216 protein-coding genes, 4 tRNA genes and 1 pseudogene (2 of these 221 running past the window's edge) are annotated in these 225655 nt (G+C 67.6%); 113 read left to right on the forward strand and 108 right to left on the reverse strand.

Going from position 1 to position 225655, the window contains the following annotated elements; translation table 11 throughout:
- The 5 genes from OD750_RS03375 to OD750_RS03395 form a co-directional block, all read right to left on the reverse strand.
- Positions 1-34, reverse strand: the start of a protein-coding gene (locus OD750_RS03375; protein WP_263542798.1) for a chemotaxis protein CheX. The gene continues 431 nt to the left of window position 1, outside the view; only the first 34 of its 465 coding nucleotides appear in the window; its start codon is at positions 32-34; its stop codon lies beyond the left edge, outside the window.
- Complete coding sequence (locus OD750_RS03380) at positions 31-399, reverse strand: response regulator transcription factor (RefSeq protein ID WP_263542799.1); 369 nt, start codon at positions 397-399, stop codon at positions 31-33. Before OD750_RS03380 ends, OD750_RS03375 begins: the two co-directional genes overlap by 4 nt.
- Positions 396-2492: an ATP-binding protein gene (locus OD750_RS03385; RefSeq protein WP_263542800.1), complete on the reverse strand. Its 2097-nt coding sequence runs from the start codon at positions 2490-2492 to the stop codon at positions 396-398. The genes OD750_RS03380 and OD750_RS03385 overlap by 4 nt, the downstream gene beginning before the upstream one ends.
- A gap of 402 nt (positions 2493-2894) precedes the next feature.
- Positions 2895-4916 carry an NADPH-dependent 2,4-dienoyl-CoA reductase gene (locus OD750_RS03390; RefSeq protein WP_263542801.1) on the reverse strand — a complete coding sequence of 674 codons (2022 nt, stop codon included), beginning with the start codon at positions 4914-4916 and terminating at the stop codon, positions 2895-2897.
- A gap of 147 nt (positions 4917-5063) precedes the next feature.
- Positions 5064-5750 carry a TerC family protein gene (locus OD750_RS03395; RefSeq protein ID WP_263542802.1) on the reverse strand — a complete coding sequence of 229 codons (687 nt, stop codon included), beginning with the start codon at positions 5748-5750 and terminating at the stop codon, positions 5064-5066.
- 370 nt (positions 5751-6120) lie between these two features.
- On the opposite strand from OD750_RS03395, the gene OD750_RS03400 reads away from it, so the two are divergent.
- The 9 genes from OD750_RS03400 (at position 6121) to OD750_RS03440 (ending at position 14384) form a co-directional block, all read left to right on the forward strand.
- Positions 6121-7569, forward strand: a complete 1449-nt coding sequence (locus OD750_RS03400) for a bifunctional 2-methylcitrate dehydratase/aconitate hydratase (protein WP_263542803.1) — start codon at positions 6121-6123, stop codon at positions 7567-7569.
- Between the two features lie 219 nt (positions 7570-7788).
- Positions 7789-8907 (forward strand): OmpA family protein, encoded by a 1119-nt coding sequence (locus OD750_RS03405; protein ID WP_263542804.1) that lies wholly within the window; start codon positions 7789-7791, stop codon positions 8905-8907.
- A 330-nt stretch (positions 8908-9237) separates the two neighbouring features.
- On the forward strand, positions 9238-9663 hold the full coding sequence (locus OD750_RS03410) for a YjfI family protein (RefSeq protein ID WP_263542805.1): 426 nt from the start codon (positions 9238-9240) through the stop codon (positions 9661-9663).
- Between the two features lie 6 nt (positions 9664-9669).
- Entirely contained in the window at positions 9670-10443 is a 774-nt protein-coding gene (locus OD750_RS03415) for a PspA/IM30 family protein (protein WP_263542806.1), read from the forward strand.
- A gap of 59 nt (positions 10444-10502) precedes the next feature.
- Entirely contained in the window at positions 10503-11558 is a 1056-nt protein-coding gene (locus OD750_RS03420; protein ID WP_263542807.1) for a potassium channel family protein, read from the forward strand.
- Complete coding sequence (locus OD750_RS03425; RefSeq protein ID WP_263542808.1) at positions 11555-12208, forward strand: YjfK family protein; 654 nt, start codon at positions 11555-11557, stop codon at positions 12206-12208. Before OD750_RS03420 ends, OD750_RS03425 begins: the two co-directional genes overlap by 4 nt.
- Positions 12209-12239: 31 nt before the next feature.
- Positions 12240-12653: a DUF350 domain-containing protein gene (locus tag OD750_RS03430; RefSeq protein WP_263542809.1), complete on the forward strand. Its 414-nt coding sequence runs from the start codon at positions 12240-12242 to the stop codon at positions 12651-12653.
- A gap of 10 nt (positions 12654-12663) precedes the next feature.
- Entirely contained in the window at positions 12664-13224 is a 561-nt protein-coding gene (locus tag OD750_RS03435) for a DUF1190 domain-containing protein (protein ID WP_263542810.1), read from the forward strand.
- Complete coding sequence (locus tag OD750_RS03440) at positions 13224-14384, forward strand: glutathionylspermidine synthase family protein (protein ID WP_263542811.1); 1161 nt, start codon at positions 13224-13226, stop codon at positions 14382-14384. Before OD750_RS03435 ends, OD750_RS03440 begins: the two co-directional genes overlap by 1 nt.
- Before the next feature lie 72 nt (positions 14385-14456).
- Here the strand turns inward: OD750_RS03440 and OD750_RS03445 are convergent, their stop codons facing one another.
- Positions 14457-14924, reverse strand: coding sequence for a hypothetical protein (locus OD750_RS03445; protein ID WP_263542812.1), 468 nt, complete (start codon positions 14922-14924; stop codon positions 14457-14459).
- Between the two features lie 443 nt (positions 14925-15367).
- Here OD750_RS03445 and OD750_RS03450 point away from each other — a divergent pair, with 443 nt between their 5' ends.
- From OD750_RS03450 to OD750_RS03465, 4 genes are all read left to right on the forward strand, one after another.
- The gene (locus OD750_RS03450) at positions 15368-16978 is read left to right on the forward strand and encodes a hypothetical protein (RefSeq protein ID WP_263542813.1); all 1611 of its coding nucleotides are present in this window, start codon (positions 15368-15370) and stop codon (positions 16976-16978) included.
- Between the two features lie 215 nt (positions 16979-17193).
- Positions 17194-19281: a RelA/SpoT family protein gene (locus OD750_RS03455; protein ID WP_425508213.1), complete on the forward strand. Its 2088-nt coding sequence runs from the start codon at positions 17194-17196 to the stop codon at positions 19279-19281.
- 94 nt (positions 19282-19375) lie between these two features.
- On the forward strand, positions 19376-21877 hold the full coding sequence (locus tag OD750_RS03460; RefSeq protein WP_263542815.1) for a serine/threonine-protein kinase: 2502 nt from the start codon (positions 19376-19378) through the stop codon (positions 21875-21877).
- Entirely contained in the window at positions 21877-22623 is a 747-nt protein-coding gene (locus OD750_RS03465) for an NRDE family protein (protein WP_263542816.1), read from the forward strand. The genes OD750_RS03460 and OD750_RS03465 overlap by 1 nt, the downstream gene beginning before the upstream one ends.
- A 10-nt stretch (positions 22624-22633) precedes the next feature.
- Here OD750_RS03465 and OD750_RS03470 read toward each other — a convergent pair whose 3' ends face one another.
- The 7 genes from OD750_RS03470 to OD750_RS03500 all read right to left on the reverse strand — a co-directional run bounded on the left by OD750_RS03470 (position 22634) and on the right by OD750_RS03500 (position 30443).
- Positions 22634-24775, reverse strand: coding sequence for a prolyl oligopeptidase family serine peptidase (locus OD750_RS03470; protein WP_263542817.1), 2142 nt, complete (start codon positions 24773-24775; stop codon positions 22634-22636).
- 102 nt (positions 24776-24877) lie between these two features.
- On the reverse strand, positions 24878-25597 hold the full coding sequence (phoU, locus tag OD750_RS03475; RefSeq protein WP_263542818.1) for a phosphate signaling complex protein PhoU: 720 nt from the start codon (positions 25595-25597) through the stop codon (positions 24878-24880).
- A 14-nt stretch (positions 25598-25611) separates the two neighbouring features.
- A complete protein-coding gene (gene pstB / locus OD750_RS03480; protein ID WP_263542819.1) occupies positions 25612-26433 on the reverse strand; it encodes a phosphate ABC transporter ATP-binding protein PstB in 822 nt (273 codons plus the stop codon).
- Positions 26426-27313, reverse strand: a complete 888-nt coding sequence (pstA, locus tag OD750_RS03485) for a phosphate ABC transporter permease PstA (protein ID WP_263542820.1) — start codon at positions 27311-27313, stop codon at positions 26426-26428. Before pstA ends, pstB begins: the two co-directional genes overlap by 8 nt.
- Complete coding sequence (gene pstC, locus OD750_RS03490; protein ID WP_425508214.1) at positions 27313-28290, reverse strand: phosphate ABC transporter permease subunit PstC; 978 nt, start codon at positions 28288-28290, stop codon at positions 27313-27315. The genes pstA and pstC overlap by 1 nt, the downstream gene beginning before the upstream one ends.
- 135 nt (positions 28291-28425) lie before the next feature.
- Positions 28426-29466 carry a phosphate ABC transporter substrate-binding protein PstS gene (pstS, locus tag OD750_RS03495; RefSeq protein WP_425508215.1) on the reverse strand — a complete coding sequence of 347 codons (1041 nt, stop codon included), beginning with the start codon at positions 29464-29466 and terminating at the stop codon, positions 28426-28428.
- Between the two features lie 194 nt (positions 29467-29660).
- Entirely contained in the window at positions 29661-30443 is a 783-nt protein-coding gene (locus tag OD750_RS03500; RefSeq protein ID WP_263542823.1) for an enoyl-CoA hydratase/isomerase family protein, read from the reverse strand.
- 241 nt (positions 30444-30684) lie between these two features.
- Between OD750_RS03500 and bamJ the strand changes: the two genes are divergently transcribed.
- The 3 genes from bamJ to OD750_RS03515 all read left to right on the forward strand — a co-directional run bounded on the left by bamJ (position 30685) and on the right by OD750_RS03515 (position 34771).
- Positions 30685-31365 (forward strand): BamJ family beta-barrel-assembly machinery protein, encoded by a 681-nt coding sequence (bamJ, locus tag OD750_RS03505; RefSeq protein ID WP_263542824.1) that lies wholly within the window; start codon positions 30685-30687, stop codon positions 31363-31365.
- Positions 31366-31481: 116 nt separating this feature from the next.
- On the forward strand, positions 31482-32033 hold the full coding sequence (locus OD750_RS03510) for an ECF-type sigma factor (protein WP_263542825.1): 552 nt from the start codon (positions 31482-31484) through the stop codon (positions 32031-32033).
- Positions 32033-34771, forward strand: a complete 2739-nt coding sequence (locus OD750_RS03515) for a serine/threonine-protein kinase (protein ID WP_263542826.1) — start codon at positions 32033-32035, stop codon at positions 34769-34771. Before OD750_RS03510 ends, OD750_RS03515 begins: the two co-directional genes overlap by 1 nt.
- A 10-nt stretch (positions 34772-34781) precedes the next feature.
- Here OD750_RS03515 and OD750_RS03520 read toward each other — a convergent pair whose 3' ends face one another.
- A complete protein-coding gene (locus tag OD750_RS03520) occupies positions 34782-35591 on the reverse strand; it encodes a hypothetical protein (protein WP_263542827.1) in 810 nt (269 codons plus the stop codon).
- A gap of 348 nt (positions 35592-35939) precedes the next feature.
- Here OD750_RS03520 and OD750_RS03525 point away from each other — a divergent pair, with 348 nt between their 5' ends.
- On the forward strand, positions 35940-37148 hold the full coding sequence (locus tag OD750_RS03525; RefSeq protein ID WP_263542828.1) for a trypsin-like serine peptidase: 1209 nt from the start codon (positions 35940-35942) through the stop codon (positions 37146-37148).
- A gap of 49 nt (positions 37149-37197) precedes the next feature.
- Here OD750_RS03525 and OD750_RS03530 read toward each other — a convergent pair whose 3' ends face one another.
- On the reverse strand, positions 37198-37569 hold the full coding sequence (locus tag OD750_RS03530) for a hypothetical protein (RefSeq protein ID WP_263542829.1): 372 nt from the start codon (positions 37567-37569) through the stop codon (positions 37198-37200).
- 64 nt (positions 37570-37633) lie between these two features.
- Between OD750_RS03530 and OD750_RS03535 the strand changes: the two are divergent.
- Together OD750_RS03535 and OD750_RS03540 are read left to right on the forward strand one after the other, a co-directional pair.
- Positions 37634-38436: pseudogene (locus OD750_RS03535) on the forward strand (CoA pyrophosphatase).
- On the forward strand, positions 38433-39287 hold the full coding sequence (locus OD750_RS03540) for a sulfurtransferase (RefSeq protein WP_263542830.1): 855 nt from the start codon (positions 38433-38435) through the stop codon (positions 39285-39287). The pseudogene OD750_RS03535 and the gene OD750_RS03540 overlap by 4 nt, the downstream one beginning before the upstream one ends.
- A 58-nt stretch (positions 39288-39345) precedes the next feature.
- Here the strand turns inward: OD750_RS03540 and OD750_RS03545 are convergent, their stop codons facing one another.
- Positions 39346-40104, reverse strand: coding sequence for an enoyl-CoA hydratase/isomerase family protein (locus OD750_RS03545; RefSeq protein WP_263542831.1), 759 nt, complete (start codon positions 40102-40104; stop codon positions 39346-39348).
- Positions 40105-40203: 99 nt separating this feature from the next.
- On the opposite strand from OD750_RS03545, the gene OD750_RS03550 reads away from it, so the two are divergent.
- On the forward strand, positions 40204-40656 hold the full coding sequence (locus OD750_RS03550; RefSeq protein WP_263542832.1) for a copper chaperone PCu(A)C: 453 nt from the start codon (positions 40204-40206) through the stop codon (positions 40654-40656).
- A gap of 165 nt (positions 40657-40821) precedes the next feature.
- Here OD750_RS03550 and uvrA read toward each other — a convergent pair whose 3' ends face one another.
- On the reverse strand, positions 40822-43692 hold the full coding sequence (uvrA, locus tag OD750_RS03555) for an excinuclease ABC subunit UvrA (protein ID WP_263542833.1): 2871 nt from the start codon (positions 43690-43692) through the stop codon (positions 40822-40824).
- A 264-nt stretch (positions 43693-43956) separates the two neighbouring features.
- Between uvrA and rplU the strand changes: the two genes are divergently transcribed.
- The 3 genes from rplU to cgtA all read left to right on the forward strand — a co-directional run bounded on the left by rplU (position 43957) and on the right by cgtA (position 45859).
- On the forward strand, positions 43957-44271 hold the full coding sequence (rplU, locus tag OD750_RS03560) for a 50S ribosomal protein L21 (protein ID WP_263542834.1): 315 nt from the start codon (positions 43957-43959) through the stop codon (positions 44269-44271).
- Positions 44272-44286: 15 nt separating this feature from the next.
- Positions 44287-44544 (forward strand): 50S ribosomal protein L27, encoded by a 258-nt coding sequence (gene rpmA / locus OD750_RS03565; RefSeq protein WP_263542835.1) that lies wholly within the window; start codon positions 44287-44289, stop codon positions 44542-44544.
- A gap of 268 nt (positions 44545-44812) precedes the next feature.
- Complete coding sequence (cgtA, locus tag OD750_RS03570) at positions 44813-45859, forward strand: Obg family GTPase CgtA (protein WP_263542836.1); 1047 nt, start codon at positions 44813-44815, stop codon at positions 45857-45859.
- A gap of 251 nt (positions 45860-46110) precedes the next feature.
- Here the strand turns inward: cgtA and rpsT are convergent, their stop codons facing one another.
- On the reverse strand, positions 46111-46374 hold the full coding sequence (rpsT, locus tag OD750_RS03575; protein WP_263542837.1) for a 30S ribosomal protein S20: 264 nt from the start codon (positions 46372-46374) through the stop codon (positions 46111-46113).
- 98 nt (positions 46375-46472) lie between these two features.
- Here rpsT and murJ point away from each other — a divergent pair, with 98 nt between their 5' ends.
- From murJ to OD750_RS03655, 16 genes are all read left to right on the forward strand, one after another.
- The gene (gene murJ, locus OD750_RS03580) at positions 46473-48080 is read left to right on the forward strand and encodes a murein biosynthesis integral membrane protein MurJ (RefSeq protein ID WP_263542838.1); all 1608 of its coding nucleotides are present in this window, start codon (positions 46473-46475) and stop codon (positions 48078-48080) included.
- A gap of 73 nt (positions 48081-48153) precedes the next feature.
- Complete coding sequence (locus OD750_RS03585) at positions 48154-50229, forward strand: serine/threonine-protein kinase (protein ID WP_263542839.1); 2076 nt, start codon at positions 48154-48156, stop codon at positions 50227-50229.
- Between the two features lie 48 nt (positions 50230-50277).
- On the forward strand, positions 50278-51234 hold the full coding sequence (locus OD750_RS03590) for a bifunctional riboflavin kinase/FAD synthetase (protein WP_263542840.1): 957 nt from the start codon (positions 50278-50280) through the stop codon (positions 51232-51234).
- A 47-nt stretch (positions 51235-51281) separates the two neighbouring features.
- Entirely contained in the window at positions 51282-54176 is a 2895-nt protein-coding gene (gene ileS / locus OD750_RS03595) for an isoleucine--tRNA ligase (protein ID WP_425508216.1), read from the forward strand.
- Positions 54176-54694, forward strand: a complete 519-nt coding sequence (gene lspA, locus OD750_RS03600) for a signal peptidase II (RefSeq protein WP_263542842.1) — start codon at positions 54176-54178, stop codon at positions 54692-54694. The genes ileS and lspA overlap by 1 nt, the downstream gene beginning before the upstream one ends.
- A gap of 34 nt (positions 54695-54728) precedes the next feature.
- Positions 54729-55679, forward strand: a complete 951-nt coding sequence (gene ispH / locus OD750_RS03605) for a 4-hydroxy-3-methylbut-2-enyl diphosphate reductase (RefSeq protein WP_263542843.1) — start codon at positions 54729-54731, stop codon at positions 55677-55679.
- A 126-nt stretch (positions 55680-55805) separates the two neighbouring features.
- Entirely contained in the window at positions 55806-56366 is a 561-nt protein-coding gene (locus OD750_RS03610) for a GspH/FimT family pseudopilin (protein WP_263542844.1), read from the forward strand.
- 7 nt (positions 56367-56373) lie between these two features.
- Entirely contained in the window at positions 56374-56925 is a 552-nt protein-coding gene (gene pilV, locus OD750_RS03615; RefSeq protein ID WP_263542845.1) for a type IV pilus modification protein PilV, read from the forward strand.
- Between the two features lie 8 nt (positions 56926-56933).
- On the forward strand, positions 56934-58262 hold the full coding sequence (locus OD750_RS03620; RefSeq protein ID WP_263542846.1) for a PilW family protein: 1329 nt from the start codon (positions 56934-56936) through the stop codon (positions 58260-58262).
- A gap of 10 nt (positions 58263-58272) precedes the next feature.
- A complete protein-coding gene (locus OD750_RS03625; RefSeq protein ID WP_263542847.1) occupies positions 58273-58953 on the forward strand; it encodes a pilus assembly PilX family protein in 681 nt (226 codons plus the stop codon).
- A gap of 23 nt (positions 58954-58976) precedes the next feature.
- Positions 58977-62750 (forward strand): pilus assembly protein, encoded by a 3774-nt coding sequence (locus OD750_RS03630; RefSeq protein WP_263542848.1) that lies wholly within the window; start codon positions 58977-58979, stop codon positions 62748-62750.
- A 137-nt stretch (positions 62751-62887) separates the two neighbouring features.
- Positions 62888-63319, forward strand: a complete 432-nt coding sequence (locus OD750_RS03635) for a type IV pilin protein (protein WP_263542849.1) — start codon at positions 62888-62890, stop codon at positions 63317-63319.
- Between the two features lie 61 nt (positions 63320-63380).
- A tRNA-Thr gene (locus OD750_RS03640) sits at positions 63381-63456 on the forward strand.
- Between the two features lie 69 nt (positions 63457-63525).
- Positions 63526-63600 (forward strand) — tRNA-Val (locus OD750_RS03645).
- A 184-nt stretch (positions 63601-63784) separates the two neighbouring features.
- Entirely contained in the window at positions 63785-64153 is a 369-nt protein-coding gene (locus OD750_RS03650) for a DUF3060 domain-containing protein (protein ID WP_263542850.1), read from the forward strand.
- A gap of 44 nt (positions 64154-64197) precedes the next feature.
- A complete protein-coding gene (locus tag OD750_RS03655) occupies positions 64198-65013 on the forward strand; it encodes a class I SAM-dependent methyltransferase (protein ID WP_263542851.1) in 816 nt (271 codons plus the stop codon).
- A gap of 9 nt (positions 65014-65022) precedes the next feature.
- On the opposite strand, the gene OD750_RS03660 is transcribed toward OD750_RS03655, so the two are convergent.
- Together OD750_RS03660 and OD750_RS03665 are read right to left on the reverse strand one after the other, a co-directional pair.
- A complete protein-coding gene (locus OD750_RS03660; RefSeq protein WP_263542852.1) occupies positions 65023-67071 on the reverse strand; it encodes an endonuclease in 2049 nt (682 codons plus the stop codon).
- A gap of 251 nt (positions 67072-67322) precedes the next feature.
- Positions 67323-67991 carry an FMN-dependent NADH-azoreductase gene (locus tag OD750_RS03665; protein ID WP_263542853.1) on the reverse strand — a complete coding sequence of 223 codons (669 nt, stop codon included), beginning with the start codon at positions 67989-67991 and terminating at the stop codon, positions 67323-67325.
- 95 nt (positions 67992-68086) lie between these two features.
- On the opposite strand from OD750_RS03665, the gene OD750_RS03670 reads away from it, so the two are divergent.
- The gene (locus OD750_RS03670) at positions 68087-69007 is read left to right on the forward strand and encodes a LysR family transcriptional regulator (protein ID WP_263542854.1); all 921 of its coding nucleotides are present in this window, start codon (positions 68087-68089) and stop codon (positions 69005-69007) included.
- Here OD750_RS03670 and OD750_RS03675 read toward each other — a convergent pair.
- From OD750_RS03675 to OD750_RS03685, 3 genes are all read right to left on the reverse strand, one after another.
- Entirely contained in the window at positions 68995-69795 is an 801-nt protein-coding gene (locus tag OD750_RS03675) for an NIPSNAP family protein (RefSeq protein ID WP_263542855.1), read from the reverse strand. The genes OD750_RS03670 and OD750_RS03675 overlap by 13 nt on opposite strands.
- Positions 69796-69918: 123 nt before the next feature.
- Positions 69919-70101, reverse strand: coding sequence for a hypothetical protein (locus OD750_RS03680; protein ID WP_263542856.1), 183 nt, complete (start codon positions 70099-70101; stop codon positions 69919-69921).
- 22 nt (positions 70102-70123) lie between these two features.
- Positions 70124-70306 (reverse strand): hypothetical protein, encoded by a 183-nt coding sequence (locus tag OD750_RS03685; RefSeq protein ID WP_263542857.1) that lies wholly within the window; start codon positions 70304-70306, stop codon positions 70124-70126.
- Positions 70307-70521: 215 nt separating this feature from the next.
- Here OD750_RS03685 and OD750_RS03690 point away from each other — a divergent pair, with 215 nt between their 5' ends.
- On the forward strand, positions 70522-70686 hold the full coding sequence (locus tag OD750_RS03690) for a hypothetical protein (RefSeq protein WP_263542858.1): 165 nt from the start codon (positions 70522-70524) through the stop codon (positions 70684-70686).
- Between the two features lie 118 nt (positions 70687-70804).
- Positions 70805-71278, forward strand: a complete 474-nt coding sequence (locus tag OD750_RS03695; RefSeq protein WP_263542859.1) for an aminoacyl-tRNA deacylase — start codon at positions 70805-70807, stop codon at positions 71276-71278.
- 13 nt (positions 71279-71291) lie between these two features.
- On the opposite strand, the gene dinB is transcribed toward OD750_RS03695, so the two are convergent.
- The gene (gene dinB / locus OD750_RS03700; protein ID WP_263542860.1) at positions 71292-72401 is read right to left on the reverse strand and encodes a DNA polymerase IV; all 1110 of its coding nucleotides are present in this window, start codon (positions 72399-72401) and stop codon (positions 71292-71294) included.
- Between the two features lie 456 nt (positions 72402-72857).
- On the opposite strand from dinB, the gene OD750_RS03705 reads away from it, so the two are divergent.
- The 5 genes from OD750_RS03705 to OD750_RS03725 all read left to right on the forward strand — a co-directional run bounded on the left by OD750_RS03705 (position 72858) and on the right by OD750_RS03725 (position 82191).
- Complete coding sequence (locus tag OD750_RS03705; protein WP_263542861.1) at positions 72858-76166, forward strand: VIT domain-containing protein; 3309 nt, start codon at positions 72858-72860, stop codon at positions 76164-76166.
- Between the two features lie 128 nt (positions 76167-76294).
- A complete protein-coding gene (locus OD750_RS03710) occupies positions 76295-76681 on the forward strand; it encodes a hypothetical protein (RefSeq protein WP_263542862.1) in 387 nt (128 codons plus the stop codon).
- A 120-nt stretch (positions 76682-76801) separates the two neighbouring features.
- A complete protein-coding gene (locus OD750_RS03715; protein WP_263542863.1) occupies positions 76802-78064 on the forward strand; it encodes a TolC family protein in 1263 nt (420 codons plus the stop codon).
- Positions 78061-79005 carry an efflux RND transporter periplasmic adaptor subunit gene (locus OD750_RS03720; RefSeq protein WP_263542864.1) on the forward strand — a complete coding sequence of 315 codons (945 nt, stop codon included), beginning with the start codon at positions 78061-78063 and terminating at the stop codon, positions 79003-79005. Before OD750_RS03715 ends, OD750_RS03720 begins: the two co-directional genes overlap by 4 nt.
- Before the next feature lie 33 nt (positions 79006-79038).
- On the forward strand, positions 79039-82191 hold the full coding sequence (locus OD750_RS03725) for an efflux RND transporter permease subunit (RefSeq protein WP_263542865.1): 3153 nt from the start codon (positions 79039-79041) through the stop codon (positions 82189-82191).
- 79 nt (positions 82192-82270) lie between these two features.
- On the opposite strand, the gene OD750_RS03730 is transcribed toward OD750_RS03725, so the two are convergent.
- Together OD750_RS03730 and OD750_RS03735 are read right to left on the reverse strand one after the other, a co-directional pair.
- Positions 82271-82483 carry a hypothetical protein gene (locus OD750_RS03730; protein WP_263542866.1) on the reverse strand — a complete coding sequence of 71 codons (213 nt, stop codon included), beginning with the start codon at positions 82481-82483 and terminating at the stop codon, positions 82271-82273.
- A gap of 20 nt (positions 82484-82503) precedes the next feature.
- The gene (locus OD750_RS03735; protein ID WP_263542867.1) at positions 82504-82923 is read right to left on the reverse strand and encodes a hypothetical protein; all 420 of its coding nucleotides are present in this window, start codon (positions 82921-82923) and stop codon (positions 82504-82506) included.
- A gap of 420 nt (positions 82924-83343) precedes the next feature.
- Between OD750_RS03735 and OD750_RS03740 the strand changes: the two genes are divergently transcribed.
- Positions 83344-84261 (forward strand): hypothetical protein, encoded by a 918-nt coding sequence (locus OD750_RS03740; RefSeq protein ID WP_263542868.1) that lies wholly within the window; start codon positions 83344-83346, stop codon positions 84259-84261.
- 10 nt (positions 84262-84271) lie between these two features.
- Here the strand turns inward: OD750_RS03740 and OD750_RS03745 are convergent, their stop codons facing one another.
- On the reverse strand, positions 84272-84688 hold the full coding sequence (locus tag OD750_RS03745) for a hypothetical protein (protein ID WP_263542869.1): 417 nt from the start codon (positions 84686-84688) through the stop codon (positions 84272-84274).
- A 69-nt stretch (positions 84689-84757) separates the two neighbouring features.
- Positions 84758-84979: a hypothetical protein gene (locus tag OD750_RS03750; protein ID WP_263542870.1), complete on the reverse strand. Its 222-nt coding sequence runs from the start codon at positions 84977-84979 to the stop codon at positions 84758-84760.
- A gap of 178 nt (positions 84980-85157) precedes the next feature.
- On the opposite strand from OD750_RS03750, the gene OD750_RS03755 reads away from it, so the two are divergent.
- Entirely contained in the window at positions 85158-85565 is a 408-nt protein-coding gene (locus tag OD750_RS03755; protein WP_263542871.1) for a YciI family protein, read from the forward strand.
- Between the two features lie 161 nt (positions 85566-85726).
- Complete coding sequence (locus OD750_RS03760) at positions 85727-86977, forward strand: threonine synthase (RefSeq protein ID WP_263542872.1); 1251 nt, start codon at positions 85727-85729, stop codon at positions 86975-86977.
- Here OD750_RS03760 and OD750_RS03765 read toward each other — a convergent pair.
- Positions 86961-87893, reverse strand: coding sequence for a LysR family transcriptional regulator (locus tag OD750_RS03765; RefSeq protein WP_263542873.1), 933 nt, complete (start codon positions 87891-87893; stop codon positions 86961-86963). The two genes, OD750_RS03760 and OD750_RS03765, sit on opposite strands and share 17 nt — an antisense overlap.
- A 124-nt stretch (positions 87894-88017) precedes the next feature.
- On the opposite strand from OD750_RS03765, the gene OD750_RS03770 reads away from it, so the two are divergent.
- From OD750_RS03770 to OD750_RS03785, 4 genes are all read left to right on the forward strand, one after another.
- Entirely contained in the window at positions 88018-88395 is a 378-nt protein-coding gene (locus OD750_RS03770) for a VOC family protein (protein WP_263542874.1), read from the forward strand.
- A gap of 28 nt (positions 88396-88423) precedes the next feature.
- Complete coding sequence (locus OD750_RS03775) at positions 88424-89188, forward strand: SDR family NAD(P)-dependent oxidoreductase (RefSeq protein WP_263542875.1); 765 nt, start codon at positions 88424-88426, stop codon at positions 89186-89188.
- 73 nt (positions 89189-89261) lie between these two features.
- The gene (locus tag OD750_RS03780; RefSeq protein ID WP_263542876.1) at positions 89262-89786 is read left to right on the forward strand and encodes an ECF-type sigma factor; all 525 of its coding nucleotides are present in this window, start codon (positions 89262-89264) and stop codon (positions 89784-89786) included.
- Positions 89783-92572: a serine/threonine-protein kinase gene (locus OD750_RS03785; RefSeq protein WP_263542877.1), complete on the forward strand. Its 2790-nt coding sequence runs from the start codon at positions 89783-89785 to the stop codon at positions 92570-92572. The genes OD750_RS03780 and OD750_RS03785 overlap by 4 nt, the downstream gene beginning before the upstream one ends.
- Before the next feature lie 25 nt (positions 92573-92597).
- Here the strand turns inward: OD750_RS03785 and OD750_RS03790 are convergent, their stop codons facing one another.
- Positions 92598-93212, reverse strand: coding sequence for a hypothetical protein (locus OD750_RS03790; protein WP_263542878.1), 615 nt, complete (start codon positions 93210-93212; stop codon positions 92598-92600).
- On the opposite strand from OD750_RS03790, the gene OD750_RS03795 reads away from it, so the two are divergent.
- The 5 genes from OD750_RS03795 (at position 93211) to OD750_RS03815 (ending at position 98305) form a co-directional block, all read left to right on the forward strand.
- Entirely contained in the window at positions 93211-93480 is a 270-nt protein-coding gene (locus OD750_RS03795) for a hypothetical protein (protein WP_263542879.1), read from the forward strand. The genes OD750_RS03790 and OD750_RS03795 overlap by 2 nt on opposite strands.
- A 111-nt stretch (positions 93481-93591) precedes the next feature.
- Complete coding sequence (locus tag OD750_RS03800) at positions 93592-95391, forward strand: hypothetical protein (RefSeq protein ID WP_263542880.1); 1800 nt, start codon at positions 93592-93594, stop codon at positions 95389-95391.
- A gap of 35 nt (positions 95392-95426) precedes the next feature.
- A complete protein-coding gene (locus OD750_RS03805; RefSeq protein ID WP_263542881.1) occupies positions 95427-96038 on the forward strand; it encodes a hypothetical protein in 612 nt (203 codons plus the stop codon).
- Between the two features lie 413 nt (positions 96039-96451).
- Positions 96452-97036, forward strand: coding sequence for a GNAT family N-acetyltransferase (locus OD750_RS03810; RefSeq protein WP_272841772.1), 585 nt, complete (start codon positions 96452-96454; stop codon positions 97034-97036).
- Between the two features lie 537 nt (positions 97037-97573).
- Entirely contained in the window at positions 97574-98305 is a 732-nt protein-coding gene (locus OD750_RS03815) for a Crp/Fnr family transcriptional regulator (protein WP_263542883.1), read from the forward strand.
- A 7-nt stretch (positions 98306-98312) separates the two neighbouring features.
- On the opposite strand, the gene OD750_RS03820 is transcribed toward OD750_RS03815, so the two are convergent.
- Together OD750_RS03820 and OD750_RS03825 are read right to left on the reverse strand one after the other, a co-directional pair.
- Positions 98313-100334: a PAS domain-containing hybrid sensor histidine kinase/response regulator gene (locus OD750_RS03820; RefSeq protein WP_263542884.1), complete on the reverse strand. Its 2022-nt coding sequence runs from the start codon at positions 100332-100334 to the stop codon at positions 98313-98315.
- The gene (locus tag OD750_RS03825) at positions 100331-101311 is read right to left on the reverse strand and encodes a response regulator (RefSeq protein ID WP_263542885.1); all 981 of its coding nucleotides are present in this window, start codon (positions 101309-101311) and stop codon (positions 100331-100333) included. The genes OD750_RS03820 and OD750_RS03825 overlap by 4 nt, the downstream gene beginning before the upstream one ends.
- A 172-nt stretch (positions 101312-101483) precedes the next feature.
- Between OD750_RS03825 and OD750_RS03830 the strand changes: the two genes are divergently transcribed.
- Genes OD750_RS03830 through OD750_RS03845 form a run of 4 tightly spaced genes read left to right on the forward strand, consistent with a single transcriptional unit; the run spans position 101484 to position 104053 of the window.
- Positions 101484-101906 carry a universal stress protein gene (locus OD750_RS03830; protein WP_263542886.1) on the forward strand — a complete coding sequence of 141 codons (423 nt, stop codon included), beginning with the start codon at positions 101484-101486 and terminating at the stop codon, positions 101904-101906.
- 27 nt (positions 101907-101933) lie between these two features.
- On the forward strand, positions 101934-102629 hold the full coding sequence (locus tag OD750_RS03835) for a universal stress protein (RefSeq protein ID WP_263542887.1): 696 nt from the start codon (positions 101934-101936) through the stop codon (positions 102627-102629).
- A gap of 32 nt (positions 102630-102661) precedes the next feature.
- A complete protein-coding gene (locus OD750_RS03840) occupies positions 102662-103468 on the forward strand; it encodes a universal stress protein (RefSeq protein WP_263542888.1) in 807 nt (268 codons plus the stop codon).
- Positions 103469-103471: 3 nt separating this feature from the next.
- On the forward strand, positions 103472-104053 hold the full coding sequence (locus tag OD750_RS03845) for an NAD(P)H-dependent oxidoreductase (RefSeq protein WP_263542889.1): 582 nt from the start codon (positions 103472-103474) through the stop codon (positions 104051-104053).
- A gap of 17 nt (positions 104054-104070) precedes the next feature.
- On the opposite strand, the gene OD750_RS03850 is transcribed toward OD750_RS03845, so the two are convergent.
- The 12 genes from OD750_RS03850 to OD750_RS03905 form a co-directional block, all read right to left on the reverse strand.
- A complete protein-coding gene (locus OD750_RS03850) occupies positions 104071-104769 on the reverse strand; it encodes a DUF1003 domain-containing protein (RefSeq protein WP_263542890.1) in 699 nt (232 codons plus the stop codon).
- Positions 104769-105245, reverse strand: a complete 477-nt coding sequence (locus OD750_RS03855) for a universal stress protein (RefSeq protein ID WP_263542891.1) — start codon at positions 105243-105245, stop codon at positions 104769-104771. The genes OD750_RS03850 and OD750_RS03855 overlap by 1 nt, the downstream gene beginning before the upstream one ends.
- A gap of 18 nt (positions 105246-105263) precedes the next feature.
- On the reverse strand, positions 105264-106301 hold the full coding sequence (gene adhP, locus OD750_RS03860; RefSeq protein WP_263542892.1) for an alcohol dehydrogenase AdhP: 1038 nt from the start codon (positions 106299-106301) through the stop codon (positions 105264-105266).
- Between the two features lie 106 nt (positions 106302-106407).
- Positions 106408-107124, reverse strand: a complete 717-nt coding sequence (locus tag OD750_RS03865) for a murein L,D-transpeptidase catalytic domain family protein (RefSeq protein WP_425508205.1) — start codon at positions 107122-107124, stop codon at positions 106408-106410.
- A 65-nt stretch (positions 107125-107189) separates the two neighbouring features.
- Complete coding sequence (locus OD750_RS03870) at positions 107190-108227, reverse strand: L,D-transpeptidase family protein (RefSeq protein ID WP_263542893.1); 1038 nt, start codon at positions 108225-108227, stop codon at positions 107190-107192.
- Between the two features lie 126 nt (positions 108228-108353).
- Positions 108354-109004 (reverse strand): ABC-type transport auxiliary lipoprotein family protein, encoded by a 651-nt coding sequence (locus tag OD750_RS03875; protein ID WP_263542894.1) that lies wholly within the window; start codon positions 109002-109004, stop codon positions 108354-108356.
- On the reverse strand, positions 109001-109948 hold the full coding sequence (locus OD750_RS03880; RefSeq protein ID WP_263542895.1) for an MlaD family protein: 948 nt from the start codon (positions 109946-109948) through the stop codon (positions 109001-109003). The genes OD750_RS03875 and OD750_RS03880 overlap by 4 nt, the downstream gene beginning before the upstream one ends.
- 10 nt (positions 109949-109958) lie before the next feature.
- Positions 109959-110753, reverse strand: a complete 795-nt coding sequence (locus OD750_RS03885; RefSeq protein WP_263542896.1) for an ABC transporter ATP-binding protein — start codon at positions 110751-110753, stop codon at positions 109959-109961.
- Complete coding sequence (locus tag OD750_RS03890) at positions 110750-111886, reverse strand: MlaE family ABC transporter permease (protein WP_263542897.1); 1137 nt, start codon at positions 111884-111886, stop codon at positions 110750-110752. The genes OD750_RS03885 and OD750_RS03890 overlap by 4 nt, the downstream gene beginning before the upstream one ends.
- A gap of 159 nt (positions 111887-112045) precedes the next feature.
- Positions 112046-113455, reverse strand: a complete 1410-nt coding sequence (locus tag OD750_RS03895; RefSeq protein ID WP_263542898.1) for an MBL fold metallo-hydrolase RNA specificity domain-containing protein — start codon at positions 113453-113455, stop codon at positions 112046-112048.
- Positions 113456-113499: 44 nt separating this feature from the next.
- On the reverse strand, positions 113500-116067 hold the full coding sequence (locus tag OD750_RS03900; protein WP_263542899.1) for a cation-translocating P-type ATPase: 2568 nt from the start codon (positions 116065-116067) through the stop codon (positions 113500-113502).
- Positions 116068-116070: 3 nt separating this feature from the next.
- Positions 116071-116895 carry a universal stress protein gene (locus OD750_RS03905; protein WP_263542900.1) on the reverse strand — a complete coding sequence of 275 codons (825 nt, stop codon included), beginning with the start codon at positions 116893-116895 and terminating at the stop codon, positions 116071-116073.
- Between the two features lie 200 nt (positions 116896-117095).
- Between OD750_RS03905 and OD750_RS03910 the strand changes: the two genes are divergently transcribed.
- Complete coding sequence (locus OD750_RS03910; protein ID WP_272841777.1) at positions 117096-117746, forward strand: BON domain-containing protein; 651 nt, start codon at positions 117096-117098, stop codon at positions 117744-117746.
- A 132-nt stretch (positions 117747-117878) separates the two neighbouring features.
- Positions 117879-118400 (forward strand): DUF4124 domain-containing protein, encoded by a 522-nt coding sequence (locus OD750_RS03915; protein WP_263542902.1) that lies wholly within the window; start codon positions 117879-117881, stop codon positions 118398-118400.
- A gap of 73 nt (positions 118401-118473) precedes the next feature.
- Here OD750_RS03915 and OD750_RS03920 read toward each other — a convergent pair whose 3' ends face one another.
- From OD750_RS03920 to OD750_RS03930, 3 genes are read right to left on the reverse strand one after another with little or no spacing between them, the layout of a single operon-like run.
- Positions 118474-118854 (reverse strand): hypothetical protein, encoded by a 381-nt coding sequence (locus tag OD750_RS03920; RefSeq protein ID WP_263542903.1) that lies wholly within the window; start codon positions 118852-118854, stop codon positions 118474-118476.
- Between the two features lie 51 nt (positions 118855-118905).
- Positions 118906-119277 carry a hypothetical protein gene (locus OD750_RS03925; protein ID WP_263542904.1) on the reverse strand — a complete coding sequence of 124 codons (372 nt, stop codon included), beginning with the start codon at positions 119275-119277 and terminating at the stop codon, positions 118906-118908.
- 52 nt (positions 119278-119329) lie between these two features.
- A complete protein-coding gene (locus tag OD750_RS03930) occupies positions 119330-119662 on the reverse strand; it encodes a hypothetical protein (RefSeq protein WP_263542905.1) in 333 nt (110 codons plus the stop codon).
- A 166-nt stretch (positions 119663-119828) separates the two neighbouring features.
- Between OD750_RS03930 and OD750_RS03935 the strand changes: the two genes are divergently transcribed.
- Entirely contained in the window at positions 119829-120038 is a 210-nt protein-coding gene (locus OD750_RS03935; protein WP_263542906.1) for a YegP family protein, read from the forward strand.
- A gap of 159 nt (positions 120039-120197) precedes the next feature.
- Here the strand turns inward: OD750_RS03935 and OD750_RS03940 are convergent, their stop codons facing one another.
- Positions 120198-120638, reverse strand: a complete 441-nt coding sequence (locus OD750_RS03940; protein WP_263542907.1) for a hypothetical protein — start codon at positions 120636-120638, stop codon at positions 120198-120200.
- A 147-nt stretch (positions 120639-120785) separates the two neighbouring features.
- Here OD750_RS03940 and OD750_RS03945 point away from each other — a divergent pair, with 147 nt between their 5' ends.
- Entirely contained in the window at positions 120786-121151 is a 366-nt protein-coding gene (locus OD750_RS03945) for a hypothetical protein (protein ID WP_263542908.1), read from the forward strand.
- Between the two features lie 119 nt (positions 121152-121270).
- Here OD750_RS03945 and OD750_RS03950 read toward each other — a convergent pair whose 3' ends face one another.
- The 4 genes from OD750_RS03950 to metX all read right to left on the reverse strand — a co-directional run bounded on the left by OD750_RS03950 (position 121271) and on the right by metX (position 124602).
- Positions 121271-122464 carry a tyrosine-type recombinase/integrase gene (locus OD750_RS03950; RefSeq protein WP_263542909.1) on the reverse strand — a complete coding sequence of 398 codons (1194 nt, stop codon included), beginning with the start codon at positions 122462-122464 and terminating at the stop codon, positions 121271-121273.
- A 165-nt stretch (positions 122465-122629) separates the two neighbouring features.
- Positions 122630-122713, reverse strand: a tRNA-Leu gene (locus OD750_RS03955).
- 174 nt (positions 122714-122887) lie between these two features.
- Complete coding sequence (locus tag OD750_RS03960) at positions 122888-123466, reverse strand: cysteine dioxygenase family protein (RefSeq protein WP_263542910.1); 579 nt, start codon at positions 123464-123466, stop codon at positions 122888-122890.
- 35 nt (positions 123467-123501) lie between these two features.
- The gene (gene metX / locus OD750_RS03965) at positions 123502-124602 is read right to left on the reverse strand and encodes a homoserine O-acetyltransferase MetX (protein WP_263542911.1); all 1101 of its coding nucleotides are present in this window, start codon (positions 124600-124602) and stop codon (positions 123502-123504) included.
- 270 nt (positions 124603-124872) lie between these two features.
- On the opposite strand from metX, the gene trmB reads away from it, so the two are divergent.
- Complete coding sequence (gene trmB, locus OD750_RS03970) at positions 124873-125361, forward strand: tRNA (guanine(46)-N(7))-methyltransferase TrmB (protein ID WP_263542987.1); 489 nt, start codon at positions 124873-124875, stop codon at positions 125359-125361.
- Between the two features lie 160 nt (positions 125362-125521).
- Positions 125522-126691, forward strand: coding sequence for an IS4 family transposase (locus tag OD750_RS03975; RefSeq protein WP_263541087.1), 1170 nt, complete (start codon positions 125522-125524; stop codon positions 126689-126691).
- 201 nt (positions 126692-126892) lie between these two features.
- Here OD750_RS03975 and OD750_RS03980 read toward each other — a convergent pair whose 3' ends face one another.
- Positions 126893-127483 carry a hypothetical protein gene (locus tag OD750_RS03980; protein ID WP_263542912.1) on the reverse strand — a complete coding sequence of 197 codons (591 nt, stop codon included), beginning with the start codon at positions 127481-127483 and terminating at the stop codon, positions 126893-126895.
- A gap of 81 nt (positions 127484-127564) precedes the next feature.
- On the opposite strand from OD750_RS03980, the gene pdxR reads away from it, so the two are divergent.
- Positions 127565-128998: a MocR-like pyridoxine biosynthesis transcription factor PdxR gene (gene pdxR / locus OD750_RS03985; RefSeq protein WP_263542913.1), complete on the forward strand. Its 1434-nt coding sequence runs from the start codon at positions 127565-127567 to the stop codon at positions 128996-128998.
- 221 nt (positions 128999-129219) lie between these two features.
- Here pdxR and ccmI read toward each other — a convergent pair whose 3' ends face one another.
- The 27 genes from ccmI to asnS all read right to left on the reverse strand — a co-directional run bounded on the left by ccmI (position 129220) and on the right by asnS (position 153349).
- Positions 129220-130422, reverse strand: a complete 1203-nt coding sequence (gene ccmI, locus OD750_RS03990) for a c-type cytochrome biogenesis protein CcmI (protein WP_263542914.1) — start codon at positions 130420-130422, stop codon at positions 129220-129222.
- Complete coding sequence (locus tag OD750_RS03995; RefSeq protein ID WP_263542988.1) at positions 130419-130853, reverse strand: cytochrome c-type biogenesis protein; 435 nt, start codon at positions 130851-130853, stop codon at positions 130419-130421. Before OD750_RS03995 ends, ccmI begins: the two co-directional genes overlap by 4 nt.
- Positions 130853-131395 (reverse strand): DsbE family thiol:disulfide interchange protein, encoded by a 543-nt coding sequence (locus tag OD750_RS04000; protein WP_263542989.1) that lies wholly within the window; start codon positions 131393-131395, stop codon positions 130853-130855. Before OD750_RS04000 ends, OD750_RS03995 begins: the two co-directional genes overlap by 1 nt.
- A complete protein-coding gene (locus OD750_RS04005) occupies positions 131395-133371 on the reverse strand; it encodes a heme lyase CcmF/NrfE family subunit (RefSeq protein ID WP_263542915.1) in 1977 nt (658 codons plus the stop codon). Before OD750_RS04005 ends, OD750_RS04000 begins: the two co-directional genes overlap by 1 nt.
- A 36-nt stretch (positions 133372-133407) precedes the next feature.
- Positions 133408-133872 (reverse strand): cytochrome c maturation protein CcmE, encoded by a 465-nt coding sequence (gene ccmE, locus OD750_RS04010; RefSeq protein WP_263542916.1) that lies wholly within the window; start codon positions 133870-133872, stop codon positions 133408-133410.
- Complete coding sequence (ccmD, locus tag OD750_RS04015) at positions 133869-134045, reverse strand: heme exporter protein CcmD (RefSeq protein WP_263542917.1); 177 nt, start codon at positions 134043-134045, stop codon at positions 133869-133871. The genes ccmE and ccmD overlap by 4 nt, the downstream gene beginning before the upstream one ends.
- Positions 134042-134800, reverse strand: a complete 759-nt coding sequence (gene ccmC / locus OD750_RS04020; protein ID WP_263542918.1) for a heme ABC transporter permease CcmC — start codon at positions 134798-134800, stop codon at positions 134042-134044. Before ccmC ends, ccmD begins: the two co-directional genes overlap by 4 nt.
- 227 nt (positions 134801-135027) lie before the next feature.
- On the reverse strand, positions 135028-135711 hold the full coding sequence (gene ccmB, locus OD750_RS04025) for a heme exporter protein CcmB (protein ID WP_263542919.1): 684 nt from the start codon (positions 135709-135711) through the stop codon (positions 135028-135030).
- On the reverse strand, positions 135708-136349 hold the full coding sequence (gene ccmA / locus OD750_RS04030) for a cytochrome c biogenesis heme-transporting ATPase CcmA (protein WP_263542920.1): 642 nt from the start codon (positions 136347-136349) through the stop codon (positions 135708-135710). The genes ccmB and ccmA overlap by 4 nt, the downstream gene beginning before the upstream one ends.
- A 65-nt stretch (positions 136350-136414) precedes the next feature.
- Entirely contained in the window at positions 136415-137626 is a 1212-nt protein-coding gene (locus OD750_RS04035; protein WP_263542921.1) for an alginate O-acetyltransferase AlgX-related protein, read from the reverse strand.
- 6 nt (positions 137627-137632) lie between these two features.
- On the reverse strand, positions 137633-139048 hold the full coding sequence (locus tag OD750_RS04040) for an MBOAT family O-acyltransferase (RefSeq protein WP_263542922.1): 1416 nt from the start codon (positions 139046-139048) through the stop codon (positions 137633-137635).
- 140 nt (positions 139049-139188) lie between these two features.
- The gene (locus tag OD750_RS04045) at positions 139189-140358 is read right to left on the reverse strand and encodes a hypothetical protein (RefSeq protein ID WP_263542923.1); all 1170 of its coding nucleotides are present in this window, start codon (positions 140356-140358) and stop codon (positions 139189-139191) included.
- A 13-nt stretch (positions 140359-140371) separates the two neighbouring features.
- Positions 140372-140791: a DUF3293 domain-containing protein gene (locus OD750_RS04050; protein WP_263542924.1), complete on the reverse strand. Its 420-nt coding sequence runs from the start codon at positions 140789-140791 to the stop codon at positions 140372-140374.
- A complete protein-coding gene (locus tag OD750_RS04055) occupies positions 140788-142200 on the reverse strand; it encodes an FAD-dependent oxidoreductase (protein WP_263542925.1) in 1413 nt (470 codons plus the stop codon). Before OD750_RS04055 ends, OD750_RS04050 begins: the two co-directional genes overlap by 4 nt.
- 92 nt (positions 142201-142292) lie before the next feature.
- Entirely contained in the window at positions 142293-142844 is a 552-nt protein-coding gene (locus OD750_RS04060) for a hypothetical protein (protein WP_263542926.1), read from the reverse strand.
- The gene (gene kynU / locus OD750_RS04065) at positions 142826-144112 is read right to left on the reverse strand and encodes a kynureninase (protein ID WP_263542927.1); all 1287 of its coding nucleotides are present in this window, start codon (positions 144110-144112) and stop codon (positions 142826-142828) included. The genes OD750_RS04060 and kynU overlap by 19 nt, the downstream gene beginning before the upstream one ends.
- Positions 144113-144124: 12 nt before the next feature.
- Positions 144125-144631: a hypothetical protein gene (locus OD750_RS04070; RefSeq protein WP_263542928.1), complete on the reverse strand. Its 507-nt coding sequence runs from the start codon at positions 144629-144631 to the stop codon at positions 144125-144127.
- Positions 144632-144653: 22 nt separating this feature from the next.
- Positions 144654-145661 (reverse strand): amidohydrolase family protein, encoded by a 1008-nt coding sequence (locus OD750_RS04075; RefSeq protein WP_263542929.1) that lies wholly within the window; start codon positions 145659-145661, stop codon positions 144654-144656.
- Positions 145662-145666: 5 nt separating this feature from the next.
- Positions 145667-146206, reverse strand: coding sequence for a 3-hydroxyanthranilate 3,4-dioxygenase (locus OD750_RS04080; protein ID WP_263542930.1), 540 nt, complete (start codon positions 146204-146206; stop codon positions 145667-145669).
- 58 nt (positions 146207-146264) lie between these two features.
- Positions 146265-146681 (reverse strand): RidA family protein, encoded by a 417-nt coding sequence (locus tag OD750_RS04085; RefSeq protein WP_263542931.1) that lies wholly within the window; start codon positions 146679-146681, stop codon positions 146265-146267.
- A complete protein-coding gene (locus OD750_RS04090) occupies positions 146678-148039 on the reverse strand; it encodes a hypothetical protein (RefSeq protein WP_263542932.1) in 1362 nt (453 codons plus the stop codon). Before OD750_RS04090 ends, OD750_RS04085 begins: the two co-directional genes overlap by 4 nt.
- A 32-nt stretch (positions 148040-148071) precedes the next feature.
- Positions 148072-148725, reverse strand: coding sequence for a carbonate dehydratase (gene can, locus OD750_RS04095; protein ID WP_263542933.1), 654 nt, complete (start codon positions 148723-148725; stop codon positions 148072-148074).
- A 33-nt stretch (positions 148726-148758) separates the two neighbouring features.
- Positions 148759-150207, reverse strand: coding sequence for an aldehyde dehydrogenase (locus OD750_RS04100; RefSeq protein WP_263542934.1), 1449 nt, complete (start codon positions 150205-150207; stop codon positions 148759-148761).
- A 66-nt stretch (positions 150208-150273) separates the two neighbouring features.
- Complete coding sequence (locus OD750_RS04105) at positions 150274-151059, reverse strand: SDR family oxidoreductase (RefSeq protein WP_263542935.1); 786 nt, start codon at positions 151057-151059, stop codon at positions 150274-150276.
- A gap of 240 nt (positions 151060-151299) precedes the next feature.
- Entirely contained in the window at positions 151300-151632 is a 333-nt protein-coding gene (locus tag OD750_RS04110; protein WP_263542936.1) for a hypothetical protein, read from the reverse strand.
- Positions 151629-151934, reverse strand: a complete 306-nt coding sequence (locus OD750_RS04115) for a hypothetical protein (RefSeq protein WP_263542937.1) — start codon at positions 151932-151934, stop codon at positions 151629-151631. The genes OD750_RS04110 and OD750_RS04115 overlap by 4 nt, the downstream gene beginning before the upstream one ends.
- A 14-nt stretch (positions 151935-151948) precedes the next feature.
- Positions 151949-153349, reverse strand: a complete 1401-nt coding sequence (gene asnS, locus OD750_RS04120) for an asparagine--tRNA ligase (RefSeq protein ID WP_263542938.1) — start codon at positions 153347-153349, stop codon at positions 151949-151951.
- Positions 153350-153497: 148 nt separating this feature from the next.
- Between asnS and OD750_RS04125 the strand changes: the two genes are divergently transcribed.
- Complete coding sequence (locus OD750_RS04125) at positions 153498-153824, forward strand: HesB/IscA family protein (protein WP_263542939.1); 327 nt, start codon at positions 153498-153500, stop codon at positions 153822-153824.
- Positions 153825-153855: 31 nt separating this feature from the next.
- On the opposite strand, the gene OD750_RS04130 is transcribed toward OD750_RS04125, so the two are convergent.
- Both OD750_RS04130 and OD750_RS04135 read right to left on the reverse strand, forming a co-directional pair.
- Complete coding sequence (locus OD750_RS04130) at positions 153856-155130, reverse strand: tetratricopeptide repeat protein (RefSeq protein WP_263542940.1); 1275 nt, start codon at positions 155128-155130, stop codon at positions 153856-153858.
- A 35-nt stretch (positions 155131-155165) separates the two neighbouring features.
- A complete protein-coding gene (locus OD750_RS04135) occupies positions 155166-156683 on the reverse strand; it encodes a helicase HerA-like domain-containing protein (RefSeq protein ID WP_263542941.1) in 1518 nt (505 codons plus the stop codon).
- Between the two features lie 167 nt (positions 156684-156850).
- On the opposite strand from OD750_RS04135, the gene OD750_RS04140 reads away from it, so the two are divergent.
- On the forward strand, positions 156851-158350 hold the full coding sequence (locus OD750_RS04140; protein WP_263542942.1) for a transglycosylase SLT domain-containing protein: 1500 nt from the start codon (positions 156851-156853) through the stop codon (positions 158348-158350).
- Positions 158351-158467: 117 nt separating this feature from the next.
- Here the strand turns inward: OD750_RS04140 and OD750_RS04145 are convergent, their stop codons facing one another.
- From OD750_RS04145 to OD750_RS04155, 3 genes are all read right to left on the reverse strand, one after another.
- The gene (locus tag OD750_RS04145; protein WP_263542943.1) at positions 158468-158905 is read right to left on the reverse strand and encodes a hypothetical protein; all 438 of its coding nucleotides are present in this window, start codon (positions 158903-158905) and stop codon (positions 158468-158470) included.
- A gap of 165 nt (positions 158906-159070) precedes the next feature.
- Complete coding sequence (asd, locus tag OD750_RS04150) at positions 159071-159913, reverse strand: archaetidylserine decarboxylase (protein WP_263542944.1); 843 nt, start codon at positions 159911-159913, stop codon at positions 159071-159073.
- A complete protein-coding gene (locus tag OD750_RS04155; protein ID WP_263542945.1) occupies positions 159913-160551 on the reverse strand; it encodes an SCO family protein in 639 nt (212 codons plus the stop codon). The genes asd and OD750_RS04155 overlap by 1 nt, the downstream gene beginning before the upstream one ends.
- A gap of 64 nt (positions 160552-160615) precedes the next feature.
- On the opposite strand from OD750_RS04155, the gene prmB reads away from it, so the two are divergent.
- The 13 genes from prmB to purF all read left to right on the forward strand — a co-directional run bounded on the left by prmB (position 160616) and on the right by purF (position 175534).
- Positions 160616-161545: a 50S ribosomal protein L3 N(5)-glutamine methyltransferase gene (gene prmB, locus OD750_RS04160; protein WP_263542946.1), complete on the forward strand. Its 930-nt coding sequence runs from the start codon at positions 160616-160618 to the stop codon at positions 161543-161545.
- A 17-nt stretch (positions 161546-161562) separates the two neighbouring features.
- Complete coding sequence (aroC, locus tag OD750_RS04165) at positions 161563-162666, forward strand: chorismate synthase (RefSeq protein WP_263542947.1); 1104 nt, start codon at positions 161563-161565, stop codon at positions 162664-162666.
- 66 nt (positions 162667-162732) lie between these two features.
- Positions 162733-163770 (forward strand): aspartate-semialdehyde dehydrogenase, encoded by a 1038-nt coding sequence (locus tag OD750_RS04170; protein ID WP_263542948.1) that lies wholly within the window; start codon positions 162733-162735, stop codon positions 163768-163770.
- 250 nt (positions 163771-164020) lie between these two features.
- A complete protein-coding gene (locus OD750_RS04175; RefSeq protein WP_263542949.1) occupies positions 164021-166600 on the forward strand; it encodes a motility hub landmark protein FimV in 2580 nt (859 codons plus the stop codon).
- Positions 166601-166744: 144 nt separating this feature from the next.
- Complete coding sequence (truA, locus tag OD750_RS04180; RefSeq protein WP_263542950.1) at positions 166745-167512, forward strand: tRNA pseudouridine(38-40) synthase TruA; 768 nt, start codon at positions 166745-166747, stop codon at positions 167510-167512.
- On the forward strand, positions 167509-168141 hold the full coding sequence (locus OD750_RS04185; protein WP_263542951.1) for a phosphoribosylanthranilate isomerase: 633 nt from the start codon (positions 167509-167511) through the stop codon (positions 168139-168141). The genes truA and OD750_RS04185 overlap by 4 nt, the downstream gene beginning before the upstream one ends.
- A complete protein-coding gene (trpB, locus tag OD750_RS04190) occupies positions 168138-169355 on the forward strand; it encodes a tryptophan synthase subunit beta (protein WP_263542952.1) in 1218 nt (405 codons plus the stop codon). Before OD750_RS04185 ends, trpB begins: the two co-directional genes overlap by 4 nt.
- A gap of 5 nt (positions 169356-169360) precedes the next feature.
- Positions 169361-170179 (forward strand): tryptophan synthase subunit alpha, encoded by an 819-nt coding sequence (gene trpA, locus OD750_RS04195; RefSeq protein WP_263542953.1) that lies wholly within the window; start codon positions 169361-169363, stop codon positions 170177-170179.
- Between the two features lie 118 nt (positions 170180-170297).
- Positions 170298-171164, forward strand: a complete 867-nt coding sequence (gene accD / locus OD750_RS04200) for an acetyl-CoA carboxylase, carboxyltransferase subunit beta (protein ID WP_263542954.1) — start codon at positions 170298-170300, stop codon at positions 171162-171164.
- An 11-nt stretch (positions 171165-171175) separates the two neighbouring features.
- Entirely contained in the window at positions 171176-172462 is a 1287-nt protein-coding gene (gene folC, locus OD750_RS04205) for a bifunctional tetrahydrofolate synthase/dihydrofolate synthase (RefSeq protein WP_263542955.1), read from the forward strand.
- 47 nt (positions 172463-172509) lie between these two features.
- A complete protein-coding gene (locus OD750_RS04210; RefSeq protein WP_263542956.1) occupies positions 172510-173454 on the forward strand; it encodes an SPOR domain-containing protein in 945 nt (314 codons plus the stop codon).
- A gap of 18 nt (positions 173455-173472) precedes the next feature.
- Positions 173473-174045, forward strand: coding sequence for a CvpA family protein (locus tag OD750_RS04215; RefSeq protein ID WP_263542957.1), 573 nt, complete (start codon positions 173473-173475; stop codon positions 174043-174045).
- Positions 174046-174058: 13 nt separating this feature from the next.
- Positions 174059-175534 (forward strand): amidophosphoribosyltransferase, encoded by a 1476-nt coding sequence (gene purF / locus OD750_RS04220; protein ID WP_263542958.1) that lies wholly within the window; start codon positions 174059-174061, stop codon positions 175532-175534.
- A 9-nt stretch (positions 175535-175543) separates the two neighbouring features.
- Here the strand turns inward: purF and OD750_RS04225 are convergent, their stop codons facing one another.
- A complete protein-coding gene (locus tag OD750_RS04225; RefSeq protein WP_263542959.1) occupies positions 175544-176314 on the reverse strand; it encodes a class I SAM-dependent methyltransferase in 771 nt (256 codons plus the stop codon).
- 91 nt (positions 176315-176405) lie between these two features.
- On the opposite strand from OD750_RS04225, the gene OD750_RS04230 reads away from it, so the two are divergent.
- The 3 genes from OD750_RS04230 to OD750_RS04240 are packed head-to-tail and all read left to right on the forward strand — an operon-like array spanning position 176406 to position 179811.
- A complete protein-coding gene (locus OD750_RS04230) occupies positions 176406-177218 on the forward strand; it encodes a ferritin-like domain-containing protein (protein WP_263542960.1) in 813 nt (270 codons plus the stop codon).
- On the forward strand, positions 177218-178396 hold the full coding sequence (locus OD750_RS04235; protein WP_263542961.1) for a hypothetical protein: 1179 nt from the start codon (positions 177218-177220) through the stop codon (positions 178394-178396). The genes OD750_RS04230 and OD750_RS04235 overlap by 1 nt, the downstream gene beginning before the upstream one ends.
- Complete coding sequence (locus tag OD750_RS04240) at positions 178393-179811, forward strand: hypothetical protein (RefSeq protein WP_263542962.1); 1419 nt, start codon at positions 178393-178395, stop codon at positions 179809-179811. The genes OD750_RS04235 and OD750_RS04240 overlap by 4 nt, the downstream gene beginning before the upstream one ends.
- On the opposite strand, the gene OD750_RS04245 is transcribed toward OD750_RS04240, so the two are convergent.
- From OD750_RS04245 to OD750_RS04255, 3 genes are read right to left on the reverse strand one after another with little or no spacing between them, the layout of a single operon-like run.
- Positions 179726-180898, reverse strand: a complete 1173-nt coding sequence (locus OD750_RS04245) for a glycosyltransferase (RefSeq protein ID WP_263542963.1) — start codon at positions 180896-180898, stop codon at positions 179726-179728. The genes OD750_RS04240 and OD750_RS04245 overlap by 86 nt on opposite strands.
- Before the next feature lie 14 nt (positions 180899-180912).
- Positions 180913-181293, reverse strand: a complete 381-nt coding sequence (locus tag OD750_RS04250) for a DUF2304 domain-containing protein (protein WP_263542964.1) — start codon at positions 181291-181293, stop codon at positions 180913-180915.
- A complete protein-coding gene (locus OD750_RS04255; protein ID WP_263542965.1) occupies positions 181290-181982 on the reverse strand; it encodes a glycosyltransferase family 2 protein in 693 nt (230 codons plus the stop codon). Before OD750_RS04255 ends, OD750_RS04250 begins: the two co-directional genes overlap by 4 nt.
- Before the next feature lie 402 nt (positions 181983-182384).
- Here OD750_RS04255 and OD750_RS04260 point away from each other — a divergent pair, with 402 nt between their 5' ends.
- From OD750_RS04260 to OD750_RS04270, 3 genes are all read left to right on the forward strand, one after another.
- Positions 182385-183155, forward strand: a complete 771-nt coding sequence (locus OD750_RS04260; RefSeq protein WP_263542966.1) for a hypothetical protein — start codon at positions 182385-182387, stop codon at positions 183153-183155.
- A gap of 25 nt (positions 183156-183180) precedes the next feature.
- The gene (locus tag OD750_RS04265) at positions 183181-183690 is read left to right on the forward strand and encodes a hypothetical protein (RefSeq protein ID WP_263542967.1); all 510 of its coding nucleotides are present in this window, start codon (positions 183181-183183) and stop codon (positions 183688-183690) included.
- Positions 183691-183762: 72 nt separating this feature from the next.
- Positions 183763-185166, forward strand: coding sequence for a hypothetical protein (locus OD750_RS04270; RefSeq protein ID WP_263542968.1), 1404 nt, complete (start codon positions 183763-183765; stop codon positions 185164-185166).
- Positions 185167-185291: 125 nt separating this feature from the next.
- Here OD750_RS04270 and lpxH read toward each other — a convergent pair whose 3' ends face one another.
- The 8 genes from lpxH to OD750_RS04310 form a co-directional block, all read right to left on the reverse strand.
- Positions 185292-186017 carry a UDP-2,3-diacylglucosamine diphosphatase gene (gene lpxH, locus OD750_RS04275; protein WP_263542969.1) on the reverse strand — a complete coding sequence of 242 codons (726 nt, stop codon included), beginning with the start codon at positions 186015-186017 and terminating at the stop codon, positions 185292-185294.
- 55 nt (positions 186018-186072) lie between these two features.
- Positions 186073-186726 carry a peptidylprolyl isomerase gene (locus tag OD750_RS04280; RefSeq protein ID WP_425508206.1) on the reverse strand — a complete coding sequence of 218 codons (654 nt, stop codon included), beginning with the start codon at positions 186724-186726 and terminating at the stop codon, positions 186073-186075.
- A 69-nt stretch (positions 186727-186795) separates the two neighbouring features.
- Complete coding sequence (ppx, locus tag OD750_RS04285) at positions 186796-188340, reverse strand: exopolyphosphatase (RefSeq protein WP_263542970.1); 1545 nt, start codon at positions 188338-188340, stop codon at positions 186796-186798.
- 56 nt (positions 188341-188396) lie between these two features.
- On the reverse strand, positions 188397-190484 hold the full coding sequence (gene ppk1 / locus OD750_RS04290; protein WP_263542971.1) for a polyphosphate kinase 1: 2088 nt from the start codon (positions 190482-190484) through the stop codon (positions 188397-188399).
- Positions 190481-191422 (reverse strand): PstS family phosphate ABC transporter substrate-binding protein, encoded by a 942-nt coding sequence (locus tag OD750_RS04295; RefSeq protein ID WP_263542972.1) that lies wholly within the window; start codon positions 191420-191422, stop codon positions 190481-190483. Before OD750_RS04295 ends, ppk1 begins: the two co-directional genes overlap by 4 nt.
- Positions 191422-192735: a phosphate regulon sensor histidine kinase PhoR gene (phoR, locus tag OD750_RS04300; protein WP_263542973.1), complete on the reverse strand. Its 1314-nt coding sequence runs from the start codon at positions 192733-192735 to the stop codon at positions 191422-191424. Before phoR ends, OD750_RS04295 begins: the two co-directional genes overlap by 1 nt.
- 43 nt (positions 192736-192778) lie before the next feature.
- On the reverse strand, positions 192779-193468 hold the full coding sequence (phoB, locus tag OD750_RS04305) for a phosphate regulon transcriptional regulator PhoB (RefSeq protein ID WP_263542974.1): 690 nt from the start codon (positions 193466-193468) through the stop codon (positions 192779-192781).
- Between the two features lie 47 nt (positions 193469-193515).
- Complete coding sequence (locus OD750_RS04310) at positions 193516-195207, reverse strand: M48 family metalloprotease (protein ID WP_263542975.1); 1692 nt, start codon at positions 195205-195207, stop codon at positions 193516-193518.
- 204 nt (positions 195208-195411) lie between these two features.
- Here OD750_RS04310 and grxC point away from each other — a divergent pair, with 204 nt between their 5' ends.
- Both grxC and OD750_RS04320 read left to right on the forward strand, forming a co-directional pair.
- Positions 195412-195675 carry a glutaredoxin 3 gene (gene grxC / locus OD750_RS04315; protein ID WP_263542976.1) on the forward strand — a complete coding sequence of 88 codons (264 nt, stop codon included), beginning with the start codon at positions 195412-195414 and terminating at the stop codon, positions 195673-195675.
- A complete protein-coding gene (locus tag OD750_RS04320) occupies positions 195672-196058 on the forward strand; it encodes a carboxymuconolactone decarboxylase family protein (RefSeq protein ID WP_263542977.1) in 387 nt (128 codons plus the stop codon). Before grxC ends, OD750_RS04320 begins: the two co-directional genes overlap by 4 nt.
- Here OD750_RS04320 and OD750_RS04325 read toward each other — a convergent pair.
- Complete coding sequence (locus OD750_RS04325; protein ID WP_263542978.1) at positions 196055-197179, reverse strand: hypothetical protein; 1125 nt, start codon at positions 197177-197179, stop codon at positions 196055-196057. The two genes, OD750_RS04320 and OD750_RS04325, sit on opposite strands and share 4 nt — an antisense overlap.
- Before the next feature lie 99 nt (positions 197180-197278).
- Between OD750_RS04325 and OD750_RS04330 the strand changes: the two genes are divergently transcribed.
- Positions 197279-198307: an isocitrate dehydrogenase gene (locus tag OD750_RS04330; protein WP_263542979.1), complete on the forward strand. Its 1029-nt coding sequence runs from the start codon at positions 197279-197281 to the stop codon at positions 198305-198307.
- Between the two features lie 68 nt (positions 198308-198375).
- On the opposite strand, the gene OD750_RS04335 is transcribed toward OD750_RS04330, so the two are convergent.
- The 3 genes from OD750_RS04335 to thiD are packed head-to-tail and all read right to left on the reverse strand — an operon-like array spanning position 198376 to position 201872.
- Complete coding sequence (locus OD750_RS04335) at positions 198376-200688, reverse strand: hypothetical protein (protein ID WP_272841784.1); 2313 nt, start codon at positions 200686-200688, stop codon at positions 198376-198378.
- Positions 200685-201020, reverse strand: coding sequence for a hypothetical protein (locus tag OD750_RS04340; protein ID WP_263545071.1), 336 nt, complete (start codon positions 201018-201020; stop codon positions 200685-200687). The genes OD750_RS04335 and OD750_RS04340 overlap by 4 nt, the downstream gene beginning before the upstream one ends.
- Positions 201021-201038: 18 nt before the next feature.
- Entirely contained in the window at positions 201039-201872 is an 834-nt protein-coding gene (thiD, locus tag OD750_RS04345; protein ID WP_263545072.1) for a bifunctional hydroxymethylpyrimidine kinase/phosphomethylpyrimidine kinase, read from the reverse strand.
- Positions 201873-202166: 294 nt separating this feature from the next.
- Between thiD and OD750_RS04350 the strand changes: the two genes are divergently transcribed.
- Positions 202167-203216 carry a hypothetical protein gene (locus OD750_RS04350; protein WP_263545073.1) on the forward strand — a complete coding sequence of 350 codons (1050 nt, stop codon included), beginning with the start codon at positions 202167-202169 and terminating at the stop codon, positions 203214-203216.
- Positions 203217-203408: 192 nt separating this feature from the next.
- Here OD750_RS04350 and OD750_RS04355 read toward each other — a convergent pair whose 3' ends face one another.
- From OD750_RS04355 to OD750_RS04365, 3 genes are all read right to left on the reverse strand, one after another.
- Positions 203409-204800, reverse strand: coding sequence for a PhoH family protein (locus tag OD750_RS04355; RefSeq protein WP_263545074.1), 1392 nt, complete (start codon positions 204798-204800; stop codon positions 203409-203411).
- 74 nt (positions 204801-204874) lie between these two features.
- A complete protein-coding gene (locus OD750_RS04360; RefSeq protein ID WP_263545075.1) occupies positions 204875-205336 on the reverse strand; it encodes a peroxiredoxin in 462 nt (153 codons plus the stop codon).
- A gap of 16 nt (positions 205337-205352) precedes the next feature.
- Positions 205353-205913 carry a glycine cleavage system transcriptional repressor gene (locus OD750_RS04365; protein WP_263545076.1) on the reverse strand — a complete coding sequence of 187 codons (561 nt, stop codon included), beginning with the start codon at positions 205911-205913 and terminating at the stop codon, positions 205353-205355.
- 144 nt (positions 205914-206057) lie between these two features.
- Between OD750_RS04365 and dapA the strand changes: the two genes are divergently transcribed.
- Positions 206058-206945, forward strand: a complete 888-nt coding sequence (gene dapA, locus OD750_RS04370; RefSeq protein WP_263545077.1) for a 4-hydroxy-tetrahydrodipicolinate synthase — start codon at positions 206058-206060, stop codon at positions 206943-206945.
- 87 nt (positions 206946-207032) lie between these two features.
- Complete coding sequence (locus tag OD750_RS04375; RefSeq protein ID WP_263545078.1) at positions 207033-207593, forward strand: hypothetical protein; 561 nt, start codon at positions 207033-207035, stop codon at positions 207591-207593.
- 56 nt (positions 207594-207649) lie between these two features.
- Here OD750_RS04375 and fdxA read toward each other — a convergent pair whose 3' ends face one another.
- On the reverse strand, positions 207650-207973 hold the full coding sequence (gene fdxA, locus OD750_RS04380) for a ferredoxin FdxA (RefSeq protein ID WP_263545079.1): 324 nt from the start codon (positions 207971-207973) through the stop codon (positions 207650-207652).
- A gap of 42 nt (positions 207974-208015) precedes the next feature.
- Positions 208016-208091: transfer RNA gene (locus OD750_RS04385), tRNA-Glu, on the reverse strand.
- 124 nt (positions 208092-208215) lie between these two features.
- Between OD750_RS04385 and pcnB the strand changes: the two genes are divergently transcribed.
- From pcnB to pgi, 6 genes are all read left to right on the forward strand, one after another.
- Positions 208216-209556 (forward strand): polynucleotide adenylyltransferase PcnB, encoded by a 1341-nt coding sequence (gene pcnB / locus OD750_RS04390; protein ID WP_336407549.1) that lies wholly within the window; start codon positions 208216-208218, stop codon positions 209554-209556.
- The gene (folK, locus tag OD750_RS04395; RefSeq protein ID WP_263545081.1) at positions 209553-210035 is read left to right on the forward strand and encodes a 2-amino-4-hydroxy-6-hydroxymethyldihydropteridine diphosphokinase; all 483 of its coding nucleotides are present in this window, start codon (positions 209553-209555) and stop codon (positions 210033-210035) included. The genes pcnB and folK overlap by 4 nt, the downstream gene beginning before the upstream one ends.
- A gap of 63 nt (positions 210036-210098) precedes the next feature.
- Positions 210099-210920, forward strand: a complete 822-nt coding sequence (gene panB / locus OD750_RS04400; protein ID WP_263545082.1) for a 3-methyl-2-oxobutanoate hydroxymethyltransferase — start codon at positions 210099-210101, stop codon at positions 210918-210920.
- Positions 210921-210931: 11 nt separating this feature from the next.
- The gene (panC, locus tag OD750_RS04405) at positions 210932-211774 is read left to right on the forward strand and encodes a pantoate--beta-alanine ligase (protein WP_263545083.1); all 843 of its coding nucleotides are present in this window, start codon (positions 210932-210934) and stop codon (positions 211772-211774) included.
- 303 nt (positions 211775-212077) lie between these two features.
- Positions 212078-212458, forward strand: a complete 381-nt coding sequence (gene panD, locus OD750_RS04410; RefSeq protein WP_263545084.1) for an aspartate 1-decarboxylase — start codon at positions 212078-212080, stop codon at positions 212456-212458.
- A 107-nt stretch (positions 212459-212565) separates the two neighbouring features.
- Positions 212566-214191, forward strand: a complete 1626-nt coding sequence (gene pgi / locus OD750_RS04415; protein ID WP_263545085.1) for a glucose-6-phosphate isomerase — start codon at positions 212566-212568, stop codon at positions 214189-214191.
- Here pgi and queG read toward each other — a convergent pair.
- Complete coding sequence (gene queG, locus OD750_RS04420; RefSeq protein ID WP_263545086.1) at positions 214188-215240, reverse strand: tRNA epoxyqueuosine(34) reductase QueG; 1053 nt, start codon at positions 215238-215240, stop codon at positions 214188-214190. The two genes, pgi and queG, sit on opposite strands and share 4 nt — an antisense overlap.
- Before the next feature lie 24 nt (positions 215241-215264).
- On the opposite strand from queG, the gene OD750_RS04425 reads away from it, so the two are divergent.
- From OD750_RS04425 to OD750_RS04460, 8 genes are all read left to right on the forward strand, one after another.
- Positions 215265-216779, forward strand: coding sequence for an NAD(P)H-hydrate dehydratase (locus OD750_RS04425; protein WP_263545087.1), 1515 nt, complete (start codon positions 215265-215267; stop codon positions 216777-216779).
- Positions 216772-217236, forward strand: a complete 465-nt coding sequence (gene tsaE / locus OD750_RS04430; protein ID WP_263545088.1) for a tRNA (adenosine(37)-N6)-threonylcarbamoyltransferase complex ATPase subunit type 1 TsaE — start codon at positions 216772-216774, stop codon at positions 217234-217236. Before OD750_RS04425 ends, tsaE begins: the two co-directional genes overlap by 8 nt.
- Positions 217237-217365: 129 nt before the next feature.
- Positions 217366-218685: an N-acetylmuramoyl-L-alanine amidase gene (locus OD750_RS04435; protein WP_263545089.1), complete on the forward strand. Its 1320-nt coding sequence runs from the start codon at positions 217366-217368 to the stop codon at positions 218683-218685.
- Between the two features lie 63 nt (positions 218686-218748).
- Positions 218749-220569 (forward strand): DNA mismatch repair endonuclease MutL, encoded by a 1821-nt coding sequence (gene mutL, locus OD750_RS04440; RefSeq protein WP_263545090.1) that lies wholly within the window; start codon positions 218749-218751, stop codon positions 220567-220569.
- Between the two features lie 28 nt (positions 220570-220597).
- Positions 220598-221518, forward strand: a complete 921-nt coding sequence (locus OD750_RS04445) for a DUF1684 domain-containing protein (RefSeq protein ID WP_263545091.1) — start codon at positions 220598-220600, stop codon at positions 221516-221518.
- A 13-nt stretch (positions 221519-221531) separates the two neighbouring features.
- A complete protein-coding gene (locus tag OD750_RS04450; RefSeq protein ID WP_263545092.1) occupies positions 221532-222089 on the forward strand; it encodes a metallophosphoesterase family protein in 558 nt (185 codons plus the stop codon).
- The gene (locus OD750_RS04455) at positions 222073-222837 is read left to right on the forward strand and encodes a queuosine precursor transporter (protein ID WP_263545093.1); all 765 of its coding nucleotides are present in this window, start codon (positions 222073-222075) and stop codon (positions 222835-222837) included. The genes OD750_RS04450 and OD750_RS04455 overlap by 17 nt, the downstream gene beginning before the upstream one ends.
- Before the next feature lie 14 nt (positions 222838-222851).
- Complete coding sequence (locus OD750_RS04460) at positions 222852-224429, forward strand: POT-type proton-dependent oligopeptide transporter (RefSeq protein ID WP_263545094.1); 1578 nt, start codon at positions 222852-222854, stop codon at positions 224427-224429.
- On the opposite strand, the gene OD750_RS04465 is transcribed toward OD750_RS04460, so the two are convergent.
- Positions 224420-224674 carry a GIY-YIG nuclease family protein gene (locus OD750_RS04465; RefSeq protein WP_263545121.1) on the reverse strand — a complete coding sequence of 85 codons (255 nt, stop codon included), beginning with the start codon at positions 224672-224674 and terminating at the stop codon, positions 224420-224422. The genes OD750_RS04460 and OD750_RS04465 overlap by 10 nt on opposite strands.
- 143 nt (positions 224675-224817) lie before the next feature.
- Here OD750_RS04465 and OD750_RS04470 point away from each other — a divergent pair, with 143 nt between their 5' ends.
- Both OD750_RS04470 and OD750_RS04475 read left to right on the forward strand, forming a co-directional pair.
- Complete coding sequence (locus tag OD750_RS04470; protein WP_263545095.1) at positions 224818-225075, forward strand: DUF1161 domain-containing protein; 258 nt, start codon at positions 224818-224820, stop codon at positions 225073-225075.
- Positions 225076-225294: 219 nt separating this feature from the next.
- Positions 225295-225655, forward strand: partial view of a PadR family transcriptional regulator gene (locus OD750_RS04475; protein ID WP_263545096.1) — the 5' portion only. The gene runs 5 nt beyond the window's last position; only the first 361 of its 366 coding nucleotides appear in the window; its start codon is at positions 225295-225297; its stop codon lies off the right edge, out of view.

Genomic DNA, 225655 nt, shown 5'->3' on the forward strand with positions numbered 1-225655 from the left:
ACACCTTGATCTCTTCTTCCTTCAAATCGCTCATGGACGCACGACCTCCTGCAGCGCGGTCACCAACTGATCGTCGGTGAAGGGTTTGTATAAAAAGCCTTGCGCGCCCTTCTTGAGCGCGCGCAGGGCGGTGGGTTTGTCCGACAGCGCCGAGACGACGAGGATGACCACGTCGTTCTTGAGCGCGACCATCTGCTCGGTGGCCTCGACGCCGCCGAGTTCGGGCATCGTCAGGTCCATGGTCACGACGTCCGGCTTCTCGCGCTGGAACATCAGCAGCGCCTCGGCGCCGTTGCGCGCCTGGCCCACGATGTCCATGTTCGGCAGGCGCGCGTCGGCGGCGAGACGCGCAATGCGCTGGCGGATCACGTTGGAGTCGTCGACGATCAATAGTTTCATGCGGTCTGTCTCAACACGGCGGTTTCGGAAACGGCGCTGCCCGGCATCGGGAAACGCATGCGGAATTCGGTGTGCGAGTGGCCCTGCGTCGACATCGAGATGCGTCCCGACAGCGCGTTGACGCGGTTGATCACGACGTCCATGCCGGCGCCGTGGCCGGCGTCGCGCGTGCTGCCGGAGATCGTCGAGACGCCCGGTTCGAAAATCTTCATCACGACGTCGCGGTCGCTCATCGCGTCGATGTCGGCCTGCGCGTAGCGGCCGCTGCGCGCGAGCGCTTCGCGGATGCGCTTGGGGCTGACGCCGCGGCCGTCGTCGCGCACGGTGAATTCGATCGTACGCTGGCCGACGTCGCGACAGGAGAAGTGCACGAGGCCGATCGCCGACTTGCCGAGCTGCTTGCGCTCGTCCGGCTCCTCGATGCCGTGCGCGACCGCGTTGCGCAAGAGCTGCAGGCCGATGCCGCGGATTTCGTCGGCCATCGCCTCGGGCAGCCGGTCGAACACGGGCAGCTCGGCGGTGACCTTGACCTCCTTGCCCTGGTCGGCGGCGATGCGACGGCCCAGGCCGCGCAGCGATTCGACGAAGCGCGCCGACGCGCTGCGTTCGGCTTCGGACACGCCGCCGCCCGAAATGCGGTCGAGGAAGCCGCGCACGCTGTTGACGCTTTCGAACAGGTCGTCGAGGTGCAGCGTGAGCTTCACCATGTCCGCGCCTTCGACGTCGCCGCGGTCGCGCAGCGCGATCAGGTCGGTTTCGAAATCGTGCGCGATGCCTTCGAACATCTCGAGATTGAGCGCGGCCGATTCGCTCTTGATGCTGTGCACGCTGCGGAACACCGCGTTGACGAGCGCGAGGTAGTTTTCACCGGTGCGGCGCGACACCTGGCGCAGTCCGTCGTTGATCTGCTCGAGCGCCGACTCGGTGCGGCGCAGGAACTCGCGCACGTCGGTCGGATCGTTCGACAGCACGCGCAGCAGCACTTCCATCTCCTCGCGCGTGCGCGACTTCGCCGCGGCGACCTGCGCCGCGAGATTCACGCGCTCGGTCGCGTCCTGCACGGTGACGAGGAGGTACGACACGTCTTCGCCCTCGAGCACGCGGTTGAACTGGAAGCCGAGGTAGCGCTTGGCGCCTTCGCTGCCGACTTCGACTTCCGACAGCGGATTGAGGCTGTACACGAGGCTTTCCTTCACGCGCTTGCCGAACAGGAGTTCGACGTAGTCGCGCGCGGCTTCGAGCGTTTGCGGCGTGACCATCGGTCCGAGCATGTCGAACAGGTTCTGGCCGATTGGAACGTCCTTGCGCAGCACGTCCTTGAGCGATGCCGACATCTGTTCGCCGACCTTGTAGTCCGGCGTGATCAGGAACAGGCCTTCCTTCACGGTCGCGAGGATGTCGCCGGTTTCCTTCTGCGCCTTGGCGATGACGCGGTCGGACGCGATCAGGCGGCGGAACGCGAGCAGGGCGGTGAAGATGAAGTTCGCGAGCGCGAGCAGGATGCCGACGACCTGGGCGATACGCAGCACGTTCGTTTCGGCGTTCACGCGATCCTGAGCGTCGTTCACGAGGTCGTTGATCGCGCCGAACAGTTCGCCGTTGTTCGCGCGCGCGTAGGCGACGGCCTTGGCGAGCGGTTCGCCGTCGAACGTCGCGTTGCTCGTGAGCGGCGTCACCAGTGCGTAGTACGGCTGCCACAGCGAGGAGATCTTTTCGGCGGCCCGTATGGCGGCCGGGGTCGACGCGGCCGGGTATTCGATGCCGTCGACGTTGCCCGGCATGCGACCGCCTTCGCGGAACACGCGCGTGGCGTCGTTGATCAGCGTCGCGCGTTCGCGCAGGGCTTTCTGGGCGTCGGCGTTGATCGCACCCTTGCTCGTATAGTCGGCTTCGAGTTCGAGCAGCGCGCGCAAGACGATCTGCGACGACGAGCGTTCGCTACCGGACAGGTCGCGTACGGCGGCGAGGCGGTCGATCTGGTACGAGGCGGTCACGTTGTACGCGATCAGCGCGATGTCGATGGTGACGAACAACGCGATGGCGACCACGATCGCCCGGTACTTTCGCAGAAAGCCCGCTTGATTCGTTTTCATGATTGATCCTGGCTGTGTCGGGCTGCAACAGGCGCGAAGACTCCCGGACTGCCTGACGTCGGCCAGGAAGCGCCCTTTGGGTTTCCAGCGAAGGAGAATCGATCGCAACGCGCGTCTGCGGCGACGGCGCGTAGGTTCGCGTCTTGCGACCCCCAAGACGCGACACGCGCCGCCAGGTACGGCGCATGTGGTGAAAAACCATTGGCGTTTTTCAGTCGCCGACGGCCGAGCTATCCCCTGCTGCGAAGTATGGCACAGCCCGCGAACGGATCGGCATCCGTCGAAACGTGAACTGTGCGCGATTGCGACTATCGTCGTAGAAGATTTGGCGGGAATTGCGCACAGCGCTGTGCGTTTCAAAATGTGAACATACGCAAACACGTGGAAACCGTCATGGAATCCTCAGATCGACGCGGCGAGTTTCGTGCCCTGCGCGATCGCGCGCTTGGCGTCGAGTTCCGCGGCCACGTCGGCGCCGCCGATCAGGTGCGTGCGCATGCCGAGCGCCGCGGCATCGTCGCGACACGAGCGGTTCGGCTCCTGGCCCGCGCACAGCACGATCGTGTCGACCGGCAGTATTTCCTCGGCGCCGCCGCGCGCGATGTGCAGGCCGGCGTCGTCGATGCGTCGGTATTCGACGCCCGCGAGCATCGTTACGCCCTTCGCCTTGAGCGCGGCGCGGTGGACCCAGCCGGTCGTCTTGTTCAGGCGCTCGCCCGGCTTGCCCGCCGTACGCTGCAACAACCACACGGTACGCTCGGACGGTTCCGGCGCCGGCGTCGCCAGCGCGCCGCGCGCGCGGTAGTCGAGATCGACGCCCCATTCGTGCGACCAGCGCGCGATGTCGGTCGTCGGCGACGGCTGCGACTGCGTCAGGAACTCGGCGACGTCGAAACCGATGCCGCCCGCGCCGATCAGCGCGACGCGCCGGCCGACCGGCGCGTCGCGCAGCAGCACGTCGAGATAGCTCACGACCTTCGCGTGACCGACGCCGTCGATCGCCGGACGGCGCGGGTTGACGCCGGTTGCGAAAACGACGTCGTCGAAGTTTTCTTTTTGCAACAATGCGGCATCGACGCGCGTGCCCAGGCGCAGGTCGACGCCGGCTTCCTTCAGGCGCGCACCGAAGTAACGCAGCGTTTCGTGGAACTCCTCCTTGCCCGGAATGCGCTTGGCCATGTTGAACTGGCCGCCGATGCGCTCGGCCTGGTCGTACAGCACGACCGCGTGGCCGCGCTCGGCGAGCGTGGCCGCGCAGGCGAGTCCGGCCGGACCCGCGCCGACGACGGCCACGCGCTTTTTCCGCGCGGCCGGCGAAATCGCAAGCTCGGTTTCAAAGCACGCGCGCGGGTTGACCATGCACGTCGCGCGGCGGTTCTCGAACACATGGTCGAGACACGCCTGGTTGCAAGCGATGCAGGTGTTGATGAGGTCGCTGCGGCCGATGCGAGCCTTGGTCACCCACGCGGGATCGGCGAGCAGCGGGCGCGCCATCGACACCATGTCGGCGTCGCCGGCCGCCAGGATCTTCTCGGCGACGTCGGGCATGTTGATCCGGTTCGTCGTGACGAGCGGCAGCGACACCTCGCCCTTGAGCTTCTTCGTCACCCACGCGAACGCGCCGCGCGGCACGCTCGTGACGATCGTCGGCACGCGCGCCTCGTGCCAGCCGATGCCGGTGTTGATGAGCGTCGCGCCGGCCGCTTCGATAGCCTTCGCGAGCGTCACGACTTCGTCCCACGTCTGCCCGCCGTCGACGAGGTCGAGCATCGACAGGCGATAGACGATGATGAAATTCGGACCGACCGCCGCGCGCGTGCGCCGCACGATCTCGATCGGAAACCGCATGCGTTTTTCGGCGCTGCCGCCGTAGTCGTCGGTGCGCCGATTCGTGCGCTCGACGAGAAACTGATTGATGAGGTAGCCCTCCGAGCCCATCACTTCGATGCCGTCGTAACCGGCGTCCTGTGCGAGCCTGGCGCTGTTGACGAAATCGTCGATGGTCGCTTCGACCGCGCGCGCGGACATAGCGCCCGGCGTGAACGGCGTGATCGGCGACTTGATCTTCGACGGCGCGACCGACAGCGGGTGATAGCCGTAGCGGCCCGCGTGCAGGATCTGCACGCAGACGCGGCCGCCTTCGGCGTGCACGGCCCGCGTGATCTTACGGTGCCGCGCGACGTGCCACGGCATCGACAGCCGGCCCGAGAACGGCTTCAGCCAGCCGCGAACGCTCGGCGAAATGCCGCCGGTGACGATGAGGCCCACGCCGCCCTTCGCGCGTTCGGCGAAATAGGCGGCGAGCTTGTCGAAGTCGCTCGCGCGATCTTCAAGGCCGGTGTGCATCGATCCCATCAGCACGCGGTTCTGCAGCGTGACGAAGCCGAGGTCGAGAGGCGAGAGGAGGTGCGGATAGTCGCTCATGCTGCCGGCCGGTCGCGTGGAGGTCGGCGAACCATGCATACAACTTGTCGAGTCGACAAGTCTAAAAGCGCGGGCGGCGCCAAAAAACCGGCACCAAAAAAACGGCGCGGAAAACCGCGCCGTTCGAGAAGACCTGTTCCGCGAGGGTCAGCTCGCCTTGCGCGCCCGCTGACGCTGTTCGCGCCACCAGCCGAACGCGAGGCCGCCGCCGATCACGAGCGCATACAGCGCCAGCTCCAGCGCCATGCGTCCGCCGATCCACTCCGACACGAACTTTTCGTGCAGGATCATCTTCGCCGCGGTCCACAGCAGCGCGCCGGCGCCGATGTAGATGACGACCGGGAAGCGTTCGACGAGCTTTAAGATCAGCGTCGAGCCCCACACGACGATCGGCACCGAGATCAGGAGGCCGAGTACGACCAGCACGAAGTTGCCGTGCGCGGCGCCCGCGACCGCGAGTACGTTGTCCAGGCCCATCAGCGCGTCGGCGATGATGATCGTGCGCATCGCGTCCCAGAAGCCCGTGACCTTGCTGACTTCGTGCTCGTCGCCGCTCTTGTCTTCGGTCAGAAGCTTGAGCGCGATCGGAATCAGCAGCAGGCCGCCGAGCAGGAGCAGGCCGGGCAGCTTGAGCAGCCACACGACGACGAGCGTCATCGCCGTGCGCACCGCGATCGCGCCGAAGGTGCCCCAGAGAATGGCTTTCTTCTGCAGGTCGCGCGGAAGGTTGCGCGACGCCAGCGCGATCACGATCGCGTTGTCGCCGGCCAGAACGAGGTCGATGACGACGATCGCAAGCAACGCCGTGAAGAAATCGGGGGAAAGAAACTCCATGTGGGCTCCAGGGATTTACGCGCGGGGAGGCTGGAGGACACGGCAAAACGCGCACGCAAGACTTCGCCGTGTCCGGCGAAGGTCTTGCTCACCGCAGCATCCGGGGCGGATGCGACAGCCGCGTGACCGGGGCGAGACGCCCGTGATGACGATCGACGCGCGAGGAGCTACTCCCCTTCGATGCCGGCCTATTTAGCGGCTGGCGCCGGCGAGGTCAAGCGCGGTGTGACGCAACGTTGCAGTTGAGACACAGATTTACATCGGTTTTGCGCGGGAATCGGCAGGCCGCGAACCGCCGATCGTCGATTCTGGCAAACTGCCGCGGCGCCGCGCGTCAACTGGCTCGACCTGCGTGCGGGAAGGAGCGCCGATGTCGCATTCCGATAGCCGTTCGGCCAGCCGCCCCGACCCCGACCAGCCGATGGTCGACATCGCCGACTATGTCGTCGACGGCGCGATCGCGTCGAACGAGGCCTACGACACCGCGCGCCTCGTGCTGCTCGATTCGATCGCCTGCGCGATGCTGGCGATGAAGTTTCCCGAATGCGTCAAGCATCTGGGTCCGCTCGTGCCAGGCGCGACGCTCGCCGGCGGCACGCGCGTGCCGGGAACGAACTACGAGCTCGATCCGGCGCAGGCCGCCTACAACATCGGCGTGCAGGTGCGCTGGCTCGATTTCAACGACACCTGGCTCGCCGCCGAATGGGGCCATCCGTCGGACAACCTCGGCGCGATACTCGGCGTCGCCGACTGGCTGAGCCGCCGCGACGCCGCCGCCGGCAAGCTGCCGCTGACGGTTCGCGACGTTCTCGCCGCCGCGATCAAGGCGCACGAAATCCAGGGCTGCTACGCGCTCAGGAACGCGTTCAACCGCGTCGGCCTCGATCACGTGATCCTCGTGCGTCTGGCGTCGACCGCGGTGGCGACGCGGCTCATGGGCGGCACGAAGGACGACATCGTCAACGCGGTCAGCCACAGCTGGATCGACAACGGCGCGCTGCGCACGTATCGCCACGCGCCGAACACGGGACCGCGCAAGAGCTGGGCCGCCGGCGACGCTTGTCGCCGCGCGGTGATCCACGCGCTGAACGCGCTCAAGGGCTGCGTGGGCTATCCCTCGGCGCTGACCGCGAAAACCTGGGGCTTCTACGACGTCGCGTTCGGCGGCAAGGCGTTCGAGTTCGAGCGGCCTTTCGGCAGCTACGTCATGGAGAACGTGCTGTTCAAGCTGAGCTTCCCGGCCGAATTCCACGCGCAGACCGCGGTGGAATGCGCGATGCGCCTGCACGCCGACGTCGCCGGCCGGCTCGACCGGATCGCGCGGATCGACATCCGGACGCAGGAAGCGGGCATGCGCATCATCGACAAGACCGGCCCGCTCGCCAACTATGCCGATCGCGACCACTGCATCCAGTACATGGTCGCCGTGCCGTTGATCTTCGGCCGCCTGACCGCCGACGACTACGGCGACGACGTCGCCGCCGATCCGCGCATCGACGCGTTGCGCGATCGCACGGTCGTGCGCGAGAACCCCCAGTTCACGCGCGACTATTTCGATCCGGACAGGCGCTACATCGGCAATTCGGTGCAGGTGTTCTTCGACGACGGGACGAGTACCGACAGGGTCAGCGTCGACTATCCGATCGGCCACCGCCGCCGCCGCGCCGAGGGGCTGCCCGTGCTGCTGGCAAAGTTCGAAAGCGCGCTCGCCGGCCACCTGCCGGCGCGCCGTACCCGCGAAATTCTCGACGCGTGCCGCGATCCGGCGCGATTCGATTCGATGCCCGTTCACGAGTTAATGACGTTGCTTGCCTCGTAATCAGCGCACTCGGCAATTGTTAAGAAGTGATGAGTAGAACATGAACGAGGGGGGCGGCAGTTGGAGACAGGTGATTGATTTTGCTAGACTGCCGCGGCCCGAGGATTGGGCATCAATTGTTAAGGCCACGCCATCGCCACTTTTTGTTAAAGTGAACCGGCTTTGCGTCCTGACGGGGTGGAGTGGACGCTCGCAATAACACCAATGAGGAGACTCCGAATGAAACGTACTGGCTTGTTTGCGCTGATCGCTCTTGCGCTCGGCGGCATGGGCGCGGCCCAGGCGCAGGACTACAGCAACTGGTACATCGCCCCGCGTGTCGGTGCGGTGATTCCCGATAGTGCCCGCAACACCGAAACCTCGCTGTTCACCGGCCTGGGCATCGGCTACTGGGCGACCCCGAACTTCGCGGTCGACTTCGAGTGGACGCTGAACAACGCGGACTACGAGAACGATTCCCCGCGCCGCAACCACGAATGGGAAAGCGTGGGCCTCGGCGTGTCGGGCCGCTACTTCTTCGGCGAGCAGGGTTCCGCGTGGCGTCCGTACGTCATGGGCGGCCTCGGCGCGCTGCGCCATGCGCCGGTCTCGGGCTTCCTGCTCAAGCCGAACAAGGTCAACGGCTGGGATCCGGCCGCGACCCTCGGCGTCGGCGTGCAGTACAACTTCGGCGACCGCACCGCGTTCCGCGGCGAAATCGCCGGCCGCTACGACCGTGACAACAACTCGGTCGCGACCGAGAACCACTTCGTCGACGCGATTGCCAGCGTCGGCCTCGTGATCAACTTCGGCGGCGCCGCTCCGGCCGCTCCGGAATCCAAGCCGGTCGAACAGCCGGTCACGCCGCCGACGTCGTGCCGCGACCTCGACGACGACAAGGACGGCGTGAACAACTGCGACGACCGCTGCCCGAACACGGCCGCCGGTACGATCGTCGGTCCGGATGGCTGCGACCAGATCGTCACGATCGACCTGCGCGGCGTGAACTTCAAGTTCGACCGTCCGAAGTCGAGCGAGAAGGACATCACCCCGACGCTGCAGGAGCCGACCTCCGAGTCGCTGGCGATCCTCGACCAGGCCGTCGACACCCTGAAGCGCTACCCGAACGTCCGCGTTGAAGTGGCCGGCCACACCGACTCCGTCGGTACCGACCAGTACAACCAGGGCCTGTCCGAGCGTCGCGCCCGCATCGTGTACGACTACCTGACCTCGCACGGCATCGACGCGAGCCGTCTGTCGGGTCCGGTCGGCTTCGGCGAGTCCAAGCCGCTCGACACGAACAGCACGAAGGAAGGCCGCGCGCGCAACCGTCGCACGGAACTCGGCGTCGAGAAGTAAGCCGGGTAGCTTTATCGCAATACGTCGTACCGAAAGCCCGGCCTCGTGCCGGGCTTTCTCTTTCAGGAGCCGGCGACGCATCGCGGGCTCCGCCGCACGATCCGTCACGAGACCTCGCAGGATCGGACGGACGGATGATGCGCAGCCGCAAAACCTCGGCGCGTGTGCCGTTCGGGGGGCTTGTGCGGGTTGCGCTTAGGCGTCAGATTACCGCCTCGCCGATGCGTCGACGTCGCGAGCGGACCGCGTGAACTGTTCGATTCGTGCCTGCTTGCGCGTTGACCTTCCGGCGTCGACCATCACGATCCATCGCAGGAGGCCAAGACCATCGTGAACACCCCCTGGACCACCCACTCCCTGTTCGACGCGTTGAAATCCGACGCGAGCGCCGATCTCGGCGGCATCGATCTCGAACTCGTCGGCGGCGTCGAACCGACCGTCAGCATCGTCATGCGCGAGCACGGCGATCTCGGCCTGCAGCTGGCCGTTTCCGGCGGCGAAATCTTCGTCTCCGCGCCGCTGTGCCTGGCAAGCCAGGTCAAGAACGTCGCCGAGTTCAACGAGGCGTGCCTGCGCCTCAATCCGCTCAATCCGCTGTCGAACCTCGGCCTCCAGAACGTCAACGGCGAAGACCTCTACATCGTTTTCGGCGAACTCTCCAGCCGTTCGCCGCTCGATGCGGTCGTCGAAGAAATTCGCGTTCTCGCCGACAATACCCTCCAGGCCGCCGAGGCCTTCGCCGACCATCTGAAGTGACCCGCCATGGCCAGCATCTGGACCAAGATCATCACCCTGTTCCGCGGCGCCGCCCATGAAGCCGGCACCGCCGTCGTCGACGCCAACGCGCTGCGCATTCTCGATCAGGAAGTGCGCGATGCGCAGAACGCGCTCGTCCGCTCCCGCGACGATCTCGCCAAGATCATGGCGCAGCGCAAGATTTCGGCCGACAAGCTCGGCGCCAAGCAAGCCAAGCAGGCCGAATACGGCAACTACATCCGCGAAGCGCTGAGCCGCGACAACCGCGCCCTGGCGCAGGAAGTGGCGAACAAGCTCGCCGCCGTCGAAGCCGACATCGCGACCGATTCGAAGGTCATCGCCGACTACGACGCCAGCATCTCCAAGCTGCAGGCGTCGGCACGCCAGGCCGAAACGGTCATCAACCGGCTCAAGCAGCAGATCGACACCGTCAAGGCGACCGAAAGCGTGCAGCGCGCGCAGGCGGCGCTCGCGGCGAACACGGCCGGCACCGGCGCGAAGCTGTCGACCGCGCTCGATTCGCTCGAACGCATCAAGCAGCGCCAGACCGAGCGCGCCGCGCAGCTCGAAGTCGCCGAAGAAATGGGCAAGAACCAGGGCGAAGACGCCGATCTGCACCGCCGCCTCGAACAGGCCGGCATCGTGCCGGGCGCCTCGTCGGGCGATTCGATCCTCGCGCGGTTCGAACGCGAGCAGCGTCCGGCGCTGTCGCACGAATCGGCGCCGCAGCTCGGCCAGTCGGTCGGCGCGACGCCCGACTCGGTGCCGAAGAACGGTTGACGGCAAACGTCGCGCGGTCCGGCGGTGCCGGACCGCGCGACACGGGGAGAGGGCCGACCATGCCGGTGATGTTGCGTGTGGTCCGTGCGTTGCGGCGCCATCTGGCGCTGATGAGCTGGGGCGTTCTGCTCGCGCTCGTCGTGCTGCATTGCCTCGTCAGTCTCGAGCTCATGATCGTTTCGGGCGAGAGCAAGCTGGTCGAAGGCGGCGTCTGGTTCTACTACTACATGGTCACCGCCGCGACGATCGGCTACGGCGATTTCTCGCCGCAGACCGACGCCGGGCGCTGGGTCGCCACGCTCTGGCTGCTGCCGGGGGCGGTGACGCTGTTCGCCATGTTCATCGGCAAGGCCACTACCGGCATGATCGATTCGTGGAGGGCGCGCGCCATGGGCAAACACAGCTATACCGCGATGCACGGCCATACCGTCATCGTCGGCTGGATGGGACGCGACACGCTGCGCACGATCGCGCTGCTGCTCGAAGACACCGTGACCGACGACGAGGGTATCGTGCTCGTCGCGTCGGAAGAGATCGAAAATCCGCGGCCCGAGGAAATCCGTTTCGTACGGCTCGAATCGCTCGCCGACCCGTCCGGCTACGCGCGCGTGTCGATCGGCGAGGCCGCACGCGTGATCGTCAACGCCGCAACCGACGAGCAGACGCTCGCGGCGGCGTTCGCCGTGCTCGCGAACAAGCCGCGCGGCCACGTCGTCGTGACGTTCGACCGGCCCGACACCTGCGCGGTATTGAAAGCGCACTATCCCAACGTGGAGTGCGTGCTCCCGCTGCACGTCGAGGTGATGGTGCGCGCGGCGCAGGACGCCGGCAGTGCCGCGGTCGCGACCGAACTCCTCGCCGCGGCCGGCGGCGCCACGCAGTTCAGCCTGCGCGTGCCGGAGCAGTCGGCCGAGCTTGCGTTCGGCAAGCTGTTCAACGCGTTCAAGCACGAGCACGCGGCGACGCTGCTCGGCTACACCCCGGCGGAATGCGGCGCCGCGCCGCGTCTGAATCCGCCCGATTCCGACCGCGTCGCGCCGAAAGCGACGCTTTACTACATCGCCGACCGGCGCGTCGATCCGGCGCGGGTCGCGTGGGGAGCCTGTATACAATGAGCTGGTTGGGAAAGATTTTCGGCGGCGACAAGCCCGAGGAGCCGGCGAGCGCGCCGGCAGGCCCGTACGGACTGCGCCTGCGCGGTGCGGTCAGCGTCGATGCGCTGCCGTTTCAGATGGCCGGCGACAAGCTGGTGTTCGAACCGCCCGAAGGGCACCAGGCGATCGAGGCCTGGGGCGAGGTCGAGCTCGGCGGCGGCGCGCGCATCCACCGCTACTACCTCACCGACGACGCGTTCGTGCAGGTCAACACGACGGCGGGTCAGGTCGACGGCGTGAAAATGTTCATGTTTCACGAAACGCGCAATCCGCCGAACCAGTCGGCGTTCAACGACTGGGTCAAACGCGGCTCGCTGATCGGCGCGCAGCACATCGACATCGCCGGGCAGCGCTACGTTCGCGTCTGGGGAGACACGCCCGAGTCGGCGTGGGCGCCGCCGGTCGTGTTCGACGAGAAGGTGTACAGCAAGGATCCGACCGAGCCCGACTACGATCTCACGCACTACGCGATGCTGTATCAGCGCGAAGTGCCGGGGCTCGACCGCTACGAATACCTGCTCGTCAGCGCCGAGGACTACGGTCCGGATGAATATTGCATCACGTTTTCGATCGGCGTCGATGTGACGCAGGCCGATCTGACCATCACCTGAGTCGCCTCAGATCAATGACACGGAGTAAGCCATGACCGACACGATTCTGCGTTACCTCGACGGCCTGCCGGCGTTCTTGTCCTATTTCGCGATCGCGATCGCGCTCATCATCGTGTTCTGCTACGTCTACACGCTGATCACGCCGCACCACGAGTTCACGCTGATCAAGGAAAACAAGGCCGCCGCGGCGACCGCGTTCGGCGGCTCGCTGATCGGTTTCGCGCTGCCGCTGCACGCGACGATCTCGCACGCGGTGAATCTCGTCGACCTGACGCTCTGGGGCATCGTCGCGCTCGTCGTGCAGCTCGCGACGTTCTACGGCATCCGGCTGTTCCTGCGCGATCTGCCCGAGCGCATCGCGCGCGACGAACTCGCGGCCGGCATCTTCGTCGCGACGGTGTCGATCGCCGTGGGCCTCCTCAATGCGGCCAGCATGACCTACTGAGGGAAGCGCCATGAAACGATCCCACACCGTGCGCCTGCTGCTGATGGGCGCGGCCCCCATCGTACTGACCGCATGCGAATCGGAAGAACCGGTCAGCCTGTACAAGGACGTCGCCGAATGCGTCGCGTCGGCCAAGCTGACGCAGGACCAGTGCGACGCCGCGTTCAACCACGCCAAGTCCGAGCATGAGCGCGTCGCGCCGCGCTACACCTCGCAGAAGGACTGCGAAACCGACTTCGGCGCGTCCGGCTGCCAGACCATCAATCACGGCGCCGGCATCCAGTACATTCCGCTGATGGCCGCGTACGCGCTCGGCTACTACGCCGGGCGGCCGAACTATTACCAATCGCAACCCTTGTACTATTCCAACGTGGGGTGGAGCGGCGGCGGAGGCGGTTATCTCAACTCCGGCGGGCAGCAGGTCGCACGCACCACCGGCGATTCGCGCGTCGCGCGCAGCGCGATGGAAGCGCCGACGCGCGCCGTGACGATGTCGCGTTCGGGCTTCGGTTCGTCCGCCAGCGCGCGCGGTAGCTGGGGTGGCGGCGGTGGCAAGAGCAGCGGCAGCTGATGAAAAGAATCGCGATCGACGAACGTCCGGACTGGCGCGACTCGGCGGCCGAGCTCGGCTTCCGCTTTCACACGATCGACGGCGAGCCGTACTGGGACGAGACGGCCTACTACGCGTTCTCGCTCGCGCAGATCGAGAACGATCTCGAAGACCCGACCGCCGAATTGCACCAGATGGCGATGTCGCTCGTCGGTGAAGTCGTCGAAAGCCAGGAGCTGATGGAAAAGCTCGCGATACCCGAGGCGTATCGCGACTGGATCGCCGCGTCGTGGCGCGAGCGCGAGCCGCATCTGTACGGGCGCATGGATCTTGCCTACGACGGCAACGGTCCGGCGAAACTGTACGAGCTCAACTACGACACGCCGACGTCGCTGTACGAAGCGGCGTTTTTCCAATGGGTGTGGCTCGACCAGCGCAAGCAGAGCGGTGCGATACCCGACGGCGCCGACCAGTACAACCAGATCCAGGATCTTCTCGTCGAAGCGTTCGGCACGATCGCGCCGGGCCTGCCCAAGCCGCTGTACTTCTCGGCCGTGCGCGACTCGCTCGAAGACCAGGGGACGATCGCCTACCTGCGCGACTGCGCCGAACAGGCCGGCATCTCGACGAACACGATCGCGATCGAGGACATCGGCCTGTCCGCCGACGGCCGCTATACCGACCTCGACGACTACGTCATCCCGGCGCTGTTCAAGCTGTATCCGCTGGAGTTCCTGTTCGCAGAACGCTTCGGGCCGGCGCTGCCGACATCGGGCATCCGGCTCATCGAGCCGCCGTGGAAGTCGATCCTGTCGAACAAGGGCGCGCTGCCGCTGCTGTGGGAGCGTCATCGCGGGCATCCGAACCTGCTCGAAGCGCACTTCGAAACCGGCGACGAAGGCGTGCTCGCGCCGGGCTGGGTGCGCAAGCCGCTGTTCTCGCGCGAGGGCGCGAACGTGCAGTTGAAGCTCGCCGACGGCTCCATGCACGAATCGCCGGGGCCGTACGACGACGCGCCCTGGATCCGTCAGGCGTATCACGCGCTGCCGCAATTCGAAGGGAACTATGCGGTCGTGGGGAGCTGGGTCGTCGCCGACCGGCCCGCCGGTATCGGCATTCGCGAGGACGCCTCGCTGATCACCCGGGATACGTCGCGCTTCCTGCCGCACGTCATTCTGTAGAGCCCGCTTGCCGAGCCTCGTTCGCCGTCCGGGACGGCGAACGAGGTCCCGGAAGTCAACGCGGCCAGGAAGTCACTTGATGCGCTTGACGCGCAGGCTGCAGCCGCAGCCCTCGACCGTCATCAGCCAGCTTCCCATCAGCATCGGCTTGATGCGGACCGCCGGATTCGTCAGGCCCAGGTCGGAGCGCTGGCTCGTTTCCGCCTGCTGCCAGACCTGCCCGTTGTCGAGCCGGAACACCGTCTTGCCGAGCCAGCCGGTGAGCTTGCCGTCGATATGCGCCTCGATGACTTCGCGTTCCTTTTCGTTCGGGTAGAACTCGAGCGATTCGCCTTTCGCAACCGGAGCGCCGGGGGCGAGGCCGTGAATGCGCAGCCAGTCGTTGAGCGACTTGAGCTCGTCCGGCGTCAGCTTGCCGAGGCCGGCCGCATTGAACTCGGATTGCTTCATGCGCTCTTCGAGCGTTGAGAATTCGGCCGCCCGGGCGGTGCCCAGGCAGGCCAGCACGAGGCCCAGTACGACGGTCCAGCGCTTGTGCATCGGATCACCTCAAGAGGATCGTTGCCGCCGCAGCGGCGGCAAATCGCAGGAATTGTAACCGTGTTGCGGCGCTCTTCGGGTGCGTGGCGGGGGCTTGACAAACCGTTGCGGGATGTAACGAGTAACCGCAAATTAACAATGTAACCCCCGGTGCTGCTTATACTTGCGCCGTCAGCGGGCGTTCCGTGGCAGGCGTGCAGGCCGAAACGGAGCGTCAGGGGATGCGATCTGGGGGAAAACCAGGGGCAACTCGTCGTTGGTCTTGTAACGGGCACAGTCGTGCCCGTCGACTCTCAGCATCAGGTGCGTTGGTGAACAAAACGATGAAGCAGTTTCGTTCTTTCCGTTCGTGTGGAGCAGTTCTGGCTCTGTCTCTCGCTCCGCTCGCGGCGATCAACGCGGCGACACTGAATATCAACGAAGAAAAAGTCGATTTCCCGACCATGCAGGTCGTGCCGTATGCCGGCGGTACGTCGACGCAGCTCGGCGTGCAGATGCCGCTGCTGTGCGCCTTGCTGCGCGCGCCGAATCAGACGCCGGTACCGCCCCCGCTGGAAGGCGCGAACAGCTACATCAACCCGACGTTCGGCAATATCGTTTTCGGACCGGTGTCGCCGACCGCCGCGAACCAGCAGACGCCGATTCCCGGTGTCGCCACCTGGACCTACACGAGCTCGGGTCTTTCGATGCTCGGCGATCCCAGCCTGATCTGTTACGGCACGAGCGGCAACGGCGTCATGCGCTACAGCTCGGGCCTGTTCGTCGACGACTTCGAACCGCTCGGCTTCGACGCCTCGATCGTTTCGCGCGTCGTGCAGCTGCCGTCGATCAACAACGGCTACGTGTACAAGTATTACGTCGATTTCGCGATCCCGGTGCTGTCGCAGACCAACAACGTCGTCATCGGGCTGCGCGACGGTTACGACAAGTCGCTGTTCGATTCGACGACGTCTTACTACTGCACGGTGGCGACCACGACGTCCACCGAGTGCAATTCGACGTCGATTCACGACAACCTCAGCGTGACAGTCGCGATTCCGGCCGGAAACATGGTGCTCGGACGCTACATCGTCTTCCGTCCGCTCAAGGCGGGCGTGACGAGCCTGCCGGTCACGAGCTCGCCGGTGACCATCGCCGCGCTGTATCTGCCCGACGGCTATGAAAAGCGCGTCGACAACAACGTTTCGGCGACCTATGGCTCGCTGACCGACGCGCGCCCGGAAATCGTCGCCTCGGCCACGACCTCGGCGCTCGCGACGCTCACCGAAGGCGGCAGCCTGAACGGCGTCACGTTCGGCCTCGACGACGACACCACCGAAACGACCGGCAACCTGCTCAGTGCCGAAGCCACGCTGACGTTCAACAACGTTCCGTTCCAGACGACGGTCAACTGCGGCTCGGCGACGCCGATCACGGCGAGCCCGCGCGTGACGCGCACCTGCAGCTTCGACGTGGTCACGCCGGCGATCGACTACGCGACCGACATCGCGCTGAATACCTACGCGCCGGGCGTCTCGGCGAATCTGCGGATCGTCGCGACCGACCCGCGCGGCCAGACGACCACGCTCGACCTGCCGATCCACGTCAGGAGCCTCGACAACGACAAGCCGGTCTTCGGCTTCTCGACGCGGTTCGCGCCGCCGGCGGCCGGTCCGGACAAGACGCCGACGGTGACCTGCTCGCAGGCCGTCTCGGATTCGCCGCAGTGCGTCGGTTCGATCAGCGATTTCCTGGTCGACATCGCGCCGGGCCCGGAAGGCGCTACGGACGAAGTGGCCGCGCAGACCGTGGCGCTGGTGCCTGATACGAGTACCGGCCGCAACGGCAACATCGCGTGCGTGCTCGACAGCGGCTCTGCGCAGATCTTCGGGCTGAACGGCGGTCCGCGCGTCACGCTGACCAGCGGCGGCAAGGTCGGGAGCATCGCATATGGCCTCGGCAAGTCCCAGGGCTCCGCGACCTGCACGGTCAAGATCACCGACGGCGGCACCTTCTATACCGGCCAGTCGGCGTCGAACGAAACCAAGACGTTCCGTATCGTCGTCGCGCCTTAGTCGCCGGCGATCGTCCGTCTACGAGGCCCCGGTCACGACCGGGGCCTCGTCGTTTCTGCAGGCGGCGAACGAGTCGCGGCACACGTTCGCTACAATTGCCGCACGCGGTCCCGCAACCCGGCCGCGCGGATTCGCGGCAATCGTCGAGGTCGTTTCTGAAACGCGGCATATCCACCACGAGCCTTGCGCAATGGCCGGCCCTGCGAGCGCAGACGCTGCCGTTGGGCGGGGAGCTTGCGAACGCGTGCCTGCGCCTTGCGGCGGCGCTCGAACATCCCGAGGCCGGTCCCAAGCTGCGCGCGCAGGAGTCGATCGTCGCCGGCGCGCTCGAACTCCTGGACGACCTCGGGCTCGACGACGAAACGCTCGCGGCGACGATCCTGTTCGAGTTGTCGCGCGCCGGCTTTGCGCAGGACGCCGAACCCTCGGCGAGCATCCGACCGCTGCTCGAAGGCCAGATCGCCGCGCAGAAGGTGTGGTCGCTGTACGCCGCGCGCGGTACGGCGACGAGCGCCGAAGGCCTGCGGCGGCTGCTGCTGGCGATCGTTCGCGATCTGCGCGTCGTGTTCATCCTGCTCGCGCGGCAGCTCGCGCGCCTGCGCGGCGCTCAGGCGCTGCCCGAGGACGAGCGCCGCGCGCTCGCGCAGCTCACCGCCGACATCCACGCGCCGCTCGCCAACCGCCTCGGCATCTGGCAGCTCAAGTGGGAACTCGAAGACCTCGCGTTCCGTCATTCGCAGCCCGAAACGTACAAGCGCATCGCCAAGCTCCTCGACGAGCGGCGCGGCGACCGCGAGGCGTACATCGCCGCGTCGATCCAGACGCTGCGCGCCGCGCTCGACGAGGCCGGCATCGCCGCCGACATCGCGGGCCGGCCCAAGCACATCTATTCGATCTGGAAGAAGATGCAGCGCAAGGACGGCGATTTCGGCGCGCTGTACGACATCCGCGCGCTGCGCCTTCTCGTCAAGGACGTGCCGGCCTGCTACGCCGCGCTCGGGGTCGTGCACACGCTGTGGCCGTACATCCAGGGCGAGTTCGACGACTACATCGCGCGGCCGAAGGGCAACCACTACCAGTCGCTGCACACGGCGGTCGTCGGCCTCGAAGGCAAGACGCTCGAAGTGCAGATTCGTACCCACGAGATGCACGCGCACGCCGAACTCGGCGTCGCCGCGCACTGGCGCTACAAGGAAGGCGGCGGCGGCGACGCGAGCTTCGAGCGCAAGGTCGCATGGATGCGCCAGCTGCTCGAAAGCAAGGACGATCACGACGACGACGCGGCGCTGCTCGCCGGCCTGCGCACCGACCTGCACGAAGACCGCGTCTATCTCCTGACGCCGCGCGGCGAGGTCATGGACCTGCCGCTCGGCGCGACCGTGCTCGACTTCGCCTACCACGTGCACACCGACGTCGGTCATCGCTGCCGTGGCGCGAAGGTCAACGGCCGCATCGTGCCGCTGACGTTCGCGCCGTCGAGCGGCGATCGCATCGAAATTCTCACCGCGAAAGAAACCGCGCCGCGCCGCGACTGGCTCAGCGCGCAGCACGGATTTCTCAACACGCATCGGGCGCGCGAAAAAGTGCGCGCCTGGTTCAAACGCATCGACCTTGCGGCCAATCTCGCCGCCGGCCGCGCGATTCTCGACAAGGAATTGAAGCGCCTGGCGCTTTCCAATGTGGAATTGGATAGTCTGCCGCCGCGCTTCCATCTGAAGACGCTGGAAGAGCTTCTCGTCGCGCTGGCGCTCGGCGACGTCGGCGCGGCGCAGATCGCGCGCGCGCTGCACGAAATGACCGCGCCGCCGAAACCGGCGGCGCCGCCGGCGCTGCGACCGCCGAAGCCCGGCAACAAGGACGCCCTGACGATCGAAGGCGTCGGCAATCTCCTGACGCAGCTCGCACGCTGCTGCCAGCCGCTGCCGGGCGACGCCGTGCTCGGCTTCATCACGCGCGGCCGCGGCGTCTCGGTGCATCGCGCCGACTGCGCGAGTCTCGCGCGCCTGCGTACGCGCGACCCGAGCCGCGTGATCGAAGTGGAGTGGGGCAACCGGCGCGAACAGGCGTACGAGGTCGACGTGCTGGTCAAGGGCTACGACCGCAAGTGGCTGCACAAGGACATCACGAACGTCATCGCCGCCGCCAACGCCCACCTCCTCGCTGTGAACACGCGCGTCGATCCGGTGTCGGGCCTGGCGACGATGAACTTCGCGCTGCGCGTGACCGACTACGGCCAGCTGTCGAGCCTCCTGGGCAAACTCGCGGCCGTACCGAACGTGATGGAAGCGCGCCGGCTCGCCTGAACGCGCGGCGTCGCGTCCCGGGCGGTGCGGCGTCGCATGCTATGCTCGCGTCGCGAAGCCGCGTCCCTCGCGGCGTCACCGGTTGTCGTATCGCATGATCGAGATTCCTGGTTACCGCGTTTTGCGCCCGCTGGGGCGGGGCGGCATGGCGACGGTCTATCTGGCCATGCAGGAATCCGTCGACCGCGAAGTGGCGCTCAAGGTCATGTCGCCGACCCTGCTTGCCGATCCGACCTACGGCGAGCGTTTTCTGCGCGAAGCGCGCATCGCCGCGAAACTGCATCACCCGCACGTCGTCGGCATCCACGACGTCGGCAGGCATGGCGACTATTTCTACATTGCGATGGAGTATCTTTCGGGCGGCGCCGTGCTCGACGAGGACGGCCGCGCGCGCGACGTGCCGTTCGCGCTGCGCGTCGTGCGTGAAATCTCCAAGGCGCTGCACTACGCGAACGCGAAAAATTTCGTGCATCGCGACGTCAAGCCCGACAACATCCTGCTGCGCGAGGACGGCTCGTCAGCGCTGACCGACTTCGGCATCGCGCGTGCGAACGACTCGGCCACGCGCATGACGCGCACCGGCGCCGTCGTCGGCACGCCGCACTACATGAGCCCGGAACAGGCGCGCGGCCGCACGCTCGACGGGCGCTCCGACCTGTACAGCCTCGGCATCGTCATGTACGAGCTTCTGGTCGGCCGCGTGCCGTACCACGCCGAGGATTCGCTCGCGGTCGGCATCATGCACATCACGCAGCCGATCCCGCAGCTGCCTAACGAGTACAAGGCGCTGCAGCCGACGCTCGACCGCCTGCTCGCGAAGGAACCCGAACAGCGCTTCCAGGACGGCGCGGCCGTCTGCGCCGCGATCGAAGCGATCGAGCGGCGCTTCGAAAACGGCGAGCTGCAGGATCTCGTCCGCGCGCGCCCGCGCACGCCGCCGGCGACGCTGGCCGTGGCCGCGGTACCGCCGTCGTTCGGCCAGCGCGCCGAGCCGAGCTTCGGCAGCATCGACGACATCGCGGTCGATACGCCGCGCGGGTCCGACTATCGCCGCGCGCAGCAGCGCGAGCGCAAAGGCTCGGGTGCCGGCGCGCGCTGGATCTTCGTCGGCGCGTTCGTGTTTCTGATCGCGGCAGGCGGCTACGCGCTGTGGCGCAACCAGGACAAACTCCGCGCGCTGCTGCCGCGCACCGAGCTCAACGACCAGCTCGCGCGCGGCGAAGCGGCGCTCAAGGCCGGGCGCCTCGTCGGCACGAACGGCGACAGCGCGCGCGAACTGTTCGAGGCGGCGCGCAGCGCCGACTCCGACAACGAAATCGCGCGCGGCGGCCTGCGCCGCGTCGGCGAGGCGCTGATCGCGCAGGCGACCGAAGCCACCGCCAGTCGCGATTTTGCGACGGCACGCGCTCGTCTCGCCGATGCGCGCGCGCTGCTCGCGGGAGGCCCCGCGGTCGAAAAGGCCGAAGCAGAACTCAAACGGGCGGAGTCGCAGGGCACGCAGATCGTCGAACTGTTCGATCGCGCCGAAGCCGCGCTCGCGAACGGCAAGCTGCTCGGTGCCGACGGTGCGGTCGCGCTGTACGAGAAGGTGATCGCGGCCGATGCGTCGAGCGCGCCGGCACAGGCCGGTCTGCGCAAGGCCGGTGCCGCGCTTGCCGCGCAGGCGCGAGAGCTCGTGGCGCAAGGCAAGCTCGACGATGCCGCCGCGCGCATCGAAGACATCGCCCGGGCGATTCCGAGCGATCCGTCGATTCCGAATCTGCGCGCCGACCTCGCCACGGCGCGCACGGCGGCCGGCGCGGCGGTCGACGCGCAGCTCGCCAAGGCGCAGGAGCTGCTGCGCGCCGGCCGCATCACCGGCACCGGCGAAAACGCGCTCGCGCTGTATCAGGCCGTCCTCGCGAAAGACACGAACAATGCGAAGGCGCGCGCCGGGCTCGGTCAGGTGGTGCAGGCCCTCGTCGTGCAGGCGAACGCCGCGCTCGATGAAGACAACGCGACGACGGCCGACCGTCTGATCCGCCAGGCCGAGCAGCTCGCGCCGAATTCGGCCGATCTCGCCGCCGCAAAGGGCCGCCTGCGCGAACTTCGCGAACAAGTGGAAATTGCCGCATCGCGGCCAGTGGCGACGCCCGAACAGCAGCAGAAGGTGGCGGGCCTGCTCGCGGCCGCCGAGAAAGCCGCCGCGGCCGGCAAGCTGATGCTGCCGCCCGGCGAATCGGCGTACGACCGCTATCGCGCGGCGCTCGCGATCGACGGCAACAACGCGCAGGCGCTTGCCGGACTGCAGGACCTGCCGCAGCGCGCGCGCGACCAGTTCAACGTCGCGGTTGGCGAGCAGAAGCTCGACCGCGCGCGCGACCTCGTCGAAACGCTCGCGCAGCTGTCGCCCGGCGACGCGAGCTTGTCGACGCTGCGTGCGCGCCTCGCCGAAGCGTGGCTTGACGAGGCCGATCGCCGCGTCGGCGAAAACCGCGCGCAGGACGCGCGGCGCGCGCTCGACGCCGCGCGCGATCTGGCCCCGTACAACCCGCGCCTGACCGTGCTCGAGCAGAAGCTGCGCGAACTCGGCGCCGGCGGTTCCGGCTTCCGCTGATGTGCCTGCTGCTGGTCGCGGTCGAGCGCGTGCCGGGCCGCCCGCTGCTGCTGCTCGGCAATCGCGACGAGTTCCACGAGCGCGCCAGCGCCGTCGCGGCGCCGTGGGCCGACGTGCCGGGCGTCGTCGGCGGACGCGACCTGGAAGCCGGCGGCAGCTGGCTCGCGGCGAACCGCAACGGACGCTTCGCCGCGGTGACGAACATCCGGCTTGCCGCAATCCGCCGCGGCCCGCGCTCGCGCGGCGACCTCGTGCGCGAGTTCGTTGCCGGCGACGTGCCGGCGGCAGCGTATCTGCGTGAGCTTTCCGCTCATGTGAACGACTATGCGCCGTTCAACCTCGTCGTCGCCGACGCGGACGGCGCGTGGTGCTTCGAAAGTCCCGGCGCGCGCGTGAATGCGCTGACGCCGGGCGTGCATCTCGTCAGCAACGGACCGCTCGACGCACCGTGGCCGAAAATGCAGCGACTGCGCGCGCTGTTCGCCGACGCGATCGCGCGTGGCGCCGACGATGCGGCGCTGCTCGATCTTCTGCGCGACCGCGCGACGCCGCCCGACGGCGAACTGCCGGACACCGGCTTCGGTCTCGAGAGGGAGCGTTTCCTGTCGCCGATCTTCGTGCAGAGCGTGCTGTACGGCACGCGTGCGAGCACGCTGGCGTGGCGCGGCGGCGACGGCCGCATCGGCCTGCGCGAGCGCAGCTACGACGCCGCCGGTCGGCTCACCGGCGACGTCGTCGTCGATTGAGCGTCGCGCGTTACTGCGCGAGCCCGAACGCCTTGAGAATGAACGCGTAGACGTCGGCCGTTTCGGCGATCTGCTTCGTCGTCGGCTTGCCCTGGCCGTGGCCCGCGCGCACGTCGATGCGGATCAGCTGAGGCTTGCCGGTCGGATTCGCCGCCTGCATCGCCGCGGCGAACTTGAAGCTGTGCGCCGGAAACACGCGATCGTCGTGATCGCCGGTGGTGATCAGCGTGGCCGGATAGTTCACGCCGCGCTTGACGTTGTGCAGCGGCGAATACGCATGGATCGCCTTGAACTCGGCCGCGTCGAGCACCGAACCGAAGTCGGATTCCCACGCCTTGCCGATCGTGAACTCGCGGAAGCGCAGCATGTCGAGCACGCCGACGGCGGGTACCGCCGCGGCGAACAGATCCGGGCGCTGCAGTTCGACCGCGCCGACCAGCAGGCCGCCGTTCGAACCGCCGCGAATCGCGAGGCGTTGCGGCGTCGTATATTTTTCAGCAATGAGATACTCGGCGGCGGCGATGAAGTCGTCGAACACGTTCTGCTTGTTGAGCTTCATGCCGCCTTCGTGCCAGGCGTTGCCGTACTCGCTGCCGCCGCGCAGGTTGGCCACCGCGTAGACGCCGCCGAGGTCGAGCCAGCCTGCGACCGACGCCGAGAACTGCGGCGTCATCGGCACGTTGAAGCCGCCGTAGCCGTAGAGGATCGTCGGGTTCGCACCGTCGAGCGCGAGGCCCTTCTTGCGCGTGATGAACATCGGCACGCGCGTGCCGTCCTTGCTGCGGTAGAACACCTGCACGGTTTCGTACTGGGAGCCGTCGAACGCGAGCGTCGGCGCGTGCAGCAGCGTGCTCTTGTCGGTGTCGAAATCGTATTGGTAGATCGAGGTCGGTTCGGTGTAGCTCGTATACAGGTAGAAACCGACCTTGTCGCTCGCGTGACCGGTGATCGTGCTCGCGCTGCCGAGGCCGGGCAGTGCGACCTCGCCCTTGGGCTTGCCGTCGAGCGTGTAGCGGCGCATCGCGGTGTGCGCGTTCTCGAGCGTCGAGACGACGACCTGGCCGCCGACGAGCTTGGCCGACTGCAGGAGATGCTCGCTTTCCGGGACGATCGTCTTCCAGTGCTTGCGGTCGGGTCTGGCGACGTCGATCGCGATGACGCGGTAGTTCGACGCGCCGTCGTCGCTGCGGAAATAGAACTTCGTGCCGACGTTGCCGAGAAAGCCGTAGTCGTTGCGCCACTCGCCGACGAGCTCGCGCAGTTTGCTCTTCGGATTGCGCAGGTCGCGGTACAGCACGAGATTCTTGTCCTCGGTGCTGCGCGCGACGCTCACGACGAGATAGCGGCCGTCTTCGGTCACCTGCGGCGAGAACATCCAGTCGGGCTGGTCGCGCTGCTCGTGCACGAGCACGTCGGCCGACTGCGGTGTGCCGAGCTTGTGCCAGTACAGCTTCTGGAATTCGTTCTTCGCCTTCAGGGCGTTCTCGCCGGCCGGCTCGGCGTAGCGCCCGTACCAGAAGCCCTTGCCGTCGCGGCTCCAGGCGACGCCGGCGAATTTCACCCACTTGACCACATCGTCGGTCGGCTTGCCGCTGGCGACGTCGAGCACGTGCCATTCTTCCCAGTCCGAACCGCCCGAAGAAAGGCCGTAGGCCATCCAGCGGCCGTCGGCGCTGAACTCGACGCTCTTGAGCGCCACGGTACCGTCGGCCGACAGGGTGTTCGGATCGAGCAGCACGCGGCCGTCGCTGTCGGGGCGGTCGGCGACGTAGAGCACCGACTGGTTCTGCAGGCCGTTGTTCTTGAACCAGAACCACTGCTTGCCTTCGCGGAACGGCGCGCCCCAGCGTGCGAAGTTCCAGATTTCGGTCAGGCGCGCGGCGATGCGCTCGCGGCCCGGAATTTGTCCCAGATAGTCAAAAGTGACTTTGTTCTGCGCCTCGATCCAGGCCTTCGTGTCGGCCGAATCGATGTCTTCGAGCCAGCGATACGGATCGGCTACCTGCACGCCGTGGTACGTGTCGACCTGGTCGACCGTGCGCGAGGCGGGATAGGCGAGGGCGGCGGCGGCAGGCTTGTCCGGCTTGACGGCCGGCTGGCACGCGGCGAGCGCGAATACGACGGGGAGCGCGGCGAAACGGAGCATGCGCATGCGGGCTGACCTTCGGGGCTGGACCAAAGCCGCGACGATAAGCCGGCGCCTGAACGTCGTCCAGCGCCTTGCGTCACGGGCAAGGCGCCGGATCACGTACGACTACGGCTTGGTCATCGCGCTCGTGAGATCGCCCTTGCGGCGCGCCTCGACCAGCGTTTCGCCGTGCACGAGGAAGTACACGTTCTCGGCGATGTTGGTCGCGTGGTCGCCGATGCGCTCGATGTTCTTGGCCATGAACAGCAGGTGCGCGCACGGCGTGATGTTGCGCGGATCTTCCATCATGTACGTGAGCAGTTCGCGGAACAGCGCGGTGTAGAGCGTGTCGAGCTGCTCGTCGCGCTCCCACACTTCGTGCGCGGCGGCCGAGTCGCGGTTGCGATAGGCCGTGAGCACGTCCTCGAGCATTTCGCCGGCGACCTGCGCCAGACGCGGCAGCGCCGCGGCCGACGGCACGGGCGCCGCCTGGTTCAGCGCGATGCCGCGCTTGGCGACGTTCGCGGCGTAGTCGCCGATGCGTTCGATGTCGGCGGCGATGCGCAGCGCGGCGAGCACTTCGCGCAGGTCGCGCGCGATCGGCTGGCGCAAAGCGAGCAGGCGCAGCACGTCGTGGCTGACGTCGTGTTCGATCGCGTCGAGCGTGCCGTCGCGTTCGACGACGCGCGCGGCGAGTTCGCTGTTGCGTTCTTCGACGGCCTCGGACGCACTGGCGAGCTGGTCGGCGGCGATCTTGCCCATGCGCAGGATCTCTTCGATCAGGCGCGCGAGTTCCGCGTCGTAGCTCTTGCTGATGTGTTCCTGGCCGATATGCGGGTCGGTCATGACGATTCTCTTCCTCAGCCGAACCGGCCGGTGATGTAGGCTTCGGTCTGCGAATTGCTCGGTCGCGTGAACATCGTTTCGGTCTCGCCGAACTCGATCAGTTCGCCCAGATACATGAACGCGGTGTAGTCCGAGCAGCGCGCAGCCTGCTGCATGTTGTGGGTGACGATCGCGATCGTGAAATCCTTCTTGAGCTCTTCGACGAGCTGTTCGATCTTCACCGTCGCGATCGGGTCAAGCGCGGACGTCGGTTCGTCGAACAGGATCACCTCGGGACGCAGCGCGATCGCGCGCGCGATGCACAGGCGCTGCTGCTGGCCGCCGGAGAGACCCAGCGCGCTGCCCTTGAGCTTGTCCTTCACTTCGTCCCAGATCGCCGCCTGCACGAGCGCCTGCTCGACGCGCACGTCCATGTCGGCGCGCGAGAGCTTTTCGTAGTGCTTGATGCCGTAGGCGATGTTGTCGTAGATCGACATCGGAAACGGCACCGGCTTCTGGAACACCATGCCGACCTTCGAGCGCAGGCGGTTGAGCGGGTAGCGCGCGTCGAGGATGTTCTCGCCTTCGAGCAGCACTTCGCCCTTGGCTTCGAGTTTCGGATAGATCGAATAGATGCGGTTGAAGATGCGCAGCAGCGTCGACTTGCCGCAGCCGGACGGCCCGATGATCGCGGTGACGCGCTTCTCGGGAATCTCCATGTTGATGTTCTTCAGCGCATGGTAGCCGTCGTAGTAGAAATTGAGATTGCGCGCGACGATCTTGGCGGACGAGGTCTGGCTCTGCGTCGCCGTGGTGACGTTGAGCGACGTGGCGACGGCGAGATTGAGATTAGTCATTGGCTACCTTCCGGCGCGCCACGATGGCGCGTGCGATGAGGCTGATGGCGAGGACGAACACGGTGACCATGAAGGCGCCGGCCCAGGCGAGCGAATGCCACGAGTCGTACGGGCTCATGGCGTACTGGAACACCACCACCGGCACGCTGGCCATCGGCGCGGCGAGGTCGTGGCTCCAGAACTGGTTGTTGAGCGCGGTGAAGAGCAGCGGCGCGGTTTCGCCGCTGATGCGCGCGAGCGCCAGCAGCACGCCGGTGACGATGCCCGGCAGCGCCGAGCGGTACAGCACCTGCACCGTGACCTTCCACTGCGGAATGCCGAGCGACAGCGCCGCTTCGCGCATCTGGCTCGGTACGAGCTTCAGCATTTCGTCGGTCGTGCGCACGACCACCGGCAGCACGATGAACGCGAGCGTCACCGCGCCGGCGAAGCCGGAGAAATGGCCCATCGGCTTGACCAGCAGCGTGTAGACGAACAGGCCCAGCACGATCGACGGCGCCGACAGCAGGATGTCGTTGATGAAGCGGATCGTTTCGCCGAGCCACGATCGGCGCGAATATTCGGCGAGGAACGTGCCGGCGAGGATGCCGATCGGCGTGCCCATCGCGATGGCGAGGAGGCTCATCACGATGCTGCCGAAGAACGCGTTCGCCAGACCGCCGGTTTCGCCCGGCGGCGGCGTCATTTCGTAGAACAGCGACGGCGCCAGCGCGGAGATGCCGTTGAGCAGCGTCGTCCACAGGATCCACACGAGCCAGAACAGACCGAACAGCGTTGCCGCGCTGGCGAGGCCGAGCGCGAGATGGTTCATGAGACGGCGACGGCGATACAGGCTTTCGGCGACGGCGGCCTTCGCCGCGGCGTTGGGAACGGCGCTCATCAGTTGCCCTCCCGGCGCGACAGGCGCATCAGCATGAGCTTGGCGATGGCGAGCACGACGAACGTGACGATGAACAGCAGGAAGCCGAGCGCGATCAGCGACGAGACGTAGATGTCGGAGTCGGCTTCGGAGAATTCGTTGGCGATCGTCGCGGCGATCGAGTTGCCCGGCATCAGCAGCGAGGCCGTGAGGTGATGCGCGTTGCCGAGCACGAACGTCACCGCCATCGTTTCGCCGAGCGCGCGGCCGAGGCCCAGGAAGATGCCGCCGATCACCGCCGAGCGCGTGTAGGGCAGCACGACGTTCCAGGCCACTTCCCATGTCGTCGAACCGAGCGCGTAGGCCGATTCCTTCAGGCGCGTCGGCACGGTGAGGAACACCTCGCGCATGACCGACGAGATGAACGGAATGACCATGATCGCGAGCACGATACCGGCGGTGAGCATGCCGATGCCGAGCGGCGGCCCCTGGAACAGCGGCCCGAAGATCGGCAGCGGGCCGAGGTGCGTCGTGAGAAACGGAATGACGGTCGTCGACATCACCGGCACGAACACGAACAGGCCCCACATGCCGTAGATGATCGACGGGATGCCGGCGAGGAGTTCGATCGCCGACGCGACCGGCGTGCGCAGCCACGGCGGCGCGACTTCGGTCAGGAACAGTGCGATGCCGAAGCTGACCGGCACGGCGATGATCATCGCGATGGCGGCGGTGACGAGCGTGCCGTAGATCGGCACGAGCGCGCCGAATTTCTTGCCGACGGCGTCCCAGTCGGTCGTCGTCAGGAAGTCGATGCCAAACGTGGAGAAAGCGGCGCGTCCGCCCCACAGCATCGACAGCGCGGCGGCGAACAGCGAAACGAGAACGAAGATGCCGGCGCCGGTCACGAGCCAGCGGAACGCGCGATCGGCGGAAAGGTCGCGCTGCGAGCGCGACGCGAGAGCGTCCGGACGCTGCGCGATCGCGCCGGCCGGCAAAGCGTGTTCAGTGCTCATGCGGATTCATTGGCCTGGGACGTCGCGCGGCGAGCGTCGTCGGTGGTTGCACGGGGCGGGGCGATACGACGAGCCGAAAGCACGGTGCGGCCCGAAGGCCGCACCGCGTGGTTTCGATCAACCGGTTTTGATCTGCGCCTGCCAGTAGGCCTCGATCTGCTTGACGAGATCGTCCGGCAGCGGCACGTAGTCGAGCTGTTCGGCCTGGGTCTTGCCCTGTTCGAACGCCCACTTGAAGAAGTCGAGCGCGGCCTTGCTGCGCGCCGCGTCCTTCGGCTGCTTGTACATCAGGATGAAGTTGGTCGCGGCGATCGGCCAGGAAGCGTCGCCCGGCGCGTTCGTGATGATCAGGTAGAAGTCCTGCGCCTTCGTCCAGTCGGCGCTCGCGGCGGCGGCCTGGAACGATTCGCGGCTCGGCTGCACGACCTTGCCGGCGGCGTTCTGCATCGCGCCGTAGGTCATCTTGTTCTGCAGCGCGTAGGCGAGTTCGACGTAGCCGATCGAGCCCGGGATCTGCTTGACGTACGCGGCGACGCCTTCGTTGCCCTTGCCGCCGACGCCGACCGGCCACTGCACGGAGGTGCCTTCGCCGACTTTTTCCTTCCACGCCGGCGAAACCTTGGACAGATAGTTGACCCAGTTGAACGTCGTGCCCGAACCGTCCGAGCGATGCACGACGGTGATCAGGCCGTCCGGCAGCGCGAGGCCGGCGTTGACCGCGGCGATCGCCGGGTCGTTCCACTTCGTGATCTTGCCGAGGAAGATGTCGGCGAGCAGCGGGCCGGTGAACGTGATCTTGCCGCCGGCGACGCCCTGCAGATTGACGACCGGCACCACGCCGCCGATGACCGACGGGAACTGGCCGAGGCCGGCTTCGTTGAGTTCCTTCGGGTCGAGCGGCTTGTCGGAAGAACCGAAATCGACCGTGCCGGCCTTGATCTGCGCGATGCCGCCGCCCGAGCCGATCGACTGGTAGTTGATCTTGTTGCCGGTCTTCGTGCTGTAGTCGGCCGACCACTTGGACAGGATCGGATAAACGAAGGTAGCGCCGGCGCCGGTGATGTCGGCGGCCTGCGCCGACACGGCGGCGAGCGCTGCGATGCCGGCGAACGCGATACGCGTCGTGAAGGAAGTGGACACGGTGACTCCTTTGGCGATGGAAACTGATTCGCAGCGCTTTGTACGCGCGCCATGTTTCAGTCGCGTGGGAGTTTTGTTTCAGTCAGATGACAAACCCGGTTTTCGGCCGTCATCCGTACGCGGTCGCGCAGAGCAAGTGATTGATTTCACTGGCTCCGCGCGACCACCGTTGTGTCACTTCGGTGAAATAATGTGACGCGGCGCGCCCGGGTTCAGCGGCCCGCGAACGTCGGCTTGCGGCGCTCGAGAAACGCCTTCGTACCCTCGCGCATGTCGTCGGTCGAGCAGCACAGCGCGAACGTCTGGGTCTCGTAGTCGAGCGCCTGGTCGAGCGCGCAGTCCTCGCCGATCAGCACGGCGTCGAGAATGCCGGCGAGCGCGTGCGGCGCGGCGGCGGCGAGCTGGTCGGCGAGCGCGTCGACTTCGGCGTCGAGCTCGTCGGGCGGCACCACGCGCGTGACGGCGCCGAGCGCGTAGGCGCGGGCCGCGTCGATCTGCGCACCGGTCAGGCACAGCTCCAGCGCCGCGCTGCGGCCGGCCAGGCGTGCGAGGCGCTGCGTGCCGCCGAAGCCCGGAATCACGCCGAGGTTGATTTCCGGCTGACCGAAACGCGCCTTCTCGCTCGCGACGCGCAGGTGGCAGCTCATCGCCAGCTCCATGCCGCCGCCGAGCGCGAAGCCCTGGATGCGTGCGATCACGGGCTTGCCGAGGCGTTCGACGCCGCGCATGAAGCGCTGACCGAGGCGCGAGAACGCCTGCGCCTCGACCGGGCTCAGACGCGCGAGTTCGCCGATGTCGGCGCCGGCGACGAACGCCTTCTCGCCGGCGCCGGCCAGCACGATCACGCGGACCGAGGTATCGGCGCGTGCGGATTCGAAGGCGTGGGCAAGCTCGTTCAGGGTCGCGCCGTTCAGCGCGTTCAGCTTGTCGGGGCGGTTGATCGTGATCGTGCGGACCGCGCCGCGATCGGCGATGAGGAGAGTCGAGTAGTCCATCGCAGGGCTCCTTTGCAAAGCATGCGATCTTACCGGGCTTGAGCGGCGCGTTCGTGGGCCGCGCGGGAACTTTCGCCACGCACGGCGCTCCGTTGTCGTTCAGGTTCGGCCCCGCACCCTTCGGCGGGCCTTGAGGTATGGCGGTTGTGGCCGGTCCCGGCGGGCTCCGCTATCATGTTCAACCTTTTGCGGCCGCGACGATCGCTGGTCGCTCCCGCGCTGTTTCCTTTGGAGGATTAGCATGAATTTGCGTTGGTCTATTGGCGCGGCGGCGCTGCTCGTGGCCGGTACGGCGGCCGCACAGGACACCACGACCGAGAAGGGCAAGCTGAGCTATGCGATCGGCTACCAGATCGGTAGCGATTTCGTCGAGCGCAAGATGGACGTGGACATCAACACGATCATCCGCGCGATGCAGGACGGCTACACGAAGAAGAATTCGGCGATCTCCGAAGAGGTGATGCGCGAAGTCCTCGGCAAGATGCAGCAGAAGATGATGACCGAGGCGAAGGCCGAGTTCGACAAGCTCGCCGGCGAGAACAAGGCCAAGAGCACGAAGTTCCTGGCCGAGAACAAGGCCAAGAAGGGCATCGTCACGACGCAGTCGGGCCTGCAGTACCGCGTGATCGAAGAAGGCACGGGTCCGCGCGCGACGATCAACAGCGAGGTCAAGGTGCACTACCGCGGCTCGCTCACGAGCGGTCTCGAGTTCGACAGCTCGTTCGCCCGCGGCGAACCGGTGACATTCAAGGTCAACTCGGTGATCAAGGGCTGGCAGGAAGCGCTGCCGCTGATGCGCGTCGGCGACCACTGGCAGATCTTCGTTCCGCCGGAACTCGCGTACGCCGACCGCGGCCAGCCGCCGCGCATCGGTCCGAACGAGGCGCTGGTGTTCGAGATCAAGCTGATCGAAGCGAAGTAAGCACCGATCGCTTACTGCAGTTATGCAGAAGGGAAAAAGCCGCGCATCGCGCGGCTTTTTCTTTTTGCGCACGCGCAAATTGATGCCGTTCGCCGATCGGTACACAATGCCGCGGCATGAACGACGACATCACGCAGCTGTTGCGCACGCATCACGAGGGCGACCGCGCGGCGTTCGACCGCCTGATCCCGCTCGTCTACGACCGTTTGTGCGCGATCGCGCGGCGCCAGCTCGCCCGCGGCTATCGCGACGCGACGCTCGACACCGGCGCGCTCGTGCAGGAGGCGTACTTCCAGCTGATCGACGAGACCGGCGTGCCGTGGCAGGACCGCGGCCACTTCTTCGCGATCTGCGCACGCACGATGCGTCGCATCATGGTGGACTTCGCGCGCAAGCGGCAGGCCGCCAAGCGCGGCGGCGGCGTCGCCGCCGAAAGCCTCGATCCGGACATGGCCGCGAGCGACGAGCAGAGCGCGCTGCTCCTGTCGGTCGACGCGGCGCTCGAGCAGCTCAACCGCGTCAACGAACGCCTGAGCCGCGTCGTCGAATGCCGCTTCTTCGCCGGCATGACCGAAGAGGAAACCGCGCAGGCGATGAACACGTCGCTGCGCAGCGTGCAGCGCGACTGGATGCGCGCGCGCGCCTGGCTGCACAAAGCGCTGAACTGATGGAATCGCCCGGCTCGCGCGATGCGAGGCTCGATGCGCTGCTCGACGCCGCGCTCGATCTCGATGCCGCATCGCGCGCGGCTTTCCTCGCGCAGCTCGAACGCGACGAACCGGCCGTGCACGCCGACCTCGTCGAGCTGATCGCGTTCGCCGAACGCTCGGCCGCGTGGCTCGACCCGGCGCAGATCGATCGTCGCGCCGCGTGGTCGGCGCTGGGCGCGTCCGACGCCGACGGCGAGGCGGGTTTGCGCGTCGGCCCGTGGCGGCTCGTGCGCAAGGTCGGCAGCGGCGGCATGGGCGCCGTGTTCGAAGCGGCGCGCGAGGACGGCGGCTTCGCGCAGCGCGCCGCGCTCAAGCTGATTCGCGCCGACGTCGCGACGCCGGGGTTTTTCGCGCACTTCGAGCGCGAGCGGCAGATTCTCGCGTCGCTCAATCATCCCGGCATCGCGCATCTGCTCGACGGCGGGCGGCTGCCCGACGGCCGGCCGTATCTCGTCATGGAATACGTCGACGGCCTGCGCATCGACGACTGGTGCGACGAGCGGCGCCTGGATCTCGATGCGCGCCTCGCGCTCTTCGTTCAGGTCGCCGAGGCGCTCGACCATGCGCACGCGCGCCGCGTCGTGCATCGCGACCTGAAGCCGTCGAACGTCGCCGTGACCGCCGACGGTGCGGTCAAGCTGCTCGACTTCGGCATCGCCAAGGTGATCGGGCACGACGCGCCGGCCGAGCGCACGCAGCACACCGCGGCGCGCCTGTTCACGCCGGACTACGCGACGCCCGAGCAGATTCGCGGCGCGGCGAGCGATGCGCGTTCGGACGTCTATCAGCTCGGCCTGCTGTTGTACGAACTCGTCTGCGGCCAGCGCGCGCAGCAGCCGGCCGACGTCACGGCCGCGTCGCTCGAACGCGCGATCTGTCTCGACGATCCGCCGTTGCCGAGCGCGGTCGCCGCGGCGAGCCCGCCGCAGATCGCCGCGAAGATCGGCGATCTTGCGCCCGCGGCACTCGCGCGCCGCCTGCGCGGCGATCTCGATCTCATCGTGATGAAGGCGCTGCGCAAGGAACCGCAGCGGCGCTACGCATCGACGCGCGATCTCATCGACGACCTGCACCGCTGGCAGCATCACCTGCCGGTACGCGCTCGGCCCGAAACGCTGGGCTATCGCGCGGCGCGCTTCGTGCGCCGCCATGCCTGGGCGGTCGCGGGCGCTGCCGTCGTGTTCGCGCTGACCGCGGCCTACGCGCTCGCCGCCACGCTGCAGGCGCGCGAGATCGCGCGGCAGCGCGACCTTGCGCAGACCGAGGCGCGCAAGGCGCGCGAGGTCAAGACGCTCGTGCTGCGCCTGTTCGAGGGCGCCGACCCCGAACGCGGCGCCGGCAAGGAGCTGAGCGCGCGCGAGCTCGTCGATTTCGGCTGGCAGGCGATCGAGGCGGAAGTCCGGGCGCAGCCCGAGGTGCAGGTCGAACTGCTGACGACGGTCGGCGAAACCTATCGGCAGCTGGGCAGCTACGACCGCGCCGAACCGCTGTTCGCGCGTGCGCGGCAGATCGCCGAGGCGAACGCGCAGGTGCCGGCGATCGCGCGCGCGGCGGCGATCCGCGGGCTCGGCCGCATGACGATCACGCTCGGCCGCTTCGACGAATCGGATGCGCTGCTGCGCGAGGCCGAAGCGCTGTACCGCGACGCCGGCGCCGACGCCGACATCGCCGCGGCGCTGAACGACCGCGGCATGCTCGCGCAGATGCGCGCCGACTACGCGAACGCCGAGCCGCTGCTGCGCGATGCGCTCGCGCGGCGCATCGCGCTGTACGGCGAGCGCCATCGCGACGTCGCCGAAACGCTGTACTGGCTCGGCGACAACCTGCGCGTGCGCGGCGACTATCGCGGCGCCGAGCCGCTGTTGACGCAGGCCGTCGCCTTGAACCGGCAACTGCTGCCGGCCGGTCACACGGTGATCGCCAACGGCCTGTCGGCGCTCGCGGATCTCAAGCGCAGCCTCGGCCGCCACGACGAGGCCGAGGCGCTGTACCGCGAGGCGCTCGCCGACCTCGTGCAGACGCGCGGCGAAGAACATGTGTACACCGCAACTTTGATGAACAATCTCGCGCGCGTGCTCAAAGCGCGCGGCCGGCCCGACGAAGCCGAGGCGCTGCTGCTGCGCTCGCTCGCGGTGCGCCGCAAGGCGCTCGGCGAGAAGCATCCGGCGGTCGCGATGAACCTGAGCGACCTCGGCTGGGTCGTCGAGAGCGCCGGCCGCATCGACGATGCCGAGCGCTATTACCGCGAAGCGCTCGCGCTGTATGCGCCGGACCATACCTGGCGCTCGTCGGCCGTGTTCAATCTCGGCAGCGTGCTCGAGAAGCGCGGCGACCTCGCCGGTGCCGAACGGCAATACCGCGAGGCGCTGGCGGCGCAGCGCGAGCAGTACGGCGCGGAGCACGAATACGTCGGCATCGATCTGCGCCAGCTCGGCATCGTGCTCGACAAGCAGGGCCGCAACGTCGACGCGCAGACGGCGCTGCGCGAATCGGTACGAATTTTCGAACTGCGTTTCAACGCCGACGATCCGCGCATCGCCGACACGCTCGTCGCGCTGCGCGCGAGCCTGCGCGCGCCCGAACACGCGCGCGAGGCGCAGGACCTCCTGCGCCGCGCGCACGCGATCCGCCTGAAAGCCTACGGCGCCGACGACGCCCGCACGCGCGCGCTCGCCGCCGAACTGCCGCGCGAATGAACGCCGCGGGTCAGTTGCACGGCCCGGTCAGCTGAATCGGGATCTCGTAGGTGTTGGAACCGGCGCCCTCGGGGACGATGTCCGGCTGGTCCACCTCGAGCGTCAGCACCGACAAGCCCGGCGGCAGCGTCATGTCGAACTGGAACTGCGTATCGGCCGCGGGTTCCAGCGCGGGCTGCTTGTGGTCGTGGACGAACGTGCCGCTCGCGGTTTCCAGCGACAGACGGTTGAGCGTCATCGTTGATGCCGCCGAACCGAGGTTCGCGACGCCGTACGAGAACGCGAACCGGCACGCGCCGTGACCGTTCGGCTCGCCGCCCTGCGGGCCGACCACGGCAATGTCGTCGGCCCAGGCGAACGAAGCGCCGCCGATCGCGAGCGGGCCGCTCGCGACGAGGTTCGCGGTCGGATACGCATTGAGCGTGCCTTGGCCCGGCGGTCCCGGCGGCGGCATGATCGGCGGTTCGTCGTTGCTGTGGAAATCGAACGCGCCGACCAGCGTGCAGCCGTTGCCGCCGCGCGTGGGAATGCGCAGTTCGCCGGGGCGCGGCTGCGCCGTCACGGACAGAAACCACAGCTGGGCCTGTTCCGGCAGCGGCGTGGCATCGACGCCGGTACGGCAGTTGCGCCGTTCGAACGCGATGCCGGGATAGACGAAGGCGCCGTCGTCGCGCGTGAGCGTCGCCCGCGGGTTCGCGGCGGTCGTACGGTCCATGCGCAGCGCGTAGGCGTGGTTTTGGGCGATCGTCGCGGCGTCCGCGACGCCGAAGATCAGCGTCGTGCCGAGCAGCGTTCCGTGCAGCAGTTGATGAAGGTTCATCGCGGTGTCCCTCGGGTAATGCCGCCGCGGCAATGTGCCGGGGCGGTCTACGGTCCTGGTCGCAAAGCGGTCGCGAATCCCGCCGCGGCAGCGGGTCGCTCCCCGTGCCGCGAGGTTGTCGCACCCCGCAACCGGACGTACGGAGAACGCCGCGTACGGGGATCACAAAAAATATTTTTCCCAACTGGCGGGTTTTTCCCGCAGTCCGCGACTAACGGGTTGCAGCGACGAGAAGCGGGCCGCGCCGGCGCAGGCACCGCCCGCGATCGAATCCTCGCGCCGCATGTTGCGAAACATTCCCGCCCGGCGTCGCGGCGCACCGACGCCCAACATCGAAAGGAAACGATCATGAAACTTGCTCGCTTGTACGGCGCGATCGCGCCGATCTTCTTCTCCCTCGCTTCGATCGCGTCGGTGCAGGCCGCACCGGGCACGCTCGCGCAGCCGCTGCTCGGGCAGGATCTGCACGTTGCGACCGTCGCCAAGGACGGCGCCGGCACGCAGATCTGGCGCTGGGCCGGCGTCGTCAACGTCGATCGCAGCGACACCGCCGGCACGGCGTCGGCGCGCGACGTCGCGCCGGCGGCCGGGGCCGACGACAAGGCCGCGGCGCAATCCGAAGGCTGGATCGCGGTCAACGCGAAGACCGGCTACAGCTACCGTCTGGAAGTGCCGCGCGAGGTGTCGCACAAGCTGTACCAGGAGGCGCTGCGCGCGGGTCTCACCGGCAGCAGCCAGGGCACGGCGGTCGCCGCGAAGGAAGACGACGTCGCCGGCGCGAAGGGCTGGAGCGACGGCGTCGACACCCGCACGCGCCGCACCGACAACACGACGTTCCCGTTCCGCGCGATGGGACAGATCGCCGGCGGCGAAACGAGCGGCTGCTCGGGCACGCTGATCGGCCGCCGCCACGTGCTGACCGCGGCGCACTGCCTGTACGACCGCGACAGCGAAACCTGGACGATCGGCGGACTGTTCCGCCCGGGCCGCGAAGGCACGTGCAACAACGCGACCTGCGAGCCGTACGGCGAACACGCCGGCATCTGGTTCTTCACGCCCGCGGCTTATCGCACCAGCACGAGCTGGCGCGACGACTACGGCATCATGGTGCTCGAAGACGCGCCGGGCGACACGACGGGCTGGCTCGGCTACGTCGCCACCAGCATCGCGAACCTGCGCGATCTGTGCGACGACGCCGGTTCGGGCCGCTGCTTCAACCGCGGCTATCCCGCGTGCGGTCTCGGCGGCGCGCCGGCCTCGTGCGTGCAGGGCTGGGCGTACCAGGATACGAACAACTGCGAGATCGGCAGCTTCAACTCGCCCGACGCCGACGGCTGGAACGCGCGCTACTCGACCGCGTGCGACCTCTCCGGCGGCCATTCGGGTTCGGCCGTCTACACCGACGTGTGGGGCGGCAGCAGCGACGTCGTCGTCGGCATCGTGAGCACGCAAACGTGCACCACCTGCTCGGCGTCCGACGACTTCCCGAACGGCATCCGCCGCATCACGCCGGAAGTGCTCGACTGGATCGCCTATTTCAAGTCGACGTTCCCGTAATCGCGGTCCGACGTTCTGCCGAACGGCGCGAGCCTGGTCTCGCGCCGTTCTATTCGCCGGCGACGCCGGCGAGTTCGTTCAACGCCTGTTCCATCTCGGCCTTGATGCGGTTGATCAGGCGCATGGCGGGTTCCGCGTCGCCGTCGTCCGGCGACTGGCCGGTCGCGCTCGCCGCGCCGCGTGCGATCGTCTGCGCGTCGTCGTCTGCGACAAATTGCGCAAGGTATACATAGCCGCGAGCCAGGCCCTCGCGCAGTTCGGGATGTTCCTGTACGACGTTCTGGAGCAAAAAGCGCAGCGCTTCGCGGATGCGTTCCTTCGGATACGGCAGCAGCGATTCGGGCAGGCCGTACACGCCCGGGGAAACCTGCGCGAGAACCTTGCCGTAGTCGCTGACCACGCGGGTGGCAAGTGCGAGCATGCTCATCCGTTCATCAGCTTGGGTTGCGGTAATCTAGCAACCTGTGTCGTCCATTCCTACGATCATGTTCTCAAACCGGCAGTCTCCCGTCGTCCTGACTCCCTGTATCGGCGTATGCGCGCTCGACGCCGACGGCTATTGCGAGGGCTGTCACCGCACCGGCGCGGAAATCGCCGCGTGGCGCACGATGAGCGACGTCGAGCGCCTGCGCATCATGGACGAGGTGCTGCCCGAACGGGAGCGCAAGCGCGCATGAGCGGCGATTCCACGGCGCCGCCGCTCGTCGCCGCACTGCGTCCGCTCGACGACCCGCCGTCGCTGCCGGGATGGAATCACGCCGAGCTTGCGGATCTCCTCGACTCGCCGCTGCGCACGCCGGCCGCGGTGCTCGTGCCGATCGTCGCGCGCGGCGACGCGCGCTCGGTGCTGTTTACGCGCCGCACCGACGCGATGCGCACGCACGCGGGGCAGGTGAGCTTTCCCGGCGGTCGCATCGAGGCCGACGACGACGGGCCGATCGCCGCGGCGCTGCGCGAAACCGAAGAGGAAACCGGCATCGACCGCGCGCTCGTGCGGCCGATTGGCTTTCTCGACTGCTTCGAGACGATCAGCGGCTTCGGCGTGACGCCGGTCGTGGCCGAGGTCGACGGTGGCTATCGCTTGTCGCCCGACCCGCGCGAGGTGGCCGAAGTGTTCGAGGTGCCGCTGGAATTCCTGCTCGACCGCGCCAATCTGCTGCGCAGCGAAATCGACTGGCGCGGGCGGCGCCGCGAAATCTTCGAATACGGCTACGACGGCCGCCGCATCTGGGGCGCGACCGCGGCGATGCTGGTGAATCTGTTGCGACGCATGGGAATTTTGCGATGAATTACACAACGCTGATTTCGCCGCAGGATCTTGCGAGCTGCTGCGGCAACGAGAACCTTCTGATCGTCGACTGCCGCTTCGAGCTGTCCGACCCCGGCAAGGGCGAGCGCGCGTGGCACGCCGCGCACCTGCCGAACGCGCGCTACGCGCATCTGGAGCGCGATCTTTCCGACCTGACCAAGACCGGCCTCGGACGCCACCCGCTGCCCGACGCCGACGCCTTCGCGCGGCAGCTCACGCGCTGGGGCTGGACGCCGGACAAGCAGGTGATCGCGTACGACGACGCGAACGGTTCGACCGCCGCGCGCCTGTGGTGGATGCTGCGCCTGGTCGGCCATCGCGAAGCGGCGGTGCTCGACGGCGGATTCGCGGCGTGGGAAGCGGCGTGCCTGCCGCTCAGCGTCGAGGCGCCGATGGAGGCGGCATGGGACGTCGATCTCGGGTTCGACCTGTCGCAGGTGGTCTACGTCGACGAACTCAAGCAGGGCCTCGCCGATCGCAGCCTTCTGCTGATCGACGCGCGCGGCGCGCCGCGCTATCGCGGCGAGGTGGAGCCGATCGATCCGGTCGCGGGCCACATCCCGGGCGCGCGCAACCGGCCGTTTCTCGACAACATCGACGCGGAAGGGCGCTTCAAGAGCGCACACGACCTGCGCGAGGAATTCGTCGCCGTGCTCGGCGACTACGCGAGCGAGCAGGTCGTGCATTCGTGCGGCTCGGGCGTTACGGCGTGCCACAACCTGCTGGCGATGGAACATGCCGGCCTCGGCGGTTCGCGCATCTTCGCGCCGTCGTGGAGCGGCTGGATCGCCGATCCGGACCGGCCCGTCGCGCGCTGCGCGACGCCCTGAAAAATCCGCGCGGATTTCGTCGCGCCGCGCCGCGGCGGCGCGGCGAGCGACATCCGGATCAGCCGCCCTTGGCTTTCAGTTTCGCGACGAGCGCCTGCAGCACGCGCTGCGATTCGTCGCCGAACCAGCCGTCGACGAATTCGTCGACGCCGAGCTTGCTCGCGTCGGCGAACAGCGCGGTGAGATCGGCCCGCGCGAGCGCGCGGGTGCCGGCCATCGCCTGCGGCGGCAGCGCGAGGATTTCGCCGAGCCATGCCTGCGCGCGCGTGGTGACGTGGTCGACGTCGACCAGTTCGTCGACCATGCCGATCGCCAGCGCCTGCTCGGAATCGATCATCGCGCCGGCCACCATCAGCCGCTCGGCGCGATACGTGCCGACGAGGCGGCGCAGCGCGGCCTGGATCACGCCGGGTACGACGAGGCCGACCTGCACTTCGTTGAGGCCGATGCGATACGCGCCGCGCGCCATCACGCGGTAGTCGCAGAAGATCGACAGCACGGCGCCGCCGGCCGGACTGTGGCCGGCGATCGACGCGACGGTCGGAATCGGCGAACACGCGAGCGCGCCCAGCAGGCCGAAGAAGTCGATCCAGACCTCGCGCATCTGCGCGCGGTCGAGCGCGAGCAGCGACGGCACGTCGAGGCCACCCGAGAACAGGCCGCTGCGGCCGGACAGGATCACGCCGCGCGCGCCTTCCTTCGGCGCGTTCTCGACCGCGGCGCGCAGCGCGCGGATCAGGCCGGCGTCGAGCGCGTTGACCGGCGGCCGCGCCATGCGCAGCTCGAGAATGGCGTCGTGGCGAATCAGGTCGAGCATGGAAGACTCCAGGGGTATACATTGTTCGGCTGCGACGCGATGTCGCGGCCGGGTCGAGGCGAGCGACGGCTATCATAGCGACAAAACCGGAGACTCAAGATGCTGCGCCGTTGCGTTCTGCTGATCGTTTCATTGGCCGCGTTCCCGGCGTTCGCCGCCGGCAGGCTCGTCGTCGACGATGCGTGGATACGCGCCGCGCCGCCGGGCGCGCGCATGCTCGCAGGCTACGCGAAGCTGACCAACGCCGGCGACGCGCCGATCGTCGTGACGGGGGCGACCAGCGCCGCGTTCGGCGACGTGAGCATGCATGCGAGCGTGGTCGAGGACGGCGTCGCGAAGATGAGGCCGCTGCCGTCGCTCAACATCGCGCCGGGCGCGACGGAAACCTTCGAGCCCGGCGGCCGGCATCTGATGCTGATGCAGCCGGCGGCGGCGATGGCGACCGGCGCGAAGGCGACGATCGCGTTGACCGTCGAAGGCGGCGGCGAGGTGGCCGCCGAATTCGTCGTGCGCGACGGCGCGCCGGAAGCCGGCGCGCACGATCATCACTAGTGGCCTGTAGCAGACGAATCGGAAGAGGGATCGCGACGGACTGGTCGTACAGGACGCCGCTGCGGAGTGAGGCCGATAGCACCCGCTATCGGCCGAGTGAGCAGCAAGTACTGTGCGGCCAGGACGAGCGAGCTGCTTTCGATTTGTCTGTTACAGGCCACTAGACTAGGCGGCGGCTTTCTTCCGCCCGTTCGCGGCCTTGGCAGGCTTTTCGGGCGGCATCAGGCGCGCGAGGAACTGGCCGGTATGCGAGCGCGGATTCTTCGCGACCTCTTCGGGCGTGCCGACCGCGATGATCTCGCCGCCGCGATGCCCGCCTTCGGGGCCGAGGTCGATCACCCAGTCGGCGGTCTTGATCACGTCGAGATTGTGCTCGATCACGACGACGGTGTTGCCGTCCGCGGACAACCGGTGCAGCACTTCGAGCAGCTGCTCGATGTCGTGGAAGTGCAGGCCGGTGGTCGGTTCGTCGAGGATGTAGAGCGTGCGGCCGGTGTCGCGCTTGGACAACTCGCGCGACAGCTTCACGCGCTGGGCCTCGCCGCCGGAGATCGTCGTCGCGCTCTGGCCGAGCTTGATGTACGACAGGCCCACGTGCATCAGCGTCTCGAGCTTGCGCGCGAGCGTCGGCACGTTCTCGAACAGCTTGTTCGCGTCTTCGACCGTCATGTTCAGCACGTCGGAGATCGTGTGGCCCTTGTACGTGATCTCGAGCGTCTCGCGGTTGTAGCGCTTGCCGTGGCAGACGTCGCAGGGCACGTACACGTCGGGCAGGAAGTGCATCTCGACCTTGATCATGCCGTCGCCCTCGCACGCCTCGCAGCGCCCGCCCTTGACGTTGAAGCTGAAGCGTCCGGCGCCGTAGCCGCGCGCGCGAGATTCGGGCACCTGCGCGTACAGCTCGCGCAGCGGCGTGAACAGGCCCGTATACGTCGCCGGGTTCGAGCGCGGCGTGCGGCCGATCGGCGACTGGTCGATGTCGACCACCTTGTCGAACAGGTCGAGTCCCTCGGCCTTGCGGAACGGCGCCGGCTTTTCGTTCGCGCCGTTCAGTTCCGCCGCGATGTGGCGATACAGCGTGTCGTTGATCAGCGTCGACTTGCCCGAACCCGACACGCCGGTGATGCAGGTGAACAGGCCGGCCGGAATTTCCAGATCTACATTTTTTAGGTTGTTGCCTTTCGCGCCGAGCACCTTGAGCATGCGTTCCGGATCGGGCCGGCGGCGTTCCTTGGGCGCGGCGATGCGGCGCTTGCCGGTGAGGTATTGCGCGGTCAGCGAGCGCGGACTCTTGAGCACGTCCTTCAACGTGCCCTGCGCGACGATTTCGCCGCCGTGCACGCCGGCACCGGGGCCGATGTCGACGATGTGGTCGGCGAGGCGGATCGCGTCCTCGTCGTGCTCGACGACGATCACCGTGTTGCCGAGGTCGCGCAGGCGCGTGAGCGTCGACAGCAGGCGTTCGTTGTCGCGCTGGTGCAGGCCGATCGACGGTTCGTCGAGCACGTACATCACGCCGACGAGGCCCGCGCCGATCTGGCTCGCAAGACGAATGCGCTGCGCCTCGCCGCCCGACAGCGAATCGGCCTGGCGTTCGAGCGTGAGATAGTCGAGGCCCACGTCGACGAGAAAACGCAGGCGTTCGCGGATTTCCTTGACGATCTTCGCCGCGATTTCGCCGCGCCAGCCGGCGAGCGTGAGCGCGCTGAAGAACGCGAGCGACTGGTCGATCGGCAGCGCCGACAGCGACGCGAGGTTGCGGTCGGCGACGAACACGTTGCGCGCCGAGCGGTTCAGGCGCTGGCCTTCGCAGTCCGGGCACGGGCGCGAGCTGATGAACTTCGCGAGTTCTTCGCGCACGGCCGGCGATTCGGTTTCCTTGTAGCGCCGTTCGAGGTTCGGAATGATCCCCTCGAAGCGGTGCTTGCGCGTCATGTTCGTGCCGCTGTCCGACAGGTACTTGAACTGGATCTGCTCGTCGCCCGATCCGAACAGCACGGCCTTCTGGATCGCGCTGGACAGCTTGTCCCAGCGCGCGTCGACGTCGAAGCCGTAGTGCCTGGCCAGCGACTGGATCATGTGGAAGTAGTAGGCGTTGCGGCGATCCCAGCCGCGCACGGCGCCGGCTGCGAGCGAATGCTCGGGATGCACGACGACGCGCGCCGGATCGAAGAACTGGCTGACGCCGAGGCCGTCGCAGCTCGGGCACGCGCCGATCGGCGAGTTGAACGAAAACAGGCGCGGCTCGAGTTCGGGCAGCGAGTAGTCGCAGATCGGGCACGAGAAGCGCGAGGAGTACAGCGTTTCGGGCGTGTCGGGCGCGTCCATGTCGGCGACCAGCACGAGTCCGTCGCCGAGGCGCAGGCCGGTTTCGAACGATTCGGCGAGCCGCTGTTTGAGATCGGCCTTCGGGCGGAAGCGGTCGATCACGACTTCGATCGTGTGTTTCTGTCGCAGCGCGAGCGGCGGCACGGCGTCGAGCTCGTGCACCGTGCCGTCGACGCGCGCACGCACGAAGCCCTGCGCGCGCAGCTGTTCGAACACCTGCACGTGCTCGCCCTTGCGTTCGCGGATGACCGGCGCGAGCAGCATGTAGCGGTGTTCGGGATCGAGCGCGAGCGTCGCGTCGACCATCTGGCTCACGGTCTGCGCTTCGAGCGGAATGCCGTGGTCCGGGCAGCGCGGCGTGCCGACGCGGGCGAACAGCAGGCGCAGGTAGTCGTAGATCTCGGTGATCGTGCCGACCGTCGAGCGCGGGTTGTGCGACGTCGACTTCTGTTCGATCGAAATCGCCGGCGACAGGCCTTCGATGTGGTCGACGTCGGGTTTTTCCATCACGGACAGGAACTGCCGCGCGTACGCCGACAGCGATTCGACGTAGCGGCGCTGGCCTTCGGCGTAGATCGTGTCGAACGCGAGCGACGACTTGCCCGAGCCCGAAAGCCCGGTGATCACGATCAGGCTGTCGCGCGGCAGATCGAGATCGATGTTCTTGAGATTGTGCGTGCGCGCACCGCGGATGCGGATCGTGTCCATGGACCGTCGCTGGGGGAGTTGAACGGGGTATTATGCCCCCGCGTTGCGGACACTTTCTGTCCTGATTGGCGTTGCCGGGGTCGCGCAGGAAACTGGGGGCGATCGCGGCGATGCCAAGCCGACGCGGCCGCATGCGCTGGTCAGTATTTGACCATCGGCCGCGAAGCCGCTATTCTTCCGCGCCCTTTTTCCGGCCGGGGTATTCCCGTGTCCGGGGGGCGCAGCAACACCGCGGTTTTGAGAATAACTACAGAGGAATCATCCATGTACGCAGTCATCGTCACCGGCGGCAAGCAGTACCGCGTGATGCAGGGCGAAACGCTCCGCGTCGAACTGCTGCCGGCGGAAGTCGGTTCCAGCATCACGTTCGATCAGGTTCTCCTGGTCGGCGAAGGCGATCAGATCACCATCGGTGCGCCGCTCGTGTCGGGCGCCGGCGTCGTCGCGACCGTCAAGAAGCACGGCCGCGCCGACAAGATCCGCATCGTCAAGTTCCGTCGCCGCAAGCATTTCCGCAAGGAAACCGGCCACCGGCAGCATTTCACCGAAGTCGAGATCACCGGCATCAACGCCGGCTGAGCCTGGGAGCAAGTCATGGCACATAAGAAGGGCGTAGGCTCGAGCCGCAACGGTCGCGATTCGAACCCGAAGTATCTCGGCGTCAAGATCTACGGTGGCGAAGCCATCAACGCCGGCAACATCATCATCCGCCAGCGCGGCACCCAGTTCCATCCGGGTACCGGCGTCGGCATCGGCCGCGACCACACGATCTATGCCGTCATCGACGGCAAGGTCGAGTTCTCGGTCAAGGGCCCGAACAGCCGCCGTACGATCAGCGTCGTTCCGGTCTGATCGCAAGCGTCGCAAGCTTTCGCGAGAGCCCCGCTTCGGCGGGGCTTTTCGTTTGTAGGCTCGTCTTTTCGCTCGTTTTTCTGCTCGCTACTTGCTCGTCATCCCAGCGAAAGCTGGGATCCAGCCTTTGAAGTTACTTTCGGCGCCGAAAAGCTGGATTCCAGCTTTCGCTGGAATGACGAGCGAAGTGCCCCAAATTGCCTCCGCGACGGCCGATTGCCGTCCGAACGCGTCGTCATTCTCCTTTCCGCCCAAAGAACCCAACGCCATGAAATTCGTCGACGAAGCTGAAATCCAGGTGCAGGCCGGCAACGGCGGCAACGGTTGCGCGAGCTTCCGGCGCGAGAAATTCATTCCGTTCGGCGGCCCCGACGGCGGCGACGGCGGCGCGGGCGGCAGCATCTACGTCGTCTCCGACGAGAACCTCAACACGCTCATCGATTTTCGCCATCAGCGCCACTTCAAGGCCGGCCGCGGCGAGAACGGCATGAGCCGCCAGATGCACGGCAAGAACGGCGAGGACCTGGAGATCCGCGTGCCGGTCGGCACCGTGGTCGTCAACGTCGACACCGACGAGGTCATCGGCGACCTGACCGAGCACGGCCAGCGCGTGAAAGTCGCGCAGGGCGGCGACGGCGGCCTGGGCAACATCCATTTCAAGAGCTCGACGAACCGTGCGCCGCGCAAAGCGACGCAGGGCCGCGAAGGCGATACGCGCGAGCTCAAGTTCGAACTGAAGCTCCTGGCCGACGTGGGCCTGCTCGGTTTTCCGAACGCCGGCAAGTCGACGTTCATCCGCGCGGTGTCGGCGGCGACGCCGCGCGTCGCCGACTATCCGTTCACGACGCTGCATCCGAATCTCGGCGTCGTGCGTATTGACACCGACCAGAGCTTCGTCGTCGCCGACATTCCGGGCCTGATCGAAGGCGCCGCTGACGGCGCCGGCCTCGGCATCCAGTTTCTCAAGCACGTCGCGCGCACGAGCCTTCTGCTGCATCTCGTCGACATGGCGCCGCTCGACGGCGAGACCGATCCGGTCGAGCAGGTCAGGGCGATCGAGGCCGAGCTGAAGAAGTTCGATCCGGAGCTGCTCGCGCGCCCGCGCTGGCTCGTCATGAACAAGGGCGATCTGCTGACGCCCGAAGACCGCGAAAAAACGGCGAAGGCGATCGTCAAGAAACTGAAGTGGAAGGCGCCGTGGTACGTGATTTCCGCGATCGGCCGCGAGGGCACCTGGCAGGTCTGCCTCGACGCGCAGAAGTTCTTCGACGAGGCGAAGCGCGACGCGCTGGAAGCCGCGCGAGGCGACAGATGATCGCCGCCGGCGCGCGGACAGTCGGTCATCCGGCCGTCGTCGGCCGCGTGCGGGCAACAAAAAAGCCGGCTCTCGCCGACTTCATTCACTCGACAAAAAAGCCGGCTTTCGCCGGCCACATACGCCCATTAAAAAAGCCGGCTTTCGCCGGCCACGTACGCCCATTAAAAAAGCCGGCTTTCGCCGGCCACATGTGCTCATTAAAAAAGCCGGCTTTCGCCGGCTTTTTCGCTGAACCGCTCACGCGTCGATCAGGCCAGGGCCTTGATATGCGCGGTCAGGCGGCTCTTGTGGCGCGCGGTCTTGTTCTTGTGGATCAGGCCGCGGCTGCCGTAGCGGTCCATGATCGGCTCGGCGACCTTGTACGCGGCTTCGGCGGCGGTCTTGTCCTTCGACTCGATCGCCTTGACGACTTTCTTGATCGCGGTGCGCAGCATCGAACGGGCACTGACGTTGCGCTGGCGGCGCACTTCGGCCTGACGAGCGCGCTTCTTCGCGGATTTGATGTTGGCCAAGGGAAAACTCCAGACGGAAGGCTTGAAAAAAGACGGATGAGTGTAAAGATGGCGCGCCCCGGCGTCAACCGGAAACGTCCACGGACGGAGTTTTTTGCGTGAAGTCCCCCAGTCTACTACGTTCGCTGGCCTCGTTCAGCGGCATGACGTTCATTTCCCGCCTGCTCGGCCTCGCGCGCGACGTCGCGATTTCGGCCGCGTTCGGCGCGGGCGCCGCGACCGACGCGTTCTGGGTCGCGTTCCGCATCCCGAACTTTTTGCGCCGATTGTTCGCGGAGGGCTCGTTCTCGCTCGCGTTCGTGCCGATCCTGACCGAGGTCAAGGAAACGCGGTCGCACGAGGAGCTGAAAGAACTCGTCGCGCGCACGGCCGGTACGCTCGGCGGCGTGCTGCTGCTCGTGACGGCGCTCGGCGTGATCGGCGCCGAAGGGCTGACGTGGCTGTTTTCGCCCGGCGCCTACGACGAGCCGGGCAAGATGCAGCTGACGGCCGACCTCTTGCGCGTGACGTTTCCGTTCCTGCTGTTCGTGTCGCTGACGGCACTCGCCGGCGGCGTGCTCAACGCGTTTCACCAGTTCGCGCTGCCGGCGCTGACGCCGGTGATCCTGAACCTGTGCATGATCGCCGGCGCGCTGTGGCTCGCGCCGCGGCTCGACGTGCCGATCATGGCGCTGGGCTGGGCGATATTGGCGGCCGGCTTGCTGCAGTTGCTGTTCCAACTGCCGGCGCTGCGCAAGATCGGGCTTCTGGGCGTGCCGCGCTGGGGCTGGAACCATCCGGACGTGAAGCGCATCCGCCAGGTGATGCTGCCGACGCTGTTCGGCTCGTCGATCGCGCAGATCAACCTGCTGCTCGATACGCTGATCGCGTCGTATCTCGTCACCGGTTCGCAGACGTGGCTGTCGCAGAGCGATCGCCTGCTCGAATTTCCGCTCGGCATCTTCGGCGTGGCGCTCGGCACGGTGATCCTGCCGAGCCTGGCGCGCCATCACGTGACGACCGACGCCGACGGTTTCGCCAAGGCGCTCGACTGGGGTCTGCGCACGGCGCTCCTGATTTCCGTGCCGGCGATGCTCGGCCTCGTGCTGCTGGCCGAGCCGCTCGTGTCGACGCTGTTCCAGCACGGCCGCTTCACCGCGCACGACGTCGCGATGGCGAGTCTGTCGCTGTCGGCGCTCTCGCTCGGGCTGCCGGCGTTCGCGCTGGTCAAGGTCGTCGCGCCGGCGTTCTACGCGCGCCAGGACACGACGACGCCGGTGCGCGCCGGCGTCGCCGCGATGGTCGCGAACATGGGCCTGAACCTCGTCTTCGTCGCCGCGCTGTTCGCACTGTGGCATCGGCCGGGCGATCTCGACGGCGGCGTACTCGCCGCGATATCGCGCGTGCCGGGCCTGCATGCGGGCCTGGCACTGGCGAGCGCGCTGGCGAGCTATCTGAACCTGTGGCTGCTGTGGCGGTCTTTGGGTCGTGCCGGCGTGTACCGCCGCCAGCCGGGCTGGATACGGCATCTCGTGCGGCTCGGCGGCGCCTGCGCGGCGATGGTGGCGGTGCTCGTGGCCGGGCTGTGGCTGTGGCCCGACTGGACCCCGCTCGGCGCGCTCGAACGTATCCACCGCCTCGGCGCGCTCGTGGCGGCGGGCGGCGTCACCTTCATTGTGGTTCTGTTTACTTTGGGATTCAGGGTAAAAGACCTGAGGGCCGTCTAAGCTTTCGAGCCGGCGCGGTCGCACGCTGCGGCGTCAGGAGGCGACAGGGGGAGCGATGAGCGGCGTGGAACGCATGCGGCAACTGCGAGACCTGTTCGAGACGGCGATCGAGCTCGATCCGCTCGCGCGCGACGCGTGGCTCGCGCAGTGGATGGAGCGCGACGAGGCCGTCGGCGCCGCGCTGCGGCGCCTCATCGACCAGGACGTGAGACTCGCCGGCGCCCGCACGCGGCGCCCGTTCGGCGCCATGCTCGTCGACGACGAGCGCCTGTGCGCCGGCATGACCGTCGGCGCCTACACGCTCGAAGAAGAAATCGGCCGCGGCGGCATGGGGCAGGTGTTTCGCGCCACGCGCCGCGACGCGTCGTCGCAGCCGCCGGTGGCGATCAAGCTGATGCGCCGCGACCGCGTGAACCCCGCGCTGCTGCGGCGCTTTTCGACCGAACGCCATATCCTGGGCGCGCTCGACCATCCCGGCATCGCGCGCCTCATCGATGCCGGCACGACCGACGACGGCACGCCGTTCGTCGTGATGGAACTCGTGCGCGGCAGCGCGATCCTCGACTGGTGCGACCGGCGCGGGCTCGGCCTGTGGCGCCGGCTGGAACTCTTCCGCAAGGTGCTCGCCGCGGTCGCGCACGCGCACGCCAACCTCGTCGTGCATCGCGACATCAAGTCCGGCAACGTGCTGGTCACCGACGGCGGCGAGCCGCGTCTGCTCGATTTCGGCATCGCCAAGCCGCTCGGGCGCATCGACGGCGCCGACCGCACCGCGACGGCCGACCAGTTCGTTTCGCTGTTCACCGCCGCGCCCGAGCAGCTCGAAGGCGGGCCGGTCACGGTCGGCTGCGACGTCTACGCGCTCGGCATGCTGCTGTACCAGCTGCTGTGCGGTCGCCCGCCGTTCGAGTTCGGCACGATGACGCCGGGCGAAATCGACCGGGCGATCCGGCAGATGCCGCCGCCGTCGATGGCGAGCCGCATCGGCGAAGTCGATGCGACGATCGTGCGTTCGCGCGGCCTTGCGCGCGCGCGCGACCTGCGCGCCGGCTTGCGCGGCGACATCGAGCACATCGTGCAGCGCTGCCTGCGCAAGAGCCCGGACGAGCGCTACGCGACGGTCGAACAGCTCGACCACGACATCGACCACGCGATGCTCGGCCTGCCGATCCGCGAGCGCCAGAGCGACGGCTGGTATCGCTGGCGCCGCTTCGTCGCGCGCCATCGCGTGAGCGCGGCGCTGTTCGCGGCCGTGATCGTCGCCGTGGTCGCCGCGGCCGGTCTCGGCGTGCGCGCCCATGCGCGGCTCGTCGCCGAGCGCGATCGCGCCGAGCACACGGCGAATCTCTTCACGCAGGCGTTCGCTGCGACCAATCCGCTGGAGCTGACCGAGCCCGGCGTCAGCGCGCGCGAAGTGCTCGACGCGGCGCGCGAGCCGCTCGAAGCGATGTACCGCACGCATCCGGACACCTACGCGAACATCGCCGGCCGGCTGGCGCAGGCGGAACTCGCGGCCGGTTCGTACGCGCGCGCCTCGGAACTTGCCCAGCGCGCCGTATCGGCCGCCTCGCAGGCGCGGCTCGGCGCCGGCGACGTCGCGCCGCTCCTGACGCTCGACGCGCGGGCGCGCATCGCGCTCGGCGACTATGCCGCGGCCGACGTGCTGCTCGACTGGGCCGAGCGCCAGGGCGGCGCGCAGGCGCCGGGATGGAAGCTCGCCAAGGGCCGGCTGCTGTTCCGGCGCGAGCGCTGCGACGAAGCGATCGCGACGCTGCGCGGCGCGCTCGACGACAACGCCGCCGACGGCGAAACGACGCTCGCCTTGCGACGCGAGCTGGCCGACGTGCTGCGCGCGGCGCAGCGCCCGGGCGAGGCGGTCGTGCTGCTCGACCAACTGGTCGCGTCGCTCGAGGCGCAGCTTGGCCCGGGACATCCGCAGCTCGTGCTGAGCCGGTTGCAGCGTTTCGAGGCATTGCGCGACGCCGCGGCGCCGCCGCCGGCGGTGCTGACGCAGGCGCGCGATGTCGCCGGCGAGTCGGGACGCGGCCTCGGTGCGGCGGGAGCAACCGCGATCAAGGCGCGGCTCGCGCTTGCCGACGGGCCGCCGACGCCGATGCCGCGCTGCCGCGACGACGCCGGAGGACCGTGATCGCGCGGCGGCGTTGTGCACCGCAGCGCACCCGCTATACTCCCGACGATGCGTACGCTGTTTCGAGATGCCGCGGGGCCAACGCTCGCGCCGCACGGCAGCGTGGTCTGTATCGGTGCGTTCGATGGCGTGCATCTCGGCCATCGCCATGTGCTCGACCACGTCCGCCTTCGCGCCGAACACCTTGACCTGACGCCGATCGCCATCACGTTCGAGCCGATCCCGCGCGAGTTCTTCGCGCGTGGGCAGCCCGTGCCCCGCCTTGCGTCGGCCGGCGAGAAGATCGCCCGGCTGCGCGATGCGGGCATGCGCCGCGTGCTGTCGCTGCGCTTCGATGCGCGTCTGGCGGCGATGTCGGCCGAGGATTTCGTCGAGCGCGTGCTGGCGCGGCGCCTGTCGGCCCGCGAGGTGCTGGTCGGGCGCGATTTCCGTTTCGGCCACAAGCGCGCCGGCGATATTGCCTTGCTCGCGCGCCTGGGCGAACGCTACGGTTTCGGCGCGGGCGAGATCGCGCCGTTCGATCTCGACGGCGAACGCGTGTCGAGTTCGGCGATCCGCGAACGGCTCGCGGCGGGACGTTTCGACGACGCGGCACGCCTGCTGGGCCGGCGTTTCGCGATCGGCGGGCACGTCGTGCGCGGGCAGCAACTCGGTCGCAAGCTCGGCTATCCGACCGCGAATCTGCGCCTGGGCCGTCGCACGGCGCCGGTCGGCGGCATTTTCGCGGTGCGCGTGCACGGCATCGGCGCGGTGGCGCTGCCCGGCGTCGCAAGCCTCGGCGTGCGGCCGACGGTGAACGGCAAGGAGCCGCTGCTCGAAGCGCACCTGTTCGACTTCGACGGCGACCTGTACGGCCGCCGTATTGAAGTGGAATTCGTGGAAAAGTTGCGAGATGAAGAAAAATTTGCGGACCTCGACGCCATGGTCCGGCAGATCGACGACGACGCCGCGCAAGCGCGGCGCATCCTGGGCGTAACGAGGGCGCAAGCCGGAGCCGCATTGTGACGATCGACTACAAGAACACCATCAATCTGCCCGAAACGGCGTTCGCGATGAAGGCCGACCTCGCCAATCGCGAGCCGGGCATGCTCGCGCAGTGGGAAAAGAGCGATCGCTACGCGGCCATTCAGCGCCACACCGCCGGCCGCAAGCACGAATTCGTGCTGCATGACGGCCCGCCGTACGCGAACGGCGTGATCCACATCGGCCATGCGGTCAACAAGATCCTGAAGGACGTCGTCGTCAAGTCGAAGCTGATGGCCGGTTTCCGCTCGCCCTACGTGCCGGGCTGGGACTGCCACGGCTTGCCGATCGAGCTGCAGGTCGAGAAGGAAATCGGCAAGGTCGGACAGAAGGTCGACGCGCGTACGTTCCGCCAGAAGTGCCGCGAGTACGCCGCGAAGCAGATCGACCTGCAGCGCGCCGACTTCAAGCGCCTGGGCGTGCTCGGCGAATGGGAAAACCCGTATCGCACGATGGACTTCAAGTACGAGGCGGACATCATCCGCGCGCTCGGCAAGATCGTCGAGAACGGGCATCTCACGCGCGGCGCCAAGCCGGTGCACTGGTGCTTCGACTGCGGCTCGGCGCTCGCCGAGGCCGAGATCGAATACGCGGACAAGACCTCCCCGGCGATCGACGTCGCGTACGACGCGCAGGATCCGGCCGAACTCGCCGCGCGCTTCGGTGAGGTCGATCCTACTCTGTTCGAGGATTGGGCGATTGGTGGCGAGGTCATTGTTGCCGTGCCGATCTGGACGACTACGCCTTGGACGCTGCCGGCGAGCATGGCTGTCTCGCTCGGCCCCGATCTGGAATATGTGCTGGTCGAAGGTCCCGCGCGCAACGACTGCCGTGTGCTGCTCGTCATCGCCGATGCATTGGCGGAGAAGGCGTTGCATCGCTATGGCGTCGAGAAGGTCAAGGTGCTTGGCCGCACGAAGGGCGCCACGCTGGAGGGGATGAAGCTCAAGCATCCGTACCTTGCCGATCGCGAAATCCCGCTGATCCTCGGCGACCACGTGTCGGCCGAGGACGGCACCGGCGCCGTGCACACCGCGCCGGCGCACGGCGTGGAAGACTTCACGGTCGGCCAGAAGTACGGCATCGCGGTGGTCAATCCGGTCGGCGGCAACGGCGTGTTCCTGCCCGACACGGCGCTGTTCGCCGGCCAGCACGTGTGGAAGGCGAACGACACGATCATCGAGACGCTGCGCGAGCGCGGCGTACTGTTGTCGCATACTTCCATCGTCCACAGTTATCCGCACTGCTGGCGCCACAAGACGCCGGTCGTGTTCCGCGCGACGCCGCAATGGTTCATCAGCATGGACCAGGCCGGCCTGCGCGCGCGCGCGCTCACGGCGATCGAAAAGGAAGTGTCGTGGTTTCCGTCGTGGGGCCGCGAGCGCATCCACGGCATGGTCGCCGGCCGTCCCGACTGGTGCATCTCGCGCCAGCGCACCTGGGGCGTGCCGATCGCGCTGTTCGTGCACAAGTCCACGAGCGAGCCGCATCCGCGTTCGCAGGAGCTGATGGAGGAAGTCGCCCGGCGCGTCGAGCAGGGCGGCGTCGACGTGTGGTACGAACTCGACGCGGCCGAACTCATCGGTGCCGACGCCGAGCACTACGAGAAGGTCACCGACATTCTCGACGTCTGGTTCGACTCCGGCGTGAGCCACTACTGCGTCGTTCAGGCGCGCGACTACCTGCGCCCGAAAGACGCCGGCGACAAGGTGATCTACCTCGAAGGCTCGGACCAGCATCGCGGCTGGTTCCATTCGGCGCTGCTGACATCGGTCGGCATGTTCTCGCGCGCGCCGTACGATCAGGTGCTCACGCACGGTTTCGCGGTCGACGCGCAGGGCCGCAAGATGTCCAAGTCGCTCGGCAACGTCGTCGCGCCGCAGTCGGTGATGAAGACGCTCGGCGCCGACGTGCTGCGCCTGTGGGTGGCCTCGACCGACTACCGCAACGAAATGAGCGTGTCGGACGAAATCCTGAAGCGCGTGTCGGACGGCTATCGCCGCATCCGCAATACCGCGCGCTTCCTGCTCGGCAATCTCGCGGGCTTCGACCCGGCGAAGGATCTCGTCGCGGTCGAGGAAAGTCTTCTGCTCGACCAGTGGGCCGTGCAGCAGGCGCACGACGTGCAGACCGCCGTGATCGCCGCTTACGAGCGCTACGACTTCCCCGAGATCGTGCAGCGCATCCAGAATTTCTGTACGAATGAACTCGGTTCGCTGTATCTCGACATCACCAAGGATCGTCTCTACACGATGCCGACCGCGAGCCGCGGCCGGCGGTCGGCGCAGAGCGCGATGTATCGGATACTCGAAGCGCTGGTGCGCTGGCTCGCACCGATCCTGTCGTTCACGGCCGAGGAAATCTGGGCCGCGATGCCGGGCGAGCGTCACGAGTCGGTGCTGTTCGAGACGTGGTACGACGGCCTCGCCGCGACGCAGGGCTCGCCGCAGCAGCGGCAGTGGTGGGGCGACCTCATCGCGATCCGCGCGCAGACGTCGAAGGTGCTCGAAGGCATGCGCGCGCTCGGCGCGATCGGCGCGTCGCTCGAGGCCGAAGTCACGCTGCATGCCGATGTCGATCTCGCCGACCGCTACGCCGACGTCGCCGACGAACTGCGCTTCTTCTTCATCACCTCGCGGCTCGATCTGGCGGCGCTGCGCGATCGACCGGCGTTTTCGGTCGTCGCGCCGAAGCTCGGCTTCGACGCCTACGTCGACGACGAGGCCGCGCCGACGACGCTCGCATTGAAGGCCGATCTCGCCGAACACGACGTGTGGGTGATCGCGAAGAAGAGCGACGCGATCAAATGCATCCGCTGCTGGCACTATCGTGCCGACGTCGGCGCGAATCCGGCACATCCGGACATCTGCACGCGCTGCGTCGAGAACGTCGAGGGCGCCGGCGAAGCGCGCAGGCACTTCTGATGAACGCCGTCGCCGCCCATCGGCCTCACCCGAACGCGCTGGTCTGGCTCGTGCTGTCGGCCGCGATCATCGCGCTCGACCAGTGGACCAAGCACATCGCGCTCGCGCATCTCGTCGAAGGAATGCCGCAGCCGGTGATTCCGGGGTTTCTGAACTGGACGCTCGCGTTCAACACGGGCGCGGCCTTCAGCTTCCTCGCCGACGCCGGCGGCTGGCAGCGCTGGGGTTTCGGCGTGCTCGCGATTACCGTCAGCGCCGTGCTGGCGGTGTGGCTTTCGCGCACGCCGCGCGGCGACTGGCCGACCGCCGCGCCGCTCGCGCTCGTGATCGGCGGTGCATTGGGCAATCTCGTCGATCGCGTGCGCTACGGTCATGTCGTCGACTTCATCCAGACGTACTACTGGCCCGGCCAGGAGTTTCCGGCGTTCAACATTGCCGACTCGGCGATCAGCGTCGGCGCCGTGATGATGATCCTCGTCAGCCTGTTCGGTGGGAAAGACGGGCAGGGCGCGCGATAATGCCGCAGCTTACGCTTTCGGAGTTGCCGTCGTAATGGAAGTGCTGCTCGCCAATCCGCGCGGTTTCTGCGCCGGCGTCGACCGCGCGATCGAGATCGTCGAACGCGCGCTCGACCTCTTCGGCGCACCGATCTACGTGCGTCACGAAGTGGTGCACAACCGTTTCGTCGTCGACGGCCTGCGCCAGCGCGGCGCGGTGTTCGTCGACGAACTCGAAGAGGTGCCGAACGGCGCGACGGTGATCTTCAGCGCGCACGGCGTGTCGCAGACGGTGCGCGTCGAAGCGCAGCGGCGCGAACTGCGCGTGTTCGACGCGACGTGTCCGCTCGTGACGAAGGTGCACATGGAAGTGGCGCGCCATTGCAAGGCCGGTCGCGACGTCGTGCTGATCGGCCACGCCGGCCACCCCGAAGTCGAAGGCACGCTCGGGCAGTGGCTCACCTCCGGCGCGACCGGCGAGATCTACCTCGTCGAAACGCCGGAAGACGTCGCGCGCCTGGTGCCGAAGAATCCGCGCAACATGGCCTACGTGACGCAGACCACGCTGTCGGTCGACGACACGAAGGCGGTCATCGATGCGCTGCGCAGGCACTTCCCGGAGGTGCTCGGTCCGCGCCACGACGACATCTGCTACGCGACGCAGAACCGCCAGGACGCCGTGCGCGAACTCGGCCAGCGCTGCGATCTCGTGCTCGTCGTCGGTTCGGTCAACAGTTCCAATTCGAACCGCCTGCGCGAACTGGCCGAAAAGCAGGGCGTACCCGCGTTCCTGATCGACGACGCGGCCGACATCCGCGACGAATGGCTCGTCGGCAAGCAGCGCATCGGCGTCACGGCCGGCGCGTCGGCGCCGGAGCAGCTCGTTCGCGGCGTCGTCGACCGGCTAACGCGAGAATCCAGTGGCACGGTTACGGAGCTTTCCGGCGAGCCCGAAGGCGTGACATTTGCGCTGCCAAAAGAGTTGCGCATCCAATTGATTGGATAGGATTCGCATTCCGTACCTGCCGGGCTGTCCACTTGTCCGGCAATTGCTACCTCGCAAGCCCGGCCTCCTTGCCGGTCCATACGCCGCCCGCTAGCGTAGCGTGGACACGGGTGTATGGGGTTCGATATGTCGCGGCATTCACAGGTGGGCTCGGCCGGGCGCGCAAGACGCGGGCGTGGCTTCACGCTGCTGGAACTGATGGTCGTCATCGGCATCATCGCGATCGCGGCGGGCATCGCCCTGCCGAACATGCGCGAGATGCTGCTCAAGAACTCCGCGAGCGATCTGGCCAATCAGCTGGTCGGCGACTTGAATCTCGCGCGCCAGGAAGCGGTCAAGCGCGGCGTGCGCGTCGCGGTGACCAGCGCCACGAACGGGTCGAACTGGACGACCGGCTGGACCGTCACCGCCGACAAGCAGCGTGACGGGACTTTTTCCGACCTCGTGCGTACGTCGGGTGCGGTACGCGAGGGCTTCACGGTCGGCAGCAAGTCGACCGGCACGGGCGGCACCGACGGGCGCCTGATCTTCGACGTGACCGGCTCGCTCGAGATCCCGGGCGGATTCGACCTCAACGTCTGCAGGCCGACGGGCGGCCCGACGAAGGCGCGCTGGGTACACGTTTACCCGTCGGGCATGACCACCTCCCGCCGCGACACGACCGGCTCGCCGGCTCCTTCCTGCTGAGGCCACTATGTCGATCACTCAACGTCGTTCGGCCGGATTCTCGCTGCTCGAGGTCATGGTCGCGCTCGCGATTTTCAGCGTCGGCCTGCTCGGGCTCGGCGGCCTGCTGGTCGTTTCGGTCAAGACCAACCACAGCGCCTACAACCGCACGCAGGCGACCTTCCTCGCGCAGAGCATGGCCGATCGCATCCGTGCGAATCGCCAGGGCCTGTGGACGGACCGGTTCAACGGCAACTACTCGGCGGCGACCGCGACACCGCCGGGCAACACCTGCGAAACCACGGCCGGCTGCTCGGTCAACGACATGATCCTGCGCGAACGCGCGATGTGGAGCGCCCAGCTCGCCGCGTTCCTGCCGAACGTCGCCGCCAACGTCAATTGCACGCCGGTGGCCGGCGGCTCCGTGGTCACCTCGCAGCAGCAGGAGGGCGACCCGCCGTTCAACGGGCTGTGCACGATCCGTATGACCTGGTCCGAGGCGAACGTCGACACGAACCAGGATTCGACCGCGACGAGTTCGCGCCGCGACCAGACGTTTGCCTGGGTGTTCCAGCCGTGAGTTCGTCCATGAACGCAATCCGCATCGAATTCCGCCGTCGCGCACGCGGCTTCAGCCTGATCGAAGTCATGGTGGCGATGGCGCTGGGCCTGCTCGTGTCGATCGGCCTCATCGCCGTGTTCAACACGACCGGGAAGATCAACCGCGTGCAGGAAGCGCTGGCGCGCCTGCAGGAGAACGGCCGCTACGCGACCACGCGTATCAGCGAGACCGCCCGCAGCGCCGGCACGCAGTACTGCAATACGACGTCGGGCTATTCGACCAAGACGGTCGGCAACGGCCCGCAGTACCCGGCGCGCACGCCGTTCGTGTTCTCGACGCTCGTCGCGACGACCGACACGTTCGCCGACAGCAACAACGCGATTCCGGCGCCGCCGGCCGGCTGGGTGGCCGATACCGCGTATCCGCTGAGTCCGCGTTACTTCCTGCAAGGTTACGAATGCACCGCATCGACGTGCACGCCGGCCGTTCCGGCCGGACCGGGCCGCAAGGGCCTGCCGGCGGCCGGCACGACCGCCGGTTCGCGCGTGCCGGGGACCGACGTGCTCACGATGCGCTTCCAGGGCGGCACCGGCTGGAGCGCGACCTGCGCGCTTGCGGGCACGACGCCGACCGTGCTCGCGAGGCCCGCGACCGGCGACGACACGCTGAATTTCCAGAACGGCGATCTCGCCCTGTACTCCGACTGCAATTCGTCGCAGATCATGAAGGTCAATGCCGCGGGCACGCTCCTGACCGCGACGTCGCTGCTGCCGAACGGCGCGAACCGCTGTCCGGCGGGCGGCACGGCGCGCGGCGATACGCGCGTGTTCAACTTCTCGCGCGATTTCCGCACCGTCACGTACTACCTCGGCCTCAAGGCCGACACGAACCCGGACGCGCCGACCGGCCGCGTGATTTCGTCGCTGTACCGCCGCGTCAACGGCGGCGAACCGGAGGAGTTGGTCGAAGGCGTCGAACGGCTCGATTTTCTGTACGGCTTCGAGCATGCCAACGGCACCGTGCGCATGCTGACGGCCGACCAGGTCGAAGCGCAGAGCAACGCCACGAACTGCCCGCCGAAGGCGCCGGACCTGACGGCGCTAGAACCGGGCTGCCTGTGGCGCGCGGTCACGAGCATCGAAGTGCACATGCTCGTCAACTCGGTGCGCGACCAGTACGACCTGTCGTCGGTGGACACCGCGTTCCGCTACAGCATCGGCGATCCGTGGTTCGGCAGTGCGCCGACCGCTTCGCCGGCGGCGACCGCGAACATGCCGGTTACCGGCCTGAAGGCCGGACGCATGATGCGCCGCGAATTCGTCGCGACGATCTCCGTGCGCAACTTCTCTCTCTAAAGGCCGTGCCATGAGCATGAAGCGATTCGACTTTGCAAAGGCTCGGCAGCAGCGCGGCGCGGTGCTGTTCGTCGCGATGATCTTCCTGATCCTCATCACCGTGATGGCGGTGACCGCGTCGTGGAATTCGGTGCTGCAGGAGCGGATGACCGGCGGCATGCGCAACCGGCAGCTCGGCATGCTCGGCGCCGAAAGCGCGCTGCGCTTCGGCGAATCGTACGTCTGGAACGCCGTCGACCGCGCGAACATTTCCGACGGCTGCCTGCCGTTGCGCTGCGACGCCAACGGGGGCCAGGGCGGCTGCTACATCTCGGCGAGCGACGGCACGCTGCCGGCGCCGGTGCAGACGTTTCGAACGTCGGCGGTGTGGAACGCGTCGGCCGGCCTTTCGTACACGCCGACGGTGACCGGGCTCTCGGGCCAGTACGAGTCGGGTTCGCTCGCCGCGCAGCCGCGCTACATCATCGAAGAAGTCACCACGGTCAATCGCAGCGGGGTCGTCCCCGCCGGCGGCGGCGGCGGTTTCATCATGCTCGGCGCCGACAACGATCGCGGCAAGAACACCGGCGGCATCGGCGAGCGCACGCTGTACCGCGTCACGTCGCGCAGTCTCGGCGGTTCGGACGCGGTGCTGCGCGTCGCCGAATCGACATTCGAAGCGAAGAAAATCACCGGTTGCAATCCGAACTGAGCGGCTTGCGGAGCGAGATTCCCATGAACATTCAACGGTTTATCGATCTGCGCGTCAGCGCATCGTCCGCGGCGCTCCTCGTCGCCGCGGTTCTGGCGTCGCCTGCGGCGCAGGCCGGTCGCGTCGACCTGCTCGCCACGCCGCCGGACATCACCGCGTCGGTCGACCCGAACCTCGCCGTCAGCTTCGACGACTCCGGTTCGATGGCGTGGACGTATCTCGGCGACAAGCGCCCGTACGACGACCAGGCATGGAGCGGCCCGTGGCGCTGCGCCGGCGTCATCGACGCCGAAGTGACCGACCGCAGCAATCCGGCGTCGCGCGCGATGAACGGCGTGTACTACAACCCGAACATCACCTACAGCCCGCCGCTGTTCAAGGACGGCTCGTCGTTCCCGCAGGCCGACGCGACCCTGACCGCGGTCTGGCAGGACGGCATCGCCGCGAATCGCCCGGTCAACGGCGTGGGCGCGACCGGCACGGTCTCGTACGCGAACAATCCCGACACGCCGGCCGATGCCAGCGCATCGGGCCGCACGAACCTCATGGGCACCAAGCCGGCCACTGGCACCGATCGTCGCTGGGACTGCGACGCGAACGGCGCGACCGCCACCAACGGCACCGGCAGCAATCCGTTCGCGGGCGGCGGCCCGTACTACTACCGCTACACCGGCCCGAGCTTCGTCGACGCGTCGGGCAACGTCATCACGGCGACGCTGTACAACACCGCGAACTGGACCGCCGTGGCCGTGCCGGCCAGCCAATATCAGAACTTCGCGAACTGGTACGCGTACTACCGCACGCGCACGCTCGCGGCGCGTTCGGCGCTGTCGCGCGTGTTCGGTTCGCTCGGCGAGAACATCCGCGTCGCGTGGCAGACGATCTGGCCGAAGAACTACAACGGCTCGCACGCGTGGAGCGTCGCGTTCGACACCAACACGATCATCAGCAACCTGACCGACACGAACAACACCGGCTTCGCCGCCGCGAACAACTTCCGCACGAACTTCTTCAACTGGCTCTACCAGGTCGGCGCGCGCGACGGCACGCCCGACCGTGAAGCGACGCAGCGCGCCGGCAACCTGTTCAAGGCCGGCAGCGCGTCGACGCTCAATCTGACGAATCCGTACTTTCAGCCCGGCATCGGCGGTGCGGCTGGCCGCGAACTGTCGTGCCGCCAGAACTTCCACGTGCTCGTGACCGACGGTTACTGGAACGGCACGAACGGCAACGTCGCAACGCCGTCGCCGCAGGTAACGGGCGCCGTCGATCTGCCGAGGACCGGCAACGGCACGACGGGAACGCTGCAGCCGTTCAACTATTCGCCGTCGGACGCGGAATCCCGCATCTACTGGGACGTCAAGCCGAACGACTACGACAAGTCGCTCGCCAACGTGGCGTTTTCCTACTGGGCGAACGACCTGCGTACCGATCTCGACAACACCGTCGCGCCGTATTTTCCGGACAAGAGCACGAACCTTGACGGGACCGGTACGCTCGCGGCCGGCGCCGATCCGGCCTCCAACAAGGTCGTGTTCTTCAATCCGGCGAACGATCCGGCCACCTGGCAGCACGTCGTGCAGTTCATGGTCGCCCTCGGCATCGACGGCACGCTGCGCTTCCCGAACGACTTCGCGGCGCTGCGCGGCCCGTCCGGCACGGGCGCCAAATCGTGGCCGACGCCGGCCGCCGACCAGCGCTCGGCAGTCGACGACATGTGGCACGCGGCGATCAACAGCCGCGGTGCGTACTTCTCGGCGTCGAATCCGACCGAGCTCGTCAACTACCTCACCGAGATCATCAACAGCATCCTCGTGCGCCGCTCGGCCTCGACGGCGCTGACGAGCTCGATCTCGACACTCACCGCGACGACGCAGGGCTACGCCGGCGGCTACGATTCGTCGGACTGGTCCGGCTTCCTGTTCCGCCGCGGCTTCCAGGCCAACGGCCAGCCGTCCGACACGATCGTGTGGGATGCCGGCTGCATTCTGACGGGCGGGCAGTGCAACGCGACCAACAGCAACGTCGGCGGCGGACGCGATCCGAATTCGCGCGTCATCGCGACGTCGAAGGGTACGACCGGCAGCGGCGGCTTCGCATTCCGCTGGGCCAGCCTGTCGACGGCGCAGAAAACCGCGCTGAACAAGGACGGCACGACCGGCGCGACCGACGCCTACGGCGAAAAGCGCCTCGACTGGGCGCGCGGCGTGCGCACGCAGGAAACCTCGACGAATCCGACGTTGCGCCGCCGCTCGTCGCTGCTCGGCGCGATCGTCAATTCGCGTCCGAAGTACCTGTCGGCACCGGAATCGGACTACAAGGACGACTACTGGCCGGCGGGCTCCGCGGAAGCGACCTCGACGCAGAAGTACTCGAACTTCGTCGAAAGCAACCGCACCCGCACGCCGACCGTCTTCGTCGGCTCCAACGACGGCATGCTGCACGCGTTCGACGCCGCGACGGGCGCCGAATCCTGGGCGTTCGTACCCAATACGGTGATCGCGAACGGGCGCATGACGAAGATGACCGCGACCGGTTCGACGGCGCTCGTGCCGGGCGTCGATGATACGGCGGTGACCGCGGACATGTTCTTCGGCGGCGGCTGGCGCACGATGCTCGTCGGATCCACGCGCATGGGCGGACGCGGCGTGTTCGCGATCGACGTGACGAATCCGGCGATCGGCAGCGAAGGCACGCTCGCGAGCAAGGTCCAGTGGGAAATCACCGGCGGCATCACGCCGGGCTTCGACAACCTCGGCTACACGTACGCGTCGGCCAACACCGCGCGCGTGCGCTACAACAACAAGTGGGTCGCGGTCATTTCCAGCGGCTACTTCCCGAAGGACACGACCGATCCGCTGTACAGCCTGCCGGCGGCGTCGACCGACCAGTCGTCGCTGTTCGTCGTCGACATGGAAACCGGCGCGCTGATCAAGGAAATCCGCACGCCGGCCGGTATCACGAGCTACGGCCTGTCGACGCCCGCGGTTGCGGGCCCCGACCCGATCGTCACCACCGTCGTCGCCGGCGATCTGGCCGGCAACCTGTGGCGCTTCGACCTCTCGAGCGCGGATACGGCGCAGTGGAAAGCCGAGCTGATGTTCAAGACGTACACCGGCCTGACAGACATCGGCAAGCTGCCGATTTCGGTCGAACCGATCCTGTTCCGCGATCCGGTCGCCGACGGCATCTGGCTGTTCGGCACCGGCAAGTTCCTCGGCGCGGAAGACCGCACGAACGCCGGCGTCGCGACGCAGCAGTTCTTCGGCATCCGCGACTACGGCGCGGGCTCGACGAACTATCCGATCACGATCAGCCAGCTCGTCGTGCAGGACATGACGCAGTCGGGCAACGACCGCAGTCTCACGCAGCTGCCGGTGCCGGCGTCGAATCGCGGCTGGCGCTTCGAGCTCGACGAGCGCGCGGGCGAGCGCGACGTCGTATCGGCGCTCGACATCGACAACGGTACGACGGCGCTCCTGACGACCTTGCTGCCGAAGGGCGACGATCCTTGCGACCCGGGTCGTTCGGGCTCGATCATGATCGTCAATGCGGCGAACGGCGGCGCGCCGGATCGTCCGGTGTTCAGCAACGGCAGCACGCAGACGGCGATCGGCGTCGTCGGCCGCTTCGTGCCGGGCGGCAACGGAGAAAGCCCGATTCCGATCTCCGGTTCGCCGAGTCTGCTCGACCTCAAGGGCGGCGGCGGCATCATCATCACCGGTCTGACGGGCTTGACGATCAACGATCCCTACTGGCACCGCGGCGCCTGGCGCAACCTGCTCGACAAGCTGTAGCGGCGTTCGCGCCGCCCGCATGACCGCCGCCGCGCTCAGACGCGGCGGCGGTGCGAAGCGGGATCGGCGGCGCGGCGCCGGACCGGAACTGTTTCTTAAACCACAGTTGTACTATTGGTTATCAGCTCGAGGTGAATATGAAATCCAGGGGCGGCAGTGCGGGATTCACGCTGATCGAACTCGTGGTCGTCGTGGCGATCATCGCCATACTCGCGGGATTTGCCGTGTACAACTACGGTCAGTACAGCTTCAAGAGCCGCCGCGCGGACGGCCGCGAGTTCCTGTTGCGCATCGCCGGGGCGCAGGAGCGTTTCTATACGAATTTCAATCGCTATACCGACCAGTTCGGGGCGGGCGGCCTGGGTCTCACCGGCGCAACCGCGAACCGCTCGGACCGCGGCTACTACGACGTCGCGATCGCGCTCGGCGCGAACAATCAGGACTTCACGTTGACGGCGACGCCGCGCGTGGCCCAGGCGCAGGACAAGTGCGGGCAGTTGAAGCTCGACAGCCGCGGCAAGAAGGAAGCCACCGGCGCCGCGAGCCACCCCGGCGAAGTTTGTTGGTAAAGATGCGCCGACGTTGTTGAGTCGGCGCGAATCAGTCCCTATAATGCGCGGCTCCCACGGCGCCGACGTAGCTCAGTTGGTAGAGCAACTGATTCGTAATCAGTAGGTCGGAGGTTCGACTCCTCTCGTCGGCACCATCGGGATCTGGCAACACGTCGCGCGTTTGCGCCCCACGCGAGTGGCGGCTAGACTGCGCGGCCTCGGTCGGGCGGTTAGCTCAGCGGTAGAGCACTGCTTTCACACGGCAGGGGTCACAGGTTCAAACCCTGTACCGCCCACCACTTCCGTCTTCGACGGAAGTTCCCGCCGATACGCTGCGGCAATCCGTCGCGCGAATACTTCCCCCGCTTGAACGCGCTCCCGCTAGGCGGTCGATTACGACCGTTCGGAGCCTTGCCCGCGCCCGCCGCGCCGTCGGGAAAAAACGCGCCGCTATAATGCCGCGACGCAATCGCGAGGTCGGCCATGCACACCATCATTCGTTCGCTTTCGGCCCTCACCCTGGGCTTCGCCGCCGGTTCCGCGCTGGCCGAACCGCCGCCGGTCACGGTCAAGCAGGAAGGTCAGACATTCGAGCATTTCTGCGCCGAAGAAGAGGGCGCCGTCTTCATCGGCTCGAACAACCAGATCACCGCATCCGGCGGCTGCACGTCGATCCGCGTCGAAGGCTCGAACAACATCGTGTCGATCGGCCGAACGACGAGCATCGCGATCAACGGCGATCAGAACCGCATCACCTGGCAGAGCAACGCGAACGGCAACGTCAAGCCGCCGGTTTCCGACGTCGGCAAGGGCAATACCGTACGCCACGCGGACGAAGACGCCTCGCAGTAAACCCGGCACTTGGCGCCGCGTCGCCGGCGCGGCATCGTCGCCGCATGAACGAGCGCAACCCGCAAGCCGAGCAGATGGGCGACGCGTCCATGGCGCGCAATCTCGCGTATCAGGCCGAGGCGATCTGGCCGCAGGAACGCCTGCTGTTCGATCGCTACGCGTTCGCCGGCACGCCGCGCATCCTCGACCTCGGCTGCGGCACCGGCGAGATCACGCGGCGTCTCGCGCAGCGTTATCCCGAGGCCGAACTCGTCGGCGTCGACATTCTCGACGGCAATCTCGCGATCGCACGCCGTGAAAGCGCGAGCTTCGGCGGGCGCGTGCGCTACGAAGTCGGCGATGCGTTCGCGCTGGCCTGCCGCGACGCGAGCTTCGATCTCGTCGTGTGCCGGCACATGTCGCAGGCCGTGCCCGACTTTCGCCGCGTGTTCGACGAGATCACGCGCGTGCTCAGGCCCGGCGGCTGGCTGCACCTCGTCTCCGAAGACTACGGCATGCTGCACCTGCCGCGCGGCACGCGCGATGCCGACCGCTTCTGGATCGACACCGTATTTCCGTACCTCGACGGCATCGGCTGCGACAGCCGCGTCGGACGTCATTCGTGGCCGCTGTTCGAACGCGCGGGCTATCGCGACGTCGCCGTCGACTACGTCGTCGTCGATACGCTGCGGGTGCCGCGCGCGTCGTTCGCCGGCATCCTGCGCTCGTGGCGCGACGGCTATGCGCCGGTGCTCGCCGAGTCGAGCCGGCGCGAGATCGACGATGTGCGCGCCGACTTCGACGCGATGATCGCGTCGATCGAAGATCCGGCGCGCTACGCCGTCTGGCACGTGCCCGTGATTTCCGGGCGACGCGCCTGACGTCCGCCGCTACGGCGACTCGAATCCGTTCGCGAAAATCGCATCGTTCACGACCGGGCACTGCGTGTTCGTGAAGACGCAGCGCACCCACTCCGGGTGGTCGATGTACGGATTGCGGTTGTGCTGGTACGAATACACGACTTCGTTGCGCAGGCGTTCGAGTTCGTCCGGCGGATCGGCCTCGTGCCATGCGACGAGATCGGACTTCATGCCCATGTACGCGATCGTCGCCGCGACGCCCGAGGCGGTCGTCTGAATCAGCGCCTCGTCGTCGGTGACGATCAGCTGGGGTTCGGGCTGGCCGCTGGCGGCGGTGCCGCCGTCGTAGCGCGTATCCATGTACAGAATGGCGCGCGCGACGTCGCCGCGGCGGTGGTCCCACACCTCCCAGCGCAGACTCGAGCGCCAGTTCGAATGGCCCGCGCCGCCGAAGCCGCCGTAGGCCTGCGTCGGCCGCTCGGCGCACGTGCCCGTGCCGGCGCAGGTGCCGAACGGCCGGTTGCCGCGGCTCTGGTTGTACGACGCGTCGGCCATGTACAGCATGTGGCAGTCGGTGAACGGCGCATACGGCTGGCCGCCCAGCGATTCCACGTCGTTGAAGCCGTACGAGTTCGGCCACGTGTGTTCGCGGTTGAGACTCGCGCTCGTCTTCGCATAGGTTTGATTTTTATACACGTCGACGACGTTGGCCGGATTCGCCGGATCTTCATCGGCCGCGCGCAGGATCGTCCACGTGTTCACCGCGCCGCCGGAATACGGATACGCGGTGTGGTTTCTGATACGCCCGTGCAGCCACGCCGCCAGCGCCGGGCCGCTCGAGGTGTCGGCGCCGGCGTAGTAGTCGTTCGTGTCGGCCGCCGTGTCGAAACCGACGACGACGTCGGCGGCCATCGCGTGGATCGTGCCGTCGACGTCGTGCACGCGATCGGCGCGGATCGTGAAGACGCAGTGTTCGATCGCGGCGAAGTCGGCGGCCGGATCGAGCGTGTAGTTCGCGCCGCTGCCGCTCACCGCGGCGGTGTGCGCGCCGCTCGTTGCGCAGGTCAGCGTGAACCAGTCGGCATCGAGCGTGACGCTTTCGGTGAACGTCACCTGCAGGTTCGCCGCACGCGGAAAGCCGATCGCGTTCGGCGTCGGCGACGTGCTGGCGACGGCCGGCGGAACGTCGCCGGGTATCGTCGCGAACGAGAACGCGTAGTCCTGCGCCATCGCGTCGGGGGTGCCGTCGAGGTCGGTCACGCGGTCTGCCGCGACGGTGACCGTGCAGGTTTCGCCGATCGCGAAATCGATGTCGGGATCGAGCGTGCGCGCATTGCCGGTGCCCGACGCCGTTGCGGTGTGCGAGCCGCTCGCCGAGCACTGGATGTCGAACCAGTCAGGCGCGGTGTCGACCGGTTCGGAGAACGCGATCGACAGAGTCGCCGCGAGCGCGACGCCGGTCGCGGCATCGGCTGGCACGGTCGACGCGACCGTCGGTGCGATGTCGGGCGGCGCGCCGAACGTCTGGCCGGCGTTGCACGCGCCCATGCTCGCGGGCGCGACGCCCTGCCACGCGAAGTCGGCATATTGCGTGCCGTTGCCGGTCAGGCGCAGCGACGACGTTGCGGGCGTCGCGTTCTCGGCCTCGGAGACGCCGATATCGACGCTCGTCATGCCGTTCGCCGGACCGTTCGTCGCGACGAACACGCCTTCGTAGCTCAGAAACTGGACGACCTGACCGCCTGCGTCCACGAGCGCGAGACCGTCCGGCGAGCCGTTCTGCAGGCCGGCAATCGGCACGGACACGACGCCGTAGCCGCCGCAGTTCGCGGGAATCGCGCCGCTCAGCGTCGTGGCCGTGCCGTACGTCACGCCGCCGTTGCCGTTGTACGGATGGATCTTCCAGCCGGTCAGGTCGAAACCCGCGGGGCCGGCGATTTCGAGGCCTTCGTTCGCGTCGGTGCTGACGTTGTCGTAATGCAGCTCGTTGATGAACACCGTCGTCGCGGCGGCGTTCGCGGCCGCGACGCACAGCGTCGCGAAAAGAGCGCGGCGAGCCGCTCCGATGGACCTGCGCATGAACTATCCCCTGATTCGTCGCCGCCCCGTACGCGGCCTTGCGCGACGCCTTTCCAGCCGTCAGCGCGTGTTTTCTTTCGAATGCGTACAGCCGAGTACGCATTGATGCCGGGCGACCGCCGAGGTCGCGCTATACGGCATCGTATCTACGGTTTTTGACGGTTGCATGTGCGGACGCAGCATGCAGGGGATTGAGTACCTACCAAAAGGTACGCTTCAGGCGGGGTCGATAAACCGCGGTTGTGCTTCGATCAGGCGGCGCGTGCGGACTCGGCGCAATCGCGCTGCAGCCGCTCGACCAGCGCCGGCACCGCGGCGTGCGCCCGGGCGATCGAAGCCTCGTGCCGCGCGTCGCGAAATTCCTGGTATTCGATCGCGATCGAATGCGACGCGGCGACGCCGAGATACGGCGCGACCGATGCGAGGTGCGGATCGAGCTGATTCTTGTGCGCGCGCACGCCGCCCGGCGCGAAGCCGAATTCGCCGCGCGAACTCAGCACGACGAGCGTCTTGCCGGCGAGGATCGGCTCGATCGGAAAATCGCCGCGCGCGAGATCGAACGTGAACGTGCGGTCGATCCGCATGACATTGTCGAGCCACGCCTTGAGCGCGGCCGGCATTCCGTAGTTGTGCATCGGCACGCCGAGCACGATCACGTCGGCGGCGGCGAGTTCGTCGATCAGTTCGTCCGACGCGGCGAGCGCCGCTCGCTGGTCCGGCGTGCGCTGCGCCGGCGCGGTGAACGCGGCGGCGATCCAGGCCTCGTCGATGAACGGCGGCGGCTGCCGGCCGACGTCGCGGGCGATCACGCGATCGCCGGGACGGCGCGCGAGCCAGGCGTCGACGAACTGCCGGGACAGGCGGCGCGACAGCGAACGTTCGCCGCGCGGGCTGGCGTCGAGATGCAGCAGGCTGGTCATCGAGAATCCTCACGTTGATGGCGTGAATTCACGATAACATGGGGCAAATCTATCGATTCAGACGCCAAATGTCCGATCTTTCACAACCACCTGTCTTGAATGACCTGTTCGGCGACGGCGGCGGCTCGGCGTTGCTCGCGTTCGTGCGTACCGCGCACGACGGCAGTTTCGCGAAGGCGGCCGAACGACTCGGCATCAGCGCGTCGGGTGTTGCCAAGGCGGTGCAGCGCATCGAAACCCGCCTCGGCCGGCGCCTGTTCGCGCGCACCACGCGCAGCCTGAGCCTGACCGAAACCGGCGCCGTGCTGCTCGTGCATGCCGAGCGCATTCTCGAAGCGGTCGAGGCGACCGAGGCCGCGCTCGCGCAGGCCGCCGGCAGTCCGCGCGGCGCGCTGCGCATCAGCGCGGCGCCGGGCATCGGCCGCGCGGTGCTGCTGCCGGCGCTGGGCGAGTTCGTACGGCGCTGGCCCGACATCCGGCTCGACGTCGTATTCGAAAGCCGCACGGTCGATCTCGTCGCCGACGGCTACGATCTGGCGCTGCGCACCGGCGAGGCGGCCGATTCGTCGCTGCGCGGCCGTCGCCTCGGCGACGATGCGCCGCTCTTCGTCGCCGCACCGTCGTATCTTGTGGAAAAAGGCATTCCGAAAAAAATATCCGATCTCGCCGGGCACGCGTGCGTCCGCTATCGCAATCCGACGAGCGGCCGCGTGCAGCCGTGGCCCGTCGACGCGTCCGCGGCGGCCGTGCCGGCGACGATCTGCTACAACGATCCCGAAGCGATACGCCTCGCCGCGATCGCGGGGCAGGGCATCGCGCTCGTCGCCGCGTGCGAAGCGTGTGCGTCGATCGAACGCGGCGACCTCCAAAGCGTGCTCGCCGACGCGCTGCCGCACGATCGACGCCTGCCGGTGTGGCTGCTATGGCCGGCCGACCGGCAGGCGCTGCCGAAGGTGCGCGTGTTCGTCGATTTCGTCGCCGGCGTATTCGAGCGGGCGCTCGGTCAGCGCCACTGAGAACGCGCGGTTGGCGCAAGGCGCAAGGTATCAGGGGCTTTCGCGAATCGTTCGCGCAATGGCGGTTCGAGCGCTTTCCAGCGTTCCGACGCCGCGAGCCTGGCGCGGTACGCGTCGTACGCTGCGGCGTCGTCGAAGCGCGCGAACCAGACGTACGCGTTCTCGCCTTCGCGCACCGGCAGCTTGAACGTATTGCGCGCCGTTTCGTTTTCGAATCGCGCGATCGGCGCGCCGCCCGCGGCGGCGAACAGCGGTGCGAGTTCCTGCGCGAACCAGCGGTCGAACTCGGCGGTCAGCGGCGACTTGCCGTACCAGATCGTTCCGACGATCAGCGTTGGCGGCACCTCGGTCGCGCCTTGCGGCGGGCGCGGACGGTCGAGCGCGCTGCCGCCCTCGCGTACCGCGGGGCGCAGCAGCAGCACGTTGTCCGAATCGATCATCGTCGCGTTCGCGGCGTTGCGATGGGCCTGCCAGACCGGGCCCGAATAGAACGCGTTGAGCGCCTTGTCGCGCGCGACCATGTCGGCGAAGCCGCGAATCCAGACGAAGCGGTCGGGGTCGTCGAGATCGCGAAACTGCGCGTGGACGACCATGCCTGCGGCTTCCTGGCTGTCCACGAACTCGCGGTCGAACAGTTCGATCAGCACGTCGCGCTTGCCGGGGTGCAAGGCGTACTGGCGCAGTTCGTATACGGTGCAACATTCTGCAGAAGCGGGCGTCGCGGAATGCGCGTCGGCGGCGAGCGCGACGACGGAAGCGGCGGCGAAACGGCGCAGGGAATCGGACACGGCAAACCTCGAAACATCGGCGAAGGCGCCAACGATGCGCGGTGCGCGCCGCTCGCGAAAGGACCGCTTCGCGCGCGGTTGCCGTAACCACAAAACAGGGCGGAAAACGAGGAATTCTCTCGTTCAGGCCGAGCTTTGCAGTTTCCGACGCTGATGCGCCATGACCTCGTCGGCCATGCGCACGAGCGCGGCGAGCGAACGGTTGTCCGGCTCGGTGCGCAGGCGTTCGCGCAATTGTTCGATATCGCCTTCGGCGTTGCGGAGCCAACGTTTTTCGCGCAGTGCGCGACGAGCCTCGAGTCCCATGAGACGGTCCTGTCCGAGCGATTCAGGCGGCGGGTATCAGTTTAGCTTTTTCATTCGTGACGAGTCCGTCGACCGTCTCGATCCACGCGCGCAACTGAGCGTTGCCGGGATCGCTCGCGAGTTCCGCGCGGGCGATTTTCATGTAGTCGTCGAAGCGCGACAGCGCGCGCAGTTCGGCGAGGGTCTTGCGGGCTTCCGGACGCATGGCGTTTCCTCGTTTCCTTCGAGCCGATTCATGAGAACTGTGGCGATCGCGCGCCGAACATCTCACTGCGGCTAAAGCACGGCGCGCTGCAGCGCGCCGGCCTCCTGTGCTGCATCGGTCGGCCGGGACTTAGTTCATCCCATCAGTGTTGCGGCCGTCCCTTGACCGCCACGGTGCCCTGGGCCTCGCGATGCGGCGCCAGGGTACCGATACGCATGACGGCGCGCATCGGGGCTTTTCGCAGCGTCGGCTCGGAAATTTCCGATTTTTCGCCTGAACCGCCGCCGACCGTTTTCGAGCGGATCGCCCAGGCCGCCGTCGGAAAGTGCCGATGCGCCGACCGGCGGCGTTCGCTTTTGCCAGCCGGTCGCGTGGAGTAAGCTGGTCCGGCGACGCCGCCACGCCGGCGCGCGCCACGCTCGCGGGGCAGGAAGGCCCGCGCTCGCCGCTAGCCTGGCCGCTTCCTGCGGACTTGGGACCGGCCGCGGAGGACCGGACATGTCCGAGCCCCGTCTCCTGAAGTTGCTGCACGACCGGAAGCTTCCGTTCGAAACGATCCATCACGCGCGCACCGTCACCGCGCAGGAAACCGCCGCGAGCGCGCACATCGCCGGGCGCGAACTCGCCAAGACCGTCATGGTGAAACTCGACGGCCGCCTGGCGATGATCGTACTGTCGGCGTCGCAGCGCCTGGACCTCGACCGCCTGCGTGAAGCGACCGGCGCGCGCCGCGCCGAACTTGCGCAGGAATCGGAGTTCGCGCCGCTGTTCCCGGACTGCGAAGCCGGTGCGATGCCGCCGTTCGGCAACCTGTACGGCATGGACGTCTACGTCGAGCACAGTCTTGCCGATGACGACGAGATCGCGTTCAACGCCGGCACGCACACTGAACTGATCCGCATCCCGTTCGCGCTGTTCGAGCAGCTGGTGCAGCCGAGGCACCTGCGGCGCGTGCACCGAATGACGCACTGACCGGCGCGCGCGGCTATTCGCCGAACAGGTCGGCCTGGCCCGCGGTCGCGTCGTGCGCGTCGACGAGGCCGGTCAATGCGACGCCGACGAGCCGGTAGCGCGTGGCGTCGCCGTCGTCCACGCGTGTGCGCAGCGCGCACGCGACGTCGGCGAGCGCCTGCGCGGACGCCGGCAACTGCGCCGGCGTCACGCTGCGCGTGAGCGTGCGGAAATCCGACGTCTTGAGTTTGAGCACGATCGTGCGCGCGACGCGGCCGGTTTCGCGCAGGTATGCCGCCCAGGTCGATTCGGCGAGGCGGCGGATTTCCGGTTCGAGTTCGGCGAGGCGCAGGTCGCGCGCGAATGTGTCTTCGCTCGACACCTGCAGCGTCGGCCGGTCGGGTACGACGGCCGTTTCGTCGATGCCGTGCGCGAGTTCGGCCAGGCGCCGGCCCCAGCGGCCGAAGCGCTCCTCGAGCGCCTGCGCCGGATAGTCGCGCAGCTGCCCGACCGTGCGCAGGCCGAGCGCTTCGAGCTTCGCGTCCATCACCTTGCCGACGCCGGGCAGCCGCGCGACCGGCAGCGGATCGAGAAACGCCTGCGCGTCGCGCGGGCGGATCACGAACAGGCCGTCGGGCTTGCGCCAGTCCGACGCGATCTTCGCGAGAAACTTGTTCGGCGCGACGCCGGCCGATGCGGTCAGCCGCGTCTCGTCGCGAATCGCCGATCGGATGTGTTCGGCGATCGCCGTCGCCGACGCGAGAGCGGTTTTCGGCGCCGTGACGTCGAGATACGCCTCGTCGAGCGACAGCGGTTCGACGAGGTCGGTATGCCGCGCGAAGATCGCGCGCACCGAGAGCGACACCGCGCGGTAGCGCACGAAGTCCGGCGGCACGAACACCGCCTGCGGGCACAGTCGCTCGGCGCGCACGGCCGGCATCGCCGAGCGCACGCCGAACTGGCGCGCCTCGTAGCTCGCGGCGCAGACGACCGAGCGCGCGCCGCGCCAGGCGACGACGACCGGCCGGCCGCGCAGGCCCGGGTCGTCGCGCTGTTCGACCGAGGCGTAGAACGCGTCCATGTCGACGTGGATGATTTTTCGGGTCGGGTCGGACACGGCGGGCGGCGGCTTGCGATGGCGCATGGTAGCAACGGCGCGGGTTTCCAACAGGCGCAAATCCGCCCGCTATCGGCCGCGGCGGCCGGCGCGGAAGCCGTTTTCAATATCGCGCGAATCCGGTGAGAGAATTTTTGAAGAGCCGTCACATAACTACCAATGCGCCGCTGCGAGCGGCCGGAATCGGGCCCGGAAGGCCCATGGACGCCCTGGACGGCGGCCGGTCGCTCGCCGCTGCGCATCACGTTTTGACGAGCGTGGGGAGTGCCGAAGCCTCGACGACAGGATGCCTGTCGGGGCTTCGGCACATTTCCGTTCGCATCGCGCTCGCGCCGCCGTTGTGTCTTCGAACGGCCGGCAGACGCGTTCTCGCCTCCTCGAATCGTCCCGCCGCCGTTCCGGCGTAAGCTCGCAGCGTCACCGCGCAAACCCCGCCGTGTACGCCGCCGCGTTGCCGGGACACCACTCGCGAGGATTCGACGCATGACGACCATCGGAAAGGTTTTCGTCGCAACGCTGTTGGCGTTCGCAGGCTCGGTTGCCGCGCAGCAGCAAATCGCGCCGCCGGACACGCCGCCGCGCGGCGCGCAGGTCTGGCTCGACCCGTCGCTCGGCCAGCTGCAGCCGATCCAGCTGCACGACGTGGCGATCAGCGTGCAGATGCAGGGCTTCATCGCCAGCACGCGCATCGACCTTACGTTCTTCAATCCGAATTCGCGCGTGCTCGAAGGCGAACTCGTGTTTCCGCTCGCCGAAGGCCAGAGCATCACCGGCTACGCGCTCGAAGTGAACGGAAAATTGAGACAAGGCGTGGTCGTGGAAAAAGAAACCGCGCGCGTCGCGTACGAGTCGACGGTGCGCCGCGGCATCGATCCGGGCCTCGCCGAACTCACGCAGGGCAACGTGTTCCGCACGCGGCTGTACCCGCTGCCGCCGAACGGCACGAAGCGCGTGCAGCTGTCGTTCGACCAGCCGATGCAGGATCTGGGCGCGCAGTACCGCTACGTGCTGCCGCTCGCGCTCGACCAGCCGGCGCGGCGTTTCAAGGTGCATGCCGAGGCGATGCTCGCCGAGGTCGCGCCGACGGCGAGCGATGCCGGCGGCGCGCTGACGTTCGAGCGCTGGCGCGACAGCTTCGTCGCCGATCTCGAACGCACCGATTTCAAGCCCGGGCGCGAACTCGCGTTCAACGTGCCCAAGCCGAAGACGCCGGTCGCGGTGTTCAGCGTGCCGGACGCGCTGGAACCCTCGTGGCAGCATTTTGCCGCGCAGGTGCAGTCGGCGCCGCCGGCCGCGACGAAGACGCCGGTCGCGCCGCGCCGCGTCGCGCTGTTCTACGACGCATCGGGCAGCGCCGCCGGCCGCGACCGCGCGCGCGAACTCGATTTTCTCGCCGCGTGGTTCGCGCAGATCAAGGACACGACGGTCGATCTCGTCGCGTTCCGCAACGACGCCGACCCGGTGCAGACGTTCGCGATCCGCGGCGGCGACATCGCCGCGCTGCGCAGGGCGATCGACGCGCTGCCGCTCGACGGCGGCAGTTCGTACGGCGCGATTCGACCGGCGAATGCGCCGGATCTCGTCATCGTCGTCGGCGACGGCCTTTCGAACTTCGGTCCCAGCGAGCCTGCGCTCGACGGCGTGCCGCGCCTCGTGTTCGTGCATGCCGCGCAGCGCTTCGACGCGGCCCGCCTGACGCGCTGGGCGCAGCGCTACGGCGGCCAGGCGGTCAATCTGCTGGCGACCGATCGCGACGCCGCGCTGCGCCAGGTCGGCGCCGCGCGCTGGCTGCTGCAGTCGACGAAGGTCGTCGCCGGCGAATGCCGCGATCTCGCGCCGCGCGCGCCGCGGCCGGCCGCCGCGACGTTCAGCCTGTACGGTGCCTGCAGCGCCGGCGCGAAGCTCGAACTGACGTTCGGCGACGGCGCGGGCGCGACGCTCGCGCGGACGATCGCACTCGGCGACGGCGCGACCGTCACGCACGGCAAGGTGCTCGAACCCGAGCGCACCGCGTTCGTCGAGCGCCTGTGGGCCGTGGCGCGCATCGCCGACCTCGACAACGAGGAAGCGCGCGACGCTGGCGCCATTGTGGAACTGGCAAAAAAGTACGGTGTGGTGACCGCCGACACGTCGATGCTCGTGCTCGATCGCATCGAGGACTACGTGCGCTACAAGGTCGAGCCGCGCGAACCCGAACTCGCCGACGAGTACCGCCGGCTGCTCGCCGTGCAGCCCAAAGACGTCTCCGAAGATGCCGCGCGTGCCGCGCATCGCTCGATCGTCCTGACGCAGTGGACCGAGTTCAAGGAATGGCATGCGCGCCGGCATCCGTGGCTCGAAACGGTGCTCAAGCCCGTCGCCGACGACGAGGCGGCGCGCTGGAACGCGCTCGGTGCGTCGAAGGACGCGCGCGGGCACGCCGACGAGGCGCGCGCGCTCGCCAAGCAGGCGGTCGCGCTGCAGCAGCGCTGGCCGAAGGAAGGCGCCGCGCCCGAATCGCGCGCGGCGTGGGAGCGCGAGGCGGCCGAGACGATGTTGAAGCTCGATGCGCTGCGCCAGACGCGGCTCGCGCTCGCGCCGGGTTCCGACGCGATCAAGGGCGAGAGTGAAGAAGGTCGCGGCGGCGCGCAGGCGCTCGGCGGCGCGGCGCCCGGCACGATGCGCGCCCGCGAACAGACGCGCGCGGCGAACGCGCCGGTCGTCGTCGCGGAGGCCGCGCCGGCCGCTTCGCCGGCGCCGGCGCCCCCGCCGCGCGAGATGGCCTTCGCCGAGCCGGAACTGGCGAAGGCCGTCGCCGACGACGCGGACAAGAATGTCGCGCCGAAACCGGCCGAGGATCGCCGCAGCGCGCCGGTTGCGATCGAACTGGCCGACTGGGATCCGGCGACGCCGTACCTGGCCAAGCTGCGCGCCGCGAAAGATCCGTACGCGGCGTATCTCGCCGAGCGCGACCGGCTGGTCAAGTCGCCGTCGTTCTTCCTCGACTGCGCGAACTATTTCCGCAACGAGGCGAAGGATGCGCGCCTCGCGCTGCGCGTGCTGTCGAATCTCGCCGAGATCGACTTCGACAGCGCGCCGCTCTTGCGCGTGCTCGCCTACCGTTTGCAGCAGTGGGAACGTTTCGACCTCGCCGTGCCGCTGTTCGAGCAGGCGCTCAAGCTGCGCGGCGAAGAACCGCAGAGCCGCCGCGACCTTGCGCTCGCGCTGTCGCGCCGGCCCGACGCCGACTACGCGCGCGCCGTCGCGCTGCTGTGGGAAGTGATCGACCGCCGCTGGGACGGCCGCTTTCCGGACATTGAAACGATCGCGCTGCACGAACTCAACGATGTGATCGCGCGCGCGCCGCGCAGCCAACGTGCCGCGCTCGATGCGCTGACGAACAAGCTCGGCATCGACGCGCGTCTGCTCGAGGCCGTGCCGGTCGACCTGCGCGTCGTGCTGAGCTGGGACGCCGACAACACCGACATCGACCTGTGGGTGATCGACCCGACCGGCGAGGCGACGAGCTATCAGTCGCCGCGCAGCCGCACCGGCGGCCGCATCAGCCGCGACTTCACCGGCGGCTACGGCCCGGAAGTGTTCACGATCCGTCGCGCGCTGCCCGGCACGTACGTCGTCAAGACGCACTATTTCAGCAACCGCCAGCAGACGCTGACCGGTCCGGCCACGCTGCAGCTCGAATTCCTGACGCGTTTCGACACCGGCGACAGCAAGCGCAAGGCGGTGACGCGGCGCCTGGAGAACGTCAACGGGGATATCGAGATCGGGCGGTTTACGGTGGGGGCGGAGTAGTGCGAGAGGCGCCTGCGATTGAAGGCAGGCGCCGCTTTTCGATGTTCGTCTTCGACTTTGCTTGAGCGGACGCGAGAAGCGCCGAATGGAATTGTCTAACATCGCGTCCAGCTTGTAGATTCGCGCCCATGTTCGCGTCCCGACCCGCCCTGATCAGCCGTCTGCGCCGCCGCCTCGCCGGCGTCGCGTGGCTGTTCGTGCTGCTCGTGCTCGCCAAGGGCGCCATCGCCACGGCCTGCGCGAGCGACGGTCTGGCGCTGTCCGACGCCGCGGCGCCCGCCGCGGTCGTCGCGACGTTCGACGTCGCCTCGAGCGCGCTGTCGGACGATGCGAGCGACCCGTGCTGGCACGCCGGTTCCGGCGGCTGCCATTGCTCCTGCGTCCACGTGACGCCGCTGGCCCCCGACGCACCGGGCGTGCGCGGGATCGCGAATGCGCGCGTCGCGTTCGCGCCCGACGGCGCGGTCGAACGCGTCGCGCCGCGCGACGACCACCTGCGACCGCCGATCGCCTGATCGATCCTGTACGCGGCGTCGGCGGCGCCTTGCCGCGTTCCGCAATACACGCCGCGTGCCGCGACGTTCGCGTTGCGCGGTTCGGTCGCGCGTCTATTCCACTTTGCATAGAGTTGCACAATGATTCGTTTCCGATTCGGGGGCGTCGCTCTCGTGGCGTTCCTCGCCGCCGCGCCGTTCGCGGCGAGCGCGCAGGACGCATTGCCGCTGCGCGAGGCGCTGGCGCGCACGCTCAGGTCCAATCCCGACCTCGCCGCCTACCAATACGTGCTCAAGGCGCAGGACGGCCGTATCGACCAGGCCGGCCTGAAGCCCAACCCGACGCTGTCGGCGTCGCTCGAAAACGTGCTCGGCACGGGGCAGGTCAAGTCGTTCGACAACGCCGAGCTGACGCTGTCGCTGAGTCAGCTGATCGAGCTTTCCGGCCTGCGCGGCAAGCGAGTCGCCGTTGCGCGCGGCGAACGCGCGGCGCTCGAGGTCGACGGTCATATCCGCCGTCTCGACGTCGTCGCCGACACGGCGCGCCGCTTCGTGATGCTGGCGAGCCAGCAGGAGCAGCACCGGCTGACGCATCAGGCCGTCGAACTCGCGGAGAAGACCGCCGCGGCGGTCGACCGGCGCATCAAGGCCGCGAAGTCGCCGCTCGCCGAACAGGAGCGCGCGGCCGTCGCGCTCGAACGCGCGCGCAACGACGACGCGCACGTCGAACACGAAATACTCACCGCGCGCTACGCGCTCGCCGCGGCGTGGGGCGCGAGCGAGCCCGACTTCGAGCGCGCGAGCGCCGATCTGTACGACCTGGCGACCGTCGGTTCGTACGACGAACTCGTGGCCGGTCTCGCGGCGACGCCCGACCTCGAACGCTATCTCGCCGAGGCGCGCCTGCGCGAATCGGAGGTGACGCTGGCGCTTGCGAGCGCGAAACCCGGCATCGAAGTCGGCGTCGGCCTGCGCCGGCTGCAGGGCTCGCGCGATACCGCGCTGACGTTTTCGCTCGCGATGCCGCTGCCGGTCTACAACCGCAACCAGGGGCTCGTCGCCGAGGCGCAGGCGAAGAAGTCCGGCGCCGAAGCCGGCCGCGAGGCGGCGCTGGTGAAGGCGCGCACGTCGCTGTTCGGCTACTACCGAGAGCTCGTCGACCGGCGGCGCGAAGTCGAAGCGCTCGCGCAGCGCGCGCTGCCGAGCGCCGAGTCGGCATTGAAGAACACCGAGTACGCGTACGAGCGCGGCCGCTACGGCTATCTCGAATTCGTCGACGCGCAGCGCGAGCTGCTCTCGGTCAGGCGCAGCCTGATCGACGCCGCGACGCAGTACCACCTGACCCTGATCGAAATCGAACGCCTGACCGGCACCGGTCTCGCCGACGCAAGGATGACGCCATGAAGATTTCCGTCCACGCCGCCGCGGCGGCGTTCGCGCTGCTCGGCCTCGTCGGCTGCGGCGAATCGCAGACGCCGCCGGCGGCGCCCGCCGCGCAGGCGGACGAGCACGAACCGGAACGAGGGCATGCGGAAGCGCTGAAACTGACGCCGCAAGCGCGCGAGGCCGCCGGTCTCGTCGTCGCGCCGGCCGGCCCCGCGTCGCTGGTCGAAACGGTGCCGTTGTACGGATTGATAAAACCGAACGCCGAGCGCATGCGCAGCGTCACCGCGCGCTTCCCGGGCGTCGTGCGCAGCGTGTCGGTGAAAGTGGGCGACACGGTGCGGCAAGGCCAGTCGCTCGCATCCGTCGAAAGCAACGAAAGCCTGCAGGTTTACTCCGTGCCGAGCCCGCTCGGCGGCGTCGTGACCGAGCGTTTCACGAATCCCGGCGAGCAGGCCGAAAGCTCGCCGCTCCTGACGGTCGCCGACCTGTCGACCGTCTGGATCGAGCTGTCGCTGTTTCCGCGCGACCGCGGCCGCGTGCAGGTCGGCCAGCGCGTGCGCGTGCAGGCGACCGAAGGCGGGCTCGCGGCCGACGGCAAGGTCGTGTTCGTGTCGCCGCTCAGTTCGAGCGCGACGCAGAGCCTGACCGCGCGCGTGCTCGTCGACAACACGAGCGGCCTGTGGACGCCGGGCCTGTACGTGCGCGGCGAAGTCGCCGTAGCGGAAGCCGCGGTGCCGCTCGCGGTGCCGGTCGCGGCGCTGCAGGATCTCGAAGCCGGCGCGTCGGTCTTCGTCGACACGCCCGAAGGGTTCGAGCCGCGAGCGGTGAAAACCGGCCGCAACGACGGACGCAACGTTGAAATCGTGGAGGGAATTTCCGCGGGCGAAAACGTCGTCGGCGAAGGCAGCTTCGTGCTCAAGGCAGAACTCGGCAAGGGAGAGGGCGAGCATGGCCACTGAGTCGAAGGTGCGTCGCCGCCTCGGAGGTGCGCCGTGATCGACGCCGTACTCCGCTTTTCCATCGCGCGCCGCGGCTTGGTCATGGTGTTCGTGCTCGGCCTCGTCGCGCTCGGCGTGTACCACTACCAGCGCCTGCCGATCGACGCGGTGCCCGACATCACCAACGTGCAGGTGCAGATCAACACGCAGGCGCCGGGCTACACGCCGCTCGAAGTCGAGCAGCGCATCACGGTGCCGATCGAAACCGCGATCACCGGCCTGCCGCATCTGGCGTATCGCCGTTCGCTGTCGCGCTACGGGCTGTCGCAGGTGACCGTCGTGTTCGAGGACGGCACCGATATCTACTTCGCGCGCAATCTCGTCAACGAACGATTGCAGCAGGCGCGCAGCCGGCTGCCCGAATCGGTCGAACCGGCCATGGGGCCGATCGCGACGGGCCTGGGCGAAATCTTCCTGTACACCGTCGAGGCCGATCCGAAGGCGCGGCAGCCCGACGGCCGCGCGTGGGATTCGATCGCGCTGCGCAGCCTGCAGGACTGGGTGATCCGACCGCAGCTGCTGCAGGTGCCCGGCGTCACCGAAATCAACAGCATCGGCGGCTGGGCCAGGCAGTACCACGTGATGCCCGATCCCGCGCGGCTGCTCGCGTACGGGCTGACGTTCGACGCCGTCGCGCAGGCGCTCGAGCGCAACAACGCGAATCGCGGCGCGGGCTACATCGAGCGCAACAAGGAACAATTGCTCGTGCGCGTGCCGGGTCAGGTGCGCGGCGTCGACGACATCAAGCGCGTCGTCGTCGCGACGCGAGACGGCGTGCCGATCACCGTCGACGCGATCGCCGACGTCGGCATCGGCAAGGAACTGCGCACCGGCGCGGCGACCCGCGACGGTCACGAAACCGTGCTCGGCACGGCGATCATGCTGATCGGCGCGAACAGCCGCACGGTGTCCGAAGCGGTGGGCAGGCAGCTCGCGATCGTCAACGACAGCCTGCCCGAGGGCGTCGCCGCGGTGCCGGTGTACGACCGCACCACGCTCGTCGACAGGACGATCGCCACGGTGCGCAAGAACCTCGTCGAAGGCGCGCTGCTCGTCGTCGTGATCCTGTTCCTGCTGCTCGGCAACCTGCGCGCGGCGCTCCTGACCGCGCTGGTGATTCCGGTCGCGATGCTGATGACGATCTCGGGCATGGTCGAAACCGGCGTGTCGGCGAACCTCATGAGCCTGGGTGCGCTCGACTTCGGCCTGATCGTCGACGGCGCGGTGATCATCGTCGAGAACTGCCTACGGCGACTGTCCGAAGCGAGCCACGGCCGCGCCGGCGCGATGGCGCTGCGCGAGCGGCTCGACCTCGTGTACGACGCGACGGCCGAGGTGATCCGCCCGAGCCTGTTCGGTATCGGCATCATCGCGGCCGTGTATCTGCCGATCTTCGCGCTCGAGGGCGTCGAGGGAAAAATGTTCCACCCGATGGCGCAGACCGTCGTGATGGCGCTCGTCGCCGCGCTGCTGTTGTCGCTGACGCTGATTCCGGCAGGCGTTGCGCTGCTGTTTCGCGGGCCGGTCAGGGAGCACGAAAATCCGCTGTTGCGCACGCTGCGGCGCGGCTACGAGCCGCTGCTCAAGTTTGCGCTGCGCGCGCGCGTCGGCTTCATCGCCGCGGCGGCCGCGTTCGTCGTCCTCTGCGGCGTGCTCGCCTCGCGCATGGGCACGGAGTTCGTGCCGAATCTCGACGAAGGCGACTACGCCGTGCAGGCATTGCGCATTCCGGCGACGAGCCTGACGCAGTCGGTCGCGTTCCAGCGCCAGATCGAAACGCGGTTGTTGCAATTTCCCGAAGTAAAAACGGCGTTCGCGCGCACCGGCACGGCGGAAGTGGCGACCGATCCGATGCCGCAGAACATCTCCGACGGCTACGTGATGCTGAAGCCGCGCGACGAGTGGCCCGATCCGTCGAAAACGAAGGCGGCGCTCGCCGAAGAGATACAACGGGCGCTCGAGCAGTTGCCCGGCAACGCGTACGAGATGAGCCAGCCGATCCAGCTGCGCTTCAACGAGCTGATTTCCGGCGTGCGCTCGGATTTCGCGGTGAAGATCTACGGCGACGAGCTCGACCAGCTGCTCGCGACCGGCAGCGCGATAGCCGCCGTGCTCAAGCGCATACCCGGCAGCGCCGATCTGCGCGTGGAGCAGGTGACGGGCCTGCCGGTGCTGTCGGTCGAGCCCCGGCGCGAAGCGCTCGCGCGCTACGGTCTCGCGCTCGACGACGTGCAGGCCATCGTCGCGACGGCGATCGGCGGACGCGAAGTCGGCCAGGTGTTCGAGGGCGACGCGCGCTACGACATTCAGCTGCGGCTGCCCGAATCGGGCCGCGAAGATCTGCGCGTGCTCGAACGCTTGCCGATACCGCTGCCGTCGGCGGGCTACGTGCCGCTCGCGGAAGTCGCGAACCTGACGATCGCGCCGGGGCCGAACCAGATGAGCCGCGAGAACGGCAAGCGCCGCATCGTCGTGACCGCGAACGTGCGCGGTCGCGATCTCGGCGGCTTCGTCGACGAAGCGCAGCAGGCGATACGCGACCGCGTGAAACTGCCGACGGGCGTGTGGCTCGGCTACGGCGGCACGTTCGAGCAGCTCGAATCGGCGAGCAAGCGCCTGGTCGTCGTCGTGCCGGTGACGCTCGCGCTGATCCTGGGTCTGCTGATCCTCGCGTTCAACTCGGTCAAGGACGCGCTCGTGATCTTCAGCGGCGTGCCGCTCGCGCTGACCGGCGGCGTGCTCGCGCTGTGGCTGCGCGACATTCCGCTGTCGATCTCGGCCGGCGTCGGCTTCATCGCGTTGTCGGGCGTGGCGGTGCTCAACGGGCTCGTGATGGTCAGCTTCATACGCAGCCTGATGAGCGACGGCCGCACGCTCGACGACGCGATCGTCGAGGGCGCGCTGACGCGTCTGCGCCCGGTGCTGATGACGGCGCTCGTCGCGAGCCTCGGCTTCGTACCGATGGCGCTCAACACCGGCACCGGCGCGGAAGTGCAAAGGCCGCTCGCGAGCGTCGTGATCGGCGGCATCGTGTCGTCGACGCTGCTGACGCTGCTCGTGCTGCCGGGCCTGTTCCGCATCGCGCATCGGCGCGACGCGCAGGCGGTCGGCGACGGTTTGCCGCCGGCGGCGGCGACCGCGGCGTAGCGCAAGACGACCGGCGCGACGATGTTCGCGCCGGTCGTTGCGGCTATCGGCCGAAGGCAACGATCAGTCCGACGACGAGTCAGGCCACGATCCACGCGACGCACCACGACATCACGTCGCCGATGCGCTCGCGTCGACCGCGCTCGGCCCGACGCCGCCGCGTGCGCTCGCGAAACGCCGGCGAGAAAAACCACAGCACCGGCCCGATCAGCGCGGCGAGGGGTTGGGCGAGGTCGACGACGGACAGCAACGAGGGTAGGGCCATGCCTGCGACCCTGCCGGTCTTGCGCATTGCCGCAATCGGCCGAACGTTTACCCGGCGTCAAAAAAAGCGTAATCGCCGGGGCGCGGCTCGCGCGGCAGCAGGTCCGGCCGCTCTGCCGCGATGCGCTGCGCGACGAACGTGATCCGCGCACGCGCCTTCATCATCAGCTCGAGAAACTCGCGCTGGTTCGCCATATAGCCGTCGATATCCTCTCCCTGCCGCAAGAGCGACTGCAGCGCGTCGGCGTTGTCGCCGTAGCAGCGCACGAGCGCGTCGGAATCGAACGTGAGTATCGCCAGCGCCGTGCGGCGCGGCATGTGCGAACGCACGTCGAGGAGCGCTTCTTCGAGATGGCCGGCTTCGACGCGTGTATACATCGCGCGAAAGCGTGTCGGACGGTCTTCCCGTGTCGGTGCGGGTGCCGCGGCGCGTGCGGATTTCGCCGTGCGGGGACGGGGCTGGGACATGGGACGCTCCTTGTCGGCTTGTTGGCGCGGCTAGTGGCCTGCAACAGACAAATCGAAAGCAGCTCGCTCGTCCTGGCCGCGCAGTACTTGCTGCTCACTCGGCCGATAGCGGGTGCTATCGGCCTTGCTCCGCAGCGGCGTCCTGCACGATGCGTCCTTCGCGATCCCTCTTCCGATTTGTCTGTTGCAGGCCACTAGTAAACGGCGAGTCGCTGCCGCACGTCACGCGGCAAAAGCAAACAAAAGAAAATGCGGTCGTCGCTGCTGCGTTCGAAACGTGCTCGACCGCGGTGCCGCACGCTCCGTACTGTGTTGAGTGGAGCCGTCCCGCCGACGCGTGAGGGGAAAATGCGCCATCGCACGTCCTCGTTCACGCATGCGGCGCAGTCTCGCACCGCAGACGCTACGGGAGGGAACGCCATGTGGAACAAGGAAATCCGGCGCCGTGTCGCGCCGACGCTGCGTGCCGCGTGCATGGCGGCGTTCGCGCTCGGTGCGGCCGTCAGCGCGGTCGCCGGCGATCCGCCGGGCGTTGCGCTGACCGCGCCCGACGGCGCGCTGCGCCTCGCACCCGGCGAAACCGGCACGTTCCGGTTGCGCGCCGAAGGCGACAGCGCGTTCGGCGCGAACGTCTCTTTCTACTACGGCGACGGCGAATACGTACCCGCCGGCACCGCGCCGGCCGCCGGCTGTCCCGCGCTGCCGCTGACGGGCAGCTATCTTCCGGTGTCGTTCGACCCGACGCAGGCGGGCGGCGTGCTCGACTGCGTTTACGGCGTGACGCGCAACGCCGATTCGATCAACGATCTGTACATCGGGTTTTCGCCGCCGAACTACGCGCCGGGCGAGATCAATCCCGTGTCGCTGATCGTCGGCGCGATCGCGCGGCTGCAACTGGCGGTACAGACCGAATCGTCCCGGCTGCGCGAAGACGGGCACGCCGAAGCGATCGTCCGTCTGACGGTTCACAGTTCCACACCGGCAAGTTTGAATGGATTGACCGCCGGCGAGTGCTACTACGGCATGTCGCCGTTCGGCATCGACGGCAACATCCCCGACGGATGCGGCGACAACAGTCACTTCGGCGGCGGCTGCTTCGCGGTCGACGTTCCGTATGGATTCCGCCTGGCGCCGGTGCCGGCGTTCGGCACGAGGAGCTGCCTCGTCAAATTGACCAGCCGGCAACCGTACAGCGCACCGTTGAGCTACGGGATCGGCCTCTACGGGCTGCTCACCGACGGCGCGACCGGCGGCACGGTGCTCGCGGACAGCCTGTACCAGCCGGGACTGGCGCTGCGACTGGCGCTCGACGGCATCTGGTCCGACGGATTCGAATGACGCGAAGCGGCTACCACTTCGACGGCGGCGCCGGTTTGGCGACGAACGACTTCGCGACGCCGCCCTGCACGACGACCTCGCCGCCGCTTTCGAACGTGAAGCGGTAGTTCTCGTCCATCGTGCGGCGCTGTCCGCCGATTTCCTGCACGCGTCCGGGTTCGACCGACACCGCGGCGAGACGGTCCGGGATCAGCGCCGTGACGTTCGCCGGCACGTCGCAGCGCAGATGGTGGATGAACGCGAGCTCCGCGAGGCGCCCGTCGGCGAGGATCCACGACAGCAGCAGGCCGTGCAGCGGCGGTTCCGACAGCTCGATCGCGTGCAGGCGCGCGCCCGCGAGCACGTCGAAATCGTTCAGCGATTCCTGCACTTTTCCCTTTTTTCGATCGCGGTTGCCGAAGCCGGCGTTCTGCGGGTCTTCGCACACGAGCCCCTGCTCGCGGAACCATTCGACGACGGCGGCGACCGGCGCCGCGTCGGCCGCACCGTGCAGCGATCAGTGGAAATAGCCCGGATGCGCGACGAGTTCGCCGAGCGGAAAGCCGACGACGGGCCCTTCGCTCGCGGCTTCGCCGATCCGCGCGCCGTCGAAGTGCGCCGCGATTGCATCGAGCACCTTGCGCCGCGCGCGGCGCTGCGCCGCGTTCGGTAGGAATTCCGGATCGCGCGCGTCGGCGTACTCGAGTTTCGCGGGCACGAAGAACAGGTCGAGCGCCATGGCTTTTTTCCGGTCGTGAGCAGTGCGCATTGTGCGCCAGAACGCTGCTCGGGACGTCGTCGGGGCTGCCTCACAAGGGCCGGCAGGCATGGCGTCGCCGGTTCCGCCGCCGCCGCGTGACTTGCCGCGCGAAGTTCCCGAGAATTCCGGCGATGCACGTCGAGTCAGGAGTCGAGTCGTGACGAACGAAACGCCGCTGTCGGAATACCTCGTGGTGTCGCGCGGACACTGGAACGAAAATCTCGCACCGGAAGAAATCCAGAACGCGATCGACCGGTTCTACGTGTGGCACGCGAGGCTCGTCGACGAAGGGCGCATGAAGCCGGGTCGGCGGCTCGCGCGCGACGGGCGCGTGGTCGCGCGCGGCGGCGTAACGGACGGACCGTTCACCGAAGCGAAGGAAATCGTCGGCGGCTACTGGTTCATCGTGGCGCGCGATCTCGACGAGGCGGCGCGCATCGCGGCCGAAAATCCGTGCATGGCCTGCGGATTGTTCTACGAGATCCGGCCGATCGAGGACGAGCGGGCGAGCGCGTTCGTGGACAGTTCGGAGACGCCGTCGAAGCGACGACCGTCGTTCGAATGACGGCACGGGCGGGAAGCGTCGATCGACAGGGCTGCGCGCCAGGCGCGGATCGGCGGATCGTGCGACGTCGCGTCGAAGAACGGTCGTAGATCGTCCGGCACACTCGCACGCGTCGGCTAGCGCGTATGAATGCGCGAGCCATCAACGTTGCGGGAATCCCGATGTCGTACGTGCGCTGTCTTCGCGGTCTGGGGTCGGGCCAGGAATATTCGTCCGACGTGCCGATGAATCTCGACCCGGTCGACGGCCGGCCGGTCGAGATGGTGATCGACGTCGAACGCCTCGCGCGCGAACGGCCCGCGCTGTCGTGGTACCGGCCGCAGCGGCGCGACATGTGGCGCTTCGGCGCGCTGCTCGCGCTCGACATCGACGATCCGCGCGACGCCGCGCACATCGTGAGCCTCGGCGAAGGCGCCACGCCGCTCCTGGACTATTCCGACGACGCGTCGGTACGCGGCACGGGCGTGCGTCTGCAGCTCAAGGACGAGGGCCGCGCGCACGCCGGCTACGGCGCGAATCCGACCGGCAGCTTCAAGGACCGCGGCATGGCGATGGTCGCGTCGCAGGCGCGCCGCCTCGGGCTGCGCCGCCTGTCGGTGCCGACGCAAGGCAATGCCGGCGACTCGCTCGTGCGCTACGCGCTGGCGTCCGACCTCTCCGTCGTCGTCGCGATGCCGCCCGACACGCCGCTGCCGATCCTCGGCAGCGTGGCCGCCGCGGCGCTCAGGCATCCCGATCGCGTCGGACTCGACCTCGCCGGTCCGACGATTCGCGAAGCCGGCGCTTATCTCAAGCAACACTACCTGCCGCAAGGGTATTTCTCGGTCGCGACCTTCCAGGAACCGGGCTGGCGCATCGAAGGCAAGAAGACGCTGGGCCTCGAACTCGCCGAACCCGCGCCGGGCGACACGCGCTGGTCGGTACCCGACGCGGTGATCTATCCCACGGGCGGCGGCACCGGCGTGCTCGGCATGTGGAAGGCGTGGGACGAACTCGAAGCGCTCGGCGTGATCGACGCGCGCCGCCCGCGCATGTATTGCGTGCAAAGCGACGTGACGCCGCCGCTCGTCGATGCGTGGGCGCAAGGCGCCGCCGACACGACGCCCGCGACCGGCGGCGCGACGCTCGCGACGGGCCTCAACGTGCCCGGCGGCGTGGGACATGCGCGCGTTCTGCAGATCGTGCGCGCGAGCGGCGGAGCGGCAGTTGCCGTCGATGAAGCGGAAATCGCGCACGAAACGCGGCGGCTCTGGCAGACGCGGCACGACTGGATCGGCACCGAGGGCGCCGCGTGCTTCGCCGCGTTGCCGAAGCTCCTGGCCGACGGTTTGCTACGCGCCGGCGAGCGCGTCGTCGTGGTGAATACCGGATCTGTGGAAAAGTATCTTCCTGCGGTCAGGCATCTGCTGTAGTCGCGTCGTTCCCGGGGGCGAGTCGCCCCTGGACCTGCGAGAACGCTTCGACCACGAAGTCCACCAGCGCGCGGATGCGCGGCGTGTCGCGCATGTCGACGTGAAACCCGACCCGCACCGCGCGCACCGGCATGGGATGCGGCACCGTCACGCGACGCAGCGCGCAATCGCCGCCGGCGATGAAACACGGCAGCACGGCCATCGCCGCGCCGCCGCGCACGGCGGCGAGATGCGCGCGCAGGCCGTTCGCGTGAAGCACGGTGCGTGCGCGGTGCGCCAACGCCGGCAGCCACGACTCGTGCGGCACTTCGCCGGCCGCGCGATCGAGCAGCACCAGCCGGTGGCCTTCGAAGCCGTTCGCGGCGTCGGGCTGGCCGTGCCGCTCGAGATAATCGTCGGACGCGTACAGCGCATACGCGGCGTTGCCGACGCGGCGCTCCACGAGATTTTCCTGCGCGAACGATCCGAAACGGAACGCGAGGTCGGCCTCGCGGCGTGCGAGGTTGTATACCTTCGTGTCGTTGACCAGCTCGATCGTGAGGCCGGGATGCGAGGCGCCGAACCGCGCGAGCATCGGCGCGATCACTTCGTCGCCGAGCCAGTCGAGACTCGTCACGAGGATCTCGCCGCTGAGGCCCGTATCGCGCGCGGCGATCTGCCGCTGCACCGACAGCGCGCCCGCGTCCATCTGCTCCAACCCTTCGACGAGCGACCGGCCGAGCAACGTGAGCCGCAAGCCGTTCGCGTCGCGGTCGAACAGTTTCGCGTCGAGGCGCCGCTCGAGCGCGTCGAGCCGCCGGCTCACGGTCGGCTGCGTCGTGCCGAGCGTGCGCGCCGCCGCGCTCAACGTACCCTCGCGCGAAATCGCCAGCACCACTTTCAGATCGTCCCAGTCGATCGCCATCGGATGTCCCATGCGTTTTCGAATGACCGGCATGTCGAATCGATGACTGCATTCGGCCGCCGCGCTTCCTAGACTCTCATACGCCGGCCGAATGCGGCCGGCGGTACTTGTATATCTTTGATCCGGAGTCGAACGCATGCTCCAGCTCGACCATCTCATCCTGCGCGTCGGCGACGCGCAAGCGTCCGCGCGGTTCTACGAAAAGCTCGTCGGCCTGCGGCGCGAAGGCCATGCCGGACCGTTCGAAGTGCTGCGCGTGAACGACGATTGCACGATCGACCTGTTGCCGGAACCGCCGAAAGACCCGGTCCATCTCGCGTTTTGCATGGACAGGCGCGCTTTCGACGGCGTGCGCGAAAGGCTGCGAGCGGCGGGCGTCGCCTTCGGCGGCGATCCGTTCGTGCGCGACGGCCGTTCCGCATTGCAGGCGGGCGCTCGCGGCCAGGCCGAAGCGCTGTACTTCTTCGATCCTGACGGCCACAACCTCGAGGTGCGCACGCATGAACCCCGCTGACGTTCGAGTTGCCGCGGCAGATGCCGTCGTGCCGACTTTCGCGGACCTGCGCGACAAAGTGGCCGTGGTCACCGGCGGTTCGCGCGGCATCGGCGCCGCGACGTGCCTTGCGCTCGCGCGCAGCGGCGTGCGGCTGGCGATCAACGGACGCGATCCCGCGGCGCTGCGCGCCAATGTGGCGGCCGTGGAGTCCGTCGGCGGCGAGGCGATCGGCATGGAGGCCGACTGCTCGGATCTCGCGCAGGTGCGGCGCATGCAGGGGCGCGTGGAGGCGCACTACGGCGCGCCGGACTTCGTGCTCGCGTTCGCGGGCGGCGGCACGGGCCGGCCGGTGCCGGTGCACGACATCAGCGAAGAAGACTGGCGATCGAGTCTCGACAACAATCTCACGTCGACGTTCTTCACGGTCAAATGCTTCCTGCCCGGCATGCTCGCGCGCGGCACCGGCGGCATTCTGACGATGGCCTCCGCCGGCGCGCGCGTCGCGGCGGGCGCGCCGGCGGGATACGGCGCGGCGAAGGCCGGCGTCATCCTGCTGACGCGGCATCTGGCGCAGGAGGTCGGACCGCGGGGTCTGCGCGTCAACTGCGTTTCGCCGTCGGCGGTGTTGACCGAGCGCACGCGGGCGACGCTTTCGCCGGAGCGCCGGGCGCGGATGCTGGACGGATTTCCGCTCGGACGTCTCGGCACGCCGGACGACGTGGCGTCCGCGTCGCTGTTCCTGCTCAGCGACGCTTCGGCGTGGGTCACCGGCGTGGTGTTCGATGTGGCGGGAGGGCGGGTGATGGTGTGATTCGCGCGAATCACAGGACTCGCGCCGGCCGCTCCCGTATGCTTTGCGCCCATCGTGGTCCGATCGGCAGTTCATGGGCGAAGAAATTTCAGGCAGCGGCATCGACGATCTGGTTGCGCACCTGTACCAGCAACTGCGCGTCCTGGCGCACAGCGAGCGCCGGCGCGGCGGCGGCCCCGATACGCTGCACACCACGGCGCTCGTCAACGAGGTCTATCTGAAGCTCGCCGATGCCGATCGCCTGCGCTTCGGCGAACCGCGGCAGTTCTTTTCATACGCCGCGCAAGCCATGCGGCACATCCTGCTCGATCGCGCCAAGCTGCGGATGCGGCTCAAGCGGGAGGACAGCCGCCTGCGCGTTTCGTTGACCGATCCCGACATCGAAGCCGTCAGCGTCGACCCGGCCGACGCGGTGGTGCTCGATGCGGCGCTGACGGAGTTGTCGAAGCTCGATGCGCGTGCGGCACAGGTCGTCGAGCTGCATTTCTTTGCCGGGCTCGGACTGCAACAGATCGCCGATCTGCTCGACGTGCACCGGCGCACCGTCGATCGCGACTGGCGCTTCGCGTCGGCGTTCCTCAAAGCGCAACTGGTGTGACGATCGAGCCGCGCCCCGGTCTGCGCGCCTGCTTCGACGCGCTGGTCGAGCTGCCTGCGCATGAGCGCGCGGCGTGGCTCGATGCGCACGCGATCGACGACGAACTCCGCGAGCGACTGCGCAAGATGCTCGCGGCGGACGGTCTGGACAACGCATCGGTGCCGGTTCTGCGCACCGGCGCCGCCGTGCTGGCGACGGAGTTCACGCCGGAGTCCGACGACGGCGCCGGCCTGATCGGCACGAGCATCGGCCCGTACCGGCTGGCCGGCGTGCTGGGACAGGGCGGCACGTCGGTGGTGTTTCGCGCCGAGCGGCCGATGGGCGAGGGTACGCAGACCGTCGCGCTGAAAGTGCTGCGCACCGGTCTTTTTTCCGCCGACAGCCAGCGCCGGTTTCGCCGCGAGCAGGGCGTGCTGAGCCAGCTGTCGCACCCGAACATCGCGGGACTGATCGACGGCGGCATCAGCGCCGGCGGCATTCCGTTCATCGCGACCGAGTTCGTCGACGGACTGCCGATCACCGACTACGCCGATGCGAATGCGCTCGACCTGCTCGCGCGGCTGCGCCTGCTCGCGACGGTCTGCCGGGCGGTGGACGGCGCGCACCGCGCGCTCGTCGTGCATCGCGACCTGAAACCGTCCAACGTGCTGGTGAGCCGCGACGGCGTGGCGAAAGTGCTGGATTTCGGCATCGCGGGACTGCTCGACGACGGCAGCGGAACCACCGCGCAAACGCAGGTGATCTCGCTGACGCCGGGCTACGCGGCGCCGGAGCAGTATCGGCCAGGTCCGGTGACGACGGCGATGGACGTCTACGCGCTCGGCGTGCTGCTCGGCGAACTGCTGACGGGGCGACCCGTCGCGTCGGCTTCGTTTGCGGGTTTGTCGCGCGCGCTCGCCGACGGTTCGCCGGAGACGCCCGCCGGGCTGCCGGCCGCTCCTGCGTTGCGGCGTCTGCTGCGCGGCGATCTCGACGCGATCCACGCGACGGCCTGCGCGCGCGAACCCGATCGGCGCTACGGTTCGGCCGCGCTGCTCGCCGACGATCTCGAACGCTATCTGCACAAGCTGCCGATCGGCGCACACGCGCCGTCGCTGTCGTACCGATTGCGCAAATATGTACAACGCAACCGCCTCGGCGCGAGCGCGCTGATCCTGAGCCTCGTCGCCGTCGTCGTCGGCGTCACGACGACGCTGTGGCAGGCGCGCGTCGCGCAGGAGGAAGGCCGGCGCGCCGCCGCGGTGGGCAATTTCCTGGTCGGCCTGTTCGAGGCGTCGAAACCCGGGCAGCTGCCGGAGCAGCGACTGACGCTCGAACAGGTGGTGCAGCGCGCCAGCGAGCGGCTGCAGGCGGAGAACGACCTGTCGGTACCGACGCGCATCGACATGATGCGCATGCTCGCCGAGGCAAGCATGGCGGCCAGCGATTTTCCCGCCGCGAACCGGCTGCTGGATCGCGCGTCGGCTTTGGGCGCCGCGACGTTCTCGCGCGACGATCCGATGCTGCTGCGGATTCGCCTGCTGCAGGCGCACCTGTTGATTCTCGAGACGCGCTACGCCGACAGCGCGACCGCGTACGAGGCGATCCTGCCGCAGATCCGCGAGGCCGACGACGAGGAGAGCATCCGCGCGCTGCAGAACTACGCGCTCGCGCTGATGTATTCCGCGCGTGCCGAAAAAGCGCTCGACATTTCAGCGCAGGCGACGCGCGCCGCCGTCGTTTTTTACGGCGAAGGCTCGCAGGGCGCGGTGCTCGCGGCGCTGGAACAGGGCAACATGTTCGTCGGCGCGGGACGACCCGCCGACGCGGCGGCGGCGATCGAACCGGCGTTGCGTCGATGGCGCGAAGCGCGCTGGCCGCCGACGCGCGATTTCCTGCGCGGTCTGGTCGATCTTGCGAACACGCGCATGCTGCTCGGCGACGTCGCCGCGGGCGAACGGCTCGCGCGCGAAAATCTTGCGGCGGCCGAACTGATCTACGACGCGCCGAACGTCGACATCGCGCGCGCGTCGCTGAACCTCGGCGAGATGCTGACGCAGATCGAACGCGTGGACGAGGCGCAAGCGCCGATGACGCGCGCGCTGGCGATGTTCCGTGCGATCCACGGCGAAGGGCAGATGCGCGACGCGAACACGCTGACGCGCATCGCGCAGCTGCAATGGCGCAGAAGGGATCTCGACGCCGCGGCGCAGTCGATCCGGCAGTCGCGGCCGTGGTGCGAAAGACCGGGCCTGCATCCGACGCGCACGTGCCTCGAACTCGACACGGAAGACGCGCGAGTCGCGCTGGCACAGGGCGATCGATCACGAGCCGACGCGAGCAGCGCGCGCGGCCTTGCGATGGCGCGCGAGATCTACCGCGACGGCAGCCCGGCGAGCGCCGACCTGCTGCAGCTGCGTGCGGCGGTGCAACTCGGCGACGGCGATGCCGCGGCGGCGCTCGCATCGTGCGACGAAGCGCGGGCGATGCTGCTTGCGATCGGCGCAAGCGAAGGACCGATCGCGGTCGCGGTGCTCGCGCGCCGCGCCGCGGCGCTCGAAGCGCGGCGCCGCTATGCCGAGGCGCTGGGCGATATCCGGCAAGCGCTGGCGCTGTGGCAGCGCATGGTGCCGCAAGGCTATCGGCGCCGCGCTGAGTTGTTGGCGCAACTGGCGCGGCTGCAGTCGGCGACGGGCGATGCGAGCGCTGCGAAAGCCACGGCGAAGGCGGCGCTCGCGTCGATCGATCGGCGAGGCGAGGTCGATGCGGATTGGCTCGCAGTGGTTCTTTCGCTGGCGGGAAGTTAGCGGAAGCCGAGCGTAGCGCGCGTCGCTACGGTGACGACGCGCGCCTGGAGAACGTCGCCTCGTCGACGCCGTTCGACTGTATATCGACCCCGGCGACGTCGGCGATCAACTGCAGCATCGAGTCGAGCGGAATCGACTCGAAGCGAAACGTGGCGCGCCGATCGCCCAGGAGTTCGGCGCCGCGCAACGTCCAGCCGCCGATCGCCTGCAGCCGTGCCGCAACGGCGTCGATCGGCTGGTTCTCGATGTCCACGCTCAGCAGCTTCGGCGAGTCGTCGTTTTTCGTATCCGGTGTGATGCGCACGCTGACGCGCCATTCGCGACCCGGCGCGTCGCTGCCGAACTGCGTCCGCACGCCGAGCGGAATGTCCGATTTTTCCACACGGATATTGCGCTTCAGATCGTCGGCGACGATGTGCGTCAGCCGGCCGTCGTCCGATCGAATGCGAAGCCGGAAGAGGTCGCGACCGCTCGACGCATCGCTCGCGATGCCGGCGCCGCACGACCGGATATCGAGTCGCCGTGCGTCGCTCGACGGCGGCACGGAAAACGCGATGTCGACATTCAAGACGTGGCGACACGGCTCCACGCGAAAATCGCCGGCGGCAAACGCGCTCGTCGACAGGATCAGCCAGAGCATGGCCATTGCCTCGGATGCAAAGCGCGATGAGAACACATCGGGCGCGGCAGGTCAGGGTCTAGCGGCTGGCGACCACACTGAACGTGTTTTCCGCCGTTACCTTGCCCGGAAACGCGATTTCGATCCGCCAGATGCCCGGGCGCTGTTCCCGAGGCATGTCGCAGCGTACGCGCGGCGGTTCCGACAGGGCCCGCTCGATCGGGCAAAGCCCGGCAGCGCTTCGACCGTCGGCGACGACGAGCCTCAAGTGGTCGTTGTCGGCGCGTAGCCTCGGCGGTCGCATCGCGAGTTTTTTTCGACCGGGCGTGATCGGTGCCTGTATCCAATGACGCTATGGGTACTCGTACAGTTGTCCGCCCCGCCCATCGGAACCCGCGCCATGACCGAAACGACCGAAAAGACCGGCGAGTCCTCCGCGACCGCCATTGACGACACGCGCCCCGTCGACAACGTGCCGCCGTTCGTCATTCCCCGCGACCGGCGCAAATACACGCGCTTCCTCGCTCCGCCGTTCGACGGGCCCGGCCTCCAGTTGTTCGAGGGGCCCGAGCACGAGGCGCTCGGTGACGGCCTGACGTTCTATCACTCGGATGGCAGCGCGTTTACGCAGTCGCCGCCTGACGTCAACTACTTCCAGACGCAAGGCGGACAGTTGCTGAGCTTCGGCCAGATCCTCGCGCTGGCCGGCGACTTCTACGGCGTGCCGAGCCAGCCGATTTCCGACGGCGCGAATCCTCAGGAGCAGCAGCAGCGCTTTCAGAACGCGTTCGACACGCTGTACACGGAGACATCGACCAACGGCGTGTACCAGGCGCAGAACATTCTCGCCGTGATGCAGGCGCAGTCGGACGCGGTCGCGAACGCGACCGCGCAGATCCTCGCGGCCGATCCCAAGGCGCAGGATGCGTCGTCGCAGGCGTATTCGCAGACGAACGCCAATCACGAATTCGATGCGCGCTACAACGTCGCGAGCGGCGCCTATCCCACCTCGCCGTGGTACTTCTCGCAAGGCAGCTTCCTCCAGCTTGCGGCCGTGAACTGGGACCACTTCGGCGCGAACGCGATCGCCGCGTATCGCGCGGGCCATACCTTGGCGGTGCAGGCCGCGGCGAACGGCAGCGAGACGCTGGCCTATGCGCTGGAAGCGTTCGCGTGTCACTTCCTGACCGACCTGTTTTCGTCGGGCCACCTGCGCACGCCGCGCAAGGCGCTGAGCACGAGCATCGCGGCCTCCATGTGCTCGCTGCTGATGCACGACGAGGACTGCTACAACGGCCTCATCGTGCAGGACAAGGATGCCAACGTGTGGACGGCCTACGGCGACAAGCGCCTCTTCGATCCGGTGAACCAGACGAACTACTCGAGGGCGAAGAAGGCCGTCAGCATCTCGCTCGGCGAAGTGATCACCGCGCTGCAGAACGGCAAGGCGGCTGCGGCGTCTCCGGCGTTCGCCGCGCTCGACATGATTCCGTCGCTCGATGTCGTGACCAATGCACTCGACAAGCGCAACTGGTCGCCGCTGTACGTGCTCAATGGCAGCTCACCCAAGGTGCGCGACCGATTGGAAGACCTGCGCTGCCGCGTGTGGACGAGTACCTTTTCCTACGGTTCCACTTATTGGCGCATGCCGGCCGGCGGCGTGCACAGCCCGGGCGGTGCGCCGCCGCAAACGGCGACGGGACCTGCGCATTCGGTCGCGTGGCAGAGCCATCGCATCATCGGTTCGAGCGAGAACGACCTCGCCCCGACCGCGGCGATCGTCACCAATTGGAACCCGAATGCGATCAACAACCTGCCGCCCGGCAGCCTCGGCGGCCCGATTCCGCCCGTCGCATTCGATCTGCCGCAGCAGAACACGCTGCTCGTCGCGTTCCGCAAAACGAGCAGCGACGGCAGCAATCACCACCTGCACTACATCCCGGTGCCGATGACCGACGCGCCGACTTTCAAGGTGTACACGCCGTTGGAATTCGCGATCGGCAGCAACCCGTCGCAGACCGTCAACGGCGGCGATCCGGCCATCGTCGCTTCGCCGGGCTCGGCGTTCATCGTGTTCGCCGGTTCCGACGGCACCCTGTATCAGGGAACCTGGCTGACGACCACGCGGTTCTGGTCGACGCCGACCGGCGCCCCCTGCAACCGGCGCTCGACGCCGCCGACACCGGCACCTACAAACTGATCGCGCCGACGAGCGGCAGCGACGCCGCGCCGCGAGTGGCGCTGTGCAGCATCGGCGGCGTGGGCCTCTACATGGCGTTTCCGGCGCGTTCGGTGCCGAACAGCACGGGCAACATCGTTTTCTTCACATGGAACGGCGAGGGCGCGTTCGGGACGCCGAAGCCGGTTGTCTACACGGCGGGCGGCGGCGCCGCGGTGTATCCGAAGACGACATTGCCGGTGAGCCTGATCGAATTCGGCGGCGCTCTGCTGCTGGCATTCGCCGATTCGGCGAACAACAACGCGATCCAGGTGCTGCGCAATACCGGCGGCAACACCGCCTGGACCCAGCTGACCGCCGCGGTGAAGAGTGCGAACGGGCAGCCGGTGAGAACGCATTCGGCGCTGAGCCTCGTCGAATACGGCGGCGCGGTGGTGCTGGTCGTCAACGACAACAATGGGAACATCTACACCCACGGCTACGAGCCGAAAGCCAACCGCTGGGTCGACTACCTGATCTCGGGAACGTCGAACGGCAACGGCGTGAGCGCGCCGCTGCAGACGAAGTACGGCCTGAGCGCGGTGAGCTTCGGCGGCGACGCGTACGTCGTGTTCACCGACAAGGCGAACGGCGCGCCGAGCATCATGACGACGGCGACGGGTACGTAGTCGTCACGACGGGGCGTCGGCGGATCGTCCGCTGCGCCCCGTTGTCGTGCCGGCGGCGGCGCTTGCCGAGTTACGCCAGGTGCTGCCCGTTGCCGCGACGAATCCGAGCTTTCCCTCCGGAGAAAGCGATGACGACGCGCGGTCTTGGATTCCGTACCTTCGCGTCTCGGCAGGTCGGCGTGATCCCGTTCCGGCTGATCGCGATACCGCTGGTAGTAGCTGCGGCGATTGCCTTCTGAACAAGGCGATCTGTGCGGGACTCGATTTCCTGGTGACGGCTCCCCGAGCGCTGCGAAGGCAGACAAGCCCGTTGCCCGTTGCCGTGCTTCGCGCACGGATGAAGTTGATCGATGTCAAGTTCCATGGCGCCAATGCGCGCAGGATGCGCCAACGACCTCTCAAGGAGATGTGCAATGAACGACGTGACTTCGCAAGCTCCCCAGGCCGCATCAGATCATTCCCTCGTCACGACCCCGATATCCGCGGAAACGCCGCGTTGGACGCATCGGCTGCGCGACGGGACGGGTGTACTGATCCGGGCCTTGCGCAAAGAAGATGCGGCGCTCGAGCGGACGTTCATCGAGAGACTGTCGCCGGCGTCGCGCCGATTTCGGTTTCTGGGGCAGATCGCGTCGCCGAGCGACGAGCTCATTCGCTCGTTGACCGATATCGACTATGTGCATGATGTTGCGTTCGTGGCATTGCTGCACGCCGACAACGAAAAAAAGGAGATCGGTGTCGCGCGCTACGGCACCTCGGCGGACGGAACCCGCTGCGAATGCGCCGTCACGGTCGCCGACGAATGGCAGGGACGCGGTCTCGGAACGGTGCTCCTCGAGCACCTGGTCGACGTCGCGCGGGAACGAGGGATACGGGAGATGTATTCGATCGACGCCGCAGACAACCATGCAATGCGCGATCTGGCCGACGCTTTCGGATTCACGCGCACCACGGATCCGGACGACCCGACGCTGGTGACCCATCGTCTGCGCCTGTAGGCCGGTTGCGTTCCCGAAGCCGATAGAGCGGTGATCGATGCGTTGCGACCGCGCCGCACATCGCAGCCGTCGCAGCGCATCGTCGCGTCGGGCAGCGGTGCGCCGCGCACGGCGAGCGGCTTGCGTCGAGCCATCATTCGTCGATCGCGACCGGACAATCGAACCGGCACACGAAAGCTCGGGCGATGCCGTTCGATGCCCCGCGCCGGATCGGGCGCGGCCCGCAGTTCGCCGGCCGGCATCCGCAGCTTCGCGTTCTCCGGCGAGCCCCATCGGGCTGCCGCGCGTCGACATTGAAAATTTCCGAGAAATTATAGCGACGTACCCGGCGCCGCCCGGCGTGGCGTAGTCCCGCCCATGCGCCGCCACGGTCCGATTCGTGCCGCGCGCTCTCTCTGCCGGCGCACGTCGAGTCGGGTCAACACATGCGACGGTTACGCACCGTTACAAACGGTTGCGGCACCGTCGTCGTCCGCACGTCGCGGCCGTGTAGCTTGCACAGCACGAAATCGTCGCAGTCCCGCACCGGAGCTCATCATGTCCGCCGTCGCATCCACCGTTTCGTCAACCGCCTCCACCCATGCGCTTTCGCCCAGATTGCCGGCCCCGGCACTCGACATCGATGCGGTCGCCGCGCATGTGCCGGTATTGCGGCGGCGCCTCCTCGCCGGGCAGCACCTCTTTCGCGCCGGCCAGCCGTTCAGGGCGCTGTACTTCGTGCACGCCGGATTCCTGCGCACGAGTCTCGTCACGAGCGACGGGCGAGAACAGGTGACCGGCTTCTCCATGCGCGGCGATCTCCTCGGCGCGGAGTCGATCGGCTCCGCCACGCACGTCAACGACGTCGTCGCATTGGACACCTGTGAAATCGTCGAATTGCCCTATCCCGCGGTTCTTGCCGCGTGCCTGGCGGTGCCGCAGTTGCACGGGGCGCTGATGCAGGCATTGGCGACGGAGCTTCGGCGTGATCGCAGCTGGATGCTGGCGATCGGTACGTTGTCGGCCGAGCGTCGCGTCGCGGGATTTCTGCTCGACCTTGCCGAGCGCTACAAGGCGCTGGGTTTCAGCGCGAGCCATTTCGTGCTGCGCATGAGCCGCGTCGACATCGGCAATTTCCTGGCACTCAAGCATGAGACGGTGACGCGCGCGCTGTCGCATCTGGCGGCAACCGGCCTGATCGAGGTCGACCGGCGCGAGATTCGCATCCGCAGTACGTCGCAGCTCGAGGCTCTGGCGTGCGGGTGCGGCGACGAGGCGAGAGCGGCCTGACGACTCGTTACGGCGCGCGGTCGAGAACGTCGCGCACGGCACCGGCGAGATCTTCCTTGCGGTAGGGTTTCCGAACGAGGGGTACGCCGCGCGGAAGATCCGAATCCAGGCCGTCGTATCCGGACGTCAGCAACACCGGCAGATCCGGGCGCATCGATCGTGCCGCGTATGCGAGTTCGATGCCGGTCTGGCCGTTTCCGAGCACGACGTCGCTGAAAAGCAACGCGATCTCGGGTTCGTCGCGCAGTACGGCGAGTGCCTGGGCCGCGTCGGAGGCTTCGTGGACGGAATAGCCGAGGGAGCGCAGAAACGCGACGGCGATGCCGCGCACTTCGAACTCGTCCTCGACGACGAGTATCGCCTCCTTGCCCCGGCGAGGCGTGGCGGCGGGGGCGTTGACGATACCGGGAGCGCCGGTCGAGGCGACGGGCAGATACAGCTCGATGAGCGTACCGTAGCCGAGTTGGCTTTGCGCCAGGAGATGTCCGCCGGACTGCTTGACGAAGCCGTAAACCATGCTCAGACCGAGGCCGCTTCCCTTGCCTGCTTCCTTGGTCGTGAAGAAGGGCTCGAACGCGCGCGCGAGCACGTCGGGCGACATGCCGAGACCGCTGTCGGCTACCGATACGGCGATATAGTTGCCGGCGGGCAGTTCGCTCGTCGCCGCGCCGGCGTCGACGTCGAGCGCTCGGGCAGTCAGCTCCAGACGCCCGCCGCGCGGCATCGCATCGCGGGCGTTCAGGGCAAGATTCAGCAAGGCACCTTCCAGCTGCGAGGGATCGGCGAATACGGGCGGCAGTGCCTTGCCGGCTTCCCCGCAATCCACCTCGACGCGGATCGTTTCGCCGAGCGTGCGCTTGAGCATGACGCCGAGTTCGTCGAGCAGCTTGCGCGTATCGATCGCGGCCGGACTCAGACGCTGGCGCCGCGCGAATGCCAGGAGCTTGCGCGTGAGTTCCGCGCCGCGGCCGACCGCACGCAGCGCGCGCGCGATCACGTCGCTCGCATCGGGGTTGTCGACCAGCTCGTCCTCGAGGATTTGCAGGTTGCCGGAGACGATCGTCAGGAGATTGTTGAAATCGTGCGCGATTCCGCCGGTCAGCTGGCCGACCGCGTCGAGGCGCTGCGCGTGCGCAAGCTGGTCCTGCGTCTGGTGGCGCAGCGCCGCGGTCGCGAGCACGTTGGCGACCACCTTGAGGAAATGTTCGGCATCGCGGTCGAAAACGCGGCGCCTGCGCATCAGCACGACCAGCGCCCCCATCGGGTTGGCCATGTTCAATATCGGTACGAAACAGCCGCCCTCGACGCCGGCTGCCGCGAAGTCGCTGCGTATCGACGCCGGCACGAACGAATCGAGGGGATGTGCTTCGGCACCCGCACCCGCGCCGGCGACGGCGCTCAGGTCGATCGAACGGCAAGCCGCAGCGACGACGTCGGAGTCGACGCTGCGCGCGGCACAGGAAAGAATCTCGCCGCGTTGCGGTTGCAGCACGAAGATTCCCGCGCCGTCGGCATCGAGGGCTTCGACCACCAGCGGTGCGACCTTCTCGGCAAGGTGGTCGAAATCCGGGGCCTCCAGCGCAAGCTGACCGATCTTCGCCGTGAAGGCGTCGTACCGCGATCGCGCCAATGCCTGCCGCTGCCGTTGCGTCTCGGAAATATCGCGGATCGACGCGGCGAACAGCGTCGCGCCGGCGTCGCTGACCGGGCTGAGCGCGATTTCGACCGGAAAGTGGGTGCCGTCGCGGCGACGGCCGACCAGTTCCTGTCCCGCTCCCATCGGCCGGACGCGCGGCCGCTCCATGTAGCGAGCCTTGTGCGCCAGATGGGCATCGCGCACGTGCTCCGGCAGCATGATTTCGACCGGCTGGCCAAGTAGTTCGTCGACCGCGTATCCGAACAAGAGCGCCGCCTGCGGATTGGCGAGCACGATGCGACCGTCCAGACCGACCACCACCATCGCGTCGGGGGCCGTTTCGAACAAGGCGCGATAAAGCGCGGATCGCTCGTCCGGTGCGTGGCTCGTCATTTGCGCTCCACCGCAGGAACGAAGAGATATCCGGCGCCGCGAACGGACTTGATCAATGCAGGCTGGTTCGGGTCGATCTCGAGCTTGCGTCTGAGGCGTCCGATCTGCATGTCGATGGCCCGGTCGAACGGACCGGCTTCGCGACCGTGAATGCTGCTCATCAAGGCGTCTCGCGAGAGCACGCGATTGGGCTGGAGGACGAATGCACGCAGCAGGTCGTACTCGCCGCTCGTGAGCGCGACGGACTTTCCGTCGGGAGCGTGCAGCGAGCGTGCCGCGAGGTCGAACCGAAAGTCGGCGAACACGACGACATCGCGAGCGGGCGTTGCGGTCGGAAGCGGCTTTTCCGCGGGGGCCGAACGACGCAGCACGCTGCGCACGCGCGCGAGCAGTTCGCGCAGATCGAACGGCTTCGTCACATAGTCGTCCGCACCCAGTTCGAGCCCGACGATACGGTCCACGGAGTCGCCCCGGCCGGTCACGATAATCACCGCACCGTGCCAGTGCTCGCGCAGGTAGCGCGTCAGGGCGAGGCCGTCCTCGCCGGGCAGTCCAAGGTCGAGCAGAACGAGATCGATCGTCTCGCCGGCGATCTGCCGCCGCATTTCGTCGCCGCCCGTTGCCGTACTGATGCGGAAACCTTGCTTTGTGAAGTAAAGCACGAGCAGGTCGAGGACTTCGCGATCGTCGTCGACCGCCAGCAGGTGGGGCGAAGTCGTTGCGCTGAACCCGATCATGGCGGCAAGGAGCGAAAAGGTCGGCGACGATGGTACCCCTGCCGTGCCTTCCGCGCGACAGCCTCTTCGCAGAAGCGGCTGTCGCGCGATGTACTGTCCAAGAATGGACAATTGGACCGCCCGGGCGATCGGATGACTGCGCGACACCGCCTCTCGATACAGGAACGGGCGGCGCCGTTTCCGACACGTCTGCCCGATGGCGGAGGACGGCCCTTCTTTCAGGTGCGGGTTTTCGAGCATGGCGGCGCGCCGGCGAGTCCGGCTATCGGCGTGCCTTCGCAGCATCGCGGCGAGTTACGAACCGTTACTTACCGTTGCGGCGCTGTCGTCGTCCGCTCGCTCGATGTGAGTACCTTTGTTCGCGCCGGGTGGGAATTGCTTGCAGGTATCGGTCGAGAGCGGGGTCTTCGCGATGAAAATTCTCCTTGCCGTCGATGGAGGCTCTCACAGCCGCCGGGCCGTCAAGTATGTAACGTCGAACTGGCGTCTGTTCGAAGGCAGGGCCGCGTTGACGCTGCTGCACGTCGACCCGCCGCTGATGACGCGCGTCGCCCGGGCACTGGGGCGTGAAGAAGTTCAGCGCTACCACGCCGACAATGCCAAGGCGTCGCTCAAGCACGCACGCGCCGCTTTGCGGCGCGCGCGGATCGCCTGCACCGAGCAATGCCTCGTCGGCGACCCCGGAACGACGATTTCGCAGACGGCGTCGGCCGGCCGATACGCAATGGTCGTCATGGGTTCGCACGGCCACGGCGCGTTCGGAAATTTACTGCTGGGGTCTGTCGTAACCAAGGTGCTGCACGGGTGCAAGGTGCCCGTGCTCATCGTCCGATGATCGGCGAATTCGACGGGGTTGGGTGTCATGTTCGACGACCTGCTGGTCTTTTGCCTCAACGATGAAAACTGGCCGCGAGCGATCGCCTACGCGCGATCGCTCGCCCCGTCGTCGGGCGGGCGGACCACGGTTCTGGTGCGGAAGGCGGCCGACCTGTCTCTCGTGGACGCGGATGCTTCGACGCGCGTGGTGCATTGCCGTTCGGGATTGGCGGAGTCGATCGGCTTCCATGCCGCGTGGGCGGACGTCGTCGTGATCGATGCGCCAGCCGCGCTGGCGGACCTGGAATCCATCCTGTGCGACGGCGGACGTCCTTGTGCGGTGCTCCCGTTCGGCGCGCGGACGCCGGCGCCGCCGCGCAGGATCGCCGTCGGCTGGAACGGCTCGCTCGAATCCATGCGAGCGCTCAAGGCGGCGTTGCCGCTGCTTCGTCGCGCCGAGCACGTCGTCGTCCTCGACGCGGGCAGGAAGTCGCACGAGATGTGCGACGCAACGCCGTGTGCGGCGACCTGGCTGGCCGAACGCGGCATCTTCGCGGCGCGTGTTCGAAGCGACAGCGCGGCGCAAGGCGGCAGAACGCTCGTCGAGCTCGCCGCGGAACACGCGGTCGACCTCCTCGTGCTCGGGGCGTATCGCCATCAGCGCTTCACCGAATGGGACACCGGCGCGACGCTCGATCAAGTCCTGCGCGACGGCGACATACCCGTACTGCTCGGCCACTAGATCGCCGAGCGTCCACTCCTGGAGAGAACGCCATGCAAGACATCCTGTTGCCGCTGACCGACGCCTACGACCGAAACGCGGCCTGTGTCTACGCGGCCGAACTCGCCGCGGGCCTTGGCGCTTCGTTGACGGCGCTGTATGCAGTGCAACCCTTCCTCGGCGGACCCGCCTTCAACTCTCCCGGCGTGATCGCCGAGGCCGTCGGCTATCTGCTGGAACAGCGCAAGGCGGCGGTCGAGGGTGCCGCGCCTTTCCTGGATTGGGCGCAGCGCCGGGGTGTAGCGAGGGCGCTCTGGGAAACATCGGATGCGCCGTTCGCACGTGCCGTCGCCGCCGCAGCCAGTTGGCACGACATCGTCGTGCTGCAGGCCGACGCCGACACGGAAACCGGTCGCGCGGCGATGCTCGGCGAGGTATTGCTGACCTGCGGTCGGCCTTGCATCGTCGTGCGCGGCGCAGCGTCCGCGCCGCCGCGGCGCATCGCCGTCGCCTGGAACGGTTCCGTTGAATGTGTCCGCGCCGTCCAGTCGTCGCTGGGACTTCTGCTGCGCGCCGACGAAGTCGTCCTGCTCCAGAGCGAACCTTCAGAGCGGACCGCGTCGCAATTGCCGCGCATCGATACGTATCTGAAACGGCACGGCGTGCGTCCGACGTACCACCCGCACAAGATCGGAGATCGTACGCCGGGCGAGTCTCTGCTGCAGGCCGCTCAGGCGGCGGGCGCCGATCTGATGGTCATGGGCGCCTACGGCCACAGCCGCTTCAGCGAATGGGTGCTCGGCGGTGCGACGCGCCACGTGCTCGAAGAGGCGCGCCTCCCGGTATACCTGAGGCACTGACCCGTGAAAATCACGATCCTCGACGGACACCCCGATCCGGATGCGGCAAGATTCGTACACGCGCTCGCCGACGCCTATGCGGCGGGAGCCCGGCAGAACGGACACCAGGTCCGGCGTATCGACGTCGCGCGAATGACGTTCGGGCTTTTGTCGACGAAGCAGGAATTCGAATCCGCCGAACCCGAGGAGGCGATCCGCGGCGCGCAGGCGGACATCGCGTGGTGCGATCACTTCGTCGTCCTGTATCCGCTCTGGCTCGGCGACGTCCCGGCACGCCTGAAAGGACTTTTCGAGCAGGTCTTTCGTCCCGGCTTCGCGTTCGCGGCGGCCCGAAAAGGCCGCTTCCCGACTCGCCTGCTCGCCGGCAGATCGGCCAGGATTGTCGTCACGATGGGAATGCCGGCCGTCGTCTACCGCTGGTTCTTTCGCGCGCACAGCGTGAAATCGCTTCAGCGCAACGTGCTGGGCTTTTGCGGGTTCGGTCCCGTGCGCAGCCTGCTGATCGGGGCCGTTGAAAATCTCACGCCGGCCCGACGCGACAGGTACCTTCAGCAGATGCGTGCCCTCGGCCGCGATGCCGGGTGAGTGCGCAGCCGCGTCGCTCAGCGCCCGGCGTCGCCGCCGGCGCCCGGTTCGACGGCTTCGTCTGCGACGGACGCCAACTCGCGTTCGCCATGAAGCCGCAAGAGATGATTGACCTTTTCGTGAAGGTGCCTGATCTCGAGTTCGGCTTTCAGGTTGACCCGGTAGTCGTGGTCGGCGCGTTCGCGATCGCGCGCGGCCGCGCGGTTCTGGCTCATCAGAATGATCGGTGCCTGGATTGCGGCGAGACACGACAACACCAGATTGAGCAGGATGAAGGGCGGCGGATCGAATGCCGCGTCGCGCAGAAGCGCGCCGTTGATCACGATCCACGAGCCGAGGACGGCCGAAAACCACAGAAGGAACGCCCAGCTCCCGCCGAACGATGCAATTGCGTCGGACAGCCGTTGCCCGCGCGTGCGGCTGTCCGATCCGGCGTCGAGCGAACAATCGTCGCTGGTCGAGACATCGATGCTGACGGCGAGCAAACTCTCGCGCCGGAGCGAGTCCTGTACGTAGCCGCTGCGCAGGCGGTCCAGATCCTGCTCGCAGATGCGGCCTCTGAGCGAAAGTTGCGCATGCGTGCGGCGCGCGTATTCGAGCAGCGAAGCGCCGAGCGTGTGGAGCGGCCAGGACGCGGCCGAGCGGGTCAGATGCTTGCCGCAGACGGCGCAGCGCGAAGCGTTTCCGGATCGCGAACGCGGCAGGCGCGTGGCCATCAGCTCACCACCAGCACCGGCAGATCGCAATGCGCAAGTACCTGCTGCGTCTGGCTGCCGAACAGCAGCGCCGCAACGGCGCCGCGTCGATGCGACGCCATGACGATCAGGTCGCAGTCAAGCTTGAGCGCGCTGGAAACGATCACTTCGTGAGGCTGGTCGCCAGCCGCGCGGATCATGCTGCACTCCACACCCGCCGCATGCGCCACTCGGGCAGCGTAGTTGAGCATGTCGCGCGCCCGATCGACGTCGGCTGTGCCGCCGCCGGAGGCTCTCTGCGGCGGTTCGATATGCAGCGCGGTGACCTTCGCATGCATCTGCCGCGCGAGACGCACGCCGCAGCGAACAGCGGATTCCGATGCCGGCGAATCGTCCATCGGAAGCAGGAGATGTTTGTACATTGGAGTCGCCGCCTCGCCGATGATTACCGGCTCATTGGGACATCGCCGCACCTGTTGCGTGTTGATCTGGCTCAAGCGCCGCTGCCGGAACGCTCATCGCCGGTCCGTCATGTCGAGAACGACACGGCCGTCGACGCGCCCGGCGCGCAAGTCGTCGAAGACCCGGTTGACCTCTTCCAGACGGGCCGTGTGCGTATGCGTCGTCACCTTGTTCGCGACGGCGAATTCGACGGCCTCGGCCAGATCCTTGCGCGTACCCACGATCGAGCCGCGAACGGTGATGCGCTTGAGCACGACGTCGAACACGGGCGTCGGAAACGCGCCGGGCGGAAGACCGACCACGCTGATCGTGCCGCGGCGGCGCACCAGGTTGAAGGCCTGTGCGAACGCGGGCAGCGAGACCGCCGTCACGAGAACGCCGTGCGCGCCGCCGCCCGTCGCCCGCGCGACATGCGCCGCGGCTTCGGGGTCGGTCGCGTCGACGGCGACATCGGCGCCCATCGATGTCGCGAGCGCGAGCTTGTCGGCGCCGACGTCGAGAGCGGCGACCTGCAGGCCCATGGCCTTGGCGTACTGAATGCCCACATGTCCCAGTCCGCCGATGCCGACGATCGCGAGCCATTCCCCCGGCTTTGCCTCGGTTTCCTTGATGCCTTTGTAGGTCGTCACTCCCGCGCACAGGATGGGCGCCATCCGGATCTCGTCCGTGCCGCTCGGAAGCGGCACCACGTAGGCGGCGTTGCCGATCGCGTAGTCGGCGAAAGCGCCGTTCACACCGTAGCCGGTGTTGTGCTGGGATTCGCATACGGTCTCCCAGCCGCTGACGCAGTGCTCGCAGGCGCCGCAGGCGTCATGCAGCCAGGGCAGACCGACCAGGTCGCCTTCCCGGAGACGGGTAACGCCGGGACCGCACGCGGCGACGAGGCCGATTCCTTCATGACCCGGTATGAAAGGCAGAGAGGGCTGAATCGGCCAGTCGCCGTCGGCCGCATGCAGATCGGTATGGCAGACGCCGCACGCGAGAATGCGAACCAGCACTTCCCCGTAGCGGGGTTCGGGGATGGCCGTCTCTTCAATCGTCAGCGGAGCGCCGAAGCGGCGAACGATCGCGGCACGCATCGTATTCGACATGAGAGTAGTCCCGCACGAGATTCAGTGTGCGGCAACTTATCGTTGTCCCTGCGGCGCGATGTTGACGTGTATCAAGGAGGGCGGCTCGCGCCGGACGCGTGGAAAATCAGGGCGAGGTTTCGACCGGAGGGGCCGATGCCGATGAACCGCATCCGCCGACGAAAGGCGAGCGGTTCAGCCATTGCGTCACAGGGAAATAGGCGAACACGAGAGAACCGTCCCGGATCGTGTTTATCAGCGCCGGCGCAATTTCGCGGCGTACAGCCGGGCATCCAAAGCTTCGCCCGAGCCGGCCCTGGCCCAGGATCACGCGCTCGCTGACGTAGTCGGCGCCATGCATAACGATAGCTCGCTCGAGCGCGCGGTCGTTGAAACCGGCGTCCAATCCGCGAAGGCGCAGCGAGTAGCCGTTGTGCCCGGTGTACGTGTCTTGCGTGACGAACAGTCCCACGCTCGACATGAGGCTGCCGGCGTCGTTCGAAAAGCGTTGCGCGAAATTGTCGCCGCTGTTGCGCCCGTGTGCGACCCATTCCTCGAAAAGCAGCGTGCCGAGCGACAGATCGAAGACCCACAGTCGCCGCTCGGTCGACGGTTTCGAATAGTCGATGACGCTGAGCGTCTTCGGCGAGGTGGCCGGCTCCCTGGCGCGAACGCAGGCCAAAGCGCGTGCGGCCAGACCCAGAACCTCGCGGTCCGCGTTGGGCGCAGCCCGCGCGAGATCGGACGCCAGCGCGTCGGCGGAGAAATTCGCCGCAGGTGTCGGCGCGGCCGCTAATAGAGCGACGACCAGTTGCGTTGCGGCGGGGAGGAGCGACTCGATCAAAGGCTTGGGGAATTTCCAAGTGGCGACGGAAGCTTAGCGAATTTCTCGCCGCGGCGCCGACGCGGCTATCGGCTCGCGGACGGCGCGGGTTCCGCGATGTCGCGAATCCCCGGGCGATCGGTGACGAGAACCGTCGTTCCCGGTACGATCGACGCATTGACGCGGCGCGCGAAGTCGGCGGGAACGCGTACGTGATCCGCCAGTTGGTCGATCGATGCGACGGTGCTCACATAGTCGAAGGCGTGCACCGACCAGCGGCGGCGGGGCCACAGGGGATCGAGCCGGCTCGGCGCATTGTCGAAGTCCGCCGTCGCGACAAGAACCAGCGATCCGCTGAACGAGAACTCGTCCGAAACGTCGATGGGCGACGCGGCGATCAATATGCCGTCGCGCATCACATACACCTTTTGATCGCTCAGCGCGACGAGTATGTTCGTAGGGCCGCTCGTATAGGACGGCGCGTCGCTCCACCACGCACCCTCGCCGGCGCCCGTGCGGTGCGGCGAACCCGAAGGATCGATCGGCGCCAGGAGGGCAGGGTGCGCGACACCCGGTGACGACGTTCCGGCGCTTGCAACGATGATGGTTTCTCCGTTGCGCGTGACCTCGAACAGCTTGCGCGCGAAAGCCGTCGGAAGCCGAATGCAGCCGTGCGATGCCGGATATCCGGGTAGCGCTCCCGCATGCAGCGCAACGCCATCCCAGGTCAGTCGCTGCATGAACGGCATGGGGGCGTCGTCGTACAAGTCTGATTTGTGAAATCGCGCTTTTTGGAGGATCACAAAAGTACCTTGCGGCGTCTCGTGCCCCGGGCGACCTGAGCTGATGGTGCTGATGCCGATGGCGATGCCGTTGCGATACACGTACAGGCGCTGTTCGTCGAGACTGACGACGACGACCACCGGTCCGGCGGGGGCGACTTCGGGATGCCAGCGATATTGGCCGGGCTTCAGCGAAAGGATCGCATCGGTGGGCGCGGCGACGCTCGCGGCAACCGCGACGCAGATCAGCAAATACGGCAGCAGTCGGCGTAACCGTTGCCGGCCGGCGCCGCCGGCTGGCCGCGTGGCCGACGATCCGGAAGTGACCTTTGTTGCTGGCATCGGGAGTGGTTCCGTTGTCGAAAAGGCCGGGGGCGTCAGGCGCCTCGTGTACGGGCTGTATCGGTCGCGCCGTGCGTTATGGCAGCGGGAGCTTTACCCGGCGCAGCGAGGGTGCGGCACATGCCGTCACCGCGTTCGCGTCGATTCGTCGCGAAAGTGCGCGTCGCCGATCGAGGCGGTCCAGTCGGCGATTCGCATCACGATGCGGTTCAAGGCCGCCTGAAATGCGGCATAGACGCCGGGCAGCTTCGCATCGGCACACGCTTCGTCTTCGACGAAGCGGCGCGATGCGAGAACCTGTCCGTTGGACGCATCCACCAGTTGCGCCGTGATCTGAATCGTCGCCGTCGGCAACGGGGCGCCGCGAAACTCGATCTGAAAGCCGTGCAGGTCAGATCGCAAGACGTAATCGGCAGTCAGGCCGCTCGACGGTGTGCCGACGCCGGTCACGCCGGCGTACTCGCGCAAGCCGTCGACAATGAAGCGCTGCATCATGACCGGTACTTCGTCGCTCCAACGCGCGCCCCGGTAGAACTGAAGCGTGCCCGGCTCTTCCACGACGACGATGCGCGTACCCGCCAGCGGTTCCAGCGTCGCGGGTTCCGCCACCCACAGTTGCCATCGGCGGGGCGCGGCGGGAACGGACGAGCCGTTTGCGGGAAGCGCTATGTGCGGTGCATAGACGGTCAGGGCCTCTCGCTTGCCGGCCACCAGCGAACACGCCGAAAGCGATACCGCCAGCGCGCCTGCGACGATCCACGTTCTCGGTCTGTTCATCGCGGTTCGAATTCCTTGACGGGTTCTTGTCCGAGCAGGTAGGCGGCCGGGTTTTCCCGCAGTCGCGCGGCGACGGCGCGGATCGAGCGCAGCGTCGATCGCAACTCGGCGACCGCCGGCGATATCTGCGACAGCCCGTCTCGTCCGAAACCGGCGATGGCCGCGCGATTCTCGTCCAGCACGGCATTGGCGGTATCGGTCGTCCGCCGGACCGAATCCAGCCAGGCGCGCGCGGAGGCCAGCGTGAGCCGGCCTTCGCGGTCGACGAGCGTTCGCGCGGACGCGGCGAGCGCGTCCACGCGAGCGAGCGTGTCTTCCAGCCGTGCCGACGTCGTCGCCAGCGTCGCGATCGCTGCCTTCAGTTCGGCGCGCTGATCGGCGACCGCGCCGGTGACCTGGTCGATATGTTCGAGCGAGCGGGCGACATGGCTCATGTTTTCGTCGGACAGCAACGTGCCGACGCGCGCCAGCACGTCGTTGGCGTTGACGGCCACGTCCTGCCCCGAGGCCAACAGCGTCTGCAGCGCGGACGCATCGGCGACGATGCGCGGATATTCGTCGCCGGCGGCCGCGGTCAGGCGCGGTGCCGCAGGGCTTCCGCCGGAGAGCTGGATCACGGTGACTCCGGTAAGGCCGACCAGATTCAAACTGGCCTTCGTATCGGTTTTGACGGGCGTGCCGCCGAACAGTCGGACGCGAATCACGACCTGGCGGGGGTCGTCGTTCGCCAGCGACAATTTGCGAACGTCGCCTACTTGTATACCGTTATACTGAACGGCGCCGCCGACGGTGAGCCCCGTCACCGCCTCCTTGAATACGATGTCGTAGTAGTCCCACTCCCGGTCCAGCGACAGTTTTCCGATCCACATCACGAACAGCAGCGCCGCGATGAAAACGGTCAACGTGAAGGCACCGATCAGGACGTAGCTGGCGCGTGTTTCCATGACGAGCTCCTCAAGCCGGCGTGCCCTGCGCCGATCCGTGCGACTGCGCGCTGCGTGCGCGCGGACCCTGGAAGCACTGGCGAATCCAGGGGTCGGGGTGGCGTTCGACGACCGCTATGCGATCGACGACGACGACGCGACGATCGGAGATAACCGCGACGCGGTCGCAGATCGCGTACAGGCTGTCCAGATCGTGGGTAACCAGGAACACGGTCAGGTTGAGCGCGTCCCCCAGCGTTCCGATCAGCGCGTCGAACGCCGCCGCGCCCACCGGGTCCAGGCCGGACGTCGGTTCGTCGAGAAACAGAACTTCCGGATCGAGTGCGAGGGCCCGGGCGAGACCCGCTCGCTTGCGCATGCCGCCGGAAAGCTGGGCCGGGTACTTTGCCGCCGCGTCGCTCGGCAGCCCTGCGAGTCGGATCTTGAGCATCGCGATTTCGTCGGCAAGTCCGGCCGGCAACCGGAAATTCTCGATCAGGGGTACTTTGACGTTCTCCAGCACGGTCAACGACGAGAACAACGCGCCATCCTGAAACATCAGCCCGAACCGACGATCGATTATCTGGCGGTCCTCCGGGCGCAGACGGGTAGTGTCCTGGCCGAACAAGGTGACGCGACCGTCCGTGGGTTCCTGCAGCCCGACGATGGAACGCAGCAAAACCGACTTGCCTGCTCCCGAGCCGCCGATCACGCCCAGCACCTCGCCGCGGTATACGTCCAGATCGAGTCCGTCGTGTACGACCTGCTTGCCGAAGACGTTGCGCAGTCCGCGTACCCGGATGACGGATTCGCGCGCCTCGTTCACAAGTGGATCTCCATGAAGAACATGGCGAACAATGCGTCGAAAACGATGACGAGAAAAATGGCCTGAACGACCGAAGCCGTCGTATGCCGACCTACGGATTCGGCGCTGCCCTGAACCTTGAATCCTTCCAGGCACCCTACGGCCGCGATCAGAAACGCGAACACGGGGGCCTTGGACATGCCGACCCAGAAGTGGCGCAGGCTCGTCGTCTCATGCAGCCGTGCAACGAACATGCTCGGCGTGATGTCCAGCGACATCGAACCCACGATGCCGCCGCCGACGAGACCGGCGAACATGCCGATCACGGTGAGGGCCGGCAGCATCACGAGCAGGGCGAGCAGCCGCGGCAAGACGAGCAGCTCGATGGGGTCGAGCCCCAGCGCCGCGATCGCGTCGAGTTCCTCGCGACTCTTCATCGACCCGATTTGCGCCGTGAACGCGCTGCCCGAGCGTCCGGCGAGCAGGATTGCGGTCAGCAGCACGCCGAACTCGCGCAGGAACGAGTAGGAGACCAGTTCGACCGTGTAGATCGACGCGCCGAAGTCGCGCAGCACGGTCGCGCCGAGAAAGGCCACCACCGCACCGACCAGAAAAGTCAACAATGCGACAATGGGGACTGCGTCGAGCCCGGTCTGCTCCATATGAAATACCGTCGCTGTGACGCGCAGTTTCCTGCGGCGCACGACGACTTTCGCGAGCGTCGCGAGAACTGCGCCGACGAAGCCGAGGAGTTCCCGGGTGCGTTGCCACAGTCCGGCGATCCAGACGCCGACACGTTCGACCATCCGAACGAAATTCGCGTGTTTCGCCGCCGGCGGCGCGAGGGTGTCCAGTCTGGCGAAGACGAGATCGAGCAGCGCGAGATCGGCCTTGCTCATGTTGTCGATGCGATGATCGGCGAATCGCGTGCTTCCGTGCCGCAGCAGCCGGCCCAGGAGCAGCGCTCCGGTCGTGTCGAACGCGCCGAGCCCGGCGGCGTCGACGGTCAAGGCTCCGTCGGCGCTCCGGATGGCTGCAAGGCGTTCGATCTGCGCGCAGAGCCGTCCCGCGTTGGCGAGCGTCCAATCGCCGTCCATGCGGATGCTCGGACGCGCGGTTCCGTCCGGGACGTCAATGAAGGCGGCATCTACCATGCTCGATCGCTCGGAACGACGTGGGGCATTCCTAGACTGCCGACGCGCCGCCGGTCGACGGTGATCTGAATCAATCGAAATCGACAATCGTTCGAACCCGGACCGACTCGCGCCGAACGGGCTGCCCGGGTCGAACAACGCCGGCTGGAGCCGCGCGCTTCAAGCCGGGCCGGCTGCCAGCAGGTCCACTTCGTCGCGGTACTCGGGAATTCGGGCCGTCCAGCGAAGCTCCCGCTCGATCCTCAGCCGCAGGGCGTCGGCCGCGTCAGGTTCGCCGTGCGTGACGAAAGCGCCGCGTGGCGCGGACGGGGCCGTGCGCAGCCACGCCATGATCTCGTCGGCATCGGCATGCGCCGAGGCGCTGTCCATCGAGACGACTTCGGCATTCACCGGCACGTCCTCGCCGTACACGCGAACGCTACGGGCCCCCGCGGCGAGTGCGGCGCCGCGGGTTCCGCCGGCCTGAAATCCGGCGAGCACGATCGCGTTGCGCGAATCGGGCGCGAACGCGCGCAGATGATGCAGCACACGACCGCCGGTGAGCATGCCGCTGGCCGATACGATGATCATCGGCCCGCGTTTTTCGTTGAGCGCGCGCGACTCGTCGGCCGATCCCACGATCGTCACCGATTCGCGCAACAGTGCGAAGTCCTCCCGGTCCAGATGGTGCTCTCCGGCGAACCGTTCATACAGTTCGGTGACTTCGGCGGCCATCGGGCTGTTGAGGTAGATCGGTACCTTGGCGATCGTACCGGCGTGCTGAAGACGCGCGAGCAGCACCAGGAGCAGCTGCGCGCGGCCGACGGCGAACGCCGGGATTACGATCGTGCCGCCGCGCGCGAGGACGCGGCGGCAGACCCGGGCGAGTTCGGATTCCAGCGTGTCCGCGCCGTGGAGCCGGTTTCCATAAGTGGATTCGGTGACTATCCAGTCGCAGCCGGCGAGCGGAAACGGCGCCGGCATGACGGGATCGTGCCAGCGTCCGATGTCCCCGCTGAACGTGACGGTCGTGTCGGCGTGGTTCAGCGTAACGGACGCGGCACCGAGAATGTGCCCTTGCGGACGCAGCGTAGCCCGCACGCCGGGCACGGGCTCGAACGTCCGGTTCCAGGCCGCCTGCCGGAACAGCTTCAGCGCCTTCCGCGCCTGCGCCTCGTCGTACAACGGTTCGGCGGGACGATGCTTGCTGTAGCCGCCGCGGTTGGCGTGGTCGGCATCTTCGGCCAGCAGATGGCCCGAATCGGGAAGCAGGACGCCGCACAGCGCACGCGTCGCACCGGTGGACCAGACTTTACCTTGGAATCCTTGCGCGGCCAGTCGCGGCAGGAAGCCCGAATGGTCGAGATGCGCGTGAGTCAGCACGATCGCGTCTATGGATGCCGGATCGACCGGAAACTCGGCCCAGTTGCGCAATCGCAACGGCTTGTAGCCTTGAAACAGTCCGCAGTCGACGAGCAGGCGCGACTCGGCCGTTTCGACGAGATACTTCGAGCCCGTTACGGTCGACGTTGCTCCCAGAAACGTCAGCTTGAATCGAGGGGGCGATGTCCTGGTCGGCTTGATCTTCATCCGGGTCTCCCGATTGTACGAACAGTGAGAGGGGTCGAAACGCGCTAGGCGCGAGCGTGGCGCAATGCCAGCCGGCGCGCTCGTTGCACGCCGCTGCGTGTCGCCGTCGCCAGGGCCATCGGGAAGAGGAACGCGGCAAGCGAGGCCCACCAGTCCGGCGAGGCGAATCGGAAGATCGACGCTATCGGCGCGAGATACATCGCGCAGAGCAATGCCAATGTTGCCATTAGAGAAATAATCCAGAAATACGGATTGTTAAAACGCAGCGCGCCCCTTGCGCCGTTACCGTCGCGGTTGAGCGCGAGAAGCGCGAGATTTGCCCCGACGATGGCGGAGAAAGTCAGCGCCTTGATTTCTCCGTCCGGCAAGCCCCATTGCCAGGCGGCCGCATACACGGCCGCCGCAGCGGCGAGTCCGGCGGCGCCTTCGGCCAGCGCAATCCCGATTTCGCCGATGCCGAGGACCGGCGCATCGCGAGCGCGCGGCCGCTGACCCATGACGTCCGTGCCGGTGACCTGACGTTCGAACACGAGCGTGCACGACGGGTCGATGATGAGTTCGAGGAACACCACGAGGACGGGCGAGAGTACGAGCGGGCCGCCGAACAGGAGCGGCAGGAACGCCATGCCGGCCACGGGAACGTGAACCGCGAGGATGTAGCGCAGCGCTCGCTGAATATTCGCGTAGATCGTACGGCCGAGCCGAATGCCGCCGACGATCGATGCGAAGCGATCATCGAGAAGAACCACCTGCGCCGCCTCGCGCGCGACGTCCGTGCCGCGCCGGCCCATCGCGATCCCGACATGGGCGCATTTGAGGGCGGGCCCGTCGTTGACGCCGTCGCCCGTCATCGCGACGACTTCCCCCGCGTCGCGCAGCGCGCGCACGAGACGCAGTTTTTCGTCGGGCGACACGCGTGCGAATACGTCGCACGCCAGGATCGCGTTGCCGAACGCGCCGTCGTCGAGCGGCGAAAGCTCGTCCCCCGAGAGAACCGATCGGTTGTCGATGCCCGCCGCTGCCGCAATGCTTCGTGCGGTCGCCGGGTGATCTCCGGTGATCATCACGACCCGCACGCCGGCCGCTTGCGCTTCGGCTACGGCGCGGGGCACGTCGCCGCGCAGCGGGTCGGAAAAGCCGATCAGCCCCAATGGATCGAGATGGAGATCGGTGGGCGAGGGCGGCAGCTCGGATTCGGCAAGGTCGATCGACCCGAATTGCGCGCGAGCGACGGCCAGCACGCGCAGCCCCGAGCTTGCCAGTTCTGCCGCGGCGCCGAGAAGTTGCGACTTCTCGCGAGCATCCAGCCGGCATAGTTCGGCGATTGCTTCGGGGGCGCCCTTGCAAGCGACAAGCAGGCGCCGGGAGCCCGGTATCCGCCAAACATAGGTGCGTGCCTTCGACGCGGCCGACAACGGGTAGCGACGCACGAGGATGCCGCGCCGCGAGACTTCACCGGGGCCGGCAGCATTCCCGATCGCCAACTCCATCGGGTCGGTCGGCGCGGGCTCGCCGGCCAATGCGGCCAACCGCAGCAGCTCGCCGAAAGCCGGGGGGATCGCCGAGCCGTCTTCGGACTGCCAGCGCTCGCCCCCGGCAACCAGCGCCCGTATCGCCATGCGGTTTTCGGTCAACGTGCCCGTCTTGTCGACGCAAAGCACCGATATGGCGCCGAGCGTCTCGATCGCAGGCGGACGCCGCACGAGCACTTGCGCACGAGCCAGCCGCCATGCGCCGAGCGCGAGGAAGATGGTCAACACGAGCGGAAACTCTTCGGGGACATTCGCGATCGCCAGGGTGATACCGGCGAGTAAGGCGTCGACAAAGGTGCCGCGAGTCGCCCAGAACAGGGCTGTCACCAGCACGCACGAACTCAGACCGATGATCGCGAAGACCAGGACGAGCCGATCGATTTGCTGTTGCGTCGGCGAGCGTACGGTGTGTATGGCGCCAAGCGATGTGCCGATGCGGCCGACCTGCGTTTGCGCGCCGACGGCCCTGACGCGGGCGCGTGCCTGTCCGCTTACGATCAGTGTGGCGCTATACAACGTCTGACCCGGCGTGGGCGGCCTACTCGAGTCGGTGCGGATGGTTTTTGATACGGGCATCGATTCGCCCGTCAACAACGACTCGTCGACCGTCAAAGCGTGCGCGAACAGGAGATCGCAATCGGCAGGCACCCGGTCGCCTTCCTCGGCGAAGATCAGATCCCCGACGACGAGTTTGCGCGCGTCGATGCGAACCAGCGCCCCGTCGCGATAGACGGCCGCCTGCGGGCTCGACAGGTCTCGCAGCGCATCCAGCGCCCGCTCGGTCTTGCCGCGCTGGATGACCGTGGAGCTGACGACGACGACCACCGAAAGACACAATACGGTTGCTTCGGCCAGGTCGCCGAGTGCGAAATAGAGCGCGGCGGCGACGACGAGCAGCGCCAGCATCGGCTCGCGCAATGCGTCGACGAGCAGGTCGAAAAATGCAGGCCGGCGATCGACCGGCATTGCATTCGGACCGTCTCGCGACTGCTGCCACAGCGCTTGTTCGGACGTCAGGCCGAACTCCGCCCATTCGTCTTGCGCCGACGCGATTTCGCCGCGGGAGTCCGACATCTGCATTCTTCAATGCCGCAGCAGAAGCGGCATCGGGGCGTGCGCAAGCGCGTGACGCGTGGCGCCACCGAACGCCCACTCGCTGAATCGGCTGCGCCCGTAGGCGCCCATGACCAATAGCGTCGCTTCGTTCGCCGCTGCCGCATCAAGAATGGCGCGTCCGGCATCCGCGCCGCTGGCACCGATCGCCACGAAAGAGACGGGGATGGCGTGCCGCGCGAAATAGGATTCGAGATTGAAGTTCGGCAACCAGCCGATTTCCGAGAACGGATCGCGAATCTCTCCGCTCAACACCGTGACGCGTCCGGCGCGCTCCAGCAGCGGGCGTGCGGCATGGATCGCGCGAACCGCTTCCGCCGAACCGTTCCAGGCGACAGCGACGGAACGCAGCGACGGGGCGTCGTCGAAGTCCGGAGGAACGACGAGCGCAGGCAGGCCGGAGCGAATCGCGACCGCACCGATTTGCGCGGCCTCCGCATCGCCCCAGTCTCGGCGCGTCAGGACCAGAAGATCGTGCCAATTGCCAAGATGGCGCAGAACGTCGGGAACCGAGCCTTCGGCGACTTGCCAGGCCGCGTGCCGCACCCCCTGATCGCGGGCCCATTTCTCGAATTCGCCGCGGGCTTCGTACGCTTTTCGTTCCGCGCTGCGGATGCTTTCGAGGATGAGCGCGAACGCCTCGGTCGCGCCGTAGAGCGCACCGGATGCCGACGGCGTGGGACAGACGAGAGTTCCGGTCAATGACGATTCGGTGAGCGCGGCGAACTTCGCCGCGTAGCCGAAATCGGCATCCCACCGATCATGACTGTTGCCGAGCGCGAGGATGCTTTGCATGGCGGCCGTCTCCCTGGATGAATTTCTACGCTAGCCGAAGGCGCCGGGTCGCTCTTGATACAAATCAACTCGCGCGCGACGGCGCATGTTGCGGATCGCGAACCGACGGCGTCTCGTCCTTGAGCCTTGTTGATTTGCATCAACACCGGGCACGCGCTTTCGCGCGGCAATGGCGAAAGCCCAAACTCGGAAAGAGCGCCATGAACGACAAGCAGCTTCGTCAGAATGTCATCGAGGAACTGGAGTTCGAGCCCAGCATCGACGCGGCATACGTAGGCGTTGCGGCCGCGCACGGTGTGGTTACGCTGAGCGGCCACGTAAGTTCGTACCCGCAGAAGACGGCGGCCGAACGCGCGGTATGGCGGGTAAAGGGTGTCAGGGGGCTCGCCCAGGAGATCGAGGTCCGCCTGCCGGGGCACAAGAAAGACGCCGACGATGAAATCGCCCAGCGCGCGGTCAACGTGCTCGCGTGGAACACGCAGGTGCCGCACGATGCGGTAAGAGTTCGCGTCTCGGAAGGCTGGCTGACGCTCTCCGGCACCGTGGCCTGGAATCATCAGCGAACGGCGGCCGAGGAAGCCGTTCGCGAACTGACGGGTGTCGTCGGCGTATTCAACGAGATTGAGCTTGCGCCGCAGATTCGAGTGACCGACATCAAGCAGCGCATCGTCGCTGCGCTCGGCCGGCATGCGGAAGTGGAAGCGGCGAAAATCGACGTTGACGTAGATGGCGCCACGGTCACGATTTCCGGAGAAGTGGACAACTGGGGCGAGCGTCAGGCTGTCGAACGCGCGGCATGGGCCGTCGGCGGCGTGCGCAAAGTCGTCGACAACCTGCGCTTTCGCATGTAGGGCTCCGTTTCGCGGAACGCCGGCAAGTCGGTGCGGCAAGAGAGGCCCGATCGGTCAGTAGCAGGCTAGCCCGCCGTGAGAAGATTCCGGCGTTAGCGACAGACGATTCCGAGCAACAAGTAGGGAGTTCCAATGAATCTCGCGCTGGTGTTCGTGTTGTCGGTGATTGCTCAAGGGCCGGCCTACAAATGCAAGGACGCGGCAGGAGCAATCAGCTTCTCAGACCGCCCGTGTCCGTCGGGAGCAGACTTGGTCAAGAAGACTGCGCTCCCTAGCGATGGCGGACGCGGTAGCGCGTCGTCAGTGACAGGTGACGATCCGCGATGGTGCGACGAAGGTGTGGCGCCGGCAGATCTCGTCAATGCGTGCCTAGACGCGTGGCGGCCGTCATTGCGTGATCCGCGCGGCGCCTACGCGGAGGGTGGCCGGCTGACGCGCAATCAAAAAAATGGCGACCTTGACGTATTCGTTAACGGCTACGCAAAGAATGGCTTTGGGGGGACAAATGCGCTCGAAATGCAGTGCAAGCGCACGCCGGAAAACGCGCTCGAAACATCGGGCACGGAATCTTGGATTAAGCTATATTTAGCTTTCTCACAATTGAACGTGAAGCCTTCTCCGCACGTTGTCGAGCAGTGTTCCAGTGGCCAGTAGTCCAAGGAAGGGGGCGCCGCCTGGCTGGGATTGGCTGGAAGGGAACATGCGCCCAAGGGCGTCGCCCGCGACCTTACGCCTGGTTGATGACAACGCGGACCGTGCTCTCGTCATCACCCTCCTCGAACTCGACAGGAAACTCCAGGCGCGCGTGTGCACCGAGTATCTCGACATGCCGCGGGAGGCCATGCGTCCAGTGCGCGCGACAGAACGACGCTAGGCGCTCAGATACCTGCGCATCACTGATCGTAATGTCCACGAGAGCTTCGTCAACGAGGCGCTCCATGTCGGAGCGCTGATTCGAATCCACAGGCCGCAGCCGGAAGCTAAGAAAGGCTTTGCCTGCCCGAACGGACGCAGTGAAGTTGTTGGCGCCGATGGAGTCGCCCGAACTCGCGTACTGGAGGTAGACCGAGGACTGGCCTTTGCGCAAGGTGACGATCGGAAAACCCATGCATGCCTCCCATGTTCGCCTTGACGGACAGCTGAAAATTGCGCGCTACGCCTAGGCCGCCTGGACGTGGATGACACTCTCGTATTCGCCAACGTCGAACTCGGCGCGAAACTTGTACCGAACGTCTTTGTGAACAATTTCGAGCCGGCGCGACACCCCCTGCGCCAGACTGTGGTCGCGGAACCTAGCCAGCTCGCGGGCAATCTGCTCACTCTGGATGGCCACGCGGGTGAGCTTGTGGCGACCGAGCTTGCGAGCGTCTGAACGTTCGTTGTCGCTACACGGCTTGAGCTCGAAGCTCATGACCGCCGCATCTTCACGAACCACGGCCCTGAAGTTTCTCGCGCGGATCGAATAGGCCTCAGGCCCGCCGAACATCAGAGACGCCCACGCCGTGCCTTTGCGCAAGTCCATCGTCAGCATTTCGGTTCGCCCCGCCGTGCCCGGCCCTGTCCATCCTCGCATGCTGAAACTATCAAGGCCCCAGACGTCTGAACATCTGACTAAGCGCCGTTAGTCCTTGGTCGACCAAGTCCGGATTCAGATGCGTCACGGGATAGGTGATTTGCATCACCATCGCGCGGAACGGTACTCCGGAAACCGGCACGACGGTTCGAAGAAGCGCACAGACCTCTTCGTTGTTGGCGGGGCCTGAAATCTGCCATTCGCCGTTTAAAAGTCTGCAGCTCCCGTCCTGATCCAGCTCCACGACGTCCCGGAAGCCGGCGGCATCCATCGCTCGATAGAACGCCACCCAGTCGGCGGCTCGATGCTCTTCGATGAGTTGAACTCGAACGGAGAAGTCCATGGCACGGATCCCGGCAACAGCTTGCAAATCACCTGCCGCCACAGCTCCGAACCTCTCACCGCTAGCGCCCCCCATCGCCGTCGCGATCGAGATGTGTAACTTGGCGCGTGAGAGAATTCAGGCCCCGGCGGCACGTTGACGAAGTCACGTTGCGAGGAAACCCGCCATGGAAGTCAATTTGCTAGCCGCATCCAAAAAGCCGAACCCTCGTTTCGAGGTCTACCAGGATGCGGCGAACGAATGGCGATGGCGCCTCATTTCCAGTTCCGACATCATCGCGAATTCCGGTGAGGGCTATGCCTCGAAGGGCAATGCCCAGCGCGCGATCGATTCGGTCAAGCGCGTGGTGCCGGGGGCACCAATCATGGACGCATAACACTCTGCGGACGCCGAGCTTGGGTCGCCGCGTCCAAGTGAGGCAGCGTCGTCGGCGCTCCAACGTCGGGAGCGCAGCAGGAGGTTGCTGCGATCGAGGACGAGCTACGCGAGCATGAGGCGTCGCGCGAGGTTGATAGGACGGGGCGCCGCAACCGCGTTACCTTTCCCCAAGATCCGTTCTCGTCGACAAGACCTCAGCCATCATCTTCCGAAGGTCGGGCGTGACAATCCATTCGCCCGTGCTCTTGCTCTCCCCGTCGGGGTCAGCCCAATACCAGAGCGAGTAAATGTGCAGGTCGACATCCCTGCGAATGCGCTCGAGCGCGCGGTTCCATTGCCGATCGTTGACGGGCGTACGTCCGGCTTGCTCGAACGCCATCTCGCACGACTGGATGATCATCTCCATCAGCGTGAAGCGTTCATCGCCGTCCAGCGTGCCGTCGTCGTAGGCCGTCAGAAACTCGTCTAGTCGTGCCGGATCGGCGACCTGGATCTCCCAGTCCTGCATGTTGCCACGGTTGGGCAGGCCGAAACGCCGCGCGAGCGAGTCGATCGCTGCGGCGGTCGGAAATCGCCAGTGGCGTTCGGGTACGTGCATTGAATGCCTCAGTGGACGGCGCGTTCGACGGTCGAGCAAGGCCTACAGTCTTGCGCCGGTTAAACGCTTCGATTGCGTTGGATTGTATCGCAAGCTTTGCGACCGACCCGGCGCAAGGTGAAAAGCCGCGATAGTCAGGAGAGGATGATGAACAAGCCCGCCGAGATGATCCACGAAGCCGAATGCCCGTGGGAGTCTGGAGTCCTTGGGCTTTCTGAAGAGCATGCTGTTGCCGTGAGCGCCGCACAGGAAAAGGAGATCGACGAATCGCTCGATCTCGTGCTGATGTCGATCCGACTTCCGAAGGCGTTGATCAACGACTTAAAGTTCATCGCGAAGCGCGAAGGGCTCGGCTATCAGCCGCTGATGCGACGCGTACTTATTCGCTTTGTCTCGAACGAGATGAAGAGCATTGCGCGTCAGGAACTCGTTCGGGGCAATTACGTCGATAAAACTGACGATGCCCATGTCGACGAGGATGAGCCTGTCTGTGCTGCTGGTGGCGCCAGGTAGTCGACTCCGGAATGCTCAACAAGGAAGCCTCGCCGAACAAGCGGGGCTTTTTTGTGAGCCCTATCTAGCAACATCGAACCCAGACCGTGCGGCGAACTCCTGTCTGGCAGACAGTAGATTCAGGCCGTATGCCCAGTGCGTAACGCAGCAAGGTAGTCCGCCCACGCCTGCATCATCTTCCGCCGCTCCGTGAGGTACTGGGCGCGGTTGTATACGGCGCGGACTTTGTCGCGCTCGGCGTGCGCAAGCTGCCGCTCGATCACGTCAGGCGGCCAACCCATTTCGTTGAGGCGCGTCGACGCCAGCGCCCGGAAGCCGTGGCCGGTCATTTCCTCGGTCGAGTAGCCGAGTCGGCGCAGTGCGGCGTTGATCGTGTTGTCGGACATCGCGCGCGACTTCACGCGGATCGACGGGAAGACGAAGCGGCCGTCGCCTGTAAGTGCCTGGATCTCCCGAAGCACCGAGACGGCCTGCGTCGACAGCGGCACGATGTGTTCCTCGCGCATCTTCATGCGCGCCGCGGGAATGCGCCACTCGGCGGCCTGCAGGTCGATCTCCGACCATTCCGCCTTGCGTAGCTCGCCAGGCCGGACGAACACGAGCGGGGCGAGTCGCAGAGCGGCGAGGGTGGCGCCAGCGCCCGTGTAGCCGTCGATCGCTCGCAGCAGTTCGCCAATGCGCTTCGGGTCGGTGATCGCCGCGCGCGGCACGGAGACGGCCGGCGCGAGCGCGCCACGGAGATCGGCCGATGGATCGCGCAGCGCACGGCCGGTTGCGATAGCGTAGCGGAAGACTTGGCCGCAGCGGGCCTTCGTTCGGTGCGCGGTTTCGTGCGCGCCCTTCGCCTCGATCCTGCGGAGAGCCGCGAGCAGGTCGGGCGAGCTGATGGCGTCGACGGCCAGCTTGCCGAGCATGGGGAAGATGAAGGTCTCGAGCATCCACTTTGCCTTGCCGAGTGTGACGTGCGACAGCCGCTTCGATTGCAGCGCCATCCACTCCCGAGCGATTGCCTCGAACGTGTTCTCGGTAGCGAATTGAGCTCGCGCTTTTTCCACTTTGCGTTGAACGCCCGGGTCGATGCCGTCGGCGAGCTGCTTCTTCGCGTCGTCGCGCTTGAGGCGCGCCGCGCGCAGGGAGACTTCAGGATAGACGCCGAGACTGAGCAACTGTTCCTTGCCGGCGACGCGGTACTTCAGACGCCACCAGCGGGAGCCGTTCGGCTTTACGAGCAGGTACAAACCGCCAGCGTCAAACAGCTTCATAGGGCGGTCGACGGGCACGGAATTCTTGATCGAAATCTCGGTCAGCGGCATGGGGGTAACTCCTCTGAGTACCCCAAGCTTACCCCCAAAGTTACCCCCGAATTTTCCCGGTTGCAGGCGTACGAGTCCGGACGACGGCGTACAGTCGGCGAGCCGGAAAGCGAGCTGTGATGCGGGTTTCAGGACTTTGGCGAACGTCGCCGGACTTGCTAGGTGTGCCGGTGGAGGGACTCGAACCCACACTCTGTTGCCAGAAACGGATTTTGAGTCCGTCGCGTCTACCAATTCCGCCACACCGGCATAGGTGTCGCGCCTTCGGGGCACGGCTGGCGTGCGGCGGCGCGGGGCAGGGCGCGCAGTATAAAGCCTGCGCGCGATTGCGCAATCCCAGGTGGCACCGTTGCGTTTCGACGCAGCCGGAGGGCTATGCTTGCGCCGTTCGATGGATGGAGGGGCAGGACGCCTCTCGATCTCTCAGTGCGTGCGGTCGAGCGACAGCTTGCGCTCGTCGCGTTCGTACCACGACGCGTCTTTCTTCTGGAACACCGCGCAGCTCGTCATCGGGCCGCTGTACACGTGCAGCGAGACGGCCACGTCGCGGTCGCTCGGGTTCTGGATCGTGTGGTATTCGTGCGGCGGGATCAGGCTGCCGGCCGAGCCCGCGCCGGCGATCATCGTGCCGCGCGATTCGAACCGGAACCGGTTTTCCTCCTGGCCCAGGAGCTCGTACGGCGTGATCTCCAGCGCGCCGTGCCACACGCCTTCGACGCACCACATGCCGGCGTGATCGTGGATCGGCGTGCCCTGGCCCGGCCCCCACGTCATCGCGATGACGCAGTAGCCGTGTTCCTCGCTCACGTACAGCTCGCGCCGCGCGTAGTGGTCGCCCACCGATTCGAACACGCAGTCGGGCAGCTTCACTTCGGGGTCGCGGATCAGCTGGCACAGCGCGTGCCGCAGCTTGTCGGTGATCTGCGTCGGGCAGTCGCGACAGACCGCGGCGTCGATCGCGTCGACCAGGCGTCTGGCGCCCGGAAAATCCAGCGTAAGCATGTCGGTGTTCCGTAAGGCGTTGCGTGACGCCAAGTTTACAGCCGCGCCAGGAACTGCGCGATGGCCGCGCCGAATCGCGCGATGTCGACGAGGAACGCATCGTGCCCCTGCGGGCTGTCGAGGGCGACGAACTCGACCTGCGCGCCGCCGGCTTCGAGGCCCTGCGCGATTTCTTCCTGCTGGCTCAGCGGAAACAGGATGTCGGTCGACACGCCGATGACGAGCGCGCGTTCGAGCGCCAACGTTTTCAGCGCCTGTAGCGCGCTGCCGCCGCCGTATTCGCCGATGTCGAACCAGTCGCTGGCGCGCGAGAGGTAAAGATAGCTGTTCGGATCGAAATTGCGCACGAACCGGCGCGCGTGGCCCGCAAGGTACGACTCGATCTGGAACTCGGCGCCGAACGGGTCGTCCTCGCGCTGCTCCGAATCGAGCCGGATGCGCGCGAAGCGGCCCACCCATTCCATCGCCGAGCGGTACGTGATCACGCCGAGCTTGCGCGCGATCGACATGCCGGCCTCGGGATAGCGCACGTCGTCGTAGCGGCCTTCGTTCCAGTTCGGGTCGAGGCGGATCGCTTCGCGCTGCAGCGAGCGGATCGCGATCGCGAACGGCTGCGCCTGCGGCGCGGTCGAGATGCTGATGTGGCCGCGCGCGCTGCCGGGATGCAGCGCGAGATACGCCAGCGCCGTCATGCCGCCCATCGAATTGCCGAGCAGGCACGCGAGGCGCTCGATGCCGAGGCCGCGCACGAGTTCGTACGCGGCATTCGCGGCGTCCTCGAGCGTGAGTTCGGGAAACGCCAGGCGATATGCTTCGCCGGTGGCCGGATCGATCGACGCGGCGCCGGTGGAACCCTTGCAGCTGCCGAGCGTGTTGACGCAGATGACGAACCAGCGGTTCGTGTCGATGTGCTTGCCGGGGCCGAGCATCTCTTCCCACCAGCCGGCGCTGGTGTCGGCCGCGTTCGAGGCCGCGTGCGCGCTCGGGGACAGTCCGGTCAGGATGAGGATGGCGTTGTCGCGCGCGGCGTTCAGTTCGCCCCAGGTTTCGTAGGCCACCTGCGCGTCGACGAGCGCGCCGCCGCGTTTGAACGCGAACGGCGAGGTCAGGTTGAAATACTGGCGTGCGTCGCCCATCGGGAAAGGATTCGTGCGGCGCCGGGGCCGGAAGGCCGGCAATGTAAACTCTGGCGCGCGGCAATCCAAGGTTTGCCTTGCGAAGCGAAGGGAATAACGATGTTCGGAAACTCGCGGGAGGTCGCGAGCAGCCAGCGGCAGGCGCATCCGCGGCTCGTTGAAATCGTCGGCAGGCACTTGCGGGAGCCGTTTCGCAAGCCGATTTCCGACGCCTCGCGCGCGGCGTTCGATGCACTCGCGGCGCGGGTCGAAGACGCGTCGCGGCCGTTGGTGCTCGACGCGGGGTGCGGCACCGGCGCGAGCACGCTCGCGCTCGCGCGGCGGCATCGCGAGGCGTTCGTCGTCGGCGTCGACAAATCGCGGGCGCGGCTGGAAGTCGGCCAGCGCGCGCTCGCGTGCGCCGATGATGTTGCGAATGCGCTTTTGTTGCGCTGTGATCTTGTGGATTTATGGCTGCTGGCGGCGCGTGCCGGGATGCGGTTCGAGCGGCAGTACCTGCTGTATCCGAATCCGTGGCCGAAGCCGGAATACGTGATGCGGCGCTGGCCCGGGCATCCGGTGTTGCCGGCGATCCTCGCGTGCGGCGGTGCGCTCGAGCTGCGCACGAATTGGGACGTGTATGCACTCGAATGGGCCGAGGCGTTGCGTGTCGCAGGGCGCGAGGCTTGCGTCGAATTGCTGATACCGGACGGGCTGACGCCGTTCGAAGCGAAGTATGCGGCGTCGGGACATCGCTTGTGGCGGGTGGAGAGCCCGTGATCCCGGCGAGGCCGGGTCCAGCTTTTCGCCCTTGCTCGTCATTCCGGCGTATGCCCACTGCTGTCCGGAATATTTGTATACGAGCAAGCGAAAAGTGTTGCGGCGCTTGGATTAACGGGTTAAGACCCTGAGCGCCAACTCAAATCCGAGCGCCGCAACGATGTACAGAGTAAGCCGCCTGGGCGAACTATTGGAAGAGAGCTTCCGCGCCCGCTTCGACGCGCAGGTGCGTCAGCACAACGCCGACAAGCACCTCAAGAAGTTCAAACGCTGGGACCAGTTCGTGGCGATGACCTGTGCGCAGTTGCAGGGCGCCACGAGCCTGCGCGCGCTCACCGGCGGTCTGAAGGCGCTGTCGAACCACCACTATCACCTGCGCACCAGACTCGTTGGCCACTCGACCTTGGCCGATGCCAACCAGCGCGATCCGGCGGTGTTCGGAGCGGTGGCGCAAATGCTGATGTCGCAGGTGGCGCGCAAGCTGCGCAAGGAGTGCCAGCGGACGCTGGTACGGATCGACTCGACCTCGATCACGCTCAAAGGCAACGGCTTTGACGCGTGGACGTCCGATACGAGCAACTGCTTCACGCAAGGGCTGAAGCTGCATGTGGCGCTCGACGATGCGGATGTGCCGGTCTATCACAGCATCACGGCGGCCAACGTCAACGATGTGACCGAAGGAGCGAAGATACCGATCGAACGCGGCACGACGTACGTGTTCGACAAGGGCTACTGCGACTATGGCTGGTGGTGGTCGATCCACCAGGCCGGCGCATGGTTCGTCACGCGAGTGAAGACCAACGCGGTGCTGAAGGTCGAGCAGACACTGCCGATTCCTCCGGGCAATCGATCCCGGATTCTGGCTGACGAAGTCGTGCGTCTGAGCAACAAGAACCCCGGCGCGGGCCGCAAGAATCCTTATACCGCGCGGCTGCGGCGTATCACGATACGAAGAGACAACGACCAGACGCTCGTGCTGATCAGCAACGACCTGGACCGCAGTGCTGCGCAGATCGCCGCCTGCTATCAACAACGCTGGGACGTCGAATTGTTCTTCAAGTGGCTCAAGCAGCACTTGAACATCAAGCGCTATCTGGGCCGATCTCCCAACGCGGTGCGTACACAATTGCTCATCGCGCTGATCGTCTATCTGCTCGTGGCCTTGTTAAGACATCGCACGAAAACCGACGCGACGCTCTGGCTGTTCACCGCCGTTCTACGCATGACTTTGTTCGAGCGGCCGCAGTTGCACGAGGACATGCGACAACGACGAGCGACCAAGGCTGCCGAGCTCGATGCTCGACAGCCTCAACTGGCTGATTGGAAATGATATTTATTCCGGACAGCAGTGAGCGTATGCCGGAATCCAGCTTGTAGGTTTGGTTTCGCGGATAGCGAAAAACTGGACCCCGGCCTGCGCCGGGGTGACGAGCAAAAGCGAAAGCAACGTCAAAAAACCGGATCCCGGATTTCGCCGGGATGACGAGCTTTGAGAGGCGACGTTGACGTTGAGCTCGACGCGCCAGCCGCTCTACTCCTTCACCCGCTCGATCGTAGAAATCCAGTTCGGCTCCCACGTCTTGCCCCCGTCGGCCGAAAACGACTGCACGAACTTCGCGCTCGTCGGCGTCACATCCGACCATACGTAGCGCACGAAGATCGCGCGGCCGTCGAAGTACTCCTGGTCGTAGAACTCGCCGACGCCGTTCTTCCACTCGCCGACCACCGGTTTTTCGTCGAGCTTGCCGTTCTTCGCGTTCGCCCAGTAGATGTGCCACTGGCCCGTCGTCGGGTTGTAGAGGCGCAGCGTGAAGCCGTCGATCTTCGTGCCGGTTTCCGGGCTGTCGACGTGGAACTCGTCCATCGTGCCGCGGCCGTCCCAGACCTTCTTCGTGATCTGCGTGCCTTCGAATTCGACCCATTCGTTCGATCCCGACAGCGGGTGCTTCAGGCGCTTCAACTTCGCCTTCCACGTGCCGACGATCGGATCGAAATCGCGCGAGCCGTCGCGCACGGGCGCCTTGTTCGCGCTCGTCTGCGCCGGCGCGTTCGCCGGCTGCGCGAACGCGGGCAGGGCACACGCGGCGGCGGCGCCCGTCAGCAGGAATGCAAAAACCTTCATGTCGATCTCCGGGGATTGAGGTGGCATGTCGTCATGAGCGAGGATGCGCGCACCAACCGGCCTCTCAAACGACCACCTCCCGTGCAGCTTCTGATACCACTTTCGCCGCAAGGCGGTCCGCTGAACCGACAGGTCTACGCCGGTCTGCGCCAGGCGATTCTCGACGGCACGTTCGGCGCCGGCGCGCGCCTGCCGTCCACGCGCGATCTCGCCGAACAGCTGCGCATTTCGCGCACCGTCGTCGTGCTCGCGTACGAGCAGCTGCTCGCCGAAGGCTACGTCGTCGGCCGCGGCGGCTCGGGCACGTACGTGCCGGAAGGCCTCGCCGCCGCGCGGCCCGCCGGCAACGATCCGCCGGCCGACATCCGCCTGTCGCGCTTCGGCGCTTACGCCGCGCAGACCGGCTCGTCGGCCGCGTTTCCGCAGCGGCCGGCGTCGCCGCCGCGTTTCGATTTCGCCTACGGACGCAGCGATGTGGATTGTTTTCCGTTTGAACAATGGCGCCGCATTCTGCAGCGCCGCGCGCGCCGCACGCCGATCCGCGAACTCGACTACGGCCCTGCGACCGGCAGCGAGGCGCTGCGCGCGGCGATTTGCGAGCACCTGAAGCGTTCGCGCGCCGTCGCCTGCGATCCGTCGCAGGTGATCGTGGTGAACGGTTCGCAGCAGGCGCTCGACCTCGTCGCGCGCGTGCTGATCGAGCCGGGCGACGCCATCGCGATCGAAGATCCGAGCTACCAGGGCGCGAAGGAAGTGCTGCGCGCGGCCGGCGCGCGATTGCAGCCGGTCGCGGTCGATCGCGACGGGCTCGATCCCGCGCGTCTGTCGGACGACGCGCGCATGGCGTTCGTGACGCCGTCGCATCAGTTTCCGACCGGCGCGATCCTGCCGCTCGCGCGTCGGCAGGCGCTGCTGCAATGGGCGCGGCGGCGCAACGCGGTGATCGTCGAGGACGACTATGACGGCGAGTTCCGCTATCAAGGCAAGCCGCTCGAATCGCTGCAGGGGCTCGATACGGAAGGGCGCGTCGTCTACGTCGGCACGTTTTCGCGCACGGTGTTTTCGTCGCTGCGCATCGGCTATCTCGTCGTGCCGGCGTCGCTGCTCGCCGCGTTCACGGCGGCGAAATGGCTGTGCGACCGGCATACGGCGACGCTGGAACAGGAAACGCTCGCCGAATTCATCGCGTCGGGCATGTACGAGCGGCACCTGCGCCGCGTAAGGCGGCGCAACGAGGCCGCGCGCGACGTGCTGCTCGGCGCGGTGAAGAAGCACCTGGGCGATCGCGTCGAAGTGACCGGCGAGGGCGCCGGTGCGCACATCGTGCTGTGGCCGCGCGGCGACATGGCGGAAGACGCGATCGTCGCCGCCGCGCTCGATCGTGGGGTCGGCGTGTACGGTATCGGCGGGTATTACTTGCGGCGGCCGTCGCCGGCGGGTTTGTTGCTGGGGTATTCGCGGATGCGGGAGGCGGAGATTCGGGAGGGGGTGAAGCGGTTGGGGGCGGTGATCTAGGTTGATTCTGCGATTACGTTCGGGAATACGCGACTGGCGCTTGCTGTGGCAGCAACGAGGATTCTTGCGTCGCCCCCTCTCCCAACCCTCTCCCCCAAGCAAGCTTGGAGGAGAGGGCTATAGCGCGGTAACGATTGAATTCTCCGTTCCCTCTCCTCCAACGGCGTTGGGGGAGAGGGATAGGGTGAGGAGGCGCGGCGGACGATCGCGTCGAGCCTGCTTTACTGGACGACCTTGTCGATCGTCACCTCGACCGGCTCCGTGCGCTTCACGTCGACCGGCTTCGACAGCGTCTGCAGATCGCCCGGCTGCGCCATCGCGTTGCCGCTCTGCGAGACGCGCGCGCCGATGACCACTTGCGGAAACTGCGACAGCTTCAGGTTCGGCAGCATGCCCATGCCTTCGGTCAGCGTCACCGTCGTCGGCAGGTCGGAAACCTTCACGCGCTGCACCGCGAGCGGCATCGGCGGGCCGCTCGCCGCACGCGCGAACACGAATACCGTCGCGTCGGCCGGCGCCTGGGCGCGCAGCTTCGCGTCGAGCGACACCGTTACCGTCAGGCGGATGTCGCTCGCCGCGCTTTCCGGCTTCGCTTCGGGCCCGGCGGCTGCCGGCGTCGCTGCGGCCGTCGCCGGGAGGTGGCCCGCGCTGCGCGCCTCGTCGATCTGCGCCTGCACCGACTTGGCCGCTTCCGAGCCCGGTTCCATTTGCGCCAGCAGCGTTTCCCAGCGCGCGATCGCGTCGGCGTGGCGCTCGGCCTGGCGGTCGCTGACGCCGAGCAGCCACAGGCCGCGCTGGTGCTGCGGATTGGATTTCACCGCTTTTTCCAGAAGTTCGCGCGATTGTCCGTCGAGCTTGCGATCGGCGCTCGCGAGCGCCAGCGCTTCGGCGTAGTCCACCTGCACGTCGGGATTGTCCGGCAGCCGGTCGTACGCCTGCTTGACCGCGTCGCGCGCCTCGTCGAAGCGCTGCATCGACTTGTATGCGCGGCCGAGCAGCAGCCAGCCCTCGGCATCGTCGGGATTCTGCTTGAGCTTCGCCGCGAGGTTGGCGACGGCGGCGTCCATGTTCGGGCCGTGTTCGTTCGACGCGGCCGGCACGGCGGCGGCAGGGTCCATCGCAGCGGGATTGCCGAGCTTCGCGTACAGGCCGATCGCGGCCGCGGGCAGCACGAGCACGACGGTCAGGAGCGAGGCGAACGCCGTGCGCGAACGCGGCGCGGGCGCGTCGTTCGCGGAAGGCGCGAGCGCGGCGAGTTTCGCGGCGTGTTCTTCGGCGCTGATGACGCCGGCGGCGAGCGCGTCGTCGAGCGCGCGACGTTTCGTGACGTCCGGGGCGCGGCCGCGCCGCATCAGCGGCAGTACGACGAAAGCGAGCGCCGCGAGCAGCATCGCGCCCGCGAGCAGTACGAACAACGGACTCACCAGTCTTCCTCCTCGCCGGCGGCGCGGGTGGGGGCGGGGTTCTGCGCGGCGCGCCGGCGTACCGTCAGCCACACGGCGATGCCGCCGACGGCGAGCAGTACGAACGGACCGAACCACAGCACGAGCGTCGAGGCTTTCAGCGGCGGGTCGTACAGCACGAATTCGGAATAGCGCGCGACGAGATACGACTTGATTTCATCGTCGCTCTTGCCCGCGCGCAGCTGCTCGAACACTTCGTTGCGCAGATCCTTGGCGAGGCCCGCGTCGGAGTCGGCGAGGTTCTGGTTCTGGCAGACGAGGCAGCGCAGTTCGCGCGCCAGGTGCTGGAAGCGCTGCTCTTCGGCGGCGTCCTTGAACGGCAGCGGCTCGACCGCATGCGCGACGAAGGCTGCCGCGAGGCCGATCAGCGCGGCGAACACACGAGCGATCATCACCGGGCACCTCCGCGCAGCGCGACGATCGCCGGCTTGAGCGTCTTCTCGATGTAGTCGGGCGTCAGCACGCCGATGCGCTTCAAGCGAATCACGCCGTTGCCGTCGACGAGGAACGTTTCCGGCGCGCCGTACACGCCGAAATCGATCGCGACGCGGCTTTCGGCGTCGACGACGATCACGTCGTACGGATTGCCGAACCGCGCGAGCCACGCGCGCGCGTCGGTCGGGTCGTCCTTCCAGTTGTAGCCGACGACTTTGACGCCGAGTTCCTTCGCGTAGCGCACGATCACCGGATGTTCCTCGACGCAGCTCGGGCACCAGCTGCCGAAGACGTTCAACAGATACGGCTCGCCCTTGAGATCGGCGCTGCCGAACGTCTTGCCCGGATCGTCGAACAGCGGCAGCGCGAACGTCGGCGCGCTCTTGCCGATCAGCGGCGACGGCACTTCGCGCTGGTCGTGCGACTTGTTCCAGTAGATGCCGAAACCGAGCAGGCCGGCGATCAGCGCAAAGCCGATCAGCGGCAGAAAACGTCCCATCATGCGGCAGCCTCCAGCGGCTTGGGCGCGGCCTGCGCGAGCGCCGGCTCTTTCGCGGGATTCGGCGCGAACCGGAAGCGGCGGTCGCACGCGGCGACGAAACCGCCGAGCATCATCAGGAGCGCGCCGAGCCAGATCCAGCGCACGAACGGCTTGACGTAGATGCGCACCGACCACGCGCCGCCGTCGCCGAGCGGTTCGCCGAGCGCGACGTAGACGTCGCGCGTCAGGCCCGGATCGATCGACGATTCGGTCTGCACTTGGCCGCGCGGATACTGGCGCTTCTGCGGGTGCAGCGTGGCGACGACGGTATCGCCGCGGCTGACGACGAGCGTGCCGGAATCGGCGATCCAGTTCGGTCCCTGCGCGCGCTTGACGCCTTCGAAGCGAAAATCCAGATTGCCGACAGTGGTACTTTTACCCGGTTCGAAGCGCAGGTCTTTTTCGACGCCGGTGGCTTCGGTCACGAACACGCCGGCCACGAACACGGCGACGCCGAAGTGCGCGAGGATCATGCCGAGCATTTCCGGCGTGTAGCGGCGCCCGGCCGGCGCGTTGCGCCAGCGCGAGAGCGCGTACGCGCCGATGCCGGCGCCGACCCACAGCGCCGCGGCGACGCCGATGAACGCCTTGAGCGGCAGCGGCCCCGCGACGAGCCACGCGGCGGGCACCGACAGCGCGGCGAGCAGCGCGGCCGGCGCGAGCGCGCGCAACGAGGCCGCGACATCGCCCTGGCGCCAGCGGATGAACGGGCCGAACGGCACGAGCAGCACGACGGGAATCATGAGGATCGTGAACATCCAGCCGAAGAACGGCGGGCCGACCGACAGCTTGCCGGCGTTGAACGCCTCGAACATCAGCGGCGCGAGCGTGCCGATCAGCACCATGGCCGCGGCCACGGAAAACATGAGGTTGTTGATCAGCAGCAGCGTCTCGCGGCTCGTGCCGGCGAACGGCTCGCCGCCGGCGACCTTCGGCGCGCGCACGGCGAACAGCGTCAGCGATCCGCCGATCACGATGACCAGGAACGCGAGAATGAACATGCCGCGCTCGGGATCGCTCGCGAACGCGTGCACCGACGTGAGCACGCCCGAGCGCACGAGGAACGTGCCGAGCAGCGACAGCGAAAACGCGAAGATCGCGAGGCACAGCGTCCACGCGCGGAACGAGCCGCGTTTTTCGGTGACGGCCTGCGAATGGATCAGCGCGGTGCCGACGAGCCACGGCATGAACGAGGCGTTTTCGACCGGATCCCAGAACCACCAGCCGCCCCAGCCGAGTTCGTAGTACGCCCACCACGAGCCGAGCGCGATGCCGAGCGTGAGGAACGCCCACGCGACGTTCGTCCACGGCCGCGCCCAGCGCACCCAGGCGACGTCGAGATTGCCGCCGAGCAGCGCCGCGATCGCGAACGCGAACGCGACGGAGAACCCGACGTAGCCGGTGTAGAGCATCGGCGGATGCACGATCAGGCCGAAGTCCTGCAGCAGCGGATTGAGATCGTTGCCGTCGGCGAGCGCCGGCACGTGGCGCAGGAACGGGTTCGACGTGAGCAGCGTGAACAGGAGGAACCCGACGCTGACGAAGCCGAGCACGCCGAGCACGCGCGCGACGAACGCGTCGGGCAGGCGGCGCGAGAACGCGGCGACCGCGACGGTCCAGACGTTGAGGATCAGTATCCACAGCAGCAGCGAACCTTCGTGCGCGCCCCACACCGCCGAGAAGCGGTAGTACCACGGCAGCTGCGAATTGGAATTCTGCGCGACGTAGGCGACCGAGAAATCCTGCGCGACGAACGCGTAGGTGAGGATCGCGAACGACACCGCGACGAACACGGCCTGGCCCGCGCTCGCGGGTTTCGCGACGGCGATCAGCGCCGCGTTGTTGCGCCACGCGCCGTATATCGGCAGCACGGTCTGCACCGCTGCGAGCAGCAGCGCGAGGATCAGGGCGAATTGGCCGAGTTCGGGGAGCATGGCGGTATCTCGTGGCGGCCGTCGTTCGGCCGGGTGCTACTGCTTTTGCGGCGCGGGCGCGTCTTTGACTTCGTGCTTGGCGTGCGCCTTCGCCATCGCATCGGCGACGTCGCGCGGCACGTAGGTTTCGTCGTGCTTGGCGAGCACTTCGGTCGCGACGAAGCGGCCGTTGTCCATCTTGCCGGTGGCGATGACCGACTGCTTTTCGCGGAAGAGGTCCGGCAGGATGCCGTGGTACTCCACGGTCATGTCGGCGTCGCCGTCGGTGGTGACGAATTCCACTTTCAGCGAATCGGTCGCGCGCTTGATCGAGTCGGCCTTGACCATGCCGCCGAGCCGGAACCGCGCGTCGGCCGGCACCTTGCCCTGCAGCACTTCGACCGGCGTGTACAGGTACGTGACGTTCTGCGTCAGCGCGACGACGCCGAGCGCGGTGGCGATGCCGACGGCGGCGAGGATCAGGCCGATGACCGTCATGCGGCGCTTGCGGGTGGGATTCATGGCATGTCTCCGGTTTTCGCGCGTTCGCGGCGGCTGCGTCCGCGCAGCTCTCGCAGCACGCGCTTCTTGCGCACGAGCGGCGCGAACGCGTCGATCGCGAGCGCGACGAAGAAGATCGCGTACGCGCTCCAGACGAAGCCGCCGTAGCCGCCCATCGAGAAGAATTCGTTCATGCGCGGCCCTCCGCGGCGTCGGCTTCGGCGCGCGCCCACTCCTTGCCCGATTCGAGCTCGAGCAGGTCGACGCGCGCGCGCGACAGCAGGCTCGCGGCGAACACGAACTTCGTCGCGATCGCCATGACGAGCAGCGGCCAGAGCATGCGCGAATCGATCAGCGACGGGCCGAACAGCTTGACGGTCGAGCCCTGGTGCAGCGTGTTCCACCACTTCACCGAGAAGTGCACGATCGGCAGGTTGACGATGCCGATGAGCGCCAGGAACGCCGCGGCGCGCGCGGCCTGGCGACGGTCTTCGATCGCATGGTACAGGCCGATCACGCCGAGATAGAGAAACAGCAGCACGAGTTCGGACGTCAGGCGCGCGTCCCACGTCCACCACGTGCCCCACATCGGCTTGCCCCAGATCGCGCCGGTGGCGAGGCAGACGAACGTGAACGCCGCGCCGACGGGCGCCGCGGCCATCGCGAGCGTTTCGGACAGCTTGATGCGCCACACCAGCGCGATGAAGCCGTTGACGGCCATGAACGCGTAGATGAAAAGGCTCATCCAGGCGCTCGGCACGTGGATGAAGATGATGCGGTAGGCGTCGCCCTGCTGATAGTCCTTCGGCGCGAGCACGAGACCGCCGTACAGGCCGATCGCGCCGAGGATCAGCGCCGCCGCCCAGAACCACGGCACGAGCCGGCCCGCGAACCGGTAAAAATAGGGGGGCGAGCCGAGTTTATGGAACCACAATACCAGTGGATTCATACGCTTGTGGAAAAACTCACTATGCTGGCTGCGGGCGGTCAGCCCTCTCCCCCGGGATCGCCTGGGGAAGAGGGTTGGGTGAGGGGGCGGGCGCCGCGTTCTTCCCCGAGATCGACGAAGTGCGTCGCGTCGCCCCCTCACCCCAGCCCTCTCCCCCAGGCGCGCCTGGGGGAGAGGGAGTTTCCGGGCTTGCGACGTGAGTGTCGCAAGAACCGATATCCGTTGCGCTAGCTGATCGAAATCTTCAACGCCGCCGCGCACGCCAGCGGTGCCAGCACGAGCGACAGCGCCAGTCCCGCGCCGAGCCAGAGCAGCGGCGCGGCGACCGGCAGGCCGTTCTGCGCGGCGTTGCAGGCGCCCGCCGCGAAGATCAACACCGGCACGTACAGCGGCAGCACCAGCAGGGCCAGCAGCATACCAGAGCGGCGCATGCCGACCGTCAGCGCCACGCACACCGCGCCGATCAGGCTCAGGAGCGGCGTCGACAGCGCAAGCACGGCCAGCAGCACCGGCTGCACCGGTCCCGGCAGGAACAGCATCTCGCCGACGAGCGGCGCGATCGCGACGAGCGGCAGCGCCGTCGTCAGCCAGTGCACGAAGATCTTGCAGGCCAGCAGCAGCGCCAGCGGATGCGGCGACAGCACGAGCTGTTCGAGTGAACCGTCCTCGAGGTCCGAGCGGAACAGCGCGTCCAGCGACAGCAATCCTGCCAGCAACAGGGCCACGAGTACCGTGCCTGCGGCAATTCGCCCCAGCACCTGCGGTTCCGGGCCGATCGCGAACGGAAACAGCGCGACCACCATCAGCGCGAACAGCATCGGGTTCAGCGCGTCGCCGCGGCGGCGCCAGAGCAGGGCCAGATCGCGGGCGAGCAGCGCGCGGCAGGCGCCCCACAGCGTGCCGTAGCTCATGCGACGGCCTTCAGCGGAATGCGGCGCGGCGTGCCCGACGTGTAGGCGTACGCGCCGTGCGACGTGATCAGTGCCGCGCCGCCGCGCCGCGCGTGCACTTCGAGCAGGCGGTTGACGAGCGCGATGCCTTCGCGGTCGAGGTTCGCGTACGGCTCGTCGAGCAGCCACAGCGCGGCCGGCACGAGCAGCAGGCGCGCGAGCGCGACGCGCTTTTTCTGGCCGGCCGACAGCTGACGCAGCGGAACCTCTTCGAAACCTTCGAGCCCGACGCTCAGCAGCGCCTGGTTCGGCGTGATGCCGGCGCGCAGGCCGCCCAGGCCGATCGCGAACCGCAGATTTTGCAAAGGCGACAATTCCCCTTTGAGCCCGAGCAGATGGCCGAGCAGCGCGACCTGGTGCGACAGCCGCGCGAGCGTCAGCGGTTCGCCGTTGAGCAGCACCGCGCCCGCGCTCGGCTCGACGAGGCCCGACAGCACCTTGAGCAGCGTGGTCTTGCCGCTGCCGTTGTCGCCCTCCATCAGCACCACCTCGCCGTGACGCAGCGCGAAATCGATCGGGCCGAAGATCGGCTCGTCGTTGCGCGCGAAGGCGAGGCCGCGGGCTTCGAGCAGCGGCGGGGTGTCGGGATCGGGATTCATGGGGCGCGCAATGCTACCGGGGCGGTGCGTGCGGCGCCACCGGTACGCGGCACGCGCGACACGCCCTACGGCGCGCCGGGCGCCGGCGCGGCCGGCGATCCGCCGGGCGGCAGTCCCTTGGCGTACGCGGCGATGCGGTCGACATTGCCTTCCTGGACCAGAAGGATGAGCCGGTCGACGCGCTGCGTGCGCATCGCGCGATCGACGAGCTCGGCCAGCCGGTCCGCCGGCAGGTGGTTGGACGTCACCTGCGACAGGTCGCGGAACGCGCCGGCGAAGACGGCGGAGGTCTCGACGCCGTACGAATCCGACACCATCACGACCGATTCGGGAACGACGGGCCTGTCGTTCGCGTAAAACTTCGCTTCGACGACAGGTACAGGAAACAGCGGTCCGATCGCATTGCTGAACGCCTGTTTTCTCGCCTCGTCGGGTACCACGTGCGGATTGCGCAGGAAGTAGGCCGGGGTCTGCTGCACGATGCCGTAGGTGATCATGATTTCCGACGGCACGACGCCGCGCTCGAGCCGGTCGCCGACATCGGTCGGCGCGCCGATCGCGGCCAGGTACGCGTCGCGCACGACCTTGAGGCTCATGCCCACGGCGTGCCAGTTCGCTTTCGGAAAAAACGCCTCGTCGCCGCTCGCCGCGCGCATCGGCTGGAACGGGTATACGAACGTCACGCCCTGCGGCGCGGCGACGCCAAGCAGCGGCGAGTGGCCGTTCGCGATGTCGAGGCAGGCCTTGCGGTACCGGTCGGGCACCGAGTACGGCAGTTTCTGCGCATACAGCGTCAGCGCCGTCGGAACGATGACGACGTCGAGCGCTATCCCGCGTTCGTGCGCGAACCGCGCGAGCGTCGGCAGCGCGTCGCGCAGGCGCGCGACGGACGCTTCGCTGTGCGAGCGCACGCAGCTGTTCTCGAAGATGCCGTAGACGTCGGCGTCGCTGTCGCCGTTGAGGAAGACGTAGCCGTCCTGCGCGATCGTCACGCGCCGCTGCGGCGGCGTCGCGAGCACGAAGTACAGGAATTTCTTTTGCAGCATCGAAGCCTGCATGATCGGATACGCCCGATCGGCGAGCCACGCCTTGGCTTTGCGGAAATACTGCACCGGGTCCGGAGCGAATTCGGCGCTTTTCGGCCACGGCGCCAGCGTCCGGCTGTGGAAGAATTCGAGCAGGGCCGTGTTCTGCAGGCGGATGCCCGCCACCGGGATCAGCAGCAGGAGCGCGATCAGCGACGTCAGGATGCGGGCGCGAAGGGAAAGGATCAGCATGGCCGGTCAGAACCGGAAGTAGATGAACGGGCTGTACGCGCCCGAAAAGATCTTGAGCGACGCCGCGACGAGCACGACGGCCGCGACGACCGTGCCGGCCGCGTAGCGCCATCCGGCGACGCCGCGCGGCCACGGCCGCGGCGCGGGAACGGCCATGAGGCGCCGTGTCACGAAGCGGGCGAGCGGCATGCTGAACAGCACGCCGGCGACCAGGGCCGCGGTTTCCTCGCCGGTCATGACCGTGGCGACGTCGGCGTCGACGGTGCCGTCCAGGAAGAACATCTTGGCGAGCAGGCTGCCGGCCTGCCCGATGTCGGCGGCGCGGAAGAACACCCAGCCGATCATGACGGCGAGCAGCGTATACGCGTGCCGCAGCACGCGCGGCGACCGTTCGAGCAGCCGTTCCATGCCGAGCCGTTCGACGACGAGCAGCAGGCCGTGGTACGCGCCCCACAGCACGAACGTCCACGCCGCGCCGTGCCACAGGCCGCACAGCAGGAACACGATCATGAGGTTGCGGTACGTCGCAAGCGGACCGTTGCGATTGCCGCCGAGCGGAATGTAGAGATAGTCGCGGAACCAGCGCGACAGGCTCATGTGCCAGCGCCGCCAGAACTCGGTGATCGACTGCGAGATGTACGGGTAGTTGAAGTTCTGCGGAAAATGGAAGCCCGCGACCCAGCCCAGGCCGATCGCCATCGTCGAATAGCCGCCGAAGTCGAAGAAGATCTGCAGCGTGTAGCAGACCACCGCGAGCCACGCCGTCGCCTGCGACAACGTGTCGGCGCGGGCGAACAGCGGGTCGGCGACGCCGGCGAGCGTGTCGGCCAGGAGCACCTTCTGCCCGAGTCCGAAGCAGAACAGCGTCAGCCCGTAGTACACGTGCCGCGCCGTCACCACGCGTCGCTTGAGATGACCCGCGACCGTGTGGAAACGCAGGATCGGACCTGCGATCAGCTGCGGGAACATCAGCATGTACAGCGACAGGTTCACGAACGAGCGTTCCGCGCGCGCGTCGCGGCGGTAGATGTCGACGAGATACGAGATCGCGTGGAACGTGAAGAACGAAATGCCGAGCGGCAGGTGGATCTGCATGATCCACGAATCGGGCGCGGCGCCGAACAGGCTGTGCGCGAGGAATCCGGCGTATTTGAAGAAGACGAGCAGCGACAGGTTCACCGCGACGCTCGCCGCGAGCACGCGCTTTCTCGTCGCCGCGTCGCGGGCGTCGCCGATCAGGATGCCGAACGCGTAGTTGGCGGCGACCGAGAACGCGACGACGGCGGTATACCAGCCCTCGCCGACGAAGTAGAAAAAGAGGCTGAACAGGACGAAGGTCAGGTTTCTGTTCGGAATGAAAGCCTGGCTGAGCAGGAACAACGGCAGGAACAGAAACAGGAAGTCGATGCTCGAAAAAACCATGTCGTCTGGCAGTCCGTTCGATCCGTTTTGCTTGAGGGGCGGAGCGCCGCCCGGCATGCCCGCGGCCGGCCCGGGGCCGAAGCGGACGCAGAGTATAGTCGCGAGCCGCCGCGGTTGACGCCGGGGCGACCCGTATGGCGTCACTGCGCCCTGCGCAGCACCCGGCCGTAATTGATCGCGCGGTCGACGCCGCCTTCCTGAAACAGCAGCACGATGCGGTCGACGCGGTGCAGCGCCCGTGCGCGCGCGACGAGTTCGGCCGCGTTGCCGAGCGGCAGATCGTTCGTATTGACCTGCGTGACCTCGGCGAACGCGCCGGCGAACACTTCGGCCGCGAGCTGGCCGAACGAATCGGAAACGATCAGCAGCGACGCGTCGACCGGCGGCCGGTCGTTGAGGTAGACGTGCGAGGGGAATGCGGGGTTCGTGAACAGGTCGCCGACGGCCGCGCGGAACGCCGCATCGCGCGCCGCGTCGAAACGCACGTGGGCGTTGCGCACCGCGTAAGCCGGCTGCGGATCGGCGACGCCGCTCATCAGCAGCATTTCCGCCGGCTGGTCGACCGCTTCGATGCGCTCGTCGACGACGGCGGGCAGTCCGGCCGCCGCGAGCCACGTATCGCGCAGCACCGCAAGGCTCTTGCCCGACGCGTGCCAGTTGTTGCGCGGATAGAACGCGGGATCGGCGAGGAACGGACGCAGCGCGTCGTAGAGATACAGGTAGCGCACGCCGGCCGGGACCTGCACGTCGCGCAGCGCCGAGCGGCCCGCGGCGACCGCCGCGCAGCCCTCGCGCAGCCGGCGCGACACCGACGGCGGCAGGCGTTCGGCATACAGCGTCGCGGTCGTCGGAACGACGATCACGTCGACCGGCGTCGCGATTTCGCGCGAAAACGTCGCCAGCTCGCCGAGCGAACGCGAAAGGCCGCGGCCGGCATCGGCGCCGTGCGCGCGCACGCACAGGCTTTCCAGCAGCACGTCGGGTTCGGTCTCGTTCCAGCTGTTGAGAAACACCTGGCCGTCGAGGCCGATCGTCAGCTTGTGCGCCGGCGGCGAGCCGAGCACGAAGTACAGGAATCGCTTGTACGCGTTCGTTGCGGCGATCGTCGGCCACGCGCGATCGGTCAGCCACGCGCGTGCGGCGCGGAACGCCGCGGGCGGATCGACGAACGCCGCCGGTTCGGGCCACGCGGCGAGCCTGCGTGTGTGGAAGCGTTCGAGCCGTTCCGTATCCTGCAGGCGGATGCCGGCGACCGGCGCGACGAGCACGAGCGCGACGAGCGTCGTGATCAGCCGGGCGCGGGCGGTCATGCCGATCATGGCGTCACGACGCTCGCTCGTAGCAGCGCAGTTCCACCGGTGCATCGCCGCGGCCCGCGAGCACGGCATGCTGCGCGTAGCGCGCGGCCAGAGCGTCGATCGACGTCAGGTCGAGTCCCGCCGCGACGAGCGACGCTTCGCGCCAGCCATGGCCGCGGCCGACCGCCGGCAGCACGCGCGCGCCGAGCGCTGCCAGATCGGCCAGCAGGCGGTGCTGCGCGGCGCGGTTCGCGTGGGCCGGCTGGGCGGTCGAGCGCGGGTTGTACGCGGTGATCAGCGCGAATGCCGCCCCGGCCAGCCACTGTCGAAACTCGAACGGCGGCGGCGCGTCGACGCGCAGCGTCGCGCGACGGCCGCCCGGCAGACGCGCGTCGTAGCGCGTCGCCCGGTACAGCGCGACGAGGTCCGCGCCGGGGCCGGTCATGTCGCCGGCAACGGGTCCAGCGTGTCGACGACGAGCGCGTCGGCGGCATCGAGGTCGATCTCGTCGATGTTGCGCTTGCCGGCGGTCAGGCGGCGCAGCAGGTCGAGCTGGATGTCGCCGCGCGCGTACGCGACGGCGTACGGCAGGCGCGAGAACGTCACCATCCAGTAGCGCGGCACGAAGCGGCCCGGATGGCGCGCGGCGAGCGTGCGTTCGAGCGCGCGGCGCAGCAGGAAATCGGCGTCGTCGACGCGGTCGCGCATCTCGACGTAGTTGTCGAGCGCCATCGCCGCGATCGCGTCGGCGTTCGGCTTGCGCCGTCGTTCGAATTCGGCGAACACGGCGGCCGGATCGGCGATGCCGCCCTCCATAAGCTCGGCGAGTTCGACGGCGTCTTCGAAGCCGCAGTTCATGCCCTGACCGTGAAACGGCACGATCGCGTGCGCGGCGTCGCCCAGCAGCAGCGCGCGATCGTTCCAGTGCCAGCGGTCGAGATACAGCGTGCCGAGCACGCCGGTCGGATTGCGCTCGTAGTCGTCGAGATATTCGGGCATCAGCGGCACGGCGTCGGCGAAGTCGCGTTCGAAGAACGCGCGCACGGCGTCGCGCGAATCGAGCCGTGCGAGCGACGGATCGCCTTCGTTCGGCAGGAACAGCGTCACGGTGAAGCTGCCTTCGGCGTTCGGCAGCGCGATGCACATATACCCGCCGCGCGGCCAGATGTGCAGCGCGTTCGGCTCCATCGCGAAGGTGCCGCCGTTCGCGCGCGCTTCGCGCAGATCGGCCGGCAGGCGGTCGGCGTCGAACGCCGTCAGCGGCGGAATTTCCAGCTCCTTGTAGCCGTGCCCGAGCGGTTCGAAGCGCTCGCCGAGGTCGGTCGCCTGCGTCATCGCCTGGCGCAGCGCGGAGCCCGCGCCGTCGGCGCCGATCAGCACGCCGGCCGCATGCGTGCGCAGGCTGCCGTCCACATCGCTACGAAACGACAACGTGGAATCTTTCCAGTCGACCGATTCGAGGCGCGCGTCGAAGTGCACGCGAGCGCCGGCGGCTTGCGCCGCGTCGAGCAGCGTCATGTTCAGGCGTCCGCGGTTGACCGACCAGATCACTTCGCTGTCGTCGCGCCCGTAGCGCTGCAGGTTCGTGCGGCCGTCGGTGTCGTGCACCATGCGACCGCGCATCATTACGGCGAGCGGGCGCATCGCGTCGGAAAGGCCGGCAAGCCGCAGACCGTGCCAGCCGCGCTCGGCGAGCGCGAGATTGATCGAACGGCCGCCGATAAAACCGGCCTTGCGCGGATCGGGGCGGCGTTCGAAAACGTCGACGGCGTAGCCGCGCTGCGCGAGCAGGGTCGCGAGCAGCGAGCCGACGAGGCCGGCGCCGACGAGGGTGATGCGGGAAGACTTCGACATGGACCGGGCGGACTCAAGGAGGAATCCGCCGGAGTTTCCATGCGCGGGGCGGGCAGTTCAATGGGCGCGGCGCGGCGACGGCGCGCGAAGGGCTATCGCCGCGGCACCGATTCGCCCGGCATCAGGAAATAGCCGGTCCCGTTCCACGCGATCTCGTCGGGCGTGCAGCCGACGCATCGCGTCCAGCGGATGCGGCCGACGTCGAGCGTGCCGGCCGTGTCGCGCGACAGCGCGCCGAAGCCGGGCTCGCCTTCGACGGTTTCGCGGTACGCGCGCGTCCACGTCGATGTGTACTGCGTGAAGATCGCGACGAACCGGCCGGTCTTGCCGCGACGATCGGCGTAGGTGCCGACGACGGCGCGGTCGGGGTGTCCGTCGTCGTTGAAGTCGCCCTGCAGCTGGAACGTCAGGCCGCGCTTGTCGAGTTCGGCGCGTTGCGCGGCGTCGAAGTCCGCGGTGCCGAGCGCCCGCGCCGATCGCCAGTCGCCGTCGATCGCCGCGACCGGGACGCCGAAGACGTCGCCGCCGGTCGGATCGAGCCGGAACGTTTCCCACCACGGCGCCGCGCGCTCGGCCGCGCCGGCGAGCGGCGCGACGACGAGTGCGAGCAGGGCGATGCGCGCGATCAACGCGGTGCCGCCCATTCCTTGACCGCCTCGACGAACGCGTGGCAGTCGGCGAACCGGTTGTACAGCGGCGTCGGCGCGATGCGGATCGTGTCGGGTTCGCGCCAGTCGCCGACGATGCCGCGCGCGTTCAGATGCTCGAACAGCGAACGGCCGGCGTCGCGCGGCCCGTTCACGCGCAGGCTCAGCTGGCAGCCGCGCCGCGCGGGTTCCCTCGGCGTCGCGATCGACAGCGCGCCGCCGGTCTGCGTCTCGATCAGCCATGCCAGGTACGCGGTCAGCGCGAGCGATTTCTCGCGCAGGCGGTCGATGCCCGCGCGCTTGAAGATTTCCAGCGACACGCGCAGAGGCGCCAAGGCAAGAATGGGAGGATTGGACAATTGCCAGCCGTCGGCACCGGGCGTCGGCACGAACTGCGAGCCCATCTGGAAGCGCGTCGACTGGTCGTGTCCCCACCAGCCGGCGAAGCGCGGGCGGTCCGAGCGCGCGTGCCGCTCGTGCACGAAGCAGCCGGCGACGGCGCCCGGGCCGGAGTTGCCGTACTTGTAGTGGCACCACACAGCGAAGTCGCAGCCGGTGTCGTGGAGGTCGACCGGCACGTTGCCGACGGCGTGCGCGAGATCGAAGCCGACGACGCAGCCGCGCGCGTGCGCGGCGCGCGTGATCGATTTCAGGTCGAGCACCTGGCCGGTGAGGTATTGCACGCCCGGCAGCAGCACGAGCGCGATGCGATCGCCGTGCTTGGCGAGCGCGCGTTCGATCGCGGCGTCCGAGATCGTGCCGTTCGGCTCGTCCGGATCGAGCGCGATCAGCGACGTGGCCGGATCGTAGCCGTGGAAGCGGATCTGCGATTCGACCGCGTAATGGTCGGACGGAAACGCGCGCCGCTCGATCAGGATCGCGTGGCGCTCGCGCGTCGGCCGGTAGAAGCTGACCATCATCAGGTGCAGGTTCGCCGACAGCGAATTCATCGCGACGACTTCGGACGGCAGCGCGCCGACGAGGCCGGCGAGGTCGTCGCGCACGAAGCCGTGGTACGGCATCCACGGGTGGCGTCCGCGGAAATGCGCCTCGACCGCGAGGTTGCCCCAGTCGTCGAGTTCGTCGATCAGCGCCTGGCGCGTCGCGCGCGGCTGCAGGCCGAGCGAGTTGCCGCACAGGTACACCTGCTCGGCGTCGCCGTGCGGCGGTATGAGGAATTCGACGCGCAGGCCGGCCAGCGGATCGGCCGCATCGGCGGCGAGCGCCCACGCGCGGTCGGCGCGAAAATCGTGCGGATAGGTCATCGGTGTGCTTGCTTATTTGCCGAGCGACGCGGCGATTTCGTCGCAGCCTTTGTCGAACGACGACAGCCACGTCGACGTCGTGCCCTTGAGCACGGGATGCATGCAGCGCAGCTGCACGCCGACGCCGTTGCGGTAGAAATAGCTCTCGCGATACTGGTACCGCGTCTTCACGTTGAGGCCCGAGTAGCGCAGGCTGCTGCCGTCGCTGCCCGAGTCGTGCTCGTAGCCCGGCGTCTGCTTCGCCTTTTCGATCGACGAATTGACGAAATCCTGGAACGCCTGCGCGTCGTCGAGCTTGCGCGTGGTGACGCTCACGCGCGACGCCTCGCCGGTGCCGGTGTCGGCGGGATCCTTCACCTGGAACGCGACGACCTGCGGATTGCCCTCGGTCATCTGCATGATGACGGGCCAGTCGGACGGCGCGCTGAAGCCGATGACGCCGTCGTTGAGCTTGAAGTCGGCGGCGTGCGCGGCGCCGGCCGCGGTGCAGAACAGGGCGAGCGTGATGCGAGCGAGCATGCAACCTCCGAAGGGGCGTCGGTCAGGAAAAGCGCTGCGGCGACAGGCCGAGCCAGTCGAGCGCGGTGCCGTGGTAGATACGTGCCGCGCGCGTGTCGTCGAGCGCGAGCGAGGCGATGCCACTGCCCGGCTCCTGCTCGCCGAGCGGAAACGGGTAGTCGGTGCCGAGCATCACGCGCTCGTGGCCGACGACGTCGATGAGATAGCGCAGCGCCTGCGGATCGTGCACGCACGAGTCGAAGTACAGGCGATTGAAGTACGAACGCGGACTCTTCGCGTTGTCGGTCGCGACGAGGTCCGGCCGCATGCGAAAACCGTGTTCGATGCGCCCGATCGTGTACGGGAACGAACCGCCGCCGTGCGCGAGGCACACCTTGAGGGCCGGCAGGCGTTCGAGCACGCCGCCGAGGATCAGGCTGCAGGCCGCGCGCGACTGCTCGGCGGGCATCCCGACGAGCCACGGCAGCCAGTATTTCGGCATCGTCTCGCGGCCCATCATGTCCCACGGGTGCACGAGGATCGCGGCGTCGAGATCGGCGGCCGCTTCGAAAAACGGGAAAAGTTCCGGCGCGTCGAGATTCCAGTTTTCCACGTGGGAGCCGATCTGCACGCCGGCGAGGCCGAGCTCCTCGACGCAGCGCTGCATTTCGGCGATCGCGAGCGTCGGCGACTGCAGCGGCACCGTGCCGATGCCGGCGTAGTGGCGCGGATGGTCGCGGCACAGCTGCGCCGTGTGGTTGTTGAGGTGGCGGTGCAGCTCGAGCGCCTGGTTCGCCTTGGCCCAGTACGAAAACAGCACGGGCACGGTCGAGATCACCTGCACCTGCACGCCGAACTTCGCGTAGTCGTCGATGCGCAGCTGCGGATCCCAGGTGTTCGGCCAGATTTCGCGGAAGAAATGGCCGTCCTTGTAGATGCGATGGCGCCCGTCGGTGTGGACGATGACCGGAAAGCGGTCGTCGCCGTATTTCTCGGCGAGATTCGGCCAGTCGCGCGGCAGGATGTGGGCGTGCGTGTCGATCTTGAGCATGGCGGTTACGGCTGCGGTTCGGCGGCGGCGTACTTCGCCGGCGCGGGATTGACGTGGCCGCAGGCGGCGCAGGTGCGCGCGGCGAGCGAGCGGTAGTAGCGCTCGAACACCGGCGGGAAATCGGTTTCGACGTTGGCGAGCGCGAAGAATTCTTCGTACAGCTTGTGGTTGCACGCGTCGCAGTACCACGACAGGCCGTCGAGTTCGCCCGCAAGGCGCTTGCGTTCGATCACGAGGCCGACCGAGTTCGCCGTGCGCTGCGGCGAATGCGGCACGCGCGGCGGCAGGTAGAAGATTTCGCCGGCGCGGATCGGGATGTCGCGCGGCCGGCCGTCTTCCTGGATGCGCAGCACCATGTCGCCTTCGAGCTGGTAGAAGAACTCCGGGCCTTCGTCGTAGTGGTAGTCGCTGCGCACGTTGGGACCGCCGACGATCATCACGATGAAGTCGCCGTCGTAGATGCACTTGTTGCCGACCGGCGGCTTGAGCAGGTGTCGGTGCTCGTCGATCCAGCGCTGGAAGTCGAGCGGTGCGGGCAACGGCATGGCGGGCGTTCCGGGCGAGGCGATACGCAAGTTTAGCAGGCCGGCGCCCGCGCTCGCGTCAGTCGCCGATCGCCGCGACGCACTTGAGCTCGATCGCGATCGGCGTCGGCAGCGCGCTGATGCCGAGCGTCGTGCGGCACGGCTGCGCCTGCGTGAAATATTCGGCGTAGAGGCGGTTGTAGGTCGGAAAATCGCGCGCCATGTCGGTCAGGAACACGGTGACGTCGACGAGATCTTCCCAGCGCGCGCCGGCCGCTTCGAGCACCGCGCGCACGTTCGCGAACACCTGGCGCGTCTGCGCGGCGATGTCGTAGCTGACGAGCCGGCCCTCGTCGTAGACGTTGCCGGGAATCTCGTTCGTGCCGGGCGTGCGCGGTCCGACGCCCGAGAGGAACAGGAGATTGCCGACGCGGCGCGCGTGCGGATACGCGCCGACCGGCTTGGGTGCGGCTGACGTGCTGATCGTGTCGCTCATCGGGTTTCCTTTTCCTTCCTGTCGGGCACGCTCTTGTCGCCGGCCGCAACGTTGATGTTCTGCGTCGTGACGACCTGGTTGTCGGCGCCGCTCGCGCGCAGGCGGTAGCGGCCGGGGCGCAGGTACAGCGTCGTGCGCACGCCCTGCATCGTGCGGAATTTCTGCTCGGTGTTGCCGAGGCGCGCGTCGCGCATGCCGATGACGATGCGGTCGGCCGGGATCGCGTCGTCGCCCTCGCCGATGTAGCGCGCCTCGAGCAGGCACGGAATCGTGCCGCGGCAGATTTCGCCGTCGACCGCGTAGGGAACGCGCAGTCCGTCGATGTCGAGCCAGCTTTGCCGGCCGTCGTCGCGGGTATACGGCGGCAACAGCACGCTGACGTCGTACGCGCCGGCGCGCAGCGACCACGGCGCGCCGGCCTTGTCGACGAACACCTGCGGCGTCTTCGGATCGAGCTTCGCGAGCGCCGTTCGATAGTACGGGTGATCCTGCTCGACCATCGGATGCGGAATCAGCATCGTCTGCTCGATCGTCAGCGGATCGATGCCGGTGATCTTGCGAAAATGCTGCGCCATGCTCGCGCCGCCGAGATATTTTCCGGTTTCCACGATGTGCGCGTAACCGGCGTTGACCACGAGGCGCGCCTTGGGATCGCGCTTGAACACGCGCTCGACGAGGTTTTTCGCCTGCTCGCGTTCGCGCGCGTCGCCGCTGGCGTCGGACATCGCCTCGTACGGCACGACGACGTAGCCGAGCTTGAGCGCCGTGCGCACCATTTCGGCGTAGACCGGCTCCTGGGTGTAGAAACCGCTCGCCTCGGTCGGGTAGCCGCGCTTGGCGAGTTCCGTGTCCGTTTCGTACAGCGTTTCGGCCGCGAAATGCGTAAAGCCGTCCTTGCGCAGCCGTTCGAGCAGCGCGACCGTCAGCGTGCGCGTGATCGCCGCATTGTGCGCTTCGTTGAAAAATACCGCCTGGCGGCCCTGCGCGAGCTTCGGTATCGCCTCGAGCGCCGGCTGTGCGGCGTGCGCGTCGTCGAGCGGCGAGGGCGCGTCGGCCTGGTCCGGCAGCTGCTGGATCGAGAACGACTGCACCGCCTCGTCGTGCAGGCCCAGATAGCTTTCGTGCCAGGAGAGGTACTGTCCGAAGATCAGGCGGAACGCCTTGCCTTCGTCGGCGGCCCAGGCCGCGCGCATCAGCACGTACTGCGCGAGCAGGCCGCGAGCCTTCTCGGCCTGGCGCAGGATGCGCTCGGATTTCTCCGCGGCGGCCTGCTGCTGCGCTCGCCAGGCGGCGGAACTCGCGCCCGAGGCGGGCGCGGCGAGCGCGACGGCGGCAAGAGCGACGAAGAACGAGCGCATGGCGAGATCCCGCAGCTGGCGTGCGCCTATGGTCATCGAACGGCGGACAGTCGCGCCAGCGCCGACTGGTACGTTTCGATCAAATCGTCACGCGACGCAACAGACATGCGCAGATCGGTGATGCGCCCGTCGAGCAGGCTGTAGATCCAGCCGTGCACGGTCAGGTTCTGGCCGCGCATCCAGGCGTCCTCGACGATCGTCGTCTGGCACACGTTGAGCACCTGTTCGAGCACGTTGAGTTCGCACAGGCGCGCGTGCTTCATCGAGTGCAGATCGATCGCCTCGAGGATGCCGGCGTGCTTTTGCGCGACGTCGACGACGTGCCGCAGCCAGTTGTCGGCGAGGCCCACGCGCAGGCCCGACAGGCTCGCGTTGACGCCGCTGCAGCCGTAGTGGCCGACAACCATGATGTGCTCGACCTTGAGAAGGTCGACGGCGAACTGGATGGTCGACAGGCAGTTGAGATCGGTATGCACGACCACGTTCGCGACGTTGCGGTGCACGAACACTTCGCCGGGCTGCATGTCGGTGATCTGGTTCGCCGGCACGCGGCTGTCGGAGCAGCCGATCCACAGGTATTTCGGCGCCTGCTGCTGGGACAGGCGCTTGAAGAACAGCGGGTCTTGCGCGCGCACGCTCTCGGCCCAGAGGCGGTTGCGTTCCAGCAAATCCTTCAAATCGTTCATTTTATAGCTCTCTAAAGCTGGACTTGTAACTCTCTAAAGCTGGACGCAGACGTTTTTGGCGTCGGTGAAGAAGCGCAGCGCCTCGACGCCGCCTTCGCGGCCGACGCCGGAATTCTTCACGCCGCCGAACGGCGTGCGCAGGTCGCGCAGCATCCAGCAGTTGACCCAGACGATGCCGGCCTCCAGCCGGGCCGCGACCGTGTGCGCGCGGATCAGGTCGCGCGTCCATACCGACGCCGCGAGCCCGTAGCCGGTGGCGTTGGCCAGCGCGATCGCCTCGTCGTCGCCGTCGAACGGCTGCAGCGTGACGACCGGCCCGAAGATTTCTTCCTGGTTCGTGCGGCAGGCGGGGCCGAGACCGTCGATGACGGTAGGCGCGACGAACCAGCCGTCGGCGCAGCGGCCCGGCACGGCGACGGCGTCGCCGCCCGCGAGTACGTTGCCGCCTTCCTCGCGCGCGAGCGCAATGCAGCCCATGATCTTGTCGTGATGCGCCTTCGACACGACGGCGCCGAGGTTCGTCTTCTCGTCGAGCGGATCGCCGACGACGAGCGCGTTGGCCCGCGCGACGAAGCGATCGCGAAATTCATCGTAGATCGCGCGCTCGACGAGGATGCGCGAACCGCACAGGCAGATCTGGCCCTGGTTCGAAAACGCCGAGCGCACGAGCGTGTCGAGGTTGTCGTCGCTCGCGTCGAAGTCGGCGAAGACGACGCTCGCGTTCTTGCCGCCGAGTTCGAGCGAGGTTTTCTTGAACGTGGCCGCGGCGCGCGCGGCGATGCCGGCGCCGACGCGCGTGGAGCCGGTGAACGAAATCGCCTTGACGCCCGGCGCATCGACGATCGCCTGGCCCGCCGCCGCGCCGCCCTGCACGATGTTCAGCACGCCCGGCGGAAAGCCGGCGGCGACGCTGTCTTCGGCCAGCATCCAGGCGGTGACCGGCGTGACCTCGCTCGGCTTGGCCACGACCGCGTTGCCGGTCGCGAGCGCCGGCGCGATCTTCCAGGTGAACAGGTACAGCGGCAGGTTCCACGGACTGATGCAGCCGACGACGCCGAGCGGCTGGCGCAGCGTGTAGTTGATCGCGCGGTCTTCCATCGCGTGCGCCTCGCTCGACCATTGCGTGATCGCCGCGGCGAAGAAGCGCAGGTTGGCGACGGCGCGCGGAATGTCGACCGCGCGCGCGAGCGCCGCGGGCTTGCCGCTGTCGCGCGATTCGGCGTGCACGTAGTCGTCGAGCCGCGCCTCGATGCGATCGGCGAGACGATTCATCAGACGCGCACGTTCGGCGGCGGGCGTCGCGGCCCATGCGGCGGCGGCGGCCTGCGCGGCGGAAACCGCGGCGGCGACGTCGGCCGCATCGGAATCGGGGCAGCGCGCGTAGACGCGGCCGGCGGCCGGTTCGTACACGTCGAGGTAGCGCGACTGGATCGGCGCGACGAGTTCGCCGCCGATCAGGTTGGCAAGAACGAGGTCGGTCATGCGCGGAAGCTTAGCCCTATTGACGCGGCGCGGCCAAAGGCCGGTAGGCACGCTGCGTTTCGCGACCTACAGCGACTGCATGCGCCCGCCGTCGACCGGTACGTTGATGCCGTTGATGTACGCGGCGGCCGGCGAGGCGAGAAACGCGATCGCGGCGGCGATTTCCGACGCGTCGGCGAAGCGGCCGGCGGGCACGCTCGCGAGCATCGTCTTTTCGATGTCGTCGGCGCTTTTGCCCGTCGCGGCGACGCGGTCGGCGACGATCTGTTCGAGCCGCTGCGTGCGCGTATAGCCCGGCAGCACGTTGTTGACCGTCACGCCGTACGGTGCGAGTTCGGTCGCGAGCGTCTTGGCCCAGCTCGCCACCGCGCCGCGGATCGTGTTCGATACGCCGAGGTTTCTGATCGGCTCCTTGACCGACGTCGAAATGACGTTGATCACGCGGCCGTAGCCGGCGTCGCGCATGCCCGGCAGCACGCACTGCACGAGCGTCTGGTTCGCGATCAGGTGGCGCTGGAACGCATCGAGATACGCGGCGGCGTCGGCGAGATGGGCGGGACCGCCCGGCGGGCCGCCGGTGTTGTTGACGAGAATCTGCACCGGCGCGGCCGACGTCGTCGCGGCGACTTTCGCGCGCAGCGCCCTGGCGTCGGCGACGTCGACCTCGATCCACGCGTGGCTCTGTCCGTCGCGGCGCGGCAGTTCGGCGACCGTGCGTTCGAGCGCGTCGGCGCTTCTGGCCAGCACGGTCACGTCGGCGCCGAGCAGCGCCAGTTCGTGCGCGGCTGCGCGACCGATGCCCTGCGAGGCGCCGCAGACGAGCGCGTGTTTGCCGGTGAGGTCGAGGTTCATGGCGATCCTTGGATGGAGCGGAAAAAATTCAACGAGGCGCTTGAACCCTCTCCCCCAAGCTCGCTTTGGGGGAGAGGGCAGGGTGGCCGCTCCTGTGCATCCTGCACCCGCGGCATTAGTACATCCCTGTACGTCAAGGGGGCGACGCCGAGTTCTTCCTCGATCTCGACGAAGCGCGATGCGCCGCCCCCTCACCCCAACCCTCTCCCCCAACGCGATGCGTTGGGGGAGAGGGAGCTGTCAGCCCAACCCGCGCGCGATCTTGTGCACCATCAGCGGCAGCAGTTCCTCGTCGCTTTCGGCGCGCGGCGGTTCCATCGTGTCGAGGTCGAAGCCCATGATCGCGGCGTCTTCCTCGTCGAGTCCGTCGAATTCGCGGAAGTCGGCGTCGAGCAGCGCCATGCGGGCGGCGGTCTCGTCGTCGTAGCGCAGATAGTCGCCGGTCGCGCCGAACACGTCGGCGACGCCGGTGTCGTAGACGTCCAGCCGCGACCAGATCAGCGTGTCGCCGAAACCGGCGCACCACCAATAGGATTGGACGCGGGCCGGCTCGGTTTCCGGGATGTCGCTCATATCGCAACTCCAGTGACGCGCAAGGCGAACAAGAGCGCCGACGCCGCGCCGCCGAGCGCGATCGCCCATGCCGCGACGGTGCCGGGAAAGCTCAGGAAGTTCAGGTCGGCATCGCCGAATCCGCGCCAGCTCGCGCGCAGGAACCACACGAAACCGCTCGGCGCGAACAGATGCGGACCGAGTTCCGGCCGCCGCTGCGGATGACGGTCGCGCAGCTGCGCCGAAACGAGCGGCCACGTCATGACGTAGGCCGTGAGGCCGGCGATCGCGACGCCGAGTGCAACGAGCAGGATGAACAGCATGGTGTCGGTGACCTTTAGAACTCCGCGTGACCCGGCACACGCGGATACGGAATTGCGTCGCGGATGTTGGCCAGGCCGCAGGTGTAGACGACGAGGCGCTCGAAACCGAGGCCGAAGCCCGCGTGCGGCACGCTGCCGTAGCGGCGCAGGTCGCGGTACCACTGGTAGTGCGCGGGATCGAGGCCCATCTTCGTCATGCGCGCGTCGAGGAGGTCCAGGCGCTCCTCGCGCTGCGAACCGCCGACGATTTCGCCGATGCCGGGCGCGAGGATGTCCATCGCCGCGACCGTCTTGCCGTCGTCGTTCAGGCGCATGTAGAACGCCTTGATCGCTTCGGGATAGTTCATGACGACCGACGGGCGGCCCACGTGTTCCTCGACGAGGAAGCGCTCGTGCTCGGTCTGCAGGTCGATGCCCCATTCGACCGGGAAGTCGAATTTCTTGCCGGAGTTCTTCAGGATCTTCACGGCCTCGGTGTAGTCGATGCGCTCGAACGGCGCGTCGATGAAGCTCTCCAGGCGCGTGACGGCGGTCTTTTCCACGCGTTCGGCGAAGAACGCCATGTCGTCGGCGCGCTCGTTCAGAACCGCGCGGAATACATATTTCAACAACGCCTCGGCGAGGTCGGCGTCGGCGGCGAGGTCGGCGAACGCGATCTCCGGTTCGATCATCCAGAACTCGGCGAGGTGGCGCGACGTGTTCGAGTTCTCGGCGCGGAACGTCGGTCCGAACGTGTACACCTTCGACAGCGCGAGGCAGTACGCCTCGACGTTGAGCTGGCCCGACACGGTCAGGAACGCGTCCTTGCCGAAGAAATCCTTTGAGAAGTCGATGGCGCCCTTGTCGGTGCGCGGCAGGTTCGCCAGATCGAGCGTCGAAACGCGGAACATCTGGCCGGCGCCTTCGGCGTCGCTCGTCGTGATGATCGGCGTGTTGACCCAGTAGAAGCCGTTTTCGTGGAAGAAGCGGTGGATCGCCTGGGCGAGCGTGTGGCGCACGCGCGTGATCGCGCCGAAGATGTTCGTGCGCGGACGCAGATGCGCCACTTCGCGCAGGAACTCCATCGAATGCGGCTTCGGCTGGATCGGGTAGGTTTCCGGATCGTCGACGAAGCCGGTCACTTCGATCGCGCTCGCCTGGATCTCGTAGCTCTGGCCCTTGCCCTGCGAGCGCACGAGCGTGCCGGTCGCGATGACGCCGGCGCCGGCGGTCAGGCGCAGCACGTCGGTCGCGTAGTTCGCGAGCGTGTCGGGCGCGACGATCTGGATCGCATCGAAGCACGAGCCGTCGCTCAGGTTGACGAACGAAAGGCCGGCCTTGGAGTCGCGGCGGGTGCGCACCCAGCCTTTGACGGTGACTTGCGCGCCTTCGCCCGCGGCCCCGGCGAGGGCCGATTTGATACTGATCGACGACATGAACCTGGCTCCGTTGTTCGTTGGGCGCGAGCGCCCGATCAAGCCGGCGATGATAACGGAAGCGACCGGACGACGCGCTCGACCCCTTGTCGCGGGGCCGCAGCGCCGCCATTTGGGACGCATCGTCGTTGCTTGCTAGACTCCCGCCATGACCATTTCACTGACTCCCGCCGCCCGTCAGCGCATGCAGGACTTCCTCGCACGCGACGCCGCGGCCGTCGCCGTGCGTTTCGGCGTCAAGCGCACCGGCTGTTCGGGCTACAGCTATACCGTCGACCTCGCCGAGTCGATCGACGGCGACGATCGGGTGTTCGACCAGGACGGCGTGCGCATCGTCATCGACGCCAAGAGCCTGCCGCTCGTCGACGGCACCGCGATCGATTTCGTCAAATCGGGCCTCAACGCCGCGTTCGTGTTCGAAAACCCGAACATGACCGGCGAATGCGGCTGCGGCGAGAGTTTCACGGTCGGATGAAGCGCCGCCGCGATCGCGGCGGCGCCCGTCGTCATGCCGGCTTCTTTCCCGGCGCGCTCTCGACGATCCTGAGCAGCGCGTCGATGTCGCCCGCCAGCGCGTGGTTCGGAAACGCGGTCTTGAGCTGCATCAGGAGCGCCTTGGCTTCGGCGTCCTTGCCCATGCGCTCGGACAACAGGCGCGCGGCGAGCAGGTAGTTCGCCGGAATGTCGGCGCTCTTGGGATGCCGCTTGTGGAAGCCGTTGACGAGCCGCAGCGCGAGCTGCGTCTGGTTGAGCGCCGCGGCCCGCTGCGCGAGGCGCGTCGTCGCTTCGGCGTCTTTCGGCACGAACGCGGGATCGATTTCGACGAGCTCGCGCGCGATGTCGACGGCGGCCTTTTCCTTGTCCTGCCCGAGCAGGATCGCGAGCCACTCCTCGCCGTGGCGCTTGAGTTCGGCCGCGTCGCCCTTCATGCGCAAGAGCTTGCGATATTGCGTATGCACGGCGTCGGTGCCGCCGCGCGAGCGCACGTGCTGGCGCATCGTGTCGTACGCCATGTCGATTTCGCCGTCCTGCAGCATCTGCGCGACGTCGTCGAGCAGCTCCTGGTCGGGATCGCTCGCCGTGCGCGCGAGCGGCTTCTGCACGTCCGGCTCGTAGCCGAGCTGGTCGTGATACTGGTAGATCAGATAGCCCATGAGATGGAACGCCGCGACGAGGCCGTAGCCAGACGCGAAGAACACGAGCGGCAGCGCGATGATCGTCGGCAGGCCGATCTGGGCGAGGAAGTTCTGCACGGCCGCGGAGCTGGCGAGGATCACCAGCACGAGCCCGAACGCCGCGAAATACCCGGCGCCGATGCGGCCCATGATCTCGAACCAGGTCAGCGGGCTCAGCGCATGCCAGAAGTTCTGGTCCATCGCGTACGACATCGCGACGCCCGGCAGCGCGAGCACGACGATCAGCACCGTCGCGAAGCCGATCAGGGCGCCGCCGAAGCGGAACGCGACGACGACCGCGATCGTCAAGAGGATCTGCAGGCCGATCGCGCCCCAGCCCGACGAGTCGCTGCTCGAACTCGACAGCCCGCCCGTGGGCGCTTCGAGCCGGCCGTTCGCCGACGCGCGCAATACTTCAAAACAGTATTTGTACAGATAGGCGAGCGTCAGCAGGTAGAAGAACAGGCCTACCAGCCCGCCGATCAGCATGGTCAGGCTGAACACCGACAGCACGCCGACGGTCATCAGCGCGTCGGCCTGCGCGGGATACGTGGAAATGTCGCGGATGCGTTCCCAGAACGGGGGCGGCGTGTCGTCGACGATCATGCGGTTTTCCTTCCTTGTGTGTGCGACGGGCGCCGTTAGCGGCGTCCGCCCATGATCGAGCCGAGCACGCCGCGCAGGATCTGGTTGCCGAGTTTCGTGCCGACGCTGCGCATCGCCGACTTCGCGGTCGCCTCGATCATGCCCTGGCGGCGCTTCGTGCCGAAGATCGCGTCCTTGATCGCATCGCCCCAGCCCGGCGCTTCCGGTTCGGGCTTCGTCGCGCGTCCGCCGCCGCGCGCCGGCGGCGCGGCGGCCTCGTCGTCGGTCGACGCCGCTTCGTGCTGCGCGCGCGCGTTGAGTTTCTCGTAGGCCGATTCGCGGTCGATCGCGGTGTCGTACTTGCCGCCGACCGGCGAACGCGACTTGACCTGCGCACGCTCGTCGTCGGTGATCGCGCCGATGCGGCAGCCCGGCGGCGCGATCAGCGCGCGTTCGACCGGCAGCGGAATGCCGCCGTCCTGCAGCGTCGTCACGAGCGCCTCGCCGACCGCGAGCTGCGTGATCGCGTCGGCCACCTTCTTGATTTTCGGGTTCGGCGGAAACGTTTCGGCCGCGGCTTTGACCGCCTTCTGGTCGCGCGGCGTAAACGCGCGCAGCGCGTGCTGCACGCGGTTGCCCATCTGACCGAGGATCGTCTCGGGTACGTCGTCGGGATTCTGCGAGCAGAAGTACACGCCGACGCCCTTGGAGCGGATCAGGCGCACGACCTGCTCGACGCGCTGCACGAGCGCGCCCGGCGCGTCGTCGAACAACAGGTGTGCCTCGTCGAAGAAGAACACGAGCTTGGGCTTGTCGACGTCGCCGACTTCCGGCAGGCGTTCGAAGAGTTCGGACAGCATCCACAGCAGGAACGTCGAATACAGCTTGGGTTTCAGGATCAGCTTGTCGGCGGCCAGCACGTTGATGACGCCGTGGCCGCTCATGTCCTGGCGCATGAAGTCGGCGAGATCGAGCGCCGGCTCGCCGAAGAACGCGTCGCCGCCGGCCTGGTCGAGCGACAGGAGCGCGCGCTGGATCGCCGCGATCGACGCCGACGAGATGAGGCCGTAGCGCTGCGAAATATCCTTCGCGTTTTCAGCGCAGAACGTCAGCAGCGCGCGCAGGTCTTTCAGGTCGAGCAGCAGCAGGCCTTCGTCGTCGGCGAGCTTGAAGACGATTTCGAGCACGCCTTCCTGCGTGTCGTTGAGTTCCATCAGGCGGCCGAGCAGCGTCGGCCCCATTTCGGAGACGGTCGTACGCACCGGATGGCCGAGCTGGCCGTAGATGTCCCAGAACACGACCGGGTTCGCCGCCGGCGTCCACGCGAGCTGCATCTGGTCGATGCGCGCCTTGATCCTGTCGTTGGCGACGCCGGCGCAGGCGAGACCGGCGAGGTCGCCCTTCACGTCGGCGAGAAACACCGGCACGCCGAGCTGCGAGAAGCCTTCGGCGAGGCGCATCAGCGTGACCGACTTGCCGGTGCCGGTCGCCCCGGCGATCAGGCCGTGGCGGTTGCCGTATCGGGCTTTCAGAAAGACGTCGATGTCGCTTTTGCCCAGGAGGATGTCGGTCACGGTGCGTTCCTTGTCGAAGACGTTCGTTCGATTGTAGCCATGGATTCGCGCGCCGGGCACGGCCGTCGCGGCACGCGAACCGCGACCTGGCGCACATCGGTCGTTGTCTGTGGCGGCGCTACTGTGTAACGTCCGCGCAGCAAACGTAAGCCTTTCGGGGGTAAGTCATGATTCGTATCCGCCGCGTCCTCGCCGTCGCCGTGTTGTTCGCCCTCGCCGGATGCGCCGGAGCCCCCGCCAAGACCGCCCGGAACGCCAAGCCCGCGAACACGGTCGACGAGGCCGCGATCAGCGCGCTGTACGCGCGGCTCGACGCCGCGGTGAAACGCTACGAGGCCGGTTCGGATCTCGCCGACGGCGGCGAAGCCGAACGCGCGATGCGCGAGAGCAACGCGGCACTCGACGACCTGCGCGCCGCGGCGCTGCAATGCCACGCGGTGCCGGGCTGCGAGGAAGAGCGCTTCCTGTCGGCGTTCGACGGCCTCTTGCGGCTCGACGCGCCGCAGGCGCCGACCGGCGCGGTCGACGCCGCCGACGCGACCGAACAGGCCGTCGCCGGCGAAAGCGCGTCGCCGATCGTCGCCGACCTGCCGGAAACCGCGCGTTCGATCACCTTGCTCAAGGGCAAGGAGCTCGCCGAGATGATCGCGATGAACGGCCCGGTCAAGGCGTCGCTCGAGGAATGGCTGACGCAGTACCGCCCGAACCTGATCCAGGCTTACGTCAACTACCAGTACATGCGTTATCGCATGTGGCCGGAATACCAGAAGGCGGGATTGCCCGAGGCGCTGCTGTTCGGCTTCATCGCGAAGGAGTCGGGCGGCAAGGTGCACGCGGTGTCGCGCTCGGGCGCGAGCGGCCCGCTCCAGTTCATGTACGCGACCGGCCTGCGCTTCGGTCTTTCCACGGTGAACGGCTTCGACCAGCGCTTCGACCCGATGCTGTCGACGCGCGCGAACGCGGCGTACCTCAACGAGCAGCTGCGTATTTTCAACAACGATCTCGAACTCGTGCTGGCCGCGTACAACGGCGGCGAAGGGCGCATGGCGCGTCTGGCCGGCGGCGGCGGGCGCTTCTGGGACGCACGCGTGTACGGCGCGCTGTCGCCCGAAACGCGCGACTACGTGCCGATGGTGCTCGCCGCGGCGTGGCTGTTCATGCATCCGGAGCGCTACAACCTCGCGTTCCCGCGCGTGGAGAACAAGCCGGGCCGCGTCACGTTGAAGCAGACGGCGTCGCTGTCGGAGCTGTCGATCTGCTTCGGCCAGGAAGGCGGCAACCGCGACGGCTGGTTTCGCGCGCTGCGCAACTTGAATCCCGCGCTCGATCCGCAGGAAGCGCAGCCGGTCGGCGCGACGCTCGAGGTGCCGGCGGTGCTGGAAGCGGCCTATCCGAAGCTGTGCGCGGCCGGACAGTGGCAGAGCCTCGCCGCCGATCTGCATGCCGCAGCCACGCCGCAGGTGACCACGCGGGTTGCCGCGCGTATCGACAGTCGGCCGGGCGGTTCGGGCAGCTACACGGTGCGCAAGGGCGACACGCTCGCCGCGATCGCGCGCAAGCATCGCTGCGCCGAAGTGCGCGATATCGCGAGCCTCAACCGGCTGCGCGCGCCGCAGTACGCGATCAAGCCCGGCCAGACGCTGCGGCTGCCGGCCTGCACGAAGTAGGCGAATTCGAAGCAGGCGAACGCAAAAAAGCGCGCCAGTCCCTGGCGCGCTACGTGTTCGTTACTGCAAGCCCGAAGCGGTCGTACGAAAACTTTGAGATGACGCGAGTCTCAGGGATCAGGCGGCCTGTTCGCCGGAAAACCAGCCGTCGGCCGTCGCCGCGGGTGCGGCCTCCCTGAGCGTGCGCAGCATGCGCAGAATCGAGCGGTGCACGCCTTCTAGCGCCGGGAACGTCGCGCCGCGCGTTTCGTGGTACGCCACCGTCAGCCACAGCGCGATGCCGCGCAGGCGCACCGGCAGGTTGTCCGAACGCGCGCGCGACAGGCCGGTCGACGTACCGCTGCCCCACGGCGAATAGCGTTCGTCCGGCGGCGTGCCGTACAGATGCGGAAATTCGCTCTTGGCCGCGACCGAGAATTCCTTGAGCGTCAGCTGCGCGAGCTGTACGCGCGCCTGGCGCGGAAGCCCTTCGACGAGCTTTTCGATCTCCTTGTGCTCGCGCTGCAGCTGGTAGGCCCGTTTCGTCGCTACCAGACGCCAGATCAACTGTTGCATGCGCTTTACCTCGTGAACGGGGGCTTGAACAAGGAATGAATCGCGAACCGGTCGTCGGCGATTTTATTCCGGCCGTTCAGGAGGTATAGCGCACGCCGTCACAATCTGACAGTGCGTGTCAGTATGTTGTTTGCAAACAACTGTGCGGCAGTCGGTTGAATCGGGTTACGGCGCGCGCCCGATACGTTCGCCGACGACGACGGCCTGCTGCGGCGCAAGGCCCGGGTCGACCGCGCCGACCGATGCCGGCAACAGCACGATCACGGTCGAGCCCATGTTGAAGCGCGCCATCTCGGCGAAGCGTTCGAGGCGGATGCCCTTGCCGCGATAGTCCTTGCGCACGATGCGGCTGGCGTAGCGCGGAATTTCCAGGCCGCCCCAGACCGTCGACACGCTCGACACGAGCATCGCGCCGACCATCACGACGACGAACGGCCCGTGCTCGCCCTGGAAATGGCAGACGAGGCGTTCGTTGCGCGCGAACAGCCGCGGCACCGATTCGACCGCGAACGGCGCGACGGAAAACAGCCGGCCGGGCACGTGCACCGTTTCGACCAGCGTGCCCGCGAGCGGCATGTGCGCGCGGTGATAGTCGCGCGGCGACAGATACACCGTGACGAAACTGCCGTCGCGGTAAGGCACGGCGTCGAGATCGGCGCCGAGCAGTTCGGCCGCGGTGTAGTCCTGGCCCTTCGCCTGGAAGATGCGGCCGTCGCGAATCGGTCCGGACTGGCTGACGCGGCCGTCGGCCGGACACAGCAGGGCGTCGGGGGCGGCATCGGGCGTGCGCGCGCCGGGTTCGAGCAGGCGCGTGAAGAACGCGTTGAAGTGTTCGAAGTCGTCCGGCGACTTTTTCTGCGCCTGCGACAGGTCGACGTCGTAGCGGCGCACGATCTGGCCGATCAGGAAGTTCTTCCACGGCTTGAACGTCCAGCGCGTCGCCCAGTAGACGAGTCGCGAGAGAAAGCGATGCGGCAGGACGTACTGCACCAGGACCGACGGCTTCATCAGGGTTTTCCGGCGAGGGTGGCGAGATCGGCGGCGATCGCTGTCGCATCGAGCGGCGGGCGGAACAGGCCGACGAGCGCCGGCTGCGGCCCGATGATGACGATCGACGCGCTGTGGTCGACGCTGTAGTCGCCGTTGCCGGTCGGCGTGCGCGTGTACAGCAGGCCCAGCGCGCGCGTGAGCGGCTGCAGCGCCTCGTCCTTGCCGGTGGCGCCGACGAAATCGGGGCTGAAGAAGCCGACGTAGCGGGCGAGCGTTTCGGGCGTGTCGCGGTCGGGGTCGACCGAGATGAACTGGAACTGCACTTTGTCGGCGAGTCCCTGCGCGACGAGCGTCTTGCGCACGTCCTTCATCACGCCGAGCGTGTTCGGGCAGATGTCCGGGCAGTTGGTGAAGCCGAAGAACGCGACGGTCCAGCGGCCTTTCCAGTCGTCGCGCGTCAGCGGCTTGCCGTCGGCGCGCGCGAGCGAAAATTCCGGTACCGGACGCGGCTCGGGATACATCATCGCGACCTTGGTCGGCGGCGCGGCGCGCGAGAACAGCTGCATGCCGAGCCACAGGCCGATACCGGCCGCGAAAGCGGCAAGCAGGATCACGGCCGTGGGCAGGGCCCGGCCGAGGTTATGACGAGTGTTCATTCGCCAAGTATAGACGCAGCGCAGCATTTATACTGACGGACCTTTTGTCGCAGCGCCGCGCTACATGACCGCCGAACTTGCAACGATCATCGACTTCATCCGCTACGGCGCGAGCCGCTTCGCGGGCGCGGGCCTGAGCTTCGGCCACAGCTACGACAACGCGCTCGACGAGGCCACGCATCTCGTGCTGCACGCGCTGCACCTGCCGCACGACCTGTCGCCGAACTACGGTCAGGCGAAGCTCGTCAAGGACGAGATCCGCGTCGTGCTCGACCTGATCGAGCGGCGCGTCCTCGAGCGCAAGCCGGTCGCCTACATCACCGGCGAGGCGTGGTTCGCGGGCCTGTTGTTCAAGGTCGACGAACGCGTGCTCGTGCCGCGCTCGCCGATCGCCGAGCTGATCCTCGCCGGCTTCTCGCCGTGGCTCGACGACCGCCACGTCGAACGCGCGCTCGACCTGTGCACCGGCTCGGGCTGCATCGGCATCGCGATGGCGTCGCACAACCCGAACTGGACGGTCGATCTCGTCGACGTCAGCGACGCCGCGCTCGAACTCGCCAACACCAATATCCGCTTCCAGGACGTGCAGGGCCGGGTGCGCGCGATCAAGTCCGACCTGTTCGACGCGATCGAGGGCGAGGTGTACGACCTCATCGTGTCGAATCCGCCGTACGTGACCGAGCAGGAATTCGCCGAACTTCCGCCCGAATACGGCCATGAACCGTCGCTAGGCTTGGTCGCCGGTCACGACGGCCTCGACTTCGCGCTGCGCATCCTTGCCGATGCGCCGCGGCACCTTTCCGAAGAAGGCCTGCTGATCGTCGAGGTCGGCGAGAGCGAGCACGCGCTGGCGCAACTGCTGCCGCGCGTGCCGTTCACGTGGATCGAATTCAACGTCGGCCCGATGGGCGTGTTCGCGCTCGACCGCCGCGATCTCGTCGCGCACGCCGACGACATCCGCGCCGCGGCGAACGCGCGCCGGCAGGGCGCATAAGGCAAGGCGAAACGAACGTGTCCAGCAATTCCTTCGGCAAGCTCCTGACCGTCACGACCTTCGGCGAAAGCCACGGTCCGGCGATCGGGTGCGTGATCGACGGCTGCCCGCCCGGGCTCGCGATCGCGCCGGAGGATTTCCGCGCCGACCTCGATCGCCGCGCGACCGGCAAGAGCCGTCACACGTCGCAGCGGCGCGAAGCCGACGACATCGAGATTCTTTCCGGCGTGTACGAGGGCGTCACCACCGGCACGCCGATCGCGCTCGTGATCCGCAACACCGATGCGCGCTCGAAGGACTACAACGACATCGCCGAGCGCTTTCGGCCCGGCCATGCCGACTACACGTACTGGCACAAGTACGGCGTGCGCGATCCGCGCGGCGGCGGCCGTTCGTCGGCACGCGAGACGACGATGCGCGTCGCCGCGGGCGTCGTCGCCAAGCGCTGGCTCGCCGAGCGTTACGGCGTGCGCGTGCGCGGCTGGCTCGCCGCGCTCGGCGACGTGACGCCGCGCGCGTTCGACTGGGATGCCGTCGAAGAGAACCCGTTCTTCTGGCCCGACGCCGCGATGGTGCCGGAACTCGAAGCGTTCATGGACCGTCTGCGCAAGTCCGGCGATTCCGTCGGCGCGCGCGTCACCGTGCTCGCCGACAACGTGCCGCCCGGTTGGGGCGAACCGATCTACGGCAAGCTCGATGGCGAACTCGCGGCGGCGCTCATGAGCATCAACGCCGTCAAGGGCGTGGAAATCGGCGACGGCTTCGGCGCGGTCGCGCAGCGCGGCTCGACGCATCGCGACGAAATCACGCCCGAGGGTTTCCTCTCGAACCATGCCGGCGGCATTCTCGGCGGCATTTCGACCGGGCAGGACGTGATCGCGTCGATCGCGCTCAAACCGACGTCGAGCATTCTCATTCCCGGACGCAGCGTGAACGTTCGCGGCGAGCCGGTCGAAGTCGTCACCAAGGGCCGCCACGATCCGTGCGTCGGCATCCGCGCGACGCCGATCGCCGAGGCGATGGTCGCGCTCGTGCTGATGGACCAGGCGCTGCGCCACCGCGCGCAATGCGGCGACGTCGGCGCGATGAAACCCCTCATTCCGGCGAAAACCGCTCCCTGAGCGAAAGCGCGCGCGGCCGGACCGCGCGCTTTCGCAGTCCGATATGTATCCAACTGGAGAAGTGTAATGTCTGCGAGTTCTGCGGAACGCAAGTTCAAGGTCGCGATGGTCGGCGCAACCGGCGCGGTCGGCGAAACCCTGATCGGCATTCTGAAAGAGCGCAAATTCCCGATTTCCGAATTCGTGCCGCTCGCGAGCGAACGCTCGGCCGGCAGCCAGGTGGATTTCGGCAACCAGAAAGTGACCGTGAAAGACCTCGCGACGTACGATTTCGACGGCGTCGACATCGCGTTCTTCTCGGCCGGCGGCAGCGTCAGCCGCGCGCACGCGGCCCGCGCGGCGGCGGCTGGCGCGGTCGTCATCGACAACACGTCGGAGTTCCGCTACCAGGACGACATCCCGCTCGTCGTCGCCGAAGTGAATCCCGGCGCGATCGCGCGGTACACCACGCGCGGCATCATCGCCAATCCGAACTGCTCGACGATGCAGATGCTCGTCGCGCTCGCGCCGATCCATCGCGAGGCGGGCCTGCGCCGCATCAACGTCGCGACGTACCAGTCGGTATCCGGTGCGGGTCGATCCGGCATGGAGGAACTCGGCCGCCAGACCGCGGCGATCCTCAATTTCCAGGACTACGAGCCGAAGAAATTCACCAAGCAGATCGCGTTCAACGTGATCCCGCACATCGACGACTTCCAGCCGAACGGCTACACCAAGGAAGAGATGAAAATGGTGTGGGAGACACGCAAGATCCTCGAAGACGAGACGATCGCCGTGAACCCCACCGCGGTGCGCGTCCCCGTGTTTTTCGGCCATTCCGAGGCCGTGCATATCGAAACTCGCGACAAGATCACAGCGGAGCGGGCGCGAGAACTGTTAGAAAGCGCCCCCGGCGTTGTGGTTGTGGATGAGCGCCAGCCGGGTGGATACCCGACCCCGGTGACGCACGCCGCGGGGCAGGATCCCGTCTTCGTGGGGCGCATCCGCGAGGACATATCGCATCCGCACGGTCTCAACCTCTGGATCGTTTCCGACAACATCCGCAAGGGCGCCGCCCTCAATGCGGTACAGGTCGCCGAGCTATTGGTGAAATCGTATCTGTGATCTATAGTTACGGTTGTGTTATAAGGCAAATTCGAGATTGGCCGACCGGCTTTCGGGCCGGCCGGCGCCGCCGCACAAGGTAGTGAGGCGAGGTTTGCAGCCGCGTAAGTGGTTGATCAACCGGATACTTTCGCGGAGCGCGGGCTGCGAATAGGGGAATGGACGGCGTCACGAAGGTCGCGCGGGATCAACCGTATGAATAGCAGGCCACTGGCCAAAGTTTCCGGGGGCTGACCTCATGAAAGGATCGTTGAAACTATCGCTGGCCGTTGCGCTTGCGCTAGCGGGTTCGGACGCGCTGGCACTCGGCCTGGGGATGATCCAGGTCCGGTCCGGCCTGAACGAACCGCTCAACGCCGAGATTCCCGTTACGGGCGGCCCTGACGAGACGGCCAGTCTGTCCGTCGCGCTGGCTGCCGCTGCCGATTTCGAACGCGTGGGCCTGTCGCGCTCGCGCGTGCAGGTGCCGCTGGAGTTCACCGTCGCGGCCGGCGCGCGAGGCGCCGTCATCAAGGTCACCAGCAAAGAGCCGGTCCGCGATCCGTTCCTCGATTTCCTGATCGAAGTGAACTGGGCCAAGGGCAAGCTGCTGCGCGAATACACCGTTCTGCTCGACCCGCCGACCATGGCGCCGGCGATCAAGGGTTCGCGCGCGAGCACCGCGCCGGTCAAGGAAACCGCGACGACGGCAGCGCCGTCGCAGTCGCTACCGGCCGCCAAGCCGGGCAAGGCGCCGCGTCCGACCAAGTCGGCCGAGCCGGTGGCCTCCGCGCCGCCGAGCACGCCGCCGGCCGAGAAGCCGTCGCGCGCGGGCGCCAGTGCCGGTGCCGGCGAGTACGGCCCGGTCGCCGCGGGCGAAACGCTGTGGGAAGTCGCCGCGGCGACCCGTCCGGACGACAACGTCACGCTCAACCAGGTGATGCTGGCGCTGCACCGGAACAACCCGAGCGCGTTCTTCAAGGACAACATCAATTCGCTCAAGCGCGGCGCGATCCTGCGCGTGCCGAGCGTGGAAGAGATCAAGGCCGTCGGTAGCGCCGCGTCCGCCGCGGCCGAAGTGCGCAACCAGAACGATGCTTCGCGCTCGGGTACGCCGACGCTCGTCGCCGATTCGGCCGCGTCGGCCAGCGCGCCGGCCGCCGCGCCCGCGACGAAGACCGCGCAGCCCGATCGCCTGGCGCTGGTGCCGCCCAAGTCGAGCAAGGACAGCAAGCCGACCGCCGAATCGGCCGGTTCTGGCACGAGCGCGAGCGGCGACGTGACCACGCGGGCGGAACTGGCCCGTACGAAGGAAGCGCTTGCCAGCCGCGAACAGGAAACGAACGAACTCAAGTCGCGCGTGCGCGAACTCGAGGAAATCAAGAACAAGAACGACAAGCTGATCTCGTTCAAGGACAGCGAGCTGGCTGAACTGCAGAAGAAACTGAAGGAACTGCAGGACAAGGCCGCCAAGCCGGGCGCCGCGCCGGCCGCGACGACGCCGGCCGCAACGCCGCCGTCGACCGCCGCGACGACGCCGGCAACCGCGACGCCGAAGCCGGGCGAGCCGCCGAAGACCGGCGAGTTCAGCAAGGAAGAAATCTGGGGCAGCGCCGCGGGCGACAAGGCACCGGCCGCGTCGACGACGCCGTCCGCGACCGCCGGTACGACGCCGTCGAGCACGACCCCGCCGCCGTCCACCGGCACGACGCCGCCGGCGAGCACGACGACCCCGTCGCCGACGACCGGCACGACGCCGCCGTCGACGACCTCGACGCTGCCGCCGGCCACCGCGACGCCGTCGACCACGACGCCGCCGGCCTCGACCACCGGCACGCCGCCGTCGACGACCGCGACCACGCCGCCTGCGACGACCGCACCGGCCGCGACGCCGCCGAAGCCCGCCGCCAGCACGACGGCGCCGGCCAAGGCGCCGACGCCGGCCAAGGTACAGCCGCTCGCGGCCGACGAGCCGTGGTGGCAGAAGACGTGGGTGCTCGCTGTCGGCGGTCTTGCGCTGCTCGCCGTCGTCGGGCTTGCCCTGATGAACCTGCTGCGCCGTCCGAAGGCTGCGCCGGCGGCCGACACGGGTGCCGGCGACAACACCGCGTACGCGGGCGGCTACGACGAGGAACACGGTCTGCTCGACCGTCTCGCGCAGTACCCGGACGACACGTCGGCGCATCTGGAACTGACGAGCCTGTACTACGCGCAAGGCCAGGCCGACAAGTTCGAAGACGCGGCGCAGGCGATGTACGCGCACATCAGCGACACCTCGATGGCCGAATGGCAGCAGGTGCGGGCGATGGGCCGCGAGCTCGCCCCGCACAATCCGCTGTTCGCCGACGAGCCGTCGTACCAGGCGCCGACGCATGCGCACACGTTCGGCAGCAGCGAACCCGAGCCGATGCGTTTCGACGGTTTCGACGACGTGTCGAGCTTCGGCAAGACGCAGCCCGCCGCCGCGCTGCCGGAAGAAGACACGTTCGACTTCGACCTGGCCGACCGCAGCGCGACGACGCAGACGATTCCGGCGCCGGCCCCGGCTCCGGCGGCGCCTGCACGCGACGATTTCTCGCTCGATCTGCCGCCGATGGACTTCGACACGCGCATTTCGCAGCCGTCGCTGACGCCGCCGCCGAGTTTCTCGACGCCGGCGCCGCCGCCGTCGCGGATCGAGGACGATCTGATGGCGACCGACGATGCGATCGGCACGAAACTCGATCTGGCCAAGGCGTATCTCGACATGGGCGACCCCGACGGCGCCAAGTCGATGCTCGAGGAAGTCATCGCCGAAGGTTCGGACAAGCAGAAGGCCGAAGCGCGCAAGCTGCTGGCCGAGATCCGATAAGAAGAACACGGTGGTTTGAACTGCGGGGGCCGGCTATGCCGGCCCTTTCTTTTTGCGCATCGACACTGGCATTGCCGGCCCTTTCTTCGCGGTGGCGCCCGGCGCGGCTACAATCGCGCCCCCATCGCCCGTTCCGGAGCTTCCTTGCGCATCGCCCTCGGCGTCGAATACGACGGCACCGACTTTCTCGGCTGGCAGCGGCTGTCGACCGGGCGGACCGTGCAGGAAGCGCTGGAAGACGCCCTGTCGTTCGTCGCCGACGCGCCGGTCGAGGTGATCTGCGCCGGCCGCACCGATTCGGGCGTGCATGCGCGCTGCCAGGTCGTGCATTTCGACAGCGACGTCGTGCGCGCGCCGCGCAACTGGCTGCTCGGCGCCAATTCGCGCATGCCGCGTTCGGTCTGCGTGCGCTGGGCGCAGGTCGTCGACGGCGAGTTCCACGCGCGCTTCGCCGCGCGCGCGCGGCGCTACCGCTACACCATCCTCAATCGCGACGTGCGCCCGGCGCTCGATGCGCGCTACGTCACCTGGGAGCGCGTGCCGCTCGACGTCAACGCGATGCATCACGCGTCGCGCGCGCTGATCGGCGAACACGACTTCAACGCGTTCCGCACCGTCGCCTGCCAGGCGCCGACGTCCAGGCGCGACATGCAGGCGATCGACATCCGGCGCGATGGCGATCTCGTGCACATCGAAGTGCAGGCGAACGCGTTTCTGCATCACATGGTGCGCAACATCGTCGGCAGCCTGCTGCCGGTCGGTCGCGGCGAGGCGCGCGCCGAATGGGTCGGCGAAGTGCTCGCGGGCCTGGATCGCAGCAAGGCCGGGCCGACCGCGCCGGCGCAAGGGCTGACGTTTCTCAGGCCGCTATATCCGGCGCAATGGCAGCTGCCGGCCGAGGTGACGCTGTGAGCCGCGTGCGCATCAAGTTCTGCGGGCTCACGCGCGCGGATGACGTCGCGGCGGCCTGCACGCTCGGCGTCGACGCGCTCGGTTTCGTGCTCACGCGGCGCAGCCGGCGCTACGTCGATCTCGATGCCGCCGTCGCCTTGCGCACCGTCGTCGCGCCGTTCGTGTCGGTCGTCGCGCTGGTGATGGACGACGAGCCGGCCTGGGTCGCAGAAGTCATTTCACGGTTCGCGCCCGATCTGCTGCAATTCCACGGTGCCGAACCGGCGGCGTTCTGCGCCGGTTTCGGCCGGCCGTACCTCAAAGCCGTGCCGATGGGCGGCGACGGCGCGGATGTCGCGGCTTGCGCGCGCGAACATGCGCTAGCGGCGGGTTTTCTGCTCGACAGCCACGCGCTCGGCGAGCCCGGCGGCAGCGGCAAGGCGTTCGACTGGACGCGCATGCCGCGGGACGTCGGCCGGCCGCTGATGCTCGCCGGCGGGCTGACGCCCGCGAACGTCGGCGACGCCGTACGCATCGCGCGGCCGTACGCCGTCGACGTGTCGAGCGGCATCGAAAGCGCGCCGGGCATCAAGGATTTCGGAAAAATGAAGCTTTTTGTACAAAACGCCAACACGGCAGGTGCGGCATGACCGACGAAACGATCGACTTCCACGCCTTGCCCGACGCGCGCGGCCGGTTCGGCAGCTACGGCGGCGTGTACGTCGCCGAAACGCTGATGGCGCCGCTGGCCGAGCTCACCGAAGCGTACGAGCGGCTCTCGCGCGATCCCGAATTCATCGCCGAGTTCGACTACGACCTCAAACACTACGTCGGCCGGCCGAGCCCGATTTATCACGCGCAGCGGCTGTCGCAGAAAGTCGGCGGCGCGCAGATCCTCCTCAAGCGCGAAGATCTCAATCACACCGGTGCGCACAAGATCAACAACACGATCGGCCAGGCGCTGGTGGCCAGACGCATGGGCAAGCGCCGCATCATCGCCGAGACCGGCGCCGGCCAGCACGGCGTCGCGAGCGCGACGGTGTGCGCGCGTCTCGGGCTCGAATGCGTCGTGTACATGGGCGCGGTCGACATCGAGCGACAGGCGATCAACGTCTATCGCATGAAGCTGCTCGGCGCGCAGGTCGTGCCGGTCACGTCGGGGTCCAAGACGCTCAAGGACGCGCTCAACGAAGCGCTGCGCGACTGGGTCACGAATGTGGACTCGACGTTCTACATGATCGGCACCGTGGCCGGCCCGCATCCGTATCCGCAGATGGTGCGCGACTTCAACAGCGTCGTCGGCCGCGAAGCGCGCGCGCAGATGCTCGAGCAGTACGGTCGTCTGCCGCACGCGCTCGTCGCGTGCGTCGGCGGCGGCTCGAACGCGATCGGCCTGTTCCATGCGTTTCTGAACGACCGCGACGTGCGCATCGTCGGCGCCGAAGCCGCCGGCGACGGCATCGAGACCGGCCGTCACGCGGCATCGCTCGCGGCCGGCCGGCCCGGCGTGCTGCACGGCAATCGCACGTACGTGCTGTGCGACGACAACGGCCAGATCATCGAAACGCATTCGGTATCGGCCGGCCTCGACTATCCCGGCGTCGGCCCCGAGCACGCCTACCTCAAGGACGCCGGCCGCGCGCAATACGTCGGCGTGACCGACGACGAAGCGCTCGCCGCGTTCCACGAACTCGCGCGCACCGAGGGCATTCTCGCGGCGCTCGAATCGAGCCATGCGATCGCGCAGGGCATCAAGCTCGCGCGCGACATGCGCAAGGACGAACTCGTGCTCGTGAACCTGTCCGGCCGCGGCGACAAGGACGTGCACACCATCGCCCGGCGCGAAGGACTGACGCTCGGATGACCGCCATGAACCGCATCGACCAACGTTTCGCCGCACTCAAGGCCGCGCGCCGTCCGGGCCTGATTCCGTTCATCACCGCCGGCGATCCGGCGCCCGAATCGACCGTCGCGATCATGCATGCGCTCGTCGCGGCCGGCGCCGACCTGATCGAACTCGGCGTGCCGTTCTCCGACCCGATGGCCGACGGCCCGGTGATCCAGCACGCGAACGAGCGCGCGCTCGCCAAAGGCGTCGGGCTCGTCCAGCTGTTCGCGTGGGTGCGCGAATTCCGGCAGCGCGACGCGCAGACGCCGATCGTGCTGATGGGCTATCTCAACCCGGTCGAGATCATGGGCCATGCCGCGTTCGCGCAGGCCGCCGTCGCGGCCGGCGTCGACGGCGTGCTGCTGGTCGACTGCCCGGTCGAGGAACTCGACACCGCGCAGCCGATCCGCGACGCGGGTCTCGCGCAGATCTTCCTTGCCGCACCGACCACCGACAACGCGCGCCTTTCGCGCATCTGCGACGAGGCGAGCGGGTTTCTGTACTACGTGTCGTTCGCCGGCATCACCGGCGCGGCGAAGCTGTCGACCGACGCCGTGCGCGAGCGCGTCGCGGCGATCAGGACGCGCGCGCACACGCCGGTCGCGGTCGGTTTCGGCGTCCGCGACGCCGAATCGGCCGCCGCGATCGCGGGTTTCGCCGACGCGGTGGTGATCGGCAGCGCATTGGTCGATACACTGGCGGGCAGTGCGACGGCCGAGGAGGCTGCGATGCGTGCCACGGCGTTCCTGACCCCGATCCGGGCGGCGCTCGATGCGCTGACCGCGGCCGATGCCGCGTAGCCCGGACCCGACGCCTTCCGACCCCGCGGCATCGCCGGACGCGACGCCGCCCGAACCGTTCGACCCGAGCGCGCTGGTGCCCGACGCACCGCCGATCGATACCGGAGAAACTGGCGACATGAGTTGGCTTTCCAAACTGATGCCTTCGCGCATCCGTACCCAGGGCACGAGCAAGGGCAAGGTGCCGGAGGGCTTGTGGGAGAAGTGCGACGGCTGCGGCGCGGTGCTGTACCGGCCCGAGCTCGAACGCAATCTCGAAGTCTGCCCGCAGTGCAACCACCACCACGCGATCCGCGCGCGCAAGCGCCTGCTCGCGTTCTTCGACGAGGGCTCCACCCAGGAACTCGACGCCGATCTCGAACCGGTCGACGCGCTCAAGTTCAAGGATTCGAAGAAGTACCGCGACCGCATCGTCGCGGCGCAAAAGCAGACCGGCGAGAAGGACGCGCTGATCTCGATGCGCGGCCTGCTCAAGACGCGCCCCGTCGTCGGGGTCGCGTTCGAGTTTTCGTTCATGGGCGGCTCGATGGGGTCGGTCGTCGGCGAAAAGTTCACGCGCGCGGCCGAGCTCGCGCTCGCCGAACGCATGCCGCTCGTGTGCTGGTCGGCGACCGGCGGCGCGCGCATGCAGGAAGGCCTGCTGTCGCTGATGCAGATGGCCAAGACGTCCGCCGCGCTCGCGCGCATGCGCTCGGCCGGCGTGCCCTACGTGTCGGTGCTGACGCATCCGACCACCGGCGGCGTGTCGGCGAGCCTCGGCATGCTCGGCGACCTGAACGTCGCCGAGCCGAAGGCGCTGATCGGGTTCGCCGGCCCGCGCGTGATCGAGCAGACGGTGCGCGAAACGCTGCCGGAAGGCTTCCAGCGTTCCGAGTTTCTCGTCGATCACGGCGCGATCGATTTCATCGTCGACCGCCGCGAGACGCGCGACAAGCTCGCGGACGTGCTCGCGCTGCTGATGCGCCAGCCCAAGGTCGCCGCATAAGCCCGACCGCCGTGCAGCGCACGCTCGACGAATGGCTGGACTACCAGCTGACGACGCACGTGCGCGGCGTGGATCTCGGCCTCGCGCGCGTCGGCGAAGTCTGGCGGCGCCTCGGCGCGCCGCGGCCGGGGCGCGTCGTCGTCACCGTCGCCGGCACCAACGGCAAGGGTTCGACCGTTGCGTTCGTCGAAGCGATCGCCGCCGCGGCGGGCCTCGCCTGCGGCGCGTACACCTCGCCGCATCTGCTGCGCTACAACGAGCGCGTGCGCGTACTCGGACATGACGCGAGCGACGCATCGCTCGTCGCCGCGTTCGAGCGCATCGAGACCGCGCGCGGCGACCTGCCGCTGACGTATTTCGAGTTCGGCACGCTCGCCGCGCTGCTCGTGTTCGCCGACGCCGGTCTCGATGTCGCGATCCTCGAAGTCGGCCTCGGCGGGCGGCTCGACGCGGTGAATCTCGTCGATGCCGACGTCGCCGTCGTCACGACGATTGCGCTCGACCACCAGGACTGGCTCGGCGACAGTCTCGACGGCATCGGCCGCGAAAAGGCCGGCGTCGCGCGCGCGGGACGTGTCGCGATCGTCGGCCAGATCGATCCGCCGGCCGGTCTGACCGGCGAACTCGCGCGCATCGGCGCGCTCGTAAGGCGTGCCGGCATCGACTTTCGTCTCGACGTCGACGCGCAAGGCTGGCACTGGTACGACGCGACGCGTCGCTACGACCTGCCGGCCGCCGCGCTCGCCGCGCCGTGCCAGCCGGCGAACGCCGCCGCGGCGATCGCCGCGCTCGTCGCGCTCGGCGATCGCCTGCCCATCGACGCTGCGCACATCGCGCAAGGCGTCGCGAGCGCGCGCGTCGCGGCGCGCCTGCAGCGATTCTCGCTCGGCCGCGGCGAACTCGTGATCGACGTCGCGCACAATCCGCAGGCCGCCGGCGTGCTCGCCGACTGGCTCGCCGCCCAAGGCGACGGCCGGCGCAACGTGGCTGTGTTCGGCGCGCTGGCGGACAAGGACGTCGCCGGCGTCATGGCGCCGCTCGCGTCGCGTTTCGACGCATGGCGGCTTGCCGGTCTCGATCGCGACAGTCCGCGCGGTCTTGATTCCGGCGGCTTGCGCCGCATCTACGACGGCGTCGCGCCGCAAGCCGCGGTCTGGGTGCACGACGACGTCGACGCCGCCCTCGACGCGGCCAAACCGGCGCTGCACGAAGGCGCGCGCATCGTCGCTTTCGGTTCATTCTTCGTGGCATCCGCGGCCTTACGCTGGGCCGCAGCGCACGGATTGCACGCCGGCTGATCGTCGCGGCGCGTATAATCCGCACGGTTACCGGAGACTCGCTGCCGATGGATTCCCAGCTGAAACAGCGCCTGATCGGCGCCGCAGTCCTGATCGCGCTTGCGATCATCTTCGTGCCGATGTTCCTGTCGGGGTCGCCGCCCAAACCCGAAACCGTGACCGAGAACCTCGCGATTCCGCCGGCGCCGTCGGAGCGCGAGTTCCAGACGCGCGTCGTGCCCGCGCAAGGCGGTAACGCGACGTCGCCCGCACCGCTGACGACATTGCCGGCCGGCGAAACCGACAAGGTGGCGACGGTCGACGCCGGCAGGCGCGAGCGCGTCGAAGTGCCGTACGAGGCGCAGCCGGGCGGCAAGCCGGCGGCTGCGACGACGCCGGCCAAGCCCGAGCCGGCCAAGCCCGAACCGCTGCCGGCGAAGCCCGCGAGCGCGCAGACCGCGCCGCCGGCGGCGACGCCCGGCGGTCGCTTCGCTGTACATTTGGGCGTTTTTGCGAATGCGGCAAATGCGGAGGGACTCGTCGCGACCGCGAAGAAGCACGGCCTCGCCGCGTACACCGAAAGCGCCGAAGCCGACGGCAAGCCGGCGACGCGCGTGCGCCTGGGTCCCTATGCCGACCGCGCGACCGCGGAGGCCGCGCGGCTCAAGCTGAGCCAGGTCGACGCGAAGCTCAAGGGCAGCGTCGTCGACGTCGGCGCCGCGCCGGCCGCGCAGCCGAAGGCCGACGCGCCGGCGACCGCGCTCCCGGCGAACCGCGCCGGCGGCTGGGCGGTGCAGCTCGGCGCGTTCAAGTCGCAGGAAGAAGCGAACAAGCTGATGCAGCGCGCGAAGGGCGCGGGCTTCGCCAGCTTCGTCGACACGGTCGGGCAGGGCGCCGAAAAGCTTTGGCGCGTACGCGTCGGCCCAGAGGCCGATCGCGCGAATACCGAAAAAGTGCGCGACGCGGTGAAAGCGAAACTCTCGGTCACGGGAATGATCGTCACGCTGCCGTAGCGTGACGCGACCTTTGCCATGAACTGGGCCGACTACACCATCCTCGCCGTACTCGGCCTTTCCGTCCTGATCGGGTTGTGGCGCGGACTGATTTCCGAAGTGATGGCGCTCGCGTGCTGGGCGGCGGCGTTCTGGGTCGCCTGGACGTTCGGCGACCGCCTCGCCGAGGCGTTCACCGCGGTCGACGTGCCGTCGGTGCGGCTGATGCTCGGCTACGGCATCTGCTTTCTCGTGGTGCTGATGTTCGGCGCGCTCGTGACGTTTCTCGTGCGCAAGCTCGTCGCCGGCAGCGGGCTGTCGGGCACCGATCGCCTGCTCGGCATGTTCTTCGGGCTCGCGCGCGGCATGCTGCTCGTCGTGCTCGCGGTGCTGCTGCTCGGTTTCACACCGCTTCCGCGCGACCCGTGGTGGCATGAATCGCGCCTGCTGCCGAGCTTCCGGAACGGCGCGGAATGGCTGTCGGCGAGGCTGCCGGAAAACGTCACGAAACATCTCGACTTCAAGGGCGTGCTGGAGCGCTTGCCGCTCGGCCCGCCCAAACCTTCGGAAGCGCCGACGGCGCCCGCGGAACCGAAAAAATCTTCCTCTTGAGTGGTATCGCGTCATGTGCGGAATTATTGGAATTGTCGGCAAATCCGAAGTCGCTTCGGCGCTGTACGACGGCTTGACGGTGCTGCAGCACCGCGGACAGGATGCGGCCGGCATCGCGACGATCGACGGCAGCCGCCTGCGCCTGCACAAGGCGCGCGGTCTCGTGCGCGACGTGTTCCAGCGCGACGACATGCTGAAGCTGCGCGGTCGCGTCGGCATCGGCCACTGCCGCTACCCGACGGCGGGTTCCGAAGACGTCGGCGAAGCGCAGCCGTTCTACGTCAACTCGCCCTACGGCATCGCGCTGGCGCACAACGGCAACCTCGTCAACGCCGATGCGATCCGCGAAGAGCTGTTCGACGGCGATCGGCGCCACATCAACACCGAATCCGATTCCGAGGTGCTGCTCAACGTGCTCGCGCACGAGCTGCAGATCCAGGAACGCATGGCGCTGACGCCCGACCACATCTTCAAGGCCGTGGCCGGCGTGCACGCGCGCGCACGCGGCGGCTACGCGGTGATCGCCCTGGTGCTCGGCTACGGCATCCTCGCGTTCCGCGATCCGCACGGCATCCGGCCGCTCGTGCTCGGCGAGCGCGACACCGCCGAAGGCAAGGAATACGCGGTTGCGTCCGAATCGGTCGCGCTCGACATCCTGGGCTTCAAGCGCCTGCGCGACATCGAGCCGGGCGAGGCGGTGCTGCTCGGCTTCGACGGCACGCTGTCGCACCGGCGCTGCTCGGAAGGCCATGCGCACACGCCGTGCATCTTTGAATACGTATACCTTGCGCGGCCCGATTCGATGCTCGAGGACGTGTCGGTGTACAAGGCGCGCCTGCGCATGGGCGAACGCCTCGCCGCGAAGATCGCGCGCCTGAAGCCCGACCACGGCATCGATGCGGTGATTCCGATTCCCGACACCGCGCGCACGGCGGCCAGTTCGCTCGCGAGCGATCTCGGCGTGCCGATGCGCGAAGGTTTCGTCAAGAACCGCTACATCGGCCGCACGTTCATCATGCCGGGGCAGAGCGAGCGCGTGAAGTCGGTGCGGCGCAAGCTCAATGCGATCGAACTCGAATTCCGAGGCAAGACGGTGCTCCTGGTCGACGATTCGATCGTGCGCGGCACCACGTCCAAGCAGATCATCCAGATGGCGCGCGAAGCCGGCGCAAAAAAAGTGTACTTCGCGTCAGCGGCGCCGCCGGTGCGCTATCCGAACGTCTACGGCATCGACATGCCGGCGCCGGCGGAACTCGTCGCGCACAATCGCAGCGAAGACGAAGTGGCCGAACTGCTGGGCGCCGACTGGCTCGTCTATCAGGATCTTCCCGATCTCGTCGCGTCGGTCGCCGAAGGCAACGAGAAGCTCAAGCAGTTCGACACGTCGTGCTTCTCCGGCGAATACGTCACCGGCGTGCAGAACGACTATCTGCGCGAACTGGAATTTGCGCGGTCGGATGAAGCGAAGAACCTGCGGCGCGCGTCGTAGGCCGACCGATCAGAACCCGCGGCGCTTGCGCGCGACGATCCACAGCGTCGCGGCGAGCGCGCGCAGCGGCCAGACGTTTTCCAAAGCGTTGAGCGGCTGTATCGCATCGACCGCGCGCGCGACGCCGCGATGTCGCAACAGGCTCGCGGGCAGGCTCGCCGGCATCAGCTGGTGCCGGCCCCAGCGCTGCGGCTCGAAGCCGTGATGCAGCAGGCGTTCGCGAAACGCCGCGAGCCGGTAGCGCCGCGCGTGCGCCTGCGCGGGAAACCAGCGTCGCGACAGCCACTCGCTCCACGAGCCGGCGTTGGGCAGGTGCGTGACGACGAGCGCGCCGTCGGGCTTGAGCACGCGCCACAGCTCGGTCAGCGACTCGCCGTCGTTCGGCACGTGTTCGAGCGTGCCCGCGGCGACGATCGTGTCGAAACTTTCATCCGCGTAGTCGAGCCGCCACGGATGTTCGATGCGGCGATAGACGAGGCCGGACAGCGCGTGGCAGTCGGCGTATTCGTGCGCGTCGCAGACGTCGCAGCCGTGCAGCTCGAGGTTCGCGCCGACGTCGCGCCGCGCGAGCCACGACATCGCGCCGTGCCGGCAGCCCCAGTCCAGCACACGCTGGCCCGGTGCGAGCGCGTCGCGGATGTGCGCGTACGCGCGCAGCACTTCGCCGCTGCCGGCGCGCAGCGCGGCTTTCGCGTCGAGATAGGGATCGGCGCCGCGCGCGCGCAGCGCGAACAGCTGCGCCAGCGCGTCGGCGAGCGTCGTCGTATCGAGAGCGGACATGCGCGGGACGATAGCGTTTCCGAGGCACACGGTCACGCACGGCGCGCGATGCTTCGGCATAATCGACCGGTCTTTGCGTCTCGGACGGACGATGCCTGCATCCGACGACAATCTGTTTGCCGCCGCCGCCGCGTGTCTCGCCGAACGCGATCCCGCGCGCAAGGTCGCGCTGACCGCGGCGACGGCACGGCGTTTTCGCGCGGGCGAACTGTCGCGCTCGCCGTGCGGCGAGCCCGAGCCCGTCGGCGAACCGGGACGGCCGGCGCAGCCCGTGCTCGTCGCGCCGCGCGACCTGCCGCAGCGCGGTCTCGGCACGCCCGACGGCCGCGCGGCGCTGTTGCACGCCGTCGCGCACATCGAATTCAATGCGATCAATCTCGCGTGGGACGCGGTGTACCGCTTTCGCGACCTGCCGGACGACTACTACGCCGACTGGGTGACGGTCGCCGACGACGAAGCGCGCCACTACGGGATGCTCGTCGCGCGCCTTGCCGAATTCGGCCACGCGTACGGCGACTTCGCAGCGCATGATGGACTTTGGGAAATGGCGAAAAAAACCGCCGAATCGTGCCTGGAGCGCATGGCCCTGGTGCCGCGCGTGCTCGAAGCGCGAGGGCTCGACGTGACGCCGGGCATGGTCGCGCGGCTCGAATCGGCCGGCGACCGCGCCAGCGCCGATGTGCTCAAGATCATTCTCGCCGAGGAGGTCGCGCACGTCGCCGCGGGTTCGCGCTGGTTCGAATGGTGCTGCGCGCGCGAGCGCGTCGAGCCGGCCGCGACGTTCGACGCGCTGTTGCGCCGGCACTATCGCGGCGCGCTCAAGGGGCCGTTCAACCGGCCGGCGCGTCTGGCCGCCGGCTTCAGCGCGGACGAACTGGCGCGCCTCGACGCGATGGTGTCCTGATGCGCGCCCGGCTCGCGGTCGCGCTCGTCGTCTGGTGGATCGTGTGCCTCGTGTGGTTCGCGAGGATTCCGGTGACGGCGCCGCTCGTGCCGGCACAGCGCGAAGCGTTCGCCGGCGCGAGCTTCCGCAGTGCGATCGGCGATGCCGGCATCGACGGGCAGGCGCTGTCCGTGACGGCGATGGACGACAAGGATGGCGTACTGCTCGTGCGGCGCGTCGATATCGTCGCGGCCGAGCGGCCGGTGCTGCGCTATCGCGTCGGCAATTTTCCGTCGACGATGGAACTGGCACTCGTGTTTCGCCGGGCCGACGCGCCGGGCGACACGTTCTCGACGACGCTGACGACGCCGCGCGGCGAGGTCGGCACGATCGATCTGGCGACCGAGCGGGAATGGCGCGGGCGTATCGTCGAAGTCGGCTTCGCGGCGTACGCGGTCGCGCAGTCGGCGCCGCCGGCGACGGCGTTTCGTCCGTATCGCTTTCTCGACGCGACATTCGAGTCGCCGTCGTGGCGCGGCGCGCTCGGCGCGACCGCGACCGAGTGGTTCGGCCGCCGCTACTGGGCGCTGATGTCGATGAGTGCGCTCGGCCCCGACGCGCCGCGCGTACGATCGCGCTCGCTGATTCTGTTCGCGGCGGCGGGCGTTCTCGGCAGCATCGCGCTTGCGGCGTGGCTCGGCGGCTGGCGCGAGCGACGCCTGCTGCGTTTCGCGATCGTCGCGAGCGTTTGCGCGTGGGTCGCGCTCGATCTGCGCTGGCTGCTGACGCTGACCGACCGCCACGCGGGTACGCGTGCGGCGTACGCAGGACACGACTGGCGGCAGCGCCAGGCACTGCAACCCGACCGTGGCGTCGCCGCGGCGGCGGCGCGCGTGCGAGAAGCGCTCGGCGACAAGCTCGGGCAGGTGCGCCTGCTTGTCGACGCGCCGTCGGACTACGAACGCGCGCGGCTCGTGTACCACCTGCTGCCGGCGAACGCGGCGCCGATCAACCTGCTCGTCTACGCACGGAAGAACTATCCGGGCGTCTATCTCGTGACCTACGAGCGCGACGCGTCGAACTACGACGCCGAAAAAGGGCTGCTGACGCTGCTCGACGAGACGACGGAGCCGGCCGAACGCCTGATCGACGAGCCGCCGCTGCAGTTGTACCGGCTGCGCCAGGCGGGTGCGCCGTGAGCGCGGGCTACGCGTTCGCCTGGCTGTACGTCGCGCTGCTCGGCAGCGGCGTGTGGATCGCGGTCGCGGGCCTGCCGCGGCGCGCCGATATCGCGGCGTGCCTGGGCTACGGCGTCGTGCTCGGACTCGTCGCCTGCGGTCTCCTCGTCGCCGGGCGCGCGGCGCCGGGCGCGCAGCTCGCCGCCGCGGCGTGGCCGTGGTTCGCCGCGACGCTGGCCGTCGTCGCGGTCGCCGCGGCGTGGCGTGTACGGCGCGCACCGGCCGACGGCATTCTCGCCGTGCCGTCCGAACGCCTGCCATGGTGGGGCTGGGCGCTGCTCGCGCTGCTCGCATGGCGCTTCCTGCTGATCGTCGACGAGGCGTGGCTGCGGCCGGTGTTCGCGTGGGATACGTGGATCGCGTGGGCGGCGAAGGCGAAGGTCTGGTTCGAGAGCGGGCAGGCGGCGCACTACGTCGCACCGCCGCTGTGGATCGACGGCGCGGATGCGAACGCGCGCACCTCGCTCGCCTGGCACTACCCCGAACTCCTGAGCCGCATCGACCTGTGGCTCGCGAGCGCGAGCGGCGCATGGAACGAGGCGGCGATCGGCCTGGCCTGGCCGGCGTTGTGGCTCGCGATGCTGGCCGGCTGCTACGGGCAGTGGCGCGCGCTCGGTCTTGCGCGCCCGCAGGCCGTGCTCGCGGTGTATGCGCTCGGCTCGCTGCCGCTGATCAACGTGCATGCCGCGCTCGCGGGTTATGCTGATTTGTGGATTGCTGCCATTCTGGTTTTTGCGGTGCTGGCTTGGCAGCGCTGGCTGGTGCGCGGCGAGCGCGCGCAGCTCGTGCTGTGCGTGGCGCTGCTGGCAACGCTGCCGCTGATCAAGTTCGAGGGCATGGTCTGGGCGGTGGCGCTCGCGGCGCTGATCGCGTTCGGCGCCGTGCCGCCGCGCTGGCGCCTCGGCGGTGTCGCGATCGCGCTCGTGCTCGCGGCGGTCGCGGTGCTGCTGTCGTGGTGGCTCAAGCTCGCCTGGCTGACCACGGCGCTCGGCATTCTCGGCGGCGGGGGCGGCGGACGTTCGGCGACGAGCCTCTTCGGCGTGCTGCGCGCGTTCGCGTCCGGCCTGTTCGCGCAGTACAACTGGCATCTGCTGTGGCTCGTCGTGCCCGCGCTCGTCGCGCTGCGCTGGCGGCTCCTGCGCGAGGATCGCGCGCTCGCGCTGCTGGCGTTGTTCGTCGCGGGCGCGGTGGTGTTCGTCGTGGGCCTGTTCGCGCTGACGCCGGCTGCGAAGTGGGCCGAAAGCAATACCGCGATCAACCGGCTCGTGCTGCAGATCGTGCCGGTCGCGGTCAGTCTGTGCGCGCTGTGGCTGCGCGATCTTTCGCTATCGACCGATACAGATCGAGCGACGAGCACGCCGCCCGATCCGGCGTGAACGTCGCGTGCCAGCGCGCACGCCCGGCATCGCCGTGCCGGCGGCGCAGCGCCGGATCGTCGGCGTAGCGCCCGAGCGCCGCGGCCAGCGCGCGTTCGTCGCCGGGCGGAACGAGAAGACCGGTCGCGCCGTCGTCGACGACGTAGCCGACGCCCGAGCCCGGAATCGCGCTCGCGACCGCCGGGAGGCCCGCGCGCATCGCTTCGAGCAGCACCATGCCGAACGCCTCGGCGCGATCGAGCGAGGGCAGGCAGAACACGTCGGCGTCGGCGTAGGCCTGGCGCAGCGCGGCGTCGTCGACGTGCCCGGCCAGCCGCACGCGGTCGGCGAGGCCGTCGGCGCGCACCTGCGCGCGCAGCGCCGCGGCACGTTCGCCGCCGCCGATCAGGTGCAGCGCGACGCGCGGCAGATGGCGCATGGCGTCGAGCAGGATCTCGAAACCTTTGTAGTGACTGAGCCGGCCGACCGCGAGCACGCGCAGGTGGTCGCGCGGCCACCCCGGCGACGCCGCCCGACGCGGCGGCGCGGCCGCGGCGTCCGCGGCGAGGCCGAGCGGAATGACGTGGATCTTGTCGCGCCACGGCACGAGCGGCGCGCTCGCGTCGCGATACGGCGCCGACGTCGCGACGATCGCGTGCGCGCGGCGCAGCAGCGCGGTTTCCCACGGCCGATACAGCGGATAGGCGAGGCGCAGCGCGCGGCTGCCGCCGTCGAGCGGAATGTCGGCGTGCCAGTGCACGACCCACGGCACGCGCCGCGCGGCGGGCGAGAGCAGCGCGAAGAACGCCGACGTGTTCGGCACGTGGATGTGCAGCACGTCGGGCCGGAAGCGTTCGATCGCGCGCGCCAGCTCCCGCGCGAACGTGGGGCTGACCGGCGCATACAGCCATTGTCCCCAGCAGCCGACTTCGCGCACCGCGACCGGGCCGTCGTCGCGCGAGCGCGACTGCCGCACGCCGGGCGGCGCGTGCACGAGCGCGGCGACGTCGGCGCCGAGCGCCGACTGCGCGCGGCCGAGTTCGGCGAGGGCGCTTTCGATGCCGCCGGCGACCGGCGGATAGAACTTTCCGATGTGCAGAACGCGCATGGCGGCCGTTCCGGCTATTCGGACGCGCCCGGCTTCTCGCGCCGCGCCGCCTGTGCTTTCTGCAGCGCGGTCAGTTCTTCTTCGAGTATCGCGAGCTTCTGGTTGAGGCGGCGAATCTGGCGTTCCTGGCGCGAACGCTCGATGTCGAGCTGCAGCATGCGGATCAGGATCAGCGACAGGCCGACGATGATCGGCAGTACCGGCGGATACGCGATGCCGGTCAGGTGCGCGAGCCAGTCGACGGTGCGCGGCACGAAGCCGATGACCAGCGTCACGGCGGCGATCAGCAGCCACCACAGCGCGTAGGGGCCGTGCAGGTGGTCGCGGCGGACGAGATAGAGAATGCTGCCGCCGAGCAGCACGCCGATCAGGGCGGCGGTGATCTGGGCGGTCATGCCTTGTCGGCTCCGGCCAGCGCGCGCGCGCGCGGCGCGCGGGCGCCGATGCGCGCGATCGACAGCACGGTGGTCGCGATCATGTAGCGCGCGACGGTGAACCACGACGAGAAGATGCGCGAGCCGCCGCTCGAGCGCGGCGACATCGACGTCGGCGCCTCGTGCATCGAAAGTCCTTTTCTACGCAGCAAAATCAGTACCCCGATATCTTGATAGTCGATCAGACTGGCCTCGCGCGACGCAAGCGCGCGGATCGCGCGGCGGCCGTACACGCGTAAGCCGGACGTGAAGTCGGTAACCCCCAACCCCGTGATCAGCCGGAAATACGCCCAGGCGAGGCGCTTGGCCCGGCTCAGGCGGCCCGGGCAGGTGCCGATCGTGACGTCGGCGCCTTGCCGGCGGTGCGCGGCCAGGAGCGCGGGCAGCTGCGCCGGCGGATGCTGGCCGTCGGCGTCGAGCGTGACGACGAGGTCGTAGCCGTTGCGCAGCGCGAATCGCATGCCGGCCTGCGCCGCGCCCCAGGCGCCGAGCTGGAACGGCAGGTTCAGCACGCGCGCGCCGGCTGCCGTCGCCTGGGCCGCGGTGCGGTCGGCGCTGGCGTCGTTGATGACGAGGACGTCGCAGTCGAGCGTCGCGATGACGCCGCGCACGACATCGCCGACCGTCGCCTGCTCATTGCGGGCGGGCATGATGGCGAGGCAGCGGGCGGGAGAGGTTCGGTTCGGCACGTGGATGTGGAGTCCGAAAACCCGATTCTCCCTGTCGATTCAAAGAAGTGTCAACGAAGCGCGCGTATGATCGCGCCGTGTGCCTGCGCAGGATTCGGGCTCAGGCACGAAGAAAAACGCGGTCGCGCGAATTATTTTCGACCGGGGTGTCCGGTCCCGGAGTCGGGCTGCGTTACTAGCTCCCGAGTGCCCGACCGGGCGCGGACCAGGGCTGACCGCTCGCAAGTGCCAAGTTCATCATGAATCGCCGCTAACACGTTGACGGCATTCGATTGACTTATCTACACTTGCGAAGTGTCGGGCCACGTTATGCCAATGTGGGGAGGGAGCGCAGCTCCTGCCCGATCCAAATGGGAGATTCAAATGAAAGCCAATGTAACGATCAAGGCGCTGTCGGCTGCGGTTCTCGGTCTGGCTGGTATGGCGTTTGCCGGTTCCTCGATGGCGCAGTGCGCGGCCGATCCGGCTCAGCCGACCGGCGCGTGGAGCGGCAAGGTTGTGGTCGGCGGTGGCGCGCTTGCCATCACGACGCCGGGCCTCAAGGCCACCGCGTGCGCCGCGAGCGCTTCGATCAACACCGGTGCGGGCGGCCTCGCCACCGCCGTCGTGCGCGACGATACGCCGGCTGCTGAAACCCGCTACCGTTTCCGTTTCTATCTGAACACCGATGCGCTGACCGGCTTCGGCGGCGTGCAGGGCGCGCAGATCTTTACGGCCAACTCGACGAATCCGTTCCCGGCCGTCGGCGGTTCGACCCAGATCCTGCGCATCGCGCTGGTTCCGGGCGGCGCCACTGGCAAGCGCCTGAACTTCATTGCCGCGTGCAACGATCCGGGCGTCGGCTACCAGTGCTCGAGCATCACCCCGCTCGCCGCGACCGGCACGGTCAACGTCGTCGAAGGCGAAATCGTGATCGGCGGCGCCGGCACCGGCAAGGTCAACTACTGGGTGAACAACAACGTCGCCGCCACCGCGACGGGCACGATCAACCTCGACAACGCCGCCTGGACGGGCGTCGACACGACGTTCATGGGCCTGAGCAACGCGACCGCGACGTTCAGAACCAACCAGGCCACCAAGGCTGTCGTGTTTGACGAGTTCGATTCGCGTCGTCAGACGTTCATCGGTTTCTGATTGCAGTAACTTCGGAGAATTCAACGTGAAGAAAAATGCGCTCCTGCTCGCTTTTGGTGTTGCCGCTCTTGGAACCGTTTCGTTCGCCCAGGCCCAGACCTGCGCTTCGCCGCTGACCCCGACCGCGCCGCCGCAGGGCAGTCAGGTCGCCGGCAACAGCTGCGGCGGCACGAACTCGATCGGCACGATGTGCGGCCTGTTCGATTCGACGACGTTCAACGACGTGATCTATCGCTTCAACGTCGACGCGACCCGCACCGCGACGTCGATCGTCGTGACGAACACGACCCCGACCTGGAACGCGCGCGCGATCGTGCTGTCCGGTTCGTGCTCGCCGGCCGCCGGTTGCCCGGCGCTGGCCGACGACAACGGCGCGGGCGGCAATGAAACGCTGGCCGTGGGCTCGCTCGCCGCCGGCGCGTACTACCTCGTGATCGACACCAGCGGCGACGTTCCGTCGGACGCTTGCGGCAGCTTCACCTGGGCCGCGAACGGCATCCTGCCGGTGCAGCTGACGAACTTCTCGATCGACTAAGAGAAGCGAACTTACAATCGATTTCGATTGTCGAACCCACCCGCGAGGGTGGGTTCTTTTTTGGGAGTTCCAATGGTTTCTTTGCTGGCTTCATTGCTGCTGTCCGGTTCGTATGCCGCGAATCTGCCGATCAGCGCGTCCGCGTGCGAATTCGGCGAGGTCTATCAGGGGCAGCCGGCCGAATGTCTCGTCGAGTTCGTGAACCTCAGCGACAAGCCCGTCAAACTCTCGGCGTTGACGGCGAAGCGACCGAACGACCGGCTCGATGTCGATACGCTGGTTCTCGCGCCGAAATCGACCGGCCACGTCAGATTGCACGTCGACACGTCGCTGGATATCGGCACGGCGCATCACCCGTTGAGCCTGCGCGTGCCCGGCAGCGACAACCCCCTGTCGGTGAACTCGCGCGGCTTCGTGATGAGCGTGTTCGACCATGGCGAGCTGAAGGTCGATCTCGGAACGGTTTCGTTGGCGAATGGCGACCGCAAGCCCGAATCGCTGACGGTATCGAGCGACGAAGACCCCGGCGCGAAGCTCGTCCGCGTTCTTCAGGCGCCGCCGTATCTCGACGTCACGTTGAGCCAGGACGGCCGGACGATCAACGTCGGCCTGCGAGATTCGGCTCCCTGGGGACCGATCGACACGCAAGTCGTCCTCGGTGTCGATTCGGCCAAACAGAAGCAGGTCGCCGTCAAAGTCGTCGGCGATGCGCGCGGCAAGGTGGCACCGAGCAGCAATCCTTTTGCGCTCGATCTCATCCGGCGCGGTAGCGGTCGTCACGAATACATCATTCCGTTGACCGACGTTTCGGGCGAGGCACTCAAGGTCGGCCGGCTCACGCTCGAGGGCATCGAAGGGCGAGTCCGCAACCAGCCCTGCGTTCCGGAGCGCAAGGACTGCCGTTGGCTGAAACTGGAAATCTCCGACAAACAGCCGACCGGCCGAATCGACGGAAAGCTGCTGGTGCAACTTCCCGGCTACGGGCAGGCCTTGCCGATCTATCTGTGGGGCCTGATGGTCAACGCGGACACCAAGATTCGCGACGGCGACGAAGAGCTGCGCAAATCGGCCGAGAAGGCCGCGGCCCAGGCTGAATCCGCGGGTGCTTCGCCGGTTTTCAGCGCCGCGCCGAAACCCGGCAATCTCGTCGACGAACTCAAGCGCGCGACGAAATCGTCGTCGCAGGCGCAGATTCCCGGCACGGGGCCGCTGTTGCGCTGGCAGGTGGCGAACGAGGCGCCGCTCTACGGCTACGTCGTCTATCGCGCAGGCTCGGCCGACGGTCCGTGGAAGCGCGTCAACGGCGAAACGATTCGCGTCGTCACCGAGGACAACGCCGGCGGTTCATACAGTTGGCGCGACCAGTCGGCCGTACCGGGCGAGCACTACTGGTACTACATCGGCACGATCGACTTCCGCGGCAAGCGCGAGCGCCTGACGACGCCGAGCGAAGTCGTCGTCAAGGCGGCGCAGTAGTCGCGACGCGAATGCAGCACTCGTGGTGCGGCTGACGCGCCGCGAGTGCTCCGCCGCTTCGTTGAAGGTTTTCCGGTCGTTTCAAGCAAGGCCGGGTCGGCGGGCGCAGATTTTCCGTGCAGCCGTCAGCGCAGTGCTTCGCGCCGAATGCCGTCTTCGCTGACCACCAGCATTTCACCGTGTTCGCGCCAGTCCGCGATCACCCACCGCTCGCAGCAGCGGCCGTCGACGACGAGTTCGTGCAATGCCGGCCGATGCGTGTGGCCGTGGATCATGCGTGCGACGCCGTGCGCGCGGAACGCCGCAGCGACCGCTTCCGCGGTCACGTCCATGATGTCGCCCGCCATGTTGCTCGTGTGTGCGCGGCTTTGCGCGCGCGCAGCTTCCGCGAACGCGCGACGAGCGGCGAGCGGCTGTGCGAGAAATGTCGCCTGCCATTGCGGATCGCGCAGCTGTACGCGAATTTTCTGATAGGCCGCGTCGTCGACGCACAGCGTATCGCCGTGCAGCAGCAGCGTCGGCGTGCCGTACAGATCGACGACGCGTTCGTCGCCGGGCAACAGCTCCGCGCCCGTCGCTTCGGCAAAGCCCGCGCCGACGAGAAAATCGCGATTGCCGGCCATGAACCGGCACGGCACGCCGCTGTCGGACAGCTCGCGCAGCGCGCGCCGCACGTCGAGCCCGAGCGCGCCGTCGTCGTCGTCGCCGATCCAGCTTTCGAACAGGTCGCCGAGGATGTACACGGCGTCGGCCGCGCGCGCGGTCGTGCGCGTAAAGCGCAGGAAGATGTCGGTGAGGTCGGGTCGCGATTCCTGCAGGTGCAGGTCGGACACGAAGAGCGTCGCGCTCATGCCGATCGCATCGCTGCTTGCGAAGGGCGCGCGATGCGCCCTTCGCGTGCGGCGCTTACTTGACGATGTCGACCTTGTCGATCGTGATCGTCGTCTTCGGCACGTCGCTGACGAACGGGCCCTGGGCACCGGTCTCGACGGCCTTGATCTTGTCGACGACGTCCATGCCCGACGTGACCTTGCCGAACACGGCGTAGCCGTAGGTCATGCCGCTCTGGTCGCTGACGTAGTCGAGGCGCTTGTTGTCGACGAGGTTGATGAAGAACTGCGCCGTCGCCGAATGCGGATCGTTGGTGCGCGCCATCGAGACCGTGCCGCGCAGGTTCGACAGGCCGTTGTTCGCTTCGTTGTGGATCGGTGCGCGCGCGCGCTTCTGGGTCAGATCCTTCGTGAAGCCGCCGCCCTGGATCATGAAATTGTCGATGACGCGGTGGAACACCGTGCCGTCGTAGAAGCCTTCCTTCGCGTACTGCAGGAAATTCTCGACCGACTTGGGCGCCTTGTCGGCGAAGAGTTCGAGCGTGATGTCGCCCATCGACGTATGCAGGACGACGGTCTGGTTCGCCGGCTTCGCGGCGTCGGCGGCCGGCGCGGCGGCGGCGGGCTTCGCGGCCGGCGCGGGTTTGGTTTCGGCCGGTTTCGTGCCGGCCTGGGCCAGGACGGTCAGCGGCGCGAGCAGGGCAAAGGCGAGCAGATAGCGCTTCAGCACAGTCAATCTCCTTGGGAGGGGAAGACGCAATGATACCCGCGCACCGCCGCTGTTGCTCGGACCGCGCGCTCAGGCCGCGCGCTCGGGCGCGTCGACGCGGTCGGCGACGCGCAGCTGCAGCTTCAATCCCAGCGCCTTCAAGTGATCGCGTTCCTGGTCGAGGTCGGCGACCGACAGCGGATGCTGCTCGAGCCAGGTGCGCGGCAGCTTCAGTTCGAGACTGCGATCGTCACCCTTGAGCTGCATCGGCGGCAGCGGATCGGCGCTGCGCGCGCGTTGCAGCAGCACGGCGAGACGCAGCAGCGCGGTGATGCGCATGGCGGTGCGCCGCAGGCGTTCGGGCAGCGCGGCAAGCAGATCCTCGTCCGGCTTGCGCCGATGGCAGCGCAGGATGGTCGCGAGCAGTTCCTGTTCCTGCCGGCTGAAGCCGGCGAGATCGGAGTTGCGCACGATGTACGCGCCGTGCAGGTGGTGCTGGCTGTGCGCGATGGCGATGCCGATCTCGTGGATGCGGGCGGTCCAGCGCAGCCAGTCCAGCGCTTCGGCGCCGAGCTGCCAGTCGTCGTTGATGAGGTCGAACAACGCGACCGCCGTATCTTCGACCCGCTGCGACTGCGCGCGGTCGGCGTCGTAGCGCCGCACGAGCGCCGCGATCGTCGCGGTGCGCGGGTCGCGCTCCTCGGCGCGGCCGACCATGTCGTACAGCAGGCCCTCGCGCATCGCCGTTTCGCAGACCTGCATGTGATCCAGGCGCAGCGCGTCGAATGCCGCTTCGAGAATCGCCACGCCGCCGCAGAGCACGGCCTGGCGTTCTTCCGACAGCCCCGTCAGCCGGATGCGTTCGATCGCGCCGAACGCGAGCAGCGCGTCGCGCAGGCTGGCGAGACCCGCGCGCGTGATGCCCGATTCGCTCCAGCCGTTCGCTTCGAGCACGTTGCCGATCGCGCGAATCGTGCCCGACGAGCCGATCGTTTCGCCCCAGCCGCGGGCACGGTAGTCGGCGGCGAACTGCTGCAGCTCGACGCCGATTTCGGTTTGCGCCTGGCGCCAGCGCTTGTTGTTGAGCTTGCCGTCGCCGAAGAAGCGCAGCGTGCTGGCGACGCAGCCCATCTGCAGACTTTCGGTTTCGAGCGCGTCGAGCCCCAGGCCGATGATGAACTCGGTGCTGCCGCCGCCGATGTCGATGGCGAGGCGGCGTTCGCGCGATTCGGGCAGCCCGTGCGCGACGCCGAGGTAGATCAGGCGCGCTTCTTCGCGGCCCGACACCACTTCGATCGGATGGCCGAGCGCGGTTTCGGCGGGCAGCAGAAACGCGTGCGGCGCGCTCATGCGGCGCACCGTGTTCGTCGCGACGGCGCGCACGCGGCCCTGCGGCAGCGCGCGCAGGCGCTGGCCGAAGCGCGCGAGGCACCCCAGCGCGCGATCGCGGCGTTCGGCGTCGAGGTTGCCGTCGCGTGTCAGGCCCGCCGCGAGGCGCACGCTGTCGCGCAGACGGTCGATCACGCGCAGCTCGCCGTGCTGATAGCGCGCCACCACCATGTGAAAGCTGTTCGAACCGAGGTCGACCGCGGCGAGCAGTTCCCCATCCCTGATTGGCGTTTTGCCCTTGGACACGCGAGCCCCGTCGTCGATGTGGCCGGCGAATTCTGCCACGACGGCGCGCGGCGTCGTCACATGCACAGCTTGGCGACCAGGGAGAGCTGCGCCGAGTGCGGCATTTCCTCGCCGGGCTCCACGCGCGTGTAGCCGCCGTCGGGGCCGAGCAGCCATGCCTGCGTATTGTCCGCGAGGAAGTTCGCCAGGGATTCGTCGTAGACGCGCTGCGCCAGCGCCGGGTCGAGAATCGGAAAACACGTCTCGATACGGCGTAGCAGGTTGCGTTCCATCCAGTCGGCGCTCGCGCAGTAGATTTCGGCGTTGCCGTCGTTGCCGAACCAGTACACGCGGCTGTGTTCGAGGAAGCGGCCGATCACCGAGCGCACGCGAATGTTCTCCGACACGCCCGCAATGCCCGGCAGCAGCGCGCACGCGCCGCGCACGATGAGGTCGATCTGCACGCCGGCGCGCGACGCCGCGTACAGCTGCTCGATCACGCCCGCTTCGTTCAACGCGTTCATCTTCGCGATGATGCGCGCCGGCCGGCCGGCCTGCGCGTGCGCGATCTCGCGTTCGATCTTTTCCAGCAGGCCCTTGTGCAGCGTGAACGGCGATTGCATCAGGCGCTTGAGCTTGATCACCGTGCCGAGGCCCGACAGCTGCTGGAACAGCTTGTGCACGTCCTCGCCGATGTCGGGGTTCGCGGTCATCAGGCCGAAGTCGGTGTAGATGCGCGACGTGATCTGATGGTAGTTTCCGGTGGACAAGTGCACATAGCGGCGAAGTTTGCCTTCTTCGCGGCGCACGATCAGCAGCATCTTCGCGTGCGTCTTGTAGCCGACCACGCCGTAGACGACCTGCACGCCGGCTTCCTGCAGACGATTGGCGAGGCGGATGTTCGCTTCCTCGTCGAAACGCGCGCGCAGCTCGACGACGACGGTGACGTCCTTGCCGTTGCGCGCCGCTTCGACGAGGTGCGTGACGAGCGGCGAGTAGTCGCCGGTGCGGTACAGCGTCTGCTTGATCGCGAGCACGCCAGGATCCTGGCTCGCCTGCCGCACGAGCTCGACGACGGCGCCGAACGACTCGAACGGGTGGTGCAGGAGGATGTCCTGCTCGCGCACGATGTCGAGCACCGGCGCGCCCGCCAGCAGCGCCGGCGCGGTGCGCGGCGTGAACTTCGGAAACTTGAGGTCGGGACGGTCGACCTGGTCGTAGATCGTCGTGATGCGGTTGATGTTGACCGGGCCTGCGCAGCGATAGACGTCCTGCTCGGTCAGGCTGAAGTTCGCCATCAGCATTTCGGTGATCGCCTTCGGGCACGACTCGGCGATCTCCAGGCGCACCGGATGCGCGTAGCCGCGGCCGGCGAGTTCGTCCGACAGCGCGGCGGCGAGGTTTTCCACTTCGTCCTCGTCGACGACGAGCTCGCTGTTGCGCGTGACGCGGAACTGGTACGAGCCGTCCACGCGCATGCCCGGAAACATCTCGTCGATGAACTGCTGCAGGATGCCGGCGAGGAACACGAAATCGTACGGCGACTCGGCGACTTCCGCGGGCAGCCGGATGATGCGCGGCAGCGAGCGCGGCGCGCGCACGAGCGCCATGTGGCCTTCGCGGCCGAACGCATCCTTGCCCTTGAGCACGACCGCGAGGTTGAGGCTCTTGTTGAGGATGCGCGGAAACGGATGCGCCGGGTCGAGCCCGAGCGGCGACAGCACCGGCATGATCTCGTTCTGGAAATAGCCTTGCAGCCAGCGCTTCTGTTTGACCGTCCACTTGTCGCGCGTGACGAAGCGGATGCCTTCTTCGCCGAGCGCGGGCTGCAGGATGTCGTTCCAGAATTCGTACTGCGCGCGCACGAGTTCGAGCGCGCGGGCGCGGATGCGCGTGAGCACGTCGGCCGGAGCGAGACCGTCCGGTCCCGGCAGGTGCGTGCCGAGCGCGATCTGCTGGCGCAGCACGGCGACGCGCACCTCGAAGAATTCGTCGAGGTTGCTGTTGGATATGCACAGGAAGCGCAGACGCTCGAGCAGCGGCACGCGCTCGTCGTAGGCCTGCGAGAGCACGCGGAAGTTGAACTCGAGCTGCGCGAGCTCACGATTGAAATACAGGCTCGGATCTTTCAGATCGCGTGCCATCGGCGTAGTGAGCAGGTTCATTCGACCAGATTCCGTTGGGCGGCGAGTTCGGCGGGCGGCAGCGCGACGAAGCCTTGCTGAGCGACCATCGCCTGCGCTTCGTCGCTGAGCGCGAAACGCAGGAAGCCGGCCGCCGCGGCTTGCGCCTTGCCGTCCGCGCCGCGGTTGAAATACAGGTACAGCGGACGTGACAGAGGATAGCGCCCCGATGCGACAGTTTCGGGCGTCGGCAGCACGGCGGGGCCGTCCGGCGACGCGGCGATCGCGAGCGTCTTGACGAGGCCGTTGACGTAGCCGAATCCCGCGTTGCCGATCGCGTGGGGCTGCGACGCGACCGCCGCGACGATCGCGCCGGAGCCTGGAAACTGCACGACGTCGGCACGGTAGTCGCCGCCGCACAGCGCACGGTCGCGAAAGAACTCGAACGTGCCCGACGCGGTGTTGCGGCCGGTGCGCAGCAGCGGCCGAGCCGCGAGCGCGGTGTCGCCGACCGCAAGATCGCTCCAGTGCTCGACGGCGGCGACCGCGCCGCAGCGCCGGCCGTTCGACCAGATCGCGTCGAGCTGGCGCGCATCGATCGTCGCGAGCGGATTGTCCGGATGCACGAATACGGCGATCGCGTCGAGGGCGATGCGCACGCGGCCCGGTTCGCCGCCGCGGCGTGCGCGGTACGCGTCGCGTTCGGCGTCGGTCATGGCGCGGCTCATCGGGCCGAGATCGGCCGAACCGCTCGCCAACGCGAGCGGCGCGCCGGCGGAGCCGGGCGTCTGCAGCGCGATGCGCAGGTCCGGATGCGTCTGCCGGTACGCCTGCATCCAGCGCAGCATGAGGTTGCCGAGCGTGTCGGAGCCGACGCTCGTCAGCGCCGGCGCCTCGCGCGCGACGGATGCGTTTGCGCAAAGTAGAAGAACGCACAACGCGGCAGCGCGCAGCGCGACGCCGGCCGCGAGGGCGCGCATCACGCTTCCTCGCCGACCGGCGCGGGCTGCAGGATTCGTTCGGGGCCGAACACGCAAGAGAACGTGCTGCCGACGCCGACTTCGCTGTCGATCGTCAGATGCGCCTGATGCAGCTGCAGCACGTGCTTGACGATCGAGAGGCCGAGGCCGGTGCCGCCGGTCTCGCGCGAGCGGCTCGTCGAAACGCGGTAGAAGCGTTCGGTGATGCGCGGCAGGTGCGAAGGCGCGATCCCCTGGCCGGTGTCGACGACCGAAAATACGCGACCGCCGTCGCGCGGCGCCCAGCGGATGCGGATCGTGCCGCCGTTCGGCGTGTAGCGCACGGCGTTGATGACGAGATTCGAGAACGCGCTGTGCAGTTCCTTGGTCGAACCGAGCAGGTCGGCCTCGTCGGCGGCTTCCACGACGATCGCGTGCCGGCCCTGGCTCAGCGCGTCGGCTTCGCGCTTGAGCGTGCGCAGCATCGCGGCCATCGCCACGCGTTCTTCCGGCAGGCTGTCCTGCGCTTCCAGCCGCGACAGCGTCAACAGGTCCTCGACGATCTGCGTCATGCGGCGCGACTGCGTGCGCAGTTCGTGGAGAATCGGTTCGAGCTCCGGCAGCTGCTCGGGTTCGATCAGGTCGAGATAGCCGTGCACGACCGTCAGCGGCGTGCGCAGCTCGTGCGAGACGTTGGCGACGAAGTCGCGCCGCACTTGTTCCAGTTGCATCAATTTGGACATGTCGCGCGCGACGAGCAGGCGCTGGCCCGCCGCATACGGAATCAGGCGCAGGCCGAGGCGCAGCGCGTCGTCGGTGGGCGCCGGCACGTCGAGCAGCGATTCGCCGTCGCCCGCTTCGAGCCACGCGGTGACGCGCGGCGAACGCACGAGATTCGAAAAATGCCCGCCGACGTCCTGCGGATACGAAAGGCCGAGGAGGCGCGACGCGGCGTCGTTGAACCACAGGATGCGGCCGTCGTCGTCCATGACGACCGTGGCGTCCGGCAATGCCGCAGCGGTGGTGCGGAACGCGCGCAGGAGATGCACGAGCCGGCGCTTGCTGGCGAGCGCGGTGCGATGGCTGCGGTGCAGGCCGCGGTAGATCGAACCCCAGATGCCGGCATCGTCGATCGGCGGCCGGCGCGAGCGGCCGTGCAGCCACCGCTGCAATTGGCGCAGACGCCACAATTGCAGCAGCAGTCCGCCGGCGGCCGCGGCGAGCAGGCATTGCGGCACGGCGTCGAGCGCGAGGCCCGCGACGAGCGCGGCGCCGCCGAGCGCGAACAGGCGCCACAGACTGACCTGCCAGGCCCGATCCTGCCCGGGCGTCATACGGCACCTCGTCCGGAGTTGTGCACGTTCGGCAATTCTACGGCTATGGCGTTACGGAAAAACGGTAGCCGGCACCGCGGACGGTCTGCACGAGGTTTTCGAGCTTGAACGGTTCGAGCGTCTTGCGCAGACGGCGGATGTGCACGTCGACCGTGCGCTCTTCGACGTAGACGCTGCCGCCCCAGACCTGGTCGAGCAGCTGGCTGCGCGAATACACGCGCTCGGGATGCGTCATGAAGAAATGCAGCAGCCGGTATTCGGTCGGGCCGATCTGCACCGTCTGCTCGCCCGCGTAGACGCGGTGCGCGGCGCCGTCGATGCGCAGGCCGCCGAGTTCGATGATGCCGTCGCCTTCGTCGCCGTGCGTGCGGCGCATGACCGCCTTGATGCGCGCGACGAGTTCGCGCGCCGAGAAAGGTTTCACCACGTAGTCGTCGACGCCGGCGTCGAGGCCGTTGACGCGGTCGGTTTCCTCGCCGCGCGCCGTCAGCATGATGATCGGCACCTCGCGCGTGAGTTCCTCCTTGCGCAGCCGGCGGGCGTATTCGAGGCCGCTCATGCCGGGCAGCATCCAGTCGAGAAGAATCATGTCCGGCACGCGCTCGGCGATGGCGGACTGGGCGATGCGTGCATCGGCCGCATGGATCGGGTCCATGCCTGCCTTGCGCAAGGCGAAAGCGACCATGTCGCGGATCGCGGTTTCGTCTTCGACGATCAAAATGCGTTTCTGCACGGTTGCACGAGTGTTGCGGCGCGGCGCGACGCTTTATGACAGCGGCGTTATTCCAATGCAGAATTGTTACGTACCGATGACATGGATGCACAAGAGTTTGAATCTTGGCAGGAAAAACCCGGCGCCAGGCGGCCTTGCTCGGCCGGTTTGATGCCGCGGTGGCGCAGCTCGAGCACGATCGGCGTCACTTCGGCGATGCGCGCGTCGATCCGCGAGCGCTGGTAGTAGTCGAGATCGGCGCGGCGCGTCAGCGCCTTGAGCTGGTTCAGCGCGTCTTCGAGACGGCCGTTGAGCAGCGCGACATCGGCGTAGGCCTCGGCGGCGCGGATCTTGTCGCCGGCGAGGTCGGACGCGCGGGCGAACACGCGGTACGGCTCGGGATCGTCGATTTCGGTAGCCAGGATCGGACGCAGCAGTTCCTGCGCCCGGCGCGCGCTCGAGACCTGGCCGTCTTCGATCAGCGTCTGCGCGAACGACAGCGCGATCGCGTTCGAGCCCGGCGAGTTCGCGACGAGCTTTTCGTAGCGCGTCAGCGCGTCGTTGCGGCGTCCCGACTGCGCTTCGGCCTGGGCGAGCGCGATCTGGTAAGGCAGGTTCGCAGGCTGGCTTTCGACGAGCTTGGCGAGGATTTCGCGCGCCTCCTGCGGCCGGCCGGTGCGAATCAGCGCGAGCGCGTTGCCGTAGCGGTTGGCCGGCACGTCGAAGCCGGGTTCGTTCTTGAGATTCGACGCGTAGTAGGTCTGCGTCACGCTCGGCTGGTCCGATGCGAGCACGCGCGCGCGTTCGCGCATCAGCAGAAACGTCAGCGAGCGCGTTTCGCCGTGCGTGGTCGACGGTTGCGCCGGGGCGCGTTTGGCCGGACGGAAGTCGTCGTCGCGCGGGCTGCTGCGCAGATAGGCAAGGTTGCCGCTGCCGAGCGCCGGCAGCTCCGCTTCGGTTTCGACGAGTTTCTCGACGCCTTCGGCGCGCGCCTTGGCGTCGCTGATGCGGTCGACCGTGACCGGATGCGTGCGCAGCAGGTCGGGAATCTTGCCGTCGCCGCCGCCGCCGCGCAGCGTGCGCTCCATGCGTGCGAAGAAACCGGCCATCGCCTGCGGGTCGAAATGCGAGCGCACCAGCGTCTGGATGCCGACGCGGTCGGCTTCGATCTCGTCCTTGCGCGTGAAATTGATCTGGCGCTGCTGGATCAGCGACGTGCCGGTCATCAGCGCGGCTTCGGCGCCGTCGCCGCTCGCGCCTGACGACGCGATCATCGCGCCGATCATCGCGAGCGCGATCGGCAGCGACGCCTTTTTCGAATCCTCGAACGCGCGCAGCAGGTGGTTCTGGCTGATGTGCGCGATTTCGTGCGCGAGCACCGCCGCGACTTCGTCTTCGCTCTGCGCGGTGGTGATGAGACCGGCGTTGACGCCGATGTAGCCGCCGGGTGCGGCGAACGCGTTGATGCCGCTGTCGGCGACGATGAAGAACGTGTAGCGCGTATCGGGCTTGTCGCTGTGCGCAACGAGGCGGTAGCCGAGCGAGTTGATGTAGTCGCCGAGAAGCGGGTCGTCGAGCACCATGCTCAGCGAGCGCATCTCGTGCAGCATGCTCGCGCCGTAGCGCGCTTCTTCCTGGGGCGACATGATCGCGGCGGCGGAACTGCCGATGTCGGGCAGCCGCACGTTGGATTCGCGCGCCGAGGCGAGGCCGGTAGCGGCGAGGCTGGCGAGGGCGATGAGGCAGGAACTCAGGCGCATACGCAAAAAACGGCCGGGGTGGTGATCCGACACCTTAGCGCAGCCGAGGTTCCGCGGCCATCCGCCGGTCTTGCGCGTTCACGCAAGGTTCCGCGGCCCGCGCTGCCGGCCTTGCCGCGCGGCCCGGCGCCCCCATTTCGTCGTCAGGCGCTTGGCAAGCGGCCCGTGGCGGCCGCACCATGCGCGCGGCCAACGGAGACAACGATGCCCAAGATCGAGATGTACACGACCGCGATCTGTCCTTACTGCGTCGCGGCGAAGAACCTGCTGAAAACCAAGGGTCTTTCCTACGAGGAGATCCGCATTGACACTGATCGCACGCGCTTCGACGAAATGCTCGCGCGCAGCCACGGGCGGCGCACCGTGCCGCAGATCTTCATCAACGACACCCACGTCGGCGGCTACGACGATCTCGCCGCGTCCGACCGCAGCGGCAAGCTTGCCGAACTCATCGGGAGCGCCGCATGAGCGACGATCGCGTCAAGGCGTTCACCGATTTCAGAAAGCGCATGAACGAGCGCATTCTCGACCACGACAACCAGGTGGTGCGCCGTTTCTTCGCGCTCGACACGCAGACGTACAAACCCGGCGCGCTCGACGTGCGCACGAAGGAGATGCTGGGCCTGGTCGCATCGATGGTGCTGCGCTGCGACGACTGCATCAGCTACCATATCGCGCAATGTAAAGAAGTGGGCATCACGCGCGACGAGTTCTTCGAGGTGTTCAGCGTCGGCCTCGTCGTCGGCGGTTCGATCGTGATTCCGCACCTGCGCCGTGCCGTCGATTTTCTCGACCGGCTCGAGAGCGGCGAGGCCGAAGGCGCGCAGCCGCACGCCGAACACGCCGTCTAGCGTCGGTCTACCCGCAGCAACTGAACGCGCGTGCCGTCCGGCGCGCGCCCGTCGAGGCGGTTGATGCCGACCGAATCGAATTCGGCCATCAGCACGTTCGACGACGTTTCTAGCAGGCAATGCTCCGGCGGCGCGAGCGCGGTCAAGCGGTCGCGCGCGCAGCGCAGCACGTAGCCGTCGCCGGACAGCACGTACACCTGGAAGTCCGGCATGATCTGCGAGACGAGCCGGATGCGTTCGGCCATCGGCGCCCGGGCGGCGTTTTCGCGCAACAGCACCCATTCGCCTTCCCAGTTGCGCGATCCGCTGTACGACGTCAGCGGCTGGCGCACGAGCGACAGTGCGCGCAGCTTGAGCTTCGGCTGGTCTTCGCCACGCTCATAGCGGCCGAGCCAGACGGTGGCACGCGCGTTGTTCTCGAACTCGATGCGCAGCGTCAGGTTCGCGTCGGCGGCCAGTCCGGCGGCTTTCGCGTCGTCGACGAGCGGCGTTCCGCCGTGCAATCCGACGAGCTCCAGCTTGGCCGAGCGTGCGCGCAACGCGCCGGTGCCGAAATACCAGGTCTGTTCGCCGAGTCCGTCGAAGCCGAACAGCGCGACGGCGAGCGTGTCGCCGTGCATTTCGAAACTGGCGCCGGTGCCGGTGGCACCAGCCCCGCCCTCGCGACTGGGGTCGGGCCACCAGAAACCCGATTCGGCACGCACGACCGGCGGCGAGCCGACTTCGACGAGTTCGAAATCGCGCAGTTCCTGCGCGGCGTTCGGCGTATGCGCGCTGTACAGGCTGATGCGGTAGACGCCCGGCGCAAGGGCGCGGCCGAACTGCGTCACCGGATCGACGGCGATGTCGAACGGCATCGGAATGCGCGCGCACAACGGCTTGTTCGACCGCAGCGCGATGCGGATGTCGCGGTCGGTCAGGGCAGCGCTTTCGATCGACGGCATGCACGGCGTCGGCCATGTGCCGCGCAACCGCAATTGGGGCGTGCCGTCGGCGCGCGCGAGCGCTTCGATGGTCGTGTCCGACTCACCGCTCGTAGCCGCTACGGCGACGCGGTCAGAACCGGCGACGCAGGCGAGCGCCAGCGCGAAAGCCGCGCCCAGGCGTGCCGGAAGGGACAAAGGTCGCATACACGCAAGGTTGTGACGGAATAACCCGATGATCGATAATGCGCAGTTCCCTGCCCCAAGGGCAAGCAGTTCCGGTTATGGAGTTTTCCCATGAGCAAGACAATTGCGGTCATCCGCGGCGACGGCATCGGCCCGGAGATCATGAACGCTACGCTGCGCGTGCTCGATGAACTCAAGGTCGGGTTGCAGTACGAATTCGTCGAAGCGGGCATGGCGGCTCAGGAGCATGTCGGCGAACTGCTGCCGTCCGCGACGCTCGAATCGATCGCACGCCACCGCGTCGCGCTGAAAGGGCCGCTGACGACGCCGATCGGCGGCGGGTTCTCGTCGCTCAACGTCGAATTGCGCAAGCGCTTCGACCTGTACGCGAACGTGCGTCCGGCCATCACCGTGCCGGGCACGAAGGCGCGTTACGAGGGCATCGATCTCATCACCGTGCGCGAGAACACCGAAGGCGCGTACGGTTCGGACGGCCAGGTGTTGTCCGAAGACGGGGACATGGCGCTGTCGCAGATCAAGGTGACGCGCCGCGGCTCCGAGCGCATCGTGCGCTACGCGTTCGACCTCGCGCGCCGCCAGGGTCGCAAGAAGGTCACCGTTGTGCACAAGGCCAACATCATGAAGACGACGTCGGGCCTGTTCCTGAAGGTGGCGCGCGAAGTGGCCGCGCAGTACCCGGAAATCCAGTGCCAGGAAATGATCGTCGACAACACGTGCATGCAGCTCGTGATGAATCCGCACCAGTTCGACGTGATCGTCACGACCAACCTGTTCGGCGACATCATTTCCGACCTGTGCGCCGGCCTCGTCGGCGGCCTGGGCCTCGCGCCGGGCGCGAACATCGGTACCGAAGCGGCGATCTTCGAAGCCGTGCACGGCTCGGCGCCGGACATCGCCGGCAAGGGCATCGCCAATCCGTGCGCGCTGCTCCTGGCCGCGTGCCAGATGCTCGGCCACCTCGGCCTCGAGCCGCAGGCCGAGCGCGTGCGCAATGCGATCCGCGATGTCGTCGGCCGCAAGGACCGCGTGACGCCCGACCTCGGCGGCACCGGCAACACCGACAGCTTCGCCGACGCGCTGATCGACAGCCTGCGCGCGGACGGCAAAGCCGCGGCGTAAATCGCGGCGGTTGGTTTCGGGATAAACGGCACGCCCTCGCGGGCGTGCCGTTTTTCTTTGCGGCCGCGCTACTGGTTGACCTGCGAGAGCAGCGAAATCGGCGCGTTGGTGCGCGTGAACCGGATATTGGTGCCGGGGACCGCCAGATCGATCGTCACCGTGTTCGCGGTGCTCGGCGGGTCGGCGCGCACGGGCTGCGTCAGCTTGAACCGGATCGTGCCGACGTTGCGCGTCTGTGCCTGAGAGGGCGGCGTGCACGAGCGGCAAAAACCCGTGGTGATCTCCTGCAGGTTGATCGTCGCGGTATTGGCCAGATCGACCGGCGTAACCGGAACGACCGCCCAGCGCGAATTGCCGAGGCCGTCGGGGTAGTACAGATACCCGACCAGCAGCGGCTGTGCGCCGCCCTTGAGCGTGAACAGCTCCATGCCCCAGCCGGAATCGCCGTTGCCGGCCCACCAGTGGCCGCCGAAGTCCGGCGTCGATCGCGCGGACGCGTCGATCGCCGGTTCCATGCACCAGCGGCCCGTTTCGCTGCGCAGCGACCACGACATCACGGCGAGCCTCGGCGCGCCGCTGCGGTCGCGCGAGCGGCACGTCGGCGAGTTTTCGGCCTGATTGAAGTCGATCTCGATCGTGCCGGCGACGGTAGGATCGAGCTCGCTGCGCCGCAGCGCGGCGTTGTAGATCACGCGCTGCAGCGAAATGCCGTGGCTTTCCTTGCCGCCGACGAACACGCCGTCGACGACGCGACCGAAGCCCTGGTACCACTCCGGCACGCCGTTCGCGTCGTAGGTGTAGAAAATCACGAAGTAGCGGTCGCCGTTGACCGGGTCGCGGTCGAACAACTGGAAGTCGATACCGTGGCCGTTGTGCGCGCGGTCGAACCAGTTGCTCGGAATCGGCGTGCCGTAGAGCGGCGGCGTCGCCGGCGTGTTCGCCCAGCCGAGCGCGTGCAGCATCGGCAGCGCAAGCCCCATTTCGCGGATCGATTCGCCGTTGTCGAACGCGTTCATGAGATCGCCCGTCTGCACCGTGTGCGACAGCGTCGAGCCTGGATTCGTCGCGCACGGCTGCGACGCGTCGTCGCGATCGCACGGTGCGAACATCAGCGGGAAGTTGTCCGGTACGGCCTGGCCGCGATTGTCGTTCTCGGGCGAATTCACCGCTTCGGCGGCGGCCCAGCGCAGGCCGTTGTTCGACACGAGCGCAGCGGCGCGGTCGGCGTCGCTCGTGGCGTTGCCGAGGAACGGCTTGTACGTGCGATCGGCCGTGTTGACGGCGACGAGCTGTTTGCCGAACGCGTCGTCATACGCCGTGCCGTTGCCCGAGGTCGCTCGCGTGCCGACCGGGCCTTGCGTGCGATCGACATTGACGAGTCCGACGAAGCCGAGGCCGTGCGTGAGTTCGTGCATCGACGTCGTGACGAAGTCGATCGTGCGGTTCGGCTTCGATGCGCCGGTAAAGCCGTAGTAGAACGGCCGGTTGATGACATTCGACGGCGGGTCGATGTCGCTGTTGAACGTCGCTTCGATGTCCGGCGTGCCGCAGTCGCCGCCGACCGCGCCGCAGCGTGTCGTGCCGGCCTGCCGCACCGCTTCGCCGATCGCGTACCACGTGTATTTCTCGGGCAGGTACGGCAGCGGAAAATCGTTGCCGTCGAGCACGAACGTCTGCGGACCGGCGTAGGCGATCGTCGCGCCTTCGGTCGGGCTGCCGCCTTGCGCCTTCCAGCACGCGCGCACGGTCACGTCGACCGGCGACTGGATTTCGCCGGAGAGCCGGCTGCCCGCGTAGATCAGCGCGTTGCGGCGCTGCTGTCCGAGCGTCGTGCCGTTGTTGCCGTCGATCGGCGTCGCCGGGGTCGTGTCGTTCCACGGTGCGACGTTGCAGTCGGCGCCGGGTTGGTCGAACGCGAACGTGATGCCGCGCGCCGCGGCGCTCGCGTTGATGCGCGCGGTCAACTGCACGTTCTGCGCCGCGGCGGCGCCGTTGACGACCGCGATGTACCAGCGCCCGCTGCGCAGCGGAATCGAGTTCGAGCGCTGCACCGCGATCGATTCGCTGCCGTTCGCGCTGATGCCGCGATAGTGCGCATAGCGCAGCAGCAGGTCGAAGTCCGGGATGGCGCCGCCTTCGGTCAGGTCCGGGAACGGCGAGCCGTAGCGCAGCAACAGATCGGTGTCGCCGGCGCCGTTGTTGACGAGATCGACGACGAGCTGTTGGCCGGTGTCGCCGACGTCGAAATAGTAAGGCGTCCACAACGCGCCGCCGGGTACCGAAAACGCGGCCGGCTGGCCGTCGACGAGGCCGATGGTCGGCGCGGCGCCGGCGAGGGGCGCCGCGGCGAGCGCGAGCAGGGCGAGCAGGCGGCGGATCATGGCGTCGGATGCTCCGCGTCGATCGCGGCGTGTGCGCGCAGTTTCGGGTTCGGCACCTCGCGGCAGACGATGTGCAGTTCGCCGTCGGGGCCGGGCACGGCGCGCATCTCGCTGACGCGCGGCGCGGGCGACCAGGCGACCGACGGTTTCGCGATCGGGCTCGTACCGATTTTCGGCACCGGCGGCGCGGCGGCGAGCGGCGGGACGACGCCCGGCTGCGGATCGGTCGCGAGCGCGCCGGACGGCAGTGCTAGCGCCAGCGCCGAAAGCACGAGTGCCGACGGCACGAATGCTGACGACACGAATGCTGACAAGAAGGGGGATTTGCTCATGGCGATGCTTCCGTTGCGTTAGTCGTCGCCTGGCGCGCGCCGTAGAAAACCGGCGGGCGGTTTCACGGCGTGGTCAAGCACGTCGATCTTACTGCGGCCTGGCCGATAAGCCCCGTTCAGTGCGGTATGCACGTATCGGGTCGCGGCGTCGCAGGCGGCGACGAGATCGCGCTTCAACACCAGGCCGGCCGTTATCGCGGCGGCCAGCGTGCAGCCGGTGCCGTGACCGCGGCGCGGCAGGCGCGGGTGCTCGAACGCGAACTCGCGACCGCCGGCATACAGTCGATCGACGACGGTGCGGCCGGCACGGTGGCCGCCCTTGATCAGCACGGCCTGCGCGCCCGCGTCGAGGAGATCGGCGGCGACGCGGTCGCAGTCGGCGGCGCGGCGGATCGTGCGGCCGGTCAGTGCCTGCGCTTCGGGAATGTTCGGCGTGACCAGCGCCGCGCGCGGCAACAGAAGGTCGCGCATGGCGTCGACGGCGCGCGGATCGAGCAGGGCGGCGCCGCTGGTTGCGATCATCACGGGATCGACGACGAGCGCCGGCAGGTGCCGGCGCGACAGCGCGCGCACGACCGCGCGGATCGTGCGCGCGTCGCCGAGCATGCCGGTTTTCGCGGCACCGATCGAAAAATCGTCGAACAGCGCGTCGAGCTGCGCCTCGATCATGGCCGGCGGCACGGCGTGCACGGCGGTCACGGCGCGCGTGTTCTGGGCGGTCAGTGCGGTGATTGCGGAGAGGCCGTGGACGCCGAATGCCTGGAACGTCTTGAGGTCGGCCTGAATGCCGGCGCCGCCGCCGGAATCGGAGCCGGCGACGGTGAGGGCGCTGGGAAGCGGCGAGCGAGTCATCGTTGTTGTAAACCTGCAACAGATCGGAGGGCGGAATGCCCGAAAAGGGCGAAATTTGGCTTGAAATCTGGCGATGTGGCGGTTGTTGCGCGCTTGACTCTGTGTTGCGTTCTTGCCAAAATCGCGCCGTCATCACCACAAGCCATGGAAGCCGCACGGCATCACATGCAGCGGGCTAGCGCAACAGCAGCGTTGAGGAAGTCGATGGGAGCGCTCAGTTTTGGCCTGGCGCTCCCGTTCTGCGTTTGTACTTCCGAGGCGTCCGCGCAGTCCGCAACCGGTGGTTCTTCGGCGATGCAGCGCTGGCACGACTATGCCAGACAAGCCATCCAGCCGGATTTCTCCTGGGCCGAACCGGTCGAGCGCGTCGCGCCGCCGCAGGTCCTCGATCTCATCGTCGCCAGCGCGTCGTCGACGTCCGCCTATGCGCGGATCGGCCGTAACAGCGTGCTCGGCGTCAGCGTCAATTCGAGCTTCGCCACGGGCGCGCCGGCGCGCCTGAACAGCGACGAAGCCGTGTTGCAGCGCGCGCTGCCGGACGACAGTCTGCTGCAGCGTTACGTCGTCGCGCCGTCGTTCACGCACGGCTGGGGCGTCAACGGCTACTGGTCGGTGTCGGCGCTGTTCGCATATCAGCGCTTCGCCAACGCGACGGTCGGCACCGGCGAGTTCGATGCCTATGTCGTTCCGTTCGTCGCACAGCGTCCGCAGGAAACCTCGTTCGGCCGCGGCGTGCGCATGGAGGCGGGTCAGGCACTGACCGAGCGCCTGCGCTGGACCACGAGCTACCAGTCGCGCGTCAACATGGACGCGTTCAGCAGCTACGTCGGCGTGTACTCCGACCGCGCCGACTTCGATATTCCGGCCAGCGCGGGCCTGGGCCTCGACTACGCGTTGACGCCGTCGCTCAGCGTCGGCGTCGATGCCGAGCGGCTGATGTACAGCGAGATCCGGCCGTTCACGAGCCAGGCGTTGCCGCGCCGGTTCCTCGCGGCGCTCGGCAGCGGCGTCAGTCCCGAATTCGCATGGGACGACCTCAACGTCTACAGCTTCAATGCGCTGTGGAAAAATCCCGGTTTCGGCGATTTCGGCCTGCGCTACAGCACGCGCACGCAGCCGGCGCCGACGTCCGCGCTGCTCGATCAGCTGCTCGGCGACGTTTCGCAATACAGCGTCGATCTGAGCTTCGTGCATCGCACGAGCGACTACGGCCAGTTCCGTGTCGTTGCGAGTTATGCGCCGACCCAGTACCTCCTCGACACGCCGGCCATGCGCCCGCTGACGCGCGATGCGCTCGCGAGCAATCGCATGGAGTACGAAGTGGTCTGGGCGATGCGCTTTTAGAATCTGCGAACAGGGCTTGCGTAGACGGGAGCGAAAGCTCCCGTTTTTTTTAGACGTCACCGGTTGCGTCGAGCCTGTCTTCCTCCGTAGTCCGCGTGTCTCCCACAACCCCGCCAACGCTGCGCGTTGGCCGCCCCCTTGACTCAAGGGGGCTCCGGAAGAGCGCAAGGCGCGTCGGGTTGTTGAGGATTTCTAGAGTTTTTCGGACGCGTAGTCGGCCAGGCGCGAGCGTTCGCCGCGGCGCAGCGTGATGTGCGCGCTGTGCTGCCATTCCTTGAACCGGTCGACCGCATAGGTCAGGCCCGATGTCGTTTCGGTCAGGTACGGCGTGTCGATCTGTTCGACGTTGCCGAGGCAGATCATCTTCGTGCCGGGGCCGGCGCGCGTGAGCAGCGTCTTCATCTGCTTGGGCGTCAGGTTCTGCGCCTCGTCGATGATCACGTAGCGGCTCAGGAACGTGCGTCCGCGCATGAAGTTCAGCGAGCGGATCTTGATGCGCGAGGCGAGCAGGTCGTTCGTCGCCGCTCGGCCCCACGCGCCGCCTTCGCTCGGGCTCGTCAGCACTTCGAGATTGTCGGTCAGCGCGCCCATCCACGGCGTCATCTTTTCTTCCTCGGTGCCGGGCAGGAAACCGATGTCCTCGCCGACGGACACCGTCGCGCGCGTCATGATGATTTCGCGGTAGCGCTGCTGGTCCATCACCTGCGCCAGGCCCGCCGCGAGCGCGAGCAGCGTCTTGCCGGTGCCGGCGGTGCCGAGCAGCGTGACGAAATCGACGTCCGGATCCATCAGCACGTTCAGCGCGAAATTCTGCTCGCGATTGCGCGCGGTGATGCCCCAGACGTTGTGCGAACCGGTGTAGTCCTCGGCCAGTCGCAGCTTGGCACGCCCGTCGCGCACTTCGATCACGCGCAGCTCGAGCATGTCGTCGCCGTCGGGAATGTACAGGCACTGGTGCGGATACCAGTCCTCGTTCTTGCGCAGCTTCACCTCGTAGAACGTGTGGCTGCGTTCGGACCAGGATTTGAGGTCTTTCTGGTGCTGCGACCAGAAAGTCTCGGGCAGTTCGGTGTGGCCGACGTAGAGCAGGTTGAAGTCGTCGAGCGCGCGGTCGTTTTCGTAGTCTTCGGCGGTGATCCCGAAGATCGACGCCTTGATGCGCAGGTTGATGTCTTTCGTGACGAGGACGACCGGCACGCCCTTGTGCTGTTCGCGCAGCGCGAGCACCGACGCGAGGATCTGGTTGTCGGCCTTCGTCTTCGCGCCGTTGGCGTCGCCGCTCTTCGTCTGGAAGTAAAGGCGGCCGACCACTTTGGTGCGCTTGAGATTGACGCCCTGCGGCGAGATCAGATCGAGGCCTTCCTCGATCTTGCGGCCGTTGCTGTGCTCGATAAGTTCGTTGATGAAACGGCTGACCTGACGCGCGTTGCGCGCGACTTCCGATGTTCCTTTTTTTGCGTTGTCCAATTCTTCCAGAACGGTCATCGGCACGAACACGTCGTGTTCCTCGAAGCGGAACAGGGCCGTCGAATCGTGCATCAGCACGTTGGTGTCGAGCACGTAGATGCGCTTGCCTCGGGTCATCGGTCAGCCTCGGGCGTTGGGAGTGCGCCGGTCGCTGCCGGCATGTCGAATCGAAGCGGGCGCGCGGACGTGGGTCACGCGCGGGGGATGCTCCCGAGCACTTCGGCGGCGTGGCCGGGCACGCGCACGTTGCGCCACGCCTTGGCGATCCTGCCGTCGGGGCCGATCAGGAACGTCGAGCGTACGATGCCGAGATAACGGCGGCCGTACAGCACTTTTTCGTGAATCACATCGAACGCCTTGCACCACGTTTCGTCGGTGTCGGCGATCAGCGGGAACGGCAGCTGCTGACGTTCGGTGAATCCCGCATGCACGCGCGCGGTGTCGCGCGAGACGCCGATGACGACCGCGCCGCGCTTGGCGAAATCCTTGTGCAGGTCGCGAAAGCTCTGCGCCTGGGTGGTGCAGGTCGGCGTGTTGTCCTTCGGATAGAAATACACGACGACCCAGCTGCCTTTGAGCGACGCGAGCTTCAATGACGAACCGTCGGTGGTGGTGCCGGTAACGGAAGGAGCCTTGGTGCCGGGTTCGATCATGCTGGAGACTTCATCCTCAGAACTTCATCGGGTCCATGATGGCGTCGAGATTCAGGCCGTCGCAGAACTCCAGAAAATCGTCGCGCAGCGCCGCGATGTGCGTCGTCGACGGAATGCCGACGGTGACCTGCGCGGAAAACATGTCCGCGCCGGTCTGCATCGCGCGATAGCGCGTCGAGTGCAGCTGTTCGACCGTGATGCCGCGGCGCGCGAAGAATTCCGCGAGCTGATGGAGAATGCCCGGACGGTCGGCCGACACGACTTCGACGACGTACGGCAGCAGCGTGTTCTGCACCGGTTTCGGCCCGGTGCGAAACTGCAGGATGCGCAGGTTTTCGCCGCGCTCGAGCTTGTTGAGCGCATTCTCGAGTTTGGCGATCGCGTCCCACGGACCGACCGCCAGCGCGAGCACCGAGACGTCCTGGCCGAGCGTCGCCACGCGCGCTTCGACCAGATTGCAGCCGCAGTCGGAAATGCGTCGCGTCACCGCGACCAGCGGCGATTCCGGCTGGGGCGCGAAGGCGTTGATCAGAAGGAAGTTCTCGTTCGCCGTAGGGCGTGGCGCAGCGTCGGTCAAGGCGGATTTACCTGCTTGCTTCACGGTCCGTGCGTCGCCTGGAGGTTACGCCGGCTTTCGCACCGGCGGCGCCGCCAGAATACTTGCCACGTATGGGGGCCGCAAGTAACATCCGCCGCTCTTCAGACCGGCGCGGAACTGCGTGTGAATTTTTCCGGAAGCATCTGTGCGCTGGCGACGCCGTTCGGCGTCGACGACGCGCTGGACCTCGACGCTTTCGCGCGCCTGATCGAGCATCAAATCCGTGGCGGTACCCAGGCTCTCGTCGTCGCAGGCTCGACCGGCGAAGCGCACGCGCTCGCCGCCGACGAATTCGACCGCCTGCTCGCGTTCGCGATCGAGCGCGTCGCCGGACGCGTGCCGGTGCTTGCCGGCACCGGCACCGCGAACACGCACAAGACGATCGCCGCGACGCGGCGCGCCCGCGCGCTAGGCGCCGACGCGGCGCTCGTGGTGACGCCTTACTATGTGCGTCCGACGCAAGAGGGCCTGCGCCGTCATTATCTCGAGGTCGCCGAGCACGGCGATCTGCCGATCGTGCTGTACAACGTGCCGGGCCGCACCGGTTGCGACATGCTGCCGGCGACGGTCGCGGCGCTCGCGCCGCATCCGCGCATCGTCGGCATCAAGGAGGCCGTCGGCGATGTCGACCGCGTCAAGGCGCTGCTGGCGCTGGCGCGCGACGACTTCTCGGTGATTTCCGGCGACGACCCGACCGCGCTGCGCAGTCTCGCGCTCGGCGCCGCCGGCGTGATCTCGGTCGCGAACAACGTCGTGCCGGCGTTGTTCCGGCGGTTGTGCGATGCGGCCCGCGCGGGCCGTGCCGACGAAGCCGCCGATCTCGATCGCCGGCTTCAGCCGTTGTTCGACGCGCTCGGCGTAGAGTCCAACCCGATTCCGGTCAAATTCGGCCTCTCGGCGATCGGAATCGGAACCCCGCGTTTGCGCCTGCCGCTGAGCGAGCTCAGCCAGCCGCACCGTGGGCGCTTGCGCGAATTGGTCCTGAATCTGCAAGATGCCGCGGTTGCGTAGCGTGCGTCGCAGCTTCGCCTTTGGATGGAAGGTCTCGTGGGGGCGCTGCCAGGCTCCCCGGACGTTCCCTAACACACAGGGTCTCCCGTGAACTCGAAGTCCGCGATCCGTTTCGTTGTGCTCGCCGCCGTGGCGCCCCTGGCGCTCGGCGCCTGCAGCTGGTTCAAGCCGAAGTCCGACTGGGACAAGGCCGTTGAAGCGCGTCCGCTGGAAATTCCGCCGGACCTTGAAGCGCCGCCGCGCACGAACGACATGGTCGTGCCGGAAAGCGGCGGTGCGGCCGCGACGGCCGACGCCCCGCGCCGCGCCGCGCGCAGCGCCACCGGCATCGACGGCCTGCACGTCGCCGACGGCGTCGACGGCACGTGGCAGCGCATCGGTCTTGCGCTCGAGCGCGCGAACGTCGGCCAGGTGTCCGCCAAGGACGAAGCCGGCCACACGTACGAACTGACCATGACGACGACGCGCGAAGCGGCGGAGCAGGGCGGCTGGATCAAGCGCCTGTTCACGCGCAAGAAGATGGAAACGGTCACGCAGCGCGTCAATATCGGCGTCAGCGCCGATGGCGAAGGCAGCCGCGTCAGCGTCAGCGGCGATGCCGCGGCGGTGCAGCGCGTGGTCGCGTTGCTGCGCGAACGACTCGGTTGAGTCGTTCGCTTTCGAGTTCGGATGGAATCGGTTCGCCGGCGTTTCGCGCCGGCGTTTCAGCGTTGCAACAGTGCGAGCTTGCCGCTCTTGCCGTCCCAGTCCTTGGCGTCGGCGGGCGGATCGAGGCGTTCGGTCAGCACCGGCCAGCCTTTGGCCAGTTCGGCGTTGAGCGCGATGAAATGCTCCTGGCCGGCGGGCACGTCGTCTTCGGGATAGATCGCGTTGGCCGGACATTCCGGCTCGCACAAAGTGCAGTCGATGCACTCGTCGGGATCGATCACGAGAAAGTTCGGGCCGGCGTGGAAGCAATCGACCGGGCAGACTTCGACGCAGTCGGTGTACTTGCACTTGATGCAGTTTTCGGTGACAACGAAAGGCATGTAGCGACCGAGTCTGCGCGAGGAAAGATGAGAAGAGTAAAGTGGCGCTCCCTACGAGGTTCGAACTCGTGTTCCCGCCTTGAGAGGGCGGTGTCCTGGGCCACTAGACGAAGGGAGCGCGTTGAGGATCAAGCGTGCGAAGTATAGCGGAATTCATTCGCCGGGCAATTCCTTCAAGGAAGCGTAAGGCGCAAGACGACGAAGCCAAGACGGCCCCGGTCAAGCCGGCGCTGCGCGTGGAGCTGCGCGTGTTCGCACGCGAGCAGCACGGCATTTCGCGGCGAAACATCAGCAACGGCGCGCTGCGCGTGCTGTACCGGCTGAACGAGGCGGGCTACGAGGCGTTTCTCGTCGGCGGCGCCGTGCGCGATTTGTTGCTTGGTGGACATCCCAAAGATTTTGACGTTGCCACAAATGCAACGCCGGAGCAGGTGCGCGGGCTGTTTCGCAACTGCCGCCTGATCGGGCGCCGCTTCCGGCTCGCGCACGTCGTGTTCGGGCAGGAGATCGTCGAGGTCGCGACGTTTCGCGGCATCGGCGAGGAAGGCAACGCCGACCGTCACGTGGTCGACGGACGCATCGTGCGCGACAACGTCTACGGCTCGATCGAGGAAGACGCGATCCGTCGCGACTTCCGCGTCAACGCGCTGTACTACAACATCGCCGACTTCAGCGTGCGCGACTACGTCGGCGGCATGGAAGATCTCGACCGCCGCGTGCTGCACCTGATCGGCGATCCGGAGCAGCGCTATCGCGAAGATCCGGTGCGCATGCTGCGCGCCGTGCGCCTCGCGGCGAAGCTCGGTTTCACGATCGACGAGACCGCCGAGCAGCCGTTCGCGACGCTCGGCGAGCTGTTGTGCGAAGCCGCGCCGGCGCGCCTGTTCGACGAGTCGCTCAAGCTGTTCCTCGCCGGGCATGGCCTTGCGAGCTTCCGCGAACTCGATCGCTGCGGCCTGTTGCGCTTCGTTTACCCCGCGACGGCGCACGCGCTCAGGCGCGACGCCGACGGCAGTTTCCGCGCGCTCGTCGAACACGGGCTCGCCAATACCGACGATCGCGTGAGAAGCGGCAAGTCGGTGACGCCGGCATTCCTGTTCGCGCTGCTCTTGTGGGGCGGCGTGCGCGACCGCGCCGAACGCGCGATCGCCGGCGGCGCCGAAGTGCTGCATGCGTGGGCCGACGCCGGCGATGCGGTGATCGCCGAGCAGGCGCAGCGCGTCGCGGTGCCGCGCCGCTTTTCGCTCGTGATGGAAGAAATCTGGGCGCTGCAGCCGCGTTTCGAGCAACGCATGAAGAAGCGCGTGATGCGCTTCCTGTCGCATCCGCGGTTTCGCGCCGCGTACGATTTTCTCGTGTTGCGCGCCGAAGCCGACCCGGCGCTGGCCGAACTCGCGCAGTGGTGGGCCGATGCCCAGTCGGCCGATCCCGAGACGCTCGGCGACATGATCACGCAGCCGGTCGCCGCGGCGCCCGCGACACCGGGTGCGAAGCCGGCAGCGAAGCGCCGCCGCCGCCGTCGCCGGCGCAAATCTTCAGGCGGCTCCGATTCGGGCGGCCCGGATTCCGGCGAACCGACGTGACGATCGCGCACGTCGGCATCGGCAGCAATCTCGGTGATTCGCGTCGCGTCGTCGCCGGCGCCGTCGAGGCGCTCGCCGCCCTGGCGTCGACGCGCGTTGTGCGCAGTTCCGCACACTACGCGACCCCTCCGTGGGGCCGCGTCGACCAGCCGCCGTTCATCAACGCGGTCGTGGAAATCGATACGGCGCTTTCCGCACAGGAACTGCTCGCGGCGTTGCTCGACATCGAGCGCGCGGCAGGGCGCGTGCGGGACGGCTCGCGCTGGGGCCCGCGCGTGCTCGATCTTGACCTTCTGCTCTACGGTGACGCGATAGTGTCGGAGCCGGGCCTGTCGGTGCCGCATCCGCATCTCGCGCAGCGGGCGTTCGTGCTGTTGCCGCTGGCCGAGCTCGCGCCCGATCGCGAGGTGCCCGGCGCCGGCCGCGTGCGCGATCTCGTCGCGCGCGTCGATTCCGCCGGTTGCCGCCGTCTGGCGTGATTGGCGCTTGAGCTTGCCGCTCGGCCGCTTCGATAATCGACCCCTTCGCCGACCGGAACAGCGATGTACGCCAATCCAGATTCCCCGCCGCGTTCCGCGGTGACCGTGCCGCAGCTGCACGCGCGCAAGCAGAGCGGCGAGAAGATCGTCGTCGTCACCGCGTACGATGCGAGTTTCGCGCTGCAGGTCGACGCGGCCGGCATCGACGTCGTCCTCGTCGGCGACTCGCTCGGCAACGTCGTGCAGGGCCGCACGAGCACGCTGCCGGTCACGCTCGAGCACATGGTCTATCACACGTCGATCGTTGCGCGCGGCCTTAAGCACGCGCTGCTGATCGCCGACCTGCCGTTCATGAGCTATGCCGATCGCGGCCGTGCCTACGACGCCGCCATGCGGTTGTGCGGCGAGGCGCAGGCGCAGATGGTCAAGCTCGAAGGCGCGGGCTGGGCCGTCGACGTGATCGCCGCGCTGACCGAGCGCGACGTGCCGGTCTGCGCGCATCTGGGCCTCACGCCGCAGTCGGTCAACAAGTTCGGCGGCTATCGCGTACAGGGCCGCGACGAGACGCGCGCGGCGCAGCTGCTCGCCGACGCGAAGGCCGTCGCCGCCGCGGGCGCCGATCTCCTCGTGCTCGAATGCGTGCCGGCCGCGCTCGCCGAGCGCATCACGCGCGAGATCGCGATTCCGACGATCGGCATCGGCGCCGGACCCGCCTGCGACGGCCAGGTGCTCGTGCTGTACGACCTGCTCGGCATCTCGCCGGGCAAGCGACCGCGCTTCTCGAAGGATTTTCTCGCCGGCCGCGATTCGATCGCCGCCGCGCTCTCCGCTTACGCGCATGCCGTGCGCAGCGGCGAGTTTCCCGGACCCGAACACAGCTACTGACGGTCATGGCCATGCTGACCACGCAAACCGCGGCAGACCTGCGCCGTCACGTTTCCGACTGGCGTCGCGCGGGCGAGCGCGTGGGCTTCGTGCCGACGATGGGCAACCTGCACGCCGGCCACTACTCGCTGATCGATATCGCGCGCCGCCGCTGCGACCGCGTCGTCGCGAGCGTGTTCGTCAACCCGACGCAGTTCGGCCCGAACGAAGACTATTCGCGCTATCCGCGCACCCTGGAACGCGATCGGGAAGGGCTTGACCAGGCCGGCTGCGACCTGCTGTTCGCGCCGACGGTCGAGACGATGTATCCGTTCGGTGCCGCGAACACGGTGAAGGTACACGTGCCGGTCGTGACCGAGCCGCTCGAAGGCGCGTTCCGGCCCGGGCATTTCGACGGCGTCGCGACCGTCGTGGCGCGCCTGTTCAATCTCGTGCAGCCCGACGTCGCCGTGTTCGGCCGCAAGGACTACCAGCAGCTGCTGACGATACGTCGGCTCGTCGCCGATCTGTCGCTGCCGATCGAGATCGTCGCCGGCGATACGCTGCGCGAAGCGAGCGGCCTTGCGATGAGTTCGCGCAACCAGTATCTATCCGCAGCCGAACGCGAGACGGCCGCCACGATCCATCGGACGTTGTTGCGTATGCGCGACAGCGTGGCGGCGGGCGAGCCGGTAGGCGCGGTCGAAGCGGCTGCGAACGCGGCGCTCGAAGCGGCCGGGTTCCGCGTCGACTACGCCGCGATACGCCGCGCGGAAGATCTGGCGCCGGCCGGCGATGCGCGTTCCGGCCTCGTCGGGCTGATCGCGGCGCGCCTCGGCACGACCCGTCTGATCGACAATCTTCCGTTCGTCTGAAAACGCGCGAACTGCGTCACAGGTAGTAGCGTTTTCGCAAACCCTGTGGTAGTCTCACCACAGCCACTGAGATTTACGCAACGCGAGTCCCGGTGGCCGCAGGGCGCATTGTTCAGGTAATCGTCACTCCGATTCATCCCTCGCCGGCATACGGCGAGGGTTTTTTTGCCTGGGCCTTGAGTTTCGCGGGCCGGCAACCTCATCTTTCCGGCCGAAATTGTTGCGGTGCGCAAGCCGCCCGCTGCTATAATTTCGTGCTGTTGTATCCGTGCAACAACGTCCGGCCAGTCCTCGAGGTAACCCATGCAGCTTCAGATGCTCAAGGCGAAGATCCATCGCGCATCCGTCACCCATGCCGAGTTGCATTACGAAGGCTCCTGCGCGATCGACGGCCGCCTGCTGGATATTTCCGGCATCCGCGAGTACGAGCAGATTCACGTCTACAACATCAACAACGGCGCGCGTTTCATCACCTACGCGATCCGCGCCGAGGAAGGCTCGGGCATCATTTCGGTCAACGGCGCCGCGGCGCACCACGCGAGCCCGGGCGACCTCGTCATCATCTGCGCCTACGCGCAGCTCTCCGAAGCCGAGCTCGAAAAGTTCAAGCCGACGCTCGTCTACGTCGACCGCCAGAACCACCTGACGCACACGAACCACTCGATCGCCAAGCAGGCCGCTTAATCGATCGCAACCGGACGCTCCAAGGTCGGATTCGTCATGAGGTTGCGGTGCAACACGCAAGGTAACGGCACGCTATAGTCCCCGGGCACAACGCCCGAGGACTTTCGATGCAAGACGCTCAGCTGGAATCGCTCGCGCGCGAAGCCGCGCGCGTGGCGCCGCGACACCTGCGTGACCTCCTGTCCGACGAAAACCGCTACGCGCGCTGGTCGCATCGCGCGGGACCGGTCTTGCTCGACCTGTCGAAACAGAAGCTCGACGAGCCCGCGCTCGACGCGCTCGGCGCGATCGCGCAGGCGTGCGGCTGGGAGGCGCGGCGCGATGCGATGTTCGCGGGCGCCGTGCTGAACGCCTCGGAACAGCGGCCCGTGCTGCACACGGCGCTGCGTGCGATCGAATCGAGGCTGCCGTCGCCGGCGCCGCAGGCCGTGCGCGACGAAATCGACGCGACGCTCGCGCGCATGGCCGCGCTCGTCGACGCGCTCGAGCGCGACGCGGCCGGCGACTACGGGATTCCTGCCGGCATCACGGACATCGTCAATCTCGGCATCGGCGGCTCCGATCTCGGGCCGCGCCTGGCGGTCGAAGCGCTCGCGGCGTCGCACACCGGGCGTTTCCGCTTGCACTTCCTGCCGAACGTGGACGGTCACGAAACCGCCGCGCTGATGCGCCGGATCGACCCGAAGCGCACGCTCGTGCTGCTGGTGTCCAAAAGCTTCACGACGCAGGAAACGCTGCTCAACGGCCGCGTGCTGCGCGAATGGATCGCGAACGCCTACGGCGGCGACGATGCGGCTGCTGCGGGTCATTTCGTCGCGGTCAGCGCGAACGTCGCGGCGGCGGCGAAGCTCGGCATACCGCCCGAACGCGTGCTGCCGATGTGGGATTTCGTCGGCGGTCGCTATTCCGTGTGGTCGGCCGTCGGGCTCGTGCTCGCGCTCGCGATCGGCATGCCGAACTTTCGCGCGTTCCTGCGCGGCGCGGCGCTGATGGACGATCACTTCCGCACCGCGTCGTGGCGCGAAAACCTGCCGTTGCTCGCCGCGCTCGTCGGCGTGTGGAACCGCAACGCGCTCGGCTTCCCGGCGCACGGCGTGATTCCGTATCACGACGGCCTCGCCGAGCTGCCGGCGTTCCTGCAGCAACTGGAAATGGAAAGCCTCGGAAAACGCGTCGGTGCCGACGGCGCGCCGGTCGCTCAGTCGACCGTGCCGGTCGTGTGGGGCAGCGTCGGCACGAATGCGCAGCACGCGTTCTTCCAGGCGCTGCATCAGGGCACCGACGTCGTTCCGCTCGATCTCATCGGCGTCGTACGCCCGGCGCACGCGCTCAAGGACAACCACGACGCGCTGCTGGCGAACCTGCTCGCGCAGGGCGCCGCGTTCGCGCTCGGCAAGACGTTCGACGCCGCGCTCGCCGAAGCGACGAGCGGCACCGACGACGAACGCCGCGCGCTCGCCGCGCAGCGCACGTTTCCGGGCGACCGTCCGTCGAGCACGATCCTGCTCGACGCGCTGACGCCCGAAAGCCTCGGCGCGCTGCTCGCGCTGTACGAACACAAGGTGCTGATGCAGGCGCTCTTGTGGGACATCAACGCATTCGACCAATGGGGTGTCGAACTCGGCAAGACGCTCGCCAAAGCGATCCTGCCGGCGCTCGTCGACGGCGACGTGCCGGCAGCGTTCGACGCCTCGACGCGCGGCTTGATCCAAGCGATCCGCGAAAAAAGCTAGGCGTCGCCGGCGCGTCGCGCCTGCGCCCAGGCGACGTGCTCGCGCACGAGCTCCGACGGATGCGCGGCGCGCGCGGCGAGCGCCGCGTCGACATCGGCGCCGGCCGGCGCGTTGCCGAGCGCGACCGCGATGTTGCGCAGCCAGCGCTCATGGCCGATGCGGCGGATCGCCGAGCCTTCGGTGCGCGCGAGGAATTCGTCTTCGGTCCACGCGAAGAGATCGACGAGCTGTGCGCCGTCGAGCCGGTGGCGCGGCGTGAAGTCCGGCTCGGCACTCGCCTGCGCGAACTTGTTCCACGGGCACACGAGCTGGCAGTCGTCGCAGCCGTAGATGCGGTTGCCGATCGCCGCGCGAAACTCCGTCGGTATGCTGCCGTGCAGTTCGATCGTCAGGTACGAGATGCAGCGCCGCGCGTCGACCTGGTAGGGCGCGACGATCGCCTGCGTCGGACACACGTCGATGCAGCGCGCGCACGTGCCGCAGTGTGCGGTCGCTGGCGCGTCGGCCGGCAGCGGTAGGTCGGTGTACAGCTCGCCGAGAAAGAACCACGAACCGGCCGCGCGATTGATCAGGCACGTGTGCTTGCCGATCCAGCCGAGGCCCGCGTTGCGCGCGAGCGCGCGCTCGAGCACCGGCGCGGAATCGACGAACGCGCGATAGCCGAACGGACCGACGTGCGCCGCGATGCGGTCGGCGAGTTTCTGCAGGCGGTTGCGCATCAGCTTGTGGTAGTCGCGGCCGAGCGCGTAGCGCGAGACGTAGCCGAGTGCGGCATTTTCCAGAATGTCCCATCCGTCGGGCACGCCGGGCGGCACGTAGTCCATGCGCACGGAAATCACGCGCAGCGTGCCGGGCAGCAGGTCCTGCGGCCGGCTGCGCCGCGTGCCGTGGCGCGCCATGTAGTCCATCTCGCCGTGACGGCCCGCTTCGAGCCAGTTGAGAAGATGCGCCTCGTCTTCGGCCAGGTCGGTATCGGCGATGCCGACCTGCTGGAAGCCGAGTTCGAGTCCCCATTGCTTGATGGCGCTGGCGAGTTGGTCGTGCTGCATGGAGCGGCCATTATAATCGCCGGCATGTCCGAACCCTCGCCGAGCATTGCGCCGTACACGACGGCGCTGTACACCGCCGCGCAAATGCGCCGCATCGACGCCTGCGCGATGGCGCGCCTCGATATCACGGGGCTCGCGCTGATGCAGCGCGCGGCGGCCGCCGCGTACGAGACGTTGCGCCGCCGCTGGCCCGAGGCGCGCCGTATCGCGGTGCTGTGCGGGCCCGGCAAGAACGGCGGCGACGGCTATCTCGTCGCGCGGCTCGCGCGCGAAGCGGGCGCCGACGCGGTCGTGCTCGCGCTCGGCCAGCCGCGCGACGCCGACGCGATGCAGGCGCGGGCGATCTGGCAGGCGAGCGGAGGCCGCAGCGTCGAGTTCGACAGCGAAGCGAGCCTGCCCGAGGCCGACGTCTACGTCGACGCGTTGTTCGGCACGGGGCTCGCGCGTGCGCTCGACGGTGCCGCGGCAGCCGTGGTCGCCGCGCTCTCGCAAACCCGCGCACCGGTGCTCGCGCTCGATATTCCGTCCGGCGTCGACGCCGACACCGGCGCCGTGCCCGGCGTCGCCGTGCGCGCCGACGCGACCGTGAGTTTCATCGGCCGCAAGCGCGGCCAGGCGACCGGCGCGGCGATCGACCATTGCGGCGACGTCGAACTCGCGCCGCTCGATCTGCCCGACGCCGTGCACGCCGAAGAACACGCCGGCGCGCATCTGCTGCGGATCGAAGACCTCGCGCCGCTCGTGCCGGCGCGGGCGCGCAATGTGCACAAAGGGCTCTACGGCCACGTGCTCGCGATCGGCGGCGACGCCGGCATGGGCGGCGCGATCCGCCTCGCGGCCGAAGCGGCGCTGCGCTGCGGCGCGGGACTCGTCAGCGTCGCCACGCGCGGCGAGCACGTCGCGCCGCTGCTTGCGGCGCGGCCGGAGCTGATGGTGCAGACCGTCGGCGGACCGCAGGAACTCGACCCGCTGCTCGAACGCGCGACCGTGCTCGCGCTCGGTCCGGGCCTCGGGCGACGCGCGTGGGGCCACGCGCTGTGGCATCGCGCACTCGACGCCGGCAAGCCGTGCGTGCTCGACGCCGACGGCCTGAACCTGCTCGCCGAAGACGCGCGCCGCTTTCACGGCAACGCCGTGCTGACGCCGCATCCGGCCGAGGCGGCGCGCCTGCTCGGCGTCGATACGCGTGCGGTGCAGGCCGATCGCTATTCCGCGGCGCTCGCGCTCGCCGAGCGCTACGGCGCGGTCGTGGTGCTCAAGGGCGCCGGCTCGCTGATCGCCGCGCCCGGCCGCGCGATCGCGGTATGCCCGTGGGGCAATCCCGGCATGGCGAGCGGCGGCATGGGCGACGTGCTGACCGGCGCGGTCGCCGCCTTGCTCGCGCAGGGGCTCGCGCCGTACGACGCGGCCGTGCTCGGCGTCGGCGTGCACGCGCTGGCCGGCGACGTGGCGGCGGCGCACGGCGGCGCGATCGGCCTCGTCGCCGGCGACCTGATGCCCCACCTGCGCGCCGAATTGAACGGACTGGCCCATGGCTGAGCGGCATTGGCGGTTCGATGACGAAGCGGCGCTCGTCGCGTTCGCCCGCGCACTCGCACCGGCGCTGCGCGCCGGCGGCGTCGTCTATCTCCACGGCGATCTCGGTGCTGGCAAGACGACGCTCGCCCGTGCGCTGATCGGCGCGCTCGGCGTCGAAGGGCGCGTGAAGAGCCCGACCTACAGCCTGATCGAGTCGTACCGGCTGCCCGATCTTTCGATCCACCATCTCGACCTGTACCGCATCGCCGATCCCGGCGAGCTCGAATGGCTGGCGCTCGACGAACTCGATCGGGGCGGCGCGAACCTCGTGCTCGTCGAATGGCCCGAGCGCGGGGCCGGATCGCTGCCGCGGCCGAATCTCGTCCTGCATCTAGCGCATGCCGAGCCGGGCCGCACGTTGAATGCCGTGGCGAGCGATTCGCGCGCCGCGGCATGGCTCGCGGCGATTTCCGAATGACGCGGTTGTTTACCGCGAGTTCCTGACTGGCATTTAAGCAAATCAACCCAGATATCGGTTTTCCAAAGAGAAAATGCTTGAAATACATGTCCTGCTGCGTTTGAATTCGCAGCCATGCGGGGAATTGGCTTGAAATCGCTGCGTCGGAGCGTTGCGCTGGGTGTCCTGGCCCTGGTTCCGCTCGTCTCGAACGCGGCCGAAATCAAGGCGTTGCGCGTGTGGGCCGGCCCCGATTCGACGCGCGCCGTGTTCGACGTTTCCGGCCCGCTCGACTACAAGCTGTTCGAACTCGCCAATCCCGACCGCATCGTGCTCGACATCAAGGGCTCGACGATCGCCGAGGGCGTGGCCGCGCCGCCCGGCAAGGGGCTGCTCAGCAATATGCGCATCGGCAAGCAGGGCAAGGGCGACCTGCGTGTCGTGTTCGACCTGCCGCAGGGCGTGCGCCCGAAAAGCTTTCTGCTGCCGCCGGCCGACAAGTTCGGCCATCGCCTCGTCGTGGACCTCTTTCCGAAGACCAAGGCGACGCGCGAAGTCGTCAAGACGATCGAAGACGTGCAGCCGAGCGCCGGCCGCAAGGTCGTGATCTCGGTCGACGCCGGTCACGGCGGCGACGATCCCGGCGCGATCGGCAAGAACGGCACGTACGAGAAGAACATCACGCTCGCGGTCGCGCGCGAGGTCGTCAAGGCGATCGACGCGCAGCCCGGCATGAAGGCGCAACTCGTGCGCGACGGCGACTACTTCATTCCGCACAAGCAGCGCTACGGCAAGGCGCGCGAGGCGAAGGCCGATCTGTTCGTGTCGATTCACGCCGACGCGTGTCCCGCGAGCTGCGACGCGCGCGGCGCTTCGGTGTGGGTGCTCTCGGCGCGCGGTGCCACGAGCGAGGCGGCGCGCTGGCTCGCGGCGAAGGAAAACGCGTCCGACCTCGTCGGCGGCGTGTCGCTCGACGACAAGGACGATACGCTGGCCGCGGTGCTGCTCGACCTGTCGCAGGGCGCGACGAGCGAAGCCAGCATGTCCGTCGGCCAGTCGGTGCTGCGCGCGCTCGGCAAGATCGGCCCGACGCATCGCGGCTATGTGGAAAGGGCTAATTTTATCGTCCTGCGCTCGCCGGACGTGCCGTCGATCCTCGTCGAGACCGGCTTCATCACGAACCCGGCCGAAGAAAAGCGGCTGAACGACCACGACGAACGCGTGAAGCTCGCCGGCACGATCGTCGACGGCATCCGCAACTATTTCACGCAGACGCCGCCGACCGGCACCTGGTTCGCCGCGAACGCGGGCAAGTACGTGCCGGCCGAGCACATCGTCACGCGCGGCGAAACGCTGTCGGGCATCGCGACGCAGTACCGCGTCAGCGTCGGCGCGCTGCGCGCGGCCAACAGCCTCGCGACGGACGCCGCCGTACGCGTCGGCGACGTAATCAAGTTGCCGCAAGGCTGAACGAGTAGCTGCCGCGCCGAACCGGGCGCGGCGCGGCGGCGCATCCGTTATGATGCGTGGCTCATGTCGCGCATCCGTCAGCTTCCGATCGAACTCATCAACCAGATCGCCGCCGGCGAGGTCATCGAACGCCCGGCGTCGGTGGTCAAGGAACTCGTCGAGAACAGTCTCGACGCCGGTGCGCAGCGCATCGAAATCGAAGTGGAAGAAGGCGGCGCGCGGTTGATCCGCGTGCGCGACGACGGTCGCGGCATCGACGCCGACGACCTTCCGCTCGCGATCGCGGCGCATGCGACGAGCAAGATCGCGAGCTTCGACGACCTCGAACGCGTGACGACGCTCGGTTTTCGCGGCGAAGCGCTGCCGAGCATCGCATCGATCTCGCGCTTCGCGCTGACGTCGCGGCCGGCCGAACAGGCGCACGCGCTGCGCATCGAAGTCGACGGCGGCAAGCCCGGCGCGCCGAAGCCCGCGCAGCACCCGGCCGGCACGACGATCGAAGTGCGCGATCTGTTCTACAACGTCCCGGCGCGGCGCAAGTTCCTGCGTGCCGAGCGTACCGAATTCGGCCGCATCGACGAGTTGATCGCGTCGCTCGCGCTCGTGCGCACCGGCGCGGAGTTTCGCCTGTCGCACAACGGCAAGCCCGTGCGCCTGTTGCGCCGTGCGGTCGACGAGGCTGGCGTCGCCGCGCGCGTCGGCGATCTGCTCGGCGAAGAATTCGTCGGCCAGAGCCTGCGCATCGAGCACGAAGGCGCGGGCCTGCGGCTGTCCGGCTGGGTCGGGCTGCCGACCGCGTCGCGCGCGCAGGCCGATTCGCAGTATTTCTACGTCAACGGCCGGCTCGTGCGCGACCGGCTCGTCGCGCACGCGGTGCGCCAGGCGTATGCCGACGTGCTGTTCCACGGCCGTCATCCGGCGTTCGTGCTGTTTCTCGATCTCGATCCGCTCGGCGTCGACGTCAACGTGCATCCGGCCAAGCACGAGGTGCGTTTTCGCGAATCGCGGCTCGTGCACGATTTTCTGTACCGCACGTTGAACGATGCGCTGGCGCAGACCCGCGCCGGTGCCGCCGCGCCGGTCGCACCGGCACTGCCGGCGTTCGCCGGCGACACCGCGGCGCCCGGCTACGCGCCGTGGCGCGGCCAGAACTCGCTCGGGCTCGGCTCGTCGTTCGTGCGCGAGCCGCTGGCCGAATACGCCGCGCTGGTCGGCGGCGGCGCACCGGTTTCGCCGCTGCTGTCGTCGTCGCCGCTGCCGCAGACGACGCCGGTCGACATGTCGGCCGCGCATACCGAAATGCCGCCGCTCGGCTTCGCGCTGGCGCAGCTTCATGGTATCTACGTGCTGGCCGAAAACGCGCACGGCCTCGTGCTCGTCGACATGCACGCGGCGCACGAACGCATCACGTACGAACGATTGAAGAACGCCCGGGAAGGCCAGGGCATCCGCGCGCAGATGCTGCTCGTGCCGCTGCCGATCTCGCTGTCGGAACGCGAGGCCGCGTGCGTCGAGGAACACGGCGAGCGCTTCGCGGCGCTCGGTTTCGACGTGCAGCGCACAGGGCCGCAGAGCGCCGTCGTCAAGCGCATACCGACGCTGCTCGAAGGCGCGGACGCGGCGCGGCTGATCCGCGACGTCATCGCCGACTTCACGACGCAGGGCAGTTCGCGCCGCATCGAGGAAGCCGGCAACGACGTGCTCGCGACGATGGCCTGCCACGGTTCGGTGCGCGCGAACCGGCGACTGTCGCTGCCGGAAATGAACGCGCTGCTGCGCGACATGGAGGCGACCGAGCGCTCGGGCCAATGCAATCACGGGCGGCCCACCTGGGTGCAGCTCGGCATCAACGAACTCGACCGCCTGTTCCTGCGCGGCCGCTGACAGCTATGCAATTCTGGAGGATTGTACGATGATAGAAGTGAGTGCGTTGGTGCTGGCCGGCCTGATGGCGAGCAGCGTGCAGGCGACGAACGTGTCGATCGACGACGGCAGCGGCGCCGCCGCCGTCGACCACACGACCGAGATCAAGGCGTGGCGCGAAAAGCGCGTCGAACGGCTCAAGGCGCCGACCGGCTGGTTGAGCCTCGTCGGCCTGCACTGGCTCAAGGACGGCGAGCAGACGGTCGGTTCGGCCAAGGGCAACGACGTCGTGCTGAACGTCGGTCCGGCCAGGCTCGGCACCGTGACGCTCAAGGACGGCAACGCGTCGATCGCGCTCGATGCGAAGGCCGGCGCGAAGATCGACGGCGCCGACAAGGCCAACGCGCCGCTCGTCGACGACCGCCAGGAAAAACCGACCACCGTCAGCTTCGGCACCGCGAATTTCTACGTCATCGACCGCGACGGCAAGAAGGCGCTGCGCGTGAAGGACAGCGAGGCCGATACGCGCAAGAATTTCCTCGGCATCGACTACTACGACATCGCCGCGAAGTGGCGCATCGAAGCGAAGTGGGAGGCGTTCGATCCGCCCAGGACGCTCGAAGTGCCGACCGTGCTCGGCACGGTCGAGAAGTACCCCGTGCCGGGCAAGGCCACGTTCGAGATCGACGGCAAGAAGTACGAAATCACGCCGGTGATCGAAGTGCCCGGCGACAAGGAACTCTTCATCATCTTCGCCGACCGCACGAGCGGCAAGGAAACCTACGGCGCCGGCCGCTTCCTCTACGCGCCGATGCCGGCCGACGGAAAGATCGTGCTCGATTTCAACAAGGCGTACAACCCGCCGTGCGCGTTCACGCCGTACGCGACGTGCCCGCTCGCGCCGCCGGAAAACAAGCTGAACCTGCCGGTGACCGCCGGCGAGAAGAAATACCGCGGCTCGCATCACTGATGCCGCCCGCGCCGTGCGCGTTCTGATCGTGTCGGACACGCACGGCACCGTCGACGCGCGCATCGTGGCGCTCGCGCGCGACTGTGCGCTCGTGCTGCACGCCGGCGACGTCGGTTCGGCCGACGTCGTCGATGCGCTGGCGGGCGCCGCGCGCGACGTGATCGCCGTACGCGGCAACAACGACGTTGCGGCGAAGTGGCCCGGCGCGCAGCACGATCGCCTCGCCGCGCTGCCGCTCGAACGCATCGTCGATCTGCCGGGCGGACGCGTCGTCGTCGTGCACGGCGATGCGCATCCGCCGCGTTCGCGCCACGCGGCGCTGCGCCGTGCCCACGCCGGCGCGCGCGCGGTCGTGTACGGACACAGCCATCACATGCTCGTGGACGATACTGCCGCGCCGTGGGTGCTCAATCCCGGCGCGGCCGGCAAGGCACGCACGAACGGCGGGCCGAGCTGCCTCGTGCTCGACGCGACGGACGATGCGTGGCGCGTCGAAGCGGTGCGTTTCGATCCGCCGACACGGGTTTTTGCGACCGATCCAACCGGGGGAAGTCATGGAAATCGGCAATAAAGCGCAAAAGTTGTTTCTGGTATTCACGGGCCTGTTCGTCGCGAACGCGATACTCGCCGAGCTGATCGGCGTGAAGATCTTCGCGCTCGAAGACACGCTCGGCATCGCGCCGCTGAACTGGAACCTGTTCGGCCAGACCGGCTCGCTGAACTTCACGGCCGGCACGCTCTTGTGGCCGATCGTGTTCATCATGACCGACATCATCAACGAATACTTCGGCCGCCGCGGCGTGCGCTTCATCTCGTGGCTGGCGGTGTTTCTCATCGTCTACGCGTTCGCTTTCGCGTTCGCCGCGATCGCGCTCGCGCCGGCGTCGTGGTGGGTGACGGTCGGCGCCGCCAACGGCGTGCCGGACATGCAGGCCGCGTTCGCGCAGATCTTCGGCCAGGGGATGTGGACGATCGCGGGTTCGATCACCGCGTTCCTGATCGGCCAGCTGATCGACGTCGCGATCTTCCACGCGATCCGCAAGCGCACCGGCGAGAAGCACATCTGGCTGCGTGCGACGGGCTCGACGCTCGTTTCGCAGTTCCTCGACAGCTTCGTCGTGCTGTACATCGCGTTCGTGATCGGGCCGCAGAAATGGTCGATCGGCCTATGGCTCGCGGTCGGCTGCGTCAATTACGCTTACAAGGTGTTCGCGGCGATCGCGCTGACGCCGCTGATCTACGCCGCTCGACGCGGTCTCGACGCCTGGCTCGGCAAGGATCTGAGCGAAGAACTGAAAACCAAAGCCGCTGAGGCTTGAAACCGGAAAGCATCATGACAGCAAACGCAGAAACTCTCGCCGCGGCCGTGCCCGCCGCCCCGGCCGCGCGCATGCCCCGGCAGATCGCGTTCATCATCGGCAACGAGGGCTGCGAGCGCTTCAGCTTCTACGGCATGCGCAACATCCTGACGATCTTCCTCGTCTCGTCGCTGCTCATGTACCTGCCGGAATCCGAGCGCGACGCAGGCGCGAAGCACATTTTCCACAACTTCATGATCGGCGTGTACTTCTTTCCGCTGCTCGGCGGCTGGCTGTCCGACCGCTTCCTCGGCAAGTACAACACCGTCATCTGGTTCAGCCTCGTCTACTGCCTGGGCCACCTGTGCCTGGCGCTGTTCGAGCACAACGCCACCGGCTTCTTCATCGGCCTGGGCCTGATCGCGTTCGGTTCCGGCGGCATCAAGCCGATCGTCGCGGCGTTCTGCGGCGACCAGTTCGACAGTTCGAACAAGCACCTGGCGAAGATCGCGTTCGACGCATTCTACTGGATCATCAACTTCGGTTCGCTGTTCGCCAGCGCGCTGATGCCGTGGTTCCTGCGCCACTACGGCGCGGCCGTCGCGTTCGGCATTCCCGGTGCGCTGATGTTCGTCGCGACGGTCATCATCTGGCTCGGCCGCAAGCACTACGTGATCGTGCCGCCGACGGCGCCGAGCCGCGACTCGTTCGCGCGCGTCGCGCGGTCGGCGCTGCTCGCGCGCGGCGCGAGCGGTGCGCGGCCGGGTCTCGTGATGGCGGTCGTCGGCGTCGCGCTGGCGGTCCTGTCCTTCGCGCTGGTGCCGTCGATCGGCATCGTCGCGGGCCTGTGCCTGGCGATGGTGCTCGCGCTCGCCGGCGCCGGCGGCGGCACGTGGCTGCAGCTCGACCGCGCGCGCGGCCTGCATCCGGACGAAGCGGTCGAAGGCGTGCGCGCGGTGCTGCGCATGCTGATCGTATTCGCGCTGGTCACGCCGTTCTGGTCGCTGTTCGATCAGAAGGCCTCGACATGGGTGCTGCAGGCGCGCGCGATGGAAAGTCCGGATTGGTTCCTGCCGGCGCAGATGCAGATGCTCAATCCCGCGCTCGTGATGATCCTGATTCCGCTCAACAACCTCGTCGTCTATCCGATGCTGCGCCGCCTCGGCTACGAGCCGACCGCGCTGCGCCGCATGACCGCCGGCATGATGTTCGCGGGCCTGTCGTGGATCGTCGTCGGCGCGCTGCAGCTCGCGATCGATGGCGGCGAGCCGGTGTCGATCTTCTGGCAGATGGCGCCTTATGTCCTTTTGACGCTCGGCGAAGTGCTGGTCTCGGCGACCGGCATCGAGTTCGCGTACAGCCAGGCGCCGGCGTCGATGAAGGGCGTGCTGATGAGCTTCTGGTATCTCGCGGTCACGGTCGGCAACCTGTGGGTGCTGCTCGTCAACGCGGGCGTCAAGCATCCGCACGTCGTCGATTCGATCGCCGCGAGCGGCGTCAGCGTCACGGCGTTCCAGATGTTCTTCTTCGCGCTGTTCGCGTTCGGGTCGGCCGCGCTGTTCGGGCTGTACGCCAGGCGTTATCGAGAAGTGGACAACTACCGTCACGCCTGAGCGGCGAGCGCGCGCTTGGCCTTGGGCGACAACCGGCGGATGCGATACTCGGCCTTCGACGCGGCCGAGCGGTCGGGGTAGGGAAAACGCGCCAGCAGCCGCTGCGGCGGATGGGCGCGCGTGTACTTCGCGCCCTTGCCGCTCGCATGCGCGGCATAGCGCGCGTCGACGTCGATCGCGATGCCAGTATAGATGCTGCCGCCGGCGCATTCGATCAGGTACACGAACCAGCTCGTTGTCACCATTTTCACAAAGCAGTGCTATCGTCGGGACTTGAAGGGACGCGTGGCGCGGCGTCAGAAGTTTGCCAGGATTCCTGCCTCGCAACGACGCCGGCCGCACGTAACGTACGGGTGTCTCAACCACGTTGCCGATCAGGGAGATCGCCATGAAAACCGTTATCGCCGTGCTCACCTTCGCGCTGGCCTTGTCCGCCGGCCCCGCCTTTGCGCGCAAGGCGTGCGACGAACTCAAGCAGGAAATCGCCGCGAAACTCGACGCGAAGGGCGTGAAGAATTACTCGCTCGACGTCGTCGCGCACGACGCCCAGGACGCGCGCAGGACCGTCGGCACCTGCGACGGCGGCACGCAGCGCATCGTGTACGAACGCGGCGGCAAGCCGGCCGAGGTCGCGCCGGCGAACTGATGCCTTTTCGTCGACGGGCCGCTTCACGGCCCGTCGACGTTCGTTCCCACCCGGGCCGCCCCCTCGCGGCAGGCCGATCCCCGAAAACCTCGTCTTCCGTCACGCCGCGCGTCCGTCGCTGCGCGGTCGCGCGTGCGCGCGACCCATGACTTGTTACCCTGACGGTATTGTTTATCTAACACTACTATCGGCTCCGACATACGAAACGGCACGAAGGTCTTGGACGAAACCGAACCGCATCGCAAGAAGTTCGAGCGCGAGCTGTCCGCCGGCACGGTGTCGCTCGTGCTGCTCGCGGTGCTCGCGCAGTCGAGCGAGCCGATGTACGGCTACCAGATCGCCAAGCGCCTGGAGCAGACCGGCGACGGCGTGCTGATCGGCAAGCAGAGCGCGCTGTATCCCGTGCTGCGCAACCTCTGCGCCGCGGGCCTGCTCGACAGCGAGGTCGAACCGTCGGTCAGCGGTCCTCCGCGCCGCTACTACCGCATCACTGCGCTGGGCCGCACGGTCCTGCGCGACTGGAACGCCGCTTGGTCGGCCACGCGCGATTTCGTCGACTCCGTCTTGAAAGGAACCTCGC

It is taken from the genome of Tahibacter soli (assembly GCF_025717065.2).
Lineage (GTDB): Bacteria > Pseudomonadota > Gammaproteobacteria > Xanthomonadales > Rhodanobacteraceae > Tahibacter > Tahibacter soli.

Excerpts from the sequence above, each read along its gene's own strand:
- OD750_RS03380 (WP_263542799.1), bottom strand. The coding sequence starts at position 399 with ATGAAACTATTGATCGTCGACGACTCCAACGTGATCCGCCAGCGCATT.
- OD750_RS03385 (WP_263542800.1), bottom strand. The coding sequence starts at position 2,492 with ATGAAAACGAATCAAGCGGGCTTTCTGCGAAAGTACCGGGCGATCGTG.
- OD750_RS03390 (WP_263542801.1), bottom strand. The coding sequence starts at position 4,916 with ATGAGCGACTATCCGCACCTCCTCTCGCCTCTCGACCTCGGCTTCGTC.
- OD750_RS03395 (WP_263542802.1), bottom strand. The coding sequence starts at position 5,750 with ATGGAGTTTCTTTCCCCCGATTTCTTCACGGCGTTGCTTGCGATCGTC.
- OD750_RS03400 (WP_263542803.1), top strand. The coding sequence starts at position 6,121 with ATGTCGCATTCCGATAGCCGTTCGGCCAGCCGCCCCGACCCCGACCAG.
- OD750_RS03405 (WP_263542804.1), top strand. The coding sequence starts at position 7,789 with ATGAAACGTACTGGCTTGTTTGCGCTGATCGCTCTTGCGCTCGGCGGC.
- OD750_RS03415 (WP_263542806.1), top strand. The coding sequence starts at position 9,670 with ATGGCCAGCATCTGGACCAAGATCATCACCCTGTTCCGCGGCGCCGCC.
- OD750_RS03420 (WP_263542807.1), top strand. The coding sequence starts at position 10,503 with ATGCCGGTGATGTTGCGTGTGGTCCGTGCGTTGCGGCGCCATCTGGCG.
- OD750_RS03425 (WP_263542808.1), top strand. The coding sequence starts at position 11,555 with ATGAGCTGGTTGGGAAAGATTTTCGGCGGCGACAAGCCCGAGGAGCCG.
- OD750_RS03430 (WP_263542809.1), top strand. The coding sequence starts at position 12,240 with ATGACCGACACGATTCTGCGTTACCTCGACGGCCTGCCGGCGTTCTTG.
- OD750_RS03435 (WP_263542810.1), top strand. The coding sequence starts at position 12,664 with ATGAAACGATCCCACACCGTGCGCCTGCTGCTGATGGGCGCGGCCCCC.
- OD750_RS03440 (WP_263542811.1), top strand. The coding sequence starts at position 13,224 with ATGAAAAGAATCGCGATCGACGAACGTCCGGACTGGCGCGACTCGGCG.
- OD750_RS03445 (WP_263542812.1), bottom strand. The coding sequence starts at position 14,924 with ATGCACAAGCGCTGGACCGTCGTACTGGGCCTCGTGCTGGCCTGCCTG.
- OD750_RS03450 (WP_263542813.1), top strand. The coding sequence starts at position 15,368 with ATGCAGGTCGTGCCGTATGCCGGCGGTACGTCGACGCAGCTCGGCGTG.
- OD750_RS03460 (WP_263542815.1), top strand. The coding sequence starts at position 19,376 with ATGATCGAGATTCCTGGTTACCGCGTTTTGCGCCCGCTGGGGCGGGGC.
- OD750_RS03465 (WP_263542816.1), top strand. The coding sequence starts at position 21,877 with ATGTGCCTGCTGCTGGTCGCGGTCGAGCGCGTGCCGGGCCGCCCGCTG.
- OD750_RS03470 (WP_263542817.1), bottom strand. The coding sequence starts at position 24,775 with ATGCGCATGCTCCGTTTCGCCGCGCTCCCCGTCGTATTCGCGCTCGCC.
- phoU (WP_263542818.1), bottom strand. The coding sequence starts at position 25,597 with ATGACCGACCCGCATATCGGCCAGGAACACATCAGCAAGAGCTACGAC.
- pstB (WP_263542819.1), bottom strand. The coding sequence starts at position 26,433 with ATGACTAATCTCAATCTCGCCGTCGCCACGTCGCTCAACGTCACCACG.
- pstA (WP_263542820.1), bottom strand. The coding sequence starts at position 27,313 with ATGAGCGCCGTTCCCAACGCCGCGGCGAAGGCCGCCGTCGCCGAAAGC.
- OD750_RS03500 (WP_263542823.1), bottom strand. The coding sequence starts at position 30,443 with ATGGACTACTCGACTCTCCTCATCGCCGATCGCGGCGCGGTCCGCACG.
- bamJ (WP_263542824.1), top strand. The coding sequence starts at position 30,685 with ATGAATTTGCGTTGGTCTATTGGCGCGGCGGCGCTGCTCGTGGCCGGT.
- OD750_RS03510 (WP_263542825.1), top strand. The coding sequence starts at position 31,482 with ATGAACGACGACATCACGCAGCTGTTGCGCACGCATCACGAGGGCGAC.
- OD750_RS03515 (WP_263542826.1), top strand. The coding sequence starts at position 32,033 with ATGGAATCGCCCGGCTCGCGCGATGCGAGGCTCGATGCGCTGCTCGAC.
- OD750_RS03520 (WP_263542827.1), bottom strand. The coding sequence starts at position 35,591 with ATGAACCTTCATCAACTGCTGCACGGAACGCTGCTCGGCACGACGCTG.
- OD750_RS03525 (WP_263542828.1), top strand. The coding sequence starts at position 35,940 with ATGAAACTTGCTCGCTTGTACGGCGCGATCGCGCCGATCTTCTTCTCC.
- OD750_RS03530 (WP_263542829.1), bottom strand. The coding sequence starts at position 37,569 with ATGCTCGCACTTGCCACCCGCGTGGTCAGCGACTACGGCAAGGTTCTC.
- OD750_RS03540 (WP_263542830.1), top strand. The coding sequence starts at position 38,433 with ATGAATTACACAACGCTGATTTCGCCGCAGGATCTTGCGAGCTGCTGC.
- OD750_RS03545 (WP_263542831.1), bottom strand. The coding sequence starts at position 40,104 with ATGCTCGACCTGATTCGCCACGACGCCATTCTCGAGCTGCGCATGGCG.
- OD750_RS03550 (WP_263542832.1), top strand. The coding sequence starts at position 40,204 with ATGCTGCGCCGTTGCGTTCTGCTGATCGTTTCATTGGCCGCGTTCCCG.
- uvrA (WP_263542833.1), bottom strand. The coding sequence starts at position 43,692 with ATGGACACGATCCGCATCCGCGGTGCGCGCACGCACAATCTCAAGAAC.
- rplU (WP_263542834.1), top strand. The coding sequence starts at position 43,957 with ATGTACGCAGTCATCGTCACCGGCGGCAAGCAGTACCGCGTGATGCAG.
- rpmA (WP_263542835.1), top strand. The coding sequence starts at position 44,287 with ATGGCACATAAGAAGGGCGTAGGCTCGAGCCGCAACGGTCGCGATTCG.
- cgtA (WP_263542836.1), top strand. The coding sequence starts at position 44,813 with ATGAAATTCGTCGACGAAGCTGAAATCCAGGTGCAGGCCGGCAACGGC.
- OD750_RS03585 (WP_263542839.1), top strand. The coding sequence starts at position 48,154 with ATGCGGCAACTGCGAGACCTGTTCGAGACGGCGATCGAGCTCGATCCG.
- OD750_RS03590 (WP_263542840.1), top strand. The coding sequence starts at position 50,278 with ATGCGTACGCTGTTTCGAGATGCCGCGGGGCCAACGCTCGCGCCGCAC.
- ileS (WP_425508216.1), top strand. The coding sequence starts at position 51,282 with ATGAAGGCCGACCTCGCCAATCGCGAGCCGGGCATGCTCGCGCAGTGG.
- lspA (WP_263542842.1), top strand. The coding sequence starts at position 54,176 with ATGAACGCCGTCGCCGCCCATCGGCCTCACCCGAACGCGCTGGTCTGG.
- ispH (WP_263542843.1), top strand. The coding sequence starts at position 54,729 with ATGGAAGTGCTGCTCGCCAATCCGCGCGGTTTCTGCGCCGGCGTCGAC.
- OD750_RS03610 (WP_263542844.1), top strand. The coding sequence starts at position 55,806 with ATGTCGCGGCATTCACAGGTGGGCTCGGCCGGGCGCGCAAGACGCGGG.
- pilV (WP_263542845.1), top strand. The coding sequence starts at position 56,374 with ATGTCGATCACTCAACGTCGTTCGGCCGGATTCTCGCTGCTCGAGGTC.
- OD750_RS03620 (WP_263542846.1), top strand. The coding sequence starts at position 56,934 with ATGAACGCAATCCGCATCGAATTCCGCCGTCGCGCACGCGGCTTCAGC.
- OD750_RS03625 (WP_263542847.1), top strand. The coding sequence starts at position 58,273 with ATGAGCATGAAGCGATTCGACTTTGCAAAGGCTCGGCAGCAGCGCGGC.
- OD750_RS03630 (WP_263542848.1), top strand. The coding sequence starts at position 58,977 with ATGAACATTCAACGGTTTATCGATCTGCGCGTCAGCGCATCGTCCGCG.
- OD750_RS03635 (WP_263542849.1), top strand. The coding sequence starts at position 62,888 with ATGAAATCCAGGGGCGGCAGTGCGGGATTCACGCTGATCGAACTCGTG.
- OD750_RS03650 (WP_263542850.1), top strand. The coding sequence starts at position 63,785 with ATGCACACCATCATTCGTTCGCTTTCGGCCCTCACCCTGGGCTTCGCC.
- OD750_RS03655 (WP_263542851.1), top strand. The coding sequence starts at position 64,198 with ATGAACGAGCGCAACCCGCAAGCCGAGCAGATGGGCGACGCGTCCATG.
- OD750_RS03660 (WP_263542852.1), bottom strand. The coding sequence starts at position 67,071 with ATGCGCAGGTCCATCGGAGCGGCTCGCCGCGCTCTTTTCGCGACGCTG.
- OD750_RS03665 (WP_263542853.1), bottom strand. The coding sequence starts at position 67,991 with ATGACCAGCCTGCTGCATCTCGACGCCAGCCCGCGCGGCGAACGTTCG.
- OD750_RS03680 (WP_263542856.1), bottom strand. The coding sequence starts at position 70,101 with ATGGGACTCGAGGCTCGTCGCGCACTGCGCGAAAAACGTTGGCTCCGC.
- OD750_RS03685 (WP_263542857.1), bottom strand. The coding sequence starts at position 70,306 with ATGCGTCCGGAAGCCCGCAAGACCCTCGCCGAACTGCGCGCGCTGTCG.
- OD750_RS03690 (WP_263542858.1), top strand. The coding sequence starts at position 70,522 with ATGACGGCGCGCATCGGGGCTTTTCGCAGCGTCGGCTCGGAAATTTCC.
- OD750_RS03695 (WP_263542859.1), top strand. The coding sequence starts at position 70,805 with ATGTCCGAGCCCCGTCTCCTGAAGTTGCTGCACGACCGGAAGCTTCCG.
- dinB (WP_263542860.1), bottom strand. The coding sequence starts at position 72,401 with ATGCGCCATCGCAAGCCGCCGCCCGCCGTGTCCGACCCGACCCGAAAA.
- OD750_RS03705 (WP_263542861.1), top strand. The coding sequence starts at position 72,858 with ATGACGACCATCGGAAAGGTTTTCGTCGCAACGCTGTTGGCGTTCGCA.
- OD750_RS03710 (WP_263542862.1), top strand. The coding sequence starts at position 76,295 with ATGTTCGCGTCCCGACCCGCCCTGATCAGCCGTCTGCGCCGCCGCCTC.
- OD750_RS03715 (WP_263542863.1), top strand. The coding sequence starts at position 76,802 with ATGATTCGTTTCCGATTCGGGGGCGTCGCTCTCGTGGCGTTCCTCGCC.
- OD750_RS03720 (WP_263542864.1), top strand. The coding sequence starts at position 78,061 with ATGAAGATTTCCGTCCACGCCGCCGCGGCGGCGTTCGCGCTGCTCGGC.
- OD750_RS03730 (WP_263542866.1), bottom strand. The coding sequence starts at position 82,483 with ATGCGCAAGACCGGCAGGGTCGCAGGCATGGCCCTACCCTCGTTGCTG.
- OD750_RS03735 (WP_263542867.1), bottom strand. The coding sequence starts at position 82,923 with ATGTCCCAGCCCCGTCCCCGCACGGCGAAATCCGCACGCGCCGCGGCA.
- OD750_RS03740 (WP_263542868.1), top strand. The coding sequence starts at position 83,344 with ATGTGGAACAAGGAAATCCGGCGCCGTGTCGCGCCGACGCTGCGTGCC.
- OD750_RS03750 (WP_263542870.1), bottom strand. The coding sequence starts at position 84,979 with ATGGCGCTCGACCTGTTCTTCGTGCCCGCGAAACTCGAGTACGCCGAC.
- OD750_RS03760 (WP_263542872.1), top strand. The coding sequence starts at position 85,727 with ATGTCGTACGTGCGCTGTCTTCGCGGTCTGGGGTCGGGCCAGGAATAT.
- OD750_RS03765 (WP_263542873.1), bottom strand. The coding sequence starts at position 87,893 with ATGGGACATCCGATGGCGATCGACTGGGACGATCTGAAAGTGGTGCTG.
- OD750_RS03770 (WP_263542874.1), top strand. The coding sequence starts at position 88,018 with ATGCTCCAGCTCGACCATCTCATCCTGCGCGTCGGCGACGCGCAAGCG.
- OD750_RS03780 (WP_263542876.1), top strand. The coding sequence starts at position 89,262 with ATGGGCGAAGAAATTTCAGGCAGCGGCATCGACGATCTGGTTGCGCAC.
- OD750_RS03795 (WP_263542879.1), top strand. The coding sequence starts at position 93,211 with ATGGCCATTGCCTCGGATGCAAAGCGCGATGAGAACACATCGGGCGCG.
- OD750_RS03790 (WP_263542878.1), bottom strand. The coding sequence starts at position 93,212 with ATGCTCTGGCTGATCCTGTCGACGAGCGCGTTTGCCGCCGGCGATTTT.
- OD750_RS03800 (WP_263542880.1), top strand. The coding sequence starts at position 93,592 with ATGACCGAAACGACCGAAAAGACCGGCGAGTCCTCCGCGACCGCCATT.
- OD750_RS03810 (WP_272841772.1), top strand. The coding sequence starts at position 96,452 with ATGAACGACGTGACTTCGCAAGCTCCCCAGGCCGCATCAGATCATTCC.
- OD750_RS03815 (WP_263542883.1), top strand. The coding sequence starts at position 97,574 with ATGTCCGCCGTCGCATCCACCGTTTCGTCAACCGCCTCCACCCATGCG.
- OD750_RS03820 (WP_263542884.1), bottom strand. The coding sequence starts at position 100,334 with ATGACGAGCCACGCACCGGACGAGCGATCCGCGCTTTATCGCGCCTTG.
- OD750_RS03825 (WP_263542885.1), bottom strand. The coding sequence starts at position 101,311 with ATGCTCGAAAACCCGCACCTGAAAGAAGGGCCGTCCTCCGCCATCGGG.
- OD750_RS03830 (WP_263542886.1), top strand. The coding sequence starts at position 101,484 with ATGAAAATTCTCCTTGCCGTCGATGGAGGCTCTCACAGCCGCCGGGCC.
- OD750_RS03835 (WP_263542887.1), top strand. The coding sequence starts at position 101,934 with ATGTTCGACGACCTGCTGGTCTTTTGCCTCAACGATGAAAACTGGCCG.
- OD750_RS03840 (WP_263542888.1), top strand. The coding sequence starts at position 102,662 with ATGCAAGACATCCTGTTGCCGCTGACCGACGCCTACGACCGAAACGCG.
- OD750_RS03850 (WP_263542890.1), bottom strand. The coding sequence starts at position 104,769 with ATGGCCACGCGCCTGCCGCGTTCGCGATCCGGAAACGCTTCGCGCTGC.
- adhP (WP_263542892.1), bottom strand. The coding sequence starts at position 106,301 with ATGTCGAATACGATGCGTGCCGCGATCGTTCGCCGCTTCGGCGCTCCG.
- OD750_RS03870 (WP_263542893.1), bottom strand. The coding sequence starts at position 108,227 with ATGCCAGCAACAAAGGTCACTTCCGGATCGTCGGCCACGCGGCCAGCC.
- OD750_RS03875 (WP_263542894.1), bottom strand. The coding sequence starts at position 109,004 with ATGAACAGACCGAGAACGTGGATCGTCGCAGGCGCGCTGGCGGTATCG.
- OD750_RS03880 (WP_263542895.1), bottom strand. The coding sequence starts at position 109,948 with ATGGAAACACGCGCCAGCTACGTCCTGATCGGTGCCTTCACGTTGACC.
- OD750_RS03890 (WP_263542897.1), bottom strand. The coding sequence starts at position 111,886 with ATGGTAGATGCCGCCTTCATTGACGTCCCGGACGGAACCGCGCGTCCG.
- OD750_RS03895 (WP_263542898.1), bottom strand. The coding sequence starts at position 113,455 with ATGAAGATCAAGCCGACCAGGACATCGCCCCCTCGATTCAAGCTGACG.
- OD750_RS03900 (WP_263542899.1), bottom strand. The coding sequence starts at position 116,067 with ATGCAGATGTCGGACTCCCGCGGCGAAATCGCGTCGGCGCAAGACGAA.
- OD750_RS03905 (WP_263542900.1), bottom strand. The coding sequence starts at position 116,895 with ATGCAAAGCATCCTCGCGCTCGGCAACAGTCATGATCGGTGGGATGCC.
- OD750_RS03910 (WP_272841777.1), top strand. The coding sequence starts at position 117,096 with ATGAACGACAAGCAGCTTCGTCAGAATGTCATCGAGGAACTGGAGTTC.
- OD750_RS03915 (WP_263542902.1), top strand. The coding sequence starts at position 117,879 with ATGAATCTCGCGCTGGTGTTCGTGTTGTCGGTGATTGCTCAAGGGCCG.
- OD750_RS03920 (WP_263542903.1), bottom strand. The coding sequence starts at position 118,854 with ATGGGTTTTCCGATCGTCACCTTGCGCAAAGGCCAGTCCTCGGTCTAC.
- OD750_RS03925 (WP_263542904.1), bottom strand. The coding sequence starts at position 119,277 with ATGCTGACGATGGACTTGCGCAAAGGCACGGCGTGGGCGTCTCTGATG.
- OD750_RS03930 (WP_263542905.1), bottom strand. The coding sequence starts at position 119,662 with ATGGACTTCTCCGTTCGAGTTCAACTCATCGAAGAGCATCGAGCCGCC.
- OD750_RS03935 (WP_263542906.1), top strand. The coding sequence starts at position 119,829 with ATGGAAGTCAATTTGCTAGCCGCATCCAAAAAGCCGAACCCTCGTTTC.
- OD750_RS03940 (WP_263542907.1), bottom strand. The coding sequence starts at position 120,638 with ATGCACGTACCCGAACGCCACTGGCGATTTCCGACCGCCGCAGCGATC.
- OD750_RS03945 (WP_263542908.1), top strand. The coding sequence starts at position 120,786 with ATGAACAAGCCCGCCGAGATGATCCACGAAGCCGAATGCCCGTGGGAG.
- OD750_RS03950 (WP_263542909.1), bottom strand. The coding sequence starts at position 122,464 with ATGCCGCTGACCGAGATTTCGATCAAGAATTCCGTGCCCGTCGACCGC.
- OD750_RS03960 (WP_263542910.1), bottom strand. The coding sequence starts at position 123,466 with ATGCTTACGCTGGATTTTCCGGGCGCCAGACGCCTGGTCGACGCGATC.
- metX (WP_263542911.1), bottom strand. The coding sequence starts at position 124,602 with ATGGGCGACGCACGCCAGTATTTCAACCTGACCTCGCCGTTCGCGTTC.
- OD750_RS03975 (WP_263541087.1), top strand. The coding sequence starts at position 125,522 with ATGTACAGAGTAAGCCGCCTGGGCGAACTATTGGAAGAGAGCTTCCGC.
- OD750_RS03980 (WP_263542912.1), bottom strand. The coding sequence starts at position 127,483 with ATGAAGGTTTTTGCATTCCTGCTGACGGGCGCCGCCGCCGCGTGTGCC.
- OD750_RS03995 (WP_263542988.1), bottom strand. The coding sequence starts at position 130,853 with ATGATCGCTCGTGTGTTCGCCGCGCTGATCGGCCTCGCGGCAGCCTTC.
- OD750_RS04000 (WP_263542989.1), bottom strand. The coding sequence starts at position 131,395 with ATGGGACGTTTTCTGCCGCTGATCGGCTTTGCGCTGATCGCCGGCCTG.
- OD750_RS04005 (WP_263542915.1), bottom strand. The coding sequence starts at position 133,371 with ATGCTCCCCGAACTCGGCCAATTCGCCCTGATCCTCGCGCTGCTGCTC.
- ccmE (WP_263542916.1), bottom strand. The coding sequence starts at position 133,872 with ATGAATCCCACCCGCAAGCGCCGCATGACGGTCATCGGCCTGATCCTC.
- ccmD (WP_263542917.1), bottom strand. The coding sequence starts at position 134,045 with ATGAACGAATTCTTCTCGATGGGCGGCTACGGCGGCTTCGTCTGGAGC.
- ccmC (WP_263542918.1), bottom strand. The coding sequence starts at position 134,800 with ATGAATCCACTGGTATTGTGGTTCCATAAACTCGGCTCGCCCCCCTAT.
- ccmB (WP_263542919.1), bottom strand. The coding sequence starts at position 135,711 with ATGAGCTACGGCACGCTGTGGGGCGCCTGCCGCGCGCTGCTCGCCCGC.
- ccmA (WP_263542920.1), bottom strand. The coding sequence starts at position 136,349 with ATGAATCCCGATCCCGACACCCCGCCGCTGCTCGAAGCCCGCGGCCTC.
- OD750_RS04035 (WP_263542921.1), bottom strand. The coding sequence starts at position 137,626 with ATGCTGATCCTTTCCCTTCGCGCCCGCATCCTGACGTCGCTGATCGCG.
- OD750_RS04040 (WP_263542922.1), bottom strand. The coding sequence starts at position 139,048 with ATGGTTTTTTCGAGCATCGACTTCCTGTTTCTGTTCCTGCCGTTGTTC.
- OD750_RS04045 (WP_263542923.1), bottom strand. The coding sequence starts at position 140,358 with ATGACCGCCCGCGCCCGGCTGATCACGACGCTCGTCGCGCTCGTGCTC.
- OD750_RS04050 (WP_263542924.1), bottom strand. The coding sequence starts at position 140,791 with ATGACCGGCCCCGGCGCGGACCTCGTCGCGCTGTACCGGGCGACGCGC.
- OD750_RS04055 (WP_263542925.1), bottom strand. The coding sequence starts at position 142,200 with ATGTCGAAGTCTTCCCGCATCACCCTCGTCGGCGCCGGCCTCGTCGGC.
- OD750_RS04060 (WP_263542926.1), bottom strand. The coding sequence starts at position 142,844 with ATGGGCGGCACCGCGTTGATCGCGCGCATCGCCCTGCTCGCACTCGTC.
- kynU (WP_263542927.1), bottom strand. The coding sequence starts at position 144,112 with ATGACCTATCCGCACGATTTTCGCGCCGACCGCGCGTGGGCGCTCGCC.
- OD750_RS04070 (WP_263542928.1), bottom strand. The coding sequence starts at position 144,631 with ATGCTCGCTCGCATCACGCTCGCCCTGTTCTGCACCGCGGCCGGCGCC.
- OD750_RS04075 (WP_263542929.1), bottom strand. The coding sequence starts at position 145,661 with ATGCTCAAGATCGACACGCACGCCCACATCCTGCCGCGCGACTGGCCG.
- OD750_RS04080 (WP_263542930.1), bottom strand. The coding sequence starts at position 146,206 with ATGCCGTTGCCCGCACCGCTCGACTTCCAGCGCTGGATCGACGAGCAC.
- OD750_RS04085 (WP_263542931.1), bottom strand. The coding sequence starts at position 146,681 with ATGAGCGACACGATCAGCACGTCAGCCGCACCCAAGCCGGTCGGCGCG.
- OD750_RS04090 (WP_263542932.1), bottom strand. The coding sequence starts at position 148,039 with ATGCGCTCGTTCTTCGTCGCTCTTGCCGCCGTCGCGCTCGCCGCGCCC.
- can (WP_263542933.1), bottom strand. The coding sequence starts at position 148,725 with ATGAACGATTTGAAGGATTTGCTGGAACGCAACCGCCTCTGGGCCGAG.
- OD750_RS04100 (WP_263542934.1), bottom strand. The coding sequence starts at position 150,207 with ATGACCGACCTCGTTCTTGCCAACCTGATCGGCGGCGAACTCGTCGCG.
- OD750_RS04105 (WP_263542935.1), bottom strand. The coding sequence starts at position 151,059 with ATGAACCTCGACCTCACCGGCAAACACGCGCTCGTCTGCGGCGCCTCG.
- OD750_RS04110 (WP_263542936.1), bottom strand. The coding sequence starts at position 151,632 with ATGAGCGACATCCCGGAAACCGAGCCGGCCCGCGTCCAATCCTATTGG.
- OD750_RS04115 (WP_263542937.1), bottom strand. The coding sequence starts at position 151,934 with ATGCTGTTCATCCTGCTCGTTGCACTCGGCGTCGCGATCGCCGGCCTC.
- asnS (WP_263542938.1), bottom strand. The coding sequence starts at position 153,349 with ATGTCGTCGATCAGTATCAAATCGGCCCTCGCCGGGGCCGCGGGCGAA.
- OD750_RS04125 (WP_263542939.1), top strand. The coding sequence starts at position 153,498 with ATGACCATTTCACTGACTCCCGCCGCCCGTCAGCGCATGCAGGACTTC.
- OD750_RS04130 (WP_263542940.1), bottom strand. The coding sequence starts at position 155,130 with ATGATCGTCGACGACACGCCGCCCCCGTTCTGGGAACGCATCCGCGAC.
- OD750_RS04140 (WP_263542942.1), top strand. The coding sequence starts at position 156,851 with ATGATTCGTATCCGCCGCGTCCTCGCCGTCGCCGTGTTGTTCGCCCTC.
- OD750_RS04145 (WP_263542943.1), bottom strand. The coding sequence starts at position 158,905 with ATGCAACAGTTGATCTGGCGTCTGGTAGCGACGAAACGGGCCTACCAG.
- asd (WP_263542944.1), bottom strand. The coding sequence starts at position 159,913 with ATGAAGCCGTCGGTCCTGGTGCAGTACGTCCTGCCGCATCGCTTTCTC.
- OD750_RS04155 (WP_263542945.1), bottom strand. The coding sequence starts at position 160,551 with ATGAACACTCGTCATAACCTCGGCCGGGCCCTGCCCACGGCCGTGATC.
- prmB (WP_263542946.1), top strand. The coding sequence starts at position 160,616 with ATGACCGCCGAACTTGCAACGATCATCGACTTCATCCGCTACGGCGCG.
- OD750_RS04170 (WP_263542948.1), top strand. The coding sequence starts at position 162,733 with ATGTCTGCGAGTTCTGCGGAACGCAAGTTCAAGGTCGCGATGGTCGGC.
- trpB (WP_263542952.1), top strand. The coding sequence starts at position 168,138 with ATGACCGACGAAACGATCGACTTCCACGCCTTGCCCGACGCGCGCGGC.
- trpA (WP_263542953.1), top strand. The coding sequence starts at position 169,361 with ATGAACCGCATCGACCAACGTTTCGCCGCACTCAAGGCCGCGCGCCGT.
- accD (WP_263542954.1), top strand. The coding sequence starts at position 170,298 with ATGAGTTGGCTTTCCAAACTGATGCCTTCGCGCATCCGTACCCAGGGC.
- OD750_RS04210 (WP_263542956.1), top strand. The coding sequence starts at position 172,510 with ATGGATTCCCAGCTGAAACAGCGCCTGATCGGCGCCGCAGTCCTGATC.
- OD750_RS04215 (WP_263542957.1), top strand. The coding sequence starts at position 173,473 with ATGAACTGGGCCGACTACACCATCCTCGCCGTACTCGGCCTTTCCGTC.
- purF (WP_263542958.1), top strand. The coding sequence starts at position 174,059 with ATGTGCGGAATTATTGGAATTGTCGGCAAATCCGAAGTCGCTTCGGCG.
- OD750_RS04225 (WP_263542959.1), bottom strand. The coding sequence starts at position 176,314 with ATGTCCGCTCTCGATACGACGACGCTCGCCGACGCGCTGGCGCAGCTG.
- OD750_RS04230 (WP_263542960.1), top strand. The coding sequence starts at position 176,406 with ATGCCTGCATCCGACGACAATCTGTTTGCCGCCGCCGCCGCGTGTCTC.
- OD750_RS04235 (WP_263542961.1), top strand. The coding sequence starts at position 177,218 with ATGCGCGCCCGGCTCGCGGTCGCGCTCGTCGTCTGGTGGATCGTGTGC.
- OD750_RS04245 (WP_263542963.1), bottom strand. The coding sequence starts at position 180,898 with ATGCGCGTTCTGCACATCGGAAAGTTCTATCCGCCGGTCGCCGGCGGC.
- OD750_RS04250 (WP_263542964.1), bottom strand. The coding sequence starts at position 181,293 with ATGACCGCCCAGATCACCGCCGCCCTGATCGGCGTGCTGCTCGGCGGC.
- OD750_RS04255 (WP_263542965.1), bottom strand. The coding sequence starts at position 181,982 with ATGCCCGCCCGCAATGAGCAGGCGACGGTCGGCGATGTCGTGCGCGGC.
- OD750_RS04260 (WP_263542966.1), top strand. The coding sequence starts at position 182,385 with ATGAAAGCCAATGTAACGATCAAGGCGCTGTCGGCTGCGGTTCTCGGT.
- OD750_RS04270 (WP_263542968.1), top strand. The coding sequence starts at position 183,763 with ATGGTTTCTTTGCTGGCTTCATTGCTGCTGTCCGGTTCGTATGCCGCG.
- lpxH (WP_263542969.1), bottom strand. The coding sequence starts at position 186,017 with ATGAGCGCGACGCTCTTCGTGTCCGACCTGCACCTGCAGGAATCGCGA.
- ppk1 (WP_263542971.1), bottom strand. The coding sequence starts at position 190,484 with ATGAACCTGCTCACTACGCCGATGGCACGCGATCTGAAAGATCCGAGC.
- OD750_RS04295 (WP_263542972.1), bottom strand. The coding sequence starts at position 191,422 with ATGCGCGCCCTCGCGGCCGGCGTCGCGCTGCGCGCTGCCGCGTTGTGC.
- phoR (WP_263542973.1), bottom strand. The coding sequence starts at position 192,735 with ATGACGCCCGGGCAGGATCGGGCCTGGCAGGTCAGTCTGTGGCGCCTG.
- OD750_RS04310 (WP_263542975.1), bottom strand. The coding sequence starts at position 195,207 with ATGCGCCTGAGTTCCTGCCTCATCGCCCTCGCCAGCCTCGCCGCTACC.
- grxC (WP_263542976.1), top strand. The coding sequence starts at position 195,412 with ATGCCCAAGATCGAGATGTACACGACCGCGATCTGTCCTTACTGCGTC.
- OD750_RS04320 (WP_263542977.1), top strand. The coding sequence starts at position 195,672 with ATGAGCGACGATCGCGTCAAGGCGTTCACCGATTTCAGAAAGCGCATG.
- OD750_RS04330 (WP_263542979.1), top strand. The coding sequence starts at position 197,279 with ATGAGCAAGACAATTGCGGTCATCCGCGGCGACGGCATCGGCCCGGAG.
- OD750_RS04335 (WP_272841784.1), bottom strand. The coding sequence starts at position 200,688 with ATGATCCGCCGCCTGCTCGCCCTGCTCGCGCTCGCCGCGGCGCCCCTC.
- OD750_RS04340 (WP_263545071.1), bottom strand. The coding sequence starts at position 201,020 with ATGAGCAAATCCCCCTTCTTGTCAGCATTCGTGTCGTCAGCATTCGTG.
- thiD (WP_263545072.1), bottom strand. The coding sequence starts at position 201,872 with ATGACTCGCTCGCCGCTTCCCAGCGCCCTCACCGTCGCCGGCTCCGAT.
- OD750_RS04350 (WP_263545073.1), top strand. The coding sequence starts at position 202,167 with ATGCAGCGCTGGCACGACTATGCCAGACAAGCCATCCAGCCGGATTTC.
- OD750_RS04355 (WP_263545074.1), bottom strand. The coding sequence starts at position 204,800 with ATGACCCGAGGCAAGCGCATCTACGTGCTCGACACCAACGTGCTGATG.
- OD750_RS04360 (WP_263545075.1), bottom strand. The coding sequence starts at position 205,336 with ATGATCGAACCCGGCACCAAGGCTCCTTCCGTTACCGGCACCACCACC.
- fdxA (WP_263545079.1), bottom strand. The coding sequence starts at position 207,973 with ATGCCTTTCGTTGTCACCGAAAACTGCATCAAGTGCAAGTACACCGAC.
- panB (WP_263545082.1), top strand. The coding sequence starts at position 210,099 with ATGTACGCCAATCCAGATTCCCCGCCGCGTTCCGCGGTGACCGTGCCG.
- panC (WP_263545083.1), top strand. The coding sequence starts at position 210,932 with ATGCTGACCACGCAAACCGCGGCAGACCTGCGCCGTCACGTTTCCGAC.
- panD (WP_263545084.1), top strand. The coding sequence starts at position 212,078 with ATGCAGCTTCAGATGCTCAAGGCGAAGATCCATCGCGCATCCGTCACC.
- pgi (WP_263545085.1), top strand. The coding sequence starts at position 212,566 with ATGCAAGACGCTCAGCTGGAATCGCTCGCGCGCGAAGCCGCGCGCGTG.
- queG (WP_263545086.1), bottom strand. The coding sequence starts at position 215,240 with ATGCAGCACGACCAACTCGCCAGCGCCATCAAGCAATGGGGACTCGAA.
- OD750_RS04425 (WP_263545087.1), top strand. The coding sequence starts at position 215,265 with ATGTCCGAACCCTCGCCGAGCATTGCGCCGTACACGACGGCGCTGTAC.
- tsaE (WP_263545088.1), top strand. The coding sequence starts at position 216,772 with ATGGCTGAGCGGCATTGGCGGTTCGATGACGAAGCGGCGCTCGTCGCG.
- mutL (WP_263545090.1), top strand. The coding sequence starts at position 218,749 with ATGTCGCGCATCCGTCAGCTTCCGATCGAACTCATCAACCAGATCGCC.
- OD750_RS04445 (WP_263545091.1), top strand. The coding sequence starts at position 220,598 with ATGATAGAAGTGAGTGCGTTGGTGCTGGCCGGCCTGATGGCGAGCAGC.
- OD750_RS04455 (WP_263545093.1), top strand. The coding sequence starts at position 222,073 with ATGGAAATCGGCAATAAAGCGCAAAAGTTGTTTCTGGTATTCACGGGC.
- OD750_RS04460 (WP_263545094.1), top strand. The coding sequence starts at position 222,852 with ATGACAGCAAACGCAGAAACTCTCGCCGCGGCCGTGCCCGCCGCCCCG.
- OD750_RS04465 (WP_263545121.1), bottom strand. The coding sequence starts at position 224,674 with ATGGTGACAACGAGCTGGTTCGTGTACCTGATCGAATGCGCCGGCGGC.
- OD750_RS04470 (WP_263545095.1), top strand. The coding sequence starts at position 224,818 with ATGAAAACCGTTATCGCCGTGCTCACCTTCGCGCTGGCCTTGTCCGCC.